The sequence below is a fragment of the Enterococcus sp. CR-Ec1 genome (assembly GCF_002850555.1).
Taxonomy (GTDB): domain Bacteria; phylum Bacillota; class Bacilli; order Lactobacillales; family Enterococcaceae; genus Enterococcus_D; species Enterococcus_D entomosocium.
In genome coordinates this window covers 288,358-519,043 of sequence record NZ_CP025223.1, presented here as the reverse complement: position 1 = coordinate 519,043, position 230,686 = coordinate 288,358, and the positions used below count along the sequence as shown (strand labels likewise).

Annotated in this window: 204 protein-coding genes, 2 pseudogenes, 1 riboswitch and 2 other annotated features (2 of these 209 running past the window's edge); of the genes and pseudogenes, 42 read left to right on the top strand and 164 right to left on the bottom strand. The window is 43.7% G+C overall.

All coding sequences use genetic code 11. The annotated features are described in order from the left end of the window. Window positions 1–217 carry the 3' portion of an Hsp20/alpha crystallin family protein gene (locus CXM95_RS02495; protein ID WP_005227339.1) on the top strand. The gene continues 215 nt to the left of window position 1, outside the view, so 217 of the gene's 432 nt are visible here — the last part of the coding sequence; its start codon lies off the left edge, out of view; it ends in the stop codon at window positions 215–217. Window positions 218–348: 131 nt separating this feature from the next. On the opposite strand, the gene yajC is transcribed toward CXM95_RS02495, so the two are convergent. Together yajC and tgt are read right to left on the bottom strand one after the other, a co-directional pair. Then, window positions 349–690: a preprotein translocase subunit YajC gene (gene yajC, locus CXM95_RS02485; protein WP_005232170.1), complete on the bottom strand. Its 342-nt coding sequence runs from the start codon at window positions 688–690 to the stop codon at window positions 349–351. Between the two features lie 82 nt (window positions 691–772). Beyond that, window positions 773–1,918, bottom strand: coding sequence for a tRNA guanosine(34) transglycosylase Tgt (gene tgt / locus CXM95_RS02480; RefSeq protein ID WP_005227333.1), 1,146 nt, complete (start codon window positions 1,916–1,918; stop codon window positions 773–775). 198 nt (window positions 1,919–2,116) lie between these two features. On the opposite strand from tgt, the gene CXM95_RS02475 reads away from it, so the two are divergent. Beyond that, window positions 2,117–2,827, top strand: a complete 711-nt coding sequence (locus CXM95_RS02475) for a DUF975 family protein (RefSeq protein WP_005227331.1) — start codon at window positions 2,117–2,119, stop codon at window positions 2,825–2,827. Window positions 2,828–3,277: 450 nt separating this feature from the next. On the opposite strand, the gene queA is transcribed toward CXM95_RS02475, so the two are convergent. Next, the gene (gene queA, locus CXM95_RS02470; RefSeq protein WP_008376077.1) at window positions 3,278–4,309 is read right to left on the bottom strand and encodes a tRNA preQ1(34) S-adenosylmethionine ribosyltransferase-isomerase QueA; all 1,032 of its coding nucleotides are present in this window, start codon (window positions 4,307–4,309) and stop codon (window positions 3,278–3,280) included. Window positions 4,310–4,661: 352 nt separating this feature from the next. Between queA and CXM95_RS02465 the strand changes: the two genes are divergently transcribed. The 4 genes from CXM95_RS02465 to CXM95_RS02450 are packed head-to-tail and all read left to right on the top strand — an operon-like array spanning window position 4,662 to window position 8,063. After that, window positions 4,662–5,837, top strand: coding sequence for a betaine/proline/choline family ABC transporter ATP-binding protein (locus CXM95_RS02465; RefSeq protein ID WP_008376079.1), 1,176 nt, complete (start codon window positions 4,662–4,664; stop codon window positions 5,835–5,837). A 3-nt stretch (window positions 5,838–5,840) separates the two neighbouring features. Further along, entirely contained in the window at window positions 5,841–6,476 is a 636-nt protein-coding gene (locus CXM95_RS02460) for an ABC transporter permease (protein ID WP_005227319.1), read from the top strand. Beyond that, window positions 6,476–7,396, top strand: a complete 921-nt coding sequence (locus tag CXM95_RS02455; protein ID WP_008376082.1) for an osmoprotectant ABC transporter substrate-binding protein — start codon at window positions 6,476–6,478, stop codon at window positions 7,394–7,396. Before CXM95_RS02460 ends, CXM95_RS02455 begins: the two co-directional genes overlap by 1 nt. 4 nt (window positions 7,397–7,400) lie before the next feature. After that, window positions 7,401–8,063 carry an ABC transporter permease gene (locus CXM95_RS02450; RefSeq protein WP_005227316.1) on the top strand — a complete coding sequence of 221 codons (663 nt, stop codon included), beginning with the start codon at window positions 7,401–7,403 and terminating at the stop codon, window positions 8,061–8,063. Between the two features lie 130 nt (window positions 8,064–8,193). Here CXM95_RS02450 and CXM95_RS02445 read toward each other — a convergent pair whose 3' ends face one another. The 9 genes from CXM95_RS02445 to CXM95_RS02405 all read right to left on the bottom strand — a co-directional run bounded on the left by CXM95_RS02445 (window position 8,194) and on the right by CXM95_RS02405 (window position 21,576). Beyond that, window positions 8,194–11,025, bottom strand: a complete 2,832-nt coding sequence (locus CXM95_RS02445; RefSeq protein ID WP_086299058.1) for an endo-beta-N-acetylglucosaminidase — start codon at window positions 11,023–11,025, stop codon at window positions 8,194–8,196. Between the two features lie 175 nt (window positions 11,026–11,200). Beyond that, complete coding sequence (locus CXM95_RS02440; protein WP_086299057.1) at window positions 11,201–13,141, bottom strand: glycoside hydrolase family 127 protein; 1,941 nt, start codon at window positions 13,139–13,141, stop codon at window positions 11,201–11,203. 49 nt (window positions 13,142–13,190) lie between these two features. Further along, window positions 13,191–13,823 (bottom strand): DUF624 domain-containing protein, encoded by a 633-nt coding sequence (locus tag CXM95_RS02435; RefSeq protein ID WP_086299056.1) that lies wholly within the window; start codon window positions 13,821–13,823, stop codon window positions 13,191–13,193. A 4-nt stretch (window positions 13,824–13,827) separates the two neighbouring features. After that, entirely contained in the window at window positions 13,828–14,721 is an 894-nt protein-coding gene (locus CXM95_RS02430) for a carbohydrate ABC transporter permease (protein ID WP_016609627.1), read from the bottom strand. Between the two features lie 12 nt (window positions 14,722–14,733). Beyond that, window positions 14,734–15,657: an ABC transporter permease gene (locus CXM95_RS02425; protein ID WP_016609626.1), complete on the bottom strand. Its 924-nt coding sequence runs from the start codon at window positions 15,655–15,657 to the stop codon at window positions 14,734–14,736. A 102-nt stretch (window positions 15,658–15,759) separates the two neighbouring features. Next, entirely contained in the window at window positions 15,760–17,346 is a 1,587-nt protein-coding gene (locus CXM95_RS02420) for an extracellular solute-binding protein (protein WP_086299055.1), read from the bottom strand. Between the two features lie 121 nt (window positions 17,347–17,467). Next, the gene (locus CXM95_RS02415; RefSeq protein WP_086299054.1) at window positions 17,468–19,018 is read right to left on the bottom strand and encodes a response regulator transcription factor; all 1,551 of its coding nucleotides are present in this window, start codon (window positions 19,016–19,018) and stop codon (window positions 17,468–17,470) included. Then, a complete protein-coding gene (locus tag CXM95_RS02410) occupies window positions 18,993–20,636 on the bottom strand; it encodes a sensor histidine kinase (protein ID WP_086294500.1) in 1,644 nt (547 codons plus the stop codon). The genes CXM95_RS02415 and CXM95_RS02410 overlap by 26 nt, the downstream gene beginning before the upstream one ends. A 40-nt stretch (window positions 20,637–20,676) precedes the next feature. Further along, on the bottom strand, window positions 20,677–21,576 hold the full coding sequence (locus tag CXM95_RS02405) for a helix-turn-helix domain-containing protein (protein ID WP_101698806.1): 900 nt from the start codon (window positions 21,574–21,576) through the stop codon (window positions 20,677–20,679). A gap of 120 nt (window positions 21,577–21,696) precedes the next feature. Between CXM95_RS02405 and CXM95_RS02400 the strand changes: the two genes are divergently transcribed. Continuing rightward, complete coding sequence (locus tag CXM95_RS02400; RefSeq protein WP_101698805.1) at window positions 21,697–22,962, top strand: glycoside hydrolase family 27 protein; 1,266 nt, start codon at window positions 21,697–21,699, stop codon at window positions 22,960–22,962. Window positions 22,963–23,086: 124 nt separating this feature from the next. Here CXM95_RS02400 and CXM95_RS02395 read toward each other — a convergent pair whose 3' ends face one another. The 10 genes from CXM95_RS02395 to CXM95_RS02350 all read right to left on the bottom strand — a co-directional run bounded on the left by CXM95_RS02395 (window position 23,087) and on the right by CXM95_RS02350 (window position 34,001). Further along, window positions 23,087–25,087: a glycoside hydrolase family 31 protein gene (locus CXM95_RS02395; RefSeq protein ID WP_086299052.1), complete on the bottom strand. Its 2,001-nt coding sequence runs from the start codon at window positions 25,085–25,087 to the stop codon at window positions 23,087–23,089. A 33-nt stretch (window positions 25,088–25,120) separates the two neighbouring features. Continuing rightward, window positions 25,121–26,047 (bottom strand): AraC family transcriptional regulator, encoded by a 927-nt coding sequence (locus tag CXM95_RS02390; protein ID WP_086299051.1) that lies wholly within the window; start codon window positions 26,045–26,047, stop codon window positions 25,121–25,123. 137 nt (window positions 26,048–26,184) lie between these two features. Then, entirely contained in the window at window positions 26,185–26,451 is a 267-nt protein-coding gene (locus tag CXM95_RS02385) for a DUF6171 family protein (protein WP_005232191.1), read from the bottom strand. Window positions 26,452–26,455: 4 nt separating this feature from the next. Continuing rightward, complete coding sequence (locus CXM95_RS02380; protein ID WP_086299050.1) at window positions 26,456–27,901, bottom strand: alpha-N-arabinofuranosidase; 1,446 nt, start codon at window positions 27,899–27,901, stop codon at window positions 26,456–26,458. Between the two features lie 10 nt (window positions 27,902–27,911). Next, window positions 27,912–29,534: a glycoside hydrolase family 43 protein gene (locus tag CXM95_RS02375; RefSeq protein WP_101698804.1), complete on the bottom strand. Its 1,623-nt coding sequence runs from the start codon at window positions 29,532–29,534 to the stop codon at window positions 27,912–27,914. Window positions 29,535–29,552: 18 nt separating this feature from the next. After that, a complete protein-coding gene (locus tag CXM95_RS02370; RefSeq protein WP_086299048.1) occupies window positions 29,553–30,509 on the bottom strand; it encodes a glycoside hydrolase family 43 protein in 957 nt (318 codons plus the stop codon). Between the two features lie 15 nt (window positions 30,510–30,524). Further along, entirely contained in the window at window positions 30,525–30,941 is a 417-nt protein-coding gene (locus CXM95_RS02365; RefSeq protein ID WP_008376104.1) for a hypothetical protein, read from the bottom strand. 8 nt (window positions 30,942–30,949) lie between these two features. Beyond that, the gene (locus tag CXM95_RS02360) at window positions 30,950–31,801 is read right to left on the bottom strand and encodes a carbohydrate ABC transporter permease (protein ID WP_005227285.1); all 852 of its coding nucleotides are present in this window, start codon (window positions 31,799–31,801) and stop codon (window positions 30,950–30,952) included. Window positions 31,802–31,813: 12 nt separating this feature from the next. After that, entirely contained in the window at window positions 31,814–32,704 is an 891-nt protein-coding gene (locus CXM95_RS02355) for a carbohydrate ABC transporter permease (protein WP_176257025.1), read from the bottom strand. A gap of 46 nt (window positions 32,705–32,750) precedes the next feature. Next, a complete protein-coding gene (locus CXM95_RS02350) occupies window positions 32,751–34,001 on the bottom strand; it encodes an extracellular solute-binding protein (RefSeq protein ID WP_008376109.1) in 1,251 nt (416 codons plus the stop codon). Window positions 34,002–34,318: 317 nt separating this feature from the next. Between CXM95_RS02350 and CXM95_RS02345 the strand changes: the two genes are divergently transcribed. Continuing rightward, window positions 34,319–35,209: an ArsR/SmtB family transcription factor gene (locus tag CXM95_RS02345; RefSeq protein WP_008376111.1), complete on the top strand. Its 891-nt coding sequence runs from the start codon at window positions 34,319–34,321 to the stop codon at window positions 35,207–35,209. A 71-nt stretch (window positions 35,210–35,280) separates the two neighbouring features. Here CXM95_RS02345 and CXM95_RS02340 read toward each other — a convergent pair whose 3' ends face one another. From CXM95_RS02340 to CXM95_RS02290, 10 genes are all read right to left on the bottom strand, one after another. Then, window positions 35,281–37,104 (bottom strand): APC family permease, encoded by a 1,824-nt coding sequence (locus CXM95_RS02340; protein ID WP_034872061.1) that lies wholly within the window; start codon window positions 37,102–37,104, stop codon window positions 35,281–35,283. A gap of 217 nt (window positions 37,105–37,321) precedes the next feature. Beyond that, on the bottom strand, window positions 37,322–40,027 hold the full coding sequence (locus CXM95_RS02335) for a YhgE/Pip domain-containing protein (RefSeq protein WP_101698803.1): 2,706 nt from the start codon (window positions 40,025–40,027) through the stop codon (window positions 37,322–37,324). A 288-nt stretch (window positions 40,028–40,315) separates the two neighbouring features. After that, on the bottom strand, window positions 40,316–40,990 hold the full coding sequence (locus tag CXM95_RS02325) for an HAD family hydrolase (protein ID WP_005232216.1): 675 nt from the start codon (window positions 40,988–40,990) through the stop codon (window positions 40,316–40,318). A 46-nt stretch (window positions 40,991–41,036) separates the two neighbouring features. Further along, window positions 41,037–41,837 carry a pyrroline-5-carboxylate reductase gene (gene proC, locus CXM95_RS02320; RefSeq protein ID WP_008376116.1) on the bottom strand — a complete coding sequence of 267 codons (801 nt, stop codon included), beginning with the start codon at window positions 41,835–41,837 and terminating at the stop codon, window positions 41,037–41,039. 61 nt (window positions 41,838–41,898) lie between these two features. Beyond that, window positions 41,899–42,600: a GntR family transcriptional regulator gene (locus CXM95_RS02315; protein ID WP_005232219.1), complete on the bottom strand. Its 702-nt coding sequence runs from the start codon at window positions 42,598–42,600 to the stop codon at window positions 41,899–41,901. 43 nt (window positions 42,601–42,643) lie between these two features. Then, entirely contained in the window at window positions 42,644–45,082 is a 2,439-nt protein-coding gene (locus CXM95_RS02310; RefSeq protein ID WP_086299045.1) for an FtsK/SpoIIIE family DNA translocase, read from the bottom strand. A 165-nt stretch (window positions 45,083–45,247) separates the two neighbouring features. Continuing rightward, the gene (locus tag CXM95_RS02305) at window positions 45,248–46,051 is read right to left on the bottom strand and encodes an amino acid ABC transporter substrate-binding protein (protein ID WP_086299044.1); all 804 of its coding nucleotides are present in this window, start codon (window positions 46,049–46,051) and stop codon (window positions 45,248–45,250) included. A 13-nt stretch (window positions 46,052–46,064) separates the two neighbouring features. Further along, the gene (locus tag CXM95_RS02300; RefSeq protein WP_086299043.1) at window positions 46,065–46,697 is read right to left on the bottom strand and encodes an amino acid ABC transporter ATP-binding protein; all 633 of its coding nucleotides are present in this window, start codon (window positions 46,695–46,697) and stop codon (window positions 46,065–46,067) included. A gap of 12 nt (window positions 46,698–46,709) precedes the next feature. Next, window positions 46,710–47,354, bottom strand: coding sequence for an amino acid ABC transporter permease (locus CXM95_RS02295; RefSeq protein WP_010748717.1), 645 nt, complete (start codon window positions 47,352–47,354; stop codon window positions 46,710–46,712). Between the two features lie 307 nt (window positions 47,355–47,661). Then, window positions 47,662–47,896 (bottom strand) — a binding site (T-box leader). Between the two features lie 126 nt (window positions 47,897–48,022). After that, on the bottom strand, window positions 48,023–49,177 hold the full coding sequence (locus CXM95_RS02290; protein ID WP_176285385.1) for a cobalamin-independent methionine synthase II family protein: 1,155 nt from the start codon (window positions 49,175–49,177) through the stop codon (window positions 48,023–48,025). Window positions 49,178–49,303: 126 nt separating this feature from the next. On the opposite strand from CXM95_RS02290, the gene CXM95_RS02285 reads away from it, so the two are divergent. Then, on the top strand, window positions 49,304–50,224 hold the full coding sequence (locus CXM95_RS02285) for a LysR family transcriptional regulator (protein WP_005227268.1): 921 nt from the start codon (window positions 49,304–49,306) through the stop codon (window positions 50,222–50,224). A 128-nt stretch (window positions 50,225–50,352) separates the two neighbouring features. On the opposite strand, the gene CXM95_RS02280 is transcribed toward CXM95_RS02285, so the two are convergent. The 5 genes from CXM95_RS02280 to CXM95_RS02260 all read right to left on the bottom strand — a co-directional run bounded on the left by CXM95_RS02280 (window position 50,353) and on the right by CXM95_RS02260 (window position 57,781). Next, window positions 50,353–52,719: a phosphoketolase family protein gene (locus tag CXM95_RS02280; protein WP_101698802.1), complete on the bottom strand. Its 2,367-nt coding sequence runs from the start codon at window positions 52,717–52,719 to the stop codon at window positions 50,353–50,355. Window positions 52,720–52,915: 196 nt separating this feature from the next. Further along, window positions 52,916–54,340: an L-arabinose isomerase gene (araA, locus tag CXM95_RS02275; RefSeq protein ID WP_034878099.1), complete on the bottom strand. Its 1,425-nt coding sequence runs from the start codon at window positions 54,338–54,340 to the stop codon at window positions 52,916–52,918. 19 nt (window positions 54,341–54,359) lie between these two features. After that, on the bottom strand, window positions 54,360–55,055 hold the full coding sequence (locus CXM95_RS02270; protein ID WP_086299040.1) for an L-ribulose-5-phosphate 4-epimerase: 696 nt from the start codon (window positions 55,053–55,055) through the stop codon (window positions 54,360–54,362). A gap of 19 nt (window positions 55,056–55,074) precedes the next feature. Beyond that, entirely contained in the window at window positions 55,075–56,670 is a 1,596-nt protein-coding gene (locus tag CXM95_RS02265; protein ID WP_086299039.1) for a xylulokinase, read from the bottom strand. A gap of 4 nt (window positions 56,671–56,674) precedes the next feature. Beyond that, window positions 56,675–57,781: a GntR family transcriptional regulator gene (locus tag CXM95_RS02260; protein ID WP_101698801.1), complete on the bottom strand. Its 1,107-nt coding sequence runs from the start codon at window positions 57,779–57,781 to the stop codon at window positions 56,675–56,677. A 165-nt stretch (window positions 57,782–57,946) separates the two neighbouring features. Here CXM95_RS02260 and CXM95_RS02255 point away from each other — a divergent pair, with 165 nt between their 5' ends. From CXM95_RS02255 to CXM95_RS02245, 3 genes are all read left to right on the top strand, one after another. Next, window positions 57,947–58,786, top strand: coding sequence for an SHOCT domain-containing protein (locus CXM95_RS02255; protein WP_061053689.1), 840 nt, complete (start codon window positions 57,947–57,949; stop codon window positions 58,784–58,786). A 329-nt stretch (window positions 58,787–59,115) separates the two neighbouring features. After that, window positions 59,116–59,820: a helix-turn-helix domain-containing protein gene (locus CXM95_RS02250; protein WP_223272959.1), complete on the top strand. Its 705-nt coding sequence runs from the start codon at window positions 59,116–59,118 to the stop codon at window positions 59,818–59,820. 107 nt (window positions 59,821–59,927) lie between these two features. After that, the gene (locus CXM95_RS02245) at window positions 59,928–61,037 is read left to right on the top strand and encodes an ABC transporter ATP-binding protein (RefSeq protein ID WP_008376142.1); all 1,110 of its coding nucleotides are present in this window, start codon (window positions 59,928–59,930) and stop codon (window positions 61,035–61,037) included. 129 nt (window positions 61,038–61,166) lie between these two features. On the opposite strand, the gene CXM95_RS02240 is transcribed toward CXM95_RS02245, so the two are convergent. The 5 genes from CXM95_RS02240 to chvE all read right to left on the bottom strand — a co-directional run bounded on the left by CXM95_RS02240 (window position 61,167) and on the right by chvE (window position 67,230). Continuing rightward, a complete protein-coding gene (locus tag CXM95_RS02240) occupies window positions 61,167–62,687 on the bottom strand; it encodes an alpha-L-fucosidase (protein WP_101698800.1) in 1,521 nt (506 codons plus the stop codon). A gap of 220 nt (window positions 62,688–62,907) precedes the next feature. After that, window positions 62,908–63,243 (bottom strand): PTS sugar transporter subunit IIB, encoded by a 336-nt coding sequence (locus CXM95_RS02235; protein WP_005232241.1) that lies wholly within the window; start codon window positions 63,241–63,243, stop codon window positions 62,908–62,910. Window positions 63,244–63,255: 12 nt separating this feature from the next. After that, window positions 63,256–64,452, bottom strand: a complete 1,197-nt coding sequence (gene mmsB / locus CXM95_RS02230; RefSeq protein WP_005227258.1) for a multiple monosaccharide ABC transporter permease — start codon at window positions 64,450–64,452, stop codon at window positions 63,256–63,258. Between the two features lies 1 nt (window position 64,453). Next, window positions 64,454–65,983, bottom strand: a complete 1,530-nt coding sequence (mmsA, locus tag CXM95_RS02225; RefSeq protein WP_101698799.1) for a multiple monosaccharide ABC transporter ATP-binding protein — start codon at window positions 65,981–65,983, stop codon at window positions 64,454–64,456. Window positions 65,984–66,129: 146 nt separating this feature from the next. Beyond that, window positions 66,130–67,230, bottom strand: a complete 1,101-nt coding sequence (gene chvE, locus CXM95_RS02220) for a multiple monosaccharide ABC transporter substrate-binding protein (RefSeq protein ID WP_005231478.1) — start codon at window positions 67,228–67,230, stop codon at window positions 66,130–66,132. A gap of 232 nt (window positions 67,231–67,462) precedes the next feature. On the opposite strand from chvE, the gene CXM95_RS02215 reads away from it, so the two are divergent. The 3 genes and pseudogenes from CXM95_RS02215 (at window position 67,463) to CXM95_RS02205 (ending at window position 71,456) form a co-directional block, all read left to right on the top strand. Beyond that, window positions 67,463–68,467 carry an ABC transporter substrate-binding protein gene (locus CXM95_RS02215; RefSeq protein ID WP_086299034.1) on the top strand — a complete coding sequence of 335 codons (1,005 nt, stop codon included), beginning with the start codon at window positions 67,463–67,465 and terminating at the stop codon, window positions 68,465–68,467. Window positions 68,468–68,477: 10 nt separating this feature from the next. Further along, a complete protein-coding gene (locus CXM95_RS02210) occupies window positions 68,478–69,926 on the top strand; it encodes a sensor histidine kinase (RefSeq protein ID WP_101698798.1) in 1,449 nt (482 codons plus the stop codon). Further along, window positions 69,904–71,456 (top strand): annotated as a pseudogene (locus CXM95_RS02205) (response regulator). The gene CXM95_RS02210 and the pseudogene CXM95_RS02205 overlap by 23 nt, the downstream one beginning before the upstream one ends. Before the next feature lie 77 nt (window positions 71,457–71,533). Here the strand turns inward: CXM95_RS02205 and CXM95_RS02200 are convergent. Together CXM95_RS02200 and CXM95_RS02195 are read right to left on the bottom strand one after the other, a co-directional pair. Continuing rightward, window positions 71,534–73,606 (bottom strand): DNA topoisomerase III, encoded by a 2,073-nt coding sequence (locus tag CXM95_RS02200; RefSeq protein ID WP_101698797.1) that lies wholly within the window; start codon window positions 73,604–73,606, stop codon window positions 71,534–71,536. After that, a complete protein-coding gene (locus CXM95_RS02195) occupies window positions 73,539–73,916 on the bottom strand; it encodes a DUF1033 family protein (RefSeq protein ID WP_005227251.1) in 378 nt (125 codons plus the stop codon). Before CXM95_RS02195 ends, CXM95_RS02200 begins: the two co-directional genes overlap by 68 nt. Window positions 73,917–74,228: 312 nt before the next feature. Here CXM95_RS02195 and CXM95_RS02190 point away from each other — a divergent pair, with 312 nt between their 5' ends. Both CXM95_RS02190 and CXM95_RS18790 read left to right on the top strand, forming a co-directional pair. Next, a complete protein-coding gene (locus CXM95_RS02190; protein ID WP_101698796.1) occupies window positions 74,229–75,089 on the top strand; it encodes an AAA family ATPase in 861 nt (286 codons plus the stop codon). Further along, on the top strand, window positions 75,086–75,358 hold the full coding sequence (locus tag CXM95_RS18790) for a hypothetical protein (RefSeq protein ID WP_176462005.1): 273 nt from the start codon (window positions 75,086–75,088) through the stop codon (window positions 75,356–75,358). The genes CXM95_RS02190 and CXM95_RS18790 overlap by 4 nt, the downstream gene beginning before the upstream one ends. A gap of 227 nt (window positions 75,359–75,585) precedes the next feature. Here the strand turns inward: CXM95_RS18790 and CXM95_RS02180 are convergent, their stop codons facing one another. From CXM95_RS02180 to CXM95_RS02160, 5 genes are read right to left on the bottom strand one after another with little or no spacing between them, the layout of a single operon-like run. Continuing rightward, window positions 75,586–76,338 carry a class II aldolase/adducin family protein gene (locus CXM95_RS02180; protein ID WP_061053679.1) on the bottom strand — a complete coding sequence of 251 codons (753 nt, stop codon included), beginning with the start codon at window positions 76,336–76,338 and terminating at the stop codon, window positions 75,586–75,588. Window positions 76,339–76,355: 17 nt separating this feature from the next. After that, window positions 76,356–76,607 (bottom strand): hypothetical protein, encoded by a 252-nt coding sequence (locus tag CXM95_RS02175; RefSeq protein ID WP_008376154.1) that lies wholly within the window; start codon window positions 76,605–76,607, stop codon window positions 76,356–76,358. A 28-nt stretch (window positions 76,608–76,635) separates the two neighbouring features. Beyond that, window positions 76,636–78,027: a PTS galactitol transporter subunit IIC gene (locus CXM95_RS02170; protein WP_008376155.1), complete on the bottom strand. Its 1,392-nt coding sequence runs from the start codon at window positions 78,025–78,027 to the stop codon at window positions 76,636–76,638. Window positions 78,028–78,063: 36 nt separating this feature from the next. Beyond that, window positions 78,064–78,363 (bottom strand): PTS sugar transporter subunit IIB, encoded by a 300-nt coding sequence (locus CXM95_RS02165; RefSeq protein WP_086372571.1) that lies wholly within the window; start codon window positions 78,361–78,363, stop codon window positions 78,064–78,066. A gap of 20 nt (window positions 78,364–78,383) precedes the next feature. Further along, on the bottom strand, window positions 78,384–78,845 hold the full coding sequence (locus CXM95_RS02160) for a PTS sugar transporter subunit IIA (protein ID WP_008376156.1): 462 nt from the start codon (window positions 78,843–78,845) through the stop codon (window positions 78,384–78,386). A gap of 281 nt (window positions 78,846–79,126) precedes the next feature. Between CXM95_RS02160 and CXM95_RS02155 the strand changes: the two genes are divergently transcribed. The 3 genes from CXM95_RS02155 to CXM95_RS02145 all read left to right on the top strand — a co-directional run bounded on the left by CXM95_RS02155 (window position 79,127) and on the right by CXM95_RS02145 (window position 82,289). Next, on the top strand, window positions 79,127–79,888 hold the full coding sequence (locus tag CXM95_RS02155) for a DeoR/GlpR family DNA-binding transcription regulator (protein ID WP_008376158.1): 762 nt from the start codon (window positions 79,127–79,129) through the stop codon (window positions 79,886–79,888). Further along, the gene (locus CXM95_RS02150) at window positions 79,885–80,841 is read left to right on the top strand and encodes a 1-phosphofructokinase family hexose kinase (protein WP_101698795.1); all 957 of its coding nucleotides are present in this window, start codon (window positions 79,885–79,887) and stop codon (window positions 80,839–80,841) included. Before CXM95_RS02155 ends, CXM95_RS02150 begins: the two co-directional genes overlap by 4 nt. Before the next feature lie 152 nt (window positions 80,842–80,993). Continuing rightward, complete coding sequence (locus tag CXM95_RS02145) at window positions 80,994–82,289, top strand: ISL3 family transposase (RefSeq protein ID WP_086298954.1); 1,296 nt, start codon at window positions 80,994–80,996, stop codon at window positions 82,287–82,289. 198 nt (window positions 82,290–82,487) lie between these two features. Here the strand turns inward: CXM95_RS02145 and mnmA are convergent, their stop codons facing one another. Further along, a complete protein-coding gene (gene mnmA, locus CXM95_RS02140) occupies window positions 82,488–83,606 on the bottom strand; it encodes a tRNA 2-thiouridine(34) synthase MnmA (protein WP_026008140.1) in 1,119 nt (372 codons plus the stop codon). A gap of 368 nt (window positions 83,607–83,974) precedes the next feature. On the opposite strand from mnmA, the gene CXM95_RS02135 reads away from it, so the two are divergent. Next, a complete protein-coding gene (locus CXM95_RS02135) occupies window positions 83,975–84,688 on the top strand; it encodes a C39 family peptidase (protein ID WP_101698794.1) in 714 nt (237 codons plus the stop codon). 86 nt (window positions 84,689–84,774) lie between these two features. On the opposite strand, the gene CXM95_RS02130 is transcribed toward CXM95_RS02135, so the two are convergent. The 25 genes from CXM95_RS02130 to CXM95_RS02005 form a co-directional block, all read right to left on the bottom strand. Beyond that, on the bottom strand, window positions 84,775–85,293 hold the full coding sequence (locus CXM95_RS02130; RefSeq protein WP_086299032.1) for an Asp23/Gls24 family envelope stress response protein: 519 nt from the start codon (window positions 85,291–85,293) through the stop codon (window positions 84,775–84,777). 56 nt (window positions 85,294–85,349) lie between these two features. Further along, window positions 85,350–85,544: a DUF2273 domain-containing protein gene (locus CXM95_RS02125; protein ID WP_005232259.1), complete on the bottom strand. Its 195-nt coding sequence runs from the start codon at window positions 85,542–85,544 to the stop codon at window positions 85,350–85,352. Window positions 85,545–85,555: 11 nt separating this feature from the next. Continuing rightward, window positions 85,556–86,119, bottom strand: coding sequence for an alkaline shock response membrane anchor protein AmaP (amaP, locus tag CXM95_RS02120; protein ID WP_005232260.1), 564 nt, complete (start codon window positions 86,117–86,119; stop codon window positions 85,556–85,558). A 205-nt stretch (window positions 86,120–86,324) separates the two neighbouring features. Continuing rightward, window positions 86,325–86,930, bottom strand: coding sequence for a metallophosphoesterase (locus CXM95_RS02110; protein WP_086299031.1), 606 nt, complete (start codon window positions 86,928–86,930; stop codon window positions 86,325–86,327). Between the two features lie 42 nt (window positions 86,931–86,972). After that, window positions 86,973–87,818, bottom strand: coding sequence for an aldo/keto reductase (locus CXM95_RS02105; protein WP_086299030.1), 846 nt, complete (start codon window positions 87,816–87,818; stop codon window positions 86,973–86,975). Window positions 87,819–87,995: 177 nt separating this feature from the next. Then, complete coding sequence (locus tag CXM95_RS02100; protein ID WP_005232263.1) at window positions 87,996–88,337, bottom strand: DUF1831 domain-containing protein; 342 nt, start codon at window positions 88,335–88,337, stop codon at window positions 87,996–87,998. A 68-nt stretch (window positions 88,338–88,405) separates the two neighbouring features. Next, complete coding sequence (locus CXM95_RS02095; RefSeq protein ID WP_101698793.1) at window positions 88,406–89,545, bottom strand: cysteine desulfurase family protein; 1,140 nt, start codon at window positions 89,543–89,545, stop codon at window positions 88,406–88,408. Window positions 89,546–89,744: 199 nt separating this feature from the next. Further along, the gene (gene manA / locus CXM95_RS02090; RefSeq protein ID WP_199559942.1) at window positions 89,745–90,698 is read right to left on the bottom strand and encodes a mannose-6-phosphate isomerase, class I; all 954 of its coding nucleotides are present in this window, start codon (window positions 90,696–90,698) and stop codon (window positions 89,745–89,747) included. Between the two features lie 45 nt (window positions 90,699–90,743). Further along, complete coding sequence (locus tag CXM95_RS02085) at window positions 90,744–91,760, bottom strand: serine hydrolase domain-containing protein (protein WP_101698791.1); 1,017 nt, start codon at window positions 91,758–91,760, stop codon at window positions 90,744–90,746. 119 nt (window positions 91,761–91,879) lie between these two features. After that, the gene (locus CXM95_RS02080) at window positions 91,880–92,581 is read right to left on the bottom strand and encodes a DUF624 domain-containing protein (protein WP_101698790.1); all 702 of its coding nucleotides are present in this window, start codon (window positions 92,579–92,581) and stop codon (window positions 91,880–91,882) included. 37 nt (window positions 92,582–92,618) lie between these two features. Further along, window positions 92,619–94,250: an extracellular solute-binding protein gene (locus CXM95_RS02075; RefSeq protein WP_086299026.1), complete on the bottom strand. Its 1,632-nt coding sequence runs from the start codon at window positions 94,248–94,250 to the stop codon at window positions 92,619–92,621. A gap of 62 nt (window positions 94,251–94,312) precedes the next feature. After that, window positions 94,313–95,206, bottom strand: a complete 894-nt coding sequence (locus tag CXM95_RS02070) for a carbohydrate ABC transporter permease (RefSeq protein WP_005232275.1) — start codon at window positions 95,204–95,206, stop codon at window positions 94,313–94,315. Between the two features lie 22 nt (window positions 95,207–95,228). Beyond that, a complete protein-coding gene (locus CXM95_RS02065) occupies window positions 95,229–96,143 on the bottom strand; it encodes an ABC transporter permease (RefSeq protein WP_005232278.1) in 915 nt (304 codons plus the stop codon). A gap of 411 nt (window positions 96,144–96,554) precedes the next feature. After that, on the bottom strand, window positions 96,555–97,376 hold the full coding sequence (locus CXM95_RS02060; protein WP_008376185.1) for a VOC family protein: 822 nt from the start codon (window positions 97,374–97,376) through the stop codon (window positions 96,555–96,557). A 175-nt stretch (window positions 97,377–97,551) separates the two neighbouring features. Further along, window positions 97,552–98,313, bottom strand: a complete 762-nt coding sequence (gene argB / locus CXM95_RS02055; protein ID WP_005232286.1) for an acetylglutamate kinase — start codon at window positions 98,311–98,313, stop codon at window positions 97,552–97,554. A gap of 35 nt (window positions 98,314–98,348) precedes the next feature. Next, on the bottom strand, window positions 98,349–99,539 hold the full coding sequence (argJ, locus tag CXM95_RS02050; RefSeq protein ID WP_101698789.1) for a bifunctional glutamate N-acetyltransferase/amino-acid acetyltransferase ArgJ: 1,191 nt from the start codon (window positions 99,537–99,539) through the stop codon (window positions 98,349–98,351). A gap of 78 nt (window positions 99,540–99,617) precedes the next feature. Next, a complete protein-coding gene (argC, locus tag CXM95_RS02045) occupies window positions 99,618–100,640 on the bottom strand; it encodes an N-acetyl-gamma-glutamyl-phosphate reductase (RefSeq protein ID WP_101698788.1) in 1,023 nt (340 codons plus the stop codon). Window positions 100,641–100,786: 146 nt separating this feature from the next. Further along, entirely contained in the window at window positions 100,787–101,932 is a 1,146-nt protein-coding gene (locus CXM95_RS02040; RefSeq protein WP_016611436.1) for an acetylornithine transaminase, read from the bottom strand. A 203-nt stretch (window positions 101,933–102,135) separates the two neighbouring features. Beyond that, on the bottom strand, window positions 102,136–104,016 hold the full coding sequence (locus CXM95_RS02035) for an ABC transporter ATP-binding protein (protein WP_061053672.1): 1,881 nt from the start codon (window positions 104,014–104,016) through the stop codon (window positions 102,136–102,138). Then, window positions 104,013–105,740, bottom strand: coding sequence for an ABC transporter ATP-binding protein (locus CXM95_RS02030; protein WP_008376197.1), 1,728 nt, complete (start codon window positions 105,738–105,740; stop codon window positions 104,013–104,015). The genes CXM95_RS02035 and CXM95_RS02030 overlap by 4 nt, the downstream gene beginning before the upstream one ends. Continuing rightward, entirely contained in the window at window positions 105,733–106,401 is a 669-nt protein-coding gene (locus CXM95_RS02025) for a TetR/AcrR family transcriptional regulator (protein WP_005232294.1), read from the bottom strand. The genes CXM95_RS02030 and CXM95_RS02025 overlap by 8 nt, the downstream gene beginning before the upstream one ends. Before the next feature lie 266 nt (window positions 106,402–106,667). Then, a complete protein-coding gene (locus CXM95_RS02020; protein WP_101698787.1) occupies window positions 106,668–107,699 on the bottom strand; it encodes an LPXTG cell wall anchor domain-containing protein in 1,032 nt (343 codons plus the stop codon). 128 nt (window positions 107,700–107,827) lie between these two features. Continuing rightward, window positions 107,828–109,840 carry a glucose PTS transporter subunit IIA gene (locus CXM95_RS02015; RefSeq protein ID WP_101698786.1) on the bottom strand — a complete coding sequence of 671 codons (2,013 nt, stop codon included), beginning with the start codon at window positions 109,838–109,840 and terminating at the stop codon, window positions 107,828–107,830. Next, complete coding sequence (gene murQ / locus CXM95_RS02010; protein ID WP_042890168.1) at window positions 109,840–110,748, bottom strand: N-acetylmuramic acid 6-phosphate etherase; 909 nt, start codon at window positions 110,746–110,748, stop codon at window positions 109,840–109,842. Before murQ ends, CXM95_RS02015 begins: the two co-directional genes overlap by 1 nt. Then, complete coding sequence (locus tag CXM95_RS02005; RefSeq protein WP_199559933.1) at window positions 110,741–111,805, bottom strand: DUF871 domain-containing protein; 1,065 nt, start codon at window positions 111,803–111,805, stop codon at window positions 110,741–110,743. The genes murQ and CXM95_RS02005 overlap by 8 nt, the downstream gene beginning before the upstream one ends. Before the next feature lie 246 nt (window positions 111,806–112,051). Between CXM95_RS02005 and def the strand changes: the two genes are divergently transcribed. After that, entirely contained in the window at window positions 112,052–112,615 is a 564-nt protein-coding gene (gene def / locus CXM95_RS02000; RefSeq protein WP_005227211.1) for a peptide deformylase, read from the top strand. 93 nt (window positions 112,616–112,708) lie between these two features. On the opposite strand, the gene CXM95_RS01995 is transcribed toward def, so the two are convergent. From CXM95_RS01995 to CXM95_RS01965, 7 genes are all read right to left on the bottom strand, one after another. Beyond that, entirely contained in the window at window positions 112,709–113,917 is a 1,209-nt protein-coding gene (locus tag CXM95_RS01995) for a M20 family metallopeptidase (protein WP_005232314.1), read from the bottom strand. Between the two features lie 59 nt (window positions 113,918–113,976). Further along, the gene (locus CXM95_RS01990) at window positions 113,977–114,816 is read right to left on the bottom strand and encodes a MetQ/NlpA family ABC transporter substrate-binding protein (protein ID WP_008376213.1); all 840 of its coding nucleotides are present in this window, start codon (window positions 114,814–114,816) and stop codon (window positions 113,977–113,979) included. A 52-nt stretch (window positions 114,817–114,868) separates the two neighbouring features. Further along, the gene (locus CXM95_RS01985; protein WP_005232318.1) at window positions 114,869–115,549 is read right to left on the bottom strand and encodes a methionine ABC transporter permease; all 681 of its coding nucleotides are present in this window, start codon (window positions 115,547–115,549) and stop codon (window positions 114,869–114,871) included. Next, window positions 115,550–116,626, bottom strand: coding sequence for a methionine ABC transporter ATP-binding protein (locus tag CXM95_RS01980; protein ID WP_005232319.1), 1,077 nt, complete (start codon window positions 116,624–116,626; stop codon window positions 115,550–115,552). Between the two features lie 360 nt (window positions 116,627–116,986). Further along, window positions 116,987–117,225, bottom strand: a binding site (T-box leader). A gap of 120 nt (window positions 117,226–117,345) precedes the next feature. Then, window positions 117,346–117,870: a transcription repressor NadR gene (locus tag CXM95_RS01975; RefSeq protein ID WP_016611442.1), complete on the bottom strand. Its 525-nt coding sequence runs from the start codon at window positions 117,868–117,870 to the stop codon at window positions 117,346–117,348. Beyond that, window positions 117,867–118,715, bottom strand: coding sequence for a chorismate mutase (locus CXM95_RS01970; protein ID WP_061053669.1), 849 nt, complete (start codon window positions 118,713–118,715; stop codon window positions 117,867–117,869). The genes CXM95_RS01975 and CXM95_RS01970 overlap by 4 nt, the downstream gene beginning before the upstream one ends. Before the next feature lie 13 nt (window positions 118,716–118,728). Continuing rightward, complete coding sequence (locus CXM95_RS01965; protein ID WP_005232325.1) at window positions 118,729–119,421, bottom strand: NAD-dependent protein deacylase; 693 nt, start codon at window positions 119,419–119,421, stop codon at window positions 118,729–118,731. 157 nt (window positions 119,422–119,578) lie between these two features. On the opposite strand from CXM95_RS01965, the gene CXM95_RS01960 reads away from it, so the two are divergent. Then, window positions 119,579–120,247 (top strand): response regulator transcription factor, encoded by a 669-nt coding sequence (locus CXM95_RS01960; protein WP_005232327.1) that lies wholly within the window; start codon window positions 119,579–119,581, stop codon window positions 120,245–120,247. Window positions 120,248–120,261: 14 nt separating this feature from the next. After that, window positions 120,262–121,167: a sensor histidine kinase gene (locus tag CXM95_RS01955; protein WP_005232328.1), complete on the top strand. Its 906-nt coding sequence runs from the start codon at window positions 120,262–120,264 to the stop codon at window positions 121,165–121,167. Window positions 121,168–121,240: 73 nt separating this feature from the next. On the opposite strand, the gene CXM95_RS01950 is transcribed toward CXM95_RS01955, so the two are convergent. Then, complete coding sequence (locus CXM95_RS01950) at window positions 121,241–122,002, bottom strand: ABC transporter permease (protein ID WP_080555166.1); 762 nt, start codon at window positions 122,000–122,002, stop codon at window positions 121,241–121,243. A 1-nt stretch (window position 122,003) separates the two neighbouring features. Then, window positions 122,004–122,921 (bottom strand): ABC transporter ATP-binding protein, encoded by a 918-nt coding sequence (locus tag CXM95_RS01945; RefSeq protein WP_008376231.1) that lies wholly within the window; start codon window positions 122,919–122,921, stop codon window positions 122,004–122,006. Window positions 122,922–123,227: 306 nt separating this feature from the next. Here CXM95_RS01945 and CXM95_RS01940 point away from each other — a divergent pair, with 306 nt between their 5' ends. From CXM95_RS01940 to CXM95_RS01910, 6 genes are all read left to right on the top strand, one after another. Further along, window positions 123,228–123,530, top strand: a complete 303-nt coding sequence (locus tag CXM95_RS01940; RefSeq protein WP_005232333.1) for a hypothetical protein — start codon at window positions 123,228–123,230, stop codon at window positions 123,528–123,530. A 147-nt stretch (window positions 123,531–123,677) separates the two neighbouring features. After that, a riboswitch (Lysine riboswitch) is annotated at window positions 123,678–123,851 on the top strand. A 115-nt stretch (window positions 123,852–123,966) separates the two neighbouring features. Continuing rightward, window positions 123,967–125,556, top strand: a complete 1,590-nt coding sequence (locus CXM95_RS01930) for an ABC transporter permease subunit (protein WP_005232337.1) — start codon at window positions 123,967–123,969, stop codon at window positions 125,554–125,556. An 11-nt stretch (window positions 125,557–125,567) separates the two neighbouring features. Further along, window positions 125,568–126,302, top strand: coding sequence for an amino acid ABC transporter ATP-binding protein (locus CXM95_RS01925; RefSeq protein WP_101698784.1), 735 nt, complete (start codon window positions 125,568–125,570; stop codon window positions 126,300–126,302). 204 nt (window positions 126,303–126,506) lie between these two features. Next, window positions 126,507–127,859 (top strand): branched-chain amino acid transport system II carrier protein, encoded by a 1,353-nt coding sequence (gene brnQ, locus CXM95_RS01920; RefSeq protein ID WP_008376239.1) that lies wholly within the window; start codon window positions 126,507–126,509, stop codon window positions 127,857–127,859. A 118-nt stretch (window positions 127,860–127,977) separates the two neighbouring features. Further along, complete coding sequence (locus CXM95_RS01915; protein ID WP_005232342.1) at window positions 127,978–129,483, top strand: helix-turn-helix domain-containing protein; 1,506 nt, start codon at window positions 127,978–127,980, stop codon at window positions 129,481–129,483. Window positions 129,484–129,843: 360 nt separating this feature from the next. Then, window positions 129,844–130,203: an iron chaperone gene (locus tag CXM95_RS01910; RefSeq protein WP_005232344.1), complete on the top strand. Its 360-nt coding sequence runs from the start codon at window positions 129,844–129,846 to the stop codon at window positions 130,201–130,203. Window positions 130,204–130,266: 63 nt separating this feature from the next. Here CXM95_RS01910 and CXM95_RS01905 read toward each other — a convergent pair whose 3' ends face one another. The 12 genes from CXM95_RS01905 to CXM95_RS01850 form a co-directional block, all read right to left on the bottom strand. After that, complete coding sequence (locus CXM95_RS01905) at window positions 130,267–130,620, bottom strand: hypothetical protein (protein WP_005232346.1); 354 nt, start codon at window positions 130,618–130,620, stop codon at window positions 130,267–130,269. Between the two features lie 107 nt (window positions 130,621–130,727). Further along, the gene (locus tag CXM95_RS01900; RefSeq protein ID WP_005232347.1) at window positions 130,728–131,186 is read right to left on the bottom strand and encodes a low molecular weight protein-tyrosine-phosphatase; all 459 of its coding nucleotides are present in this window, start codon (window positions 131,184–131,186) and stop codon (window positions 130,728–130,730) included. Window positions 131,187–131,189: 3 nt separating this feature from the next. Next, window positions 131,190–131,759 (bottom strand): TetR/AcrR family transcriptional regulator, encoded by a 570-nt coding sequence (locus CXM95_RS01895; protein WP_016611448.1) that lies wholly within the window; start codon window positions 131,757–131,759, stop codon window positions 131,190–131,192. Window positions 131,760–131,967: 208 nt separating this feature from the next. Further along, entirely contained in the window at window positions 131,968–133,428 is a 1,461-nt protein-coding gene (locus CXM95_RS01890) for a helix-turn-helix domain-containing protein (RefSeq protein ID WP_016611450.1), read from the bottom strand. Beyond that, entirely contained in the window at window positions 133,406–133,897 is a 492-nt protein-coding gene (locus CXM95_RS01885; protein ID WP_016611451.1) for a hypothetical protein, read from the bottom strand. Before CXM95_RS01885 ends, CXM95_RS01890 begins: the two co-directional genes overlap by 23 nt. A gap of 44 nt (window positions 133,898–133,941) precedes the next feature. Beyond that, entirely contained in the window at window positions 133,942–134,742 is an 801-nt protein-coding gene (locus CXM95_RS01880) for a class A sortase (protein WP_016611452.1), read from the bottom strand. Then, on the bottom strand, window positions 134,732–135,814 hold the full coding sequence (locus tag CXM95_RS01875) for a DUF916 and DUF3324 domain-containing protein (RefSeq protein WP_016611453.1): 1,083 nt from the start codon (window positions 135,812–135,814) through the stop codon (window positions 134,732–134,734). Before CXM95_RS01875 ends, CXM95_RS01880 begins: the two co-directional genes overlap by 11 nt. 67 nt (window positions 135,815–135,881) lie before the next feature. After that, window positions 135,882–136,622 carry a WxL domain-containing protein gene (locus CXM95_RS01870; RefSeq protein ID WP_005232357.1) on the bottom strand — a complete coding sequence of 247 codons (741 nt, stop codon included), beginning with the start codon at window positions 136,620–136,622 and terminating at the stop codon, window positions 135,882–135,884. A gap of 11 nt (window positions 136,623–136,633) precedes the next feature. Continuing rightward, window positions 136,634–137,434: a WxL domain-containing protein gene (locus CXM95_RS01865; protein ID WP_008376256.1), complete on the bottom strand. Its 801-nt coding sequence runs from the start codon at window positions 137,432–137,434 to the stop codon at window positions 136,634–136,636. Window positions 137,435–137,479: 45 nt separating this feature from the next. Further along, complete coding sequence (locus CXM95_RS01860) at window positions 137,480–138,193, bottom strand: WxL domain-containing protein (protein WP_016609549.1); 714 nt, start codon at window positions 138,191–138,193, stop codon at window positions 137,480–137,482. Then, window positions 138,126–138,494: an LPXTG cell wall anchor domain-containing protein gene (locus tag CXM95_RS01855; protein ID WP_008376260.1), complete on the bottom strand. Its 369-nt coding sequence runs from the start codon at window positions 138,492–138,494 to the stop codon at window positions 138,126–138,128. The genes CXM95_RS01860 and CXM95_RS01855 overlap by 68 nt, the downstream gene beginning before the upstream one ends. Before the next feature lie 14 nt (window positions 138,495–138,508). Next, the gene (locus tag CXM95_RS01850) at window positions 138,509–143,380 is read right to left on the bottom strand and encodes a WxL domain-containing protein (RefSeq protein ID WP_233499078.1); all 4,872 of its coding nucleotides are present in this window, start codon (window positions 143,378–143,380) and stop codon (window positions 138,509–138,511) included. A gap of 1,881 nt (window positions 143,381–145,261) precedes the next feature. Between CXM95_RS01850 and CXM95_RS01835 the strand changes: the two genes are divergently transcribed. Further along, on the top strand, window positions 145,262–146,155 hold the full coding sequence (locus CXM95_RS01835; RefSeq protein ID WP_086372553.1) for a hypothetical protein: 894 nt from the start codon (window positions 145,262–145,264) through the stop codon (window positions 146,153–146,155). Window positions 146,156–146,179: 24 nt separating this feature from the next. Here the strand turns inward: CXM95_RS01835 and CXM95_RS01830 are convergent, their stop codons facing one another. The 25 genes from CXM95_RS01830 to CXM95_RS01715 form a co-directional block, all read right to left on the bottom strand. Continuing rightward, on the bottom strand, window positions 146,180–146,437 hold the full coding sequence (locus CXM95_RS01830; RefSeq protein ID WP_008376271.1) for a hypothetical protein: 258 nt from the start codon (window positions 146,435–146,437) through the stop codon (window positions 146,180–146,182). A gap of 258 nt (window positions 146,438–146,695) precedes the next feature. Next, a complete protein-coding gene (locus tag CXM95_RS18725) occupies window positions 146,696–146,860 on the bottom strand; it encodes a hypothetical protein (protein WP_016609543.1) in 165 nt (54 codons plus the stop codon). A gap of 34 nt (window positions 146,861–146,894) precedes the next feature. Beyond that, entirely contained in the window at window positions 146,895–147,854 is a 960-nt protein-coding gene (locus tag CXM95_RS01825) for a LacI family DNA-binding transcriptional regulator (protein ID WP_086299018.1), read from the bottom strand. A 13-nt stretch (window positions 147,855–147,867) separates the two neighbouring features. Continuing rightward, window positions 147,868–151,158, bottom strand: a complete 3,291-nt coding sequence (locus CXM95_RS01820) for a GH36-type glycosyl hydrolase domain-containing protein (RefSeq protein ID WP_086299017.1) — start codon at window positions 151,156–151,158, stop codon at window positions 147,868–147,870. Between the two features lie 15 nt (window positions 151,159–151,173). After that, window positions 151,174–153,324 carry a glycoside hydrolase family 3 N-terminal domain-containing protein gene (locus CXM95_RS01815; protein WP_101698783.1) on the bottom strand — a complete coding sequence of 717 codons (2,151 nt, stop codon included), beginning with the start codon at window positions 153,322–153,324 and terminating at the stop codon, window positions 151,174–151,176. Window positions 153,325–153,330: 6 nt separating this feature from the next. After that, window positions 153,331–154,110, bottom strand: coding sequence for an endonuclease/exonuclease/phosphatase family protein (locus CXM95_RS01810; protein ID WP_016611458.1), 780 nt, complete (start codon window positions 154,108–154,110; stop codon window positions 153,331–153,333). Next, complete coding sequence (locus CXM95_RS01805) at window positions 154,107–155,021, bottom strand: acetylxylan esterase (RefSeq protein WP_086299015.1); 915 nt, start codon at window positions 155,019–155,021, stop codon at window positions 154,107–154,109. The genes CXM95_RS01810 and CXM95_RS01805 overlap by 4 nt, the downstream gene beginning before the upstream one ends. Beyond that, a complete protein-coding gene (locus CXM95_RS01800; protein ID WP_086299014.1) occupies window positions 155,014–155,616 on the bottom strand; it encodes a DUF624 domain-containing protein in 603 nt (200 codons plus the stop codon). The genes CXM95_RS01805 and CXM95_RS01800 overlap by 8 nt, the downstream gene beginning before the upstream one ends. A 13-nt stretch (window positions 155,617–155,629) precedes the next feature. Then, window positions 155,630–155,773 carry a hypothetical protein gene (locus CXM95_RS18785; protein WP_199559932.1) on the bottom strand — a complete coding sequence of 48 codons (144 nt, stop codon included), beginning with the start codon at window positions 155,771–155,773 and terminating at the stop codon, window positions 155,630–155,632. Window positions 155,774–156,045: 272 nt separating this feature from the next. Further along, complete coding sequence (locus CXM95_RS01795) at window positions 156,046–157,647, bottom strand: sugar ABC transporter substrate-binding protein (RefSeq protein WP_008376282.1); 1,602 nt, start codon at window positions 157,645–157,647, stop codon at window positions 156,046–156,048. A 14-nt stretch (window positions 157,648–157,661) separates the two neighbouring features. Next, a complete protein-coding gene (locus tag CXM95_RS01790; protein WP_005227173.1) occupies window positions 157,662–158,543 on the bottom strand; it encodes a carbohydrate ABC transporter permease in 882 nt (293 codons plus the stop codon). An 11-nt stretch (window positions 158,544–158,554) separates the two neighbouring features. Then, window positions 158,555–159,466: an ABC transporter permease gene (locus CXM95_RS01785; protein WP_005232388.1), complete on the bottom strand. Its 912-nt coding sequence runs from the start codon at window positions 159,464–159,466 to the stop codon at window positions 158,555–158,557. A gap of 353 nt (window positions 159,467–159,819) precedes the next feature. Then, entirely contained in the window at window positions 159,820–160,821 is a 1,002-nt protein-coding gene (ruvB, locus tag CXM95_RS01775; protein ID WP_005232402.1) for a Holliday junction branch migration DNA helicase RuvB, read from the bottom strand. A 14-nt stretch (window positions 160,822–160,835) separates the two neighbouring features. Then, on the bottom strand, window positions 160,836–161,426 hold the full coding sequence (gene ruvA, locus CXM95_RS01770) for a Holliday junction branch migration protein RuvA (RefSeq protein ID WP_005232405.1): 591 nt from the start codon (window positions 161,424–161,426) through the stop codon (window positions 160,836–160,838). A 180-nt stretch (window positions 161,427–161,606) separates the two neighbouring features. Then, the gene (gene msrB, locus CXM95_RS01765; RefSeq protein WP_008376288.1) at window positions 161,607–162,038 is read right to left on the bottom strand and encodes a peptide-methionine (R)-S-oxide reductase MsrB; all 432 of its coding nucleotides are present in this window, start codon (window positions 162,036–162,038) and stop codon (window positions 161,607–161,609) included. Between the two features lie 88 nt (window positions 162,039–162,126). Next, a complete protein-coding gene (locus tag CXM95_RS01760; protein WP_008376290.1) occupies window positions 162,127–162,525 on the bottom strand; it encodes a GFA family protein in 399 nt (132 codons plus the stop codon). A 2-nt stretch (window positions 162,526–162,527) separates the two neighbouring features. Continuing rightward, complete coding sequence (locus CXM95_RS01755) at window positions 162,528–163,088, bottom strand: Maf family protein (RefSeq protein ID WP_086299013.1); 561 nt, start codon at window positions 163,086–163,088, stop codon at window positions 162,528–162,530. Further along, complete coding sequence (gene mutL, locus CXM95_RS01750) at window positions 163,085–165,193, bottom strand: DNA mismatch repair endonuclease MutL (protein ID WP_101698781.1); 2,109 nt, start codon at window positions 165,191–165,193, stop codon at window positions 163,085–163,087. The genes CXM95_RS01755 and mutL overlap by 4 nt, the downstream gene beginning before the upstream one ends. Before the next feature lie 15 nt (window positions 165,194–165,208). Next, on the bottom strand, window positions 165,209–167,761 hold the full coding sequence (mutS, locus tag CXM95_RS01745; RefSeq protein ID WP_086299011.1) for a DNA mismatch repair protein MutS: 2,553 nt from the start codon (window positions 167,759–167,761) through the stop codon (window positions 165,209–165,211). Continuing rightward, window positions 167,745–168,134 (bottom strand): YlbF family regulator, encoded by a 390-nt coding sequence (locus CXM95_RS01740; protein ID WP_008376299.1) that lies wholly within the window; start codon window positions 168,132–168,134, stop codon window positions 167,745–167,747. The genes mutS and CXM95_RS01740 overlap by 17 nt, the downstream gene beginning before the upstream one ends. Window positions 168,135–168,141: 7 nt before the next feature. Then, window positions 168,142–168,939 (bottom strand): TIGR00282 family metallophosphoesterase, encoded by a 798-nt coding sequence (locus CXM95_RS01735; protein ID WP_010748642.1) that lies wholly within the window; start codon window positions 168,937–168,939, stop codon window positions 168,142–168,144. A 149-nt stretch (window positions 168,940–169,088) separates the two neighbouring features. Further along, entirely contained in the window at window positions 169,089–170,324 is a 1,236-nt protein-coding gene (pepT, locus tag CXM95_RS01730; RefSeq protein WP_008376304.1) for a peptidase T, read from the bottom strand. A gap of 37 nt (window positions 170,325–170,361) precedes the next feature. Then, window positions 170,362–170,784: a methylglyoxal synthase gene (locus CXM95_RS01725; protein WP_008376307.1), complete on the bottom strand. Its 423-nt coding sequence runs from the start codon at window positions 170,782–170,784 to the stop codon at window positions 170,362–170,364. Window positions 170,785–170,902: 118 nt separating this feature from the next. Further along, window positions 170,903–171,679 (bottom strand): Cof-type HAD-IIB family hydrolase, encoded by a 777-nt coding sequence (locus tag CXM95_RS01720; protein WP_005227160.1) that lies wholly within the window; start codon window positions 171,677–171,679, stop codon window positions 170,903–170,905. A 219-nt stretch (window positions 171,680–171,898) separates the two neighbouring features. Then, window positions 171,899–172,696: a formate/nitrite transporter family protein gene (locus CXM95_RS01715; RefSeq protein WP_005227159.1), complete on the bottom strand. Its 798-nt coding sequence runs from the start codon at window positions 172,694–172,696 to the stop codon at window positions 171,899–171,901. A 368-nt stretch (window positions 172,697–173,064) separates the two neighbouring features. Between CXM95_RS01715 and rpsD the strand changes: the two genes are divergently transcribed. Continuing rightward, complete coding sequence (gene rpsD, locus CXM95_RS01710; protein ID WP_005227158.1) at window positions 173,065–173,676, top strand: 30S ribosomal protein S4; 612 nt, start codon at window positions 173,065–173,067, stop codon at window positions 173,674–173,676. A gap of 149 nt (window positions 173,677–173,825) precedes the next feature. Here rpsD and spx read toward each other — a convergent pair whose 3' ends face one another. From spx to CXM95_RS01660, 10 genes are all read right to left on the bottom strand, one after another. Continuing rightward, window positions 173,826–174,275, bottom strand: a complete 450-nt coding sequence (gene spx / locus CXM95_RS01705) for a transcriptional regulator Spx (RefSeq protein ID WP_008376310.1) — start codon at window positions 174,273–174,275, stop codon at window positions 173,826–173,828. Between the two features lie 50 nt (window positions 174,276–174,325). Then, a complete protein-coding gene (locus CXM95_RS01700; protein WP_086299010.1) occupies window positions 174,326–174,727 on the bottom strand; it encodes an Asp23/Gls24 family envelope stress response protein in 402 nt (133 codons plus the stop codon). Window positions 174,728–175,012: 285 nt separating this feature from the next. Further along, on the bottom strand, window positions 175,013–176,434 hold the full coding sequence (locus CXM95_RS01695; RefSeq protein WP_278251772.1) for a peptidoglycan DD-metalloendopeptidase family protein: 1,422 nt from the start codon (window positions 176,432–176,434) through the stop codon (window positions 175,013–175,015). Window positions 176,435–176,657: 223 nt separating this feature from the next. Continuing rightward, window positions 176,658–178,952, bottom strand: a complete 2,295-nt coding sequence (locus CXM95_RS01690; RefSeq protein ID WP_086299008.1) for a glycoside hydrolase family 65 protein — start codon at window positions 178,950–178,952, stop codon at window positions 176,658–176,660. 13 nt (window positions 178,953–178,965) lie between these two features. Continuing rightward, window positions 178,966–179,979 (bottom strand): LacI family DNA-binding transcriptional regulator, encoded by a 1,014-nt coding sequence (locus tag CXM95_RS01685; RefSeq protein WP_086299007.1) that lies wholly within the window; start codon window positions 179,977–179,979, stop codon window positions 178,966–178,968. Between the two features lie 220 nt (window positions 179,980–180,199). Continuing rightward, window positions 180,200–180,847: a YesL family protein gene (locus CXM95_RS01680; protein ID WP_086299006.1), complete on the bottom strand. Its 648-nt coding sequence runs from the start codon at window positions 180,845–180,847 to the stop codon at window positions 180,200–180,202. Window positions 180,848–180,909: 62 nt separating this feature from the next. Beyond that, complete coding sequence (locus CXM95_RS01675; RefSeq protein ID WP_086299005.1) at window positions 180,910–182,475, bottom strand: extracellular solute-binding protein; 1,566 nt, start codon at window positions 182,473–182,475, stop codon at window positions 180,910–180,912. Between the two features lie 11 nt (window positions 182,476–182,486). Then, window positions 182,487–183,374 (bottom strand): carbohydrate ABC transporter permease, encoded by an 888-nt coding sequence (locus CXM95_RS01670; protein ID WP_086299004.1) that lies wholly within the window; start codon window positions 183,372–183,374, stop codon window positions 182,487–182,489. 9 nt (window positions 183,375–183,383) lie between these two features. Beyond that, the gene (locus tag CXM95_RS01665) at window positions 183,384–184,343 is read right to left on the bottom strand and encodes an ABC transporter permease (protein ID WP_086299003.1); all 960 of its coding nucleotides are present in this window, start codon (window positions 184,341–184,343) and stop codon (window positions 183,384–183,386) included. A gap of 319 nt (window positions 184,344–184,662) precedes the next feature. Beyond that, window positions 184,663–186,024 carry a citrate/2-methylcitrate synthase gene (locus CXM95_RS01660; RefSeq protein WP_016619617.1) on the bottom strand — a complete coding sequence of 454 codons (1,362 nt, stop codon included), beginning with the start codon at window positions 186,022–186,024 and terminating at the stop codon, window positions 184,663–184,665. Window positions 186,025–186,259: 235 nt separating this feature from the next. On the opposite strand from CXM95_RS01660, the gene acnA reads away from it, so the two are divergent. The 4 genes from acnA to CXM95_RS01640 all read left to right on the top strand — a co-directional run bounded on the left by acnA (window position 186,260) and on the right by CXM95_RS01640 (window position 191,803). Further along, a complete protein-coding gene (acnA, locus tag CXM95_RS01655; protein ID WP_101698780.1) occupies window positions 186,260–188,956 on the top strand; it encodes an aconitate hydratase AcnA in 2,697 nt (898 codons plus the stop codon). Then, on the top strand, window positions 188,949–190,199 hold the full coding sequence (gene icd / locus CXM95_RS01650; protein WP_086299001.1) for an NADP-dependent isocitrate dehydrogenase: 1,251 nt from the start codon (window positions 188,949–188,951) through the stop codon (window positions 190,197–190,199). Before acnA ends, icd begins: the two co-directional genes overlap by 8 nt. A 104-nt stretch (window positions 190,200–190,303) precedes the next feature. Further along, on the top strand, window positions 190,304–191,158 hold the full coding sequence (locus tag CXM95_RS01645; RefSeq protein ID WP_086299000.1) for a helix-turn-helix domain-containing protein: 855 nt from the start codon (window positions 190,304–190,306) through the stop codon (window positions 191,156–191,158). Between the two features lie 105 nt (window positions 191,159–191,263). After that, window positions 191,264–191,803, top strand: coding sequence for a biotin transporter BioY (locus tag CXM95_RS01640; RefSeq protein ID WP_005232455.1), 540 nt, complete (start codon window positions 191,264–191,266; stop codon window positions 191,801–191,803). Between the two features lie 111 nt (window positions 191,804–191,914). On the opposite strand, the gene CXM95_RS01635 is transcribed toward CXM95_RS01640, so the two are convergent. The 6 genes from CXM95_RS01635 to CXM95_RS01610 all read right to left on the bottom strand — a co-directional run bounded on the left by CXM95_RS01635 (window position 191,915) and on the right by CXM95_RS01610 (window position 195,404). After that, on the bottom strand, window positions 191,915–192,463 hold the full coding sequence (locus CXM95_RS01635; RefSeq protein ID WP_233499077.1) for a nucleotidyltransferase family protein: 549 nt from the start codon (window positions 192,461–192,463) through the stop codon (window positions 191,915–191,917). A 30-nt stretch (window positions 192,464–192,493) separates the two neighbouring features. Next, the gene (locus CXM95_RS01630; protein WP_101698779.1) at window positions 192,494–193,243 is read right to left on the bottom strand and encodes a 3-oxoacyl-ACP reductase; all 750 of its coding nucleotides are present in this window, start codon (window positions 193,241–193,243) and stop codon (window positions 192,494–192,496) included. Beyond that, window positions 193,240–193,461, bottom strand: coding sequence for a DUF2829 domain-containing protein (locus CXM95_RS01625; RefSeq protein ID WP_005227147.1), 222 nt, complete (start codon window positions 193,459–193,461; stop codon window positions 193,240–193,242). Before CXM95_RS01625 ends, CXM95_RS01630 begins: the two co-directional genes overlap by 4 nt. A gap of 85 nt (window positions 193,462–193,546) precedes the next feature. Continuing rightward, complete coding sequence (locus CXM95_RS01620; RefSeq protein WP_016619614.1) at window positions 193,547–194,440, bottom strand: metallophosphoesterase; 894 nt, start codon at window positions 194,438–194,440, stop codon at window positions 193,547–193,549. Window position 194,441: 1 nt separating this feature from the next. Beyond that, the gene (locus CXM95_RS01615; RefSeq protein WP_016619613.1) at window positions 194,442–194,819 is read right to left on the bottom strand and encodes an iron-sulfur cluster biosynthesis family protein; all 378 of its coding nucleotides are present in this window, start codon (window positions 194,817–194,819) and stop codon (window positions 194,442–194,444) included. Window positions 194,820–194,834: 15 nt separating this feature from the next. Continuing rightward, window positions 194,835–195,404, bottom strand: coding sequence for a GNAT family N-acetyltransferase (locus CXM95_RS01610; protein WP_016619612.1), 570 nt, complete (start codon window positions 195,402–195,404; stop codon window positions 194,835–194,837). Window positions 195,405–195,511: 107 nt separating this feature from the next. Here CXM95_RS01610 and CXM95_RS01605 point away from each other — a divergent pair, with 107 nt between their 5' ends. Both CXM95_RS01605 and CXM95_RS01600 read left to right on the top strand, forming a co-directional pair. Then, window positions 195,512–195,964, top strand: a complete 453-nt coding sequence (locus CXM95_RS01605) for a YueI family protein (RefSeq protein ID WP_005232467.1) — start codon at window positions 195,512–195,514, stop codon at window positions 195,962–195,964. A gap of 14 nt (window positions 195,965–195,978) precedes the next feature. After that, window positions 195,979–196,398: a hypothetical protein gene (locus tag CXM95_RS01600; protein WP_005232469.1), complete on the top strand. Its 420-nt coding sequence runs from the start codon at window positions 195,979–195,981 to the stop codon at window positions 196,396–196,398. 71 nt (window positions 196,399–196,469) lie between these two features. On the opposite strand, the gene gshAB is transcribed toward CXM95_RS01600, so the two are convergent. Further along, window positions 196,470–198,734: a bifunctional glutamate--cysteine ligase GshA/glutathione synthetase GshB gene (gshAB, locus tag CXM95_RS01595; RefSeq protein WP_086298998.1), complete on the bottom strand. Its 2,265-nt coding sequence runs from the start codon at window positions 198,732–198,734 to the stop codon at window positions 196,470–196,472. Between the two features lie 245 nt (window positions 198,735–198,979). On the opposite strand from gshAB, the gene CXM95_RS01585 reads away from it, so the two are divergent. Next, window positions 198,980–199,348: a BlaI/MecI/CopY family transcriptional regulator gene (locus tag CXM95_RS01585; protein WP_005227140.1), complete on the top strand. Its 369-nt coding sequence runs from the start codon at window positions 198,980–198,982 to the stop codon at window positions 199,346–199,348. 282 nt (window positions 199,349–199,630) lie between these two features. Here the strand turns inward: CXM95_RS01585 and ftsY are convergent, their stop codons facing one another. The 14 genes and pseudogenes from ftsY to CXM95_RS01510 form a co-directional block, all read right to left on the bottom strand. Next, entirely contained in the window at window positions 199,631–200,923 is a 1,293-nt protein-coding gene (gene ftsY, locus CXM95_RS01580) for a signal recognition particle-docking protein FtsY (RefSeq protein ID WP_086372538.1), read from the bottom strand. A gap of 1 nt (window position 200,924) precedes the next feature. Beyond that, entirely contained in the window at window positions 200,925–201,743 is an 819-nt protein-coding gene (locus tag CXM95_RS01575) for a Cof-type HAD-IIB family hydrolase (protein WP_101698778.1), read from the bottom strand. Window positions 201,744–201,755: 12 nt separating this feature from the next. Continuing rightward, window positions 201,756–205,334 carry a chromosome segregation protein SMC gene (gene smc / locus CXM95_RS01570; protein ID WP_086298996.1) on the bottom strand — a complete coding sequence of 1,193 codons (3,579 nt, stop codon included), beginning with the start codon at window positions 205,332–205,334 and terminating at the stop codon, window positions 201,756–201,758. Window positions 205,335–205,349: 15 nt separating this feature from the next. After that, entirely contained in the window at window positions 205,350–206,042 is a 693-nt protein-coding gene (rnc, locus tag CXM95_RS01565; protein ID WP_005227136.1) for a ribonuclease III, read from the bottom strand. 213 nt (window positions 206,043–206,255) lie between these two features. Next, complete coding sequence (locus CXM95_RS01555) at window positions 206,256–208,040, bottom strand: oligopeptide ABC transporter substrate-binding protein (protein WP_008376345.1); 1,785 nt, start codon at window positions 208,038–208,040, stop codon at window positions 206,256–206,258. A gap of 16 nt (window positions 208,041–208,056) precedes the next feature. After that, complete coding sequence (locus tag CXM95_RS01550; protein WP_153883525.1) at window positions 208,057–208,926, bottom strand: ABC transporter permease; 870 nt, start codon at window positions 208,924–208,926, stop codon at window positions 208,057–208,059. A 63-nt stretch (window positions 208,927–208,989) separates the two neighbouring features. Continuing rightward, window positions 208,990–209,946, bottom strand: a complete 957-nt coding sequence (opp4B, locus tag CXM95_RS01545; protein WP_005227132.1) for an oligopeptide ABC transporter permease — start codon at window positions 209,944–209,946, stop codon at window positions 208,990–208,992. Continuing rightward, a complete protein-coding gene (locus CXM95_RS01540) occupies window positions 209,946–210,890 on the bottom strand; it encodes an ABC transporter ATP-binding protein (protein WP_005232492.1) in 945 nt (314 codons plus the stop codon). The genes opp4B and CXM95_RS01540 overlap by 1 nt, the downstream gene beginning before the upstream one ends. Continuing rightward, window positions 210,891–211,898 carry an ABC transporter ATP-binding protein gene (locus CXM95_RS01535; RefSeq protein WP_005232494.1) on the bottom strand — a complete coding sequence of 336 codons (1,008 nt, stop codon included), beginning with the start codon at window positions 211,896–211,898 and terminating at the stop codon, window positions 210,891–210,893. It abuts the gene before it with no gap. A gap of 322 nt (window positions 211,899–212,220) precedes the next feature. Then, window positions 212,221–212,463 (bottom strand): acyl carrier protein, encoded by a 243-nt coding sequence (acpP, locus tag CXM95_RS01530; RefSeq protein ID WP_005227129.1) that lies wholly within the window; start codon window positions 212,461–212,463, stop codon window positions 212,221–212,223. 110 nt (window positions 212,464–212,573) lie between these two features. Then, window positions 212,574–213,593 (bottom strand): phosphate acyltransferase PlsX, encoded by a 1,020-nt coding sequence (gene plsX / locus CXM95_RS01525; RefSeq protein WP_005232496.1) that lies wholly within the window; start codon window positions 213,591–213,593, stop codon window positions 212,574–212,576. A gap of 45 nt (window positions 213,594–213,638) precedes the next feature. Then, window positions 213,639–215,705, bottom strand: coding sequence for an ATP-dependent DNA helicase RecG (recG, locus tag CXM95_RS01520; RefSeq protein WP_254904959.1), 2,067 nt, complete (start codon window positions 215,703–215,705; stop codon window positions 213,639–213,641). A 77-nt stretch (window positions 215,706–215,782) separates the two neighbouring features. Further along, window positions 215,783–217,464: pseudogene (locus CXM95_RS01515) on the bottom strand (DAK2 domain-containing protein). 46 nt (window positions 217,465–217,510) lie between these two features. Next, a complete protein-coding gene (locus CXM95_RS01510; protein WP_005227125.1) occupies window positions 217,511–217,873 on the bottom strand; it encodes an Asp23/Gls24 family envelope stress response protein in 363 nt (120 codons plus the stop codon). A 266-nt stretch (window positions 217,874–218,139) separates the two neighbouring features. Between CXM95_RS01510 and rpmB the strand changes: the two genes are divergently transcribed. Both rpmB and CXM95_RS01490 read left to right on the top strand, forming a co-directional pair. After that, window positions 218,140–218,328, top strand: a complete 189-nt coding sequence (gene rpmB, locus CXM95_RS01500) for a 50S ribosomal protein L28 (protein WP_005232504.1) — start codon at window positions 218,140–218,142, stop codon at window positions 218,326–218,328. A gap of 164 nt (window positions 218,329–218,492) precedes the next feature. Then, window positions 218,493–221,141, top strand: coding sequence for a YfhO family protein (locus tag CXM95_RS01490; protein ID WP_101698777.1), 2,649 nt, complete (start codon window positions 218,493–218,495; stop codon window positions 221,139–221,141). 208 nt (window positions 221,142–221,349) lie between these two features. On the opposite strand, the gene CXM95_RS01485 is transcribed toward CXM95_RS01490, so the two are convergent. Beyond that, complete coding sequence (locus tag CXM95_RS01485) at window positions 221,350–222,336, bottom strand: Rgg/GadR/MutR family transcriptional regulator (RefSeq protein WP_086298993.1); 987 nt, start codon at window positions 222,334–222,336, stop codon at window positions 221,350–221,352. Window positions 222,337–222,638: 302 nt separating this feature from the next. Here CXM95_RS01485 and CXM95_RS01480 point away from each other — a divergent pair, with 302 nt between their 5' ends. Then, the gene (locus CXM95_RS01480) at window positions 222,639–223,952 is read left to right on the top strand and encodes an MFS transporter (RefSeq protein ID WP_086298992.1); all 1,314 of its coding nucleotides are present in this window, start codon (window positions 222,639–222,641) and stop codon (window positions 223,950–223,952) included. Between the two features lie 57 nt (window positions 223,953–224,009). Here CXM95_RS01480 and truA read toward each other — a convergent pair whose 3' ends face one another. The 11 genes from truA to CXM95_RS01425 form a co-directional block, all read right to left on the bottom strand. Next, window positions 224,010–224,756, bottom strand: a complete 747-nt coding sequence (gene truA, locus CXM95_RS01475; RefSeq protein ID WP_008376361.1) for a tRNA pseudouridine(38-40) synthase TruA — start codon at window positions 224,754–224,756, stop codon at window positions 224,010–224,012. 155 nt (window positions 224,757–224,911) lie between these two features. After that, the gene (locus tag CXM95_RS01470) at window positions 224,912–225,709 is read right to left on the bottom strand and encodes an energy-coupling factor transporter transmembrane component T family protein (protein ID WP_005227113.1); all 798 of its coding nucleotides are present in this window, start codon (window positions 225,707–225,709) and stop codon (window positions 224,912–224,914) included. Further along, complete coding sequence (locus CXM95_RS01465; protein WP_008376364.1) at window positions 225,699–226,565, bottom strand: energy-coupling factor ABC transporter ATP-binding protein; 867 nt, start codon at window positions 226,563–226,565, stop codon at window positions 225,699–225,701. The genes CXM95_RS01470 and CXM95_RS01465 overlap by 11 nt, the downstream gene beginning before the upstream one ends. Beyond that, entirely contained in the window at window positions 226,541–227,377 is an 837-nt protein-coding gene (locus tag CXM95_RS01460; protein ID WP_005227109.1) for an energy-coupling factor ABC transporter ATP-binding protein, read from the bottom strand. Before CXM95_RS01460 ends, CXM95_RS01465 begins: the two co-directional genes overlap by 25 nt. A gap of 271 nt (window positions 227,378–227,648) precedes the next feature. Further along, on the bottom strand, window positions 227,649–228,029 hold the full coding sequence (gene rplQ, locus CXM95_RS01455) for a 50S ribosomal protein L17 (RefSeq protein ID WP_003128038.1): 381 nt from the start codon (window positions 228,027–228,029) through the stop codon (window positions 227,649–227,651). Between the two features lie 70 nt (window positions 228,030–228,099). After that, on the bottom strand, window positions 228,100–229,038 hold the full coding sequence (locus CXM95_RS01450; protein ID WP_008376367.1) for a DNA-directed RNA polymerase subunit alpha: 939 nt from the start codon (window positions 229,036–229,038) through the stop codon (window positions 228,100–228,102). A gap of 79 nt (window positions 229,039–229,117) precedes the next feature. Beyond that, window positions 229,118–229,507: a 30S ribosomal protein S11 gene (gene rpsK, locus CXM95_RS01445; RefSeq protein ID WP_005227104.1), complete on the bottom strand. Its 390-nt coding sequence runs from the start codon at window positions 229,505–229,507 to the stop codon at window positions 229,118–229,120. A gap of 27 nt (window positions 229,508–229,534) precedes the next feature. Next, window positions 229,535–229,900 (bottom strand): 30S ribosomal protein S13, encoded by a 366-nt coding sequence (gene rpsM, locus CXM95_RS01440; RefSeq protein ID WP_005227102.1) that lies wholly within the window; start codon window positions 229,898–229,900, stop codon window positions 229,535–229,537. A 17-nt stretch (window positions 229,901–229,917) separates the two neighbouring features. Continuing rightward, window positions 229,918–230,034, bottom strand: coding sequence for a 50S ribosomal protein L36 (gene rpmJ, locus CXM95_RS01435; RefSeq protein WP_002288710.1), 117 nt, complete (start codon window positions 230,032–230,034; stop codon window positions 229,918–229,920). A gap of 32 nt (window positions 230,035–230,066) precedes the next feature. After that, complete coding sequence (gene infA, locus CXM95_RS01430; protein WP_002288695.1) at window positions 230,067–230,285, bottom strand: translation initiation factor IF-1; 219 nt, start codon at window positions 230,283–230,285, stop codon at window positions 230,067–230,069. A 188-nt stretch (window positions 230,286–230,473) separates the two neighbouring features. Then, on the bottom strand, window positions 230,474–230,686 hold the end of the coding sequence (locus tag CXM95_RS01425; protein WP_086298991.1) for an adenylate kinase. 432 nt of this gene lie beyond the right edge of the window; only the last 213 of its 645 coding nucleotides appear in the window; its start codon lies off the right edge, out of view; it ends in the stop codon at window positions 230,474–230,476.

The window sequence follows — 230,686 nt, the reverse complement described above, 5'->3', positions numbered from 1 at the left end:
GATTACGGGACAACACCAGACGGATCATGCGACCGAAGATGAAAAAGGACGTCTGGTTCGCAGCGAGCGCAGCTTGACAAGCGTTCGGCGACAATACCTGTTAGAAAACGTCAAAGAGGATGAAATCAAAGCCTCTTACGCTGAAGGAATTTTGAAATTGACGTTGCCAAAAGATCAAGGCAAACAAGCGTCAAAGAAACTGATTCCGATCGAGTAGCGAAGGCAATCAAAACACTGCAGCAAAACGAGCGATCTCTGTTTTGCTGCGGTGCTTGTTTTATTTTAGAAACTGTCCGACTACTAAAAAAACGCACCATCGCTTCTGAGAAAGCGACGGTGCGTTTGTGCTTATTCTTTGGTTTCGTCTTGGATGCTCGTTGCGTCTTCGACATCAGCTGGTTCGATTTGTGTCTCAACGGATGCAACAGTTCCAGGTTTCACTGTGCGGATCGCTGAACGATCAAACTCTAAGAAAATTCCTTCACAGTCGATGATCACGGTGCTTTTTTCTGTGTTGACTTCAGAAAGAACGCCGTGGAGTCCGCCGATGGTTACGACTTCATCGCCAGCTTTCATATTTTCTAAAAGATTTTTACGCTCTTGCTGTTGTTTCTTTTGTGAACGACTCATAAAGAACCACATTGCCACTAAAGCAACCAGCATAAAGAGCATTGGTAAAGATTGTGCCATTTTTTTCACCTCGATTTATTTTCTTTCTATAAGATACTTTATCAGAATTCCTCTATTATTCCCACCATTTTAGTAGAGAATGTTAGAAATTCCTCGCATTTTCCTTGTTGAACCCATACTCTTCAATAAAATGCTCACGGAACTCCAACAAGTTGTCGTCCATGATGGCTTGACGGACATTTTTCATCAGATTCAATAAGAAGTAGACATTGTGGTAAGACGTCAAACGCATACCAAAGGTTTCATCACATTTGATCAAGTGGCGGATGTACGCACGAGAATAGTTTTTACATGTATAGCAATCACACTTCTCGTCAATTGGTCGAAAGTCACGGGCATATTGCGCATTTTTCACGACTAAACGACCTTTTGAAGTCATACAGGTACCGTTTCTTGCGATCCGTGTTGGTAAAACGCAGTCGAACATATCGACACCGCGAATCACGCCATCGATCAAGGAGTCGGCTGCCCCAACGCCCATTAGGTAACGTGGTTTATTTTCTGGAATCCAAGGGGTCGTAAATTCCAACACGCGATTCATTTCCGCTTTTGGTTCGCCAACTGACAGGCCGCCGATAGAATACCCTGGGAAGTCCATACTAATCAAGTCTTGGGCACTTTGCTTGCGCAAGTCTTCAAAGCCTGCACCTTGAATGATCCCAAACAAGCCTTGACGATCTGGATTGGCATGAGCTTTCAAGCCACGTTCTGCCCAGCGAGACGTCCGTTCCACCGATTTTTTGACGTAGTCATAGCTTTCATCAAATGGCGGACACTCATCAAAACTCATCATGATATCTGATCCTAATTTGTTTTGGATATCAATCGCTTTTTCAGGAGATAAAAACATTTTCGACCCATTCAAATGGTTTTTGAAATGGACACCTTCTTCGACGATGTTGCGCATTTCGGCTAATGAAAAGACTTGGAAACCACCTGAATCTGTTAAGATCGGTTGATCCCAATTCATAAATTTATGTAAGCCGCCTGCTTCTGCAACAATGTCTTCTCCTGGACGCAACCACAAGTGATAGGTATTGCTTAAAATGACGCCTGCACCCATTTCTTTCAACTCTTCAGGGGCAAGGGTTTTAACCGTTGCTAATGTGCCGACTGGCATGAACATTGGCGTTGGAAAGGTTCCGTGAGGCGTGATCAGTTCGCCTAAACGGGCACCGGTATGCTTTTCTTTCTTTATCAGACGATAACGAATGGCTGGTTCCGTCATTCATTTCCCTACTTTCTCTCTAAACTCAATTAACTGTGCAACGCTATCTATGATAAGGGTTGCCCTTACATTTTGCAAGGAAGTTTAAAGAAACTAAGAGTATTTTCTCCTAGTTATGCGAAACATCTATTACTTTTTTTTGAAGATTTAGCGAAAGTTTGCTATCATGTTATTTATATTGAAGGGAGGTTTTTTGAAATGAAATCAAATAGAGAACTAAAAGCAGAAGCAAAAGCAATCCTGAGAGGCCGCTGGAAAGACAGTGTTTTGATGTGTATTGTACCGACTTTGATCTCGATCGCTATCGCACTCGTCATTATCGTTCTTGCTGTTATTCCATTGTATCAAAGCGGTATGTTTAATGATCTTGGTTCCACTGACGCAGTCAATTCCGCAGGAGGAAGTGGCAGCGGCAGTGGTGGCGGTTTGATCAGCGGTCTATTTTCTGCCTTATTCGGTGCTGGGATCTCTTGGACTTTCCTTGACATTTTACGCGGTAAGAAGCAATCGATCCAGCCTTTTTCTGATGTCTTTCGCGGCTTCAGTGGCGCTTTCGTGTTAGGGATCATCGTCATCTATATTCTGTCGACTATTTTCACGACGTTGTGGACGTTCCTGTTTATCATTCCTGGGATCATTAAAGCTTATTCTTATTCTCAAGCATATTTTGTCTTTTATGATACCTATGAAGAAACGGGCATGCGGCCAGATTTTCTCAGCTGCATCACAGGTAGCCGTCATTTAATGAAAGGCTACAAAGGTCAACTGTTCATCCTTGATCTGAGCTTCATCGGCTGGCACATTTTGGCCATCATGACAGCAGGAATTGGCTACTTATGGTTGACGCCATACATCAGTGCAACCAAAGCAGCATTCTATGACAATCTGCCTAAACGAGCACTTGCTTAAAAGATCGGTTCGCCGGTCTTTTTTTTTGAAGAAAAGAATCGTTTTCTTTTGCAAACGCTTCCTTTTCGTGTTATAGTATAAGTGTAAGGAAGGTAGCAACTCTGTTGGTGGTTTTCGTAAATATCGCAAACTCAATCTACTAAAAGTTGTTGAACGTACAAGTTTCACCTAGTACCAAACGTGTAAAGTAACAAGAAGAAAAACGTAACAAGGATCGAACATTTCCATATCGAAAAATGATACGTCTCATTTTGTATCGGAATACACGAAACATGTGTAAGTTTGTAAATGAAAACAAATTTTCGAGAAACATTGCTTTGCATGGACCACAAAAAGCGACCACCACTTATACCTTCCTCTAGTAGTAAGCTGGGCGACAAAAAAAGCAGTTCTAAAAGTTGAGAAATTGATTCAACTTAAAGAGCCGCTTACGTCGCTCAGTTTTTTTGTTTATTTTAAGAACATCGCATCGCCAAAGCTAAAGAAGCGATATCGCTCATCGATGGCATGCTGGTAGGCAGAAAGTGTTAGGTCGCGTCCTGCAAAGGCACTGACTAACATCACTAAGGTTGATTTTGGTAGGTGGAAGTTGGTAGAAAAAGCTTCCACGATTTTAAACTGATAGCCTGGCGTGATAAAAATACTCGTCCACCCACTATCGGCTTTGATTTGCCCATCAAACTTGGTCCCAATGGTTTCTAATGTACGGATCGAAGTCGTTCCGACTGCAACGATCTTGCCACCATTTGCCCGAACCTCGTTCAATTGTGCGGCAGCTTCTTCTGTCAAACGGTAAAATTCGCTGTGCATCTCATGATCAGCGATATTATCGACACTGACTGGACGAAACGTTCCTAAACCAACGTGCAAAGTCAGATAAACCAGCTTGACGCCTTTCGCTGCAATCTGCTCTAGCAATTCTGGGGTAAAATGCAAGCCGGCAGTTGGTGCGGCCGCTGAGCCGTTTTCTTTGGCATAAACCGTTTGATAGCGGTCTGGGTCTTCTAGCCGTTCTTTGATGTAAGGCGGTAACGGCATTTCGCCAAGCGATTCCAGAATCTCTAAAAAGATTCCTTTGTATTGAAAACGAATGATCCGGCCGCCGTGATCGAGCTCTTCTTCCACCACTGCCTCTAATCGTCCGTCGCCGAAGGTGATCTTCGTGCCGACTTTGGCTCTTTTGGCTGGCTTGATCAAGGTTTCCCACGTATCCCCTTCAATATTGTTCAGTAAAAGGATTTCCAGATGGGCACCTGTTTCTTGTTTTTCGCCATAGATACGAGCTGGTAATACCCGCGTATCATTCATCACCAAGGCATCCCCTGGTTCCAATTCATCAATGATGTTATAGAAGTGCTTGTCCTCAAATTTGCCAGTCTCGCGGTCAACCACTAATAAACGGGAACTTGAGCGATCACTTAATGGCGTTTGAGCGATCAGTTCTTCCGGTAAGTCAAAATCAAAATCTTCAGTTGTAAGCATGTTGTTCCTCTCTTTCCCTAAATTCTTCTCTATTCTAGCATGTTTTTATAAAAATTGAAAAAACAGCTTTTAATTCTGCCCTTTCTTAGAAAAAAATAAAGAGACTGCTGCTAAGGCCTTCAGCAAAAAAGCACCCCTTTTCCCAATGAAAAATAACGACATATTTTCGCTGCTTCTTTTCTCTATGCATCGCTCCTTAATTTGGACTTGCTTATGGCGCTATTTTCGTTTTTGTCTATACAATTATGAAAAAAATGGGCAGATTATTTGAATAACACGTGACTTTTCGGCATACTTAGTACAGATTATAAGCCATTATTCAGATTGCTTAAATAAAAATAGAGGTGACATCATGATTGAGTTTCAGCAGGTATCCAAAATTTACAAAGGTGGTAAAGTCGCTGTTGAAGATGTGAATCTTTCCTTTGAAAAAGGCGAATTCATTTGCTTCATCGGGACAAGTGGTAGCGGAAAGACGACTTGTATGCGGATGATCAACCGTATGACGGATCCTTCTAAAGGAAAAATCTTGATCAATGGAAAAAGCGTTACAGAGATCAACCCAGTGGAGTTACGCCGTCAAATCGGCTATGTGATCCAAAGCATCGGTTTGATGCCTCACATGACGATTCGGGAAAACATCACATTGGTTCAAAAATTGTTAAAAGTCAGCCAAGAAGAACGCAACAAAACTGCCGAGCGCATGATCGACTTAGTGGAATTGCCACGAGAAATGCTCGACCGTTACCCCAACGAATTGTCTGGAGGGCAACAGCAACGGATCGGTGTTGTCCGTGCCTTGGCAGCTGACCAAGATGTCATTTTAATGGATGAGCCTTTTGGCGCACTAGACCCAATCACTCGTGACTCCTTACAAGATTTGGTTAAAGACTTGCAAGAACGGCTTGGAAAAACCGTCGTCTTCGTTACCCATGATATGGACGAAGCATTGAAGCTTGCTAGCCGTATCGTGATCATGAGTGAAGGAAAAGTCATTCAATTTGATACACCAGAAAATATTCTGCAACACCCAGCAACACCGTTTGTGGAAGAATTGATCGGTGAAGACCGCTTGTTACAAGCAAAACCTGACACGACGCCAGTCAAAGACGTAATGTTAAATACCCCGATCGCTATCACACCAGAAAAATCCATACAAGAAGCGATTCACTTGATGCGGGAAAAACGGGTCGATACCTTGCTTGTTACCGACAATAGCAACGTGCTAAAAGGCTACATCGATGTCGAATCCATCGACCGCAACCGTGGCAAAGTTACTAGTGTCGGCGATATCTTGAACAAAGATGTCTTTTTCGTTCGCGAAACCGCCTTGTTGCGGGATACCTTGCAACGCATCTTAAAACGCGGCTTAAAATATGTCCCAGTAGTAGATGCCGACAAACATTTAGTTGGGATTTTGACCCGTGCTTCCTTAGTTGATATCGTTTATGACGTGATTTGGGGCGATGAGCCATCGATCATGGAAGCCATTGAGTCGGCGAAACCTGAAGAAACTGAGGAGGTCTAGCGCATGCAAAGCTTCTTTAATGAATATGGCGGCCAATTGGTCACCAAAAGTCTTGAACATTTGTATATTTCCTTTGCGGCTTTGCTCTTAGGGATTCTTGTTGCCGTACCGATCGGTGTGATCTTGACCCGTTTCCCCAAAGCAGCAACGATCGTGATCGGCATCACCAGTGCGTTGCAAACCGTGCCTTCTTTGGCACTATTGGCATTGATGATCCCGATTTTAGGTGTCGGAAAAGTCCCTGCTATCGTCGCTCTTTTCATTTATTCCTTGTTGCCGATTTTGCGAAATACCTACATTGGAATGAAAAAAGTCGATTGGAATTACCGCGATGTTGCCAAAGGGATGGGGATGACCAACTTGCAGTCGATCATCAGTGTGGAATTACCTCTAGCGATCCCAACGATCATGGCAGGGATCCGCTTATCGGCCGTGTATGTTTTAGCCTGGGCTACCTTGGCTTCTTACATCGGTGCCGGTGGACTTGGTGATTTGATCTTTAGCGGACTAAACAACTACCAACCGCCTTTGATTTTTGCTGGGACGATTCCAGTGACGATCTTTGCTTTATTAGCTGACTGGTTACTGGGTTTGTTAGAAAACAAACTGACACCAGCTGCCTTAAGGGGGGATGCGTAATGAAAAAAACTTCAAAATTAGCGCTGTTGTTTTCCTTAAGTGTCGCTTTACTGTCTGGCTGTTCCTTTCCCGGTTTAGCATCGACTTCTGATGAGAATACCGTGGCGATCACAGGCGGGATCACTTCCGAAGCCCAAATTCTTGGCGCGGTGGTTGCCGGTATGGTCGAACACTATACGGATAAAAACACAACCGTCATTAACAACTTAGCAACAACGACCATCAATCACCAAGCGATGATGAATGGCGATGCGTCGATCTCAGCTGCCCGCTACACAGGAACTGACTTGACCACTACGTTAGGGTTGGAACCAGAATCTGATCCGCAAGCCGCCTTTGACAAAGTCAAATCAGAATTTGAGAAACGATACCAACAGACTTGGTTCCCATCTTACGGCTTTGATAACACATATGTCTTTCTTGTCAGGAAAGACACTGCTGAAAAATACGGATTGGAAAAAGTCAGTGACTTGAAAGATGTCGCAGATCAATTGGTCGCAGGGGTCGATACCGCGTGGATCACACGGGTCGGCGATGGGTACGATGGCTTCCAGGAAGCCTATGGATTCTCTTTCCAAAATATCCTACCGATGCAGATCGGTCTCGTCTATGATGCTGTTGATAACGGAAAAATGGATATCGTTTTAGGGTACTCAACCGACGGCCGGATCGGCAGTTACGATCTCGTGATGCTAGAAGATGATCTAAACTTCTTCCCGCCTTATGATGCCGCACCGATCGTCGATGACAAATTATTGAAAGAAACACCTGAAATCGGCGATGCCCTGAACAAATTAGCAGGCAAAATTGATACCGAAAAAATGCAAGAATTGAATTACCAAGTGGATAATGACCTTCTAGAACCAACGGTAGTTGCCGAACGTTTCTTAGAAGAAAATAATTACTTCGAAGGAGAGTGACGAAATGGCAGACATGAATTTATTCCAACAATTTCTTTTCTATTTTCAAGAAAATGGCGGCTATGTTTTTGCCCAGTTCATTCGTCACTTCTTGATTTCAATCTACGGGGTACTTTTTGCCTCAATCGTCGGGATTCCAATCGGGATCTTGATTTCTAAAAAAATGCGTTTGGCAGATTGGGTGATTCGTTTCGCCAATATCATCCAGACGATTCCATCTTTAGCGATGATCTCGATTTTAATGATCGGCATGGGCTTAGGTGTGAATGTCGTGATTTTAACGATTTTCCTTTATTCTTTGTTACCGATCATCAAAAATACCTATACCGGCATGCGCCAAGTCGACCGCAATACGTTAGATGTCGGCAAAGGGATGGGGATGACTAGCTGGCAACGATTGTATATGATCGAATTGCCATTGTCTGTTTCGGTGATCATGGCAGGGATTCGAAACGCCTTAGTCGTGGCGATCGGTATCACCGCTATTGGGGCTTTCGTTGGTGCTGGTGGACTGGGGGACATCATCATCCGTGGAACCAATGCGACGGATGGTGCATCGATCATCTTAGCCGGTGCTTTACCAACTGCCTTGATGGCGATCATTACGGATCTTGGATTGAGCTTTATTGAACGCCGCTTAGATCCAGCCAGCCGTACGTCACGCTAAACTTATTTGCAAAAAGCAAAAGCCGTTGTGACCATTTATTGGTCGCAACGGCTTTTTGGGTTTGGTCATTTTTCAGAAAAGCATGCTTCAGACGCTTCCCTTCTTAGGTTTAACGCCCTGCTCTTTTTCGCTATTTATCCATTCCGTATACTTCGACTTCATAGATTCGGGCTGCCGAATCTGCTCCTTGTGTTGGTTTATCGATACTGATTTTTACATATTGCACCTTCTGGACGGCAAACGTATTGGTGCTATTGCCGGCTTCATTTTTCAACGTTCGTGAAACTGGCTCATAGTCTTTGCCATCTTCACTGACGAGCACCGTATACGCCCGCGTATTCATGTCTGGACCTTCTCCACCAGCCTCCGCATGAGCGAGGCGTACTTCACTGACCGTTTGTGGCCGACCGAGATCGATCATCAACTCATGAGGCGCATTGCCTGTCGCACACCACTTCGTACTCAAATCACCATCGAGGGCAAAAGCCGGTGCTTCGGCATCATTGACAAACGATGAAGCAGTTGCTTCGGCATCTTTTGAAAGCAGCAGCAACTCTTTCGGCGCATCAGCAGAAATCGTGATCAATCCCGCCATTTCCAGAGGGGTCTCTCCTGCTTCGTTTTTGGCAACAAGCGTGACTTTGTAGGTACCTGGTTCCGAATAGGTCACTTGGGGATTTTCTTCTGTACTGCTCGTGATATCGCCGCCTTCAAACGTCCATTCGAATGCTTCAGCATTCGCAGATGAGGTATTCGTGAAGGTGATCGTTTCCCCCGGTGCTGCCAAGGTTCTAGAGGCTGTAAAGGCCGCTTTTGGCAGCTGATTGTTCGGCCAAGTGATCTCCACCGTATCTGATAGCTTGCCACGATTGCCATAGCGATCCACTGCCACCACCGCGAACTTGGTTTTCGTCCCTTTTGGACGTTCAACGGCATTCAAATAGTGGTTGGTTGCTGGCGTAGCTGCTAAGAAAGAGCGTGAGCCGTCATCGTTCAATTGGTAGATCTCATAAACCGCAGCTGTCTTGTCCTTGGCAGCTTCCCACGTTAAACGGACACCCGCATAGTTGCCCTCTTCCTCATCAAAGAGCACATCCTCAACCGTCAATGCTTCGGCAGCGAATTTCTCCGCTTTCTGATCTCCGATCGTTAATTGCCCTAAATTCAATTCATAGACATCACTGGTTTCTTTCGTGGTTATGTCGTAACCGATCGCTGTCACTTCTCCTTTGATGTCTTTCAATGAGTAGGTGATCGTCGTCCAGTCTGTTGCGACCTCTTTGTCTCCTTTGATTGTTTGTGTCGAACCATCGGCTAAGGTCACGACCAAATCAAGAGTTGTCGGTACCGTTGCTTTGACAGTCGTTGTTAGCTTCGTCTTTTTCGTCACAGGAAATGCTGTCTGATACAATGCCATGTGACTGGTACTGCCTTTTGTCATCTGTCCACGTAGTTTCAGTGCATTTCCGCCATTGTAGGCATCCGCATAATTGATTGATACAGCCAAATCATTATCTTTTCCATGATCAAAGACCCAACGATAGGTCGGCAAAACAGCTTGCAAGCTTCGGTTGTTCCAATTGCGGCTGGACACTTTTTCTCCGTCGATAAAATAGTTGTAGCCATTACCCAGACTAAAATTCGTCACAAAAGGCAGCTCTGTGATAGCGGTCTGTTCCAGGGCATACGTGGAGATTCCAGGCCACTCTGTCGCTTCTGGCAGCTGGCTTTCCCGAGGATCGCCCGTGTTATTGACCCAAAAAGCATTCTCTTTGCTTTGGAAATCATCCGGCGTACTAGCAGAAGAATAGGTCCAGCTAGGCACATACAGGCCCAATGAGGTATAAGGAACGCCTTTTTCATCCGTAAACAGATCCCAGCGCACAGGCGTTGCATAGCCATTTTCTTGTACATCGATCCCAGCAAAAAGATCGTAAGGATCGACACCGATTTCACGGGCTTTTTCATTGGAGGCCTTCAACAGCTCTTTGTCCGCCAATTTGTCAGTGGTCCACCAGAAATTCAAGAACATACTATCTGCCAATGGGTTCATCTCTGCATCCACTAAATAGGCTTTGTTCTTATCCGTCAACGCGTTTTGCCAATCCATTTTCCCATCACTCGTCATGGAATCATACCACATGATCTCTAAATGCTCGTCGGCTTGTTCTTTGAATTGGGCGATCAGTTCTTGCATCGCTTTGGCGTGGCTTTCATTTAGTCCTTTACCATCAGCCCCCGATTGTTCGACACCTTCCGCTGCATCATCAAAACTAGTGACCGCCGTATCGGTTTCTTGATTGATGAACCAGCCATCAAAGCCATACGTATTGGCAACTTCGATCATTTTTTCTACGATCGGAAAATTGCCGTCCTCATCCTTAGCTAAAAACGTATCTAGCCATTCCAACTTCCCACCATGGGCAGTTTGTGGAAAGAAGATCGTTCCTAAAACCGGCACGCCATTCCTATGAGCAGCATCCGTTACATCAGGACTTGGTGGTACGATAATCCCTTCGCCAGAAGAGCCGCCCCAATAAACCAATTGATCGATGTATTGCCAATAAGAAAAGACATTGGCATCAAAGGTATTGATCCCTCGTGGTGCATTGCCGCTCGTACTGCTATTCATGATCGAAAGCGCTACGACTTTGGTTTCTGCCGTTTGCGTGTCATTCATCTTCGGCAACGTCTCTTTAGCTGCCCGCTGCGCTAATGGAACAACGCTGGTATTATATTTCGCATCTGGATCTTTTTCAAAAGACCATGCCAACAAATCCTCTGGGAACCAATAAGACGACTCCGGTTGATTGTCCATCGCTTTTTCCAACGTACTTTTGGCTGTTTCTTGGTAAACGACTTTTCCAGTTGTCTTCGCCTCACTTTGGGTGCAGCCACCGATTGCCGTTGCCGCTGCCAATACCAACAAAGATACGCCAACTTTACTGATTTTCCTTGTCACACTTCTTCCTCCTTGTTTTACATAAACCCGCCAACATTCCTACACTAAAACGATAACGCTTTCAAAGATAGGAATATAGGAACAAATTAAAGAAATCATGCAACAAATCCAAGAAGGTTGAGTTTAGAAAAAAAAGAGCCTCCTTTTGGGGAAGCTCTTTGGCCCTGCTTACTTCTTACTCCTTTCCAACGAGCGGCAGCCAAACGCGCATTTCGCCTATGCCCCGATTGCCCCATAAATGGTATGGGATCAGTTGCCACGTACGAGGTATGACCGTTTCCGCTCGTTCTTCGTAAAGGGTTGTTCCCGACCATTCTTCGCTTTGGTAGCCTTTGATCGCCAAACGTAAAGTAGTTGGCAACAACGTATCCTCTTTCGCAAAGGTCGCCTCCAGCGCCTGTGGGTCGATGCGGCAACGCCAGAGTGCTTGACCATTGTCGGCTTCTTCTATGCAATACACGAAGGGGCCACGTTGCAATACGACTTGATTGATGTCTTGAATAACTTGAGGATTCGCACGCAAGATTTGCAATGGTTGTTCAAAACGGATATTGGCCGTCACGTTTTCGACTGCCTCAAAGATGATTGCCTCGTTCGTCTCCTGCCATTCGTGTTCACTATCGATTTGAAACTTACTTAGTCCGTTAGGTTTGTGGATGATGAGCGTCTTTGGAATGCCTTGATAGCGAATCGTGAGGTCCTCTGTAAAAGGAAACCCGCCCGTTTGTTCAAACGTAAATTGATCAGGTTCTTCTAAACGGCTTGCTACAAATAAATTCACGTAAAGCTTCTCTTGATCGCAAGTGTAAACCAAGCGCTGCAGCGATGCGACCATCCGTGCAAAATTGGGCGGACAACACGCACAACCGAGCCAATCGGGTCGTTGGGCTTTGACGTGACCTTTGCCAGGATTTTCTTGATCTCGTTGGGGATTGACCTCCAAAGGATTCACGTAGAAAAAGTGTTTGCCGTCAATTGCCGCACCAGAAAGGACGCTATTATACAACGCTCGTTCCATCGTCGCTAAATATTTTGGTTCATTGGTTAGTTTGAACAGCTCAAAAGAAAATTGGACCAATGCAATGGCTGCACAGGTTTCACAATACATCGTATCATTTGGCAAATCATAGGGACCGACAAAGGCTTCCCCGTGAACGGTTGAGCCGACGCCACCGGTCACATACATTTTCTTACAGGCGATGTCTTCCCAAATCGCTTCACAAGCGTCGATTAATGCTTGATCTTGGGTATGCTGGGCGACTTTTGCCATCCCGCTTGCCATATACAGCATTCGTACCGCATGACCTTTGGCTTCATGCTGCTTTTTAGGTTGATCGTAGGCTTGTAAATAGGTGAGGTCTACCCTTGGCGTTTCATCCGATAAGCCATCCGCTTGGTTTTTCAAGATTTCTTTTTCGTAAAAGGCAGGATCTTCCCCACGTACTTCAAGAAAGAAATCAGCGAATGTCAAATAGGTTTGTTTACCGGTGTATTCATACAAACGCACCAGAGCCAATTCGATCTCTTGATGGCCATCAGCACCTTGAATTTTTCCAGGCTCCCGCCCAAAATACGTGCAAATATTGGCGATATTTTTCTCTGCCACGGTCAGTAATTTATCCTTACCTGTTGCTTGATCATAAGCGATAGCCGCTTCGACTAGATGCCCCGCACAATAAAGTTCATGACTGAAATACAACTGACGGTATTTTAACTTCGGTCGAGTCAATTGAAAGAAGGTATTTAAGTAGCCATCCGCTTCTTGCGCCGCAGCAACTAAGTCAATCACTTCATCTACTGTCTTTTCCAATTGCGGATCGCTGGTATTCAACAAGCTATACCCAGCCGACTCGATCCATTTGTAGACATCGCTATCTTGGAAAAACCAGCCAAAATGTTCTCCTTCCATTTGCCCTGCAGCGATGCGAAAATTCGCCAAGGCATGGCTTTTCCCAGCTGGCAAATTAGGATCTTCCCGTTCTGCTTGAACATCTACATCGATTTCATCATTTAGGACTTGGTATTGGTAAGGAATCGTTTCTTTGCGAACAAGCTCTTGGTACCCTTGCCAAAACTCGTCCGTGAGCTGGATCTTGTTTAATGCGAATTCTTTCATTTCGTTCTCCTATTCTTTTATTTTGAGATTTTATGGTAAATGTACGAGCTTAGACAGTCGTATGCTTTTTTTCAGGTAAAAAGACATACGCATCTTTTTGTTTAAACAAATTAAGTTGAAAATAAACCAGCGGTGTAACACCAAATACGAAGAATAAACCCGGTAGTAGGTAGTAGCAACAGCTGATCCCGACCATAAGGACGAAAATTTGACCGGTCAATCCAGGTTTGCCAAGCATTAGAATCAAACTTTTTTTAAGCATGGGTTTCCAAGCTCGTTCGTGTTGAAAAAACCAAAAGAGATTGGCTAAAAAAAGGAGACTAATCACTATCAGAAGTTGGATCAACAAATAAACGGTTGTATCGGCTTCGGTAAAGACATAGTGTCTCATTAGCATCAAGTCAATCGAAAAAAGGGCTGTTAAAGGAAGTATAAAGAGTCCTAATCGATTCATTCTCCAAAAGTTTTTTCGAAAGCTTTTTGCAAAGGACTGAAACAATTTTATCGCATTTGCTTCTTGATATTTTTCATCATTGCAAAGTTCGTAAACCGCATTGGTTGCTGGCAATAGTCCGAAAAGAACTAAGCCGAATAAGGTAAACAGCAGCCAATAGCAATGCAACAGAAATAACAGTAAGCCTTTTTTCCCAATGCTCACATGTAAATCGACTAGCTTATTCATGTACTCACCCTTTCATTGCACCAATCATGACTCCTTTATCAAAGTATTTCTGTAGGAAAGGATAGATCACCAAAATCGGTAAGGTCGAAACAATGATGGCGCCATATTTGATCTGATCTGCATATTGTTGTCCGTAGCCATCACCCAAAGCGCCCGCACCACCTGCAGATGCTTGATTTGATAGTAAAATATCTCGCAGAACGATCTGTAAAGGTTGTTTTTCGTAGTCGCGAATAAATACGAGTCCTGTAAAGAAATCGTTCCAATGTTGGACCAAATAGTAAAGACCCACCACAGAAATGACTGCTTTGGATAGCGGTAGTGCTACAGTAACAAAAAATTTTGCATAGGAGCAACCATCTAGAGCGGCTGCTTCATAGAGACTATCCGGAATGCTTGTCTCAAAAAAGCTTCTTGCAATGATCAAATTATAGACATTGACTGCCGAGGGAATAATAAAGACCCACATACTATCGATCAACCCCACATCTCGATAAAGTAAATACGTAGGGATCAAGCCACCATTGAAAAACATCGTAAAGGTAAAGAGAAACATCAAAAGTTTTCGAGGTTTAAATTCCTTTCTTGATAAGGCAAAAGCTGCGGGTAAAGTAAAAATTAAATTGACCGCCGTTCCTCCTAACGTATAAATCAAGGTATTGCGATAGCCCGTCCAGATCCTAGCATCTTGTAAAATTTTTTCAAAACCAAAAAAGCTGATATTCCTAGGAAAGAGCGTGACTAATCCTTTAGAAACCATGTTGGAATCACTAATTGAAGCGATGACGACAAAAAAGAGCGGATAGACGACAATCAAAAAGATACTCAAGCAAAGTATGATGATCGCTAGGTTAAAAAGAAGATCTGATTTAGGTTTGTTTGTTAGTGATAGATTCATATAGCCACCCCTTTACCATAAACTACGGTTCGTGTATTTTTTCGAAAGACCATTTGCTAAAACTAAAAAGAGAAAATTAATGATGTTATTGAATAGCCCGATCGCTGTTGAATAACTAAATTGACTGTTTAAGATCCCAATTTTATACACATACGTAGAAATGACTTCTGAGACGCTCAAATTCAAACTATTTTGCATCAGGAAAATCTTCTCAAAGCCAGCATTTAAAACCCCACCCATATTCATAATCAACAAAATAACCATCGTTGGCACTAATGCTGGTATATCAACATGGAGGATTTTTTGAAAACGATTGGCGCCATCGATATCTGCTGATTCATAGAGTTGCGTATCGATACTCGAAAGTGCCGCTAAGTAAATAATGCTGTTCCAGCCACAGTGCTGCCAAACCTCAGAAATGACATAGACGGGCACGAACGTACTGTCGCTCCCCATTAAGTTGACAGAAGAATCCAAGTTCAAGAGGTTGACTAAAACACCTGTTTCTGGTGAAAGAAAGACTTGCAATATCCCTACCATCACGACCGTAGAAATGAAGTGAGGTAAATAAACCGCAGTTTGCATGACTTTTTTTCTTTTAGGGTTTCTGATTTGATTGATGATCAATGCCAATAAAATGGGAGCAATGAACCCAAAAATCAGCGTTGTCACACTGATCCGCAACGTATTGACTATCACGGTTTGGAACATCGGGCTTTCGAAAAATTGTTGGAAATACTTGAAACCGACAAATTCGCCACCAGTGAGTCCCTTCGTAAAATCGAATTCCCGAAATGCTAGTTGGATACCATACATTGGTATGTAATTAAAAACCAAAATGATCGCTAATGCCGGTAAAACCATCAACCATAGCTGCCATTGTCGACTGAAATGAGAAAGTAACCGATTATTTTTTTTCACGAGAACTGTGTCCATGATCTTCACTCCTTTGATAGATTTAGGTAAATGGCTGGTCTTTGTTATTCAAGCATGAACTTGCGATTGCTTTACTCAACTCTGACCAGCCTCACCACTCACTTAATTCCCGTAATATTGATCAAATCCTTTTTGAACGATCTCGATATTTTGATCTAAGCCGCTATTTTGCAAGGTTGTGACATATTGCTCCCACTCATCTTCAATGCCACCTTTTGTCACCCATTTAGCAAATTTTGTCATTGCTTCATTGAGGATCGTTGTATTGTTGTTTGCTAGTGTTGTGGCATCCTCATTACTAAATTTCAAGAGATTGAATGGTACTACTTGTTCTTCAGGAACGATTTTATCCACGTAAGGATGCAACACTTCATCTTGGACCTCATTCGCTTTCATATCTGCGCCAAGTTCGACATCAAGAGCGTCTGAAATATACATTGGACTATTGTCCGCCCAAGTTGTTGTCCACTTCCATGTCCCTGGATCGACATTTTCATCCGCAGGTGGCAAGACGCGGTAAGTGTCCCCCTCTTTTTCGATGTTAGTGCCCAATGACCCAAACAATGCTTGGATTCCGATTTCTGGATCGTATAGCGCATTGACGAATTTTAAGGCTCCGTCCATATTTTTGGTTTGAGAGGAAACAACGGCAAAGTTTACCCCATAATTAAGCGAGGTTTCATAGCTCCATGTCGGTTCCACTCCAGCTTTTTGAATCAATGGTGCCATTGATGTATATTGATCTGCTAACTGATTACCAAATCGGTCTGAAGCTTCCCAGCCCCAAGTAAAACCGACTTTTGCCGTCTCGCCTTCTCCTCTACCAGTGGACTGATAGGCACTATAATCTTGAGAAAAAGCCTTAGGATTAATCAAGCCAGCTTCCCAGCACTTGTTCAAAAATTCCACTGTTTCTTTGTAACGCTCATCAACAAAGAAGTTGCCTACCTGTCCATTTTCAGCAAAGTAGCCGGTATTTCCTCCTTCTGAAACAACGATACCCGTACTTGCTAAAAGCTGCATTGGTTGGAAATAGCCAAAACCGCCGGTTCCAACTGGACTCCAATCCATTGGAATTTCATCGCTAGCATCCCCATCTCCATTCGCATCGTTTTCTTTGAATGCGACCAACACTTCGAATAGTTCATCCCATGTTTCAGGTACGTCTAACCCAAGATTGTCCAGCCACGTTTGATTGATATATTGACGAGAAGCAGATTTAGGCCAAAAACGCTGGTATTTTGGTAAGCCATAGATCTCTCCATTCAGTTGAGTAGCAAGTGCTTTTGTTTCTGGTTTTTCTTCAAACATCTTTTGAACATTTGGCAGGGCATCTAAGTGATCAGATAAATCGGTGAACAAGCCAGGAAACTTCGCAAATTCCGCATCCGTCACAACATTTGGTCCCAGAATCAAATCGGGAATATCTCCAGAAGCCAACATTGGGGCTTTTTTCTGATCCCAATCAGCGGAAACTTCCTCCCACTTTATGGTCAGCTCAAGTTCTTCTTCTAGTTTGTTCAACCACTCAATATCTTTGTTCTTTTGCGTCAAGCCATGCTTTACCACTAACACATTTAACTGGTTGCTTGACGACTCTCCATCTCCCTCACTTGAAGATCCTCCCCCGCATCCAGAGAGCAATCCGATCAATGCTGCGGAACAAAACACCAAACCTAATTTTTTCATTTTCTCATCCCTTTCACTCTTGTTACACTAAGTATAACGTCGAAAATGAAAACGCTTTTATTAACAATTTTTACTTCTACTCTCTTTTTTTTACTCGCCAACCATTTTTACATGATTCGCTTCATTCATAGTCCATAATGTTGCGGTTAAACTGATATGGAGAGATTCCTACACGTTCTTTAAAAACACGGAAAAAATAATTATAGTTCGCAAATCCGCTTTGCCTTGCGACTTCATTGACACTACAAGACGAGATACTCAACAATAATTTTGCATAATCGATCCGCAACTCAGACAAGTATTTTGAAAAAGACTGTCCCCATTGCTGCTTAAACACCCTACTTAAATAGGAATAATTTAAATCAATCGCTTCGGCGCAGGTCTGCAAGCTGATCGGTTCTTTGAAGTGTTGATGAAGATAAAGAATACATTTTTTTACCGGCTCGTCAACAGGCTTAAAGACTTCTTTTTGGAAATTTTTTACACTTAATGAAATGGCTTCAAAAAAATCTGCTTCGATTCTTAGTAACGTATCGAACTGTTGATAATAATTGATTTGAATCATCGTTTCCATCGGCTGTCTAAAGCTATTACTCATCGCTAAACTGATTTGAAAATCAATTTGTGCAATTAGCTCTAAGGCCAGCGAACGTGCGACCCGTTTTTCTCTTATATACTCAAACAGTTTTTTACTATAATATTCGATGTTTTCTGGTTCGATGTATTTGGTATAAAAATAGATTTTTTTCAGATACAAAGCGATCTCATGCTGTTGAAAGACGTTTTTACTGCATTCTTGGCTTGAAAAATGCAGCAACTCATTCGGACGTGAAAAAAAGAGTAAATCTGAGATTCGTTCATCGCTCTTAAATAGTTCTAATACCTCCGACAGTTGATTGCTTACTGGGGATCGCAGGAGAAAAAGTTCAACATCTAGTAAGCGCTTAGCAGCATGGTAGCACTTGGTTTTGATCGTTTCCAAGTAATCATTGATCGCTTTATAGGATTTGATTTTTGCAAACGAGTAAAGCATAAAAAGCTTCCCATCATCAGTCACGAAAGAGAGCATTTCTATGGTTTCTTTCTTTGTGTCTAAAATCAATTGCTCTAAAACAGCGCTCACTTTTCGTTTATACTTTTCTTTGTCCCAAACATTTTTGCTGATAGAGATAGGTATCATAACAAGTCCTACCATTTTTTCAGTTACAAAATGCGGATACTGTTGCATCAAGAAGCTTGTATTTCCATGAAAAAAGTCTCGTAGAGAGGGTGTCTCGTAAGCAGGCGCAGCCATTGGCTCGTCTGTAAAAAAATTGATTTTTTTCAGCGCTTCCGAAATCACTTCCTCGCTCAATTCATGTTTCAAAAGATAGTCAACGACCCCATATTTCATGCTACCACTCGCATAATTAAAGTCGGCGTAGCCACTCATCACGATCACTTTAGTCGTGCGATCGATCAGTTCCAATTGTTCTAAAAAGGCTAAGCCATTCATAATTGGCATATTCATGTCTAAAAAAATGAGATCTACAGAATAAATCTCCAAATAATTTAACAACTCGTAAGGATTTGCCGTACTGAGTACAATTTCAAATTGAGGGAAATTTTGTAAAATAGTACTTATTTTGTTGCGTGAAATCAACTCATCATCTAAGAGGGCTATTTTCTTCATCGTCTTTTTCTCCAATCATAGGAAGCTCAATAATGACTCGGGTGTAAACCCCTAACTCTGTTTCATATGTGATCCCATAGTCTGGACCATAGTAGAGCTTGATTCGTTTATCGATATTATGGATACCAATTTTCGAATAGTGTTTTCCATTGCTTTTTTCTCGCTCGTTTATCTGTTTTATCGCTTCTTCTGTTAGTCCATTGCCATTATCTTCAACCATTAAACAAAGCTTATCTCCCTTTTTTTCTCCACTTATTTTTATTTGCCCTTTTTCGCTATTCGTTCCAACAAAATTGTGCAAAATGCTATTTTCAACAATGGGTTGCAAAATAAATCGAAGGATACGGCAAGATAAAATCGCTGGATCAAGCGCCCAATGAACATCAAAGCTATCAATATAGGCAACTTTTTGGATGGACACATAGCTTTTGACATGGGCTACTTCTTCAGACAAAGGAATCAAGTCTTGTCCCTTATACATCGTGGCATGCAACAATGATACAAGTGATTTCGAAAGATGGGCAATATTGTTAGCCTGTTGTAATTCAGCCATCCAGGTAATCGAGTTTAGCGTATTGGACAGAAAATGGGGGTTGATTTGAGCTTGTAGAAAGTCGATTTCAATTTCTTTTTTCTCTTTTTCTCTGGCTTTATTTTCTTCCATTAAAGTATTGATATTGGCAACCATCGAATTAAAGACTATACTCATTTGTTTTAATTCGTCATTTCCTTGAATCTCAACAGTGGTCGATAAGTCCTTATTCTTGACCCGCTCCATTGCTTGGTTTAATTGATCGATTCGTTTCGACAGTTTTAATATAATCAGCGTAGCCACAAAAATACTCATGCTGACGATCACGATACACAGGAAAATCATCAGTCGCAAATTCTGTGTCAACGGTCCCAAAAATGGTTTTTTGGGGAGATGGAGATGAAACCACGCTTCGACTTCTTCACTATAGAATGATTTCTCATACAAATTGGCTTGGTCTTCATCAATGGTGCCAACTTCAGCAAGCACCGTTTGCTTTTGATCTAACAAGGCGATCTGCGTCCCAGCTGGGAGGTTTTCTAATTGATCATTAAGAAACTCGCTTGTATGAAGAAATCCCACCAAGTGCCCTAGGACTACTTGCCCGACTTTGATTTCATTTTTGATATAAACAGTCGAATCATCAATTTCTCTTGCATAAGCGGCCTCATTGGTGTAACCAATCAACGTTTCTTCAACAACTGGATCAACTAACCCAAACGACATCAACCGATTTTCTTTGGAATAAATCGCCATTCCCAGCAAATAAGGTTGAAATTGATACAATGGTTCCACGATCTCCTTCAATTCCATGGTCAGTTTGATGCTCTCAAAGGTGTCTCTCGTAATCCGTGGTTGTTCACTGGCCTCTTTCAACGTGTCGTAGCCATCCATAATCAATTTATAATTGATATGATTAAGATCCGTACTGATCGTATGGATATTACGTAAAATAGAGACCTCGATCTCTTTCGCTTGGATCTCCATATTTTTATCAATGATCTTATTCGCGGTATTAGAAAAAAAGAGAATGATCAGTGACGAAGTAACGACATTCGCAATAATGATCGTTACCATAAGTTTCATTTTTATCTTCAATCGCTTCACACTTTCTAACTATCTGTCTTTACTTCATTCTTAAAAAAGCTGTATGTTCCCCTAATATATGTTGTCCTGCTTCTTCTTTGATTTGATGGGTGTAGATTTGACGATAAACTTTAGGACTCATGCCTTTTTTCTGTTTAAAGGTATTGGTAAAGTGCTGCCTACTGTTGAATCCTGCTTGAGCGGCAATTTCGACGATTGGCAGCTGACTATTGCTTAGTAAAAATGCTGCCTGCTTCAGACGCTCACTGGTGAGAAAATGGTTGACCGTCACTCCCAGTTGCTCATGAAAGAGTTTATGCAAGTAGGCTTTCGTAATCCCCACAGCCGCTGCGATTTGGGAGACTTGAATATCTTCATCAAAATGCTGTTGAATATAGTTGACCGCAGCGTTCACATAGCAATTGCCCCGTTTGGTTTCTTTCGTACGTAATGAAAAGGCTAATTCCATCAACATCCGCTTAAACAAGAGCTCGATCGTAAATTGCCGTTCAGCAGACGGTTGCTCTTGACTATCATCGATCATTAGCAGCTGCAGCAATGACTTGATCGCTTGTCCAAATTGGCGGACATCGCGACTTTTCGCGTAAGGCTCATTCAATTGTACATTTCCTTTGATGTATGCAAAAACATCACGAACACAAAGGCCGGACGGTGTCTCACTCAGAAGAAATTCAATATTCAGTAAGGTGCAGGAATCTCCTTCAACGAGTAAGGCGTGTTCCACAAACGCGTTTATGAAAACGAAATCATTTCTTTCCAGAACAATTACTTGATCTTGCACCTTTATCTTACACTTCCCTTTGGTCACAAACATGATCTCACACGCTGGGTGTTGATGTGGATCCATGGAAAAACGCTCAAGGGCAACACTATAGTATGCTGTAATCTTCGCATAGTTTGTTTCTTGTGGAAACACCATTGATCAACTCCTTTTTCATTCGTTGACGATTTCTTTCTTTTTTATTTCTAGTAGACAAAACTTTCCCTCTCTTTTTTATTGCTTACTATACTATAAGAAAAACGTACTAGGAGGAAATCGATGTCTTTTTTACATTTTGCACAAACACCCCCAATGGGATGGAATTCTTGGGACTGCTATGGCGCTTCTGTGACCGAAGCAGAAGTGATCGCCCATGCCGATTTTATGGCAGAGCATTTGAAAGCTTATGGTTGGGAGTATGTCGTCGTGGATATTCAATGGAGCGAACCAGAAGCAAAGTCTACAAGGTACAATGATTTTTATCCGTTGTGTATGGACGACTATTCTCGCTTGATTCCTGCTGAGAACCGTTTCCCTTCAGCAAAAGATGGCGCTGGTTTCAAAAAACTTGGTGACTATCTGCATCAAAAAGGGCTGAAGTTTGGTATCCATATCATGCGCGGCATTCCACGACAAGCAGTTCATCAAAATACGCCGATCAAAGGAACGGATAAACGGGCACGGGACATTGCTATGAATTCAATCTGCCCTTGGAATTCCGATATGTATGGGGTCGATGTTTCATTGCCTGAAGGACAGCTTTATTATGATTCTTTGCTCGAATTATATGCTTCTTGGGGTGTTGACTTTATAAAGGTGGATGATATCGGCGATTCGAAAATTTACGGTGATGCCCATAAAGCAGAAATCAAAGCGATTCGCCGTGCAATCGATCGATCCGGTCGAGAGATCGTCCTTTCTTTGTCTCCCGGACCAGCTGCCCTCAAAAATGGTAGTTTCTTTCAAAATCATGCCAATATGTGGCGCTTGACGGATGACTTTTGGGATCATTGGGACGCCCTTTACGCCATGTTTGACCGAGCAGCAGAGTGGGCACCTTTCGTTCGTCCAGGTAACTGGCCTGACTGTGATATGCTACCGTTGGGTCATATCGGCATTCGAGCAGTTGATGGAGGCGGTGGTGACAGCTGGACACGTTTTACGGAAGACGAGCAATACTTATTGATGAGTTTATGGACGATCTTCCAATCTCCATTGATGTTTGGTGGTACTTTACCAGACATCGATCTCTTTACCTTACGTTTATTGACGAATACTGAAGTCTTAGAAATGTATCGAAGAATTTATACGAAAAAAGAGTTCTATCGTGATCAAGAGTGGATCATTTGGGAGGCGTTGAGCGACACAGCAGTCTACTATGCCATTTTCAATGTTTCTGATCAAACGCAAACCATCCCAAAATCGATCGCTGCTTTACTACCAATTAAAAGCGGCACTGAGTTATGGCAACAAAAAGAACAAACAATTGCCAATGCTGAGGTTCCTACTCATGGTGTCTTGTTACTCAAAAGCCCATTACAATAGTCCTCTCAATGAAAGCAACACAATGTGCCGAGCACATTGTGTTGCTTTTCTATTCATATTGTTCTTACCCTCTCAACAAGGTACCTACCAGTCTTACAAACAACTGACCGTAACCATTTCCAGCCTATACTTCATGAATCAAGTAACTCTGTTTTCCCTCTCGCAAAAAGATTGGTAAGGAATCAATTTGTGCCTGTGCGACAATCCATTGTCCACCTTCATAGATAGTTCCATCTCGAGCATCGGTCCATTTTGCTCCTGTTGGCAAATATACCTCACGCTCAGTAGCATGCGCTACAACGATGGGCGCCACTAGAATATCAGAACCATAGAGATACTGTGTTGTCAGTTCCCATACCTGGCGATCCTCTGGAAATTCATAAAAAGTTGGTCGAATGACTGGCGTTCCTTTTTCATGAGCTGCGCGCATCAATTCACGCGAGTAGTCCCGCATCAATTCACGAATTCCAATAAATTTTTTCATAATCTCATAGTTCTTTTCCCCAAACGCCCATATTTCGTTAGCTGCTCCGGTTTGCTCTGTTTCTTCACCATCTGCTTTGAAGATTTTTTTATGGGGAGTACGTGAACCGTGCAATCGCATGACTGGACAAAAAGTCCCGTATTGAAACCAGCGGATCAATAAATCTTGAAAATCTAGACTTGTCACAGAACCACCATGAAATCCGCCGATGTCACTTGTCCACCACGGGATGCCTGCTAACCCCATTTGCATGCCAGCAACGATTTGGTTGCGAAAGTCTTGGTAAGTCGAATGAATATCGCCGGACCAAACCAATGCCCCATATCGTTGGCTGCCCGCCCAAGCACAACGAACCAATTTGATTGAATGTTCTTTTTGTGAGGAAGCTTCTCCCTCATCAAAACCACGAACATACTCACGGGGATAAATGTTGCCTTTTTGCAACACACTCCCTACATAATAACGATAGGAATCATAGTCATACGTACCAAATTCTGGTTCAGCCTCATCCAACCAAAACAAGCGAATGCCGTTATTGACATAATTTTTTGATACTTTCTCCCAGACATAGTTTCGAGCTTTAGGATTTGTTGGATCATAAAAGATGTTATTCCCATGAAACAACATCTGTACATCAATGCCGCGATCCGTTTTGACTAATAAGCCTTGTTCTTTCATCTCTTGAAAATTCTCACTACGCGTGTCGATTTGGGGCCAGATCGATACCATTAGCTCGATTCCATATTTATCTCGTACTTCTTCTGCCATCGCCTTGGGGTCTGGAAAGAAATTTTCATCAAAGCGAAAATCACCACAGCGCGGCCAATGATAATAATCGATCACTAGTACATCAACGGGAATGTTCCGCTCTTTGTGTTCCCTAGCGATCGCCACTACTTCCGCTTGTGTCGCATAGCGAAGTTTACATTGCCAAAATCCTAGGCCATATTCGGGCATCATAGGTGCCCGTCCTGTCACTTGGCTAAATTGTTCTTCGATTTGAGCTGGTGTCTCTCCAGCAGTGATCCAGTAATCCAATTGCTTCGTACTTTCGGCACGCCATTCGGTCGTATTTTTACCAAAAGAGACCGAACCGATTGCTGGATTGTGCCAAAAAAAGCCGTATCCTTTGTTTGATAAATAAAAGGGGATCGAAGCTTGTGAATTTCGATGCGCTAATTCTAAATTACACCCTTTTAGATCAAAAATATCCTGTTGATATTGCCCCATACCATAGATTTTCTCCTCACGATTGGCTTCGAAAGTAGCTTTTAGTTGAAAATCTCCTCCAATAATCGACTTAAAAAACCGCGCCTTCTTCAAGAGCGCACCGCCAGATGCTGCCTCTTTCAAAATCACTTCGCCTTTTTGATTGTAAAAAGTGATCTTGCCATAGTTGTTCCAGCCTGCGTCTTTGGTGACTACTGCGTGGATTTTTCCATTACCGATAGCTCCTACATCCCCCTCAATCGCAACCTCGGCCTTAGAATCTTGTGTTAATAATGCACAGCAGGATAAATCTAGTTCACCAGACGGTGCACTCACCACCCGCAAACTGTTCGTGCCCCAAGCAATAATACGCACGACTTCATTTCCATTTTGAAATTCGAGGTAATTCTCACCTATTGAAAAAAACGACATTTTTGAACCCTCCTTTTTTTCAGTATAGCTGGATTACAGAGGGCTATCCTTCGATTTTATGGCGTGTTCTATCGTAATCATGTCATTTTTCCGATATTGTGTAGGAGTCTCACCAAACATCTTTTTGAAGCACACAGAAAAATGATTACTATTACAAAAACCGATAGCTTGAGCGATCGCCACCATGGTCAAATCAGTCTCTCGCAACAATTCTGCCGATCGGATCAAGCGATAATGATTTAGATAAGCCATTGGGGAAGTTCGAAATGATTGCTTAAAAAATCGTGTGAATTGCTCTTTACTTAAGGAAACAGAATCGGCCAAATCTTGCAATTGGATCATTTCATGATAATTAGTATGAATATAAGATAAAACCATTTTTTCCCGTTTTTCTTGGAGGCGCTCGCTTGATTTTTTTGCTGGCTGGTCAGTCCCAACTTCTAATAGATATGACAAGAGTTGGATAACGATCCCTTTCAGACGTAATTCACGATAGGACGATTTCCCCATAAAGCATTGATCAAATAGTTGAAACAAGCTGAGACTTTGTTGACTTTTATCTGGAAAATCCACATAAGAAGTAACACATTCTTGTATCAAAAAAGGATCGATTTGTTGGCTTTGAATTCTATCTGATTGCCGACTCGTAATTAATTTTTCAGAAAAAACGATACATGAAAAACGGCAGCTTTGTTGTGCGATTCGATAGGCAGTGTGTAAAGTATTGGGAGGAATCAGTACGATCGTATTTGCTTTAATCTTGCGTGAGACTCCATTAACGACTAATTCTAGCTGTCCTTGATGGACACATAAAATTTCGATTTCTTTATGCCAATGTGGCACAAAAAAGAATTCTCGCCAAACACTCACTAAATTAGGATAATATGCTAATGGGAAATCTTCCGTGCCATGATTCGCAGCTTCATAATAAGTAAGCGCTGCGGGTTGATTTATTTTCATTGAATCACTCGCTCACTTTCCACTTTATTAACATTGTTTTTCGTTTTATCATAGCGTATCTACAACGTTTATGTAAGCGTAATCGAAAAAATGTTTTATCTGTTGATCCTTCTGACCAATTGAAACAAACAGGACAGCTACTTGACGAGCTGCCCTGTTTGTTCCCACATTCCTGCAGGACAGTTTTTCTTAGCTAAATTTGCGCGAAACCGATAAAAGCAGCCGCATTTGGTACAGGTATGATTCAATCGCAATGGACAAGTCTCACAAACAACGATTCTCCTACTGACGATCTCCGGCGAAGCCAAGTCGCTTTCTAAAGAAAGTTGTTCTGCAATCAAGGATTCAATGTCTTCCTGTGCTGCTGCCGCAGCATCTTTCACTTCGCATCCTTTACAAGTCATGGGATCAGACTGTCAATGAGATCGTTAGAACACTCATTGCTGGCACCCGCAAGCTGACTTTGTTCTCTTCAACATTGTAAGCGGTGAAGTCTTGGATCACCACATCTTCAGGATGATCAAAATCATTGTGTGCGTTCATTTTGTTTCCCACGATATAACGAGCTTCTTTCACTTCATTGATCGCTGTTTCAAGGGAGAAGGATAATTCTTCCGTGCCTTGGGTAGCAAAATTACAAACCGATAGATGGATCGTATCTTCTTTTTTCGAAATCGTATACGTAATGGTATCGCTGCTGGTTCCATGGCTATCAATGGTTTCAGCATCTTGATGGACTTTGTACAAATCAAAGACATGATAGCTTGGGGTTTTCACCATTTGTTCGCCATCTGTCAAAATCATCGCCTGCAGGACGTTGACGGTTTGTGCGATATTTGCCATATGCACTCGCTTGGCATGTTTATGGAAAATATTCAAGGTGATCGCTGCGACCATGGCATCACGGATCGTATTTTGTTGGTATAAGAAGCCTGGATTCGTACCAGGTTCTGCTGAGAACCAAGTGCCCCATTCATCAACAATGATTCCCACACGCTGTTCTGGGTCATACTGGTCCATAATCGCGCTGTGGCGGGTCAATAATTCATCCATGTAGGCTGCTTTTTCACAGGTCACTTGCCACTCTGCCTCATCAAATTCCAAAGCGCTACCTTTTTCTTCCCAGCCTTGCGGATGAACGTAGTAGTGCAAGCTTAGGCCGTCCATCAACCAATGGGCGTTTTTCATCAGCGTTTCTGTCCAATGATAGTCTGCGACATTCGCTCCGCCGGCGACTTTGTAGATTTTTTTGTCGCCGTATTGGCGGACATAGGTTTGATAGCGGCGATACAGATCCGCATAATACTCTGGCCGCATATTGCCGCCGCAGCCCCAGTTTTCGTTTCCTACGCCAAAAAATTTCATTTCCCACGCTTCTTCATGGCCATTTTCTCTGCGAAGATCAGCCATCGGAGAAATGCCATCCATCGTGATGTATTCCACCCATTCCGACATTTCTTGCACCGTTCCGCTGCCGACATTGCCGTTGACATACGCGTCACATTCCAGCTGCTTGATCAATTCAAAAAATTCATGGGTCCCGAAATGATTGTTTTCAGTCACGCCGCCCCAGTGAGTGTTGACCATCGTTTTGCGGTTTTCTTTAGGTCCAATTCCGTCTTTCCAATGGTATTCATCGGCGAAGCAGCCGCCTGGCCAACGCAGCACCGGGATTTGAATGTTTTTCAGTGCTTCAACCACATCGATCCGCATCCCATTTTTATTTGGGATCGACGAATCTTCTCCAACGTATAATCCTTCATAGATACAACGGCCTAGATGCTCTGCAAAATGACCGTAGATATATTTACTGATCGTTGTTCCTGATTTTGTGTTTTGAATGTTAATCGTCATTGTTATACTCCTATTCTTTGATTCCCCAAATGGATTCATTATTATCGCCAATCGTTGAAAACGTTAATTTTTGCTGCTCAAATTCTGTTATTTCCTGACTTAATAAGATACCTTTGAAGGTCGCTTTTTCAAAAGTCAATGCCAAGTCTCCCGCATCGTACGTCCAAGTTCCGGTCAAGTCACCAGTAACGCTTCCATCTTTTTGAAGCTCGACTGTCTGCGTTTTTAGCATGGTCGTTCCATTGTCGGTACCATGGTTAATGATTTCATAGCGTCCGATAATGTCATCTTCTGACAAAGCATCTGCTATTTGTTCATTGCCTCGATACTCGTAGGGTGCTGGAACTGGCCAGCCCTCCTCATTCATATACATTCTGTTGACCCGCACTTCATGGGCTTCGGTTCCATTGTTAAAGCGCGTATGGTACACCAAGGACCACTGACCATTCTCATCGATGATCGCCGAATTGTGTCCCGCTGCTCGATACCCCATTTGTTGAAACGAGAATTGGTAGTTGCCAATCAATTTGATGCCGTAGTTTGAATTTTGGTCCCCTTGTTCGAAGATTGGGCTATTTCCTTGGGCATCAAGGTAAGGTCCTTCTGGTTTTTCAGCGCGAAATAGTCGCATATTGTAACCACCTTTTGCTGCTAAACCACCATAAGTGACGAATAGGTAATAATAATCGGTTTCCTCATCATAAACAATATAGGGACCTTCTCCTGATTGATGATAGCCGCCAAAAAGCTTGATCCCGAAATAGCGATCAATGATACGCCCATCTTCCGTCGTGCTATCTTCCCCAGGATACATTGGTTTTCCAGTGGCTGGATCAACTTCTAATAAAAAGATACCGCCCGACCAAGAACCATAGGTCATCCATAGTTTCCCTTCTTCATCATAAAACAACGCTGGATCAATGGCGTTTGGCGCATAATCGATGTTATACGTCAGACCATCTTCGATCGCCCAGTTTTCACTGAACCCACTGATTTTCCCCTCTTTGATCAATTTCGCCAAATGGGTATTTTGATAGTTGGTATTGCGTTCACTACCATCTGTCGAATCTTTTTCTGTAAAGCCAGAATAGATCACGGTATCCGCATAGCTATAGGGTCCTTCGATTGTTTTAGCTACGGCCAATCCAATCGCTGAACGCCGCCAAGTAGAACTAGCTGAGTAGTAGAGCATATAGGCTCCTTTGTCTCCATTTGACCATTCATAATCAGCATTCCAAATGACATCTGGTGCCCAAAGGCTGTAACCACCTTTTGAATCGGCATCATCGTAGCCTGCCCATTCAAAAGTCTCAGCTAGATTTTCTTTTGTGTTACCATAGATCATATTGTCTTCCATTGATTCATATTCGTGAGTGAAAGGTACTTCCCAAGTTTGTAAATCTTCTGTTTTCGCTTGGGCGAGATGCGAACCAAATACGTAAAACAGCTCTTGGTCACCAACATGAATAGAAGTAATCGAGGGGTCATGAATCGACACTCGATTTTTTGTCGTTGTTTCCCACTCCTTTTGTGAAAGTTGCTCAGCAGCATCTCCTGTTTGACAGCCAGCAAGAAATAAACTAGTAAAAAAAACGGACATGGTTAAACAGAGCATTTTTCTTTTTGTATTCATTTTTTCCCTCTCTTTTATCTATCCTTTGACTACACCGGGTTCGCCAAAATCAGGCAATCCATTTTTCTTCCAAGTAAACGGTTGGACGTACGCATGTCGATTGGGATTTTCTAAAGGATTACTGTAATCATTTTTTTCTGGTCTTGCATGATACACTAAGATATCTTGTTTCCCCTCCTCATCGACTGTAAAGGAGTTATGTCCTGGTCCGTATAGGGAATTTTGTTCAGAACTTGAAAAGACTGGTTCCTTCAACTTATGCCAAGAATACCCATTCAATAGATCACTATCCTCATCTGCCCACAACAGTCCCATTGCGTAGTTTTCATCCGTCGCACTGGCTGAATAAGTAATGATCACTTTTCCATTTCTAATCAAAGCAGCTGGAGCTTCGTTCACTTTGAAGCCGATTTTTTCCCATTCATAATAAGGAATGCTCAGCAGAATCTGCTTTCCTTTCAATGTCCAAGGATTTTCCATCTCTGATAAATAAAGATTGGAATTGCCTGGAATGTTTGGATCTGCTTGTGCCCAGACATAATACAATCGGTTCCTGTGTTCAAATACCGTAGCATCTAAACTGAAACTCTCAAATTGCGTCTCGATCTGTCCTTTTTCTACCCACTCGCCTGCAAAGGGATCTTCATTCGCATTTTCGATCGCAAACATCCGATGATGATGCTGATCATTTCTGACTTCTCCATGATCTGCAGCAGCAAAATAGATGTACCATTTTCCTTGAATAAAATGAATCTCTGGTGCCCAGATCAGCTCACTCATGGGGCCTTCGGCATGAGCCGTCCAGATGACTTTCACTTCACTGTCAGCCAGACCTTTCAAGGTTTTCGCACGCCTTAATTCGATTTCCTGATACCCTGGTTTTGATCCAGTGAAGTAATAATATCCATCGGTATGCTTGTATATCCATGGGTCTGCACGTTCTAATACAATCGGTTCCAAATAATTTTCTGCCATAAATTCTACACCTTCTTAAAAAATTCCATTTTCCGTTTTTAGTATTTTTATTGCTTTGTTTTTAGACATATACATCGTCGTAGCTAGTAAATATAGGACGACACCGATCACATCATAGATGATCAAATGGATTATGACACAGGCGATCATCCAACGTATCGTTCCTTTGTTTATTTGTTTGTCTCGCATATTCTTCGCGTTGATCCAACTGATAACGCCCATCAAAATCGTCGCTAACGCAACGATCATAACTACCTTCGATATCATTCCTACCAGACTTGACTGCAAGTATTCATACTGATTTTGATTTTGAAATGCTGCGATCCCTTGTTCTTCAAACCAAGGATAATACCCAAACATCGTTACGAGACCAATACAGACATCCCAGACCGCACTGGCACGTAGTAAATTTCTTTCCAATTTTCGATTCATGATCTTCACTATCCTTTTATTCCTGCATTTAAGTTCATAGATTCAATGAAGTATTTTTGAGCAAATAGAAACAGCATGACGGTTGGAATGATCGCAATCAATGCCGAGCCCATCAATTGACCAATCATTCGGTAGTTGCCATAAATGTCTTGTAGTAATAGCAAACCGGCTGTAATCGGCATCTTACTAACATCCGTATACACGATCACTGGCCACAAGAAATCATTCCATGAGCCTGTGAAAGAAAAGAGGCCTGCAACGATCAACACAGGTTTGATCAAAGGAACGATGATCTCTGCAAAAATTGTAAATTCATCTGCACCATCCATTCGTGCTGACTCGTCAAATTCAAGCGGGATACCTTTCATAAACTGTCGCACAAGAAAGATATTTCCCATCCCTGCTAAGCCTGGAATGATCATAGCAAGAGAAGAGTTGACCCAGCCGAAGGTTTCAATGATTTTGTAAGACGGGATCAAATTCACTACACCGGGAAACATCGAGATCCCCATCAAAAGATAAAAGATACGATCACGGTATTTAAACCGCATTCTGCCATAGCCATAAGCGGTCACTGAAACAACGATCACAACTAAAACAGTGTGCGTGACTGCGATAAACATTGAATTCCATAACCACTGCATAATTGGTGCAGTAGACGTATTAGTCAAAATCGCTACATAGTTATCTAATATCCAGTTTACGGGTAATAAACGAAACCCAGTAGAGACGATTTCGGTTTGAGAACGAAAAGAAGTGGCGAAGCTAAAAATCAGTGGAATAACCCAGATGATACATAAAACGATCAGAAACAAATATGCGATGACCATACTAGGTATATGTTTCTTTTGTGTATTCATTTTTTTGCCCCCTTAAGTATTGCTTCTATCTAAAAGAAAATATTGAAATACGGACACACACATAATGATCAATCCTAAGATGACTGCCATTGCCGAAGCCATTCCGGCAATTGATTCTCCTTGACTAAAAGCCAGTGAGCGGATATACATCATCAATACAGTCGTGCTTTGGTTTGGACCTCCACCTGTCATCATCAAAGGCTGTGCAAAGACATTAAATGCTCCAGCAGTTGTCATCACGATCGTATATAACAGTGGAAAGCGAATAGATGGCAAGGTCACATTCAAGAATTTTTGGAATGCTCCAGCTCCGTCGATCTCTGCCGCTTCATAAAGGTCTTCATTGACACCCGCTAAAGCTGAGCGATAAATGATCATGTTACCACCGATCGCTCCCCAAATGCTGACAACAAAAATCAAGATCCATGCATAGGGTTGTCGCGAAGCCCAAGAGAAATCGAACCCAAAAATATTATTGATGGCACCTAATCGAGAGTGGAAAATCAATGACCAGATCAAAGAACCTGCTGAAACAGAGATAAGACCTGGAATATATAGAATTGCTTGAAAAAGTCCTTTCAGCTTCACTTTTTTATGTTGCAATGCAGCTGCAATCATCAGTGGAATGATGATTTGTAACGGCACCATGATCAAAACGAAAATAAAGGTATTTTTCAAACCATTCCAAAATTGGGTATAGAATGTCGAGGAACTATCAAATAATAATGTTTTATAGTTGTTAAAACCGACCCAGACTGGATCAGAGATCAAATTCCATTGCGTAAATGAAGCATAAATACCATAGATCGTTGGAATACATACAAAAATAATAAAGAGTACCATGTGTGGTCCAATGAATGCGATCGATGCCCAGTTAATGCTCTTTTTTTTCATTCCTTTCATTCCCTTCTAAAAATTGGAAAAGGGGATAGAATTATCCCCCCTTCACTTATCTAGCTACTTCTGCAATCTTATCTTCGACATATTGTTGCATCGTTGCTAATCCTTCATCCATATCTAATTCACCGTAAGCGATATCTGTACTATAAACATCTAATGCTTCTAAGACATAAGAGAAATAAACGTAGTCAAAGATGTAAAGTGTTTCTTCTTCCTCTGGTGTAGAAGTAAAGAATGATTGTGGGTATTGTTGGTAATCATCACTTTCTAAAATATCTTTACTTGCAACGATTTGACCGGCTTTTGCCCATTCGATCGAGTTTGTACGAACGAATTCTAAAAATTGTGCGATTACTTCTTCTTTTTCTTCTGTTCTGCTTTCACTCTTCAACATGCCAAACATATGAGAAGCTGCTCGGTTAGTTGCGATGTCATCTGAAGTCGAATAAATATTTGTTACGCCCCAATTCAAGCCCTCAACCGCATCATGAGCGGTGGAAGTCCAAGTACCATCTGTTGATAAGAGTACGTTTCCGCCTTGGAACATCAAATACCCATCTTCTCCATAAGGTGTCATCAAACCTGCATCTGTTAACGCTTTAATTTTTTCTAACGCTTCTTTCATTTCTGGCGTATTCACCGTCGGGTTCCCAGCATCGTCAGAAATTGCGCCACCTAAGTTACGGATTTGCGCTAAGATAACCCAAGAAAGTAACGCATTATTTACGACATAATCGCCTTCTTCCATCTGCCCTGCTAATGACATCATTTCATCAAACGTCACGATGTTATCGTCTAGCCAAGAAGTGACATTGTATTTTTCTAAAAGATCTTGATTGTAATACATGGCACTGGCATGGATATCTAATGGGATCGTATATTGAGTATCGCCGATTTTTCCTGCATTCCACGCTGTATCTAAATAATTGCTTTCTTCTAACTCAGGTTGATAAGAAACAAGACGATCAACCGGATCAATAATATCGGAATTGACAAATTCCTCTACTTTATAAGAATGCATCAAAGTCAAATCTGGAATCCCACTTTTAGAACTAACAACCGTACTTAATTTAGTATACATATCAGACGTGATCACATGATTGATTGTATAATCGGAACCTGATTGTTCATTGAATTCATTTACGATCTGATCCATATAAGCGCCATCATCACCGGTAAGGGGTGACCAAAAATTAATCGTGTATTTTTCTTTTTCCGCTGCCTGATAACGATTAAAACCAATAAGGGCAACTGCAACGACTGCAACTAAAGCACCAATAATAATAAGTTTCTTCTTCATGTTTTTCCCTCTTTCATAGAAATTGAATTTTGGTCTTTGAAGCCGAACACACGCCTATCCTCCTTCTCTTATTTGCTATCCCAGCATTTATAATTGCATTATTCATTTCTAGCGTTTGCAAACACTTTCAATTTACAAATAAATCATAACTTGATTTGTAATCGCTGTCAACAATATTTTGATTAATTTATCAAGGATAATATCTATGTTAATTAATAAATATATTAATAACTAGCGAAATAAACAACGCTATTTACACAAATTAGCAAATATGTTAACATTCAAGTAAATCAAACAGTTTAAGCGGAGGTGACACGATGCAATTAGAAATCAATCAAGAAGCATTGCCTGTCTATGAGGCACTTGCCAGTAACGTGCGAATCAAAATCATTCAATTGCTGGCTAAAAACAAGATGAATGTCAAAGAGTTGGCACAAGAGTTAGGCTTAAGCAGCGCTATCATTACGATGCATATCAAAAAATTAGAAGAAGCCAAAATCATCAAAACAGAGCGTGTAGGGCAAAAAAAGATTTCCAGTTTGAGAGTGGATCATATCGATATCAACTTTCCTGAGAAAATCTTTAATGCCTTTGATACGAAAGAAACGGCGATACCGATCGGTCATTATACAAATTATTCGGTAGAACCAACGTGCGGGCTTGCTACTTCAGCTGATTTTGTGGGAATGGTAGATGAACCGAAGTTTTTCATGGATCCCCGACGAATGGATGCCCGCATCTTGTGGTTTACGAAAGGATTTGTCGAATACCAATCGCCAAACTTCTTAGCAAAAGAAGAAAAACTCGAAATGATGGAGATTTCAATGGAGGTTTCGTCTGAATTTCCTTTTTCCAATAACAACTGGCCTTCAGACATCACCTTCAGCTTAAATGGTGTGGAGCTTGGTACATGGACTAGCCCAGGGGATTTTGCAGACATTCGTGGAAAGTATACACCGGATTGGTATCCAGACAATCTTAATCAGTACGGGTTATTGAAGACGATCCGCATCATGGATCATGGAACCTACATGGAAGGTGTTCCTCTTTCCGACATTACGATCAAGGATATACCTGCCTACGAAGATACGTGGCATTTAAAAGTGGAAGTCAAAGAAGATGCCGAGCATGTCGGCGGTTGTACCCTCTTTGGCAAGGGGTTTGGGAATTACGATCAAGATATCAAACTAAAAATGTTTTATAGCTAAAAAAAACGCTAGTCTTAGCGGCTGACCTAAACATTTCTTTTGGGAATCAGGTCGCTAAACTAGCGTTTTTGTTATTTTTTCAAATGGTAACTGTACGTACTTACAATGATGTTTTCACGCCAAGAGAGTCTGAAACGCAAGCGCAGGCTTGTTTGGTTGTGCAAAATATTTTGCCAGCGACGTCTTGGGACAAACTGTGGAATGATGACGGTCGTTGTGTAATTGTGTTTGGCTGCATTGCGGCTGACTAGATCCACATAACGTAAGATGGGATTTTCAATCGAACGATAAGAAGAATGAACGACGGAGAAACGCACGTCTGGGAATTTTTGCTTAAATTCTTGTTCGATTTCTTTTTCTTTCTTCACATCTTCATCCAACGATACGTGCATCGCTACGACATAATCACCAATCGATTGGGCATAGTTCAATGCGCCGATATTTACTCGGGTAACATTTCCGACTAAAACGATCACAGTATTTCCTTCATAAACATGTAGTGCTTCTTGTTTTTCCAACCGCAGCTGTTCTGCGACTTTCTTATAATGATCATGGATCTTGTAAAAGATATACAAGAGGATCGGCATGATAATAAAGAATGGCCAAATATCGCCTAAGCGATACACGAACAAGATGGCAATGATCGCAAAGGAAATCAAAGCCCCAACGATGTTGGCGATCGATTTAAAGAACCAGCCTTTGCCTTCTTTTCTCCATTTGATCACCATTCCGCTTTGGGACAAGGCAAAAGGAATAAATACCCCAATGGAATACAAAGGAATCAAACGCTCGGTCGATCCTTGGAAGATAAACAATAATACGATGGAACCAGCAGCCAAGGTGATGATTCCGTTCGAATAGCCAAGACGGTCCCCACGGTCTTGATACATATGCGGCATATATTTGTCTTTCGCTAGGTTATACGCCAACACGGGGAAAGCTGAAAATCCGGTATTTGCGGCAACTGCTAAAATCAGTGCTGTAGCAAATTGCAAAACGTAGTACATAAACCCATGACCAAAAACGGCAGAACCGATTTGAGATAGGACGGTCACTTCTGTTTCTGGTACGATACCATACCAATAGTTGATAAAAGTGATGCCGACAAAGAAGAATCCTAAAATCGACGCCATGATTGTCAAGGTCGCAGCTGCATTTTTCGCCCGTGGTTTTTTGAAAAACGGCACCGCGTTACTGATCGCTTCGACCCCTGTCAAAGAAGAGGAACCTGATGAGAAAGCCCGTAAAATCAAGGCCACGGATACCCCAGGTACGACCGCTCCCGGTAGTGCGGTTGCATTTAACGGTTGCGCACCCGTTACGATATTGTACAAACCGACCACGATCAAGACTGTGATCACTGCGATAAAGGTGTAGACAGGAATCATCAAGAAGCTAGCTGATTCTCGCAACCCTCGCAGATTCATCATCATGATCAAGATTACGATCACGACAGAAATGGCCACTTGATGACCGAACAACGCCGGCACAGCTGAAGTGATGGCTTCTGCCCCTGCTGAGACGGATACTGCCACTGTCAGCATATAATCGATCAATAGAGAGCCGCCGGCAATCAGGCCCGCATTTTTCCCTAAATTTTCACTACTTACTACATATGCCCCACCGCCGTGAGGGTAAGCATGAATGATCTGGCGGTAAGACAAGGTCAATGAAATCAAAAGAATAATAACAAAAGCAGCGATCGGCAATGAATACCAGATAGCAGCAGCGGAAAGTGCCACTAATACGACAACGATCTGCTCTGTCCCATAAGCAATCGAAGACAAAGCATCAGAAGATAGCAACGCAAGGGCCGCCGTCCGGCTCAGTTTTTGTTCATCATTCTCTGCGGATTTCAATGGACGTCCGACCAACAAACGTTTCAAATACTCCACTTTTTCTACACTCCTTTTCATGAAAAAATCCTTCGTTAAACTTGTAACGATATCCTCACAAATATTGAATTATCAAGACTGTATGCTACTCTTGTAACCGCGAAAAGTCAATGAAAATCAGATGAAAAAACGACCCTTTTTCCCTCTTTTGATTATTAGAAATTTCACGTGATGGCACAAAAGCAGAAAGAACAAATGCTCTTTCTGCTTTAAGATTTTAGTGGAAGAAATGACTTTCTTTGGAAATTTCACTTAGTTTCTTCGTAGAGTTGACTAGATAAGGATACGCGTACGTACCGACGATCCCAAAGACTAGGAACAAAATCGTTAAAATGATCAACTGCGGGATAGCATTTGGCCAATAGATCCCACCGGCTGATTCTCTTAACAGATTGACCGCATGAGTAAACGGCAGTAGCGGATTAATGAATTGGAAGAACTTCCCAGAGACTTGGATTGGGTAATTTCCTCCCCCACCTGAAATGGAGAGAACCAAAATAATGATGGCGATCCCTTTCCCGAGGTTTCCGAACAGTCCCGCCAGTACGTAGACGATCATCATAAAGGCGAGTCCGACGAGTAATGCGAAGAAGACACTGTACACAGGGTTGTGGACATCGACGCCTAATAAAAACATATTTCCTAGGGTCACGATCAAACTTTGGGCGACTGCCATCGTCAAGAACGTCAGCATCCGTGCCACAAAGGTTTCACGTTGTGTAAAGCGTTTTTTGTCTTTCTTCTCTAAATGATACTCCGTTGTAGCGACACTTGACAATAATAATGCCCCTACCCACAAACACAATGCGGTATAAAATGGTGTGCTAGCTGAACCATTGTTGGCGATTGGGTAGATTTCATTGCTTTTTAATTCCACTGGTTGTTTGAAGAAGTCGGCTTCATCCGTGGCATCAAGTTTCAATAATTTGATGACTTCCCCGAGATCGACTTCATTTTCTCCTGCTCGGATCGCATCAGCGGCTTTGTGGATGCCTGCTTTGATACTTGGCCAATCGTTATTGATTAAATCGACAGCCGCATCCAAGGCTTTTTCAACTTCTGGCAGTTTTTCATCCACCATCGCCATCGTAGAACTGATTTCTGATTTGATGGTTGGCCAATCGTTTTGCAAGAAGTCTACGGCCAGCCCTAATTTTTCTTCGACAACTGGCAATTCGTTGTTGTACAGGTCGGCTCCTTTGTTGATGGCATTGACGATTTCATCCATATGACCATTCAGCATCGTATTGGCATCGTGCAATTCTTGCTTGATGGCAGGCAATTCTTTTTGGTATTTTTCCAAAATCGTCACGGCATTGCTGACCACTGATTTGGTGGAAGACAGCAACGAGTCAAAATCGATTTCTTGGGCTTTTTTCAAGACATCTTCGGCTGTGGTGATGGTTTCGATTAGTTTGGTTAGGATGTCGTTGATGGTTACAGTGATTGAATCAACATTGATGCTGTTCATGAGATCAGCGATGTTTTGAGCAGCTGCGGTAACTTGATCGAGGTACGCTGTAATTTCATCAACAGACCCATTTTGAACAAGGTTATTCAATTGCAATAAGCGGTCAGATAAAACTCCTAGCGATGTTTTAGCATTGCTTAGTTGCGTAATGATACCTTCTAAATCGGCGTTACTACCGGAATTCTGAATATTGGTTAAAAAGGCAATCAAGGAATCCAAGGCTGCTTGTTGTTGCTGGATGTTCTTTTGAAAGTCAGTGATCGTTGCACTGATTGCTTGACGCTCTTCATCCGTTAGTTCATTGTCAGCTAGTGCTTGACGAATCGTACTTGTCAGCCCAGCAGTAGTTGTTGCCACTTGACTGATCGACTCAATCGTCACCTTCACACTGCTAGAAATACTTGGCAGGGCATCTTGCAACTGTTGCGCCCCATCTTTGGTCGCTGTGGCGAAGCTGGCGGCTTGGTCGCCTAGTTGTTCGATCTGTGGTAACGCGGCTTGAACTTGTTCGATGACTTGCAGTCCTTGTTTGGCGGTATCGATGCCGTCCGTCATGGTGCTGGCAATGTCATCAAAATCATCATCGATCATCTTCAATTGTTTGCCGGCATTTTGGATCTCTGGGATCTTCTCTTGCAAGGTCAAAATGATGCTGGCTTCTTTCTTCAATGTCGGCAGCTTATCATTTAGGCCAATCAGTTTTTCCCCCATGGCATCCACTTGCGGAATATAATCGGTAAATTCTTCGGCTTTTGCGATCTTTTCTTTGATTTCTGGAAACTTATCATGCAAGGTGACGATCTCTTTCGTATAACCGTCGATCGTAGCCAAATTGTCATCGGTATCTAAGATCATGGATTTGACTTTGTTGATGCTGACTAAGTTGGAATCAATGTCATAGCCGATTTCATTGAAGACTTTTATTAACGTAGAGCTGGCGGTTTCAATAAAGTTCTGTGAGATCTCTTCTTGAAGACTACTGGCTCCTTTCTCGGTGATTTTTGGTGCGATGGCGTTGATTTTTTGGTTGCTGTAATACTCAATGGTCGGTTTTTCAATTGTCCCGCTGGTAAAGCTGATCAGATCATCTGAAAAATCAGCTGGCAGATAAATACCGGCGTAATACTTTCCTGATTTGACTCCTTCTACCAAGTCCTCTTTTGAATCCACGAAACGCCAGCCTAACTGTTTGTTATCATGGAGGGTGTCGATGACTTCATCACCGATATCGATATGCTTGCCTTGAAATTCTGCCCCTTTATCCGCACTATACACGGCGATTGGCAATTCACTGGTGTTGCCATATGGATCCCAAAGTGCTTTGATATTGAACCACGCATAAAGCGAGGGTAAGATCATTAAGGCAATGATCAAAAATGCAGAGATTGGATTGCTGAAAATTCGTTTCCAGTCCAGTTTATATAAATAGAAAACATTCTTTAGTTTATTCATTTTTTTCTTCCCCCACTAGTTCTTCGTCGAAGGATAATTTACCATGTTTTCCCCCCGCCGCCAACGGCTACGATCGACCAAGAAAAGTCCTTTTGACAAATGGACGTTTTTGTCAAAATGAAACCCCTTTACTTTTTGTTTTTTTTCGCTTATTGTTAAACTTTCTTTAACTTTACCATGATGGCGAAAAACAAACCACTCATATCCTTTGAACTGTTTTTTTTACCGGTCTTTTCTTCACAAAAAAAGCTTCCTTTTTCTGCAACGAAAAGGAAGCTTTTTTAGGTGTTATTTCAGTTGATCCTTTGCCAATAAATCATACACATATTTCAGTGAGGTGGCTTCGCCATATAACTGAAGTCCGGCCTTCTCTTCTGGGGAGTAGACTTGATCAAAACTTTGATCGGGAATCAACACGACATCGATCTCCGCACGCGTCGCAGCTGTTGCTCCCACAAGAGAATCTTCCATGACTAATGCTTTTTCTGCTGCGACTTGTGCTTTTTCTAAAGTCAGCAAGTAAGGTGCGGGATCAGGTTTATGGGCGGAGACATCATCGCCAAAGGTCTGATAGTCAAAGGCCTGCAACAAATCGAAATGCGCCAACAATTCAGAGGCTCTTTTTTTCATCGTCGAGGTGGCTAGTGCCGTTTGGAAGCCTTTCTCCCTAGCCAATGCGATGGTTTCTTTCGCATAGGGTTTAGTTTTGAAGGTGCCATCAGTTATTTGCTGGGCAATATAGACTTCCCGTTCTGCTCGTAATTCCTGCACCCGCTGCTGACCGCCTACGAGGTCGGCTAATTTACTAGCCGTCTGTTGCCAACTTTGACCACGCCAACCAAAAATATCAGCGGCTGTAATCGGAAGCTGATACTTTTTAAATAGAGCCAACCACCCATCAAAATAGACTTTCTCAGTATCGACTAACAATCCATCAAAATCAAAAATCAAAAGTTCTTTCATAAACGCTCCTTCGTTTTGCTAAGATTTTCCCCTCACTCACTGGGTATCAAGACATTTCCCGACTTTTGTCAGCAGCTGCTTGCACTGCTTTGATGACAGCCGCACGAAAGCCATTTTCCTCTAAGGTTTTGACTGCTTGGATCGTTGTGCCCCCAGGCGAGCTGACACGATCCTTTAAGACACCTGGGTGTTCCTTCGTCTCTAGTACCATCTTCGCTGCGCCTAATACCGCTTGAGCAGCAAATTCATACGCCATCGGCCGCGGCATACCTTCTGCCACTGCTCCATCTGCCAAAGCTTCAATGAATAAATACGTGTAGGCTGGCGAAGAACCACTGACACCAATGACTGCATCGATCATGCTTTCTGGTACTTGCTCGGCTTTCCCAAGGCTTTCAAAAAGTTGTTTGACTTCGTTGGCTTCGGCTTCCGTTACTTGACCGTTGGGGCTGATAGAAGACATCCCTTCGCCGACAAGTGCGGGGGTATTTGGCATGACCCGCACGATTTTGTGCGCACCGATGATTTCTTCCATTTGCGCGATCGTCACACCCGCGGCAATGGATACTAGCAAATGTTCCTCAGTCAATCCTGCTTTTAAATCAGCAAGCAAGCGGGGAAAGACAAAAGGTTTGACTGCTAAGACGAAGATCTCTGCTTTTTCTGTGACATCCGCCAGCTTAGTTGTCCCAGTGATCCCGGTTTCTTTTTCTAATTGTGCCAAAGTCGGCTCGTAGCGATGGTTATAAACCAAGATCTCTGCTGGTTCATACAGCTTTGCTGCAATCAAGCCATTAATGATAGCTTTTGCCATGTTACCTGCTCCTAAAAAGGCGATTTTTCTCATGTATTTCACGCTCCACTTCTGATTTTGGTACCACTTTTTGCTAAAAAAGCCTAATCAATGACTAGGCTTCAAATTCGATCATATACGGATGCAAGGCAGTGTTATAGATCCCTTCTGTATATTCTACCACTTCTCCTTGTAGATCATACGAATAACGGGTTCGTTTCAAGGCAGCGACCTCCGGCGTGATCATAAACTTCTGTTGCTCTTCAGTCAACGTCGTTGCCACAAACGCATCTTGAAAGCGATCGATGATCATTCGATGTTCATCCAATAGGCGATACAATGATTTTTCTTCAAAGACCTCGATGGAGGTTCCCTTTAGTTGCTTTGGCAAATGGTACTCATAGTAAATAAAAGGTTGGTGGTCAAAATAGTACATGCGACGTAAACGCATGACTTCTTTGCCCATCAAAGAATACGCAGGGTGTTCAGGCGCAAGTTCGACTAATTCATAGCTGAGGTTTTTCTTTGTGTATTCCTTGCCGGTCTTTTCAAGCAATTGGCTAAACGTCGTGCCTTTTGACAGCTTGTTGTAGGGGCGATTGCTTAAAACCGTCGTCCCACGTCCGCTGCGTTTTTCCACATACTCATCTGCCGCTAACAATTCGATGGCTTTGCGGACAGTGATCTTGCTGACATTGAAGGTAGCTTCCAATTCTGTTTCCGTCGGTAAAAATGAACCAATCGGGTAGCGACCCGACATGATGTCTTCTTTGAGCTTATCGGCAACATCACGGTAAAGAATGTGTTTGCGTTTCATTGCTATCTCGCCTTTCTCTCATTGGATTGGTCTGGTGTTCTCCTTATTCATCAAAGGTAGGAATGTCTTCTGGTTGCGGCTCGATCAAGACTTTCCGTGGCTTGCTGCCTTCAGAAGGGCCAACGACGCCTTGATCTTCTAATTCATCCACTAACCGAGCCGCTCGGTTATAGCCGATGCGAAAACGTCGCTGCAAGAGAGAAACGCTGGCGGTCTGCATTTCCACCACAAGGGCTTTGGCGTCTTCGAACAGCTCATCTTGCGGTTGTCCGCTGCTGCCGGCACTCGTTTCTTCCTCAGTGACCATCATTTTTTCTTCATAATTGGCTTCTTGCTGATCTGTCACGAATTCAACCACTCGTTCGACTTCTTGGTCGGAAATAAAGGCCCCTTGGACCCGAATCGGTTTGTTCTCACCCATCGGCAGATACAGCATGTCGCCGCGGCCCAGCAGTTTTTCGGCCCCGTTCCCATCAATGATGGTCCGAGAATCGACACCGCTGGAAACAGCAAACGCCATCCGTGATGGAACATTGGCTTTGATGATCCCTGTAATGACATCCACACTTGGTCGTTGCGTTGCTAAGATCATATGGATACCAGCTGCCCGCGCCATTTGTGCCAAACGAATGATGGCATCTTCGACTTCGTTGCTAGCAACCATCATCAAGTCAGCTAACTCATCAACGATCACCACAATGAATGGCAAGATCGGACGATTTTCGCCATCTTCTAAATTCTTATTGATTACTAAATCGTTGTAGCCAGTAATATTTCGGACCCCAGTTGCCGCAAATTTTTCGTAGCGTTCTTCCATTTCCTTGACCACTTTTTGCAACGCTTGCGCCGCTTTGCGAGGATTGGTCACAACGGGTGTCAAGAGATGGGGAATCCCATTGTAAACATTTAATTCAACCATTTTCGGGTCGATCATCATCAGTTTGACTTCATGGGGTTTTGCCCGCATCAAAATACTGGTGATGATGCCGTTGATGGCTACGGACTTCCCACTCCCGGTCGATCCGGCAATCAAGAGATGGGGCATTTTCGTTAAGTCTGCCGTTTGGACACGGCCAGAAATATCGCGTCCTAAAGGTACTTCTAATAGTTTATCTGGATGATCTGGTTGGGCTTCGATCACTTCTCGGAATGAAACCATGCTGACTGCGCTGTTTGGAACTTCGATCCCAATCAATGATTTCCCTGGGATCGGCGCTTCCATCCGGACGTCTTTGGCGGCCAAGGCTAAGGCGATATCATCGGTCAACCCGACGATTTTGCTGACTTTGACCCCTACTGCTGGTTGAACTTCGAATTTGGTTACTGCTGGTCCTAAGCTAGCTTTGACGACTTTTGCGTCAACACCGAAGCTTTGGAAGGTGGTTTCTAACACACCAATATTTTGTTCGATCTTTTTGTACTCGCTGCTTTGATCCGTTGAAGGGATCGAATCGAGTAATTGCGCTGAAGGCAATTCATAATCACGATTTTCAGCTTCTTCCGAAATCTCAAATTCCAATACTTCACCATCGTCATCGAGGATCTCCCCGTCTTCGTTGACCTTTTTGCTTGGTCCCGGTTTGTTTCCTGCTGGATGCGGTGCTTGAGCGGCCTCTGGTGCCGCCGCTTGCGGCAATTCTTGGAAGTGGTCGATGGGTACAAAGCTCAGCTGCTCTGGTTCAAAATCAGCTGGCGCTTGCATCTGCTGTTCTTTTGCTGATTTTTCGTCTTCTGTCATTGGTCGGACTTGATTCTTTTCTTTGATCTCCGCCATGACTGCTGCTCGCTCGGCTTCTTTTTTGGCTTCTTTCGCCGCTTGTTTCTCTGCTGCTCGTTCCGCTTTGCGGGCTTCTCGTTCGGCTTGCTTTTCTGGAGAGCCTTCTAACAACCGCTGCAGCTTGTCACCAGCTACTTGCAGGTGCTCCACTAACTCGTGGCTGCTCATTTGGCTGAACAAGAACGCCCCGATCAGCATGAGTAAAACAGCGATGATGTAGCTGCCGATCTGGGAAACAAGAAAATAGGTCGCCCCATAAAGCATGGCGCCAATCATTCCGCCCCCGACATTTTGGGTCACTTGGCTGCGCCGGATATCGCCTAACAGCGTCATCCACGTCGTTTGGAAGACATTGGCTTGTTCTCCCACCACATTACTAAAGATTTGCGCATGGAGGATGATCAGTAAGCCAAAATACACCAATACACAGCCAATCACTCGCCGAATACTCTTAAACCGAGCATCGGTCGTTTTGATCGCTAACCAGACACCATAAGCAGCTAGGGCAACACTCAAAAATTGGTACGTGTTTCCGCCAACGATCCGAAACCCGTTGGCAATCAAGGTTCCTAAAAAACCTAAATGGAAAAAGCCAAATATCGAAAACAAGACAAAGAGCAGGCCGACGCCGACCAGCATTAATTTCTCTTGCTGTTTTTGTTGTTTTTTTGTTTTGCGTTTCTTTGCGCGTTTTTTTTGCGCCATTTCTATCCCTCTTTTCATCTTTCCCTATTATAACGAAAAAAGAAGGCGAACAAAAGTTTTCCTGTGAGAAATTTTGGTTAGCTGTTGGAATTTAAGCGAAAATTTCTTAAATGATGAAAAAAACACCAGCTGCTAAGCAGCCAGTGCCTCTTGTTGACTTGTTTTTTAGTTTGGTGTGACGTCTTCGCCAAACCACTTTTCAGAGATTTCAGCAAAGGTACCATTGTCTTGCAATTCTTTCAAACCATCATTGATTTTATCTGCCATGGCTTGATCGTCTTTCCGCACACCTACAGCAAAATCTTCTGCTTCAAAAGGACTTTCGATTTCGTTGAAGTCAGCGGTTTTGCCTGTTTGAGTCAAATAATATTCTGCGTAGACGCGGTCGATCAAAAGACCGTCGATCCGACCGTTTTCTAGATCGATAAAGGCTTCATTAAAGCTGGCATACAAGGTTGCGTCATTGCCGTCTACGAGATCCTTCAAAACTTCCGGTTGGTTGTTGAAGGTCTCATAACCAGAAGAACCTTCTTGGGCACCTAAGACTTTGCCCTCCATATCATCAAAGCTAGTAATGCCGCTTGATTTTGCTGTGACTAAGACTTGTTTGTTTTCCATATAAGTATCTGTAAACAATACTTTTTCTTCACGAGCTGCGGTCTTGGTATAACCATTCCAGATCATATCGATGGTGCCATTGCTTAGTTCGGTTTCTTTCATGGACCAATCGATTGGTTGAAATTTGACTTTGGTTCCTGTTAGATCCAAAATCGCTGTGGCTAAATCCACATCAAACCCAACGATGTTGCCTTGGTCGTCTTTAAAGCCCATCGGTACGAAGGTATCGTCTAGCCCGACGATCACTTCTTCTTTGTCAGCGGCACTGGTTGTGGTGTCATTACTGCTGCCGCACGCCCCTAATAAAAATACACTTGCTGCTGCGATTCCCGTCAATAGTAATCTTTTCATTTTTTTCTCCCCCTTATTCTCCTGCTACTTTTAATAATTGATCGCCGATATTTTCGGCAAAAACCAAATCATGGGTCACCACGATCTGGGTCACTCCTTCTTTTTTCAGATCCAAGATCAGCTGTTCGACTTGCTGTCTCAAGCCTGGATCTAAGGCACTGGTAGGCTCGTCATAAGCCAACACTTTGGGATTCATCGCCATCGCTCGTGCAATAGCCACTCGTTGCCGCTGTCCCCCGGACAATTGGAAGGGATATTGGCCTAGTAGGTCACTTAACCCTAGTTTTTCTGCCAACTGTTCGGCTTTTGCTGTATACGCGGCCTTGTCTTGTTTCAGCACCATTTTTGGTGCCAAAGTGATGTTTTCAAAAACCGACAAGTGCGGAAACAATTGGAAGTCTTGAAAGACGACACCGACGACTTGTTCTTGTTCTTTTGTGTCGGTGGGATCAAAGGCTTTGCCATCCAGCAAAAAGCTTCCAGAATCGATCGTTTCTAACCCAGCCAGTGTCCGAAGCAAGGTGGTTTTCCCGCCACCGGAAGGACCGACCACCGCTAAGATACTGCCGTCTTCGATCGTCAGGTCTAGCTGATCGATGACTTTTTTAGCGCCAAATGATTTTGATACTTGTTTTAGTTCTAACATACGTGGTTCCTCCTAACGGTAATAGTCCAGTTTGGTCTCGATTTGTTTTAACAATAACGTGAAGACGCCCGTCATCACCAAGTAGATCAAGCCGACCCCAACTAACGGAAGCAAGGTACTGTCTCGCTCCATGGCGATTTTTCCGATTCGCATCACGTCTGACAAGCCCAAGATGTAGACCAGAGATGTGTCTTTGACAAGATTGATGACTTCATTGCCGACAGATGGCAGGGTGATCTTGACGACTTGTGGGATGATGATTTTTTGGATCGTTTGGATTGGGGACAAACGCAAGACTTTCGCGGCTTCGTATTGTCCGGCTGGAATCGATTGGATCCCTCCACGGAAAATCTCGGCAAAATAAGCAGCGTAATTGATAATAAAGGCGATCAAGGCTGCTTCAAAGCGGTCAAAGACGATCCCTAAGATCGGCAGACCGTAGAATACGAAGATCAGCTGTAGCAATAAAGGCGTTCCTCGCATCAACCAAACGTAGACTTGCACGATCAATTTCAAAATACGCAGGCGACTGGCTAAAACAAAGGCCAACAAGATGCCTAAGGGAATGGACCCGATTAAGGTCAGTGCGAACAATTTAACGGTGATTCCAGTTCCTGAAATCAGTTGGGGCATAACATTGACTAAATACTCAAACATGGTGACTTCCTCCTTGATAGGTTTCAATTTCGCTTGGCAGAAAAACAGCTTAGCGACGGCTTACTCCGATGCTTATGTGGCGCTGCACGTTGGCTGGTGAGGGCAACTGGCAAATTTCATTTTTCTAAAAAAGAAAAACAAAAAAAGCGCACACTGGCATTTGCCAGAGGACGCTAGATACGTGGTTCCACCTCAATTTGCCTTTCCTTCACAGGAAAAGGCCTCGTGCAGTCCTTGTGACCCTTCCACTTTCGGTTTTCGGTGAGCCGCAAAAAAAGAGAAAAAAAACGTCCCCTAGCCATTACAGCTAAAGGACGTTATCAACGCGGTTCCACCTTTGTTTATCAGTGCTTCACAGCAACTGAACTCAGAAAGTCATCAATCAATGACTGCTGCTGTAACGGGCAAACCCGGTCTCTCCTACTTTTCTTTCGGAAAAACGACTCCAAGATGTGTTTCACAACCATGCGTTATCTCTTTGCACCAACCAGAGACTCTCTTCAAACAGCAAGCCTTGCTACTCTTCTTTTCGATGTCTGTTTCATTAAGTTGTGTCTTACTTTACTCGCTCTTAAAGAAAATGTCAAACATTTTTTCTGAAATTTTCGAAACTTTGTCGCATGCACCGATTTCGAGGGGAAGATTCAGGGAAAAGAAGACGCAACTGCTTAACCGAAGTATGCTTCAGCTAAGGCTTGCCCTTGCTTGATTTTTGCCCATTGCTGCTCAGTCGAAAGCTCATTGCCGCAGTCACAAGAGGCAAAGCCACATTGATGAGAAAGATAAAGCCGATCCTTAGGAATGATTTGACTAGCTTTGTCTAATAAGGCAATCACTCGCTCTTCATCGTCTAATGTGGCGGTTTTGCTGGATAATAAGCCTAAGACAACCTCCACTTCTGGACGATCTTTCAGCGCTTCTAAAGCCGAGATATCACCGGCACGGTCATCATCCCACTCTAGGAAAAAGCGGTCATAATGCTGATCACGTAAGAATTTTTCGGCGATCGCTTTATAGGTACCACTGGCTGCCGCGCGGCTTTGGTAATTGCCGCGACAATTGTGGGTCCAGACTTTTAATCCTAATTCGTGGGCGTAATCAGCGACTTCGTTGTTGATCGCCACGAATTCATCGGCTAACGCTTCTAAGCCGTCATTGCCTTGGGTGAAGAAGCTCTTGTCATTGTCTTCGGCGAATAATTCCCATAAACAATCATCGAACTGAACGATCTCACCACCGGCTTCTCGGTATTCCTGCAAGAATTCCTTGTAGGCGTTAAGCAGCCCTTCCCGCAAGGCTTCTTTCGTTGGACACACCTGACCTTCACCAACGAGGTCGTTAAAGACAGTCAGCTCGGTAAAGGCGTGGGCAGCCCCCCACACGGTGATTTTGACTGGCAGGTCGCCAGCTTGGCGTTTGGTTTCTTTAAACAATGTCAAGTAATGATGGTTTTTGCCAGATAATGGTTCTGTGATTCGGATGCCGATGTCTTTACGCGTCTCAAAATGTCCACCGTCCAAATCTTCAAAGGCATACCCATGATCGGAGATATAGCGCTCAACGCCTTTTAATCCCCAGAGAAAATCCAGATGCCACATCGAGCGGCCGTGTTCGCCGTCTGTGATGACTGTGATGCCGTGTTCTTTTTGCGCTGCAATGATGTCAGCGATCGCTTTTGCTTCCGTTTCTTGGTATCCAGGAAACGCATCATAAAACGGGTAGCGGATGTCCTCCCGATGCTCGATTTGATTTTTGTAGTCCAATAAATCTTGTGGTCGTAACAATGACCCCACAAGCTGAAATTTGTCTGTTGCCATATCCATTCCTCCTATACAAAGTTTTCAAAATTGTTAGATTTATTCTAGCAAACATCTTATACTATAGATAATACTTATAAACTTATATATTCCATAGGCAATACCTATAACACAAAAAGGAGGTTGCTTCCCATGCGTATCCAGCAGCTTGAATATTTGGAAAAAATCGTAGAGACCGGCTCTTTCAATGAAGCCGCCAAACAGCTTTTCATCAGTCAGCCATCCCTCTCCCAAGCCATGAAAGAGTTGGAAAAAGAGTATGATCTGCAGCTGTTTTACCGCAGTAAATTAGGGGTGACCTTGACCGATGATGGCCGTTCCTTTCTCAACTATGCTCGAAATGTTTTAGACCAAGTCAATCTCTTGGACGAACGCTTTCGCAAAGACAGCCATCGCAAGCATGTTTTCAGTGTTTCTGCACAGCACTATGCCTTCGTCGTCCACGCCTTCGTAGAGCTGGTCAAACAGTTAGGGGAAGATGAATTTCAATTCACCTTGCGGGAGACCCAAACACAAAATGTATTGGATGATATCCAGACGTTTAAGAGCGAATTGGGGGTCATTTATCTGAATGATTTCAACACGACGGTCCTCACCCGTTTGATCCACGAAAAAGACCTGCAATTCATTCCTTTATTTGAAGCCAAACCCCACGTCTTCATCGGCCGAGAAAATCCACTGACTCAGAAAAAAAGCATCACATTAGCTGATTTGGAACCTTATACCTATTTGTCGTACGAACAAGGGGAAACCAATTCCTTCTACTTTTCTGAAGAGATCTTAAGCACTTTACAACGCAAAAAACACATTCGCATCAGCGATCGTGCCACGATCTTCAATTTGATGGTGGGTCTCAACGGCTATACCATCAGCTCTGGGATCATCAGCAGTGAGCTGAATGATGAAAAAATCGTTGCGATTCCTTTGGAAGTCGATGATGCGATGACACTAGGTTACCTCAAACACAAGAAAATGGAACTGAGTGAGATGGCTTTGGACTATCTCGCCTTGTTGAAACAGCATATCAAAAATTACGGTTTCGACGTCTTTTAAAAAAACGATCCGCAGACAGTCGGTCGGGCTTCCTTGGTAAGGCGTCCCGACCCTGTTGCGGATCGTTTTGTACTGTTTGTTCTTCTTCTGTTCTTAAATTATCTTTCGCTGATGTAGTGGAGAAAAAATCAACGCAATGGTTTCCATTCCCACTCTTCGACTTCGGCGATATCATAGCCGTTTTCTCGAATAAAGTCATGGTGATACGCAACGGTGTCTGCCATTTTTTTGGCAAAGTCCGTTGCTTTTTCTCCATAGACCCATTCGGCGGCGTCTTTGGCTAAGTGGAAGCGATCCAATTCAGAAAGGATCCGCATATCAAACGGTGTCGTGATGCCGCCATTTTCTCGGTACCCATGAATATGAAGCTGTTGGTTGCGACGGCCAAAGAAGATGTCGCGAATCAGTCCTTCATACCCGTGGAAAGCAAGCACGATCGGTTTGTCTTTCGTAAAGTAGGCTTCGAATGCTTCATCGCTCAACCCACGAGGATCGACTTCTGGACGACGCAATTTCAATAGATCGACCACATTGATGAAGCGGACTTTCAACTCTGGGAAGGCTTCAATCAGCAAGGAAACAGCAGCTAATGCTTCCAAATTCGGTTCCGTCCCGGCAGCTGCGATCACGATGTCCGGTTCTTGTCCTTCATCTGTCGATGCCCAGTCGATGACTTTCAAGCCATCTTTGACAAGCACTTTCGCTTCATCCGCCGAATAAAACTGCGGACGTGGGTGTTTCGAAGAGACCACTAGATTGATCTTTTCTTCAGAAGCGAGCGTTTCTGCCATGACAGCCATCAAGCTATTGGCATCGGCTGGCAAGTAGACCCGCACAAAGTCGGCTTTTTTCTCTGCAATATGGGTCATGATCCCTGGATCTTGGTGGGTGTACCCATTATGGTCTTGTTGGAAGACCGTTGATGAAGCGATCAAATTCAATGAGGGGTACGGGTTGCGCCAGTCAAGATCATGGGCTTTTCGTAACCATTTGAAGTGCTGCGTGATCATAGAATCAACGACTCTTAGGAATGACTCGTAGCTGGCAAAGAAGCCATGACGCCCCGTCAGCACATAGCCTTCCAAGAAGCCTTCTGCTTGATGTTCTGATAATTGTGAATCAATCACACGGCCCACTGAAGACAGCCATTCATCATAATCAGGATGTTTTGGCTCCAACCATTGGCGGTCCGTGACTTCGAACACATGGTTCAACCGATTGGATTTGGCTTCATCTGGGCCAAAAATGCGGAAGTTGTCAGGATTTTCTTTGATGATGTCACGGGCAAATTTCCCAAAGACCATCATATCTTGGGCCGTCGTTTCCCCTGGTGTCTCAATCGCAATGGCATGTGCTTGCCAATCTGGCAAGCGTAGCGGTTGCGGATCGATCCCCCCGTTGGTGATTGGGTTGACAGCCATCCGTTGCTCCCCTTTTGGCGCCAATTCTTGAATCTCAGCGTTGATGCGGCCGTTTTCGTCAAAAAGCTCTTCTGGACGATAAGACTGCAGCCAATCCGTCAAAGCATCCACGTGTTCCATATGTTTCGCATTGACAGGGATCGGCACTTGGTGGGCACGGAAGCCCCCTTCAATCGGCTCGCCATCCCAGACTTTCGGTCCAGTCCACCCTTTTGGTGTGCGAACGATTAAAACAGGCCAATGAGGCATAGCGGCTTCTTCCGCAGAACCTTTGCGGGCTTCTGCTTGGATCGCGTGGATCTGTTCGATGGCTTGATCCATCTTCTGTGCCAATTGCGGATGAACGGCTTCTGGATCGTCCCCTTCTACGAAATAAGGGGTCCAACCCATGCCTTCAAAATATTTCGTGAGATCTTGGTCACTTTTACGAGCCAAAATCGTTGGATTGGCAATCTTGGCGCCATTCAAATGCAAGATAGGCAAAATTGCGCCATCATTGACTGGGTTGATAAAGGTATTTGAAAACCAGCTGCCCGCTAATGGTCCGGTTTCGGCTTCACCATCACCGACCACTACTGCTGCAATGACATCGGGATTGTCTAAAATAGCTCCGGTAGCGTGGGCGATGGAATAGCCTAGCTCGCCGCCTTCATGGATCGAACCTGGCGTTTCAGGTGCCGCATGAGAAGCGATCCCACCTGGGAAAGAGAAGGTTTTGAATAGATGTTTCATCCCTACTTCGTCTTGGGTGGCTTTTGGATAGATCTCGCTGTAGCTGCCGTCTAAATAAGCATTCGCAACCATGACTTGTCCGCCATGGCCTGGTCCTTCGATATAAAACATGTTTAAGTCGTACTTATTGATGACGCGATTGAGATGGGTGTAAATAAAATTTTGTCCTGCGATCGTTCCCCAGTGACCAATTGGATTCACTTTTAAATCTTTTTCTTCGATGGGGCGGCGCAATAAGGGATTGTCTTTCAAATAGATCTGACCAACGGAAAGGTAGTTGGCTGCTCGCCACCAAGCGTTCATTTTCTGATAATACTCTGGTGTATCGTAGGTTGTCTTCATTGTGCTCCTCCTTTTAGTCCATTGTTCCACTCTTACATAAAAGTCTATGCCCCCTATATTTAAAAGTCAATTTTGCTGATTGCTGGTGCTTTCAAGGGTTTGCTTGCCCGCACTTTACAGCCAGAAGGCAAGAAAGCTTAAGAAAAACGCAAAGAAACCGCCGGCATCGCCAACGGTTCCTTTTGTGATTGGGTACTTATTTGATCGTTACGTATTCTAATCCTACAAGTTTCGCCCATGTTTCGATCTGATCAGAATTTAGGACAAGTGAGACAACGGTGTGATGGCCACCGCCTGTTTCGATCCACTGTTTGACGCCATCGTGGAAGTTTGGTTTTGGCGTCCACATTACTCGCGCAACCGGTAGTTTTGGTGCTTCTTCAGTTGGCTCAAAGGCATCGACTTCATTGATCAATAATTTGTAGTGAGTGCCAAAGTCGGCCATCGAAACCACGACACCTTCGCCGCCTTGGCCGTCAAACACGAGCCGGGCTGGGTCTTCACGATCCCCCATCGACAATGGCGAAACCACGATTTTTGGTTTGCTGGCTGCTAATACCGGATCGACTTCCATCATGTGGGATTGCAAGATGGCTTCTTTTCCTGGTGTCAGCTCATAGGTGTAGTCTTCCATAAAGCCAGTCGCTTTATTGTGAGCCATGATTTTCATCAAGCGGTCAATAGCGGCTGTTTTCCAGTCCCCTTCACCGGCAAACCCATAGCCTTCTGCCATCAAGCGTTGTACAGCTAAACCAGGCAACTGCTGCATACCATACAAGTCTTCAAAGTTCGTGGTAAATGCCGTATAGCCGCCTGCTTCAAGGAAGCGGCGCAGACCGATTTCTTGTTTGGCTTGTGCTTTGACATGACGTGCCCACTCTTCTTTGTCGTAATCGCCATAATCGAAATCATACAGCTGGCTGTATTCTTCAAAGAGTGCATCGATTTCTTCGTCAGTCACCGCATCGACAACTTGTACCAAATCGCCGATCCCAAAATAATCAACGGTCCAACCAAATTGGATCTGTGCTTCGACTTTGTCGCCTTCCGTCACCCCAACGTTACGCATGTTGTCGCCAAAACGAGCGACTTTAATTTGGAAGCTTTCATTGTAGCCGACTGCCACGTCCATCCAAGCAGCAATTTCTTTTTGGATGGCTTCATTTTTCCAATAACCGACAACGATTTTATTTTGCTTTTTCAAACGGGCATTGATAAATCCGTATTCTCGGTCACCATGAGCCGCTTGGTTCAAGTTCATAAAGTCCATATCGATGGTTTCCCATGGAATTTGTTCATTGTATTGAGTGGCAAGGTGCAGCAATGGTTTTTGTAATAATTTCGTGCCGCGAATCCACATTTTTGCTGGTGAGAAGGTGTGCATCCAGGTGATCACCCCAGCGACTTCATCCCGATAGTTGACTTCTTTCATGATTTTCGTAATCGTATCGGCAGTAACAGCGAGTTCTTGTAAAACAACTGGATAAGGCAGCTTTGAGCTGTCATTTAAGCTTTTGACCATTTCTTCTGCATGGTCCCGTACTTCTTGTAATGCTTCTTCTCCATATAAGTGCTGTGATCCTACGACGAACCAAAATTCTTTTTTCCCGATTTCTAACATTCTACTTGCTCCTTTTTCGTTATTTTTGCCCGTAATAGGCATTTTCTCCATGTTTGCGTAAATAATGTTTGTCTAAGACCCGCTGCGGCAATTCGGGTGCGTAACTGTTGAGCTGGCGCGTGATAAAATTCATCTTAGCGACTTCTTCTAAGACCACTGCGTTCATCACCGCCGCATCCGCCGTTTTGCCCCAGGTAAACGGTCCATGACCGTGAAGCAAGACACCAGGAATTTCTTCTGGCGTGATGTCGCGTTCCTTAAAGGTTTCGACGATCACCTGTCCTGTTTGTGCTTCATAGCCTTCATCGATCTCGGCTTGCGTCAAAAAGCGGGCACAGGGGACTGCTCCATAAAACGTATCGGCATGGGTCGTGCCCATCGCTGGCAGATCGAGTCCTGCCTGAGCCCAGCTCGTCGCCCAAGTAGAATGGGTATGGACGATCCCACCAATTTCTGGAAATGCTTTGTATAAAACGGCATGCGTCGGCATATCGGAGGAAGGATTTTTTGCTCCTTCCACTACGTTGCACTCAAAATCACAAACCACCATATCACTGGCTTGCATGGTTTCATAGTCAACACCGCTAGGTTTGATGACAAACAACTGCTGTTGGCGATCCACTGCTGACACATTGCCCCAGGTGTATTTGATCAATCCTTGCTTCGGCAATGCCAAATTGGCTTGAAAGACTTCTTCTTTTAATCCTTCTAACACAAAATTCCCTTCTTTCTTTTTAAATCAACGCATCGATTGCCGCTTGCTCGATCGGCAACCCTGCTTGGTAACGTTGGGTAAAGACGGTAAATCCCTGAATGTCCGCTTCCGTTGGGGCTAACGTCACGCCGTGATCATTTTTAAACACTTGATCTGCTAAAAATGCGGCCAAGGATTGTTCTGGCGTGTGGCGGCGAAGGTATGCTGCTAAAAGGGCGATCCCCCAGGCGCCGCCTTCACCAGCCGTTTCCAGGACCGTAACTGGCGCTTCCATGACAGCTGCCAAGACACGCTGGGCAACTTCTGGCGTCTTGAAGATCCCACCGTGACCAACGATTCGATCAATGGCGACGTCTTCGGCTTCCAGAATCTTCATCCCGATCTTCATCGCACCAAAGGCACTAAACAGATGTAAGCGCATGAAATTTGCTAAAGTAAAAGAACTCTCTGGCGATCGGACGAAAAGCGGCCGTCCTTCAGGGATCTTAGTGATATTTTCACCAGAATAATAGCCATAAGAAAGCATCCCGCCACATTCTGAATCCCCTTTCAATGCTTCGTTGAATAAGGTCGCAAACAATTCTTCCGTGGAAAGTTTCATTCCAGCTGCGTCGGCAAATTCGCGGAAAAGTTTGACCCAGGCATTGATCTCCGAGGTACAGTTATTCGTATGGACCATCCCCACCAAATCACCAGAAGGCGTCGTGACCAAATCGATCTCTGGATACACTTGCGTTAAGGGTTCTTCTAAGACGATCATGGCAAAAGCCGACGTCCCGGCTGAAACATTCCCGCTTCGCTGTGCCACACTATTCGTGGCAACCATGCCAGTGCCCGCATCGCCTTCTGGCGGACATAACGGGATGCCGGCTTGCAAGGTACCGGTTGGGTCGAGTTTTTTTGCGCCTTCTGCCGTCAATGTGCCGGCTGGTTCGCCTGCTGTCAACACTTGTGGCAAAAGGTCTTTGATCTGCCAAGGATACCCCTGACTGCTGATTTGTGCATCAAATTGCTGCAGCATATTCGCATCATAGTTTTTTGTCGTACTGTCGATTGGGAACATCCCAGATGCATCGCCGATTCCGATAACTTTTTCCCCTGTCAGCTGCCAATGCACATAGCCGGCTAAGGTAGTGAAAAAAGCGACCTCTGGTACGTGAGCTTCTTGATTCAAAATCGCTTGATACAAGTGCGCGATACTCCAACGCTGCGGGATGTTGTATTGGAACAATGCCGTCAAAGCTTTTTCTGCTTCTTCCGTGATCGCATTTCGCCATGTCCGAAAAGGGACCAACAGCGTGCCTTGCTGATCAAAGGCCATATAGCCGTGCATCATTGCAGAAAAACCGATACTGCCGATCGTCGTCAAAGGTACCTCGAATTGCTGCTGGATATTGTGCGCCAACTCTTGGTAGCTGGCTTGCAGTCCTTGCCAAATCGCTTCTAGCGAGTAGGTCCAAATCCCTTGCTCCAATTGATTTTCCCATTCAAAGCTGCCGGAAGCGATCGTCTGAAACTGTTCATCGATCAAGACGGCTTTGATCCGTGTCGAGCCTAGCTCGATCCCAAGAGACGTGCGCCCGTCAATAATTGCTTGCCTTACTTGTTGCGTCATCTTCTTACTCTCCTTTTTGGTTATTGACTGAACCGCGAACGATCAGCTCTGGTTCAAAATAAAAGTGTTGTGCTTCTGTTGCCTTCCCTGTAGTGATCCATTGTGCTGCCAATTCCCCCATCGCTTCTTTCGGGTGAGTCAGTGTGGTGATCGTCGGTGTGGACAAGGTGCTAAGGGGCGAGTCATCGTTTCCTACGATCGAAAAATCAGTAGGAACGTTCTTCCCAGCAGCCGTCAATGCTTGAATCAAACGATGCGCGATCTCATCGTTGTAACAAACGATGCCTGTGACTTGATTATCGGCAGCCGTCAAGCGCTGGATCGCTTGTTCAATAACGGCTTCTTTCGTCTCCGTCGTATACGTCAAGACGTCTTCTGCTGCAAACGTCCGCTTGGCTTGGGTCAACGCTTTGACAAACCCTTTCATCCGATATTTCCCTTGTAAGTCATCGATTTTCGTGATCATCATCAACTGCTGATGCTGTTGTTCTAATAGATAATTGGTTGCTAAAAAAACAGAACGTGTATCGTTGACACAAATATGCGGCAAGTCTAGTTCTTCGTAATAGGCATTGATCATGACGAGAGGAATCCCAGCTTCTTGGAGGGCGACATAATAGGCAAGATTCGGGTTGTACTGGCTGCTCTTCGTTGGTTCAACGATCAACCCGTCTACCCCTTGATCCATCATTTGCTGCAAGCACGCTCTTTCTTGCTCATGGTCATTGTTGGTTGAGCCTAAAAGCAGTGAGTAGCCTTGCTCCCGCAATGTCTGCTCCACGCCACGCATGATCGATGGGAAAATATAATCAGACAAATAGGTCATGATGATCCCAATCGTTTTGCGGTTTTTATGATTGACAGTCTCAGGTTTTGAAACGTAGGTACCTGAGCCCCGTTCTTTTCTTAAATAACCTTCATTGACCAAAACAGCGATCGCTTGGCGCACCGTGTGGCGGCTATAATGAAATTCTTCCTGTAAGGTTGCTTCTGAAGGGATCGCATCGCCTTCTTGATAGGTGCCTAAGCGGATTTTTTCTCTTAAGATATCCGCTAGTTGTTCGTACTTATTCGCCATTTTCATCCCATCTTTCAAAAGTTGTCCGTACATCTAAGATACCAAGAAACCGCTTCCTTGTCAATTGCTGCTATACTAATTTTTCTGAAAAAGTAATAGAGAAAAAATTCCAAACGATCATTCACCTAAATTTTACTCATAATAAAAATAAATAAGATTATATTTGTTGTATAATTGAATAAATAGTTAGTTATTTCTATGAAGGAGGCAAACACTTTGACGAGAAATATGAATGAAAATCGTGAGGCGCCAATCATTCTTTATTCAAAAAAATATCGAGAGAATCGCAAACACGAGGCTAGTTGTCGCTGGTTTATTACCAGTAAAGGTGTTTTGATAAACCATACCCATCCAAAAATCCCGGATGAAAAGATTCCCATGGCAAAAATTGCCGATGTGGAATTACATATAGGCAAAGGTCTCTTAGTGGACTACCTCCGACTGCAGGTACCAGGTAATTCTCATCTGCTTTATTTCACCAATCGAATCGATGCCCAAAAAGCCTATGAATTTTTAACGGATCATTTGGCAGCACTTGGCGGACAATCAGCCAAAAGTTACGTGGATGAAGAGGCTGGTAAAATCAAATTACTGTCTTATCATTATCGTGATGCTTGGATCATCGCAGAAGATACCCTCACGATCATCGACTACAAAAAGAAAGAAAAGCAGGTTTTGCAGATTCCCCAGATCACCAGTGTCAGTCTGAAAGAAGTTGCCGAATCTGGTCTTTGGAAAGGCAATGGCTTCTTGGAACTGTATATTGGCGGCGGGGCAATCAGAGAAACCCATTCTCGCAGAAGGACGGAACCAAACCACTCCCTTTGCTTTGCCGAAAAAGACCTGCTGATTGCTCGGATCATACAGCGCTATCTCACTAACTTCCCCCGTAAGCATGCGATACTGCCCCCGCGACCAACTGTAACCCCGACGGAACAGGTCATTGCTGATCTTCGCGAACTGAAAATGTTGGTCGATGAAGGAATTTTGACTGAAGAAGAATTTGCCTTAAAGAAAAAACAACTGTTAGGATTATAGAAGCCATCGCTTCGGGAAAAAAGCAGTCCTCCTGCCATGCAAAGGCAGAGATTTCGGTGAAGGGCTGTGCTTTTTTCTGGGAAAATTTTGAACGGTTTTTTTAGAACATGCTATACTAAATGAAGAATACGTAGAGTATCTCAAAGGAGGTCTTTCTCATTTTTTCTTTTAATGACATCAAAGCGCGTTTCCCCCAGGCAACGCTGCATGACAAAGTATCCACAACGAAGGACATCGAATCCATCGCTTTCGGCAAAAAATATATTTGGCTGCCAACTGACCAATTAAGTGACAGTGAAAAACTGCTGATCCAACTGGGAAACGGCTCTTTGCAACCAGAAATCGATAACCGAAACCATCCATGGTATCCGATTTTATTTGAACATCAGCCCGTTCAAGACCAAACGTGGGTCCGAATGCTGCAAGTTCATTTCACCCGAACCATTGACTCCTTGCAATCCGAATGGCTCGCAGAGATCCAGCAAATGCTCCCTAGCGTGGTGGATCTTTTTTTCCTCACCGAAGACCATGCGGTGATCGTAGAAAAACAAGACGACACTAATTTACCCATCGAAGATCTCGACGGCTTATTCGTGGCTTTGGATATGGATTTCGACTGCTATTCCCAGCTGTTCGTTGGCCCCTTCCATCACCCACGCCACGACTTCACTACCTTATGGACGAGTGAATCTACCCTGTTTAAAAATGAGTTAAAAACGAAAACTACCAGTAAAAGTATGGATCTGCCCAAAGTGGTCTTCGCTCTTTTTCGCAATGGCTTTTCCGAGTATATTTCCTTGTTTCGTACCTTGTATCTAGATTGGTTTGAAGAAGAGACCGAAACGATCATTCAATCACTGTGGCGCAATCAAGGCAATGCGAGTTCCACTGCCAAAGAACTGTTTATGCATCGGAATTCTCTCCTATATAAGATCGATAAGTTTCAAACACTGACACGTTTAAATTTAAAAAATATGGATGATCTGCTGCTTTGCTATTTACTAATCGATCAGTTCACCCATCAGAGCAATTAAACAACCTGCACAAGAAAACGTTTTTTTCTTGTGCAGGTTTCCGTTGCGCATTCGAAGCGTTTTCATTTATGCTATTCATGTAAACTAAATGGAAAGAGGTAATCCCAATGGTAGAAATGGCCTTAAAAAATATCCACAAAAAATATGACAATAATGATGCGTATTCGGTAACTGATTTTAATTTAGATATCGCGGATCGCGAATTTATCGTTTTCGTTGGACCTTCTGGTTGCGGAAAATCAACAACCCTTCGAATGATCGCTGGTTTAGAAGATATTTCTGAAGGCGAATTGAGCATCGGTGGAAAAGTAATGAACGATGTAGCACCAAAAGACCGCGACATCGCGATGGTTTTCCAGAACTACGCATTGTATCCCCATATGACTGTTTTCAACAACATGGCATTTGGTTTGAAATTGCGTAAATACGACAAAGAAGAAATCAAAAAACGCGTAGAAAATGCCGCTGAGATCTTAGGTTTGACAGAATACTTAGATCGTAAACCTGCTGCCCTTTCAGGTGGTCAGCGTCAACGGGTTGCCTTAGGCCGTGCCATCGTTCGTGATGCCAAAGTCTTCTTGATGGATGAGCCGTTGTCAAACTTAGATGCGAAATTGCGGGTTGCCATGCGTGCGGAAATCGCAAAATTACACCAACGTTTAGAAACAACGACGATCTATGTAACCCATGACCAAACAGAAGCGATGACCATGGCTGACCGGATCGTTATCATGAAAGATGGTTTCATTCAACAAATCGGTTCACCAAAAGAAGTCTACAACACACCGAAAAACATTTTCGTTGCCGGCTTTATCGGTTCACCAGCAATGAACTTCTTCAATGTTACGTTGAATAACGGTATGATCTCTGATGGTCAAAGTTTGAATTTACGTATTCCTGAAGGCAAGAATAAGATTCTTGTTGAAAAAGGCTACGAAGGCAAACAATTAGTCTTTGGTATTCGTCCAGAAGATATCCACAGTGAACAAATCGCATTGGAAGCTTCTCCTGAAGCAACTGTACGTGCTGAAGTGGTCGTATCTGAACTATTAGGTGCAGAAACAATGCTTTATACACGTGTAGGTGCGACTGAATTTATCTCGAAAGTTGATGCCCGCGACTTCCACCGTCCAGGTGAAACAGTTGATTTAGCTTTCAACATCAACAAAGCGCATTTCTTCGACAAAGATTCAGAAAATGTCATCACACTTCCTTAATTTGTAGTTACCATGCACTGTTCTCGGATTTGCCCCCTAGGCAGTCGCATTTAACTAATATCCACTTTTATTCCTTATTTGTATCCCTCAAAAACAGACAGTCAGCCGACTGTCTGTTTTTGGGTTACTTTATTCTTCCTGAGGCACATAGCGCGCGGCCATGGTTTGAATGATCGGTGTTTGCCGAACTTGAGTAAAAACTATTTTGACAGCAGACACGCCGACCGCTTCAAAGCTGATGATTTTTTGATAGCCGATCGTCACTATTTCGGTCAGTAACTGTGGTCCTGCTACAGTTTGCAGAAAAATTTTTGCTTTTTCTACCCGTTGCCCATATTGAATCGCTTCCTTCAATACAAGTGAATTGATGACGACCGGTTCTGCAAAATGTAGGGTCAGCCATGGCCGTTTGTCTTCCAAGTCCGGTTTCCAATACTGGCCAAACGCTTGAGATAGTTGGAGCTTATCCATTCTGCTGGACACACTGGTTGAAGAGCTCGCAAACGTGCCGTTCCTTTCAGTCGTCACCTCTTTCAATTGTTTAATCGAGTGACCTAATTGCTGCAATGCCTTTTGATCCGTTGGATGGATCATACCATCCGGCATCGGCGGCACATTAAGTAGAAATGAACTATTGCCCCCAACGATCTGCTTGTAAAAGGACCAGAGCTCAGCGCCGCTTTTTACTTGTTGGTCTTCTGATGGATGATAAAACCAGCCGGGGCGAATCGATAAGTTGACCTCAGCAGGGTACCAAGCCAATTCGGCAGCGTCTTTAATGCCGTACTTTTTCAGCGCTTGTCGGCTTCCTAAATCCATTTCCATACTGGAAATCGATTGCCGAAACGCTATGCTATCGGCTTTTTGCGAATGACTCGCTGTTTTTTCAGCATCCTTTAATGCTGCTGGCACCACACTCCATTCTTGAAGTCTGGTTTGCCCCGCTTCGTTTCCTACCCAACGGACATCCGGTCCGCAAACCGCAATCACTGCATTGGGTTGCAGCTCTCGAATCACTTGATAATACCGTTCCCAATCATAGTTTTGGCGTTTTCCATTGGGTCCTTCACCATTGGCCCCATCTAACCATATTTCGAATATATCACCATAATTGGTTAAAAGTTCTGTCAACTGCGCCGTATAAAAATCATCATAGGCTTGCCCCATTCCATAACAAGCTTCATGCTGATCCCAAGGCGATAAATAAATGCCGAATTTCAGGTCTGCTTGACGGCAAGCATCAGAAAGTTCTTTCACTAAATCACCTTGACCATTGCGCCAGGGCGTTGAAGCGACTGTGAAAGCAGTGTGCTGGCTTGGCCATAAGCAAAAGCCGTCATGGTGTTTGCAGGTCAAAATGATTCCCTGCATACCGCTTTGCTTCATTGTAGAAACCCATTGATGACAGTCTAGCTTTTGCGGGTCAAATACCGTTGGCGACTCATTGCCGAGCCCCCATTCACGATTGGTCATCGTATTGAGACCAAAGTGGATAAAGCCATAAAATTCCAGCTGCTGCCACTGTAGTTGTCGTTTACTGGGGCGAATCTGAGTAAGTTCTGTTGGTTCGATAAACAGTTCCTCCTTTCTATTAGTTGTTTGCCGCTTTAAGGAAACAGATACAAGGTCGATTCTTGACTGTTTCATCATTGGAAAAGATCCGCCGCCTTTACTGTACTTTCGCCACCTGTCCACTCACTGGCAAACAAAGCTCAAGAACTGACCGAAGCAGCATTCAATCGACGGGTCTTCCCTATCAGGTGATCAAACTACTTTACGATAAAAAGAGTAGTGCTTGCTTGGGGGATTCGCAAGGCACTACTCTAAACAACATATTCAAACGCTAAAAGACACATCTTTTTACGCGAGCCTAGTGATCGTTTTGTAAGAGGGTCAGGCTGTCTGTAAGGACAGCTTCGCCATCTAACAGCTCGTAATCTGTTTCTTTGATTAATTTATATGGCACCGCTTTGACCATGAGAAAGTCTTTTAATCGATTGACTTCGTACTTCGACTGCGGACCGATCAACAAAGCATCGACTGTTTGCTGCTGCAGGATCTGTTCAGCAATGATGGCTGGTGCCGAATAGATATGCACAGCTAGCCCTTTTTCATCTGCGGCCCGCTGCATGTTTTTCACTAAGAGACCCGTAGTGATGCCGGCGGTACAAATCAATAAAATCGTCTTTTGTGCTTGGTCCTCCATAAACAGGCCCTCCTACGAAATTTTCTTTTTCTTATTGTAGATATCCAACACGACGGCCAGCAGCAAAATCAACCCTTTGATGGCTTGCTGCCAATCGACACCGACCCCTAAGATCGACATCCCATTGTTTAAGACACCCATCACGAGACCACCAACGATCGCCCCCATCACAGTACCAATACCGCCTGAGGTAGAAGCACCGCCGAAATACACTGCGGCCATTGCATCTAATTCCATTGACGTTCCCGCTTGCGGTGTGGCTGCATTCAACCGAGCCGCTAAAACCAAGCCCGCCAAAGCTGCCATCATCCCCATGTTCACGAAGACCCAGAAGGTGATTTTCTTCGTCTTGATTCCCGAAAGTTCGGCTGCTTTTTTGTTGCCGCCGGTTGCATAGATTTGCCGACCAGCGACGGTTTTGTTAGTCAAAAATCCATAGGCAGCCACGATCACCCCTAAGACGATCAAAATGATCGGATACCCTTGATAAGAGGCAAAGATGTAGGTAGCACCAAGAAAAACAACCGCAGTAAAGACGGCTTTAAAGGCAAAGGCTGCCATTGATTCCACTTCAAAAAGATTTTTTTTGCGGCGCTCACGGGTCCGCCATTGGCCTAAAATCAGGATGCCCGTGATCACTACACCTAAAATCATGGAAAGTAAATGGATCTGACCGCCTGCAATATCTGGCAAATAGCCGGTGGAAATTTGTTGGAATGCCTTGGGAAACGGTGCCAATGATTGACCGCCTAAGACGACTTGGGTCAATCCTCGAAACATTAGTAAACCAGACAAGGTCACGATAAATGCTGGGATACCGACATACGCGACCCAGAAGCCTTGCCAGGCACCGATCACTGCGCCCATCAGTAAGCAAAGAGGCACTGCCAACCAAGGACTGATGCCGTTATTGACCATCAAGACGCCTGCAATCGCACCGACAAACGCCATCACGGAGCCTACGGATAGATCGACATGTCCTAACAAGACGACCAAAAGCATACCGGCTGCTAAAACGAGAATATGACTGTTTTGCAACACGAGGTTGGTGATATTCAGCGGCCGCCAGAAAATTCCGTCGGTCATGAGCTGAAAGGCCACCAATAATACTGCTAAGATAATGATCATACTGTATTTGCTAAAGATTTCCAGTGCCTTTTCTTTCAGCGAATGGCTGCGTTCTTTTTTTAATTTATTGGTTGTTTCCATCTCAAACCCCACTCTCTTCTAGTGTCATTAGATTCATCAATCGTTCTTGGTCTGCCTCTTCCCGTAACACTTCGCCCGTGAAGCGGCCTTCGTTCATCGTGTAGATCCGGTCGCACATGCCTAATAGTTCTGGTAACTCCGAGGAGATGATACAGATGGCTTTGCCAGCTGCTGCCATCTCTTCGATGATCGTATAGATTTCGTACTTCGCCCCGACATCGATCCCGCGGGTCGGTTCATCTAAAAATAAGATATCTGGTGTGGTCATCAGCCACTTTGCCAAAACGACTTTTTGCTGATTCCCACCACTCAAGCTGCCGACGTTTTGATAGATTGAATTGGTTTTCGTCCGCATTTTTTTGCGGAATTCTTCTGCCATCGTGACTTCTTTTTCTTTATCGATGACCCCTTGGCGGCTGATTTTGGCAAGACTAGCGATGGTGGTGTTCTCGCGAATATCCATCAGCAGATTCAAGCCAAGCGCTTTTCTGTCTTCCGACACATAGGCTAACCCATTTTTGATGGCGGTTGGCACGTCTTTGACAGAAATCGGTTGGCCGTCTTTATAGACTTCCCCCGAAATCGAACTGCCGTAGGAATGACCGAAGACACTCATGGCAAACTCAGTCCGGCCAGCACCCATCAAACCGGCGATGCCGATGATCTCTCCTTTGCGGATCATCAAGTTCAAATTTTCATTCACCACACGGGTATGGTCGATTGGATGATGGACCGTCCAATTTTTGACTTCAAAAAACGGTTCACCAATAGTGGGTTTCCGCTCTGGGTAGCGATTGGTCAAATCTCGCCCAACCATGCCCCGAATGATACGCTCTTCAGAGATTTCGGCCCCGCTCAGCGTCTCGATCGTTTGCCCGTCTCGTAAAATCGTGATGCGATCCGCCACATTGACGATTTCATTCAGCTTGTGGGAGATGATGATCGAAGTGATCCCTTGGTTGCGAAACTCTTTGATCAGCTCTAACAGATTGGCACTTTCTTCTTCATTCAACGCTGCGGTTGGTTCATCTAAAATCAACAATCGGACGGATTTTGAAAATGCTTTGGCAATTTCCACCAGCTGTTGATGCCCGACACCGATTTGTGAAACCAGCGTATTCGGGTCTAATTTTAAGCCAACGATCTTTAAAAGATTGTCCGTTTTCTTTTCGGTCAGATCCCAATCAATAATGCCGAGCTTGGCTTGTTCATTTCCTAAAAAAATATTTTCTTTGATCGACAGGTAAGGACTTAAGGCTAACTCTTGATGAATAATAACGATTCCTTTGTCCTCGCTGTCCCGCAAATCTTTGAACTTGCATAACTCCCCTTCATAATAGATCTCTCCATCATAACTGCCGTAAGGATAGAGTCCGCTTAAGACATTCATCAGCGTGGACTTGCCAGCGCCATTTTCTCCACACAGTGCGTGGATCTCTCCTCGCTCGATCGAGAGGTTGACGTTATCAAGGGCGCGAACCCCTGAAAACTCTTTGACGATGCCTTTCATCATCAAAATATTATCTGCCATGTTCTTTCACCCTTTTCCTTTTTATGTAAAAGTGATGCGCTCCCTTTGTAAGAAAAGCGGAAAGAACGAATACTGGGGATGATTCGTTCTTCCCTGCTGCTTTAGGGGAAACTAGCATCTTTTCTCGTTGGATCTGCACTCCTTGCTTAAATGCCCAGCTCTTCTTCTGTATAGTAATCGGTATCGATCAATTCTTCTTTGTAGTTGTCGCTATCCACAGAAACGGGATTTGACAAGTAGGTTGGTACGACTTTGACGCCATTGTCATAGGTTTCAGTATCGTTGACTGGCACTTCCTCGCCATTGGTGATGGCTTCGATCATTTCGATCGTGTTTTTCGCTAACACCCGTGTATCTTTAAAAATCGTTTGGGTTTGTTCACCCGCGATGATTGATTTCACTCCTGCCACCGTCGCATCTTGACCGGTGATCACAGGCAGTGGTTTATCAGAGGAACCATAGCCCACACCTTTAAGCGATGAGATGATTCCTAGGCTGATTGGATCATAAGGTGAAAGAACAGCATCCAATGTTTGATCCGTATAGTTGGCACTCAACAAGTTGTCCATCCGAGCTTGCGCGGTTGAACCATCCCAACGCAAGGTAGCGATTTGGTTGAAGTTGGTTTGACCGGAAGGAACGACTAGCTGTCCGCTGTCAAAGTATTGTTGGAAAACCGAAAGGACCCCATTATAATTGATCAGTGCATTGTTATCATCTGGAGAACCGCCGAATAATTCAATGTTAAATGGTCCTTCACCGTCTTTGAGGCCTAATTTGTCTTCAATATAAGACGCTTGCAGCACGCCGACCCCAAAATTATCAAAGGTGGCATAATAATCGACGTATTCCGAGTTCATCAGTAAACGGTCATAGGCGATGACTGTGATGTCTTCGTTATGGGCTTTTTCCAACACGTCCGTCAGTGCCGACCCATCGATCGAGGCGATCACTAAAGTATCAACGCCTTTGGTGATCATGTTCTCAATTTGTGCCACTTGGTTTTCTACTTTGTCTTCTCCATATTGCAGGTCAGTTTTATAGCCAAGCTTCTCTAATTCCTCTACCATATTGTCGCCATCTGCGATCCATCGTTCTGCCGATTTGGTCGGCATCGCAATCCCAACAAATCCTTTGTCTCCGTCACCGTTTGCCCCGCTATCTGATCCATTCCCACAAGCTGCTAACAATCCACCAACCAATAAGGTGGATGCTAGGACGACCAATTTACCAAAAGTACCTTTCATTGTGATCCCTCCATGTCTTTTTCTTACATACTCAGTATAGCTAGTTAAGGAATCGCTTACATTTAGATTTTTTCGAGATTTCTTGGATTTCTTGAGAAAGGTCGGCCCAGTTGCCGCTTTTTCTTTTCGTAATCTTGGATTTTTTAAGATTCCCTTGGTTTTTATTTGATTTGATATTTTGTGTAAAGCGCTTCCGTATTTTTTAGTAGAATAGACCATAGAGGTGAAAAAAATGAGGAATAGAAAAATTGGGTTACTCCTTTGTTTGTATCTGTCTTTCTTGGCTGGTTGCCAAGCAATCAAAGAAACGACCGCTGAAACAGCGGAAGAAAGTATCGTGATCGGTTTTTCCCAGTCGGGAACGGAAAGCAGCTGGCGTAAACGCCATACGGAATCGATCCGCACTGAGTTAGAGAAGGAAGGCTATGAAGTCCTTTATCGTAACGGTTATATGAATCAAGAGCGACAGATCCAAGATATCCGCAATTTTATCGTGTATCAAGTCGATGCCATCGTCTTTACCCCCATTCAGGAAAACAATTGGGAACCGATTTTGGAAGAAGCGGCCCAAGCTGGGATTCCCGTTTTCGTGGTAGATCGACATGTCAATGTCAGCGATCCCTCTTTATTTTTGACCCATATCGGGCCAAGCTTCAAAGCCGAGGGCAATCGTGCAGGTCTCTACGTTAGTAATTATTATAAAGAGCATGAGAACGAAACAGTCAATGTTTTAGAATTGACGGGACTGGATGCTACGTCCCCGACGTATTTGCGCTCAGAAGGGTTCCGAGAAACCATCAAGCGTGATTATGCCCATAACAATGTGACGATCCAAGTCGTAGACGAATTAAACGGCGATTTCATCCGCCGTAAAGGCAAAGAAGTCATCGAACAATACATCGAAGCAGGCAAAATGGAACAGATTGATGTCTTGTTCAGCCACAATGATGAGATGACGTTGGGTGCCCTAGAAGCCTTAGAAAAAACCGATATTGAGCCGGGGAAGGATTTAGTGATCGTATCGATCGATGCTCAAAAAGAAATGATCGATAAATTGAAGCAAGGAGTGGTCAATTGTGTCGTTGAGTGCAACCCAGATGCCGGGGTGTTCGTCAAAAATGCCATCTCTCGCTACTTGGCTCGCGGCGCCGATGCCATCCCTCGTGAAATCTATGTCCATGAAACAGTTTTTTCCAGTGACATGGATTTCGATCAGATTCCACCGAGAAATTATTGAGGAGATGAAGATGAAAACAAAAAGTATCAAGGGCATCTTTCAACAGACGAATAAACTGATGATCCTCGTCGCCTTTATTCCCCTCGTACTAAGTAGTGTGTTTTACTCACGGCAGATTTTCATTTACCAAAATACCATCAACAATATTGAAGAAGCCAATCAACTATCGGAAAAAGTCGATGCCATTGTCTTGGAAGAAATGTGGGACTTAGTCTTCGGCCAAAAAACCGTCGCACAAGTCCAAGAAACCAATGTAATTGAGGAATTGAGGAGCGACCTGCAACACATCCAAGAAAATACCAGCACTGCGAAAGAGCTCAATATTTTAGCGGTCGCCTTTCGGACGCTCGATTCTTTAGAAACCTATCAGCAACAGTTGATCGACAATATTCTCAAGGATGAGCCGGTGGAAAAAAACAAATACGTCATGATCCAAGTGGATTCGGTGATCGATTTGCTATCCGATATTTTGCAGCAATTCGTCGGGGTAGAGATCAGCTTAGCCAGCCAAACCAATCACGAACTAGTCCAATCGGTATTGTTACTGATCCTTTTTCAAGTCGTGTTGCTTTTGATCATCTTTGCGATCATCAATAAAAACCGCCGCTTTGTTCGTGACAACCTGCAAGACCCGCTGGATCGGTTATTAGATCTTTCCAACGAACTATCCCAAGGACATTTGAGCTACCGAGCAGAACTGCCAGAAACCCCAGAACTGCGGACCTTGACGAGTAGCTTGAATCGAATGGCAGATGACTTAACCCGGCTCTTGGAAGAAAATGCCTTGAAGCAGTATCACTTAGCCCAAAGTGAGGTGCGGGTCTTACAAGCCCAGATTACCCCACATTTCATCTATAATAGTTTAGATGCGATCGTTTCTTTGATTGAAGCTGCCCGTTACGAGCAAGCAACGGAAATGACCTATGCGTTGTCGGATTTTTTCCGTATCTCCTTAAGCAAAGGGCAAGACTGGATTCCTTTGGAAAAAGAATTGCGGCATGTGGGCGATTACTTGAAGATTTTGCAGATTCGCTATGGTAGGATGCTGTCTTACACCATCGAAGATCAAACCGTCAGTCCAGAACTGCAGGTTTTGAAAATGGTCCTGCAGCCCCTAGTTGAAAACGCCGTTTATCATGGCACCAAGTTTGTCCGTCGCGTCGGCATGATTCGAATTACAGTGTCAGAATTGCCTCACCAGATTCAAATGACCATCAGTGACAACGGCATTGGGATCGACCCTGAGCGTTTGGAGGAGATTCGTCGTAACCTTAAAGAAACCACTGATCCCGCCTCTGAGAGTGGCTATGGCCTATATAACGTCTATCGCCGTCTCCAGCTGAACTACGGCAGCGAAGCGCAACTGACGATCCACAGTCAATACCAAGAAGGCACCACGATTAACGTCACAGTACCAAAAAGGGAGGAACCCAACCATGTACAAAGTGTTCATAGTTGAAGATGAACATCTGATTCGCGATAGTTTGCGTCACCAAATCATGACTCTCGCCAAACAATACCCGATCGTTTATAGCGATGAAGCCGCCGATGGCGAATTGGCGCTAGCTTCGATCCTTGATCTGCGTCCGGATATTATTATCAGCGATATCAAAATGCCGTTTATGGATGGCTTGGTCTTTGCGAAAGAAGCCAAAAAATTATTGCCGCAAGTTCGCATTATTTTTGTTAGCGGCTTTGATGATTTTGACTATGCAAAAACGGCACTACAGCTGCAAGCAGACGATTACTTACTCAAGCCCATCAAAAACGAAGAATTAGAACAAGCCATCAAAACCGTCGTTCAACACTTAGATGAACAACAAACCACCCATCAGCAATTATCCAAAGAAGACGATTTATTCGAAATGGAAATCAAAAAAAATCACTTTCTGAATCATCTTTTTAAACAAAAGATCACGATCTCAGAAGCTTTTTTGCAAGCAGAAGAACTGGGACGGCGCTTTTCAGGCAAACAGTTTTGTGTGCTGTTAGCAAAAACCCCCTTCAATCAAAGTTTTTCTGACTACACTCGCTTTAGCCAGCAGCTGACCAAAGCCTATGAGCAAGATGATGCCGTCTTGTTCTCCAGTGTGTCTAGCCGCTTCATCAAGTTTTTACTTTTTGACCATGACCGCGAACAAGTTTTAGAAAAGGCCTATCAGATCGCTCAAAGCCTCGTTCATGGTTCTGGGGAAGAAGTGGCAGTGGCGATCGGACCTATAGCAGATCGTTTCTCGGGCATCCCTCTTTCTTATCAGAAAGCTCGTGACATGCTAAAAACCTATGGCAGCATCCGCAAGGAAAAATCATCAGCTATGAAGATGACATTCGAGAAGGGGAACTGTCCCCCACCAATCCTTTCAAAACCGATCTTGCTTCAAGACTGGCAAATGCTGGGAAACAGACGATCCCTGAGCTGACCGATGAATTGATGGCGCCTCAAGGGACCGTTGAGCGAACGCAAATGTACCGTTTGTTCGTCTTGGTCGAATTGCTGGCATTATTAAAGAAAAAAGACAGTCATTCGCTGCCCCAGATCGTTCAGCACGCCCATGACTTAGACTATCTAGCGGCATTGACCCATGAGCCAGAGAACTATCAAACGACTCTGGCAGAACTGTTGCCGCTATTGACCAAACAACCCATCAATCCTGCAATGGCGAAATATCAAAGCGTCATCAATCAAGCCAAAGCCTTTATCAGTGAGCACTTTTCTGATCCCAATATTTCCTTAAATGTAGTTGCTGAAAAAGTTCATTTGAGTCCGGCGCACTTCAGCACCATCTTCTCGCAAGCCACTGATTCTACGTTTATCGAATACTTGACCGAGCAACGATTGACCTTAGCTAAGGAACTGCTGTTAACGACAAATCTACGGCTATCTGAGATCGCCTTTGATGTTGGCTATAATGACCCAAATTATTTTTCCTTTTTGTTCAAGAAGAAAGAAAGTATCTCACCGAAAGAATACCGTCAAAAAAATGCCTAGTTGAATGAATGGATACAAAAAAAGAGTGAGAGACAGCAAAATCGTCCTCACTCTTTTTTATTTTCTACCTCATTCAGTTATTTCTTCTCCATAGCAGCTTTTAAAGCAGCTGCTAATGGGCTTTCTTGCGGTTCTTCTTGATTGATTTTATTCATCAAGCGGCGTTCTTCGTGTTTCGACAGCTTTTTGCTGCGCTCTTTTTTATCCGCCATTTTTTCGGTGGTCCCATCGAATTTACAGCGGAAATAGGCGCCATTTTTGCCCTCAATGATCTCCATCTTTCGGTGACATTGCGGGCAACGTCGGTTTGAAACTTTCGGGTCTTTCCGACGACGGTACTTGCAGGTGCCACTGGAACAAACATAGATCTTGCCATCACGGGTATTTTTCTCCCGCAATGGTTCGCCGCATTCTGGACACCGTTTTTGGGTCAATGAGAAATCTTGGTACTTGCTCTCACTTTGCTTGATTTCTTTAACCAATTGTTTAGTGTCTGCTTCGATTTGCGCGAGGAAGGTTTGGGCAGAGTAGGTGCCTTTCGCGATGGCTTCCAGTTCCTTCTCCCATTTTTCCGTCAACTCTGGTGTCACCAAGGAAGGATTGACTAAGACTAACAACTGCTTGCCTTTTGGCGATACTTGCAAGCCGCTTGGGGTCCGCTCCATCAGCTCAGATTTGATCAGCTTTTCAATGATCTCCGCACGGGTTGCCGGCGTACCGAGACTATGTTTTTCCATTTTACCTAAAAGAGTTCCTTCATTCAACGGTTTCGGTGGTGTGGTCAACTCTTTCTGGATGGTGAACTCAGGCTTGACGGTACTGCCTTTTTGCCAAGCTATGTCAATGATTTCTTCTTCAGAAGTCGTTTTCCATCCCGCTTCTAACACGGTATTGCGGTTGAATACAAAGGTTTCTGAACCAAAGGTCACGGTCACTTTCTGCTGCTGCTTTTTATGGGGTTTCGCAAAGAGCATTAAGAAACGACTAACGATCATTTGATAGATCCGTTGTTCATCGGTAGTTAATTTTTCATAACGTGCCCGCTGTTCCGTTGGCAATAGGGCATGGTGATCTGTAACTTTTTTATCATTGAAGACAGCTTGCTGCACCACTTGTCCGCCATTTTTCAAGTATCCTTTGACTTCTGGGGCAAAATCCGCAACTGCCTGAAGGCGTTCCTTCATGGTTGCCTTCATATCATTAGTCAAATACTTGGAATCCGTCCTTGGGTAAGTGACGATTTTATGGGTTTCATACAAGCTTTGAACAAGCGACAAGGTCTTCTTGGCTGAAAATCCATAACGCTGATTGGCTTCTCGTTGGATCTCGGTCAAATCGTAGGGCAATGGTGCACTTTCTGTTTTGACCTTTTCTTCGATCGCTGTCACGCGACCATTTTGTTGACTCATTTGCTTGACCAATGCTTCGGCGTCGCTGCGTTCTTTTAGTTGATAGGGATTTTTTTGTTGCAGGCGGGCCTTGGCATCGCCTACGTTTAGGGTAATCACATGATAGGTTTGCGGACGGAAACTCTCGATTTGCATTTCCTGACTGCGCACCAAAGCTAAGGTAGGGGTTTGGACCCGACCCGCACTAAGATTGTCTTGATATTTGACCGTCAATGCCCGCGTGACATTCAACCCTACCAGCCAGTCGGCTTTTGCCCGCGCAAGGGCGGAGTAGTAAAGATTGTCGTAGTGCTTGGCTGACTGCAATTTTGCAAAGCCTTCTTTGATGGCTTTAGGGGTTTGCGAAGAAATCCACAAACGTTTGACTGGTTTGTCAAAACGAACCCACTCCAAAATCCAGCGAGCGACTAGCTCCCCTTCTCTTCCCGCATCGGTAGCGATCACGACTTCCCCGACATCTTTTCTTTGAGCCAATTGTTTGATGGCTTTTAGTTGATGACCGGTTTTTGGCAACGGCTTGATCCCGATGGACTTAGGAATCATCGGTAACGTTTCCATCTGCCATGATGCCCACTCTTTGTTTAAATCTTCAGGCATTTTCAAGCCCAATAAATGACCAAGGGCCCAAGTAACAATCGCCTTGGGTCCTTCGTAATAATTTTTATGTTTTTGCTCACAGCCCAAAACTTTGCTGAGGTCTTTGGCAACGCTTGGCTTTTCCGCTAGAATTAGTTGTTTCATAAAAATCTTTCCTGCTTTCATCGACGACTTGCTGATATTCTTTAAGCAATGCCAGTCCAATATATTGTTGGAGGTAATCGTCGCATTCTTCGCACCAGCGTTCGTCTTCTTCATTCCAAAAAGCCGTCATAAAGTTTGATTTTGCATTTATGTACGAATACTCTTCTCTGATTTCTTGCCATTTTTGTTCATAAAATGACTGCGCCTCGCTGAAAGTTGCAAATGTGAACGCCTCTTGAATATCTGACTGCCATCCCTCAAAAAACCACCACGGTTCATTGTCCCCATACATGACTACTACTTGATACATTCCATTGCTCCTTTCACGATTCCTTCCCCATATTAGTCACTTTTACTTAAACTTGCAAGGAATAAGTTTCAGCATTTAAACATCGCTTAAAGAATTCATTAAACCTTCGTTTTTTTGTACGTTTTATCGGTTGCTTAAGATTACATCATTTCTATGCCCTTATAGTCTAGCACAGAAGTTTCCTGTTGTGAATATAACAGTAAAAGATTAAAAAAATATCAAACAAGATTTATTTTAACCTCGCAAAAAAAATTTTATCTGTGATGGATATGCTACAATAATGGCAACCACGAAACTGCTAGGAGGTGCCCCATGTATCTCGAACAAATCACTTTTCCCGATCAAGAAACCGAGTTTGATTTTTTCCTTTCTATCCAACGGACTGTCTATGATTCTTACTACCCTTTTCAGATTCTCAGTGCCCGCCGTTTTCAGCAGATCGATTTTGAACCAATCACTATTTTATATGGCGGTAATGGTTCTGGCAAAACCACTGCATTGAACGTGATTGCAGAAAAGATCCACGCTCAGCGCTTTGCTGCGTATAATCGGTCGAATTTTTTCGAGGACTATTTATCCTACTGTACTGCTCGTAGCAACGACGAACCGCAAGAAAAAGTGCTTTTGACCAGCGATGACGTCTTTGACTTCATGCTGGATATTCGAAACTTAAATCAAGGGATCGATCATCGCCGAGAAGAAGTGTTTCAAGAATACTACCAAGCAAAGTATGCGGACTTTCGTTTCACAGGTTTTGACGATTACCATGAATTGAAGAAAATCAATCTCGCACGATCCAACACACAGTCCAAATTCACCCGCAAGCACTTGATCGACAACGTCCGAGAATATTCCAATGGTGAAAGTGCCTTTCGCTTCTTTCAAGAAAAGATTCGTCCCGACAGCCTTTACTTATTAGATGAACCAGAAAATTCCCTTTCTGCTGATCGTCAGTTGGAACTGGTGCAGTTACTGGAAGATTTCGCCCGCTATGAACAGTGCCAATTCATTATTGCTACCCATAGTCCTTTCGTTTTATCTTTAAAGGAAGCCAAAATCTATGATTTGGATCAAACGCCCGTCGATGTTCGGAAGTGGACCCAGTTAGCTAGTGTCCAGCAGTATTACCGCTTTTTTCAAGCACATCAAGCCGAATTTGATGATCGATCATGACCAAAGTAAACCATTTTCCGCCAAAGATTTCTTTTGGTGGCTTTTTTCCGTCGCACTCACACAAAGACCAAAATCAAATTGATCAGCGCAATACAGAAGGCGACCACTCCCGCAATTTTGCCCCACTTGACTTCTGCTTGGTTATACTGATCGGAATGCCCCGCAATCTGAGCGGACAAAAAGTAGAACTTTTTACAACAATCAAATACCCTGCTAAACCAAATAGTACAGCTAAGGCAAGTTGGTTGATTTGGCTTGAAATGACCTGATTCTGATGAAGCAACACCACCCCTACGGCACTAACGTCCCTCATTTCATGAGGTTGAATCTTGTACGATTCATGCCCCTCCCCCTTTCTTTTAAAAATGCCAATGCATCAAAAACATTCATTTTCTGACTAAATTATAGCATATTTTGAATAAAAAAATAAAATCCAAGAACTCGTAAACGAATGTTCTTGGATTTTTATCAATCGAAAAAGATGATTACTTGCTGGCTAATCACCACCAGCAAAAATTTCTTCTTTATTATAAATCGGTGTATGTTTTTTCAAGTCTTCAAGTGTTCCTACTTGTCTCCCTTTGGAGTAAAAACCATCTAACAAGCCTAAAGATTGAAAAATCGTTTGCTTATAGGCAATTTCCGCATTCCATTCCGTGGTATCTAGTATTTGCAAAGCTTTATGGATTGCTTCGATGCCAGATGCTCCTGGCGCACTGATCAGTACCCCATGACTGTTGAGGAGCAACATATTCGGTAAGGCGAGTTGTTCTTTTTTCATGTAATCAGAAACTAATTCTGCTAATTCTGGTGAGCAATTAGGTTCAAAGTCTAGTACAGGAATATAGCCAATTTTTTGGGTCGCTTCTGTTAAGTTAGGCATATCCAATCCGGCGGTTGCCCAAAACATCGAGTGAGGAGAATGGGCATGTAAGACTGCTTTTATCGCTGGATTCGTATCATAAACCGCTTCGTGTAAGTTGATTTCTCGTGTCAGCTGACCAACCCCATCAATCACTGTTCTCGTATGAGGCTCAACGACTAAAATCTGGGCTGGTGAGACCTCTCCTAAATAGGCTTCTGACATCATAGTTGGTGTCATAATAATGTATTCTTTTCCAGTTTCATCGGTTGTTTTAAAAGAAAAATTACCGCCTGCAACATTTGTATTCTTCCGGGTAAAAATCAATTTTACGATTCGTGCTAAATCTTCCCGTTCTCTTTCAAAAATCATCCGTCCATCTGACATATTCAAGACCACCTTTTTTATTTTTCAAACGTTTTGTTGCGTAAGATTGTTTGTACAGCTTCCCTTACTTTAGCTGCTTCTTCCTCTTTTTTCTTTTTTCGTTCATCGTATTCTTTAAAAAGTACTGGACTGCCATATTTGTATACACAGACTGCTAGACCAATCGCTACGACATTAAATAGGTACTGTTGTGTCACCAAAGCTAAGAGATAGCAGCCAATTGCTAGAAAAAGAAGCAATTGCCATTTTATTTTTTCGCTCTTTCCCATTCCTGTCGTCCTTTCCTTTTTGAAAATATTAGCCATTCGTCGCACGTACTTGCGTCGATGGGGTCCCTTGTTCTTCATATCTTTGACTTGGTACCTTTACCTTATTCATATATTTATACAACCAGACAAACATTGCGATAAACACAACGGAACCGACGATACCCAAGATATTTCCTTTAAACGCTTCTGCAAATAAAATTCGAAATTCCGGTCCTTCGATCGAAGACCAAGTGATTTGCTGCCCTTTTTGTATTCCTTCTACTGCGCCGGTTCGATCTGCTAAGCCCGTTAGGATCGGCGTCAAATACGTAGCTGCATATAGATAGATTGGCATCGAAATAACCCCCATGATCAGCATACGCACCAAGTTTCCGCCGGTGAGCAATAATCCACCTACTGCGATCGAATAGTTAATGATTCCTGCTAAAGGCAACACAGCATTTCCCGGCAAGATGATAGCATAGCCAATAAAGACAGGTACCAACAAGATAGCAGTGACCCAAATCTCAGAGCGACCAGCTAATACGGGCCAATCTAACCCAATGTAAACTTCCCGATCTTTAAAGCGTTTTTTCATCATTTCCGACATTGCATCAGCCAGTGGTGAAAGAGACTGCATAAACATTTTTGAGATCATTGGGAACAAAGCCATTGCAGTCGCGATTTGAATAGCTAAGTTCAATGAGCCTGACACGCCATAAGCTGCAGCTAATCCCAAGCCCAAACCAATGAGAAAGCCCATCACCGAATTTTCAGAGAAGATACCGATTTTCTTTTTTAAGGCTTTGGTATCGGCCCGTCGATTAAAGAAAGGAATTTTATCCATAATCACATTGATCGGTAATAAAAGCACTGCTGAAATATTCATCAAGTGGGTCACTGTTACTAAAGGAATACCAGTCAAATCCTCAATGTGGCGTTGGAACATATCCCCCATTTTAAGTTCCAAGATAACCTGTACGATGGCGGTGATAAACCCAGCAAGTAAACTTCCACTGATAAAGTAGACCAGATAGGCAGTCAGCGCTTTACCCCATACATTCCACATATCGACATTCAACGTCTTGGTCCAGTTCAAAATCAACATGACAAAATTCACGCCAAGAACGACGGCAAAGAAAACAAATGCATAGGACCATGACCAGGTGATACTTGCCGCTCCTGTCCACCCTAAATCTAGCGCAGGCAAGTTCAAGCCAGTATTTTTTGCCAATGCTTCGGAAGCTGGACTAACTGCATTTGACATAAAGCCAATGACCATAGACATCCCAGTAAAAGCAATACCTAACGTGATTGCAGACATAAAGGCTTTTTTGAATTTCATCCCTGCAACCAAGCCTAGGATTAAAATGATTAGCGGCACAAAAATAGCGGAACCTAAACCTAAGATATAATTGATAATGTCTTGAAATACTTGCATTTTTTTCACTTCTTTCTTTTGATAGGATGTTTTGTACTAGCCAATCAATTCTTTGATTTCTTCATAAATCGTATCCATACCCATACCGGTAAGAAACGGAATCCCAGCAAAAACGTGTACACCTAGCTCAGCGGCTTTTTCCAATACTTCATCATCTGGCTGAGCAACATACACATAAATTCCTGTCGACGGCAATTCATTTTGGATCGACTTGTAATCAACTGCTTCAACGGGGAAATCGATTCCGTCATCTTCAAGCATTCCAGCAATTTTACTTGCGATCGTTTGACTTGTTGCAACCCCACTTCCACATGCTACGACCAATCTTCTTTTCATCTTAAATTCCTCCCAAAATTTTATTTTGTATACTGTGTAACTAGCTGATAAATTGCCTGCACTTCTTGTGTTTCAATGAATGCCTTTACAAATCCTTCATCCATAAATAATGCCATTAACGATTGCAGTAAGCCGACTTGCTCTTTTGGTTCTTTGATTCCTAGAAAAAAGAGATCCTTGACCTGCATTTCTTGACTGTCGCCCATTTGCTTCATCTTCACCTCGTTTTTCAGACGCACGATCGCAATAAAAGGCTTTTCGACATACGCTGGTTCTGAATGAGGCAAGCCAATATTCAAATACTGTGTAATCAGTCCAGTTGGAAAAGCTTGTTCTCTTGCTAGTAATCCTTCTACATACTGTTCATTCACAAAACCTTGTTGCTGTAATCGTTTGGCTATTTCTTCAAATAGTTCTTTCAACTCCTCTCCTTCCACATCGAGAAAAATTAGCCTTTCATCAAACATGCTCGTATAGCCCATCTATTCTTCCTCCTTGTTCAACTCAAATGATAAATATTGTTAAAGTTTGTTACAATATGTTTTACAATGTAAATATACAATAGTTAATTTTTCTTGTCAACGCTTTCTTTTGGTATTTTTTTCAAACTGATTCCTTTCACCAATACACGAAACTATCAAACTTTAACAAAGATGAACATTTTCCCTTGCTTTTTCCAAAAGTAAATGCTATTAATTAATGTATAAAGAACATCGATAAAAAAGAAACTTAAAAAAATCGTTAATCAACCAGAGGTGAAACTATGTTAAAGAAAGAACGGCAAGAAAAAATTCTAGCGCTAGTGAATCAGCACGATTACTTATCCATTGCAGAAATAGCCAAAACATTAGACGTTTCCGATATGACCATTCGTAGAGATATTACAGAGTTAGCGAATCAATCTTTATTGGTAAAAATCTATGGTGGCGCCCAAAAACTCGAAAAAATCGAACACGAGCTTTCTACTCAAGAAAAAATCGATACGAACGTTGCCGAAAAGAAATTCATCGGAAAAGTAATGAACAGTATCATATCAGACAACGATACTATCTATATCGGTGCGGGAACTACGATGCTCCACGCTTTACCTGAACTAAAAAAAGCAAACTTATTCGTGATCACAAATAGTTTACTTGCTTTTAATTATTTGATTTACAACACAGACTATCGTGTCTTATTGACCGGTGGAGAATTTTCCCGCACGACGGAAGAATTTTATGGGGAAACAGCAGAGAAGAGTTTTGAAAATTTAAATATCGATATCGCTTTTGCTGCTACAAATGGGATTTTTGAAAATAATATTACCACTGCAAATCTTGTTGAAGGTTCGATTCAACGAGTCGCATTCAAACATTCCCGCAAAAAATGCATCGTTGCAGATAGTTCCAAGTTTAATCGCTCTGACGTTTATACCTTCTACTCGCTTTCAGATATCGACTATTTGATCACTGATGATAAACTTTCTGAGACTACTTTTGACTATTATCGTTCCTTTACAGAGATCCTCAAGGAGGAACAAAAATGATTTTAACCATCACAATGAACCCTTCCATGGACTACAACTATCTTGTTCCTTCGCTAAAATTGGATCAAGTAAATCGGGTAGATAACCCACATACATCAATTGGAGGAAAAGGCATCAATGCTGGCAGAGTCATCGCACAATCTGGGGAAGCCGTTTTATTGACAGGTATTTTAGGTGGACCTGTAGGCAAAACGATCCTTGATTCTTTACTAGCTGAAGAACGTTATGTATTGGATTTCCTCACCATCAACGGCAATTCTCGCAATGCGATCACGATCATGCATGACGGTAACACCCATACTGAGCTAGTAGAAAAAGGACTTTATCTGTCGGAGGAAAACGAACAACTTTTTTACCAACACCTTGCAGCAATAATTAAACAACACCCCATCACGGTCGTCTGTATTTCTGGATCAGTAAATTCTGATAATGGGCATTTTCACGATCAATTGCTTCAATTCATCCGTCAATCATTAGGTGAACAAGTCCCGATCCTCATGGATATAGCTGGGGAACAACTAAAAAATTGTTTGACTCAAACGAATGCTCGTCCGAATTTTATTAAACCAAATCAACAGGAATTAGAAGAACTAATGGGTCAAAAATTGCATTCATCGCAAGACATTTTCTCTGTCTTAGAGAGCTCTCTCTTCGAAGGGATCGACACCGTCATGGTTTCTCAAGGCGACGATGGGGCAATCGTTAAACATCAGTCGACTTTTTTTAAGATCGAGATCCCTAAAATCGCCATCATTAATACGACTGGTTGTGGTGATTCAACCGTTGGTGGTATGGCTGTTGCATTGAATAAACAGTTTCCAATGGAACAAGCATTGATCTATTCGATGGCTTGCGGTATGTCTAATGCGCTCTCGAAAACAAACGGTACGATCGATCCTGCACAAGTCGCTGCATTTAGCGAAAAGATCCACCTTTTCAAGATCAAAGAATAAACGGCTACCTATTTTTGGCTCTATAATTTATGGGACTGATGAATCAGAATTGATTCTTCAGTCCCATTTTCATTTTAGGTATTAAAAAACATATCGTTCTCTAGTATGATTAAATCACCACAAAATAAACAACTGAGAGGACGATATGCTATATGAATGATTCTATCAAAAAAATGCTGAGAATAATAGAGAAAGATTTGATGATTATAGAGGTCTCTTACGAGACCCTTCAGAAGAAAAAGACGTTGGTCGTCGATGCTGTTCTCTCGCCTGCTCCTCGTGCTTGTAGAAGTTGTGGTTCTACTGTGGTAGATGGAAACGGGAAAGCAATTATAGTGAAAAATGGGAAGAAGGAAACGATTGTCCGTTTTGAACAATACAATCATATGCCTTTGGTTATGCGCCTAAAAAAACAGCGCTATACCTGTAAAAACTGCCGAACCCATTGGACTGCTCAAAGTTATTTTGTCCAACCCAGACATTCAATCGCAAATCATGTTAGATATAAAATTGCTTCTTTACTGACTGAAAAAGTATCTTTATCTTTTATTGCGAAAAGCTGTCAGGTATCTTTGACCACCGTTATTCGTACATTGAAAGAGTTTAAAAGCTATTTACCAAAGCAATCTAAGAAGATTCTCCCCAGAGTATTGATGGTTGATGAATTTCGTTCGCATGCTTCCATAGAAGATAAAATGAGCTTTATTTGCGCAGATGGCGAAACAGGAAAATTAATAGATGTTTTGCCTACGCGTAAATTACCTCGATTAACAAGCTATTTCTTAGGTTGTACCAATCCAGAAGAAGTAGAATTCTTGGTTACAGACATGAACGCTGCCTACTTCCAGCTCACCAAACGTGTTCTGCCAAATGCGAAAATAGTGATTGATCGGTTTCATATTGTCAAACACATGAATCAAGCGTTCAATGAGTTGCGTATCCGTGAAATGAATGAACTTCGTAAAGTAGGACAGAAAAGCCAGGCAGAAAAACTGAAAAAGAACTGGCGCTTTTTGCTAAAAAATCGTGCAAACATCAACCATTATGAATACAAAACATGGAAAAGTTTCCGAGCACCAAAATACCCATTTCTTACTGAAGCAATGATGATTGATCGATTGCTTGAGTTTTCTACGCCCCTGAAGGAGGCGTATCCCTTTTTTCATGAATTAGTTGAAGCCTTTCGAGACAAAGACCCTGACTTATTTTTCTGCATATTGGCAGAACTTCCCGAAACGTTAGATGACGGCTTTCGGGAGAAGCTTCAAAACCTTCTGACCTATGAAGAAGGCATCACCAACGCAATGATCTATCCTTATTCCAATGGAAAAATAGAAGCGAAGAATACCCACATAAAGACAATGAAACGAGTATCCTACGGATTTAAATCATTCGAGAACATGAGAATTAGAATCTTTTTGATCAATCAATTAATCAATGTAAGATAACAAAAAATCTGAGCCAGAATGCGGTTCATTCTGACCCAGATTTGATTTTGCACAACTCATCAGTCCTTATTGACAAAGAGCCCTATTTTTTTGGTTCTCTTGATTACGCAAAACATTCGTTGGTACAAATAAAGAAAGCCCTAGCTAAGTGCAACTGATTGGTTCAGTGTTCTTAGCTAGGGCTGATTTTGTTAGGTGTTAAACATATTGTAATTCTTTGGCTTCTTTGTAGGCTGCATCGATCAAACCGCCGCCCAAGCATTCCATGCCGTCATAAAAAACGACTGCTTGTCCCGGAGTGATGGCGCGTACTGGTTCGTCAAAAATCACTTCTGCTCGATCTCCATCTAATAGACGCACGGTTACCGGTACATCTTGTTGACGGTAGCGGAATTTTGCTGTGCATGAAAATTCCGTGCCGCGGTCTTGTTCTGTAGTAAAGTGGATTTGGCTTGCTTCCAAGCGATCTGCATACAAAGCGGGGTGATGGAATCCTTGTCCCACATACAAAGTGTTGGTCGCTAAGTCTTTTCCTACGACAAACCATGGTTCTTGAGTGGCACCGCCGCCGCCAATGCCTAAGCCTTGACGTTGTCCGATGGTGTAGTACATCAAGCCATCGTGTTGTCCTTTGACTTCGCCATCTAATGTAACCATATTGCCTTTTTTCGCTGGCAAGTAATTACTCAAAAATTGTTTGAAATTCTTTTCTCCGATAAAGCAGACACCCGTGGAATCTTTTTTCTTGGCTGTTGCTAGACCTGCCCGTTCAGCGATCGCTCGTACTTCTGATTTTTCCATGCCGCCTAGTGGGAACATGGTTTTGCTCAATTGTTCTTGTGACAATTGGCTTAAGAAATACGTTTGATCTTTGTTGTTATCCACGCCTCGCAACATATGAGTTACGCCGTTTTCATCAACGGTCACTTGCGCATAATGGCCAGTTGCTACATAGTCGGCACCAAGATCCATCGCATAATCCAAAAAGGCTTTGAACTTGATTTCCTTGTTACACATGACATCTGGATTTGGCGTCCGTCCGGCACGGTATTCTGCAAGAAAATATTCAAATACACGGTCCCAATATTCTTTTTCGAAATTCACTGAATAATAAGGAATCCCGATTTGCGCAGCCACTTTGGCTACGTCTTTGTAGTCTTCTGTTGCGGTACAAACACCGTTTTCATCGGTATCATCCCAATTTTTCATAAAGATCCCAACAACATCATACCCTTGTTCTTTCAGCAAAAGTGCTGTTACTGACGAGTCTACCCCGCCACTCATTCCAACCACCACACGGGTGTTTTCGTTAGACATGATCGTTTCACCATCATTTCAATTATAGATTCTGAAATCATCTACGATTTGAAGGTCGCAACTTTTCAGTAATTTGCATTATACAACAAAACACAAAAAACTTCACTGTTTGCTGTCTTTTCTTAAAAATTCCTTTTTTAGAAAAGACATCTGGAGAGAAGTTGCTGTTCGTTACTCCACCCACTCAGCCAAATAGAGGAAGCGCTGCTTTTGTGTCTGTCATCGACAGCTGTCCAAACAGCAACAACTTACTTTTCAAATGGTGGTTGTCATAAAATCGTATGAAATTCTTCAGGAAATGCAGAAATGCTCTTATTAGAAAAAGACTATACTTCTCTTAGATATTACTTTACGAGGAGGGGCATTTCATGCGATTGCACACAAGGATATCGAAAACGAGGAGAAACGATGGGAAGAAAGAAAAGAGCCTTGCACTGCTGCTTTTTCTCATCGGTGGTGTTTTTGTCATTCATTACGTGATTGATCAGGTCAGGGATGCTGCGTTTGATCAGACAGCGCTTGTCTCAAAACAGTTCACTCGCCAAGCCAATCAAGCTCTTCAACAAGCGATGGCAGATACGCAGCAACTGCCGTTGATTGTACAAACCGATCAACGCTGGGGCAATAACACGTATGGATATGGAGAAGAGCAAAATACGTTTGCGGCAAACGGGTGCGCTATTGCTTCTTTAGCCATGATCGATTCTTTTTGGACGGATCGTCCGCCGAATCCTGACAAACTATTGGAGTGGGCTGGCGATCAATTTTATCTTCCCAAACAAGGAACGAGTTGGCAAATCTTTCCTCAGTTTGCCGAAGCTTTTGGTTACCAATTTGCCGATTTAGGGGATTCATTTGAGGCTGCCTATGAGAAAATGACACAAGGCATCCCCGTTGTGGTCTCGGTTCAATCAGGAACCTTTACGACATCCGGACATATTATGGTATTGGCTTTGAACAAAGAAGGAACGATTCAAGTATTCGATCCTAATGATTCCCCCGAAAAAGCCCATTATGAGAAAAGCTATCCTAACGATGTCTTTCAAGCAGAAGGAATCCATTATTGGAGCTTTTGGCTTTGATGTTCTGATCGGCTGAAGCTGCAAAAATACACCTTTTGTGGGACAAAAAAAGACTAGCCGCAGCTAGTCTTTTGCTTATCTTGCTATTATTGAACGCGTGGTTCGTTGTTTTCTTGAATACGCGTCGTTGTCCGGTTGAAGGCACCTTTGGCTTTACGTGTTTGTTTTGACGCAAAGTCGCCAGTTGTTTCTGCCGCACTGCTTACTTTGTCTTGAACTGTTTCAGAGTCTTTTTCGAATTGTTCACGTGTTTTGACATCTGCTACATTCACGTTTACTTCGATGACTTCTAAATTCGTCATTTTGTTGACTTGTGTTGAAACAACCTCTTTGATTTGGTCGTAGATCGTGGTCATGTCGCTGCCATATTCTGCAACGATATCAAGATCGACTGCCACTTGTTTTTTCCCAACTTCAACGTTGATCCCTGAAGTCACATCATCGGTGTTGACTAATTTACCTGCAATATTTGAGAAGAAACCGCCATCGACTGTTAAGAGTCCGTCTACAGATTCTAATGCAATGCCTACGATTTTTTGAATCACTTTATCTTCGTAAGTTAATTCTCCTTTAACACCTGCTGTTGGTTTTGTTTGGTTTTCCATCGTACATTCCTCCTACTATAATCTTGATATAAATTAAACTAATAATGTTACCAAAGTTAACGGCGCGGTCTTTGAAATTGTTCAAAGAATCCGACTTCTTTGAGATAAAATCCCAGATACGTACCTAGTGCCGTAAATAGCACCAGCAGTATGGTTTTCAAAAAGCCGATCGTTAGAAACAGGATCGCTAGGATCAAACCGAAACCTGCAAAGATAAGCGGGATCTTATAGTGGTAGAACCATTCACTCATACCTGTTCCTCCTAAACTACACGCGGTTGGTCATGGGCTGCTGGCGTTTCTTGCGTATCTTTTAAAACAACTTCCGTTTGGATATTGCTTTCGATACCGAAAAGCTGCTGCAGACTGCTGCTGATCTCACCAACCAAAGCTTCTTGTTTTTGCGGGATGGCTGCTGTTTGTTTCATTTCTCCATCGATTTTTACCGCTACTTTATTCTTGACGATTTTGATTTTTACCGATGGCTGATGGATGAAATCTGCTTGTTTCACCCGCTCGAGCACAAAATGCTCTAACGCCTTCTTCTGAATCACTAAATCGCCTGTCTTATGGGGAATGATCAAGCGGTCTGAGCGTTTTGGATAAAACAAAACGACAAAGAGTGCGATCACTGTAAAAATAGCAAAGCCAACAGATAACCAAAAGAGCAGCATACTCATGGAAGATCCGACCCAAGGATATTCATCCAAAGGAATCAAGTAAACAGGCAATGAAGCCGCTTGCTGATTGGCGATGATCCCAAAATAAAAGACAAGTAAGAGTAAAAGTAATCCGATGATAAAAATCACTTTAGAAATCTTACGCATTGGCAACCTCCTTTACTGCTTTCTACTTAAAGCATACACATTTCTTAAATATCCATCAAATAATAACTCTTGGAATCGATTATTTTTTACATATAAAGTTTATTTTTATCAAAAAAATTTCCTTAATCAAAGCTTGCTGTCAAAGTCATCACAAAAAAAGCAAGCCACCCGAATCTGTTTGGATGCTTGCTTTTCTTGTTATCTGTTAACGAGCTAGCTTGGCAAGTTCTTGTTGTTTTGCATGATACAGCACCGCCAGTTCATTTTCGGAAACTGGTCGACCGAAGGGACGCGGCTGCGGCAGAAACGCCAATTCCGGCGCATCGACTCCTACGTTGAGATTCTCAGCGATTGGCACACTGTGATGATGGATATGCCCATGCAGATTGCGGCTGTTTTTGGTGATCCCCAGCAGCATAGGATAATGGGTCAGTATAAATTGCTGATGAGCAAACTTCAGCAAAACACCAACATCTTCAAACGCATACTTTTGGGCTCCCAAACAACCAGGATCATGCTTGCGCAAGTACGCAAAGAAAGCCCGGGTATCATGATTGCCTTTGATAAAAACGATTTTGCCCTGCAGCTGTGCTAACAGCGCAGCAATTTCTGGAAAACCTGCTTCATAAGCAGGGTGCATCGCGACATCCCCTAAATGATAAACGACATCTTTATCCGCAACCACCTCATTCCAGCTAGCGATCATCGTTTCATGCATTTGCGTCACTGTCTCAAAGGGGCGTGGGGCGAAGTCATTGTCCCCGAGCAAGGCTACATGAAAATAGTGGGTATCAGACGTAAAAAATTTCATAGTCGCTCCTTACTTTACTGCTTTTTTCTGTGATCTGCGTCTTTAAATCATCGCTAACGGCTGCTTTTTCGTTGGCTCCGGAAAGCGTGCATCGATTGTCGCCAATTCGCTTTTGGAAAAAACGATTTTGGTAGCTTCAATGTTCTGCAGCATATGCAGCGAGTCACTGGTTTGGGGGATCGCTAAGACGTGGGGTTGTCGAAGGGTCCATGCCAAAAGCAGCTGAAAAATCGTGCAGCCTTTGGCTTCTGCCAGCTCTTTCAACACTTCATCATTTTTGAAGTGGTGCCCTAGCCGATCGCCTTGAGCAATTGGTGAGTAGGCAATCACCGGAATCTCAGCCTCTGCCTGCCAAGGCAAAAGATCGTATTCGATCCCCCGGGCACCTAAATTATAGAGTACTTGGTTGGCGGCACATTGATCGCCGTTTTCTAACCGCAACAGCTCCTCCATATCTGCCACGTCAAAATTAGAGACGCCCCATGCACGAATCTTTCCAGAGGCTTTGGCAGCTTCTAGTGCGTCAACTGTTTCTGCTAACGGCACATCTCCTCGCCAGTGGAGCAGATACAGATCAAGATAGTCGGTGCCTAAACGCGCTAAGCTACGGTCTAAAGCTTTCGGCAATTCATCTGCGGAGGCATTCCAGGGATAAACTTTTGAAATCAAATAAAGATCCCCTCGTGTAAAGGGCTGGATCGCCTTGCCAACTAGCGTTTCTGCGTTTCCCTCGCCGTACATTTCTGCGGTATCGATGACAGCCGCTCCGGCTTTGATGCCCGCTTGCAGCGCATCGATCTCGGCTTTTTCCTTAGCAGGGTCATCCCCCATATGCCAAGTCCCCATTCCAACGGCTAACACGGATTGCTTGTTTAAGGTTCGTTTCATCTGGATTCCTTCTTTCTCGTCTCAACGTATCCACTTTCTGAGAACGGCTTAGGTTTGTTTTCTTTAGTATAAAAAGAAACCGGCAAAGATACAAAAGAAGTGTATCAATCCCTTGCCTGCTTGGCGGAGTGACACACTTCTTGCCCTTTGAACGGTATAGCTGCTTTTGACAAAAGCTTACGCTTTGACAAACAACCCGCGGCTGATAAAACCATCCATTAAAAAGTAAAATTTTTCTTGCAGCATTTTGTGCTGTTCATCTTTGAAAATATTGACTGCTTTTAATCCATTGGCTGTCGTGATCGACATCTTGAAGGTTTGCAGATCTTTTGCAACAGTGATTTTTAATTTAAAGCCTTCTTTGCTTTGGGGTGTTGCTTCAAGGCCACGAATCAATTGGAAGTTGCCGCCGTTCGTTTCTGTAAAGCCATTGTCCCGCAACGTATATTTTTTTGCTTCAGGAGCAATGCGGTATTGGGTTGCTGCGCCTAAAACGGTTGCTGTTGTTTCAAATGCCATGTTCTTCACCTCTTTAACATCATTTCTTTCATTATAAATAGTTTTCAGCGAGATTGCTAGCTGTTCTCCTACTTTTTCGTTGCTAAGACAGTTTCTGCTAATAGCTGAGCAAATGCTTCGATTTCCGCCAATGTGTTGCCATAGCCAAAGCTGACTCTGACCGATTCACGGATAGCTGGATGCTCTTTGCCTACCATCGCTTCTAGCACATGGGAGGGTTCAACATTGCCCGCCGTACAAGCGCTGCCTGTCGAGATAGCGGCTCCTTTTAAGTCCAATTTCATCAGTAACAAGTCACTGCTGACCCCTGGGAAACGCAGATTCAAAATATGGGGCAATTTGTGTGCTGGATCACCATTCAACTGAACATCGACGCCTTGTGCTGCTAAGGTCTCCATCAGCACATCGGCAAACAGTTGATATTGTTCCGCCGCTGCTTGCTGTGCTTCGGGGGTATGCAAAGAAGCTGCTTTGGCCATCCCCGTGATGGCTGCCAAGTTTTCCGTTCCTGCTCGCCGTTTTTCTTCTTGTTCGCCACCATGGAGTAGCGAAGGTAGCGACAAGCCTTCTCGTTTATACAAAAAACCGATCCCTTTTGGTCCATTGATTTTGTGAGCGGAAATGCTTAAGAGATCAATGCTATTTTCATTGATTTCAAGCGGGATCTTGCCATAAGCTTGCACGGCATCGGTATGAAAAACGGCGGGATGCTCCCGTAAAAGGGCGCCAATTTCTGCAATCGGCAACAAATTGCCCGTTTCATTGTTTGCCGTCATTATGGATACTAAAATCGTATCGGGACGTAAGGCAGCCTCAACTTCACTGACGGCCAATTGCCCCTTTTGATCTACGGGCAAATAGGTCACCTCAAAGCCTAAGCCTTCTAAATAGCGCATACTCTCAATGACCGCCGGATGTTCGATCTGGGTCGTAATGATATGTTTGCCTTGTGCTTGTTTGCTAAGGGCTGTACCGATGATCGCTGTATTATCACTTTCGGTACCTCCACTGTTAAAAATGATCTCATGTTCCTTGACCCCTAGCTGCTGAGCGATCGCTTGACGAGCCAATTCTAATTGGGTGTGGGCATCTCGACCATAATGATGAATGCTTGATGGATTGCCAAAAAATGTCTGCATCGTCTCACTCATCACTTTGATCACTTCTGGGTGCAGCGGTGTCGTTGCTGCATGATCTAAGTAAACCATTCTTTTCACCTATCCTTCATTACTGCCATTATAACAAATCTTCCTCAGACGTCTATCGTGAGTGTCCATACGAAAAAACCTGTCAGTCAAAAGCGGAACAATCGCCAATGATGACAGGCAGCTGAACGCGTTCAGCCTTACGAAAAATCAGGAACGTGTGCTGTTTTGCTTGTGCGAATCACGTCACTTACTGATCGTTTTATTTTTTTCCAGGTTCAGAGGCAATGACAGTCAATTCACCAACCAATTCCCATTTCTTGATCGGGTTTGGCAAAATGCAGCTCGTGCCCATTTTTAGTTCATAGGAATGACCGTCGATCATCAACTGCCCATACCCATCAATCACGGTCATCAAGGTATAATCGGCCTTTTGTGCCAAAGATAATTTCCCACGTACTTCCCATTCATACACATTGAAAAATGGCGTTTCAAGATAGGTAACGACTGCTGATTGTCCTTGTTTGACTTCACGGATCGATAATTCTGGCGTCCGTGCAGGAATCGTCGTCACATCGATTGATTGTTGGATATGCAGCTCCCGTGTTTGTCCTTGATCATCAGTACGATCATAGTCGTACACCCGATAAGTCGTATCCGAGCTTTGTTGGGTTTCTAAGATCATGATCCCTTTCCCAATGGCATGGATCGTTCCACTTGGCACGTAGAAGAAATCGCCTTTTTTCACAGGGACTTTTGTTAACAAATCATCCCAACGACCCGCTTCGATCATTTCCGCAAGTTCTTCTTTGGTTTGTGCGTGGTGGCCATAAATGATTTCCGCACCTGGTTCGGCATCAATAATGTACCAGCATTCCGTTTTCCCTAATTCCCCTTCATGGGCTAGCCCATACGTGTTATCAGGATGGACCTGAACGGATAGATCATCTTCCGCGTCTAGAATTTTAATTAATAATGGAAAGACTGGTTCGTCTGAATGTCCAAACAGTTCTTGATGGTCTTGCCAAAGATCCGCCAATGTTTTGCCTTTAAACGGACCATTTTCAATGACGCTCACCCCATGAGGATGCGCACTGATCGCCCAATCTTCACCGATCTTGTCACTCGGTAAATCAAAACCAAAAACAGAATGCAGGCGACTGCCGCCCCAAATTTTTTCTTGAAAAACAGGTTTCATAAACAATGGTTCCATAATTGTTCCCCTCTCTAGTTGTTCGTGCATATTATAGCATGAATCCGCTTATTCGGCAGATTCTTTTAAGTAACATTGCAGGATTTCGTCACGATGACCCAAGTAGCTTTCTCGATGATCCACTGGATGGACCCGATTCGATAAGAAAATAAACGCTTTTTTGTTAGGGATATCTACTGCGAGAAACGTGCCTGTATAGCCTGTATGAAATAATTGGTACGGCGCACCCAATAAGTCCCAGCCATAGGTGCGGGGCTTTGTGCTTTCAGGCGTCTGCCTCTGAGCCAGCGCCTGCATCACTTTTTCTGAGAAAAACGGCGCCCCTTGCTGCTGACCATTTGCCAATAACAGTTGAACGAACAGCGTCAAATCATCCACGGTAGAAAACAACCCGGCGTTGCCGGCATGGTTTCCCAGCACTCGTGCTTTTGGGTCATGGGTGATTCCTCTAAGGATACTGCCGTCTGGCTGCTGCTGGGTAGGCACGATCAATGGCAGCTGTGAAGGAGGAAAAGGCGGAAAGCCGCTGTTCTTCATGCCTAAAGGCGTCAAGACTTCTTCTTGAAAAATCTCGGTCACTGGTTTTTGATACAGCTCCTCCAATAAAAAGCCCAGCAAAATCGTCCCAGTATCCGTATAGCTGACCGTTTGACCGATCGTATCACTGCTTTCAAGCTGCAAATACGCCTTGCGCAAGGCAGCAGCATCCAACTGGTCTCGATGAGGAATCCACGTGTTGATGGCTGCCGTATGCGTCAGCAAGTGCTTGATCGTTACCCGATCGTCTTTAAACGCTGGCAACCAACGAGTAAGCGGTGCCTCCATCTCGATTTTCCCTTGATCCCACAATTTTAACAGGACGGTGGTTGTACAAATGACTTTCGTCAATGAGGCTAAATCAAACAAATGATCTTTCGTCATGGGTTCGGTTTTCGGAAGAAGCGCTGCCTGTCCGAATACCTGTGTCTCTTGGGTTTCACCGGCGATAAAACGCAGCACCACTCCTGGGAAAACGGTCGGCATTTTTTCTTGAATGAGCTGTACTGTTTTTGGGTACATTGTCATCGCTCCATACTCGCTCCTTTCAGGCTTGTCTTGCTTCTAACTTTAGCACTTTTCGCCAATGAAAAAAACTACCCATTAAGGATAGTTTTCAGATTTTTTTCTAATCAGTGTTACATAGATTACTCGTCAGCTGGTGCAGCTTTTGCTTGCGCCTTTTGGATGATTCTCAAATAACTGTAACACGCACATTGGCTACCTAGTCCCCCTACGATCAATCCCGCGAGTAAGGGATGGATCAAGATGAGCAGTAAAGCGAGGCCACTCAACAGCCCTAGCAACATCAGTGTCTGCAACGGTGCCCAAAAGATGATGAAAAAGCTTTTGATCAAGGCGAGCCGCATGGGTGCCGCCAAATGCACACTGTCGCAGATAAAATACAGCAACCACACGAGTAGAATGATACTTAAAAACAAATAACCGACAGCCAATAAGGGCAGCTGAAAGGAATCGATTTGGCGATAAGAGCCTAACAGCAGCAAAGCGAGACTACCGAAAAAGAGGCCTGCGGCAAAACTGCGCCGATAATTTTCCCGATAGAGCCGCCAAAAGGTCCCTCCGATGGCCTGTCGTGGTTCTTGATAGTACAACCAGCGCCGCATGACCCCAAATAAAGCAAAGATCGCTGGCAAAAGAATGCTAGGAAAACTAATGATCAAACCAACCAAAGAGAAAAGAAACTGACGAGGAGAGCTGGGGAAAATCAGCCCCAAAGCTAGCAATAGAACGGGCAGATTGAACAGTAACCAGTAGCCATTCAAAAGCAACATACTAGCTATCGCTTGACTGGCACCATACCAACGATACCATCGTTCATTTCCCATCAGTCCGCCTCCTTTCTCTAATCAGCTGATTTACCCTCTAGCGGGCTAAGTTTTGTAGATTTTGCTGCCATTTCTCTGTTTGATAATCCAGCAACTCTTGATAGCCCGCTGCTTGTGCTTGGGCTTCCGCCTCAGCAAAGATGGCACGCACTTCTTCATCGCTGTCAGCAAAGATCGCTGAAGCATTGGCTTCTTCAAAAATATCGTTGATCCGTTGCTGAATAATTCCTTCTGGTGAGTCTGGCATCGGGTTGATCGCCGCAAATTCCGTGTCGTCTTTTTGCGTGTCCCAAGTGATGGCATGCTGCCATTTCGTTGCCCAGTTCATTTGATCTTCTGGAAGATTTAACTCAAATTTTGTTTTGGTATTGTCTAAAAAGGCGGAGTTGCCGTTCCATTGGAAACTTGATGTTGCTTGCTCAATCTCTGAAACGCCTGCACTGTCTTCTGCATAGGCATCCGTAAATTGCGTATAGCCTTCTTCGTCAAAGCCATCCCAATACTGGCCTTCTGGACCAAACATCAAGATCGATTGGCCCAACGGTCCTGTCAACCAGTCTAAGAAGGCAAAGACTTTTTCTGGGTCTTCTGCATTTCTAGTAATGACACTGACATTCCACCCTAGCATTTCATAGGAACCTGGGAAAATATTGTCAGGATCTAGTCCTGGTTTTGCAATCGGCTCGATATAGAAATACCCCGCATCTGGATTTTGTTCTTGCAAGATGTAATGGGCATCGCGAGCATGGTTGGACGGGCTGGCAGCCGCATAGACAGCTACACGACCACTGGTTACTTTTTCTGCCACCATATCTGCATCTTGGGTCAAGGTATCTTGGGTCATCAAGCGCTCACGGTACAGTCTTGACGCATATTCAATCGATTCTACGTAGTTTTCATTGGCAAAGATCGAGGTCAATACGTCGCCTTCAGGAACAGCGCGAATGCGGATATCTGCTGGTGAACGCCCTTCTGCAAAGGCGGAGTATAAGACATTGATCCCTTGTCCGCTGACATCTGTTTCAAATGGAATGACATCAGGAAACTCTGTTTGAACTTCTTTCAAATACTCATAAAGATCCTCTGTTGTTTTCAATTCTGGCGCACCTAAAGCATCATGGATCTCTTTATTGACGACATAACCGGCATTCCCGAAAGGCTCCGAGCTATACCAGTTGGGAAACTGATAAAGTTTGCCGTCTTCTGAACGAAGCATGTTCAGGATGTCTTCTCCCGCCCATTCTTTCAAGTTTGGATACTTATCCAAGTAATCATCAAATGGCACTAAGGCACCCGCTTCTCGCAGCCGTTCCACATCCGACCCTCGATCAAGCCAAATAAAATCAGGTAGATCATCGCCAGCGATCATTGTACTTAGCCGCTGTGCCGCATTCCCGCCGCCGTCGATCGCCCGGATATCCACATTGGTCAGTTCTTTGATAGCAGCAGTTGCAGGATCATCTCCCCAGCGATCCATCGTGTACCAATCATAATTACCAAACATCGTGATCTCCAACGGTTCACTACCTAATTCAAAGACCTCCGAACTGTCACGGTCATTCGCTGCCGCCCCATCACTTTCTTTTGTCCCTGACTCACTGCCGCAAGCAGCCAGTAAGAGACTCATCGCAGTCACTGACAGCACGCCTTTTAATACCTTTGCTTTCATTCTTTTATCCCCTTTCAACTCTTACTGCTCTCCCCTTCTATCAATAGGGGCCACCTGCTCTGCTAATCTTTCAACGAACCAATCAATACACCTTTTACAAAATACTTTTGGACAAACGGATAAACCATTACGATCGGCAAAGTCGCCACCATCATGATCGCCATCGACAAGGATTTTCCTGTGACACCAGTCATTTCCGCCAAACGTGCTGCTGAGCCAGAATCGATTTGACTCATTTGCGAACTCACCGTGTTCGAATTCAAGACTCGTTGCAAAAAGGTCTGCAAGGGAATCAGATGATCTGAAGTAATGTAGATGCTTGGCATAAACCAATCATTCCAATGCCCAACGGCGGTAAATAGCGACAAAGTGGCAATGACTGGACCTGATAACGGCAAAATGATTCGGAAAAACGTGCCCCAATAACCACAACCATCAATTTTCGCTGAATCTTCCAATCCTTTCGGCAGTTGCTGAAAGAACGTACGGAAGATGATCATATTCCAAACACTGATCAGACCAGGAATGATCATTACCCAAAAAGAATCCATCAGTCCAAGTGAACGTACCACTAAAAAAGTTGGAATCAAGCCGCCGCTGAAGAACATCGTGAGGATGAAAAAAATCGTAATAAATTTTCGCCCTATCAGTTCTCTTTTTGACATTCCATATGCTGCCATCGCTGTCAGCATGATCGATGAAAACGTCCCGATCACTGTCCGTAAAACACTGATGAAAAAGGCATTCATCAAGCGCTGATCTTGAAAGACGATCTGATAGTTTTCCAACGTAAATTCTCTTGGCCAAAACGTGATCCCACCGGTCACCGTGTCACGTCCAGAATTAAAGGAAATCACCAGTGAATTCCAGAAGGGATAAAATGTCAAGAATGCAAGCGTTATCAAGAAAAGGTAGATAAAAATCATCATCGCTTGGTCGCCCCAATTTTTCTTCATTGTTCATTTCCTCCTCTGCTGATCACCATAAGCTGTGACCCACTTTGCGTGCGAAAAAGTTTGCTCCGCTCAAAAGAGTGACACTAATGACTGCTTTGAACAAACCAACAGCTGTTGCGTATGAATATTGAGAGTTGCTGATCCCTACCCGATACACATAGGTATCAATGACATCCGCCACATTTCTAAGAGCTGGATTGCTCCCCAGTAAAAGCAAATCTTCAAAGCCCGCATTCAATAAGTTGCCGATCTCCAAAATGAGAAAAATCGTAATGATTGGAACGATCGAAGGCAGAGTGATCAAAAAGACTTGCTGAAATTTCGTTGCGCCATCTAGTGATGCTGCTTCGTACAGTTGCGGATCGATCCCAGCAATGGCTGCCATATAGACGATCGAGCCAAAGCCAATCGATTTCCAAAGATTTGTCGTAACGATGATCGTCCAGAAATAGCGAGGGATCGATAAAAAGTTGATTGGTTCATCGATCAGGTTTAAACTCTCCAAAGCAATATTTAAGCTACCGTTATCCATCGATAAAATCGACATCGTAAACCCCGCCACGATCACCCATGATAAAAAGTGTGGGAGATAAGTAATCGTCTGCACCACACGTTTGAATGCAACGTTCTTGACCTCGTTAAGCATCAACGCCAGCAAAATCGGTGCTGGAAAACAAATAGCAATCTTTAGCACACTGATCATAATGGTATTCCGTAAAATTTCCCAAAAACGTGGTTCACTAAAAAAGCGCCGAAAATTATCAAAGCCGATCCATGGACTGCCTGTCATACCTTCAAAAATATTGTACTGTTGAAATGCCATCAAAATCCCGTACATTGGGATATAGCTAAAAATGCCTACCAGTAAGATCGCCGGCAGTACCATCATCTGCAGATCCCACTGAGCAAAATATCGGTGTATCCACTTTTTTTCCATCACATCTACTCCTTGTCTTCCCGTTACTGCTCAACACCATAAGAAACCGCATACATTAATAACAACAAATAACCTCTGCGTCCAGAGCCATCGAATCTCGATTCTTTTTTATTATAAATTAAGAATAACCACAATTCAATATAATGTTTGCGATTTTTGAATCATAATGGCTATTATATTAAGTTTTAAGACAAGCGTTTCAAATATTAAATAACTAAATAAGAAATTCAAAATAGATTGGACCTGTTCTACTAATGCAGATAAACTACCGTTTTTTCAATGATTGGTCTTCGAATCGATGTAACAGGTTTTTGCACTCTTTCGTGCGAAATAAAAACAAAAGTTTCTTTTTTTGACAAAAAAAAAGAAAAAGCAGAGAATAGTCCTCTCTGCTTTTTCTTTCAAAACACTTTATTTTTTAACGATAAACCACCATTCGATACCGATCGCATCGTAGGTCGTCAACAATTGCCGTTTTTTGTCGATGAAAAACTCTTGGTTCTTCTCAGACAAGTGTTTTTCCAATGTATCGATATCTTCTTGACTGATGGAGATTTTCAAGAAGTCTAAGCCAAGCACCTCGTGGCTCGGTAAGTCGATCGTACCACCTTGTGCTTCAGTCAAGCCAACTTGGAAGTCACCATCATTGAGGATAAATTCCTTTGTTTCGGCTTCTTTTGTTTTCAATCCTAAGCTTTCTTCTAAGAAAAGCTGCTCTTTGGCTAAATCACTGACGTTTAAATACAGCTTGCCAAAATGAGCCTCTTTTGATAAGCCAGCCGCTTTTGCAGGTGCCGCTTTGATCAATTCTGCTTCGTCTTTTGGTACCACAGTTCCTGCGGGTGCTGTAAATAAGACTTCGATTTTGTTTCCTTCTGGATCAGCTATCAGGAAGCCTAATTGATTCGCTTCATAACGAGCTTCTTCGAAAGCAATCGCTTTTTGTTGGGCATTGCTCGCGATAGTTGCCGCTTCTTCTAGCGAGGATACGGCTAAAACGATGCGCTGCATCTTTTTGATCTCACCGAAATGGTCGTTGGCACGCGGGCTTTCTTCCAACCATAAAACTTCTCTATCTAATCCTTTTAGACCAAAGATGGCCAACTCATTTTCTTCTCTTTTCAGCTCAAAGCCAAGTACATCGCGATAAAAGGCAATCGCTTGATCGCGGTCTTTTACCCGAATTGCAACAGTCAGCAACTTCGTACTGCTCCCCAATAAGAAATCTGTCATTGTTTCTCCCCCTACTTACATATGTACTCATTGTACTGATAAAACGAAATTCTAGCAAATGAAATCCCTATCTCTTTTATTCTTTTTTTAGAGAAAATAAGAAGAAACGCACAGAAAAGTCAGAATTTTGCATTTTTATGAGTAGAGAGGAGGCGCTTGGGTGTCGCTAATGGCTTCAACTACAGCCAGCTGCTGCTGGACTTGCCGCGAGGATCTGGGTTCCTAAACGATCGATCCGATCGGTGATACAAACGGCAGCTACCCCTGCTTTTAAGGCTTTCTGAGCACTTTTTAGTTTTGGCAGCATGCCGCCCGTGACTACTTCTTCGGTGATCAAGCGGGGGATCTCTTCAAAAGAAACAGCGGATAACCACTTACTTTCTTGCTTGATCCCAGGGACATCCGTCAACAAATACAGTTTTTCGGCTTGTAAGCTGGCTGCGACCTGACAAGCCACTTCATCCGCGTTGATGTTCAACCATTGCCCCTCTGGCGTAATTCCTAGTGGGGCCAAGATCGGGACATGTTTTTTCTCTGTCAAGAGCTGCAAGAAGGCGGCGTTGATTCGCTGAACTTTCCCTACTTGCCCTAATTTCTCCTCATCGATAACTTCTCCTTGGATCAGCTGATCACAGCCAGCATTCAGTCCCACGGCATGGAAGCCAGCTTGCTGGAAAGCAGTCGTAATCAGCGGTTGAACTTGTCCCAAAAGGACCATTCTAGTCACTTCAAGCGTCTGGGGATCGGTCACCCGCAAGCCGTCTTTGATTTTGACTGTCAACGCCATTTTCTCCATCATTTCTGAGATGTAGTGACCACCGCCATGGACGATGACCACTTTTTTGCCCGCAGCTTGCCAATCTGCTATCGTCTCAAAGAATGACGGGGTTAAATTTTCTGAGGCGACACCGCCGATTTTTACTACGATCGTTTCCATCTACTCGCTCCTTTTTGTCTAGTACCTGATTTGTTTCAGGTATGATATAGTGCGTTGATTTTCACATAGTCATACGTCAGATCACAGCCCCAAGCGGTGCCAACACCTGCCCCTTCTTTCAGCTCAACAGCGACTTTGACTTCATTTTCCGCCAACTGTTCTTGCATGATGGTTTCGTCAAAAGCTACCGGCGTCCCTTGGACAAAGACGGGAATGTCGGCTAATGCGATCGATACCGTTGCTGGATCGATGGGTTGCCCACTATAACCCACTGCACATAAGATACGCCCCCAGTTTGGGTCTTTGCCAAAGAGGGCTGTTTTGACCAGCGGCGAACCGACGATGGTTTTGCTGATCATGCGGGCTGCTTCATCGGTCACAGCTCCACTCGTGTGAGCTTCGATCAATTTGCTGGCGCCTTCTCCGTCCTTCGCAATTGCTTTGGCTAAGGCGGTCAGAACTGCTTTAAGCATCCCTTTAAACTCATGATAAGCTGGCGTATCGGCTTCGATCGTTGGATTTTTGGCTAACCCGTTGGCTAAAACTAACACCATATCATTGGTAGATGTATCGCCATCGACCGTGATTTGATTGAAAGTAACGTCGGTTAATTCTTTCAGCAGTGCTTGCAAGAGTGCTGGAGCGATCCCCGCATCTGTCGTAACAAAGGCCAGCATCGTGGCCATATTGGGATGGATCATACCAGACCCTTTGGCACAGCCCGCAACAGTCACCGTTTTGTCAGCGATTGTTGATTGGATGACACTGCTTTTTTCAGTCAGATCCGTCGTCAAAATCGCTCTTTGGAATTGGTGGGCATCCCCTTGCCTGTTTAGTTGCTGAATCCCTGCAGTGATTTTTTCCATCGGTAAGCTCTTGCCAATGATTCCGGTGGAGGCTACCGCAAAGGCTTCGGGACTCGTATGCAGCTGGTCTGCTGCCAATTCTGCCATCTCTTGTGCATCTTTTAAACCTTGCTCCCCGGTACAAGCATTGGCATTGCCCGCATTGACGATCACGCCTTGCAAGGTGCCTGCTTGCATTTTTTCCTTTGTAACGAGAATGGGTGCCGCTTGTACTTGATTGGTGGTAAAGACTGCCGCAGCACTGGCTGGCACTTCAGAGACGATCCAACCAAGATCGACTTTCTCTTTCTTCAGACCGCAATGCAGACCGTCGGCAAAAAAACCTTTTGGGGTTGCGATCGTTCCTTCGATTTCTTTCATTTTCTTTCCTCCTACTGCCACCTTTTTGCGGATTGTCCACTGGCTGACACGAGTATTCTCACGTGTCTGTTGGCTATTTTATGGGTATAACGGAGCTTGCATAAGACCGGTCGTTTCTGGTATCCCTGCCCATCGATTGAAGTTTTGGATTGCTTGGCCAGCAGCCCCTTTGCCTAAATTATCGATCACTGCGACAACGGTCAACACTTGGGTCAGCGGATTGAAACATAGGCCAATGTCACAAAAATTCGTTCCCGTCACTTGCCGTAGCTCGGGCAGCTTTCCTAACGGTTGGACTCGGACAAACGGATGGTCTTGATATGTTTTTACGTACTGCTCATAGATGTCCTCTTGCGAAATCGTGTCTTTGAGAGGCGCATAAAGCGTCATAAAGATCCCTCTTTTGACAGGCAGTAAGCTGGTAGAAAATTGGATCGGCGGCATTGCCTGATCCCATTGTTGAAACTGTTGCATGATCTCGGGAATATGCTGATGCTGATTTGGCTTATACATCGTCATGTTATCCGCAGCGGTTGCAAAGTGACTGCTGTCGGTCAATTTCTTACCAGCACCCGATAAGCCCGACTTGCCATCAAAAATCAACGTGCCGCTGAATAGTTTTTGCTGAACCAACGGCGCAGCCACTAAAATGGCAGCAGTCGCATAACAGCCTGGATTGGCGATCAAATTGCCAGGAGTCGTTGCAAACTCAGGCAGCGAATAGGTCGCGTGTGCCAACAACTCGGCAGGGGCAGCTTCTTGGTGATACCATTTTTGATAGCTATCCCGATCCTTCAATCGCAGATCACCAGAAAGGTCAATCACTGGAAAGTCATTTGCGACAAAAGTCGCTGCGAGTTCTTTGCTGATTCCAGCAGGAGTCGCAAAAAACACGAGTTGATTTTCCTTTTGGATTTTTTCTGCATCAAAAGGTTCGATCAGCTTCTCTGTCAGCCCAACTAGATGAGGATACAAAACTGATGAATTTTCATGCATAGAATGACTATGCAAGGTGCCCACCTCCAATTGGGGATGTTGCTGGATCAAACGAATCAATTCAATTCCGGTATACCCTGTTACACCAACGATTGCTGCCTTCAAACACGTCACTCCTCAAAAGAATTTACTTAAGATTATAAGAAACTCCCATTGCTCTGTCAATGATTATTTATAAAACTATTCAAAATAAATTCACTGTTACTCGGTTTTTATAAGAAAAAATGCCCGAAAAATCTATTTTTATACAATTATGCTAAGATCGCTTGTAAAATCGCCAAGGCTGCTTTCGTTTCCTCTTGCGAGATCGTTAAGGGTGGCAGCAAGCGCAAAACCTTGGTTCCCGCCTTTAATGCGAGGAGGCCTTGGTTCCGCAGTTGGGTCAACACGGATTGCAAGCTTTCCGAATCTGCTAATTCGATACCGATCATCAATCCTTTCCCACGAATCGCCTGCACTTTAGATAATCCTTGCAATCCGTCGAAAAACTGCTGCTGGCGCAATTGAACATTGACTTGAATGTCCTCTTCTTGCAACACACTGCATACGGCACTAGCAGCGGCCATCGCTAATTTATTGCCACCAAAGGTCGAACCGTGACTACCGGGTCCAAAAGCCGTTTGCAAATGACTTTTGCCTAGCATTGCACCGACAGGGATCCCGTTACCAAGCCCTTTTGCTACGGTAAAAAGATCAGGTTCAATGCCATATCCTTCAAAAGCAAACAGTGTTCCTGTCCGTCCCATCCCGGTTTGGATCTCATCCACCACCAGCAGTGCTCCCTGCTCCTGACAAAGGGCTGCCACCCCTTGGACCCACGCCACCTCGGCAGGGATCACGCCGCCTTCGCCTTGGATCAATTCTAAAAACACGGCTGCCGTCTGCTCATCTAAAACGGCTTGCAATGCCTCAAGGTCATTAAACGGTACATAAACCATCTCTGGTACCAGCGGACCAAACCCATCGTGAATACTGCTTTGCCCAGTCAAAGACATCGCGCCAAAGGTCCGACCGTGGAAAGATTGTTCAAAACTGATGACTTTGCTACGGCCAGTCGCTTTGCGAGCCAGCTTTAAAGCTGCTTCGTTCGCCTCAGCGCCGCTATTACAAAAATAGGCCAGATACGGCTCGTCTGATACGTTCTTTTGGTTTTGGGTCAGCTTTTGGGCAACTTCTTCTTGTAGTTGGCTGTCATATAAATTCGGCACATGCCAAATCTGCTCTGCTTGGGTCATCAAAGCGGCTTGCACTTTGGGATGTCCATAACCGAGATTGACAACCCCGATACCGCTCGTTAAATCTAAATATTGGTTCCCTTGCGAATCTACGACATAGCTCCCGCTGCCTTGCTGGATATCGATGGGCAAACGGCTGTAATTAGGAAAAAGATGACTCATTGGTTTCACTCCTTGTCTTGGATCATTCGAAATTATGTATTAATATACATTTTCATCTAGATAATTGCAATAAATATTTAAATTAAAGCGATAAAAATTCATAAAAAAAGAAAGCAGTGACAATCACTGCTTTCTTTCAGTCAACCTTTGGCGGTCTGTTTATCATCATTTGGGGAAGAATTTCTTTCATTACAAACAGTGGATCACGCCACTTCTTCTGAAAATTGACTGTTATAAAGGTCTGCATAGAAACCGTTTTGCGCCATCAATTCCTCATGGTTTCCAGTTTCAACAATAGATCCGTGATTCATCACGATGATATTGTCAGCATCACGAATCGTAGAGAGACGGTGAGCAACCACAAAGCTGGTCCGATTTTCTAACAAACGTCCCATTGCTTTCTGGATCAAGATCTCAGTCCGCGTATCGACACTAGAAGTTGCTTCATCCAAAATCAAGACGTCTGGATCCGCTAAGAAGGCGCGGGCGATCGTGATCAGCTGACGTTGACCTTGGGAGATGTTGCTGGCTTCTTCATTCAAGACCGTATCATAGCCTTCTGGCAATTTGCGAACAAAATCATCCACATGGGCAGCCTTCGCCGCAGCAATCACTTGTTCTTTGGTCGCTTTTTCATTTCCATAATGAATGTTGTCATAGATGGAGCCGGTAAACAACCACGTATCTTGCAGCACCATCGAGATATTACTACGCAATTCATCACGAGTCAAGTCTCGGGTATCTCTGCCATCATAACGAATGCTACCGCCAGAAACATCATAAAAACGTTCCAAGAGATTGATCAGCGTGGTTTTCCCAGCGCCGGTTGGTCCTACGATAGCCACCATCTCACCAGCTTTGACATCCAGATTAAAATCGGTCATCAATAATTTGTCTGGGGCATAACCAAATTGAACATGATCGAAACGAACTTTGTATTCACTGTCTTCCACTGGTAAACCAGAAGGCTCATCATTCATTTCTTCTTCATCCAAGACTTCAAAGACCCGTTCGGCAGATGCAACGGTTGATTGGATGGTGTTTAGTAAGCTAGCGATTTGAGTGATTGGTTGAGAGAATTGATTGGTGTATTGCAAGAATGCTTGCACATCCCCTAACGTCATGTTCCCATTCGCCACTTTGATCCCACCAAGGACAGCCACGAAGACATAGCCTAAGTTTTTAATGAAGTTCATCAAGGGCATAATGATCGCTGAAATAAATTGGGCTTTCCAACCAGCGGAATACAGACGGTCATTTTCTTCTTCAAAAACGACTTGATCGGCAGCTTCATGGTTGAAGGTTTTGACTACTGTATGACCGCCGTAAGTTTCTTCGACTTGGTCATTGAGCAATCCTAAACTTTTTTGTTGGGCCGCAAAGAATTTTTGCGATTTTGGTGCGACGATCATCACGACGATCAAGCTTAAAGGAACCGTTGCTAAAGCAATCAAAGTCAGTTGCCAACTGATCGTCAGCATCATCCACAAAACCCCGATAAAGGTCACGACACTCGTAATAAATTGGGTCAAATTTTGTTGCAGGGTACTTGCGATATTATCCATATCATTGATTGCCCGTGACATGATATCCCCATTTGAGTGAGTATCATAGTAAGAGATCGGCAAGCGGTTCATTTTTTCATCTAAGTCTCGACGCAGCTCATAAACCGTTCGTTGAGAGACACGGGTCATAATAAACTGTTGTAGAAAGTTGAAGACGGCTGAAATCACATACATGCCGATCGCGATCAAAATGATTTGACCAACTTTCTCAAAATCGATAGGAAATTCTGTCACCTGTTGGCCGGCTTGCATCTGCTGTGTACCGATCATGACCCCTTTAAAAATTTCAGTGGTCGCTTCCCCTAAAATTTTCGGTGTTTGGATTTGGAAGATCACGGCTGCGATCGCTAAAACGAAGACGGCAATGATAGCGATGGAGCGTTTCGACATGTACCCGAAAAGCCGTTTGACCGTCCCCCAAAAGTTTTTTGGTTTTGGTCCTTTGGCACCGATGTTACGGCCCGGGCCGCCACCCATTGGTCCGCCACGGTGTTGTGTTGTTGTTTTCTTTTCACTCATGCAAGATCCTCCTCTCTCAATTGTGAAGAAACGATTTCTTGATAGGTTTCATTGTCTGCCATTAATGATTCATGGGTCCCTTTCCCTACGAGTTGTCCTTCATCTAATACTAAGATCGTATCGGCATCCATGACGGTGCTGACCCGTTGGGCAACCACGACCATGATGCTGTCTTGCATGTCGCGTTTCAGCGCTGCTCGTAAGTTTGCATCGGTTTTGAAGTCCAATGCGGAGAAGGAATCATCAAAGACATAGACATCTGCTTGTTTCACTAACGCACGAGCAATCGCTAAACGTTGACGTTGTCCACCAGAGAAGTTGCCGCCGCCTTGTTCTACACGGCTATCTAAGCCATCTGCCAGTTCGGAGACAAAATCTTTGGCTTGGGCGATCTCTAATGCTTGCCAGATTTCTTCGTCTGTCGCATCAGGTTTTCCATATTTCATATTTTCACGAATGGTACCGGAAAACAGTACCGCTTTTTGCGGAACAAAGCCCACGACTTCTCGTAGATTATGCTGGGTGATTTCTGCAATATTGACCCCATTGATTTTGATTGCACCAGACTCCACATCGTACAAACGAGGCAAGAGATTGACTAGTGTCGTTTTCCCTGAGCCCGTCCCACCGATGATGGCAACAAAATCACCAGATTTTGCTTGGAAGTCGATATCTTCCAACGCCAATTTCTCAGCGCCTTGGTAGCGATACGCCACATGGTCAAAAGTCAAGGTTGCTTGATCCCCTTGTAAGCTCAATGTCGCTGGTGTTTTTGGATCGAGAATTTCATCTTCTTCATTTAAGACTTCGTTGATCCGGTCAGCTGATGCTTGGGCTCTTGGCACCATCACGAAGATCATGGACAGCATCATAAAGCTGATCAAAATTTGCATCGCATAAGTCATAAACGCAATCAGGTTCCCGACTTCTAAGGTCATTTCGGCAATATAATGACCACCAAACCATGTGATGGCAATGTTCGTTCCACTCATGATCAACGTCATCAAAGGCATCATCAAGGCCACGATGGTATTTACTTTGATCGCGGTGTGGGTGTAATCTTTGTTGGCTTGATCAAAGCGATTCGCTTCATAATCCGTCTTGTCAAATGCCCGAATAACGCGGACCCCCGTCAAGCCTTCACGAAAGACTAAGTTCAAACGGTCAGTTTTCTTTTGCATACTTTTGAATAACGGAACGGCAAAATACATAATACCGCCAACTAATACTAGCATGATAGGAATAACGACTAAAAAGATTCGTGTTAATTGGGCATCTTTTTGATAGGCCAAGAAGCTCGCCCCAATCAGTGTGATCGGTGCATTGATCATCATACGTAAAAACATTTGCGTCACCATTTGAATTTGGTTGACGTCGTTAGTGGTTCGTGTGATCAATGATGCGGTCCCAAATTTATCGAAAGAACGAGAAGAAAAATTCTCAACTTTTTGGTAAATGTCCGAACGTAGTTTTTGTCCTAATTTTTGTGATTCTCTTGTTGCAAAATACGTATTTCCTAAAGCGGCGATGATACTGATCAATGAAAAGCCGATCATGTAAAAGCCGGTTTTCCAAATGTAATCAATGTCCCCTGTCGCCACCCCATTGTTGATAATATTGGAAGTCAATGTCGGTAGATACAAATCAGAAACGACTTGGATCACCATAAACACCACTGCCATGATTATGGAAATGACGGATACGCGTTTTATCAGCTTAATCATAGGTTTCCCCTCTTTCTTTTTTTGCGCCCTCTCTTAACCAGCGGACTTTACTGTTGAAATCAGCGATCGCTTCGGCAGGATCATAGTCTGGATCAAATGCTGATTGGCGATAGGCTTCGGCAATCGTCGAAAAGACGGTATGCATCAGCAGCTGGATCAGCATTTTCAACTCATGGTCGTCTTTGACTTTCAATAAATCTTTGTCGACCTCTGACAAAAAGATGGCTTGTTGCTTCTGCCGATCGGCTTTGTGTTCTTGATGCATCTTGTGCTGCATCTCTGGAACGACTTTATGGAAGGAACGATAATCCATACTCATAAATAAATTGCGGTAAAAGTTTGCGTTTTTGCCTTTGAAAACCTCGGCGATCATCCGTGAAAAGTACCATTCGAACCCCGCAAACAGATCCCCGTTTTCATGTTGGATCGATTTCAGCAGATCTCGCTGACTATTTTTTTTCAACGTATGGAAATAATAGTAATAAAGATCTTCTTTGTTTTCGAAGTATTGATAAAAACTCCCACGAGGAATCTCGGCATCTTTGATGATATTGGCGATCGAGGCGTCTTTCAACGGCAGCCTTGAGAATTCTTTTTTCGCCGCATTTAAGATGCGCTTTTGTTTTTCCGGCGGCAAGTGAAAAAATGTATCGGTCGGCATCACAAGCAACTCCTTTCTAATTTAAAATAAATCACAGCTCTCGATATGACACGTTGTCATATGACACTGTGTCATTATACACCCCTCACCAGAGAATGCAAGAATTTAAATTTGACTTTTTTATGAAGGAATCGATTCTGGTCTTTTTATAAAGGGTGTTATTTGAAAAGAAATAACCAATGAAATTTCTGAAAACAAAAAACCTTCGTTTCCCTGATGGAAAACGAAGGTTGCTATTTTTTCATTCTGCCGATTATAAATAACGATCATTTTTTCTTTCGGCGCCATAAAATCAAGAAAACGATCAGCAGCAGGATAACACCGGCGATCAGTAAGGTATAGCTTGGCGCTTCATTGGTTTTAGGTAATGTTTTTTCACCATCGGCAGTAGCGTTGGCCTCTTTCGAAGAAGTCGTTGTCGCTGTTTCTTGAGCAGTCGTCGATGTTGCCGTCGCTTCTTCAGTCGTACTCGTTTGCGTGCCTGTAGGCAGATACATGGAATCATTTGCCGCTTGAATGATATAAGAGATCCTTCCTGGGACAAAGGCACCTGGATCGACTTGCATCTCTTGTTCCATCTGATTCAAATTGGTCAAAATTGAAATCATCCATTCTTTGGAAACGGCTTGATTCAAATGTAAAAAGACTCCGTCTGCTGGATAGACGACCCGTAAATATTCCTGCAACTGATCCACGACAGGAATCAAGTCAGCAAAACTGGCGTAGCTATTCGCATCAAAAGCCAGTTGCGGCTCAATGGCTTCCCAGGATAACGTCTGATCGACAAACAAGGCGCCGATGATTTTTGCCAAGTAAGCAATATCAAAGCCCATCGCATCACTAGAATAACGTATCGCTAGGCGATTGCCATTGGTCAATTCTTCATCTGTCAACTGGTCCAACTGTTCTTGGGTAAATGCGGTCACACTGCCTTCAGTGATCCCTTGGGTTAAGGCGCTACGCAGCGAACTAGGTTCATCGGCTAACGTGTTGATCTCATTGACGTTTTGCGTCCCTGTCTCTGCTTGGATCGAGGCAATAACGGCTTCGGAATCGACTGGCTCTTGATTCTCGTCAGCTGTAGTTTCTGAAGTAGCGGATTGATCCGTTTCTTGGTTTTCATCTGTACTTTCTTGGGCAGAATTTTGAATCTGCTCACTGTCTGTTTGCCCTTCTGATGAAAGCGTCTCGCTAACGGCAACCGGATTGTCACTTCCACTCGTAGCCGTTTCATCTGCATGAACCATCATTGGTGAAAATGCCAGCGTCATTAGTCCGAACCAAATTATTTTTTTCATCGTCATTGCCTCCTCGTATGGGATTTCTCCCTTTGTAACGAAACTGTAACATAAAGGCCTCGTTTCCGCAATCAATTTAGTAACTTCTTAAAAAAAACCTCCATCTTTATCAGATAGAGGTTTTATCATTATTTTATCGTTGCCACGTGCATCACTGCTTGACCTGCGTTTGTTTCCGCGATCGGTAACAGTTCAACGTTGGCTGCTTGGTCCATATTGGTGATAATAACGAGCATCTCAGAGGCTTTGCCTTTGGCTGTCAGCTGCGCCAAATCGACTTGGGCAACTTGGGTGGCTGGTGTCACCGCTTGGCCTTCCTCCACCAGGATCTCAAAAGGTGCTCCTTGCAATTCGACGGTGTCGACACCCATGTGCAGCAGAATCTCTAGCCCGCTAGCAGTCTTGATCCCCAATGCATGTTTCGTTGGGAAAATCGTCGTGACGGTTCCTGCTGCTGGTGCAAAGATCGCCCCATTGTCTGGCAAGACGAAATACCCGTCGCCCATCATTTTTTGCGAAAATACCGGATCACTTGACGCGCTGATCGATTTTGTCGTACCTGTTGCTACTGCGTATAAGGGTGTATCGATCGTTGTTGCTGATGAATTTGCTGCCGTTTCCTTTGCAGCCGTTTCACTCGTTTCTTTTGGTTGCGGTTGCACAGTGACGGTTGCAGCTGGTTTTGCCTCCTCTGCCTCAATCCCTTTGACTGCTTCTAAGCGATCTTTAGGAATCCCAAAGAAGTAGGTGACAACGAAGCCGCCAGCATAGCCTGCTAACAAGCCGAAAATATAGCCCATCCAACGGCCGTTGGCAATCAATGGAATCAAAGCTAGCCCTGATGGTCCAATCGCCGTTGCGCCGATATTTGTCAAAGCGCCAATGACCGCACCACCGATCCCACCACCAATACAAGCAGTGATAAATGGTCGACCTAATGGCAATGTCACTCCGTAGATCAATGGTTCGCCGATACCTAAGATCCCAACTGGCAATGCACCTTTGATCATTTCAGAAAGCTCTTTGTCTTTACGTAGTCGTACCCATAAGGCGAAAGCTGCTCCGACTTGACCGGCACCAGCCATGGCTAAAATCGGTAATAATTGCGTGCTGCCTGTTGCTTCGATCATTTGGATGTGGATCGGGGTCAAAATTTGATGCAAACCAAACATGACCATTGGTAGGAAGGCCGCCCCTAAGACAAACCCAGAAAACGCACCGCCCACATTCAAGACCCAAGTGATTGAACCGACTAAGCTGTCAGAGATCAGACCTGCCAATGGCATGATCAAGAAAATCTCCGTCAAACCGATGATCAACAAACACAACGTCGGGGTCACGATAATATCGATCGCTTCAGGAATCACTCGATGCAGCACTGCCTCTAATTTCGCCAAAAGCCATACAGCGAAGATCACACCGATGATCCCTCCTTGGTTGGCAGCTAAAGCTTCGCCGGTGAACAAGTTTTGGATCGGGGCTTCTGGGTTCATACCGGTCAGCAAGATGATCGAACCGATCACTCCACCAAGGGTTGGATTGGCTTTAAAGACCTGCGCAGCATTGACCCCAGTAAAGATTGCTAAATAGGTGAACATCCCATTTCTTAGGACGTTTAAAATCATGACATAATAATTCCAAGTGTCTCCATCTAAATTTCCAGCAGTGATCATGTTGGTCAGAACGGAGGCGATCCCTGCAACGAGTCCTGCACCAACGAAGGCTGGAATCATTGGAACAAAGATATTTGAAATGTCTTTCAGCAGCGACTTCAATGGTGATGATTTTTGTTTGGCTTTTTGGGCTGCTTTCATCTCTGCCGTTTTTTCTGATAACGCCTCTTTGCCTGATTTTTGCTGCGGGATCTCTTGCCCTAAATCAACACCGGCTTTTGCCACCATTGCGTTAGCTACTTTGTTGACTTTCCCTGGTCCGATAATGACTTGCAGCTGCTCGTCATTGACGACACCCATCACGCCGGGAATCTCTTTTAACCCTTGTTGATCGACCTTGTCGTGGTCGCGGACGGTCATTCGTACGCGAGTCATACAGTGATTGACTGTTTCTACGTTGTCCATTCCGCCGGCTTCTTGAAAAATCTTCTCCGCTAACTCTTCTACCGTCAGTGTTTCTTTTGCCATTACTTTTCTCCTCCTAACGCCGTTTTGACAAACCCTTGTGCCGTGGCAAGTTTTGCTTGTGCTTCGTCTTTCGTGCTATCCGTCAACAGCATCACGATCGCCAATTTGACATTCTGATCTGCTTCTTCAAATGCTGCAGCGGCTGTTTCATAATCAGCTTCAGTTGCCTGCATGATGATCCGTTTTGAGCGTTCCACCAATTTTTCGTTGGTCGCTTTCACGTCGACCATCAAATTATTGTAGACTTTACCGATCCCTACCATCGATAACGTCGAGATCATATTCAAAATCAATTTTTGGGCAGTTCCTGATTTCAAACGAGTCGAACCCGTCAGAAACTCTGGGCCACAATCGACTTCAATTGGAAAGCTGGCATGTTGAGAGATCTCCGCATCTTTGTTACAAGCGATCGTAGCCGTTGTGGCACCAAGCTCATTGGCGTAATCAAGAGCCCCAATCACGTAAGGCGTTCTACCACTGGCAGCGATCCCGATCACCATGTCATTTGGGTTCAACTTCAGATCGACAAGGTCTTGTTTCCCTAGCGTTAAGGAGTCTTCTGCTCCTTCGACAGCGACCGTCATCGCTTCTTCACCACCGGCGATCAGACCGACCACCATCTCAGGTGATACCCCAAAGGTTGGGACACATTCGGCCGCATCCAAGACGCCTAATCGACCACTTGTCCCAGCGCCAAGATAAATCAAGCGTCCGCCTTTTTTAAAAGCAGCGATAGTTTGTTCAATCACTTTTTCAATACTAGGAATTTCATTTTCCACCGCATAGGCAACTTTTTGATCTTCTTGGTTCATTTTTTGACACGCTTCTAAAATTGTCATTTCATCTAAATTACTCGTTTCGCTATTGCGTCGTTCAGTCGTTAATTTGTCTAAATTGATTTTATTCATTGGAATCATCTCTTTCTAATTTAAATCGCATCCCTGCTTTGATTTGTTGGATCAAAGGCAGATCAGCTGGTATCACCTGAGCGGCGAGGTTGACTTTTGGGTCTGCTGGCAAAGGACGTTTGCACACTTGAATCTCTCCCATATAGCGCAAATACTCTTGGTTATCGATCGTCACAGCACCAATTGTCCGCTCTTGACTAAGTTCAGGTTTGACTTCTGGAATAGCATTGAAACGGGCATCAGCACTGCGCAAGACATCCCGAGCTTCATCGTAACGATTCTGGTGATCCCCTAGTACGTGTTCAAAGTAAGTAGAACCAAGATCTTTGACCCGCAAAACGATCCGCGCTTCTTGCAGATACGTCGCAAACTGCTGCGCACTTTTTGCAGAAACCATCCCATCACCAATGTAAACAGCATCAACTGAGCCAGTAGCCAACAAGTCGATCGCTGCGGCAAAAGGCGACCAGTTGCGGTGTCTTTCCAGTGTGGGTAATCCTTGAAATAACGGTCCGCGTTTCTTGGCATCTCCTGGAACAAAGGCTTGGACGAAAAAGCCTTGTGCTTTCAACCAGCGGTTCTTCTCCTGAAACCAGTCAGCATCCAGTCCTGTTTCTGGTCGGGGGTAATAATTGTGCCAAGCTTCCAAACGAGTAAAATCGGCTCCATACGCCTGCAGCTCTCGAATGTCTTTTTCCGTTAATGTACTGGCATTCAAACTGATGGTCATTTCCTTTGAAAAAGCTGCGATTTGTTGATTGTCGATGGCATAGTCCATTCGTAAACCAGTGACACCGATTCCCCTTAGTTCCGCCAGATTGTCGATGGAAAAGCCCGCTTCTGCTAAGGCGTTTCCAGAAATATCTACCATTAAAGACAGCTGATGGTCTTGTGCGAAACCTCCCAAGTCCGTCAGACGCTGCCGATAGGTACTGCGATCGTCTTCTGGTATGTGCATGGAGGTGAAAATCCCTTTAAAGCCTGATGCCATCGCAGTCATCTGCTCAAGTTCTGCTGCCGTCAAGTCTTCGTTCATAAATACAGAAAAGCCGAACATCTCTTTGCCTCCTTGGTGAGTCACTTTCGTGATACCGTTTTCTATAAAAGTATTATAACTGATTCTCTTTCTGTCCGCAACTATATTTCATAATTAAATCACCAATACAGAAATATCGTTTCATTTAATAAGAAAGCTTTACCGTTTAAACTTTCTTATGCCCTTCTTTCTGCACTTGTGGTACACTTTATTAGGAACGAAACTTGCTTTCGTCATTTTTACATAGTAGGAGGAATCACATCATCAATGATTACAATGGATGATATTATTCGCGAAGGCAATCCAACCTTGCGTGAAGTAGCAAAAGAAGTACCTTTTCCTTTGAGCGAAGAAGATATCGCACTAGGAAAAGAAATGATGACCTTTTTAGAAAACAGCCAAGACCCAGTCAAGGCAGAAGAACTCGAATTAAGAGGTGGTGTTGGTCTAGCAGCTCCTCAATTAGATATTTCAAAACGAATCACAGCGGTCCTCGTCCCTAGCAGCGACCCAGAAAAAACTGAACCTGATTTTAAAGATGTTCTTTACAATCCCAAAATTTTAAGTCATTCCGTGCAAGAAGCTTGTTTGGGTGAAGGCGAGGGCTGCCTGTCCGTGGACCGTGAAGTCCCTGGCTACGTGGTACGCCATGCCCGGATCACGATCAGCTATTACGACATCAACGGCAAAAAGAAAAAAGTTCGTTTGAAGAACTATCCTGCAATCGTCGTTCAGCATGAGATCGATCATTTGAACGGGGTCATGTTCTACGATCATATCAATCAACAAAATCCTTTTTCATTGAAAGAAGGCATTTTAGTCATCGACTAACTAAAAAGTCTCTACCGACATTTTGCGGCAGAGACTTTTTTTTCTTCTATATTATTGAGTATCCTCTGGATATCTTCTTTCAAGGTTTTGGCGTTAATTGCCTTTTGCTAGGCTTTCTTGATGATCGGCTTTGATTTTTTCTAATAACGCCGGTTGTTCAAAAAGATCTAACGCGGTCAGCGCTAAAAGTTCAGCCGCGATAGCGATCGACTGCAAGCCTTTTTCACTCTTGGCAGCGGCTTTGAATTCTTCCGAATGACCCGCAATGTAGTCATCTGAAATCGAAACGGTGGGTTGGATCGTCGGGATCACTTGACTGACATTGCCGACATCAGAAGAACCAAGACTTGTTTTGGCTTCCGTATCGATCTCATCGGCAGGTACGCCCGCTTCTTGGGCATGGGCAAAGAAGATCTCATCAAAACTTGGTGTCACGATCACATCGTCGACGGAGTTTTGGAACAAGCCGAATTCATAGGTCGCTCCCGTGGCTAAAGCGGCTCCTTTGACGATGTTTTCGACTTTCTCGTAGACATCGTTCAAGGTCGCTCGATTGGCTGCTCGTAAATAAAAACGACCGGCTGCATATTCTGGCACGACATTGGCTGCCACGCCACCATCGGTGATCACACCATGAATATTGACGTCTTTTGGTAAGTGCAGACGCAATCCATTGATCCCGTTAAAGACTTGCAGCAATGCTTCTAACGCGTTGATGCCTTTTTCTGGTGCAGCTGCCGCATGGGAAGCTCGACCATAGAACTTGATATCCACTGGATCATTGGCTAATGACGCTGTCGTTTTGCCATAGCGATGGGCTGGATGGACACAAAGAGCGGCATCGACATCATTGAAGAACCCTTCACGGACAAAACTGCCTTTAGCGGAACCATTTTCCCCACCTTCTTCTCCTGGCGTCCCATAGACTCGAATCTCCCCGCCTAGCTCATCGATGAAAGGTTGCAGGGCACTGGCTGCTAAGACGGAATAAGTCCCGAAGAGATTGTGCCCACAAGCATGACCGATCCCTGGTAACGCATCGTACTCAGCTAAAAAGGCAATCGTTGGGCCCGGTTTTCCACTGACATAGCGGGCATCAAAGCCGGTACGATGTCCTGCGACATCCTTTTTAACAGCAAAGCCTTCTTTTTCTAATTGGGCGATCAGGGCATCGGCTGAGTAAAACTCATAGTTGCTGACTTCTGGGTGATTATGGATATCTAATGCCAAGGCTTGATAAGCGGCTAAACGCTCTTGGATAAATGGTTTAATCGTTGCTTTTGTAATAGTTGCTGTTGTCATAATCAAATCTCTCCTTTTTTATACATGTTTTTTCAATTTTATATCAAATTACGTGGTACTTATTTTGCCCCAAAGGTTTCCCAAGCAGGAACACTTGATCCTTTTGACGTTTCCTCGATGACTTTTTTCGTATCCTCTGTTTGGTAAGCAGCAACCACTTTTTGGTAAACTTCATTGTCTTCATCTTCTTTACGGGCGGCAATGATGTTGACGTAAGGACGGGCCGTTTCATCAACAGGCTCTAAAAAGATTGCATCTTCGGTAGGCACAAATCCTGCATCTACCGCCATGCCGCTATTGATAACAGAAACATCGACATCGGAAAGTGCCCGGGCTGTTTGCGCTGCATCAAGTTCCGAAATTTCTAAATTCAAACGGTTTTCAGTAATATCCGCGACCGTTGGTGTTTGTCCGGCTGCTTCATCCACTTTGATCAATCCAGCTGATTGTAACAAGAGTAATGCCCGACCACCATTGGTCACATCATTCGGGATCGCAACTTTAGCTCCTTCAGCCAAGTCGTTGACATCCGTCACTTTGTCGGAATAAATGCCTAATGGCGCGTTGACTGTATTGCCGATCGATACGAGATCGGTACCAAATTCTTTATTATAATTGTCCAAGAAAAATTGGTGTTGGAATGAATTGAGGTCAATGGAACCATCCGCTAATGCTGCGTTGGGTTGATTGTAATCAGAGAATTGGACATATTCTAAATTGATGCCTTCGTCTTTCAAACGATCTTTGACATCATCCCAGACATCGGTGTCCGCGCCAATCACTCCTAATTTCACAGTGACTTCTTCTTGATCAGTGGCTGCGGCACTGCCATTGTTTCCGCATCCGGTAATAAATAATAATGCTGCCCCTAAGACGATTGATTGTACGATTTTTTTCATTTTTTCTTCCTCCATAGACTTGCTTGTTTTTTTATTTGTACGTAAGTGGTGGTCAGTGTGATACTCGTTTAATGAGTAGGTTGCTGACAAATTGACTGATAAAAACGAATACTAAGATGATCAAGGTCGCCATGATCGTGACATCGGTCTGGAATCGGTTGTACCCGCGGGTGATGGCTAAGTTACCTAAACCGCCAGCGCCAACTGCTCCTGCCATGGCGGTCAATCCGATCACATTGATCACGGTCAATGCAGAGACCCGAATGATTCCCGCCACGCCTTCTGGCAAATAGACCCGAAAAATGATGCCGAAAGGACTGGTGCCCATCGCTTCGGCTGCTTCCACGACACCGGGGTCAACTTCTAGCAAGGCAATCTCGATCTGCCGAGCAAAGAAAGGAATGATCCCAGCAATCAGAGGAACCAATGCTGCTGTTTCGCCGATCGTCGTTCCCACAAGAAATCGGGTAAAGGTTCCTAGCAACGTCAATAAGATAATAAAAGGGATCGAGCGGACCACATTGATGACCTTATCGAGAAATTCAAAGAGTGGTCGATTTTCTAAAATTCCACTCGGTCGAGTCACTACCAGGACGATCCCTAACAAGATGCCTAAGATGCCCGCGATCAAGGAGGTCCAAAAAACCATATACAAGGTTTGGATCGTTGCTGCGACAAATTCATCTTGGATCGCAACAACATTGGGAAAATATCTTTCTAATAAGGCAGCCATCTAAAATCCTCCTTTAATCACATTGTTTAATGGTTCTGCATGATTTTCTTTTAAAATATTGGTGTACACTCCTTGAGACTTCAAATATTCTAAGGCATGTTTGCGCTGTTGGTACTCTCCGGATAAGCTAACGACCAAGCTGCCGATCGGCACTTCTTGCAAGATCTCCACGTTACCGTAAAGAATATTGGTGGTCACTTTGTAGCGACTGTACAATTGGGCGATCAGTGGTTCATTGGTTTGATCCCCCACGTAGGACAGCTCCACCAGCCATTCATTCGGTGCCAAGGAAGAAAACTTCGAACTGCCGAGGATCGTTTCTAAGGCTTGGTCGATGTGCGTCGCCGTTCGGATGAAATCTTTGGTCAATGGTTTTTCTGGTTGGCTAAAAATCTGAACGCTCGAACCTTGCTCAATAACTTCACCGTCTTCCATCACTGCCACTTTGTTGCAGATTTCTTTGACAACTTGCATTTCATGGGTAATGATCACGATGGTCAAACCGAGAGTCCGATTTAATTTTTTCAACAAAGCCAATATCTGTAAGGTCGTTTTCGGATCAAGGGCGCTAGTTGCCTCATCGCACAGCAAGATCTCTGGATCATTTGCCAAAGCTCTGGCAATGGCGACCCGCTGCTTTTGCCCTCCAGATAGTTGGCTAGGAAACGCTTGGGCTTTTTCTTCCAATCCAACAAGCGTCAGTAGCTCGGTTACTTTTTGATGACGTTCCTGTTTGGACCGTCCCCCATATTTCAAGGAAAAATCCACGTTATCAAAAACATTGCGGCTGTCCATCAAGTTGAAGTGCTGAAAGATCATTCCGATCGTTTTCCGTTTTTCTCGCAGGTCTTTCGCAGAAAGTGTGGTCAGCTCCGTGCCGTTGACGACGACGCTGCCGCTGCTTGGGCGCTGCAATAAGTTGATCACACGGACGAGTGTACTTTTCCCGGCGCCTGAGTAACCCACGATGCCGTACACGTCCCCTTTGTCGATCTCGATCGATACGTTTTTGACCGCTTGGATCGCGGGTTTCTTTGATTGATTGAATGTTACTGATATATCTTTTAATGAAATCATCGTCTTCCCCCTAGTTCTTGTCTTTTTCAATAAAAAAAGGCATCCTCAAACAAGTCACCTGTGACTTGTTTGAGGACGCCTTTTTGCGTGTTACCACCTCAGTTTAAGCTGTACTCGCATACAGCTCCTTTTCGAGTACGATCATACTCTAGCCAGATAACGGTCGCTACCGTCGTCGCCTTGCAAACTACTGCTCGGAACGAATCACTCCTTGGCCATTTTCTAAAAGTCGTTTGATGCTTCTTTTCAGCTACCGAAGCTCTCTGTTGAAAAAACGTGCTTTTGTACTTACCAATTCTTCGTGTGTGGTGCTATTTGATTTTTGTGTATAAAAAAAGTCCTTTTACCAGCGTTTGCTAGTAAAAGGACGAATACTCGTGTTACCACCTTTTGTTTAGAAGGTTTCCCTTCCCTCAACTCAACGTCTAGCCGTGCTAGAGATTGGTGCACTTTGTAACGGTAGTGCGCATCCGTGATTGCCTACTTATCGACAATCAATCCTCCAAGGCCATTTTTCATCGCTTCTGACTTGACTCTTTCCACCAACCAGAGTCTCTCTTTAAAGTATCCGCGGTTACTTTCCTTCTCAACAGATTCATTATTCTTGTTGAGTTGTACTTTACTGGAAAATGAACGCCTTGTCAACAAAAAATCACAATTTTTTCATCTAAGTGTTCCCCAAGACTGCCGATAGCGTCCTTGCCAGAATGGTTTACGCCTCAATTTTGATAGAGCATGCCTTTTTCTGCTAACTGTTGTTTGGCTTTTTCCAGAGCCGCAGGATCGGTGTAACGCAACGTATGCAAGTGTACCCCATTGGTTAAATCTGAGAGCAAGCGGGCTTCTGCATGTTTGGTTTTGTTGATGAAATCAGTCACGTCTTGGTCTGTTTGAATCTGCAAATTGCCAGTGATCTCTCCATAGATTTCATGTTCAACGATGACATCGACCACTTCCACGCCACAAGCGACAAAAATCCGCAATTCTTCTTCGGTTTGTTCAGGCCGATGCTGCACCGCTAGCTTGCTGACATGCCCCGCCTCATTCAACAGTGCTTGCAGTCGATAGCCGCGAGCAGTGGCCGCGATCGCTTCACCGGCTGCTCGCAGCAAGGCAATGTCCCCAACGATGATTTGGCGACTGACTCCTAGTGATTCTGCCAGTTTGCTGGCACTGATCGCTTTGTCCGCTTGCTTCAATGCCGCTAAAATCGTTTCTCGACGTGTTGCTCCATCCATACTCATTCCTCCAATTGATTCTCTTGATAGGTTTTTGAGTGTTTCATAATTGATTGAAACATGGCTAAAATCGTTTCCTCATAGGCTTGATTTGAAATCGCCTGCCGAATATTTTTCAGCACTTTCTCTTCACGATTTTCATCTAAAACCGGCAACTGACTACTTTTCTTCAATTGCACGATTTCATTAACTGTACTCATGCGTTTTTCTAAAAGATGCGTGAGCTGCCAATCAAGGTCATCAATTGCCGCTCGCTGAACAGCCAAAGGATCTTGCTGGTTGTTTTCTTCTTCCAAGTCGATCGTCTTGATGACCCGTGCCGGATTTCCCGCCAGCACAACATTGTCTGGGAATGATTTTGTGACCACACTGCCAGCCCCCACCACGACATTGTTACCTAAGCGCACCCCCGGCAAAATCGTGGCCGCGCCACCGATCCACGCGTTATCGCCAATCACGATCGGTGCCCCTAATTCTAAGCCGCTATTTCGTTTGACCGGATGCAATGGATGAGTCGCCGTAAACAACCGAACATTGGGTGCCAGCATACAGTTGTCACCAAAGGTAATTGGACAAACATCTAATAGCACACAGTCGTAGTTAGCATAGAAGTTTTTGCCGACAGAAATATTGTAGCCATAATCAAAGCGGACATTCGGTTCGATATAGATTCGACCAGTCACAGAGCCGAAAGTTTCTTTTAGTAACTGCTCTTTGATTTTTGTATCAGTTTCTTGGTTGATCAGGTTCATTTGTTCACGGGCATATTTCCGGTCTGCCACCAATTCTGGATCTGGGGAAAAGTACAATTCGCCAGCAATCATTTTCTCTTTTTCGGTACGTTGTGTCATATCATAAACTCCTTCATTCAATTTTCTGGAAAAACGTTTCGGCTGCTGCGGTCAACATGCCATATTCATTCGGGATCGCCAATGGTTCCTTATTGATGACCAACACCTGCTGGCTGTAATCGACTAGCCCTGCAAAAGGATAGACTTGCAGCGAAGTCCCCACGACCACCGTCAGGTCGGCTTGAGCAACGGCTTGAATGGCTCCCTCAATGGTTTCATCCGTAAATCCTTCCCCATAAAGCACGATCGCCGGCCGAATCTGACCGTCACATCCTGCATGGTGCCAATCCTGCAAATACGCTTGCCAAGGTACCGGATTACCGCATTTTCGGCAATAACAGTTGTACAAGGAGCCGTGAAAATCGATTCTTTGGTGACTCCCCGCTTTTTCATGCAGTCCATCGATGTTTTGTGAAACGACCCAAACTGTTTTTTTCGTTTGCAGCGCAGCCATTTTTTGATGAATGATGTTCGGCTGGGCCTGAGGATGGTAGAGGTGCTTGACGAACTGATAAAATGTTTCCGGTTCGTTTTCTAAACAGTCATGGCTTAACAAATACTCTGGCTGGGCCAGTCCTTGATAGACCCCTTTTAAGGAACGGTAATCAGGAATGCCCGATGGGGTTGAAACACCGGCACCCGTCAAAAAGGTCACGGATGATGCGGCGGTGACCGTTGCGATTGCTTGCTCAATAGATACCTTCATCGTTCGAACTTCCTTTATGGCTTTTCTCTTATTCTAACCGAAAAAGAACCGTTTTTGCGAAAAATCAGCCATTTTCTTTTTTAAAAGCAACTAATGCTTTTTCTTGCGGAATTGCTTATAATAAATGCAATAAATACAAGAAGAATGGGAAAACCAAATGAAAATTTTGATTATCGAAGACAACAATGAGATCAGCGAAATGTTGGCTACTATTTTAGCAGCTGACTATACCGTCCAGCAAGCCTATTCAGGCACGGAAGGTCTGCTGCTTTTTCAGCAAGATGCTTTCGACTTGATTTTGCTAGATCGAATGCTCCCCGGTAAAGATGGGACACAAGTCTTGCAAGAGATTCGCCAAACCTCCACGGTCCCCGTCATTATCTTGACTGCCTTAGATGAACCAGCCGATGTTTCCACCCTTTTGCTGGCGGGGGCCAATGATTACTTGACCAAACCCTTCAATGTCGAAGAATTAAAGGCACGTATCATTGTTCAATTGCGAACAAATAAACAACCCCCTCCAGTTGCCAGCAGCCACTCGTATAAAAACATTCAACTGTTGCCTGACTCGTTTCAGCTGCAACGAGGAGAGGCAACGGTTCAGTTAAAGAAAAAGGAGTTTGAGATTTTTTCCCTGCTCTTAGCGAACCCCAAAAAAGTTTATACCAAAGAAATGCTCTATGAAGCTGTTTGGCAAGAACCTTACTACGGTGAAGAAAACACGATCAATGTCCATATCAGCCATTTACGCAGCAAAATCAAAACACTCGATCCAGATGAAGCGTATATCGATACTGTCTGGGGCATCGGCGTCAAGCTAGCTTAAAAAGGAGGAACCTCATGCATATACTTCAGTTTTTCGCCGCTCTGATCGTTGTGTTATTGTTTGGCTATTGGTTTTTCTTACTATATGATCTAAAAAAGTACCACCAGCAATTAACAAGAATCAGCGAAATCGAAACAAATCAAGAGATCCATTTACAGACCCGCGTCCCCGCTTTAAAAGCGATCGCCTTGTTAAACAATCAGATACTTAGAAAAAATAAGCAGCAACACTATCAAATGCTGCAAGAAAACCAGCAGTTGGAACAAGCCATTCAAAATATCTCTCACGACTTACGCACACCTTTGACGGTCGCCAGCGGCTACACACAACTGCTGCAAGCCGATGCGACCCTCACCCCGCAACAACTACAGCTGCTGGATAAAGTCAGCAGCAACCTAGAAAAAGTCGAAAATCATCTGGAACAGTTGTTGACCTATCAGCGTCTCAAAGACAATCAGCTCGCTTTGACTTTGGAAGAATTCAATCTTTCTCGTTTATTGGAAGAAGAACTGCTCCAGCTTTATCCTTCTTTTGAGGAAAACCATTTATCACTGACGGTTGCGATCCAACCCAACATCATGATCATTTCAGATAAAAAAAGCTGGCAACGAATTTTCCAAAATGTCCTTGGTAACCTGCTGGAACATGGCAGTGAAACGGGGACGATCCGCTTGAATCAGCAAGGAGATCGCATCGTTTTCCAACAGGAAAATCAGCTGAGATCACCGATCCAGCACCCAGAAAAATTGACCCACCGCTTTTATACCGAAGACCTTTCACGGCATAAACAGCAAGCCGGACTTGGTCTGTATATCATCGCGGCATTGACTAATGCATTAGACGGCAAGATCCAATTGGATACAACCGAAGAGACGTTTCGTTTGACCCTTTTTTGGCAGCAGTCCGTTGAATCCCACTAACTCATGGCTATACACAAAAAACACCCAATCGCTCGACCTTCACTAGTCGATACGGTTGGGCGTTTTTCTGCTCTTACAATTCTTGTCTCTTAAACACCAGATGCGCAGCCAAGAGGCAAAGCAATAAACTGATCAGGCTCCCAAGAAAAATGGGTTGGACTGTTTCCCATGTTTGGAAAGTAGTCATGGTCACCATCTCTAAACCGCCTTGAAAGTCCAAGTATTCTAAAAACTTCCAGTTGGGTAAAGAGATTCGGGCAATCGCAAAGGCCATCGGAATAAAAATCGTCGCCAACACGCTGACCGCTGTATTTTTGGTCAAATACAAAACTAGCACTGCAAAAGAGGAAGTCGCTAATAAAATCAGTACAAAACTAACGAAATAATACAACAAGTTTTCTATCTGTGAAAGGTCATTATAACCAATCCCCCCAATAACCGTTCCCGCTACAAAGCTCACCAAACAAATCGCGACGATCTGTAAGACCAGCACCAATGTATAAACCAAGAATTTCCCAAAAAGATAAGCGGGTTTGGAGACACCAACGGTAATGATATTCTTCATGGTCCCTTTCGTGTACTCACTGCCTAAGACCTGCATCACCAATGGCAAGGAGTAATACAGCAACATGGAAGACAGACTGGTCTGGATCGCCAGAAAGCCAGTCATTTCCGTAAGGCTGCCTGCTGTTTGCGTACTATCCCCAAGAGTGACCCCTACACTACCATTGGAAACAACGGATAAAATCACCAACAATAAAATAATTCCTTCTGTGATCCAAAAACTTTTACTTCTTGATAAACGATACAAATCGGCTCGAATAAAATTCAACATCTTAATTTCCCCCTTCACTTGTTACTAACTCTTTGAAATACGACTCTAGATTTTCCCCTTCAAAAGAAATCCGGTCGATAGCGATCCCTTCATAAACCAGCTGACGGACCAGGTCACGAATCAACACATTCTCTTGATAAATATGAATTTTGTGGTCACTGACGACTTTATATTCGGAAATCAGCTGACTCTCTAGCAAGCGGCTAGCTGTGGCTACATCATCCACTTCTAATTGAATAAACCGTTTCGCCATCAGATCGAATTCGTGTTTGGTCATCTCTTTGATCAGACGCCCCTCACTAATGACCCCAAAACGTGTAGCCACTAAGTACAACTCTTCTAAAATATGACTGGAAATCAAAATCGTCATGCCGCGTTCTTGATTCAATCGTAAAAGCAGCTCCCGAAACTCAACGATCGCTACAGGATCCAGGCCATTGATCGGCTCATCTAGTATTAGAAAATCCGGTTGGTTCAATAAAGCGATGGCTAAGCCTAGCTTTTGTTTCATACCCAAAGAAAAATCACGGTATTTCTTGTGGCCAACATTGGTCAATCCGACAAACGCCAATGCTTTACTGACCGCCTCAGGTTCCACCACCCCGCTGATTTTGCAATAATAGTTCAAATTTTGCTCTGCGGTCAATTGGTCGTAAGCAACTGGGGTCTCAATCACATTACCGACCCGTTTCAGCATCTGAGTGTACACTTTGCCGCCTTCAACATCAAACAACTGCAGACTGCCACTAGTTGGTTGGATCAACTGAACGATCGCTTTTAATAGGGTCGTCTTCCCAGCACCATTTCTCCCCACCAATCCATAAATATCTCCCTTAGCGATCGTTAGATCGACATCATGTAACGCCTGCTGTTTGCCGTAACGTTTGTTTAATCCTTTGATTTTAAGAACATTTTCCATTTTTACTTCCTCCTTGCTTGCTTCTGTGCTCATTCTAGCAAGCAGATCTAAATCAGCTATTAACTAATTATTAATTGATTCTTAACTCGTAGTTTTCTGCAAAAAACAGTTTATTTCTATTATACACAGCTGAAAATGAACCAATCTAGAAAAACCGTCCCTTTTCAGCAAACCAACCAATAGCAGATGATCTTTTCATTACTGCTTTTGCTCTTTGTTTTTTGCCTCACAAAGAAAGAGATTCCTTCATGACAAGGAACAAAAAACGTGGTAAACTAGTCACGAATCAAAGTGAGGTGAAATACATTGGTAGCAGCTATTATTTATTGGGCAATGATCATTATCAGTTTCGGTTGGTTGGCAGTCAGCTTATATTTCTCTATCTTCTATTTAGCACGTAAAGAAAATGGCAATTTATGGGCATTCGGCTTTTTAAATGTCATCACAGCAATCATTCAAGCCATCGTCCTTGTGGTTTACCGTACCTTCGGACAAGATTGGGGCGTTACACAATACTCAAGCCTCATCTATCTAGCACTTGGCTTATTGCTTGCTTTGACAGTCATCCAAGCTGTTTTAGGCCGTGAACCAAAAGCGAAAGTCGCTTAAGGGTTCCAATAGACACTCGTAAAAACGATCCGCTTTCTCTTTGATAAAAATAGGGAAATGGTCGTTTTTTTGTTAAAAAGAATTGACATTTGGGTGCTTTTCTTCTAAACTCTGAGAAGAATCAAATTAAATACGAGTACCCTTTAACATTTAGGTAGAGGTCGCGAGGTTCATTAATCCTGCTGAGTGAAGCAACACGTTTACAGCAGAGCTAGGGAACATCGCCGAAACAAGGTCGGTTTTGCTTGCATCGATTTTGTTGGGCCGCAAATGAACAATTTGCGGACTGTCTTAGCTTGTCTAAGTTGCGCTATGTTTTGTGAAAGGTTTGTCGACGATGACCTGTCAACAGCCGTTTTCCAATCATGGAGTACGGCTGTTTTTTTGCTTTTTCATCCTTACCTGCTTGTCCAACTCGTGAAAGGAAAGAGAAAAAATGAAAAAAAATAATTGGATCTGGGCAGTCTTCGCCCTCTGTCTAACCCTCATTCAGCTGCCCCTAACCGTGCAAGCGGATGACCAAACGCCTGCGGAACAATTCCGTGTCGGTATGGAGGCAGGCTATGCCCCATTTAACTGGACGCAAACGACGGACGCCAATGGTGCCGTGCCGATTTCTGGGGAAGAAGGCTCGGCGTTTGCCGGCGGTTACGATGTCCAGATCGCCAAACGAATCGCTGAAGGCTTAGGCAAAGAATTAGTGATCGTCAAAACTCAATGGGACGGTTTGCCGCCAGCTTTGCAAGCGGGGACTATCGATGCTGTGATCGCTGGTATGTCACCAACTGCCGAACGTCGCGAGCAAATTGATTTTACCGATCCTTACTATGAATCAGATTTGGTGGTAGTGGTTCGTAAAGATGGCGAGTTCGCCGATGCCAAAAGCCTCGCTGATCTTTCGGGGGCAAAAATCACTGCCCAGCTGAATACTTTCCATTATACCGTCATAGATCAAATCCCTGAGGTCCAAAAAGAACAAGCCATGCGGGACTTCTCCTCCATGCGCGTTGCTTTAGCTTCGGGCATCATTGACGGCTACGTCAGCGAACGTCCAGAAGGCGTCACTGCCGTCGGTGCAAATCCTGATTTGAAGATGGTCGAGTTCGATGAAGGAGCCGGTTTTGAAACCAACCCAGAAGACGTCCAAGTAGCAGTCGGAATGCGCAAAGGCGATCCCGATGTTGAAAAAGTCAATGAGATTCTTGCAGGAATTTCTGAAGAAGAACGGGTTTCCCTGATGGATCAAGCAGTCTTAGATCAACCTGCAGATGCCAGCGGAGAAACAGCGGATCAAGGTCTGATCGCTGATTTTAAAAAAATCATTGATGATTACGGCATGCTCTTTTTACGAGGCGCTGGCTTGACCTTATTCATCGCGATCCTTTCAACGATCATCGGATTGATTATCGGTCTTTTAGTCGGTATCTTCCGGACATTGCCGCTTTCAGAAAATCCAGTAGGACGTTTCTTCCAACGCATCGTCAATGGTTTACTGACCATTTATATCGAAGTTTTCCGCGGCACCCCAATGATGGTTCAAGCAATGGTTATTTTCTACGGAACCGCTTTGGCCTTTGGTGTCTCCATGAATCGCACGCTGGCAGCCGTGCTGATCGTTTCCATCAATACCGGTGCCTACATGTCTGAAATCGTTCGTGGGGGGATTTTTGCTGTAGATGACGGCCAATTTGAAGCAGCTCAAGCGATCGGAATGACTCATTGGCAAACCATGATCAAAGTCGTGTTGCCGCAAGTAATGCGCAATATTTTACCAGCTACCGGAAATGAGATCATTATCAATATCAAAGATACTGCCGTCTTAAGTGTCATCAGTGTTGCAGACCTCTTCTTCCAAGGTACATCAGCCGCTGGAACGAACTTCCAATACTTCCAAACATTTGCGATCATCGGTGTGATCTACTTAGTCTTGACCATCAGTGCCACCCAGATCTTGCGCTTTGTTGAACGCAAAATGGATGGTCCCAGTGCGTATGTCAAATTAGAAGACATCAACCCGAACGAATAAGGAGGAAGAACATGTCAGCAATCATTGAAATTGACCATTTAAAAAAGAGTTTTGGCGACAACGAAGTCTTAAAAGACATCAGTTTGTCTGTTAATAAAGGAGAAGTTGTCACGATCATCGGTTCTTCTGGTTCAGGAAAATCTACACTTCTTCGCTGCATCAACTTATTAGAAAAGCCAACCAGTGGGCAAATCATCTACTTAGGTGAAAATGTGCTGGAAAAAGGCTATGACTTGCCGAAATACCGTACGCATCTAGGAATGGTTTTCCAATCCTTTAACCTATTCAACAATATGAATGTATTAGAAAACTGCGTGACGGGCCAAGTCACTGTTTTGAAACGTTATCGCAAAGAAGCAGAAGCGACTGCCAAAGAAAATCTGGAGCAAGTCGGTATGGCTCAATATGCCAATGCCAAGCCTTCCCAGCTTTCAGGTGGACAAAAACAACGGGTAGCCATTGCCCGTGCCTTATCGATGAATCCAGATGTCATGTTGTTTGATGAGCCGACTTCTGCGCTAGATCCAGAAATGGTCGGTGAAGTGTTGAAGACCATGAATACGTTAGCTCATACTGGCTTGACGATGGTGATCGTTACCCACGAAATGGGCTTTGCCAAAGAAGTGTCTGATCGGGTCATCTTTATGGATCAAGGTGTCATTGCCGAACAAGGGACGCCTGAAGATATCTTTATTCATCCAAAAGAGCAACGCACCAAAGAATTCCTTTCCCGTGTGTTGAATTAATTTTCTGTCTTGAAACACTTAGCGGTCTTCTTCCGAGCTTTTTCGTCCTTTTTCAGTAAGCTTGGAAGAATTCAATGCTAAGTGTTTTTTTATTGCAGGAGGAGTAATTGTCAGAATTTATCAAAAAATCACAAAAAACCATTGCTATTTGTTAGAAACTTTGTTATTTTTTTTAAAACTAAGGAATTATAGGAGCTTTCATTTATGGAAAAAAAGTTACAGTTTAAGGATTACATGTATGTTGGATCAATGCTTTTCGGTCTTTTCTTTGGTGCCGGAAATCTGATTTTCCCCGTTCACATGGGACAAGAAGCTGGCGCGAATGTCGGCTTAGCCAACCTTGGCTTTTTAGTTACAGGGATCGGCTTGCCATTTTTAGGGGTCATTGCTATTGGCGTTTCCCAAAGCAGCGGTGTTTTTGAATTAGCTTCTCGGATCAATCGCCGCTATGCAATGATATTTACGATTTTGCTTTATTTAGTGATTGGGCCATTCTTTGCTCTGCCTCGTTTGGCTACTACTTCTTATGAGATCGGGATCGCTCCCCATGTTTCATCAGACATGCAAACTTGGTTATTGGCGTTGTTCTCTGCCCTATTTTTTGGAGCTGCCTGGTGGTTTTCACGCAAACCTAGCAAAATCTTAGATTATGTAGGGAAGTTTCTAAATCCCTTGTTTCTGGTCTTACTAGGAGTTTTGCTCTTTTTTGCCTTTTGGCAACCACTAGGAACCATCAGCGATGCGCCGATCTATCCTAGCTATCAAAGCGATGCTTTCTTTACTGGTTTCACAAACGGCTACAATACTCTCGATGCGCTGGCATCTTTAGCCTTCGGGATCATCATCGTCTCAACGATTCGCAATATGGGGGTTGAGAAACCTGCGACGGTCGCAAAAGACACGATCCTTTCCGGCTCTGTCAGCATCGTGTTGATGGGGATCATCTATACCTTACTTTCTTATATGGGAACCAAAAGTTTAGGCCAGTTTCCCATCAGCGAAAACGGTGGGATCGCTTTGGCACAAATCGCCAACCATTACCTTGGCACTGTCGGCAGTCTGCTATTGGCATTGATCGTCATCTCTGCCTGTTTAAAAACCGCCATTGGTTTGATCACGGCCTTTTCCGAAACCTTTGCTGGATTGTTTCCAAAGCAAAGCTACGGATTCTTTATCGCTTTGACAAGTATCTTACCAGCGATCTTCGCTAATGTCGGCTTGACCAATATCATCGAGTTTTCTATTCCAGTCTTGATGTTTATCTATCCACTGGCGATCACTTTGATTTTGTTGGCGATCATCAGTCCATTATTTAACCATCGTGCCAGTGTCTATCGAATGACGACATACTTCACGTTGATCGCTGCAATCATCGACGGCTTAAATGCGAGTCCTGCAGTGATTACCAACAACGCTTTCGTGCAAGGAATCTTGTCTTTTGCGTCAGATTATCTGCCCTTTTTCCAAATCGGGATGGGGTGGGTCGTACCAGCTGCGATCGGATTTTTGATCGGTTTGCTATGGTCGTGGTTCAAAAAAGACCCTGTTTCAGCCTAAATTAGTTAAAAAGATGAAAATAACCTACCTTTTTTTAAAGGGTAGGCTATTTTTTTGATTAAAAAGACTGACAGTTTCGTAAAAAAAAGATACAATAGAGCCACAAAGGAGGATACCTATGTTTTATGAAGAACTTATGATGGACCCGCAAACATTAATTAAATTTAAAATATTCCGGCGTATGCTGACTCTGCAAAACCCTAGCCACCCAATCGCACAATTGGCAAAGGAAATGGAGTTAAGCTACCAACAAGCTTTTATAGAGTTGACTGAGATCGACCAAGATCTAACTGAGTTAACTCCGGATCATATGTCGATACTCGGTCGTGGCGGTAAATTACAGCCTCAGAATATCGCGGTAACGATCGATGAATACCGCTTCTATTTATTGAATAAAAGCGTTCCGTTCTTATATGTTCTTTACATGCTGAATGAAGACAATCCTACGATCACGGATTTTTGTGCAAAATACGATGTCAGTCGTTCAACGGTGTCTCGCAAATTTGAACATCTAAAAAAACATTTGAAGCAATTTCAGCTTCGCTTTACGTACACTGAATCAAACTTAGTGGGCGATGAGCGTCTTGTGCGGCTCTCCCTATTCAATATCATTTGGTTAGGTACTCGTGGAATAGAATGGCCATTTGCGATCGCTGAGAGTGAGACAGAAAAAATGGTGGATCGATTCACGGAGTATTTCCCAATGACTCATTCTTATCTTGGCCGATTAGAGTTGAAGTATTTCGCCGCCTTGATTCTTTTACGAATCAAAAAAGGGAATTTTGCCAAATACGACAAGCGGTACAATTTCCTGATGAAAAATAATCCATATTTCGATTTTGAGCGTTTGACACAAGTCGTTGATCCTGAAGTTTCAATGACAGACAAACAATTAAAAGGCGAATCAGGGTTTATTTATTTGATGGCGCAAATCTTCCCATTCTACTTGAGTCCTGAAGAAGAAGCTTTGCAACAAACCTTGCAATTCTTTTCAAGCAAACAAAACCCAGTTTATCCGTTAGTCGCAGACTTGTTAGCAGAGATGAAAGCAACCTTCTTTGCTTCACAACCTGGCCTGTTAGACGAGCCATTGGTCGTGGGTAATTTAATCAATGTGACTTTCGGCAACTACGTTTTCCGTCAGCCGTTTCCAAATATCTATCGCTTGCTGACACCCTCGATCAATCGCGGGTCTGCTGAAGAGCAGCTGCAGCAAAAAATCGATGAATTCTTAACGAACTATCGCGAAGAATCAGCGGTGGACTATATCAATGATGAAAACCAAGAGCAGATGGCAACGATGTATACCCACGCCCTGCTGCCGTTTTATGATCAAATCCGTTATTCGAATCGTTTACGGGTAGGGGTTGCGTTAGAAGATAATTTCTTAGTCGTTCAAGGATTGAATCAATTCCTACATGACTTGACCTTCGTAGCAGCAGAACCTTATGATCTAAACCAGCAAGAAAATTATGATGTCATCGTTAGTTCCAATCAGTTGATGAAAAAACTCAAACCAGAAAAAATGAGTTATATTTGGGATTATGCGGCAGACGATCGGCAATACATTGATTTGTATCGTACGTTGAAAAACCGTTTTGATGAAAAGAACCTTTCTCTGTAACCAAACCGTTACGGTTTCTTAAGAACTTCCGAAAAGATTTGTCACAGAATATTCATATTTATCTCGTATACTCTATGTATACCAACAAACAACCCTAACTAACACTTTTTCATTTTTAACTCCTTCCCGTCGGCCACCCACCGACGGGTCTTTTTTTACTTATTTTCGCAGCCAGCAAACTTAAACACTTTCCAATCTTTTCTCCACAAAAAATTCATATTTGGACAGTATAGTATACATAACCCAACAAACAACCCTAACTAACACTTTTCATTTTTACTCCTTGCCTGTCAGCTACCCACTGACAGGCTCCTTTTTTTCTTACGGGGTTTGCCGTATACTAAAGGCAGGAGGTGGCCTATGACAACAGCCATTACGACAGTTGACCAATACATTGCAGCAGCTCCAGCAGAACGACAAGCGATTTTAAGAAAGGTCCGTCAAACCATCAAAGCCGTTTTACCTGAAGCGGTTGAAAAGATCAGTTATCAAATGCCTACTTATCATCAGGGAGAAAATATCGTACATTTTGCCTGCGCCAAACAGCATCTAGGCTTTTATCCCACGCCTTCTGCGATCACGGCCTTCCAAGAGGACTTACAACCATACAAGACCAGTAAAGGGGCGGTCCAGTTTTCTTTTGCACAGCCGATCCCTTACGAACTGATCGCTGTGATGACCGCTTGGCGACTCGCAGAAGTCAAAAACAAGCACGCGTAACTAGCAATTAAAAAACCGCTATGTCTAATGACGCAGCGGTTTTTTTGCTATGCACAGGCTTGTTTACAAGCCGGGTTTTGTATTCAAGGTGCTAACTTTCAGCACATGATGCAGGGGAATAATCCGCAGCTGCTGACGGTCGCTTTGTAATTTCAAGACAACTTGTTCTTTTGCTACCGTTTTGCCGACGATCCAGCCGGTAACGGTTTCAAAACCACCCAATTTCTCTGTTTTTACTTGCAGCACGACCAGATGCTTGGCAGCGGCTGCCTCTTGCAGCGTTCGCCGGATTTCTTTGACTTTCTCAGACTGATTCTTCTTGTCAGCATCATCACTGAAAAAGGTATCCAGCAACGTTGTGGATGTCATCACAATGAGTTTGCCCAATTGTTTGATGGGCGATGGTTTCTTTTCCATTGGACATTCCTTTCTGCGCGTTGCAGCAGTTTCTAAAACCACACATACGTTCGCATTTCCATGGTTCTATTTTAGCAAATTTTTGATAAAATACAAGCGAACACGCCTTATTTTTCAGAAGAAATAACCTCTAGCCAATAAGGAATCCCCTCTTGCAGCAGTTGATAGGTCTCTTCGAAATCTCCTGTATAATAAGGATCTGGTACTTCCTCAGCCTCTTTGCCAGGAACAACACTCAAATACGAACGGATCTTTGCGGTCGTATCGGCAGGTGCTAGCGCTTGAAGTGTTTCAACATTGTTCGCATCCATGCCGATGATCCAATCAAATGTGGCAAAATCCGCTTCAGTGATCTGCCGTGAAATAAGACCGTCACTAGAGATCCCTGCTTGACGCAGTCTTTTTTTGGTTCCGGGATGAGCAGAATGTCCGACTTCCCATGAGCTGGTCGCTGCCGAATCGATCTGCCAATCCAACTTGTGTTTTGCTATTTCTGCTTTATAAATAGCTTCTGCCATGGGGGAACGGCAAATATTACCTAAACAAACAAATAAAACTTTCGTCATCGCTTACTGCTCCTCTTTTTCATAGATTTGGTAGCCAAAAAATTCCACATCCTTCGCCAAACGAAACAATTGCGTCGCAATCTCTAATGGGGTCTCTGGAAAGTCGTTGTGAATCCAATTTTCCAAAATGCCTCCGCAGCCGTAGGAAAAGAATCGGCTATAAAATAGAATGTCTTGTTTCGTCAATTGCTGCTCTTGATCGACCTCCAAGAACAAGCGCTGAAAAAGCGGTTCTGTGATCTGTAAAAAACCGTTCATTAAGATCTCGCGGTCATAAGCCAGTGATTTGCGGTAAAAGGCCGGCGCTTGTTTCATTGCTTTCAGCATGCGCAAGGCGGCTTCTTCCCAGTTATCAAGGGAGACATCTTCTGTCGTCAAAAAAATCAGGGCATCTTGCCGATAGATCCATTGGATCAAAGCTTTTTTATCAGGAAAATGGTAGTAAAACGTCTGCCGATTGACTTGCGCCTTTTCGGCGATCTCCTGTACGCTGATTTTATTCACTTCTTTGGTCTCACAAAGGGTGATCAATGTCTGGCCAATCACAGCCTTCGTTTGTTTCCCATCCATCATAAGGCACCTCTTTTTCTTCTCTTTCTATCATACCAAATTTTCTACTAAAAAAAAATCCTATCAAATGGTCCTTTTTCACAGACCTTATCCGAACACTTCATCAGGGCAATAGATCCCTGTGTGCTTTTTGCATATGGTAGATTTCTGCAAAAAACGCCTGCCTTCATTTGAGGCAGACGCTGCTTTCGATAGTTAAACGGCAAGATGCTCACTGTGCCGTTTTGGTTTGAAATTGTTCTCTGCGAATCACGCTGATTTTTTCAGTAAAATTGGCCCAATCGATGGGTCTAGGTGGTGCTAGCCATAAAATATGGTCGATCCCCAACGCACCATAAAATGGCAGGTTTGAAAGAATCAGGTGCGTATGATCATCTGGGTAACTCTGGAATTGCACATTCAAATCGAGAATTTTTTCAATATTCTTTTTGATCATCTGGTTGTAGGAATCACCAAACGAAAAATCAACACAGACATATAAAGGAACCAAAATCTCTTTTAGTGGAATCGTAGAAACTAATAAAATTAGGTATCTAAAAAACAAAAACTCTTTATTGTTCCATAAGATCGGTCGATTACGACTTTCTTCCAGATAGTTGCGGCAAAACGCAGCATATTCAGGATACGTCTCAAGAAAATATGTGACATCCATGTATTGGTATTCATAACGAGAACTAAAAGAAAACGACAAGAGCTGGTAATGAATCGTAGTCGTTTCGACATGAAGCAGCGCCAACGTGTCCGTGGTTAGCGAAAACTGCTGTTGGACTGCCTGAATAAACTGCTCGTTTAATTGTTGGATATAGGTTTGTTCTTGGTCGATGTAGCTATTGTTGTCGATCAACCAGCCTTCAACGATCAAGAAGCGCAAAATATCTCGTGCCTCACGTTCTAGGACTTCTTGATCGTTGATCGTCAAGATCTCCTGCAACCAACGCTTCAAATCTTCAATGATCACTAAATGTTTTGGCAAGACTAAATCGTTTTCCACACTGTTTTGCATGAAATGTCCTTTAGACATCCGCGCCAAAACAATACCTAGATAATGTTTCTTGCGAATCCGCATGCGGGCAGACTGTTCTGGATTCAGCCAAGTACTTTCATTGAATCGATCAAAGGTTTTTTCTTTGTCCAAGATACCTTTTGGGAAAGGGGAATGGTTCAAATAATATTCCTTCATAAAAAAGAGAAAAATAAACTCCCGAATCTCACTTTCTTCACCCACCAGCTGAAACTCTTTCGTCACTTCAATGTCGTATTCTTTCAAGATCAGTTTAAACTGTTTAAATTCTTTATAGACGGGATTATGACTTAGATAGTGATTGGTAGCAAATTCGTATAAAGAAGACAATTGCTCAAAAAAGCATTCTTTCAACATAGAAAATTTTAACGCTTGATCTAGATAATAGGTCAGTAGTGTGTCTGAAGTTGCCAGCCCGGAGGCATTCAGTTTAATGACCGTCCCATCGGTCACGATCTCAAATTCCTCATTCAATCCTAGTTCATAAAAATCAAGATTCAATTCTTGAACGGTCTTATTGATCAGAAATTCCGACATGGTCAATTGGTCCATCAATGTTTCCTTCGTTTCAGAAAGAGCGACTGCGTTTTCCAAATATTGCAGCATCATCAATTTTCGTTTGTCCGCCTTATTCAAAAATGTCACAAACATGCGTTTTCAAGCCTCCGTTATTTTTTTGGCCATAAAGAACGTTTCCTGAAAATAGATAGCATAAGCTGGCAAGATACGAAGGTTTGTCATCCCCGTCACCATCCGTATTATTTCCCGGCAGTGCTAAATCGACAGCCAAACGATCCGACGCAAAAACATCTTCTAACATGACTCGTTGTGCTAAGTGCTTCTGTTTTTCCAAAAAACTGCTCTCTGGAAATGCGGATTGTTCCTGTTCTTTTTTCGGAACAGGTTCCGGTTCAGGAGCCGGCGATTCTTTGGATTCTTCCTTTTCTGCAGGCGGTTCATCTGCTTTTTCCGTACTTCCTTCTGGCGGATCCGTTGGGACGATTTCTTCTGAGGGGTCTAGCGGATTATAGATAGTCGCAAAAACAACTTGTTCTGTGACAAGATCGATCATTCCAATAATCATGCAGGCACCAATGACAAAACCAAATCTGCGTTTCATTTCTTCACCCTCCTTATCAACAGAGCTTCTTTTTGATGCTCTTTCTACGGCGCTGAACGTTTCAACAGTTTGTGAACGCCAAGCAGACATCCACTAATTATAAATAAAATAACAAATAAAAGAAACCAATTTTTTTCAGATTGTTGTTTCCATAACATTTCTTGTTTTTGAGCCAACACTCTTGCGCCTTGTGACGTACTGCCCATGGTCGCTGTGTTTTGCGACTGCCCGGCAGTTGCTTGCTCAACAGGAATCGCTGTCAGCACGTAGCGTTCTTCTGTTCGAGTAGGTGTGGGACAAGTAATCAATGTCAACTTTGGTGTCTGGTCATCTGTTAGAACCGACAAGTCGGATTCATCTACGACTTTTTTATCGATAATAATATACTGCTGGCGTTCCTCGAGGTAGGTTACGGACACTTCCATCCCCACCTGTGCTTCTAGCAATTGACCAAATAACAAACTTTGTCTACCGAGATGATGCCCTAAAACGACAAAATTGTTATTTTTTAACAAACGTTCCGGAAACATCACGACACCGCCTTTCAGCAGCTGCTGATTGGTTATCCCCACCAATAGCGGCTGCTGGAACTCGATCGCTTCAATTGCAACAAAGCCGTACCCGGTGATCGTTGCCGACTGCGGAGCCAATACATCCCCTAGAGCCGGCATTTGAATCGTTTCTTCTTCTGGAATCGTTGTCGGCAGCTGGGTCGCTATCGTCAATTCGCTTGTGCGTAATTGCCAACTGACGATGCTTTCTTTTAAAAAAGGAAGTGCCAACAAGAGGATACCTGCGATGATCAAGCCATCGATCAAGTATTTCTCAAGGTGCTCACGCTTCATCCGTTTCATTTTTTTTCTTTCGTCGGTACCATAAAAGCAGCAGTAAGGCGAGCAGCAGCAAGAGACCGCCGATCAAGAAGTAAAGCCACGTGTAATCTGTTTCGATCGTCACATCTTTCTTATTAAGATCACGAGCAACATCGCCAGTCACTGTGAATTCTTTTTCGAAGCTCCATTTATAGAGATAGCTTTCTTCCTCGCCTTCTTCATTCTCCACTTTGTATTGTCCTTCATCGCTTTTCCCACCATAGGCCACGGAAGTCAACACATAGGTCCCTGCTTCTAAACGTTGTCCTTCCAAGGAAATTGGGTACGAGAAGTTTGAATTAGGTGCCATTTGCATTCGTGAGGTATCTGAAGCATACAAGACGTCACTATCGCCTTTCTTCTTCACTTCATTGATCAACCGTAAGGAATTTAAGTAAGCTGATTCAGGATTTTGCAACGTAACATTGATGGTATTGCGAGCGTTGACTTGTCCCGGTCCAACATCCAGCAGTTTTAGATCCGGCGTGACTTCTGTTGTATTTTGACGGAGTAAAATCGCAACGACATAGGCATACTCATTCTTGATGGCTAACCCTTGGTCTTCTTCACTGTCAGCAGTATCGGTTTCCGCTGTCGTTTCTTTCAAGGTCAAACCACCGGCAATAACCCCTTCAAACGATTCTGAGGGCATACTGATCTTTAAGGGTAAGGTGATTTGGGATTGTTTCGGGATCGTGATCTCTTCCTCCACTTCAATCAAATCAGCCATATCATAAGGCAAGGTTTCGTCCGCTTCGATGTCGTTTTCGCCATATTCCACGACCCCGTTTAGATTCGTAGTAGCAGAAGCGATCACTGGCGCGATGACGACCTCTTGATCGGTGTCATTGCGCAATTGGACTTCTACAGTTTGAACCGCTCCTGGCTCCATTTTCAAGTCAAAATAAGTCTTTTCTTTATCGATTTGATTCTCTGGAATCACTGGATTGACGGCAAAGTTAAATTCAGAAGCGGTTCCTATGGTTGGTACAAAAAAGAAAATACTTGCGAATAGGAGCGCCAAAAGCTGTTTGATTTTTTTCATGATGGATGTCCCTTCTTTCTATGTATTCTCCTTGAACCCTTTCGAGGTTCAAGGAGAAAGCTGGTACTTATGGGTTGGTTGGTGTGTCTGTTAGTAACCAAGTAAATGTGGTGTTGTATTGGCTGGCATATTTCGTCGTTGAGCCTGGAACTTCCAACTCAATGCTATCCATGGCTGCAGCTAAACTATCGCCCCAGCTCATTAAATAGGTCCCTGCCCCTTCGCCATCTTGGGCACTCATCACTAAGGATTGGGCACCATTTGGATTCAATGTGATCGTTGCGCTCACATTTGATGGTTTTGGTGACAATGAAGGAGTTACCACAGTTCCCTTCGTCAAACGAATTTGCGCAGCAGTCAATTCTTGATCTTCCGCTGTTTTGAACTGACCATTTTGGCGAACATTCAATGTCCAACCGCTCTCTGTTCCCCGATTGTCTGTCACTTGGACAAAATTCGGTCCTTCTTGATTATCACCAACTGAATCCACATATTTTTGAGTTTCCGCATGGTAGATCTCTGTTTTTGAGGTGATTTTTTGTGTGCCAAAGTAAAGGCTTGAAGCAAAATCAATCGATAGCGGTCCGTTCGTTCCCGGATTTGGTCCATCTGGGTCCGTTGGATCCACTGGTTTGATTGGATTTTCTGGATCTGGATCCGTTGGGCTGATTGGATTAGTTGGATCCGTATTTGGTTCAAAGGTGATTTGTCCATTTGAGTTGTATTCTGCACTGTCCGCTGCTTGTGCCAGCACTGGTGCTGCTAGGCTTAAGCCTAATACTGAGAGAAATGCTAGTGTTTTTTTCATGTCTATACTCCTTATCCTTCCGTTCCTGGTGTATCTGATAATACCCAAGTCAATGTAGTCGTGTAGCTAACGGCATCTTTTGGGGTGCTGCCTGGTACAGAAAGTGCGACTGCTTTGGTAATATCGGCTTGTACTTCTTGATCATCTTTGTCTATTTCAGTGATCGACTCAACGCTTCCCCAAGCATTGACCCATGTCCCAGCACCTGTTTGATTTGCTGCGGTCATCACCACTGATTCAGCACCGGCTGCATCCAACGTGATCGTTGCTTCTGCCACTGGAGCAGTGACGCCAATCGCATTTGATTTAACGGCAGGGCTTGTTAGGGTGATGACAGAACCAGTCAATTCTTGATTCAACGTCGATTCATTTTTAAATTGTCCATTTTGCTTCACAGACAACCGCCAACCGGCATTACTACCGCGATTATCAGTTACTTGGACATAATTGGCAGTTTTTAATGTAGAAGCTGTGCCATCGTCATTCAAGTACCCTTGTGCTCGTGCATAATAAACTTCGTTTTTATTGGAGATTTTATTGACACCAAAATCTAAGCTAGAGGCATAATCGATCGATAACGGGCCATTTGTTCCAGGATTTGGTCCATCGGGATCGGTTGGATCAACAGGATTGACCGGGTTTTCTGGATCTGGGTTTTCTGGATTGACTGGGTTCGTCGGATCGGTATTTGGAATAAAATCAACCGCCCCATTTGAGGTGTAAGAAGCCGCTTCGGCTGCTGAAACCTCGGTTGCTGCACTCGCTGCTGCCAATACGGCAAGACTTAAAAAGACCCATGCTGTTTTTTTCATTTCTATTTGACACTCCTTTATCTTTTTTACTGAAAATCAGTGATTTTAATTGCTTTCAGGGACATTCTTTAAATTCCAAGTCAATGTCGTCCGATACTCTTTGGCTAATTTTACGGAACTGCCTGGTACGTTTAATTTTACTGCCGTTGACCCTTCCGTTGCATCGTTCCCAAACTTGTAAATCCAAGTTCCCATTCCTTTTCCGACAGGTGCATTGACCAAGGTGATTTCACTATCGGGTACAAAGGTATGACTTGCAGTAACTGTTGGTGCATACTGCATATCGGTGACTGAAGTTGCTGCACCTGAGGCGATCGATAATGAAGCGCCGACTAGCTCTTCGTCATCAGCCGTTTTGAATTGTCCGTTTTGCACAACACTCAATGACCAACCTTCTTGCGTTCCTCGTTTATCTGTTACTTGCACATAGTTTGGTCCAGCAGCGCCAGCTGTGAACTCTTGCAGCTGTGCGTAATAATCTTTTGTTTCAGAAGTAATCAGTTGGTTGCCAAATTGAAAACTTGAAGCAAAATCAATCGATAATGGTCCAGCTGTTCCAGGATTTGGTCCATCTGGATCGGTTGGATCGACGGGATCCACTGGTTTTTCTGGATCGGTCGGATCAACTGGATTGGTTGGATTCGGGTCCGCTTCAAAAGTGATTGCTCCATTTGAAGTGTATTCAGCGGCATTAACGGTTGTTGGTAACAGAGCAGTGCTCATCAATAGAATGCCTGCCGTCAAGAAAAGTTTTTTCATTTTTTGTTCTCCTTTTGATTAAAATGATTCCTGCTGCCAACAAAACGACAAGACCACTGCTTTGATAGCTATTGAAGTGATCTGATCCTGTTGCCGGCAGAATATTGTTGCCTTTTTGATTAACTTGTTTATTCCCTGGCTGTTCTTTTACGGGCTCTTCTGGCTCCTCAACTGGTTCTTCATAGACGCCGAAAAAGGAAGTAATGCCATTGCTGTCATAAGCACCTGCTTCGGCTGCTGAAACGAGCTGAGGAAATATTAATAGACAGCCAGCAATAATACCGATCATGATTTTTTTCATTTGTTTTCCTGCCTTTATGGGTTGCCAGGTGCCGAAACCAGCTGCCAGCTCAGGGTTCCTTGATAGTCCCCAACTTTTTGCTGTTCGACTGGAACGGTAAGCTTGATTCCTTCATTCTGACTTTCGCCCCAGTGCTGATTCACGACGTATGTGCCATTTTCTGTCAATTCCGTTTCCTCGATGATCATTTCCCCACTGGTTATCATCTGTTCTTGACCGTTTGTCACAAAGCGGAAGACATCGGTTAATTGATCTGTCCCATCCGTTAATGGCTGTTGCTCTTTGACCGTCAAGCGCCATGGACTCCGTTCGGACCCTCTCGTATCTTTCACCGCTAGCTCACCTGTGATCGTTGGCCAATAATCTTGTGTTTCTGTGGCAACTTTCTGCTGCCCAAAATCAAAGTCTGTTGGCACACTGCTTAAAATAAGCTCGCCGGCAACTGCGACATTGACGACTTTTTCTGCCCGTTGACTGCCTGCTTCATAATGGTAAGCCGTTGATACATTTTTCAACAGCTCATCTTCCGTTGCTTGCTGGATCGCGGCAAAAGCTTGCGGATCGACAGTCGGTGGTATATTTGCCCGATTATCTGCAAAAATCGTGGTTGCTTGGGTATAGTCTGCCAAAGCGGCTTCATCTGTCAGCGCCGTTGCTTCTGGTAAGGTCAAACGGACATCTTTTGCATAGACGGCAAATTGCCGATCAGCAGAAATGACACATTCATTTTTGACCACCACCAGATTCACGGTAGTTTCTTCCTGATTCTGATCGTTTTCCCCTACTGAAAAAGTGATCGCTTGTTTGCGGTAGACCGCTGTTTCTAACGGTTCTTGAATCGCAGCTAAGACCTCATCTGTCAGCGTATCCTTAAAGAAAGGACGCCCGCTGGCTTCGAGATAAGTCACGGCTTGTTCTTTGGTCAGCGATTGTGCCTCTTGCTCTGTAAGGATCACATTGCGGGCTTGGACTTCCGCCTTATTTGAGTAGCGGACACTAATATCGTAACTATACTCCCCATCAGGACTCGTCCAGTCAACTGGCTCTGAATCTGGTTGTTCCGTCAACTGCTGATCCGTGCTATCCAGCTTGCTGGATTTGATTTGCCCCGCATAGACCCATGAACCGGACGTTTGGGTTTCTGGTGTAAACGTCAATGTTGGCAATTCCGTTACCGTGTAGGGAATCAATAAACGCCCTTTTTGCACCTGTGTCCCCGCCTGCTCAGTTCCCCATGCTTGCAAGGTCAGCGGCGTATTGTTCTCTTTGACTGCCGTTACATTGTGACTAATGGCGCCAATCCCGTTAGCGACTCCCGGTGTTTCGACTTCGTAGTTAATGATCGAACCTGGTATCGCAATACCGTACCCGTTGGCTGCATTGGTCACATCGTTGTCCCCGATGAAGGTTTTCCCAGTCGCTTTTTCGATCCCGCTGAAGTTGATTGGCATGATCGCTGCAGCATTAGCAGCAGTTGGATTTATAGTCAGTACTTGATAGGCACTAACCGCTCCAAACCACGTCCCTTGACTGTTGACTCGAGAACCTGCATCATTGGTCGTCGTTTTCAGCCACGTTAAATGATCTTTGTCCGTATCTGGTGTTGCGAAATCTGAAAGATTGATTCGCCCCGTTCCCGGCGGTGACTCAATCGTCCCTTTGTCTTCCACCGTTAACTTCGCGCCTGAAATCAAATTCGTTGCAGAAGAAATACCGATACCGGCATCCTTGGAAAGATGGATGTCACCGAACTGATGATAGGTCGTTGCGTGATTGACAGCAGTGGCTGAACGGCCATTTTTGATGTCTCCCCCATTGGCCATTAGCTTGATGCCGTTTGTCACATTCAATTCGGTAAAGTTGACGATTCCCAGACCCGTCACAGCGATTGGATCAGTTTGATAAGAAGCTGTCCCATCGACATTTTCACCAAAGCTCATCTTCACTTGATTGCTGCTGTTGGCTACGATCGTGTTCGTAAAGTTGTCTGACGCATTTCCGCCTGAAATCCCATTGATACTTTTGGCTCCTTGAACCCGCATTTCGACATCTCTTAAAATTTGGCTGGAAGAAATATTGGAATAGTACGTGGTGTATAAATTCCCGATACTTGATCCTTCTGCCTGGATATTCATATAAATTTTGCCGCTTCTTGTATTGCTAGCAGTCCGTCCACCATCGCCATAGATCGTTGCACCATTCAGTGCATCTGAGCCCGGCTTTGTGTATATGTTCAATGTAATCGTATTGGAGCTGTCGGTCCCAACGATATTCGTACTGTTAAACGGATTACCTCCTGAGATATTCGTTCCTGAAGGAAGGGCAAACTCACCATCGTAATCTCTCAAATCCAATGTCAAACTAGCATTTCCTAATAACCGTCCATTGTTCGTAACACCGCCTGAAAAACCATTAGACCCTGTACGCGGGGTGCCTGAGAAGTTCCCGCCAAACACTCGATTATCTGAGTTTCCGTTAATAGTGTGGGAAGAAGCGACACCATAAGAGGCACCGAGTGAAGCATTGATCACCCCATCATAAACCGTTACTGCGACATTGCCGGTCACTAATAAGTCATCCCAGCCGCCACCAGATAAAAACCAGTCTACTTGCCCATTATTTACTGTCGTTCGTCCATCTCCGTAAACGCGGCGTCCAGTATACCCTGTTCCTTCTAGCGTATCGACGATCCCCGAATTCAAAGTATTGGAAGAATTCCCCTCAATGACACCTGAGAAGGAGCCACCGTAGGTCCAGCGAGCAACCGTGTTATTTAAGATCGTTTTGGTATTTCCTTTAATATAGATATCCCAAGCCGTACCAGGATAACCACCGCCACCAACGATGTCCCAACCAGAGGCGTTTCCTCTTGTTTTGTTGGTTGTTGAGTAATCTAGATTCGTTGGTCTGGTTCCTGTGTAAGCAATCCCATCTCCACCAGGACTACCATCCGAAGTGATCGTGCCAACTTCAATCGTCGTATTTCCTTCAACATAGCCGCCTCGACCAGCTGCCGTCGAATAAATCGCGCCATTTGAAAAGGAACCACTGACTAGATGAGAAGTGATATCGCCATAAACTTTAAAACTTGCCGCTGCTTCTGCCAGTGCTGCTCGTTGTTCCGGGGTATAATTGTCATACGTCGTCGTATTCGAAGCCCCCATTGAACTTTGAGTCAAGGTACTAACGTTGTTTCCCCCGCCGCCGTTAAAATCACCAATCCCACCAACGCTCGCACTCGGTCCTGCTTTCACGGTGTTAACGATGTTCCCTGTGATGGTACCAGTATTCCGATTGCCACCTTCAAATTCACTACGTCCAGTGGAATAACTGCTAGCATCTAGGTTAGTCACGATGGCATCCTTAGAACGATCAGAGCCGATGTTGCCATAAAATGAACCGCCTATGAAACGATTGGCTGTGCCTGACCAACCGCCTGCACCAGAGATCGTACTACGGATGGTGCCACCGATATTTCCATATTGAACGCCACCAGTAAAAGCACTTAAGCGAAAGCTTGTATTGGTCGTCTGGATCGTCGTTTCAACATTTCCTGTCACATTGGCTGTATTGGAAGCATTTGTTCCAAGACCACCGCCATAATAACTGCCTAATGTCCCATTCAAGCGATTGATTGCAACATTCGTGTTCCCATCAATCGTACCAATATTGGCACCTCCTGCAATCGTACTGATGCCGCCCACCGTATTATTTACGACAATCGCTGTATTCCCAGTCAATGTACCACCGCTTTGATTCCCACCATAGATGTTCCAAGTTCCAGAGCCTGTCGCATTTACAGTGATCGTCGGATTTCCAGTAAGGTCGCCATTGTTGCTTCCTCCATAAATAGAAAGGCCATTGCCGGTGGAACCACCGTTCAAGGAAAGACTATGCCCATTCATGTACATTCTCGTCCCCGTATAGTTGAGGTTTCGAATCACTACATCAGAACCAAAGTAGATGTCCGTACCAAAAGGAACGGTTCGACTACCCGAAGTCAACGTTGTTGCATCTGTGATGGGATCATCACTATGCCCTGTGATGATCAAGCGACTGATTTTTCCTTGTAGTGCATAAAAAGTCATGTTTGTATTATCGACTGTGTCTGGAATCGTCTTTGAAGTCAGATTTGTTGGCAAAGTCGTTAAAGCTGAGCCAGAGCCGACATACAAAGCAAATTCTTGGCCATTGCCGTTTTGATACATATCAAACAACGCTTGACGAATCCCTTCAGCACTATTGGTATATTCCGCATATGCTAAACCATCTCCAGCTGGACTTGGTACAGCGATCACTTTCGTTTTATCGGCTTCTGCAATGATCTCTTTGATCGATTGTTCTGCTAACGAGACATCTGCCGCCCTTGCTTTGACAGCAGTTTTAAACACAGCAGTCACGGTTTGATTCTCCGTGAGAATCAATTCGGTCAGCGCTTGGCTTGTATAGACCGTACCGTCTAACGCCCATCCTTCAAAATTCCTATCATCTTCAAAAGCCGGCAGCTCACTTTCTTTTAATGCTTCCCCTTTATTTTTGCTGAACTGGATGCGAGTTTTTCCGGTAGCAAATACATGCTCAGTATCTGTTAGAAAGGTCACCTGGACTTCTTCTACAGCTTCGGATGACTCTTCTGTCTCAGAAGAAGATGTCTCAGTGGTTGCTGCAGTCGAATCTGCCGAAGCAGCTTCGCTAGATTCTTTTATTTCCGTTTGATTGGTTTCTTCCTGATTGTCGGTTGATGAAGCGACCGGCTCAGCAGAAGAAATCATTTGTTCTTCACTTGTTTTTGTAACACTTTCGGCTTGTGCCACTACCATTGCATATGAAAAACACGGACCTGATGTTAGTAGAAAAACAAGTAAAGTTGTTAAAAACCGTTTCACTTTATCCCTCCTATCTTAAAATAATAAACGTATCGCGCAGTGCACGCCCTGTGTTACAACTCTTAGTTTAGCGAGTTGACGAAAGAGAATTATAATTCTTTTTTTCTTCCATTCAAAATTATGATTATAATTGTTTTTTCATAATTCCAATTTTTGTAACTTCCACATCTTACAGCTATTAACTACTCATCAATTAAAAAAAGCTCAAATTATCAAGATGAATCATCGACTCTTTTCAAAAAAATGCTTTTCTCTTTCATAAATCATACAAAAAACGAGGGATAAATCAACACTATAAATTAAATTAAGATGAGAAAAATAAATAGAAAGTTAAAATATTTGACAAAAACTAATGTTCCAAAGGTCTTTTATATAAGCCAAAAATAGTAAGTTAAAAGAACGCTTCCCGTCTTCTCTCCGTAGTTAATGATAATGTTATAATCAAAAAATGAATAAAAAACGTTATTTAAAAATTTCAGCACACATAAAATAACAAAATAAAAAATATTATTTTTTTTATAAATCACTGATTTCGATAAAATAAGTAAAGTTATTTTTGAAATAACGCAAAAAAGAGACTGTGACAAAAGCCCATAAAAGAAAGCCGCAAGAAAGGCTCTATAATTTATGGGACTGATGAGTCAAAATTGATTCTTCAGCCTCATTTTCATTTTCGGTATTAAAAAACATATCGTTCTCTAATATGATTAAATCACGACAAAATAAACAAACTAAGAGGACGATAAGTGGTATGAATGATTCTATCAAATATGAATACAAAACAAGGAAAGTAATATTCAAAAAAATCTGAGCTAGAATGAGTTTCATCCTGCTCAGATTTATCTTTTTGCATATTAGCCTCTATTGAAAATAGCTATTATTCTCCAATGACTTGTGCGTATACATCGTTGCAAGATGTTGCCTCTCCATTAGCAAATGATACTGAATAGATGATGCCTCGGCTTCATTTGTTGCAGTAAAGTTTGTTGCTCTTATTGTAATTCCATCAATTTCCTTTTCCATAATCTAATCTGGTGGAATTGACGTATAATTCGCAATAAATGAATCAATTTTTTCACTTAGATCTGATACTTTTGGAGAATCAATTGATGATGTCGTTTCTGATGAATGAGTTTCATTAAGCAAAGAACTGCAAGAAGTTTCTGTTTCACTTGCTATTAGACTTTATGAGGTTGACTCTTCGGTTTTGTTATACGAATCTTCAAAGGATGTTTTATGTAGTTTTACATTATTCAAAAAACCATCTATAGCTACAAAGTACTCAATTGATTCTTCATCATCATTCAGGAAAAATGTCATATTGTTTTTATACTTAAATTTTATTAATTCGGGAAAAATATTTTTTAGCTCATCATCAGACACTTCAATATAAAATCCATTTCCAGACTTTTTCACTGTGTAAGGAAAACCAGGTGAATTATAATCATCATTTCCATAATCGATTATTTTTTTCTTTATCTATTCTAAAAGAAAACTCTCCTTCCCCTCGTTAGCAACACCATACCAATCACCATAGAAGTCTTTAGCTGGATCTACAGATAGAAAATAGCCCCCTACAAATCCAATTATAACCAACAAGATAAACCCTAATATTTTTATACTTTTTTCATAAATCCCCTATTATGTTCCTTTTTTAATAATACAGTATAACGAATATTATGCATTGAAAATCAAGTTTGTGCCGCAAAGAACGAAGATTTACTTGCATATTATCGTATTCAACTTTGTTCAATTTTACATCCTTTCCTACGTATTACAAAATTGTTAGGATATAAATATAACTTAAAATGTTTTTTATATATTGTAGCATGGTATATTAAATTTGTTAGTAAAATAATAATTAAAAAGGAGATTAAAACAATGAAGAAGTTTTTAATTAGTGTAGTGTTTGGTATATCAGTTTTAAGTTTTGGTCAAATAAATGGTTATGCAGATGAGAATGGTTTTGAGATAGATGAAACTAATCAATCATTAATTAATGAGGCAATATCCAATGAAGAGTCCAATAGAGATTATATTGATGGTGTAATTAGAATGTTTGAAGATTCTGATAGTGCTGAAGAGTTCAACGCATCTTTAAATGAGAGTTTAACAGTTTTAAATTCCTATGATGCCGAACAAGATGCATTGTTGGAAGAGTATAAAGCGGACGTTGCCGAATCAGTTGATCCTTTTTATGTTGAACCAAAGTCTAAGATAGGTGCTAGATCATCGGTAACTCCTGCAAATCCAGTTTATGCGGCTGCAATTGCTGCATACAATAAAGGTATATCAATGGTTAAGAAAAAAGGTCACAATCAGACTGCTGCTTATATGAAGCACGCCATTATTTCTGCTGAGAATTACTATTGGAATCCAACATGGAAACCTTCGACATATGTTAATAAAAACGATAGCTGGGCAAAGACTGTAGACGGCGAGGAGTTAATGACCGCTTATTATTCTAGACTTAAAAAAGAAGCATTTTCTACAGGTAAAAAATCTGGTTCTTTCTCAGGAAGTTATACATTTCTAAGCGGCCAACTTCACACAGCATTACGTGGAGTTAGTTACACAGTAACTTATAAGAAACAAGCCAATGGAAATTATTGGACTCAAGTAAAGGTTACGGATATATTTGATTTCAAATGGGAGCTAAATGGTTATGATGGCAACTTCGAGGTGGGATTTGGAAACAATTATTGTTATGCAATGCAAAGAGCAGGCTTTATCATTCCTTATAAAATCGAAGTGATCCACGAAGTTTCTAGATAGTATAAAAAGAGATGAGCTCTACGCTTATCTCTTTTTGTTTAAGATATATATAATGGATTTTACTAGTGCACCCAAGAAAAGTATCAGGGCTAATACCTTAAAAACTACACCAAGTTCCCAGTTGATTGATCCTTCTCTTAAAAGCTCCTGTTTTTGGGATTTGCTTAGTCCTTCAACGCTTACAGGAATCCAATTTACACTTAAATAGACACCTATAAGTAGCGAAATCATTGAATATATATATAGGATTCTTATTTTTAAACCTTTTAAAAAGTTAATCATCTTAGCACTCCTTTACAAACTATTATATCAGAAAGCTAGCTTTAAATAATTATCGCTAATATAATTTAATAATTTGTGAGTACTTTTTATAAGAGGTTACTTTTGTCCGACCACTTGGTTATGTTAGCTATTTTAATATTCCTAATTTTATCATAGCCAACCTTATTACCACCAACATATATTTCTAGTTCATCATGCCCCTTAAATATGGCCAACTATATCAGGAAAGTAATTCTCATCTCGATCATGCGCTTCAATTTAGATAGCTACTGATTTGTTCTTGAGTGTTGCCTGATTTAAAGTTTCGGCGATCTCATTAACATCCATCTGGAACTTTTGAATTGGTTTACTTCTTTCAATAGTTCTTTCTCCATCAATTGCTTTGGTATGTTCTGTAAGATAAAATCCTCCCCATTTCACCATTCCTTTTTCAACTCATTTTCCTTTAATGGATCAATTAAATAAATGATCCACCATCCACAAAAGTGGTATAAATATGCTCGTCCGCCACTGGTTCCCCTTGGATCGATTGTACGATTTTCTCAGCTGCCACCATGCCCCATCGATGTTTCGAATAGGAGATCGTCGCTAAGCGCGGCTGCACAAAAGCGCCTAATTCCGTGTTATCAAACCCGATGATGCGGATCTCTTTTCCGATGCGATAGTCGGTCTCGCGGACATATTTGTAGACCCCGATTGCCATCTCATCATTGAAGGCAAAGATATCAATGGGAAACTGGGGATTATTTGCTAAGAGCTGTTTTGCCGCTCGATAACCAGAAGGTTCCGTGAAGTCACCAGGAATGACTTCATAAGGAATACCAAAGCGCGTCAATTCTTTCGTACTGGCTTCCAAGCGCTCCCGACTGTCGTAGCCTTTTTCTGGCCCTGCTAAGAGGAAGACTTTTTGGCTTTGTCCAGCGATCAAGCGATCGATCGCCAGCGCCGCCCCTCCTTTATTGTCTAACAAGACTTGATGGATATTTTCATGAGACAAGACACGGTCTAACACGACGATTTGATGTCCTCGTTGGGCGTATTGCTCGATTTCCTTTGCTGGAAACGTCCAATCCAAAATGATGGCACCGTCCACCATCCGCTCAGGAATAAACAAGTGTGATTTCTTGCCGCTGCAGACGATCATTTCATAGCCGAAAAGTTCCAACCCTTTCTTGATGCCATCTAGCAATTCCCCATAAAAACTTCCGGCATAATCGGCGAGATAAACACCGATGATGTTGGTTTGTCTGCGTTTCAGTGTACGAGCAGCCATGTTCGGAACATAGTTCAATTCGTTTGCGATCGCTTGAATCCGCGCACGGGTTTCCTCGGTCACTTTTGGACTGCCATTCAATGCATACGAAACGGTGGATATGGAGACACCCGCTTTTTGGGCAATATCTTTGATTCCTACCATGGCTTCTCCTTTCTTAACGATAGATATCGATCGTATTGGTTTGGTTTTCGTTTAATTTGGCGCAAAGCGCTGCTTTCTTCAGGACAAACGCACCTTGGCGGTAGCGATTTTCCGCAAACTCAGTGGACATTTCTTCGCCGTTGATCAATATTTTCGGCGTACTTGACGAATGATAGACGATTTCGACCGGCCGATCATAGAGTCGATACGTCAGTGTCAATCCTGCTAATTCCGCTGGCAAGACGGGATCAAGTTCAACGTGATCAACAAAGGTCCGAATGCCTAACACATTGCTGATCAACTGATTCATATAGATCCCCGGTCCACTAGAATAGATGCGCCAGCCGCCTTTGACGCCGACTGTTGCCTCCTTAAGTTTACCAAAATTTTCTTGGGCTTCAACCCTTGTTTTGAAATCGCCATCAGAACTACTGAAATACGCATTTGCTTGACGGATTTCCGCATTTTCGACCCGTTGAGCGATTTGGATCGGATTAATGACCCCAAGTGCTTGCCAAGTCTCTTCTTCTCGACCTAATTTCGCCATGGCCTCTGTAAAGCGGATGTGGGCGTGAACGTACTGTAAACCGATTTCTCGTCCAAAATTGGCTGCTTGTTCTGCCCGCTTGAAGTTGGTGCTGACACCACCCGCATAAGTCGCTGGACGATTCATCAAGCGCACCCCATCTGGAAATTGCAAATGCTCCTTGATGATCGCCACATGATGATCGGCTTGTTCGGGAGATAACAGCTCGCCGATCATGCTTTGCTGCATCGGCAGCAAGCGGTATTGGATACCGGTTTTCTTGTCAGTCGGATGGACCATCAGTTCCACGTGCTCGCTATCTTCCATATAGACAAATCCTGGCAAAGTCCCATCAGCTAACATGTATTTTTCAAAGTCATGTTTGATTCCCGCAGACAGTTCCGTTAAATGTTTGGCATACTCTGGGTCAACTGACTGCAACTGGTTGGCTAATTTTTTCAATACTTCATAGGTCAAGGCAACGGTCCAGCTGCTGGCCATTTGTTTCTTCAACTTACTGTTATTTGGCTGCAAGGTGTCATCCCAATCGCCATCACCATAACAAGACAGGTACGTTCCTTCCAAAAAGTTCGCTTCGATATACGCCACTTCTTTTTTCAAATGATCAAACAAAGAAGCATTGGTTCTGGTTTTCAAGAAGGTTGTGCGATCCGTATAAGGCAGTTCTTTTTCCAAAATCGCAAAATCTTTGGTTTTTTCGAGATAGTCACTAACGACTTTCATTGGCCAAACGATCACATCTCCGTGGCTCTCATCGGCTTTTTGTTTCTCATAGCGATCAAACATAAACCATTGTGGCCAGTTGCCGTCATCTGCAAATTGATTTTCAAACAAATGCTCGATGATGGACGCCACCATCTCAGGACGATTGAGGGCTAAGAAATACTCAGTCGGTCCTTGGGAAACGTCTCGAGTCCCCCAAGCAGCACCACCGTACTGTTCAAGACCATGAGGAGACAAGTAATGAACAAGCATATTGTGGGTGTACCAACGTGCCAAGTGATTGAAGGATGCGACATCCGCCTGCGAATGTTTCAATTCAAACTGATTCAACAAATCATCGACAAAGGCCGTATAGGCAGTGTCTTCTTGCTGGCGATCTAACGTTTCGGAAACAAAGGGTTCACCAGTCAGTGTGCCTTGGATCACGAAGGAAACCGTCGCCTGTTCTGCAAAGGTCAATACGGTCGTGCTATCGTCGGCTGCCACATTGAAAATCGTTTCATCGGTTAGTTCAAAAGGTTGTGCTGCATGGAGATAATACGTCAATTCTGGATAAGTTTCCGCAATCGGTGAATCCGCTGTTCCTTTGATGGTGAGCAATTGCTGGTCTTGCGTAATGGTAACAGTCGGTACCGCTTCATCGATCCCCATCACAAATTGATTAGTGATGGCCCAGGTGTAAGCACGACCTTGTTCACTAGTGATGGTGGTTGCAATCGTGCGTCCATTTGCTTTCGTGAAGGTCGTTACTTGAATGACATCATCCGCTGTTTTGTAGTACCACGTCGCCGAATTTAAGCCCATTTCAAAAGCAGATGGCATCGTTAAAATCCGCCATTGATCGCCGTCTTTCAGATAGATCCGCTGACCGGAACGTTTGAAAAGATTCAATGAGTTGCGGCTATTACTCAACAATTTGTTCATGTTCGTATTGCCTAATACGATTTGGGAGTTAAACATCCCCGTCATGTAAACAGTCGTGCTCAAAATGGGTTGATCGACGATCAACTCTTGTCCGCTCAACAAAATATGCCCATGGGAGCGTTCCATCTGTGCTTCTTTTTCCTTCAACACGACATGGTGATAGTCAGGGGTAAAAAAGGAATAAAGCTGTTCGTCAACGATTTCCACTGCTTCTTGCTGCGGGAACCGCTCGTTGATTTCTTCTGTGGAAAATGTCAGCCCTGTGAGCGGTCGACCGAAGTTTTTTCGTGGCTGCGCCGTTGCTTGCAACGAGTCAAAGGACAAGGCTTGATACGTTTCTTTCAACGTTTCAAGTGCAAACTGCGGTTCATTGACTGCCGTCGCTTGATTGGCTTTGACCGCTGCGTAAAAAACGATTTCCGTAGGCGTCTCACTTACCGCCAACCATTGCGTTTGCAGTGCCGTATAGGCAAATTCGTATTGATACACTTCATTGGCTAACGTTTCTTGGCTAAGTGCAGCTGGTTGATTCGTTTCTTTGTAGCTGCGACCGAAAAATTGATAGCCATCCGTCGAGAAGCCTTTTAAGGCTTGGAAGCTGCCCTGTTCCACCAATGGAAATTGACCATTTTGTGGTTGATTTTGGCGCGAAGAAAGCACGATGTGATCCTTATCATGGCTAACATGATGGTCGATATATTGCGAAACATAGGCTTCATTGGATTGAACAGCACCTTTGGCGGCATTGCCAAGATCTTGTCCGTAAACCAGTTCCGCTTCCCCAGAACCACTCAATTGAACCCGCCAGAACCAGCAATCTTGTGCCAATTGGAAATCAACTTGGTAATCGATGGACTGGTACGTCCCAGTCCAAGTCAGCTGTTTGTCTGAGTAGGCAAAGGCACTGTTAGCATTTGAACCGATCAAGGGAATAAAGGACAACTCCCCCGCCTCACGCAGACGTAGATAGATTTGATTCAAACTACCATCTAGTGCATTTCCGTTCAACTGATTGATCATCACACCGTGACTTTGGATCTCATATAAATCACCGTTTGGTAAAAACGTCACGGTCGTATTTGCGTTATTCATCACTATTTTTTTCGTCATAGAAACCTTCCTATCTTACCTAACTAATTGCAGGGTTGTTTGTTGGGTGTCTCGGCTGTTCCCACCAATCATGATGTGGAATTTCCCTGGATCACTGCTTAATTGTTGGTTGCTGTGGACATAGCGCAGCAGTTCTTCCGTGATCTCAAATTGAACGGTTGCTGATTCGCCAGCCTCTAGCCAAATTTTCTTAAAGCCTTTCAGTTCTTTCACTGGGCGAACCACTTCACCGACTAAATCGCGAATGTAGCATTGGACCGTTTCCCAGACCGCTGCTGTTCCTTGGTTCGTAACAGTGATGGAAGCCGTGACCGTTTGATCTTTGGTCATAGTCGGCTGATCCAACGTCACCGCAGAATACGCAACTGGGCTATAACTCAAGCCAAACCCAAATGGATATTTGGCATAATTGGAGACATCCAAATATTTCGAGACATATTTTTCATCCGGTGCACTTTCATAAGGACGACCGGTATTGTCAACGTTGTAATACACAGGAACTTGTCCAACGGTTTCTGGGAATGACATGCTCAAGCGACCGCTTGGATTGTATTCTCCCCACAGGATCTGAGCAAGTGCGGTTCCGCCTTCGGTTCCAGGGAACCAAGCCTCGACGATCGCTTTGGCTGCATCAACCCCTTGCAAGTCAAGAGGACGACCGTTATAAAGGGTTACGATCAATTGCTCGTTGTATTCTTTCAAGGTTTCAACCAAGGACAATTGGGCTTGTGGCAAGCGAATGTCGCTGCGACTGGCAGCTTCACCGCTCATCCATTCTTGCTCTCCTAGCGCTAAGACAACTTTATCCGCTTCTTTCACTAATTCGATCGCTTCTTGGATCGCTGCTTCAGACGGCGCAAAATAATCAAAGGGCTCTTGACCGATCAACAGATCCGCACCCAAGGATTGAGCCCCCGCCACTAACGTCACCACTTCTTCTTGTTTCCCTTGCCAAGACCAAGCACCTAATAGATCACGGGAGTGAGCACCCGGGCCCACAATCGCCACTTTTTCGGTTTTCTGCAACGGCAGGACACCTTCATTTTTCAACAACACCATTGATTTCTTTGCGATATCTCTAGCGATCTCTCGGTGTTCTTGAGACAGAACAGTGGCTGCTTCAGCGGCTTCATCAGCACCGCGGTATGGATTTTCAAATAGACCTAGTTCATTTTTCAAGGTCAAGATTCTTAGCACGGCTTCATCGACTAAGGCTTCCTCAACAGTGCCTTCTGCGATCAGCTCTTTCAAGTTATCAGTGTAGCAAGTCGTCATCATCTCGATATCGACCCCAGCTTTGATGGCTAATTCAGCGGCGTGTTTTTCATCTTCCGCTGCGCCATGGGCGATCACTTCTTTGATTGCTGCCCAGTCAGAGATCACAACGCCTTCAAACCCGAATTCTTCTCGCAAAACATCGCGGAAAAGCCAGCGATTGGCCGTTGCTGGAATACCGTCCACCGTATTGAAGGAGGTCATCACCAGTTTGGCACCGGCATCAAGGGCCGCTTTATAGCCCGGTAAATAACTTTCTCGCAGTTGGCGTTCTGACATATTGACCGTGTTGTAATCGCGACCGCCGATAGCCGCACCGTAAGCCGCAAAATGTTTGACACACGCAGCTACGCGGTTGAAATCCGTTCGCAGATCATCCCCTTGATAGCCTTTGACAAAGGCTTCAGCGAAGCGACTGTTCAAGTAAGGATCTTCCCCCGTCGATTCCATGACACGGCCCCAACGTGGGTCTCTTACTAAGTCCACCATCGGTGAAAAGGTCACATGCAAGCCAGAAACAGCTGCTTCTTTGGCAGATACTTCCGCCATCTTCTCCGCTGCTGCCAAATCCCATGAACTACCTAATCCTAATGGAATCGGGAAAATCGTCCGAAAGCCGTGAATGATATCCGCCATCAATATCGTCGGGATATTCAAGCGGTTATTGGCGATATACTCTTTTTGGACGCGGATCGCTTCTTTCGCACCAGAAACACCTAGCGTTGTTCCCGCATTGTTGATGTTCTCTTGTGTCAGTCCTAAGTCGCCCATTGGGCCGGTTTTCTCTTCTGCTTTATCTGAATAAAAAGCCGCTGCCAGTTGCAGCAACTGATCGATTTTTTCATCTAAGGTCATTTCTGAAAGTAGTTCGGTTAATTTCTGCTGTTCCATTTTTATTCATCCTTTGCTTTCTTCAAATTGGACTTCTGCTTCTAAAGGGAAATGATCGGAGGGAAAACGACGATCACAAGAATCCGTTAGACAGGCGGTTTTGACCACCGTGAAGCCTTTCGTATAGATATAATCAATTTCTTCTAGTTCTTGCCATGGTAACGTATAAATAAAATTTTGATAGGAGCCTTTGGGTCCGTGATGAGGCTTTTGCCCATGTTCTTTGGCATTTTGAAAATGCTGCTCTAAGTACCGATGCACCCGCTCCGTTGGCTCCGCATTCAAGTCGCCCATTAGTAATACAGGGTAGCGTTCGATCTGATCTGCCAGCTGCTCAAAGATCACTTTCATCCCTTCAAAACGAGCCATTTCTGAAATATTATCTAAATGGGTCGTGATGACAAGAAACGGCGGATTCTTTTTTTCCTGTAAGACTGCCCAAACACATAAGCGTGAATAGGCAGCTTCTGGATGAATACTGGGTTCAGTCGGTGTCAATGACAACCAAAACGAACCTGAAGCTAATAACTCGAAAGTCTCTTTTTGATAATACAGTCCGATGCCTTCGCCCAAGCCATCACCGTCACGTTCAGCCGTGACGGAAGCATACTGCGCTAGCTTTGCTAAATCTGCAAATTGACTAGGTCGGGCTTCTTGGATCGCCAGAACATCCCAGTCGTAGTAATCGATCAAGGAACAGACCGCCTCCGATCGATAGTGCCATTGCCATTCTTGGTCATAGTCGGTATCGACTCGTAGATTGTAGGTTGCTACTTTCATCTTCATTCATTTCCTTTGAGTAATTTTTTGATTTGCTGCATTTCACGACGGATTTGTTTCGCTTCGCCGCCGCCATGCCCTTTATTTAAGTAAATACGCAATTCTTTCGGTCCAGGAATCTTTTTATAGGAAACGAAGAAATCTTCCATGGGACAGATCGGATCAGCACTGCCGACCGATGTATAAACAGGACCAGTTATCTGATGAGCAAAATACTTCAAATCAAAATAACTCATGACTTGATAGATCGTTTCCCGCATTTCTGGAAATTGTTCGATATACTCTTGAATCACCTGGTAACTTCCTGTTTTTTGTTCGATCCGATGGACAAGATTGGAGTGGCTTGGCACATCGGCAAACGTCGCAAAAATCGGGACGTTCGTTAATGCGTTGACCAATAAGGCGATGCCGCCTCCTTGCGAGCCGCCTCTTAAAATAACCCGCTGCGGATCGATTTCCGGTATCTGTTGAAGGACTTCTAGTGTGCGCAAACTATCTGCGACCAATCGCTTCATATAAAAATCTTCTTTTTTCAAGATGCCGCGTCCAAAAGGTGCTTCATGCTGCGTGGTTTCATAGGGAACCTGATCTTGCGTGCGTCCCCCTTGTCCACGATTGTCGATGACAAGACAGCCGCAGCCGATCAGTAACCAATGAGCGAATTGGAACGGTTCTTGCACATGATTCATATAGCCTAAAAAATCAATCACGATTGGACAATCTGCCGCTTGTTCTGGCAGCAGCAGATGCCCATAGATCGTTTCATTACCAAGACTTTGAAAAGAAATCGTAAAACAATCGATCCCTTTTAGCAAAGGCGTTTGTTTGGTTCTTTCAAAGGCTAGCGGAAGGGCGTCAAGTTCTTGTTGGACCGAAGCCCAAAAACAGGATCGATCAGTTGCGGTCGATTCAGTCATTTGTCTCTTCTCCCTTCGCTAATACTTTATTGAAAAACAACACCTGTACAAAGGCTGAGCCTGAAATGCCTAAACAAACAAATAAGAATAGGTTTACTTTGCTGCACAATACAAAAACAATGATTGGGATCACCAGTAAAATGATCGCATTCGCCGTACTGCTAAGAACCGCATATGCCGTTTCTTTCGCTGTTTCTTGCAATGATTGCGCAAACAAACTGTACAAGAGAACGAACACGACGAGATACAGCGCAGCCAAGCTGACGAGGATCACGGCTAAAACGCCAAAGTAAGGTGTAAGCATCATCAAGGAATAGATCAAACCGGCAAAGACTGCGACATACGCAATAACAAGACCTTCTAAGAAGAGACCACGTTTGAGGTTGCTTAAGACTGCTTGCTTGTATCGTTGCCAAATCGGGACATCTCGTTCCTTGTACAATTGATCGATCGTCCGATACAGCGCGATCAATGCTGGCCCTGCGAGAATCAGCGTCATTGCTGGAATCATAAAGAGAAAACTAACAATGATCATATCTGCTAGAAAAGCAAAGACCCGATAGTACCATCCTTCATAAGAAAATAGTCGATTCATTATGATCCTCCAATCAAAACTTGCTGATTTGTGCTGCGGGTGCTGCGTAAACCTGTTTCTTGCCTTCTTGTGATTTTGGGTCGTTTCTCAACGTACGGGTTTCTGGGTTGCAGGTCTCACTGCGTGAGCCAATCGCAGTGATTCTTTGTATGGTCACTACGCTCCCTGCAGTCGCCTAGTACTTTTCATCATCTGCTCGTCTCCGCTTTCGCTTCGCCTACAGTTGCACTAAGTAAAACACACTAAGTGCAGCTTGCATGTCTCACTACGCGAGCCAATCGCAGTGATTCTTTGTATGGTCACTACGCTCCCTGCGGTCGCCTAGTACTTTGAAACATCAGATTTTGCGCAAAGTGCGCGCAAAACCTGTGTTTCAAAGCAAAGGAGAGGAAAGGTCTTTTTTTGGCTTCCTTTCCTCTCCTATGGGGGTTATTCTAGTCGTTCGCGGTTTTCGGCCATTTTTTCAGTTTTAATGTCTTTGATTGCGTCCCAGTTGTTTGAATCTAAGAAGCTTTCAAAGTCGGTTAGTGTGCTGTCAAATGTTCCTTCATCTTTTGAACGAATCAATGAGATGATCGTGCTGTTGATTTTGGTTTTGATGGCTGTGTTTGAACGTGCTTCTGCAGTTCCGGCATCTGGATCCGTATTTTCGATCACAAAGTGTGGATACAATTTGCCTTCGCCCCATTCTTGCATTTGAGTCAACGCATTTTCGGTTTTGACTTTCAGTGCATTGACACGGTCGTTGTTAAAGTAGTTGAAACGGCTGATACCATATTTTTTGTTGTAGCCTTCGTTGTCGGTTTGTTCCATTTCTTTGATTTCTGGCAAGTAATCGATTTTGCCTTCATCGTTGTATTCATACGTCACGCCTTCAACACCGAATTTTGTCAAAATTTGTCCTGGTTCATCGATCAAGTACGTGAAGAGTTGAGTTACTTTTGCTGGATCCGCCGCATCTTTTGTGATGTAGTTGATCAACCAGCCAGAGATTCCTGTTTGGTTCAAGGTTGCTTCACGACCAGAAGTGCTGGCAGGTCCGTCGATTGCGATGTAACGCGTGTCAGAGTTTTTCATGAATTCGGTGAAGTTCCCACCTTGTCCGCTCGTTCCTGCGACTAAGATCGTTGCATAGTCCCCTTGTTTTACTTTTTCATCATAGGTTGGACCGTCATCGGTAAAGCTGTCATCACTGATGTTGCCGTCACGATACACTTGATTAAAGGTTTTCAACCATGAGATATATTCTTCATCTAAGTTACGATCGTAGAAAGCACCATCTTCATCTTCTAACGGAACACCTAAGAAGTCTTGCAATTTATCTAAGAATGGTCCTGCTGTTTCGCCGATCGTTGTGAAGCCCATCGGTGTCAAATCAGGGAATTTCTCGCTGATTTCTTTCATGACTTTCACATAGTTTTCTGGAGTTGAAACATCTGGTTTGCCCAATGCTTCATAGACATCTTCACGGATCACAAAGTTGTCGTTGACGGGAATATTGCCGCTTTCGTAGTCCGCTGCTGTGTTGGAATAGTTTGGATAGCCATAAGTTTTGCCATCATCTAAAGCAAACCATTTGAAGGTATCTTCGGTCACGACATTCATCAAATACGGATCGTATTGTTCCGCTAAATCGTTTAATGAGTATGCCCAGCTATCAGCTTTTGTGGCTGCTTGACTGGTTTTATCCATCAACGTCACGATATCAGGCATATCACCACTTGAAATCAAAGCATTTAATTTCGAATCATCACCTGAAATAAATTCAATATCAATGTTCAAATCTTTTTTGATTTGGGCTGTCGTCACATCTTCACCAAATGGCAATGCTGTCCAGTCTGAATTGATGTACCATGTGATCTTGGTTGGTTCTTCTTTGGTATCGAGTTTCCATGCTGGTGTCTTTTCATCTAACTCATACCGATCTTTGATAGAAAAATCCGAACTGCTGGCATTGTCTGAGCTGCCGCCACATGCTGCTAAGCTGAGTAATGCTGATGCTGCCAATAAACCGCCTACTACTTTTTTCATGTCTATCCCTCTTTCTATTCTTTTACTGCACCGGCCATCATACCGCCGATAAAGTGTTTTTGAAGCAATGGATATATAATTAAAATTGGCACTGTCGTGATGACGATCGTAGCCAACTGAACCCCACGGGTCGTTGCTTGGACGATAAAGTCGGTACTACCGCTTTCAGTCATCGTACTCAAGTTGGATTGGACGATGATTTCATAAATCTTCATTTGCAGCGGATAGAGATACTCTTTTGTGATATACAGTTTTGTTGTCATAAAATCGTTCCATTGGCCAACCCCGTTGAACAAGATGATGGTTGCCAATGCCGGTTTCGTTAATGGTAAGAAGATTTTATAAAAGATTTGGAATTCACTTGCACCGTCGATCTTCGCCGATTCTTCGAGTGAAGGCGGAATCTCACGGAAAAAGTTCATTAAAATCACGACATCATAATAGCTGAACAAAGCTGGAATAATGTAGACCCAGAAAGAATCCAGTAATCCTAGTGAGCGAATCAGCAAGTACGTTGGAATCATCCCACCACTGAAGTACATGGTGATGACCCCCATCGTTGTATAAATGTTGCGGCCAACCAAGCGTGATTTACTCAATCCGTAAGCCACAATCGCACAAAACAAGGTATGGGTCGCAGCCCCAAGAACCGTTTTTAACACTGAGATCAAGAAGGCACGGGGGATACTTGCGTCGGAAAAAACTTTCCGATAGTTTTCCCAGGTAAAGCCTTTGGGCCATAACACGAGGCCGTTGCCCGCTAATCCAGAACTAGAAGACACGGAGGAAACCAAGATATTCCAAATCGGTACGATGATCATCAATGAGAATAAAATCAAGATCACGGTATTGAAGAAGTAAAACCACGTGTTTTCTTTTGCTTTTCTTTTGATCATGTTTTTTCCTCCTATAAGATAACTGAATTGCCGTTGTTCAACTTGCGGGTCACTCGATCCGTGATCACCAATAAGATGACGGAAATGACCGCGATCCCCAAGCCGACAGCAGTTGCATAAGAGAAATCACCTTGCGTCAACCCCATTTTATAAACGAAGGAGTTGATGACTTCTGAACGGTTTTGGTTCTGTGAATTCATTAAAACTAATGTTTGATCTAGGTTTGACCCTAAGATACCGCTCACATTCAGAATCAAGTTTAAGGAGATGATCGGTGTCAGTAATGGCAATGTGATCGAACGAATCTGTCTTAGCTTGCTGGCACCATCGATTCGTGCGGCTTCATAAAACGTTGGATCGATCCGCGACATACCTGCCAAGTAAAGAATCGTTCCCCAGCCGACTTCTTTCCATAGATCAGAAAGGACCGCGATCCACCAATATTTGCTTGGATCCAATAGATGATTGACCCCTTTGTCCATCAATCCTACGGACATCAACACTTGGTTGATAAAGCCGTTCGTTGACAGCCAAGAGATCATCATCCCACCTAGCACGATCCATGAAAAAAAATGGGGAATGTATGAAACCGTTTGAATAAATTTCTTCAAGCGGCCATCTTGCATTTCAAAAATCATAATGGCTAACACAATCGGGATCGCAAAACCTAATCCTAATTTCAATAAGCTGATGGCTAACGTATTTCTAACTGCTTCCCAGAAAAAACTGTCATTCATAATGATACGGAAATTCTCTAACCCAACCCATGGTGCTGATGAAATCGTGTCAATCACCGTATAGTTTTTGAAAGCGATTATAATTCCGTAGATCGGAATATAATTAAATACGATCATAAATGCCACGCCGGGAAAAACCATCCAGTGAAGCTGCCGTTGACTATAAAACTTTTGCAGTTTACTCATACACAAAATCTCCTTCTTTCTATCCTCGCAACACTACGTATATCTCCACATTTTGGTGAAACGTTTCTACAAAAAGATTATATCCGCTGCCATTCGAAAATGCAAGCCTTTCCAATTATTTTTTTCTGGTTTTCTTTTTTCACAAATTTCGTTGAGTTCCTCACAAACACAAAAGCTATTATATCAACATTTTCATAAGAAATCATTTTTCAAAACACTTCCGTTTAATCAAATTTTCACAAATAATGTATTTTTTCAACATCTATTGATTCTCAGAAATTATTAAAAAATAAAAAGAAACGTTTCACCAAAAGCACAAAAAAGCAGCAATCATCGTTGATTGCTGCTTCGTTCTATTCACTTCTTTGGGGATAGCCAAAATGGTCATACGCTAACGGTGTTGCGATCCGCCCACGCGAGGTGCGTTTCAAAAATCCTTTTTGGATCAAAAACGGTTCGTACATATCTTCCACTGTTTCGGTTTCTTCCCCGATATTGACAGCGATCGTACTTAATCCCACCGGGCCGCCTTGATACAATTCGATCATCGTGCGGATCAATTTCTGATCGATATAATCCAAGCCGGCATGATCGACTGCCAAAAGCGCCAATGCCTGGTCAGCAACGGTGCGATCGATCAATCCATCTGCTTGCACTTGCGCATAATCGCGAACTCGTTTAAGCAAACGGTTGGCGATCCGTGGAGTGCCTCGAGATCGGCGGGCGATTTCGATCGCCCCTTCTTCCACGATATCCGTTTCAAAAATCGACGCAGTCCGCTGCACGATCTCTTTTAAATCATGGTCTTCATAATATTGCATATGAGAAATGATTCCGAAGCGATCCCGTAGTGGCGCCGAGAGCATCCCCGCCCGCGTCGTTGCGCCGACTAAGGTAAATGGCGGAAGCGGAAAATGAACCGGGTGAGCCGTTGTTCCTTGCCCCACCATGATATCCACATAAAAATCTTCCATTGCCGAATAAAGCATTTCTTCGGCGACACGAGGCAAGCGATGGATCTCATCGATAAACAGAACATCCCCCGGCTGCAGCTCATTCAAGATTGCAATCAAGTCCCCCGGTTTTTCGACCGCAGGACCGCTGGTCGTCTTGATTTGCACCTGCATCTCGTTGGCGATCACCATTGCCATCGTCGTTTTCCCTAAGCCTGGCGGACCATATAAGAGGACATGATCCAACGCTTCTTCTCGATTTTTCGCCGCTTGGATATAAATCGAAAGCTCCTGCTTGACTTTGTCTTGTCCGATATATTGGGCAAGGGTTTGCGGACGCAAGGATTTTTCGATGATTTCTTCTTGTTCAGTACTTTCTGGCGAAACAATTCGTTCATCCATCGTCTACTTGCTCCTTACTTTTTCATCATCAATCGGAGAGCTTCCCGCAAGTACTCATCCGTCGATTTTGTCGTATTCGCCGCTAATTGTTTTTCGGCTTTCTTGACTTCTTTTTCGCTATAACCCAATGCTTTCAAGGCTTCCATTGCTTCATCTAAAGCAGTCGTTGCTACGCTTAGAGGAACGATCGCTTCTTCTCCAACCAGTTCAGCCACTTTGCCTTTCAAGTCTAGGATCATTTGCTGCGCCGTCTTTTTACCGACACCTGGGAACTTAGTCAAATAATTGACGTCCCCATTTTCGACTGCCGTGATCAACCCTGTATGGTCTTCATTGGCCATGATTGCTAACGCACTCTTTGGTCCAATGCCTGAGACACTGATCAATTTTAAAAACAACTGCTTGCCTTCGATCGTGGCAAAGCCGTAGAGACTATGAGCATCTTCACGAATCACTTGGTGCAGATAGATTTTTACTTCTTGGTTCAACTTGCCGCTAAATGAATACGGATTGCCAAAAGCGATCTGATAGCCGATGCCATGGGTCTCAACGACGATATACGCCGGAAAGATATCCGTTACTTTTCCTATGATATATTCGTACATGTGCTTTCCTTTCTGTACATATGTTCCCTTTATTGTAGCACAGACGAGAGGGCAAAAAAAGGACTGTGAACGAAGGAAAAGGCTTAGCAGGAAACAAACGGAGGAAAAACCGTTGTTTCAGTCGCATTTTTTCAAACGAGACATGCTGCTGCGTCTTTTTTCGCACACAGTTCCTAATACTTACTCAACGAGTGATTTGAATTCGCCATAGCCTTTTTCATCCATTTCTGCTAAAGGGATGAACTTCAATGCTGCCGAGTTGATACAATAGCGCAAACCGCCTTTGTCCTGAGGACCGTCTGAAAAAACATGTCCTAAATGAGAGTCAGCTTCTTTGCTGCGGACTTCTACCCGATGCATACCATGAGAAAAATCGGCTTTTTCTTGAATATCTTGGCGACTGATCGGCTTCGAAAAGGAAGGCCAGCCACAACCGGCGTCATATTTATCAGTAGAAGCAAACAGTGGTTCTCCGTTGACGATATCAACATAGATCCCTTTTTCATAAAAATCATCATACTCGCCAGTAAAGGGGCGTTCAGTTGCATTTTCTTGGGTCACCGCATATTCGATCGGTGACAATTTTTCTTTTAATTCTTTTTTATCTGTCATTTTTTCACCTGCTTTCCCTCTAGACTCATCCTGTATGCTCTATCATGCCTTTTTTCTTAGCGAATGTAAAATGACTTGCTCAAATTATTTAAGGGTTTTGCAGCTTTTCCCAACGAGTCGTTGGTTCCGCAAAATGGTAAAACTGCGGTTGGTCTTTTGTATAGATTTCTTCGGTTAAGACAGCTTCTGGCAAGTTGCCAAATAACCCGGCCGCAAAAAAATAGGTGTGTGCTTCTTTGAGGTAAAAGAACAGACTCGAGCCGCATTGACTGCAAAATCCTCGCTGTGCCCACTTAGAAGAATCATAACGTCGCAGCCACTTCGCTCCTTGAAGAGCCATCTGGTTCTCAGAACATGGCGCAAGAGCAAACATCGGTCCGCCGTGAAATTTCTGGCAGAGACTACAATGACAAACCGTGATTTCTTTCGAAACTCCAGTCAAGTCAATCGTGACTTTGCCGCAAAGACAACTACCAGAAACATCCATCCTTATTCCTCCTCCATAAACTCTTGCAACAACTGATAGACCGTAGTGACAGGAAACCCTACAATTGTATAAAAATCGCCGTTTATCGATGAGACAAATACTTTGGCCGCCCCTTGGATCCCATAGGCGCCCGCTTTGTCTTGGTACTCATCTAAGACAAGATATTGGTCGATCTCTTGATCCGTCAAAGGACGAAACACAACTTCCGCCGAAACCACTGCTTGGCGCTGTTGCTTGCCTTTTTGTAAAACGACGGCGGTATGCACCCAATGGGTCCGTCCGTTCATTTTTCGTAACATCGACCGAGCATCTTCACGGTCGGCTGGCTTTCCTAAGATTTCTTCATCCACCACGACCGTGGTATCGCTCGCGATCACCAGATCTTCAGGATAGGTTTGCGTAATAGCCGCCGCTTTTTCTGCTGCCATCCGTTGGACATAAGGGATCGCCGCTTCGTTTGGTCGGACCGACTCGTCGATATCCGCTGGTATGACCGCAAATTCCGGGACTAACTCCGCTAATAATTCTTTGCGTCGCGGCGACTGTGAAGCCAAAATAATCATTCCATGCCACTCCTTGCTCGATGAGGATCTTGAATCCGTTTGAACATCCGCTCCATGTCGCTGTTGGTGAAATGGATCAGCACCGGGCGACCATGGGGACAGTTGAAGGGATTCTCGCATTTCGCTAAATCTTGCAACAAGATCCGGGCTTGTGCTTCATTCAAATAATGATTGGCTTTGATGGATCGTTTGCAGCTCATCATGATCGCGGTTGCTTCACGAAACTTTTTGACACTGACACTTCCTGTGGTCAATAACATATCGATCATTTCGCGGATGATGGCTTCTTCTTCACCGCTAGGATACCACGTCGGGTGCGCCCGGACGATGAAACTATTGGTCCCAAAAGATTCCAGATGGATCCCGACTTCTGCCAGCTTGTCGCTTTGTTCTTGTAATTGCAGTGCATCGCTGTTGGGATAATCCAAAACGATCGGCACTAACAACTCTTGCAGGTCATTGGTCACTTCGCCGATTTTTTCGCGGTAATACTCATATTTGATTCGTTCCTGTGCCGCATGCTGGTCGACGATATATAGCCCCGCCTCGCTTTGGGCAAACAAATAGGTCCCATGCATCTGCCCAAAATAATCCAGTTGGGGAAAACGCTCCTTCGCTGGTTCTTCTTCCAGCAACCGTTCGACCGTTTTCAGGTAGTTGCGGTCATCCCCATGTATTTCCGGGTGAAGAGTCGCTTGATTTTGCAGATCTTGCGCCGTAAGCTCTGGCGTCTCTTCCGAGAGAAAGGCTGGCGCTTCTAGCAGCGGCGCTTTTGTTTCCATCTGATCTTCCACAAATGGTTTTCGGACAGGCTTATTTGGCAGCGTCTCTTCCAAACTGCGAAAGGTTTCCTCGGTTTCTTCCAACAGGTTTTCGCTAGATTCCTGTGGCATTTCTGGAAGTTTTCCACCTTCCTCCACAGGTTTTTCCACAGAGTTATCCACAGTCTGTTGATAAGTACTGCCCTGAACCTCAAATTTCCCGGTTTCCCGATTATAAGACAAACCAGAAGTCGAATTTCCTGCTGACTCCAGTTCCAAGCCAAGCTGCTGGGCTTTTGGCTGATCGGCAACTTTTTTCTTAAACCGCAGATTGTCAGCCGCGTTAGGAATCAAATTGATTTCCCGCAGCGCCTCATTGATGGCTTTACTGATTAGTTTCGTTAGCTCTTCTTCTTTTGACAAACGAACTTCTTGCTTAGTCGGATGGACATTGACATCGACTAGCAAGGGGTCCATTTTGATTTCAAGGACAGCTAATGGAAAACGACCGACCATCAATTTTGACCCGTAACCGGCTACGATCGCTTTATTCAAAGCAAAGTTGCGAATATAACGACCATTGATGATCGTGGATAAATAGTTGCGGCTGGCTCGGGTGACTTCTGGCAGTGACACAAAGCCAGTGACTTTAAAGTCGAGGTCCTCAGTATCGATCGCAATCATTTTTTTGGCCGTTTCCACTCCGTAGATCCCGGCGATGGTTTGTTTTAACTGCCCACTTCCAGTGGTGCTCAACATCTTATTGCCTTCATGAACGAGGCGAAAAGCCACTTCTGGATGGCTCAGGGCGATCCGATTGACGATATCGCCGATGTTCGCAAGTTCCGTTTGCAGCGTCTTGACATATTTCAAACGTGCCGGTGTATTGTAAAAGAGGTTTTCGACAGTGATCTTGGTTCCTTGTCGCAAGTTGGCAGGCAGATGCTCTTCAACAGCGCCGCCTTTTAAGCGCACAAAGGAGCCTTGTTGGGCACCTTTGACTGCCGTTTCAATCGAGAGGATCGAAACCGAAGCGATACTAGGCAAAGCTTCCCCGCGAAACCCGAGGGTACGTATTCGAAACAAGTCATCTCGATTGTTGATTTTACTGGTGGCGTGGCGTTTAAAGGCAGTCAAGACATCCTCTTCTGCAATTCCTTCGCCATTATCGATGACTTGGATTTTACGCAAGCCTGCTTCTTCAATAAAAATATCGATTTGGGTACTGCCGGCATCCACGGCATTTTCAACTAATTCTTTGACGACAGAAGCCGGTCTCTCAACAACTTCTCCTGCCGCGATTTGGTTCGCCAGACGTTCGGATAGCTCTTGGATCTTTCCCATCTGCTGACCTTCTTTCTAAATTCGTTTTTGCAGCTCGTACAATGTATTCAGAGCATCCATCGGGGTCATTTCCAACAGATTCAATTTCTTCAATTGATCGATGACGCCGATTTCTTCCGTAGATACTTCACTAAACAACGACAACTGCTGACTTTCTTCGACGACTGGTTTTGGCTGTACCGTCGGTTCATGTTCTTCCAGCGCTTTTAGGATCGTCGCTGCGCGCTGTAAGAGTGCACTTGGCAGTCCAGCGATTTTGGCTACATGGATCCCATAGCTTTTATCTGCGGGTCCTTCCATCATCTTATGCAAGAAGACAACTTCGCCTTCTTTTTCAACGGCACCGACATGGACATTGCGTAAGTGTGCCAATTCCTCATCTAAAACCGTCAGCTCATGATAATGGGTGGAGAAAAGTGTTTTGGCATGAACTTCTTTGTGGATATATTCAATGATGGCTTGTGCCAATGCCATCCCATCATAGGTCGCAGTCCCACGCCCTAACTCATCAAACAAAATCAAGCTGTTAGGTGTTGCATGACGCAGCGCTTGGTTGGCTTCCATCATCTCTACCATAAACGTACTTTGACCGGCGATCAGGTCATCGCTGGCACCGATGCGAGTAAAGATCCGATCAAAAATCGGCATCTCTGCAGATTTTGCCGGTACGAAACAGCCGATCTGCGCCATAATGACTAGCAAGGCAAACTGCCGCATGTACGTACTTTTCCCAGACATATTTGGTCCTGTGATCAACAGGATCTCTGTTTCTTCATCCATCACGATACTATTTGGAATGTACTCTTGGTGACCAAGGACTTTTTCCACTACAGGATGACGGCCATCGATGATCGATACTGCTCGTTTTTTCGCTACTGTCGGCCGCACGTATTGGTAGCGTTCCGAAACCGTGGCGAAACTTTGTAAGACATCGACCGCACTGACGGCTTTGGCTAACTTTTGTAGACGTGTGATACTCTTTTTCACTTCTTCACGAACGTCAAGAAAGAGGCGATATTCCAAATCCACCGATTTTTCTTCGGCTTCTAAAATCAAAGTCTCCAGTTTTTTCAACTCGGGTGAAATAAAGCGTTCCGCATTGGCTAAGGTTTGCTTGCGCTCGTAGCGAGAGGTATCTAAATTCACTAGATTGGCTTTCGTGATCTCAATGTAATAGCCAAAGACGCGGTTGAACCCAACTTTCAGGTTTTTGACCCCCGTCGCTTGACGTTCGTTGGCTTCTAATTCCGCCAACCATTGCTTGCCATTACGCATCGCCGTACGGTATTCATCTAATTGTTGATGGAACCCGTCTTTGATGATGTTGCCTTCTGTGATCTGCAACGGGGCATCTTCATCGATCGCCGCTTCGATCAGTGCAACCAAATCATCTAAAGGCGTTAATTCCAGCAGCAAGTCATTCCACTCGCCACGGTTGATCCCCTGCAGCAATTGCGCGATCAAAGGCACTTGCTCCAAAGAAGATTTCAACTGCAGCAAATCGCGGCCATTGACATTTCCGAAGGCGACCCGTCCGACTAGGCGTTCCATGTCATAGATTTTCGTCAACGCTTCTTGCAGATCCGCTCGCTCAAAGAAACTGTCCAGTAACGATTGGACCATTTCTTGGCGGGCAGTGATTTTCTTTGGCTGGATCAAGGGACGATCCAACCATTGCTTTAACAAACGTCCCCCCATTGCGGTCTTTGTCTCGTCCAGCAACCACAAAAGAGTCCCTTGTTTTTTTCCGGTTCGAATCGACTGCGTCAATTCTAAGTTGAATTTGGAATAATGATCCATTTTCAAGGCATGATCCGGCTGATATTCCACGGCTTGCTGAATGTGGGCTAAACTGCGTTTTTGGGTGATCGCCAAATAACTTAGCAATTTCCCTGTGACTACTTTTTCTAACCCTTGGGAGAGAGATTCCGTTAAAAATTGAAATTCGGCATTTTCTTCCAACGTTTCTTGCTTAGAAAACACGACATTCAAGCGATTGGTCAACATCGTTTGCAATGATTCAGGAATCTCGCTGCACAAAACGACTTCTTTCGTTTGCAGAGCGGCGGCCTCATTGACGACGGCTTCTTCATCTTCCAATTGCGCTGCTTTTAATTCACCGGTACTTAGATCGACATAGGCAAAGCCAAAACGCTCCCCTTGCTGCAAAACAGCTGTCAAAAAGTTGTTTTCTTTGGCGGATAGGCCTTTACTGTCCATCACCGTTCCCGGCGTGATCAGTTGAACGACTTCGCGTTTGACCATTCCTTTGGTGGTTTTTGGGTCTTCCACTTGCTCACAAATCGCTACTTTGTAGCCTTGCTCGATCAAGGTGTCGATGTAATTGCTGGCGGCGTGGTAAGGCACCCCACACATAGGGATCGGTTCCTCCGCATTTTTGTTGCGGCTGGTTAACGTCAGTTCTAAAATTTGTGCTGCCTTGACAGCATCCTCATTAAATAATTCATAGAAATCTCCTAAACGATAGAATAAAAAAGCATCTTGGTACTGAGCCTTGATGCTTAAATACTGTTCCATCATCGGGGTATTTTTAGTTTTTTGAGGCATTGGTTTCATCCTCCTCGATGGCTTTATTCATTTTCTTTTGGATCTCCGTCGTGACATATTGCAGCAATTCATCTGCTTGCAGTAACGCTTGGCGATAAGCAACCACTAAGGGGTGCTGCTCGTATTCGTTTGTCAATGACGCATAACGCTGCTCCGCAGCTTTTTTTGCTTCGGGTTTCTCATAATGCTCAAATTGAACGATTTCTTTTTGCGCTTGCTTCAGCGCTTCTTCCAACTCCAGTAGCCCTTGGTTTTGCAAGGCTCGTACTTGAATTTCTTGAAATTCTTGAACGATCGGATGATTAGACAAAAGCTTTTGCAAAGCAGCCAACTCTTGGGCAACGTTTGATTCTTTGGTTAATTGCTCTTCCATGCTTCTCCTATTCTGTAAACGGGCGATCTTCACTGATTTGGATCGGACGGATCGATTTTGCTTTACCAGTGGCTTCATCAATCTCAAGCAAGCAAGCCGACAAAATACTGCGGCCTTTTTCAATCACTTCAAACCGTTGCGGCAACGCCGTCAAAAATTTTTCAATGACTGGTTCGCGTTTCATTCCCAAAATCCCATCATAAGGACCAGTCATGCCGACATCTGACAAATAAGCCGTTCCTTGGGGCAAAATCCGCGCATCGTTGGTCTGGACGTGGGTATGCGTGCCGACGACTGCCGAAACTCGGCCATCCAAATACCAGCCCATCGCTTGTTTTTCGCTAGTAGTCTCCCCATGAAAATCCACAAAGATAAACGGTGTACGTTTGCGGGCAATCGCAACCAATTCATCCATTTTGCGAAACGGATCATCAAGGTCTACCATGAACGAGCGAGCTTGCATGTTGATCACCGCCAACTCAATGGTGTTGACTTTCACAAACACCATGCCGACCCCCGGTGTTCCCTCTGGAAAATTGGCTGGACGAATCATTTTCTTCGCATCGCCAATAAATTCAAAAATGTCACGGTTGTCCCATGTATGATTGCCTAATGTCACGACATCGACACCATCTTGCAAAAATTTCTTATAAATTTTACCAGTGATCCCACGACCCGCCGCCGCATTCTCGCCGTTCGCGATCGTCACCTGTGGTCGATACGCCTTCTTTAATTTGGGAAGGTACTCCGTGATTGTTTCTCTTCCTAATGAACCAACTACATCTCCAATGAATAATACCCGCACACATTTTTCCTCTTCTCTTTTAGCTTCTTTTCTATTATAAGGGTTTTGGTCCAGAAAAAAAAGGTTCTTTCACTTGCTGTTCTTCCTTGCAGCAAAACAAAAAAACACGCTAGACTTTTTCGCTTTAGTCTAGCGTGTTGCCGCGTTCTCTAGGAAACGGTAGTGTCTTCTTTCCCGACATGTTCCACGATCGCCACGATCAAATCACGGGCTTTTTCCATCGCTTCCACGGTAATAAATTCATACTGGCCATGGAAGTTTTCACCGCCAACAAATAAGTTCGGTGTTGGAATGCCTTTATAGGTGATTTTCGAGCCATCGGTCCCGCCACGAAACGGCGCTTCGATCGGTGTCACACCAATCGCTTGCATCCCTGCTCGGGCAGCTTCGATACTGCGGGGATCTTTCTTGATCAAATCCCCCATATTGTAATATTGGTCATACAGCGTATAGGTGATGCGTTCTTGCCCATAGGCTGTGTTCAATTCGTCAATGATCCCCACGATGTTGGCTTTTCGCTGTTCAAAAAGCATATGATCGTGATCACGAATGATATAAGAAACTTCTGCTCGACCAATATGTCCCGTCAAATTGTGCAGTAGGTAAAAACCTTCATACCCGCGGGTGCGTTCAGGAACTTCCTCTGCTGGTAAGGCATCGTCGATTTGATGCGCGATTTTCAAGGCGTTGACCAAACGACCGTAAGCAGTTCCAGGATGCACACTCGTACCATCAATCGTTATATCAATACGAGCAGCATTAAAGGTTTCATATTCCATATGCCCCACACGACCACTGTCCATCGTGTAAGCAAATGCCACTGGAAAATCCGCCGCATCAAAGCGATCAGCGCCAGTCCCGATCTCTTCGTCAGGCCCAAAAGCGACCCAGACATCGCCACGTTTATGCGCATCCATCGTTTGTAAGATTCGCAGCGCGTCAATGATCTCTGCGATACCAGCTTTATCATCTGCACCCAGCAGGGTCGTTCCATCCGTTGTGATCAGCGTTTCGCCGACATAGTCTTTGAGATTAGGAAATTCAGCAGTTGTCATATAAATGGCTTTTTCTTTATTTAAACAAACATCCTTACCATCGTAATTTTCATGGATCTGCGGCTGAATATTTTCAGCTTCGAAATCTGCCGTGTCTACATGGGCAATAAAGCCAATCGCCGTTTTTTCAGGATTACCAGGTAGACGTCCGATCACAAAACTATTCTTTTCATAGTAAGCAACATCCGCTACCCCCATCTCGATCAACTGATCTTTCAATAAAAGAGCCAACTCAACTTGTCCCGGCGTCGTTGGGATGGTCTGACTCGTCGCATCTGAGCGAGTATTCATTTTTGCATAGGTCAAAAAATCCTTTAAGATTGCTTTCAATTCTGCACGTCCTTTTTCTTCAATTCTTCTACTATCTTTATAACGACAAGGGACGATTGTCCGTTTCGTGGATCACTTGTCGAAAATCAGCAAAGCCAGCTGCTAACCCCCGCAACAAGATTTCTGCCGTTCCCATATTGGTAGCTAAAGGAATCTCGTACACGTCTGACAAGCGAATCAATGCCGTTACATCTGGTTCATGGGGTTGCGCGGCTAAAGGATCGCGCAAAAAGATCACCATGTCCAAGTCATCTTGCGAAATCATGGCGCCAATTTGCTGATCTCCTCCCAGCGGCCCTGATTTGTAGCGGTGGACAGGCAACTGGGTTGCTTCTTCGATCCTCTTCCCCGTAGTTCCTGTTGCGAAAAGTTCATGCTGCGCTAAAATTTCTCGATAGGCAGTCACTAATTTTACCATTACATCTTTTTTTCGATCATGAGCAATCAATGCGATTTTCATTTGCTGCATTCCCCCTTTTTTCTATTGTACCAATTTATTTTCTTTGCGACCGAGAAAAAACAAAAAAACATAGCACAGATGCCGTAAACCGACTGTGCTATGTCTAAAGGATTCCTTTTTAAATCAGTTGTAATTCTTTCAAGGCTAACCAGATGCCATCTTCATCATTGCTAGCGGTCACCATATCTGCGACTTGTTGGATCTCAGGGACCGCATTGCCCATTGCCACACCGACACCTGCGGCAGTCAGCATTTCACGATCATTTTGGCCATCACCAAAACAGATCACATCTTCTTGCGCTATCCCTAATTGTTCCGCGACGCACAGGATCGTTGCTGCTTTGGAGCCTTCTTTTGGAACGACATCCACACTGTTTTCATGCCAACGCACAAAACGCAGTTTGCTGTATTTCTCGTCAAAGAAATGCTCATACTCTTTTCCGTAAAAAGCCAATGCTTGATAGACTTCTTTTTCTTCGGGAAAATCCATGTCCAACTCAGGAAGTTGGGCACCAAAAGAATGCATCGCTGCTTCCATTTTAGCAATATCCAAAGAAGACGCTCGTTTCGCTGTATCCATCCCGACAAATGCCGTGTCGATCCCAAGCTCTTGGGCTTCTGCCACGAAAGCAGCCAATTGCGTTTCATCGAGTAAGTTTTTATACACCTGCTGATGCGAAAGAAAAGCAGCTGCGCCATTACATAAAATGTAATTATCAAAGGACAACGAACGAATAATATCTTGAGCGTGGAAACGACTGCGTCCAGTGGCAACGGTCACGAAATGGCCAGCATCTCGTAAAAGATCAAGGGCTTTTAGCGTACTGTCTAGTGGCTGTTTGTTCGAGTCAAGCAAGGTTCCATCAATATCAAAGGCAAAGAATTTCCGATTCATAAAAGGTTAAGGCTCGCTTTCTATTAAGAAGTAACTAAGATTTTGGTCTTGGTTGCGGTCATTTTTACAAAAAACAGCAAGAAAAACCGTACATACTTATTCTTAACATAAATAGGCGCTGATTTCAACGCTCCGTTAAGGGATGATGGCTTCTTCCTGGAGAAATGTTAGAGAAAAGAAAAAAAAAGAAGCATCGCTGCTTCTTTTGGTAGGTTTTAATTAGTCGACATAGGTCGATTTTGAGTTGTTCAACCATGCATAGCCCAGCCCCATGACCAAGCCACCGCCGATATAGTTACCGATAAAGGCAAAAACTAAATTATGGATCACACTGCCGACAGTCATACCTGCCAAGTGTCCGCCTGAAGCCCAGAAAGCTAAGGTAAACGCTGGGAAGTTAGCAATAACGTGTTCGAATCCTAAGAAAGCAAAGATGAAGATGATGAAAATGATTGCTGCAACTTTTCCGGCATCGTCTTTCATCCGCATGCTTACTAGCACAGCTGTGTTTACAACGATATTGGCGAACATCGCTTCTACTAAAATTTGGATGGTCGATTTTTCTAATTTCGCAGTGATCGAGGTCAGCATAAAGTTGTCTGCGGTCAGCCCTTGAAAAGGACCTGTCAGTGCAACGATTGAGCCGAAAATCACCCCGCCGATCAAGTTGAACAAGACACACGTAAGCAAAATTTTCAATGCCAAAGGAATACTTAGACGTTTACGGTAAACCCCAACAGTCATATACAACATATTTGATGTTCCTAATTCTGCGTTCATATAAAGAATCATGACTAAAGACCAGCTAAACATAAATGCATATAGAATTTTCCCTAACCCGTGAACCATCGATTCACCTTTCATAGCGATCGCAAAAGCAATAGCTGTTCCGAGGGTCAAGAATAAACAAGCCATCATCGCACGTACAGCGTAACGCAAATAACTACTCTTGATCAGATCGATTTTCTTTTCTATGGAAGAATCGATCTTCTCAAATAATGGGGATACTGGATTCATTTTTTCTACTCCTTTTATGAATAATTTCACTTCGTTATCATTTGCACAATACTTTCATATTCTAATGACGAAAAGCTGTTTTGTAAAGAGATATTTGAAAATATAAGTAATTAATGAAAAATTTCAAGATTTGTTTTCATCAAATCCAAAGCCAGCTCCATCTTGACTTTTGCCCCTAGTTTGTCGTATACTATTCCTTGTGTAAAATAATGCAGCAGGAAAATAACAGCTCGTCACCAGTTCGTTGCCCCTCGGGTGCAATTGCGTAACCGCGGCTGCAAAGGTGAAGATTGAAGAACGAACTGCACGAATGTGAGTTTTTCAACGGATTATTTTACTCCAAACTATTTTATTGGAGGAACTAAATTATGTCTCGTTATACAGGACCATCATGGAAAATTTCTCGTCGTTTAGGAATTTCTTTATCAGAAACTGGAAAAGAATTGGCACGTCGCCCTTACGCTCCAGGACAACACGGACCAAACAGCCGTGGCAAAAAATCAGAATACGGCATGCAATTAACTGAAAAACAAAAATTGCGTCATATGTATGGCATGAACGAACGTCAATTCCGTACATTGTTTATCAAAGCAAGCAAAATCAAAGAAGGTAAACACGGTGTTAACTTCATGATCTTGCTAGAACAACGTTTAGATAACGTTGTTTACCGTCTAGGTTTAGCAACTACTCGTCGTCAAGCACGTCAATTAGTAAACCACGGTCACGTTTTAGTTGATGGCAAACGCGTTGATATCCCTTCATACCACGTTGAAGTTGGACAAGTCATCAGCGTTCGTGAAAAATCACAAAACATCTCAACAATCAAAGAAGCAGTTGAAGCAACAGCTGGCCGCGCGTCATTTGTAAGCTTTGATAGCGAAAAATTAGAAGGTTCATTAACTCGTTTACCTGAGCGTGATGAATTGTCTGCAGAAGTTGACGAAGCACTAGTCGTTGAATTCTACAACCAAAAACTTTAAGATTTCAACCGACACGATTCCTTTTTGGAATCGTGTTTTTTTGTGGAATCAACAGATTTACTGATCCTCTTAAGAAGACCCTTGAAAAAATACCAAAAAAACCGACAATGATACATCGCTGTATTCATTTGCCGGTTTTGTTCCTATTATTAGATAAAGTTCGCAACAGATTCGCCTTCTTCTTGCTTTTGGCGATAATTAAACATGAGCAGCTCTGTTTGGCGTCGTTTGAAAATGATCTTTCGTAAGTTTCGTGGCACGAATTTACGAATGTCTTCTTCATTGTACCCCACTTGGAGCTTGTTCTCATCTAAGATAATTGGCCGTTTCAATAAGTTCGGGTATTGTTCGATCAATGAAAGTAGCTCTTCTAGCTTCAACTCTTCTAAATCGATGTCTAACTTTTGGTACACTTTCGAACGAGTAGATATAATGTCTTCCGTTCCATTTTTTGTTAAAGAAAGAATCTCCATTAGTTCATCACTATTTAATGGATCGCTAAAAATGTTTCTCTCTTTAAATGGCAGTTCATTTTCGGTCAACCATGCACGGGCTTTACGACATGACGTACAGCTGGGTGTTGTATATAGTGATATCATTTGTTTATTCTTCCTTTCTCTTTGATGTACTTCGATTTTTTGCGTGGTGCTCAACCTTCGATTTGATCGATCGTTTCCTGTTTGACGATATCGGCGATTCGAATATTGATCTCTTTAACTTTTAAAGAAGTCAAGCGACTGATTTCTTCTAAAACCACTTCTTGGACTTGCGCAAAGAGTTTAGGGATATCTTTGCCGTAAGCCACGATTACTTCCAAATCAACTGCAACCTCTTCTTTGCCAACTTCCACATCGATGCCAGAAGCGACTTGCGACTGTTCTTCAAGGTTTTCGGTCATATCTGAAAGAAATCTGCCATTTACACTAATCAAGCCATCAATTGACTGCAAAGCGACACCAACAATTGTTTCAATGACTTTTTCTTCAAAGGACAGTGGACTTGCTTGCGCTGCTTCATTAGACACATTCGTTGTTTGCTGATCGTCAGTCATTTTTCACACTCCTTGGTTAAATAAGAAAGGATACTAGAGACATCGCAAAGTCGCATACACGACCTTGTCTAAAGTGGATATTCCTCTTGGGAATTTTTTTCCCTACCTTTCTAGCATAAATTCTTTTTGTTTTTTTTACAAAGAAAAACACTTGTTTTCGGAATAAATTTATCGTGCAAGATAAAATGAATGCGCTAAAAAAATCTCAAAGCATAATTTTCCTGAAATGATTCGTTTTTCTTGACAAAAAAAGAAAGCAGCTACACTGCTCTCTTTTATTCTTTGTTATTTTGACAAGGCATCTAATGGATCAATCAGTTGATGCCGGGCTAAACTAGGTGAAAGACTAACTTCAAAATGCAAGTGAGGACCTGTACTGTTCCCCGTACTTCCCATGGAAGCAATCACTTCGCCTTGTTCGACCGTTTGACCGACTTCCACTAAATTGCGATGATTGTGCGCATACAATGTCGTCAGCCCATCTTTGTGCTCGATAGCAACATAATTCCCCCATGAAGAATGATACTCTGAGCGGATCACCGTTCCTGAAAGACTAGCCATGATCGGCGTTCCTTGCGGGGCGGCGAAGTCCACTCCACGATGAAACCCATTGCCTCGTGGACCAAAGACAGAAGAGACAACTGGATTGCTGACAGGATAGATCATCTGTTCGCTGCCTGTCGGTAATTCTGGTTTCTCTTTGTCATAACTCGTCAGAGCATATGCTTCGATCAGCGCATTTAGCTTCTCATTGTATTGTGTATCTGATGCATAACGCCCGGTCAGATATTCCGTGGCATCTTCATAAGACTCCGTTTCTGATTTCCAAACACCTTTATAAAAATTCGGATTGTGGTCCAATCCTTCTTTCAACAATTTCGCATAATCTTTCAAAGAAGATTCGATACTGTCATATTGGCGAAACGTGGCATGAACTGTGTATAAATTACCGGAACCATCGTCTTCTTGCGTTTGGAAGGAAATCCCATTCCCTTCATAAAGTCCCTTAATACCAAATAGGTTATAAAAAGGCTCCTGGCTCAGACGACTTCTTCCGCTACCAGACTCTAAAATCGCTTGTGCAATCATGACCGATGCGTAAAGATCTTCTTCTTGTCCAACTTTACGAGCATCTTCTCCAATCTCCATAATAAAGTCCCACGTTTCTTTGACTGGCGTGACTTCAAATTTTGCTGGCTCATCTTCTTGCGGCGGCGTTACCGTCAACTCTGGTACGTTCGGTACTTCTTTGATGTCAGGCGAAGGCTGGCTTGGTGTTGATTCTGGCTCTGGATTTGGTGTTGTCTCTGGTTCTGGGTTTGGTGCTGGTTCTTCTGGTTCTGGCGCCGGCTCAGGTGTTGGTTCTGGCTCTGGATTCGGCTCTGGATCAGGATTTGGTGCCGGTTCTTCTGGTGTTGGTTCTGGCGTCGGGGTTGGTTCCGGTTCTGGCAATGGTTCTGGTGTTGGCTGTTCAGGAACAGGTGTTGACTCTCCTGGAACTACTTCGCCGTTTTCTCCTGGTACCGTTGCGGCATCTTCAGGGACCAAGCCCATTGTTGGCCCGTTCACTCCCGGAACCGTTGACTCAGCTGTATTTTGACCAGCAGTAGACTCGCTCGTTAAAACAGCCGCAGCCGCTGATACTGGCAGCAATGTTGAAAATTGACTGGTAATAATGGCAATTGCCATCCATTTCTTTATTTTCATTCGTGAACTTTCCTCCTTTATTCCTCCCTCTATCATACAAAAAATGCAAGAAACTTTGTAATCAATTTTTGCATTCCTATATGAAAAAGGAGAAATACTTGATATTTTGCTACTCTTTCCTATCTTTAATTACGCACAAAAAGTTCCTCTTGCTTGCAAAAAAACAAAAAACAACGGTGCTTTTCTTCACCGTTGTTTTTTATGCGAATGAGGGCTAAGAAATTCAGACGCTTCTTTTCGTTGATCGCTCAATGACGATGGGGTTTTGAGTAAGCGTCAGTTTCTTTTGATAAACTTGTAGTTGAATAGCTCTACCCTTTATTAGCGAAATTTTGATTGACTGATGGTTGACTGACACGTCAATCAAACATTGGTTATACGTAATTTTGAATGTATATTTTTTCCAGTCAACTGGAATTGTGGGGGCTAGTTTTATTCCTTCCCTATCAGTTCTCACGCCACCAAATCCATAGACAATATTCATCCAAGCTGCAGCAATCGAAGTCATATGCAATCCTTCACGAGTATTACGATTGAAATTATCCAGATCCATTCTAGTGGCAAATTCAAAAAAATGATATGCTTCATTTTCCATTCCCAATTCTGCCGCCAAAATAGAATGGATCGAAGGTGACAGCGAGGATTCGTGAATCGTCCTTGGTTCATAGTAATCATAGTTGATTTGCTTTTCCGCTTTCGGAAAAGATTGGTTATACAAGAAAAGAAACATTAAGACATCTGGTTGTTTGATCATATTGTTACGATAGATGCGATCATAGGACCAATGATCATAAAGCGGGAACTCTTCGATGGGAATCGAGCGGATATCCACATGAGGTAATTTGAAAAAACCATCATGTTGTTCAAACAAACCATACTCCGTTTTTAAAATAAGCATTTCTTTGCTACAAATTTGCCAGTAGCCAATCTCCTTTTCACTCAAACCATGCGCTGATAGAAGTGTACTATATCTAGTTTCATTACTCGTTTTCAATTTTTTCAATACCTCTACAGTATAATCGAATGTTCTTTTCGCCATATAATTTGTATACGTATTGTGATTTACCATCATCTGAAATTCATCTGGTCCCATCACCCCAAAAAAGCCAAATTCACCTTCTGGAGACCAATCACCTCTAGAAGCCAAAAAGCGTGAAATTTCAATCAACATTTCGATTCCGTGTCCATACAAAAATTCAGTATCTTTCGCTACCTGCATGTAATGCCAGATGCCATAAGCAACAGCGGTGCTTGGCTGAAATTGAAGGCTTGCATGCTGCCAAAGATCGCTGGCTTCGTTCCCATTCAATGTAGCGATGGGGTAACAAGCTCCTTGGCAATCAAGCTGGCGTGCTCGTTTTTTGGCTTCCGGCAAAGTATGATAGCGAAATTCTAATAAATTTTTTGCTGCATCAAGATTTGTCAATAAGTAAAAAGGCAGGCAGGAAGTTTCCGTATCCCAAAAAGCATGTCCACCGTATGCTTCACCAGTGAGCCCTTTCGCACCAATATTATGACTAGGATCTTGACCATGGTATGTTTGATGCAACTGAAAGATGCAGTAGCGAATCCCTTGTTGATTACTTGGATCACCATCGATTTGGATGTCTTCCTTAGCCCAAACGTTTTGCCAATAGGTGCGACTCTTTCGTTGCATCTCATCAAAGGAAAGACTTTTTTCCAGATCGGTGAGACAATGTTGTTTTAGTTGATTTAAATCAAGTCCGGTTTTATCGGCAATATTTACCGCATTTCGGTTTACTTGAAAGTTCATCCCTTCTTCTAGTTTAACGTTAAACTTACGGCCGATAAATTTATCCCTTTCCACAAGTTGCGTGTCGAGGGATTCAGTGGCGGATAAAGAAAAACCCGCATAAATGGTTTGCTTGGTGCTTCTTGTTTCTGCTGCTAAAAACGCATGCCTATTTGAAGATTCTTTTTCTCGTTCCACCCAAAAATTTTGACCTTCAGATAGATGGCTCGTGGCAAAGTCAATCCCCATCAAAATTGAGATGGATGGACTACCTTCAATGACTTTTAACGAGATCTGCTGATACCCTAATGATACCGTTTCTCTATCTAGTGAACGTACAAAAGTCACCTTTAATTTGATATCCTTCTCAGGTTTCCAATAAAAACTACGAGTCAAGATACCTGTTCTAAGATCAAGTCGTCGTTGAAAAGATTCGATATCTGAATAAGCTAAATCTAGTAACACCTCACCACACCAAATTCTGGTATATAGCCAATCGACCGCATTGACCATAAAATGACTCCTCGAAATGATCCCCTTATACTTTACGCGGTTTTCCTTAGGGCTATTTTCGTAGATTCCATTGAAGTAGCTACCTAGCAATCGTTCTCCCGAATATCCTTCTTCAAAATAACCTCGGATGCCCATATATTCATTTGCCAAAGAAAAGATCGATTCGGACACTTCACTTCGTTCTTTATCAAACCCTTCTTCTGAAACACTCCACGGATCAACCGTATAGTATCTATCTGCAATTTTCCCCATAACACGTTCCTTTCTAGTATGTTGTTTTTCTTACAATCAATTTCCCATTGAGTAATGTGATTTGCGGTTCATTCGAATGGTTATCAATGATATTGACCAAGGTAGTCATGGCTGCTTCCCCTTTTTTAATCTGATCTAATCTGATCGTAGTTAATGGAGGATCATTTAAAGCTGCATAACGGATATCATCAAAACTGATGATCGACAGTTTCTTTTCATAAAAAATAGCTTCTTGTTTTAATTTATGAATAAACTTGATCGCTAAGTAGTCTGCTGTAACGAGCACTGCTTGAAACTTGTCTATGCTGCTGATCATTGTTGCTTGTTGTTCTTCTGTATACTCTAATCCCTCATCAAGCTTTATACCAAAATCCTGCAAAGCCTGATGATAGCCTAGATACCTTTGTTGAATAACCGATGTCTTTGATTGATCAAATTCATAGGACAAAAAGCCGATCTTAGTCAGACCCTTTTCAAGTAAAAAGGCAGTCGCTTCATATGCCGCTTTTTGATCATTCGTATTAATAAAAAAACTATTCGGATAGTCCGTGATTCGATTGAACACTTCATCCTCTAGATGCGTATCAATGAAAACGATTGGGACCTGGACAATCCGATTGACTTCTTCAAATAATTCTTGACTAAATCCTACTGCAATAAACCCATCAAATTTCCAATTTTTCTGTAATTCTCCAATATCATCTGTTTTGGTCACGCTATGGACGAGTGTAAAAAAGCTGTGCTCTTTTGTCACTCGCTGTATGCCATCTAGAACTTCTGTCACAAAAGGGTCCGCAAAGTCCAAATTTTTTTGATCTGAAAAATACAGTACCCCAATTAAGCGAGAAGAAGATTTGACTAACGCTCGTGCATTCATATTTGGTGAATAATTATATTTTTTTATGATCCCTTCGATCATTTCTATCTTATCTTGGGACACACGGTGCGCTTTTTTATTTATAACATTCGAGACTGTCGTCACACTGACCCCTGCTTCTTCTGCAATTTTTTTAATTGTAATCCTCATGCGCTTTGTCCTTTCGATAGTACTTGTTTTTCCTTATTATACCGCATTGTCGAGAAGCATCAATCAAAGGATAGCCAACAAGAATGGGTACCCTTTATTAGAACAATGACAATTTAAGAAAGTGGACTCTTTCCTCCTTGAGTTCTTCTTACGCTCTCTATTTTGTAGGACAAAGGGGCAACAGCACATGGATCAAGGTCTCTAGCTAACTACGAACTCATCAAATTTCTTGAGGTTCAGCGATGGTTCGCTCAGTCTTTTGATACATTTTTTTTAAGAGCAGATTATTGATCAATGAAGTCATGGCGAACCCACCAAACGTATAAACGTAAATAGCAGTCAACAATCTTTCGGGGCTACTCAAGCTAAAATACATCAGCAAACTATTAAAGAGCAACAGCAAACCCGCTTGTTTTCCATTTTGAATCGCTATCAGCAAACAGTTCTTGATACTACGCCACACACCATCTTCATATCTACCAATATAAGAAAATAGCATGACAAACAATAATAAGAGACAGACGATGAAAGGGAATAAAATGGCTAAGCCAATCACCCTAAAGACTATAGCTTGAAGGGTAAACAAATAGAAATTGAGTGAAAAGATCGTTGTAAAAAAAAGAATACCTAACCAAATAATTGTTGCTTCAAAAAAATCCCTTTTTATCGTAGAAAAGTAGTGTCGCACAAGCCCTTCTTCTTGCCCCGCCAGTATTTTTTGCCAACAAGTGTTCATGGCTGTCAAAGAGACGCCGATTGTAAGGATCGGCAGACTAGTAAGAAGAAATAAGCCATTAAGCAAGCATATATCGGTAATCCTTGTTAATCCTTTCATCAATGGCGTATCAAATCGAAACAAAGTTTTCATGTATACTCCTTTCACCTAGAATAGGAAGGCTGAAGCAGTATTTCTACTTCAGCCCGCACGATCTAATTTATAATTGCTGAGTATCGATCAAAGGCATCGTTTTGGATTCCCATAAACTCTTCGATCCCCATTGCGTTCAATTGTTCCAGATAGCTCTCCCATTCTTCTTCAATTCCGCCTTCTACTACCCATTTGGCAGCCATTTGCGAAGCATAAGAACTAATATCTACATAAAGTGCTGACAACCGAGCCAATTCTTCTTGCGAGTAAATCACATTCGGAAATGCAGGTTGGACGTATTGATTGATTTCACTATCAAGAATCAATTTCAATCCATCCCCTTGTGTTTCATCAATCGTCACACGCTCATTAAATTGATCATCCACATATTTTGGTCCAAAATCGCGCAATGAATTGATCCAAGCCCATTCATCAGCTGATTTCCCATCCTGTGGTGGTAAAACTGTATACTGGTCCCCGTTTTTCTCAACCCCAACACCAAATGAGCCATAAAAGGTTTGAATACTTGCATCATCTGTATAGAATTGATCAGCCCACTTTAAGAGCGCAGCAGGATTTTCACAACTCGTTGTTATCATAAACTCATTCCGACCGTAGTTATAATGATCTGGATCGGATATGACATAGCGTTGTCCATCTGGTCCTTTCAATGGTGGTAGTGCAACATACTCCTCAGCATGTAAGCCAAACGTTGCATCCGCCGTCCAGCCAGCAGCCACCCCTACAAGAGCGGTATCTTTATTCATTCGTTTCGCATCACTCATGGATGTATCTTGGGTAAACAATTCTGGATCAATTAACCCAGCTTGATACGCCTCACTCATCCAAGCAATGCCATCACGATAGGTTTCTTCCATGCGTAAGTAGATTGGTTTTCCATCCTTCATTGACATTTCGTACGTATTGTCAGCTCCAAGCCGATTGTTAAACGGTAAAATGAATGAGAAGGTTTCACTAAAGTTTCCGACACCATACGGAATCTCATCCGTTGCATCTCCATTTCCATTGGCGTCCTCTTCTTTAAAAGCTGTTAAGACATCAATAAAGTCTTCATAGGTATCAGGCATCTCCAAGCCAAGATTATCAAGCCATGTTTGATTGATAAATAGTTGGTTCGCAATGAGCGGACGCATTGGTAATTTTTTCGGCAAGCTATAGATATGCCCGTCTGGTGATGTAATCATTGCTTTAATTTTCGGATCTTCCGACATGATACGAGTAAGATTAGGCATGTTTTCTGCAATCAAGTCTTCTAATGGAATAAACACATCTTGGTTTTGTGCTATTTCTGCATCATTAAAGGTGATTGACCCTAAAAAGGCATCAGGCAAATCGCCCCCAGCCATCAATACAGACTTTCTCTCACCCCAATCTGCTGAAAGATGAATATCCCATTCGATTTGAATCCCTGCTTTTTCTTCTGCATCTTCTAAAAAGCCTTTTGTAAAATCATCTCCCCAGTCTGACCAGCGAACAGTGGTGATTTTAAATTGATTCGTGTCACTTCCTTGCTCCTCTACCGCCCCTTCATTTCCACAGCCAGTCATCATCCCTAAAATTCCTAAAGAACAAAACAAATACCTCCATTTAAACTGTTTCATCATCATTCCTCCATTTTTTATTCTTTCAACGCGCCGATCATGACACCTTGATTAAAATACTTTTGTAAAAACGGGTATAACATCATAATTGGTGCTGTAGATACGACAATTGCTGCATATTTCATCATGTCTGCCGTTGCTCTTAGCTCAGATGCAAGTTCTCCGGTTGCTTGTGTTTGTAGTAATTGATTACTTATTAGTAACCGTCTAAGTATCAATTGCAATGGTTGTAGATTGTCATTGGTCAAATAAATCAATGCATTGAACCATGAATTCCAAATACCAACTGCTGTCCATAAACCGATAACAGCCAATATCGCTTTTGAAAGTGGCAGTACCATACTAAAGAAATAGCGGATCGTTCCACAACCATCAATTTGAGCTGCTTCCCATAAACCAGCAGGAATACTATTGTTGAAGAATGTTCTAGCTACGATGATATTGTAACTAGATACTGCAAAAGGAATGACCATTACCCAAAACGTATCTAAGAGGCCAACATTCTTGATCGTTAAGTAAATCGGGATCAAGCCGCCCGAAACGAACATGGGAATAATAAACAATAAAGCCAGCCATTTCCTACCGTGCAAATCTTTTCTAGATAAGGCATAACCAGCGGGGATATTAACGAACAATGCGACAGCGGTTCCTACTATGGTATATAAAATGGTATTCAAGTAGCCTCGCCAGAATAAGGTCTGCTCGAATAAGCGGATATACCCATCTAATCGCCATTCATTTGGCCACAACCAAACATTCCCATTCCCGACATCCGCTGGATCACTAAAGGAAGCAATGATCACAAACCAAAGCGGATAAATGATTAGAAGGATCAACAGAATGGCTACCCCATAAACAAAGAAATCGAATATCCTTTCAGAACCAGTTTTCTTACTTTTTTTCATAATCTCCTCCTAAAACAACCCAGTTTTCGTCAAGCGTCTCGACAATGCATTCACTAATATCAATATGATTATATTGATCACTGTATTAAATAAGCCGATAGCAGTTGAATAACTATATTGAAAGTTTATTAACCCTACTTTATAAACATATGTGGAGATAATTTCGCTTCCTGCTAAATTCAAAGCATTTTGCAACAGCAACACTTTTTCAAACCCAACACTCAATAAACTGCCCGCTCTTAATATAAGCAAGATCATTGCGGTGGGAAGAATCAGTGGTAAATCAATATGCTTGATTTTTTGCAGTCTTGTGGCACCATCCATAGTCGCAGCCTCGTAGTAAGTGGGATCGATCGCTGATAAGGCCGCTAAATAAATAATGCTGTCCCATCCAACATGTTGCCAGACATCACTCCAAACATATACGCTTGCAAAACTTCCTGGCTGAGAAAGCAAAGAAGGCAATTCTATGCCAACAAGCCGCACGAGGTTGACAATCAAACCATTGGTAGGTGATAGAAACAAGATCAACATCCCGCACATAACCATTGTAGAAATGAAGTGAGGTAAATAGGTGGTGACTTGGAAAAACTTCTTGAATTTTTCTACACGAATTTGATTGCAGAGAATTGCTAATGCAATTGGCAATGGAAAGCCGACAATCATACTGTAGAGGGAAATAGTTAGCGTATTTCTAAGGGTTACTCCAAATTGAAACGAATTAAAAAATTGAGAAAAATGCTTAAAACCAACCCATGGACTTCCAAAAATACCCAGTGACGGAGTGTAATCTTTAAATGCAATTACTAAACCATACATTGGAATATAGGTGAATATGACTAATAAAATCAAAGCTGGAGCTAATAAGACGTACAAAGAAAGACTATTTTTCATTTTATTCTTGTGAAAATTTGCGTTGCTTTTTTTTTGCACATGTAACCCTCCTACAAAGAAAATCATTCTTTTCATTTTTTGTTTTACGGTAGAGATAGGAAAAAAGTAACTACTCCTCCAAATAGCCTTTCGTCTACTATAGAACGAATGTTAAACAATCATTGGCCACGTATCCTGATTGTTTTTTTACTTAGAAGTCAATCAATTTTTTAGTCTGTCTCTTGAAGGTTTAACGTTAAACTATAAGACAAAGTTTAACGTTAAACTTATTTCTTGTCAACGCTTTCATTAATAAAAAACAACAAACTTCTTCTGAGTAATTGGATGGTCGTATAAGCACTAGGATTTTGAACAAAACAAAAACAGCAGCGAGCGTCCTCCCTGCTGTTTTGATCTATCTTGACTCTATATCGATATATTCGCGATCATTTGACACTTCTTTATAGGCGGGGCGCATGATTTTTTGTGCGTTGACCAGCTCTTCGATCCGATGGGCGGACCAACCAACGATCCGTGCAATAGCAAACATTGGTGTATACAGTTCTTCTGGTAGATCCAACATGTTATAAACAAACCCGCTGAAAAAGTCGATATTGGCACTGACTCCTTTGTAGATTTTGCGCTTTTCATTGATGACTTGAGGAGCAATGCGTTCGACCATCGTATACAATTGATATTCTTGCCAAGCTTCTGATCCTTTTTCTTGTGCCAGTTTGGCTACATAATTTTTAAAGATCGCCGCACGGGGGTCGTTGTCGCTGTAAACCGCGTGGCCCATGCCATAAATCAATCCTTTACGGTCAAATGCTTCTTTATCTAGGACTGCTTCCAAATAAGTGCGGATGGCCTGTTCATCGGTAATATCAGCAACGTTGCGCTTCAAATCTCCCATCATTTCCGTCACTTTGATATTGGCGCCACCGTGTTTAGGTCCTTTCAAAGAACCTAGCGCTGCAGCAATCGTTGAATAGGTATCCGTCCCACTGGAGGTAACGACTCGTGTCGTAAAGGTCGAATTATTCCCGCCGCCATGTTCCATATGCAAAACAAGTGCCATATCCAATGTTTGGGCTTCTTGGAAGCTATATTCTTTCGTTGGACGCAGCATAGTCAAAATCGTTTCAGCTGTACTCAACTCTTCGGTCGGGCGGTGGATGTACATGCTCTCCCCTTGATTGTAATGATTGTAGGCATGATAGCCGTAGATTGCCAAGAGCGGAAAGACACTGATCAGCATCAGACTTTGTTCCAACACATTTTCAATACTGATGTCATCTGCTTGCGGATCATAACTTGCCAGTGTCAAGATACTGCGAGATAAACTATTCATGATATCAGAAGAAGGTGCTTTCATAATGACGTCACGAACAAAATTGGTCGGCAAAGTACGTTTTTCTGCTAATAGGCAATGAAATGCCGCAAGTTCTGTTTTGTTTGGCAGTTCGCCGAAAAGTAATAAATATGCAATTTCTTCAAAGCCAAAACGTTTCTCATTGACGAACCCTGCTACTAACTCATTGATGTCAATTCCGCGATAACGCAGCTCGCCACAAGCTTCAACTGGCTTACCAGCAATGATTTTTTCTGGATAAATGGTGGAGATCGTCGTAAGACCTGCTAAGACCCCCGTGCCATTTAAATCCCTCAGTCCACGCTTTACATCATATTCTGAATAAAGATTCATATCTATCAAATTGTATTTCTGACATTGCGATGCAAGATAGGACAATTTCTCTTTCTTTTCTAATCTTTCCACGGTGATGTTACCTCCAATCTTTCTACAAACTATCGACTACAATGTTATTTAACCGTATACAAACATCGTTAAAATAGTCATCCTATAAAATCGTTGCTTTTTAACAAACTTTCACACATTATAGCACGATGTTTAGAAAATGAAATATTTTTCATAAATTTAATTGATTTTTTAAATTATCAACGTATAATTATTCCTAATAAGTACGATTATCTTCGTAAAAAGGAGGATTCTTATGAAGTGGCAAACTCAACTCACCGTCAATGACACCCAATACACGTATATTGACTTAGCGAAAATCACCCAAGACTTAGGGGCTGATTTATCTCGCTTGCCCTACTCCATTCGAGTTTTATTGGAAAGCGTTGCTCGTCATCAAGACGAGGAAATTACAGAGGATTATTTACCATTTTTAGCGAATTGGCAGGCAGAAAGCCCTACCGGTGTCGTGCCATTCAAACCAGAGCGGGTCGTCTTGCAAGACTTTACTGGGGTGCCTGCAGTCGTTGATCTGGCTGCCATGCGGGATGCGATGGTCGCTTTAGGCGGTGCCGCAGAAGACATCAATCCTGAGATCCCCGTCACACTCGTCGTCGACCACTCTGTGCAAGTCGATCAAGCCGGTACGCCTGGGGCGATCGCTTTTAATACGGAGCGGGAATTTGAACGCAACGCAGAACGCTATCAATTCTTGAAATGGGCACAAGGTTCTTTCGACAATTTCGAAGTCGTTCCGCCTGAAACAGGGATCATTCATCAAGTCAACATCGAATCATTGTCTGATGTGATCTTGCAAAAAACATACGAAGACCAACATCTGCTGTTTCCTGATACATTGCAAGGGACCGATTCTCACACCACGATGATCAACGGTTTGGGGGTCCTCGGTTGGGGGGTTGGCGGTATTGAAGCGGAAGCTGCGATTCTTGGCGAACCTTCTTTCTTTCCTACACCTGAAGTCATCGGGGTGAAATTTATCAACGAGATGCCTGCAGGTACCACAGCTACCGATTTAGCACTAAAAGTAACCGAAGTGCTGCGGATCGAAAAAGTGGTTGGAAAATTTGTCGAATACTTTGGCCCGGGCTATGGTCATTTGAGCTTAGCCGATCGGGCGACATTAGCGAACATGGCCCCTGAATATGGTGCCACTTGCGGTTTTTGTCCGATCGATCAAGAGACCTTGAACTACTTGGCAACGACCGGGCGCTCCAGCGAGTTGATCGAACTCGTTACCGCTTACGCCAAAGCCAACCATTTCTTTTATGATGAAACGACCGTGCCGACCTATACTAAGGCGATCACCATTGATCTAGCAGAAGTTCAGCCGGCATTAGCGGGCCCCAAACGCCCGCAAGATCGGATTTTGCTTCCAGCAGTCCGTCAGGATTTTGAACAATCAGTCACGGCAGCCGTTGGTCCCAAGGGCTTTGGACTTTCGGAGGATGAATGGCAAAAAGAAGCCAGCGTTACTTGGCCAGATGCTGCAGCAGACAAATTAGAGACCGGCGATATCGTTTTGGCGGCGATCACTAGCTGTACGAATACTAGCAATCCTTTCGTCATGCTCTCTGCAGGCTTATTGGCCAAAAAAGCCATTGAAAAAGGTTTGACCGTCCCTCGTACAGTCAAAACCTCCCTTGCACCTGGCTCCCAGATCGTGACCACCTATTTGCAAAACAGTGGTTTGCTGCCGTATTTAGAGCAACTCGGCTTTTATTTAGTGGGCTACGGTTGTACCACCTGTATCGGAAATTCCGGTCCTTTAGAAGCGCCGGTCGCTGAAGCAATTGAGGCGGAAAATCTACTGGTGGCGTCGGTTCTGTCAGGCAATCGGAATTTTGAAGGAAGAATCCATCCACAGATCAAAGCCAACTATTTGGCTTCGCCGCCGTTAGTTGTTGCCTATGCGATCGCTGGCAGCACTCGCAAAGATCTTACAAAAGAACCATTAGCTATCGTCAATGACGAGCCGGTGTATTTGTCTGATATTTGGCCTAGCAATGAAGAAGTCAATACTTACGTTCAAGAATACGTCGGACCAGAAGCATTTCGCGCTGCCTATGAGCATCTTTTTGATGCCAATGAACGCTGGAATGCGATCGAAACCACCACGAGCGCATGTTATGAATGGGAGGAACAATCTACTTACATTGCTCATCCACCCTACTTTGAAACATTGACCAAAGAATTGCCTAAACCAGATGTCTTAGCCGATCTGAAAGTCTTGGCAAAATTGGGTGATTCCGTCACCACTGACCATATTTCTCCTGCCGGCAGCATCAGTATGGATTCAGCAGCTGGAAAATTTTTACAAGAAAAAGAAGTTCCCTATCGTGAATTCAATTCCTTTGGTTCGCGGCGCGGCAATCATCAGATTATGATGCGGGGGACTTTCGGCAACATCCGTCTGCAAAACCAGCTGGTTCCTGGCAGCACTGGCAGTGTCACGCATTATTTTCCAACTGGGGAAACCTTGTCTATATTTGACGCCGCTATGAATTACCAAAAAGCCGGCCAAAGCTGTATCATTTTAGCCGGTAAAGATTATGGCATGGGTTCTTCTCGCGACTGGGCCGCCAAAGGAACACAATTGTTAGGCGTTAAAGTCGTTTTAGCAGAAAGCTTCGAACGGATCCATCGCAGCAACTTGGTCATGATGGGGATCATTCCTCTTGAATATCTGGCTGGTGAAAGTGCCACCTCTTTTGCTTTAGATGGCAGCGAAACATTCTCGATCGCTTTGCCAGAAGAGCCAGCGGTCAAGCAGCTGGTCGAAGTCACCGCTCAACGGACCGACGGAGGGACTGTCTCCTTTATGACCCGTCTACGCTTTGATGCCCCGGCAGATATTCGCTATTGGAAGCATCAAGGAATTTTGCCAATGGTCATTCGAAAAAAAGCGGAATTAGGAGGAGCTGCCCATGTCTAACCAAACAACCCATGAAGCAACGACGATCACCATTCCTTACATTGCAGGAGACGGCATCGGTGCCGAGATTTGGCAGGCTGCGCAACCTGTGATTGATGCAGCTGTGAATAAAGCTTATGACAATCAGCGCCACATCGAGTGGCTGGAAGTTTTCGCTGGAGAAGCCGCCTTTGAACAGACAGGGGAATGGCTGCCGCAAGCAACCATCGATACGATCAAGGCCCAGCAATACGCCTTGAAAGGACCGTTGACTACCCCGATTGGCGAGGGCTTTCGCTCCTTGAATGTCACCTTACGGCAGACGCTGGATCTTTATGCCTGTGTCAGACCTGTTCGCTATTTTACAGGGGTCCCTTCGCCTTTAAAACAGCCAGAAAAAACCGATATGGTGATCTTTCGCGAAAATACTGAAGATGTTTATGCTGGCATCGAATTTGCCAAAGACGACGATGCAACACAGCGTTTGATCCAGACACTGCAAGCAGACTTTGCCGTCAAGGCGATTCGTTTTCCTAAAACTTCCGCTATTGGCATCAAGCCGATCTCTTTAGAAGGCAGTCAACGCTTGATCGCTGCTGCCATTGAGTATGCGATTACTCAAAAGCGGCCCACGGTGACACTGGTGCATAAAGGCAATATCATGAAATTTACAGAAGGCGGCTTTAAAAACTGGGGCTATCAGCTTGCAGAAACCACGTACGCCGACCTGTGTTTTACAATGAATCAATACAACAAAATCAAAGCAGAAAATGGTTCAAAGGCAGCCGAAGCCGCCCTTGCCTCGGCCAAAGCGGCTGGAAAGATCATTGTTAACGATGTGATCGCCGACAACTTTTTACAGCAGATCCTTTTGTATCCAGAAAAATTCGATGTCATTGCCACTTGTAATTTGAACGGCGACTACATTTCTGATGCACTCGCTGCACAAGTTGGCGGCATCGGGATCGCCCCCGGCGCCAATATCAATTACGATACTGGGGCAGCCATCTTTGAAGCTACCCACGGAACGGCACCGGATATCGCAGGACTTGGCAAAGCCAATCCCTGTTCACTGCTGCTATCGGCGTGCATGCTATTAGAACATTTGAACTGGCCGGAAGCTGCTGCAATACTGACGCAAGCCATTGAACAAGCCTTGCAAAGTCAGCACGTCACTGCCGACTTCGCACAGTTGATGCCCGAAGCCGTCTGTTTAACGACACAAGCGTTTGGTGAACACCTCCTTCAGCTGATCCATTCGTAAACTCAAGCTGTGATTGAGTCGGCATTTGCCTGCTCAATCACAGCTTGATTGCGTTTTCACCTTTTGAGAAACTATACTTAGAGCATGAAAGGGGGAATTCATTTATGAGTGAATTCAACATGAGAAAAATTGGTCAGCAGATCGCTACCAAACGCAAAGAAAAAAATCTGACCCAAAGCAACTTGGCAGACCAATTACTTGTCAGCTATCAAGCGGTCAGTAATTGGGAGCGGGGCAACTCACTGCCGGACATTGAAAAATTGCCGCAGCTAGCGGCGATTTTAGGCCTATCGATCGATGAGCTGTTAGGGAAGCCAGCAGCTGCGGTTCAACATTATCAAGCAGGAACCGCGCAGCCAAAAGAAATCGCCGAACTAGCTCCGCTGATCAAACCGCAAGAACTATCGGCACTGATTCAAGAAGAACCGTTTCAAGAATCTTCTTTAGACCTAGACTTATTGCCTAGACTAGCTCCTCATTTGAATAGTGCTGACTTGCAGCACTTGCTTAATGGCGCCGAAAATATCCCAGAAGATGTCATGGAAGAACTCTTGCCGTTTTTGAAAAAGCCCCAAATAGAAGAGATCCTTAAAGGCAACCACTATTCCATGGCTTTTTGGGAAGAGGCGGCGCCCTTTTTAACCCCCAACTTTTTGGCGGGAGAAATCAAAGGCTGGCTTGAAACCCCTGACTTTCGCTTTTCTGAGATTGAAGAACTGCTTCCCTTTTTACCTGCACCGTATCTGGATGAACTCCTGCTGACGGCCCTGGAACAGCCAAACGTTACCGCATCAGAACGCTTGTCTTATGATGAAATCGAAGAACTGCTGCCGTTTCTGACAGAAGCAACGATCTGCCGTCTCGTTCAAGCACTGCCCTTCTCAACAGATGAATTGGAAGAAATCGCCCCTTTCCTCTCCTCAAAGAACTTACTTGTCCTATTAAAAAAAGGACACTAAAAAAACAAGATTCTTCTTTACTTTTGGTAAACCACCGTTTATAATTTCGTTAACCAAATAAATATTTTTTAGGTTAACGAAATTATTACTAGAGAGAAGGATTCGATGAAATTATCATTACGTGAACAAATCCATGCCGCATTATTTGCGATCATTATTGCTGGTCTTTCCCAATTGACGATTCCGTTCGGTTTGATCCCATTGACAGGACAAACCTTTGCGATTGGACTGGCGGTGACTTTCCTCGGCACGCGAACAGGAACGATGGCGATCATCATCTACTTGCTGTTAGGATTGATCGGTTTGCCCGTTTTCGCTGGTTTTTCCAGCGGTGTCGGTGTTTTGTTAGGACCAACCGGAGGCTATTTAGTCGGCTTCCTCTTTAACGGATTGCTTACTGGATTGGTCGTAGAAAAAACGGCGTTTCGCTACACAGGAGCAGTGATCGGCAATATTGTCGGTGCGCTGGCAACTTTGTTGTTTGGTACATTATGGCTGAAATGGAGCACTGGCATGGCATGGCCGGCGGCTTTTAACGGTGGTTTTGTTTTGTTTATTATCCCCGGGATCATCAAAGCCGTTGCCGCAGCTTATCTAGGTATCTTTTTAAGAAACCGCTTGGCGCAACGACTGGCTTTGCGTTAATAAAAAACACTCGCGTCATATGCAGCGATTCCCATCAGTTAGCTTTTTCGTCTAACTTTTGGAAATCGCCACATCACGCGAGTGTTCTTTTTTAGTTGTCGATCTCTTCAATCAACAACTGCGGCCAAACTTTCTGCCACTGCTTTTCTTCGCTTGGCGTTGTCGGTAAACCGCAAGGTACTGGTCATTTTGGGCGAAATGCGGTGTTGGACGCACCCGAAAACTGCAAACATCCTGCCAACCGAAAGGCGCCATCAATTCAATCTCGCCTTGTTTCATTCGTGCCGCCACCGCTGTACAACGCTCTGGAAACTTCGTTAAAGCATCGAAGGTACTTGTATAAGTGGGTTCCTCGGCAAAGTTGTGCTGGTGCATCAATGCTTGATTTCGAACCTCCCAAGGAAATTCGGGAAACGAACGGCGCAGTTGCGCTTCGATCGCCGCTGTTTCTTCTACGCTTACAGTCGGATCATAAAACACGACATCAATATCGGTTATCGGCACCTCCGCTATTTTTCCGCTGAGAAAACCCCATAAATAATTCCGCAGGTACCCGGCACACAGCCAGCAATCCGGCAGCTGTAACGCTTCAATGATCGTAAGCAGTTGTCGACATTCACGATTTTTTGCAAACAAGTTCTGGATCGCTTGTTCCTTCATTGGCGTCCTCCTCTAATGGGCTCAGGCTAGTTATTTCAAGGTCCAACCACCGTCGATGGGCACGATCGCCCCCTGCAAGTAACTAGCTTGCGGGCTGGCAAGAAAAAGGGTCAGCGCTGCAACTTCTTCTGGTTGCGCCCAACGCTTGACCGGCGTCTCCTCTGCCACCCATTGCGCCATTTTTCCGTCACCGGCAAAATCAGCCGCATTCATCGGCGTTTGAATCGCACCTGGCGCGATGCCCTTCACCGAGATCCCTTGATCTGCAACATCCAATGCCAACTGTTTGGTAAACCCGACGATCGCGTGTTTTGCGGTTGTATAGGCGATCCCGCCCCCACCTGCGACCATTCCAGCGATCGATGCCATATTGATGATCGTTCCGCCGCCATTGGCTTGCATCAGCGGCAAAATTTCTTTCGTTAAATAAAACATGCTGGAGACATTGGTTTGAAATATCTCCTCCCACTCCATTGACGTCGTCTCAGCGATCGTATGATAGCCGTCAAGTTTCCCAGCTGTATTTAACAAGACCGTAATACCGCCAAAGTGCGTCACACAAGCTTGGACCGCTGCAAAACAATTTTCTTTCACCGCTAAGTCACAACACGTGCCGAAAAAGCGGGGTTGGGCTAAAAGCGTATCGGGAAACGATTGGTAGTCAACCCCAAATACTTGAGCGCCTTCTGCAAGAAACGCCTCTGCTTGCGCTCTGCCGATGCCTGAAGCAGCTCCTGTGACAAACACAATCGTTTTGTCATCGATCCACGATGCTGTCATTCCACGATTTTCCAATCTTCCGCAAGAATGTCGCAAACAGTCGGTGCGAAACTCGAGAATCCCTCATCTGCTGTTTTGATCAAAAAGTAAGGGGTGACTGGGGCATTGTCGTACACTTCCCCTTCAACGAATGTCACATAAAGTTCAAAACCGCCCCAACCTTCACGGATGATTTTTTTGCCGGCTTTTAATTCTGGTAAGATTTCTTCAAATGTCATAATTTTTCTCCTTTGTGTTTTTCTTCTAATGGTTTAAATTGCTTGGAAATTCAATTACGAAAACAAGCAGGACTCGGTTGCTGCGCTAATACGGCAGTAGTGTGATCGCTTGCGCCAATTCTTCTAAAAGATGCGTCGTTTTATAGTCCTCAAATGCCTCATGATGGTTTCGCAGCAGCGTCCGAACTTTCGTTGGCGAATATGCTTCTGCTAAGTGATTTTCCATAACGAACCGTCGGGTCATCTGCCATTCATAATAGTAGCCGAAGGGCCGGCAATAATAGCTGGTTCCCGCAAGTTCTTTTTTCTCAAAGCGTCGATGGGTATGCCCAAAGACGACTGCCCGAACATTGGCGTAGCGGTCGATCACTGCGCCAAAATCGGGCGACCCTAAAAACGCATTTAGGTGGTTCCAGCGGGCATACTTGCCGGTCTGACGAACAATAAACGCTTCTTGGGGCACAAAATGGGTAGAAAGAAGAATTTCTTGGTCTTGCGGCAAACGGGCCAATGTTTCCGCTAAACGCTCATTGATGGCTTGGCTGATTTCCTTATCCGATCCCTTTCGCTGAATCATGCGGTCATACCAAAACAAATTTTTCAGCCGCAAGATCTCAGATTCACTGGTCAGATCAGAATATTGGTAGTCATACCAGCCATTGATTCCCAACAGCAGTGTTTTTTCTGATAAGCGATACGTCTGAAAATTAAGAAAGGCGGGATCATCGAAAGCCTCGATCTCTTGTTCCGTCAAGTCCACCATTTCATGATTGCCCCAGTGAAAGGTCGTTGGCACCTGTCGACTTTGAAAAAATGCGACCACGTCTAATAGCCGTTGCTTTTTATTCGCCACATCTCCTGCCAGATGCAGATGGGTCACCTGATTTTGCTGCAAATAATCAGCGATCAGCTTCAGATGGGGGTCGAATAATTGGTTGATATCGACGTGCAAGTCGCTAATAACCGCCAGCGTGCCCATATCAGTGGCCTGCCGTCTGCTTTTCGATCCGTAACAATTGGACATCATTAGCTAAGATCCCGCTATTTCCCACCAATTGCAACCGTTGATAGGTCGGTTCCACCTGCATCCGAGTCTGTTCTTCTAAATACACCTGTGCCCCTTGCTTCAACCAAATCGTGCCTAAGGGTGTCGTTAAAGGGGTGTCATAGATCGCCAATCCTTCTTCTGGATAGCTTTGTGGCACGATAATCAGGCGAAAATGGATGTCCAAACGGCAGGTGATCTCCGTTGCGGGAAACGGACCGACGCCGTCTTCAAAATCCAAATAGAGACGATCGTCTGGCTGCACATAAGGGGTTATTTTTTCAATTGCTGCTGGCTCAATGTTCAGTTCCATGACGAGAGCCCTCCTTTACATAATACGTTTTTTCCATTCCTCAAGGGTGATGCCGCGCGTGACTTCATCGATGATTTCTTCACCCGATTTGCGGGCAGCTGGGATCGTTGCTTCCAATTTCATCCCAATTTTCTCCATAACCCGTCCAGACTTGGGATTTCGGGCATCATGTCGAGCAAAAATCCGAATCAATTCGAGTGTTTCAAAACCAAAATGCAGCAGTGTCATTGCCGCTTCTGGCATGATCCCTTGCCCCCAGTAATCGCGACTTAATGTATAACCAAGCTCAGCGATCTCTTTTTCAGATTCCACCCGTAAATCGATGGTCCCGATCATTTTGCCTGAGTCTTTTTCTTCGATCGCAAATTTTCCTAAGGGTGCAGCAACAAAATACTCGGCGATGCGCAGTTTTGTTTCGTCAACCGACCCATGTCTAGCAAAGACGAAGGCTGTCGTTTCTTCATCATTTGCATAGGCAAACATGTCCGCTGCATCCGCCAAGGAAACGGGGCGCAAGAGTAGCCTCGGTGTCTCCAACCGCTGATTTTCTGCTAATAATAGCAAATGTCGTTCTTTTGTTGTCATAGGATCCCTACTTTCTATCAGAACTCTCTCACGATCGCACCCCTCTTTTGCTATTTGTTGGATATGCTATAATAAGCATAAGTAAACGCTTTGAGGAGGATACTTCAATGTCAGACGAATTAGAAAAACGCCTTGATACAGGAATGTATGGGACGCCTCGCGTCAACCCAGATGAACAGCGCAAGTATTTAGGCACGTTTCGTGAACGGTGTTATCTTAGTATGACAGTAACAGAAATGAAGAAGAAGGACAACCAGAAAACGCTCTTGAACGCCTTACCAGATTATCAAGGTGCGCTCGTGCTGCTCAACGGAAAATTGCCAGAATCGATCCAGACCGATTACATCACTTTACTGACCAAACAACAGATGGAATTTCGGATCGTCTCCGATGCCCAAGATGCCGGTCCAGACAGTATCGGCTTGCTGATTGCCGGGAAAGAAGCCGTCAATCAAGACGTCATCGATATCGAAAAAAAATACCCTGCAGCTGCCGCTCCATCAGATAAAGAGCACGAACAACCAGAGAAAACGTCATTTTGGAAACGTCTTTTCCATTAAAAGGAGGAACTATCATGGAACAATCAACACCGCCCTACCTTTCATTAAAGAAAGAACTGCTTGATGCTTTGGATTTGCATATCGATTTGTTGAAAACGGCCCCTACGATCGAATCCAGCCATCTGGATGGCGTATTGTTCATGATGCGCAGCTTGGGTTTTATGCTGGATCGCGCTCCGAAAGTACTCCTACTGGAGGATCAGAATGAAATGAACTTTATGATGTTTCAATATTATAGCCTCCTGTCGGAACTGAAGTACAATCTCGTTTTAAACTTTCCCTATGCCTCGATTCAAGGCGTACCGTTATTGACCTTGATCCAACGTTTTCCTACCACGTATGAAAAAGAAATGAAACAATGGTGGGAAGCCCGAACGGGTCTCAAGGTGGAAGAAACAAAACAAACGATTGAGATCGCTGCTTTTGAATCCTAATAAAAAAGACTGCACACTTTCGAAGGGAATCACCTTCCAGAGTGTGCAGTTCTTTGCTCTCTAAGCTTCCATCAGCTTTCGAAGACTTCAGGGAACAACAGGCGTAAAACAGACATAGTTAAGCGTCGGCCTTTCCCGCTGTATGGATAAACGTGCATATGCATCGCTGGGTTGAAATTGGCTTCAATGATTCCATAAGCCCCCGGTTCATTGGCTGGCTTGGTTTTATCTGGAATAATCAGATCGATTCCACTGATAGACGCTTGTAATGCGGCGACCGCATCGACTGCTACTTGTTTGTAGTCATCGTTGAAGTCATCCGTTACATCGATAGAATCACCGCCAGTACTGATATTCGAGTTTTCTCGCAGATAAACGATCTGCCCCTCTTCTGGCACTGAATCCACTTGATACCCTTGCTCTTTTAACATCAGTTGTTCCAGTTCCCCTAATTGAATCAACTCTAATGGAGTCCGATGATGGGTGCCGCGCAATGGATCGAGATTTTTCTCTGCGACGAGTTCCGTGATCGTGCGCTTGCCGTCACCCACGACATTGGCTGGGATACGTAATAAAATCGCATCGACTCGCCCATCGATCACGAAGAACCGATATTCTGTCCCTGATAAAAAGGTCTCAACGAGGATCGAATCATCTTCCGCAAAGGCAATGGCGACCGCCGCTTGATAATCCGCTAAAGAGGCGCCTTCTTTGAAAATCGAGATACCGATCCCATAGTTGGTGGTTTTCGGTTTTACCACAAACCCGCTGTGGGCAACTTGAGGATAAAACGCGATCGCTTCTTCTGCCGAAGCGAATTCAGCACCACCTGGTACATGAAAGCCATTTTCGGCTAAGATTTTTTTGGTGACCGTTTTATTCGCCATGATCAATGGAACGATATACTGATCCTTACTAGTCATATTGGCATTTTTAACATATTCGATGTGGTCTTTCACGGCTAATTTCAAGAATTGATCCGTTTCATCCAGTACCGTCACTTCGATGCCTTTTTGGATCGCATCGAACAAGAGAATCTGGGTCGACAATTCCATTGCTCGAAAACCAGCCAATTGATACGGTTTTCCCCAAGCAGCATGATGATACTTTTGTCCCAGCAATGTTGCTGTCTGCGCTTGACTGCTTGCTTGACTCGCTGAGAAAAGACGTCCGGAGAAGGTTCTTTCTGGTTCAGCCAGCATCTCAGAAAGCTGATCCAAAAATGGCGGATGCGGCAGCTCAAGGGCTTGGGCAAAGTCCATCATCTCAGCAATCAGTGCTTGCGCTTCTTGCTGATACGTTAATGTTGCTAAGGGATGCTCTAATGCGACCTGATCATTTTTCTGATTGCCTTCTTCGATCCACGCATCGGCATCGCTGCCTTCTTCTTTTGTACTTAAAAACAATAAGAAGAAATGTAAGAACGCGACTTGCTCTTTGGAAATGCCATAGCGGGCAAAGGGATCGATATCGATATTTCTTAACTCAATATAACGGATACCAGCTGAGGCTAGATCTGCGACCCGTTTTCCCCCACGTAAACGCACTGGCGCATAAAATTCTTTTTCTTCTGAAAGCTTTCCTGTCTCCACTAATTTGGCAATATCCGCAAGATAGGTCTCTAACGAAGCATAAGATACCTTGACGTCTTCGTGATTCGTGTAGCCATAACGGCTATTGCGAATACTGCGGACTGGTTCTTGCGGTCCGTTTTCTGTCGTAAAATAATTGGCTTCTGATGCAGGGGTCGCCCCAAAGAAATACGTCAAAAACCAGCGATAATGCAAATAATTGCGAGTTACTTTCAAATAAAGCGCCGTTTTAAAGGCTTGATAGCTTTCCTTCGTTTCAGATAAAGCATACAGTTGCTGCAAAAAGTCTTCCGCAAATTCAAAATTGAAATGTATCCCACTGACCATTTGCTTACGGCGACCATAAGTTTTGGCCAAATAGCGGCGGTAGAGCACATCTTCAAATTGGTCTAATTTAGCAATGACGATGTCTTCTTCTTTTTCTGGTAAAGCCGGTGGCATGCTCAAAGGCCAGAGCATTTCTTCTGCTGCCATTGAACGATATGCCACATCGTGGATGGCCCCTAAGAAACGGAACAATTCATCCACTGAATCCGCGACCGGCGTGATCAGTTCCAGTTGATTTTCCGCAAAATCCGTTTGGATATAGGGATGGAAGCGCCGATTGCCTAGCGCTTTCGGATGATCGGTTCCCGCGAACGTCCCATCGAGCCGCACCCGTTGCGCTTCACGCTCAATCCCATAGCGTCCTTTCAATAAATAGGGAAAAAGCTCTTTATGTGATAACAATGTTTTTATTTTCATTCGACTGCCCTCTATGTTCTTCTACTATTTTTTTCTTATATTCTGTTTCTTTCCATCTATTATAGTGAAAAATGGTGAAAAATGCAGAAATTTGCTCCTCACTTGTAATATCTCTTACTAAAATTACCAAGAATTTATAAAATACTTGAATAAATTTGATATTTACCTTCAAAATAAAGTATACTGCTTATAGAACAGTAAATTATTATGTCCATATTACTCTTTTTTGAAAGGAAGAATAGTGAATGAAGCCACTTAATCTTACCAAACGCGAACGTCAAATCATGAATATCTTCTGGAATTCAGACAAACCTCTTTCTGCAAATGACATTGCTGTCCAACAGCAAGATCTAAGCAAGAATACCATTCAAGCAGTCGTACGTAAACTAAAAAACCACGACTTATTGAAAGTAGCAGATATCGGCTACAGCGGTACTGTTTTGACTCGGTTGTATTCTCCGAATGTGACCCAAGAAGACTTCTTAGCAGCAGAATTGTCTGATCAATCTTTATTGAATTTGATTACGAACTTTATCGAAACCAATAAAGATATCGATACGTTGAACAACTTGGAAAAAATGATCACTGAGCGCCAAGGGGAACTTAAGAAATAATCTTTCCCCCTCGTTCAACTCGTTGTATTCTGCCTGATACTTCCCAAAGTTTTTAGACAGCGCAGAAGAAAACGAATCGTTCAAACTGCTTTTCCTGATTTTTGGCAAAGTCGTGCATCGCTGTACCCACATTTGCCACGCCAAGTGTTCTCAGCTTTCCGTCACAAGTCAAGCTCATGGAAAGAGACGACGACCCGTTTTCTCTTCCCTTTGATCTCACAAAAGCAACAATAAAGGAGAGCCATGTGCAGGTATTTGACCTGACACAGGGCTCTTCTTTTTTTATTCTTTGATCAAGCCTTTGAATAAGCCGACGACAAATTCATTTGGATCAAATGGTTCTAAATCGTTGATGCCTTCTCCAAGTCCCACTAATTTGACTGGCAGCCGCAGCTCGTTACGGATCGCCAAGACGATCCCTCCTTTAGCTGTGCCATCAAGTTTGGTTAAGACGAGGCCAGAAACATCCGTCGTCTCTTTAAACTGTTTTGCTTGATTCATGGCATTTTGCCCCGTTGTTGCATCCAACACGAGCAAGACTTCATGAGGGGCCGTTGGGTCCACTCGCTGAATGATCCGTTTGATTTTTTCTAATTCGTTCATCAAATTGACTTTGTTTTGCAAACGACCAGCGGTATCTACTAATAAAACGTCAGCATTTTCTCGTTTTGCGCGCTCCATCGCATCAAACACAACCGCTGCTGGATCGCCTCCTGCATTGCCACGAACGACTTCAACCCCAGCCCGTTCACCCCAGACCACTAATTGATCGATGGCACCGGCACGGAAAGTATCCGCTGCAGCCAATAAGACTTTCTTGCCTTCGGCTTTGAATTGATGGGCTAATTTCCCGATGCTGGTGGTTTTTCCAACACCGTTCACGCCAACAAATAAAATGACGGTCAACCCCGGTTGCATGTTCAACTCGTTGACTTCACCGACACCCGCTTCCCCATATAGGTCAACCAATTTTTCGATGATGACATTTTGGACATCTGCCGTTTTCTTCACATTACGCAATTTGACTTCTTGTCTCAATGAATCCGCGATCTTCATCGCCGCATCAAAGCCGACGTCTGCGCCGATCAGCGTTTCTTCCACTTCTTCGAAGAAGTCTTCGTCCACCGTACGGAAGTTGGCAAACAATTCGTTCATCCGTTGCCCAAAGGTTTTCCGTGATTTCGTCAATCCTTTGGTGTATTTGTCCTGCACACTTTCCGTCTCTGGCGCTGCTTGAAGGATTGGTTCAGAAGCTGGTACTTCCTCTGATGGTGTATCCTTAGCCACTTCTTCTGGAATACTTGGTGCTTCTTCTCCTTTATTCGCTGTCGTTGCTTCTTGCTGCGGGGACACTTCCGCAGTTTCTTGCTCTGCCTCCAAATCACTGGAGTCGGCGGCTTCTGCAGGTGCCACTGGTTCTGAAGCGCCTTGTTCAGCAGGAGTTTGTGCTGGCTGGCTTTCTTCTGAACGCTGTGCCTCTGGTGAGTCAGCATCGACTATCGGTTTGTCGATTTCTTGCTCTGCTTCTTTGGTTTCTCCAATCAGCGCTTTTTTGATTTTGTCAAAAAATCCCATCTTACGCACCTCCTTTTAAGACATATTCTTCAATCACTGCTGCCACACCGTCTTCTTGGTTTGAAAGGGTGACAACGTCAGCCGCTTCTTTAATGATTGGCACGGCATTGGCCATCGCTACGCTAATCCCTGCATAGCGAATCATCGGCAAGTCATTTTCTTCATCACCGATCGCCATCACTTCTTCTTGCTTGATCCCTAAATCTTGCGCCAATAGGCTGATACCATAGGCTTTGGTGATTCCTTTAGGCATAAATTCCAACAGGTTATTCCGGCTTTTGATGATTTCATATTTCTCGCGGATCTCTGAGGAAATCTCAGGGATCTTAGGATCCAAAACTTCCTGATGGTAGGCGATCACCGCTTTATTATAGAGCATCGATTCATCCAGATCAGCTACGGCAAAAGGACGACAATCCAATAAAGGATTCAAGGAGCCATAAATCGATGGATGCGCTGCTGAAGTCGGCAAACTCAAGACGATCTCTTCTGATACCACGTCTAGAGGCAAATTTAAGTCTTCCGCCACTGAAACCAATTCATGGATATCTGCCAGCTGCATCGCTGCTTTTTCAATGATCTCGCCAGTCTCATTTTTTTGAACCAAACCGCCGTTAAAGGTGATGCTATAGTCGCCGGGTTCTTTCAGCGATAATTCTTCTAAATAGGGACGGATCGCCCGTAATGGACGTCCCGTACAAATGACGATTTTTACGCCTTGTGCTTTGGCACGAGCAAGTACCTCTTTGTTGCGAGGAGTCACTTCTTTTTTGTCATTCAATAACGTTCCGTCTAAATCGATCGCAATCAGTTTAATCATACCATTCCTCCTCTATGCTTGATCTGCTGCAAAACTACCGCCTTCACGCACTTCTTCTAAGCGCACGGACACGGTCTTCGACACTCCAGATTCTTGCATGGTCACACCATACAACACATCTGCTGCCTCCATCGTTCCTTTACGGTGAGTTACGACGATAAACTGTGTATCATTTTGGAAAGCACTCAAGTAATGACCGAAACGAGAGACATTGGCTTCATCCAATGCTGCTTCCACTTCGTCAAGCACACAAAACGGTACTGGACGAACTTGAATAATGGAAAACAATAACGCAATCGCAGTCAGTGCCCGTTCGCCCCCTGATAGCAAGCTGAGGTTTTGCAATTTCTTGCCCGGTGGTTGGGCTTCGATCTCAATCCCAGTGTTCAATAAATCTTTCGGATCTGTTAAGACTAATTCCGCATGACCGCCGCCAAACATATTAGGAAATACTTGTTTGAATTGCAGACGAATCGCATCGAAGACTTCGCCGAAACGGGTTTTGACTTCTTCATCCATTTCAGACATCGTATCAAACAGCTGTGCTTTAGCCGACAGCAGATCGTCTCGCTGACTCGTCAAGAACAAATGCCGTTGATTGACTTGCTCATATTGTTCGATCGCATTTAAATTGACTGGACCAATTTGTTCGATCGCTTGTTTTAGTTCCTGAATGTCGACTTTGGCTTGATCTGCATCCTCGATTTCAGAAAAATCTTGCGCTGCCTTTTCAAAGGTAAGATTGTATTCTTCTTGTAAATACAACAAGCGATTGTCCATCACCAATTCTGCGCGATTTTTTTCGATCTCAACTTCAGTTTTTTCTGACAGCTTTTCTTTTTGCGTTAAGTTTTCAGCACTCAGGGCTTCGTCTAATGCGCCGATTTCTTGTTGAACCACTTGCCGTTGTTCACGAATCACCGTCAATTCCGCTGTTACCTGCTGCTTGGTTTTTGTGAATGCTTCAATTCGCTGAAGAATGTTTTCTTCTGAGAACTCATGATCGCTGACGTTACTTGTCAAGGCAGCTAACTGCCGTTCTAAGGAGTGCTGACGCGCTTCGTTTTCTTCCAATGCTTGATTCGTAGCGGCAATTTTTTGCTGCAAATGCGCCACTTGTTCTTTTTGAACGGCGAAAGCTGCCTGCAAGCGCGCACTTTCTTGTGCTAAGGTTTGGCGTTTTTCCTCGATCAAGTCTTCTTCGGCATTCATTTGATGAATATCTTGATCGATTTTCGCCAATTGCGCCGCAATATTCTTTTGCTGTTCTTCCAAACTCGTCTTCTTCTCATCATATTCTTCAAAGAAGGCTTGCACTTCGCGATGTTCAAAATCAAACACTTGCTGCTCTTGCTTCAAGCGGCTCAGGTCATTCTCAAGATTTTGTAAGCGGCTTTGCAGCTCATGCTCCGTCATGCGAGCCTGTTCCCCTTGCGTCCGCAATTCTTCTAGTGCTGCTTGTGCTTCTTTGGTCGCTGCTTCAAAATGCTGGACTTGCTTTTCCGTTTTTAAAAGCCGCTCATCCAGTTGCGCCGCTTGTGCCGTCAATTGTTGCAGCTCATTGCTTTGGCTAAACAAACTACCGGCATTTTTCTTCGTTGCGCCACCCGTCATGGAACCGCCAGCATTCATGACATCCCCTTCTAAGGAAACGACCCGATAGCTATAGTTCAATGCCCGTGCTAACGCATTGGCACTTTGCAAGTCTTCGGCAATCAAGATACTACCTAACAAGTTATCCGTAATGGTTTGAACGTGTTCAGACGACTGTACCAATTCGCTGGCAACACCGATAAAGCCAGACACTTGCTTGGCTTGATTGCGGGCATAATCTGGCAAATGACGGGCTTTGATGGTCGTCAACGGTAAGAAAGTGGCACGACCGCCGCGATTTTCTTTCAAATACGTGATGGCTGACCGTGCATCTCGTTCATTTTCAACGACGACATGCTGTGCAGCGGCGCCTAGTGCGGTCTCGATCGCCACGGTATAGTCTTGTGGCACATCGATCAACTCCGCTACTGCGCCAACGATGCCGCTGATTTGCTGTTTGTTTTTCAAAATCAAGCGAACGCCTTGATAGAAGCCGCTATAATTTTCTTGAATGTCTTGCAGACTGCGCTGTTTCGCTCGTACCTGCTGCACTTGACTCATTAACTGATACATTTTCTTTTGTTCTTCATCAAAGCGTTTTTTGTTGGTCTGAGCTTTTTCTTGAAGATGGATGTATTGCTTGCGTTGTTCTTCTAAAATCACCTTAGCCTGCGTTAGCTGCTCTTCCACGATTTGCGCTTCCGTCGTCTTTTCTTTCAACGACGTATTCATTTGCGTCTGCTTGCTTAACGCCGTTTGATTTTTCGCGGCTTCTTGCTGGTATTGACGCTCCAAGTATTTCAATTCGTTTCCGATCGTTGCCTGCTCTTGCATGGCTTCGACATATTGGCTACGCAATTCTTCAATGATTTCTTTTGCTGAACGTTGGTACTTTTCCTGCTCTTGCTGACACGCCAGCATCGCTGCTTCAACTTCCTGCACACTACGATTCTTTTGTGAAAGCAAGCCAATCAGTTCTGCTTTTTCTTCATTTAAAAGTGTGACCCGTTCCGTGACTTCCTCTAAGGTTTCTTGGTATTCCGCGGAGCTTTTTTGCGTATGTTTTGATCGTTCATCCAAGACTTCTTTTTGTCCTTCAGCTTGCTTCAGTCCTTCGGTAACCTCTAAAAGCTGCTGATTCAAACGCTCCAACGTTTCATCAAAGGCGGTACGTTGTTGTCGCAAAGAATGTAGCGACAGTTCCCCTTGATTGATCTTTTCGGAAATCTGCGCCAGTTCTTGGTTAAAGGTACTCAGTTGAGCTTTGGCTGTCTCCCACGCTTCTTTTGCTTTCGTGATCTCTAAGACCGCATAGGCCACATCAACCGTCGTCAATTTTTCTTTTAACGCTAAAAAGCGATTGGCTGCGTCACTTTGGGCTGCCAAAGGCACCAACTGATCTTCTAGTTCATAAATGATATCTTGTAGACGGCTTAAATTGTCTTCCGTTTCAAACAACTTTTGCTCGGCTTTCTTTTTCCGCTGTTTGTACTTCAATACCCCCGCCGCTTCTTCAAAAATCCCACGACGGTCTTCTGGTTTGCTGCTGAAAATTGCTTCTACCTTGCCTTGGGAAATGATCGAAAATGATTCTTTCCCCAACCCAGAATCCATGAATAACTCTTGGATGTCCTTTAAGCGGCAAGCTTGTTTATTTAAGAAAAAGTCGCTTTCGCCGGTTCTTCTCAAGCGGCGAGTCACGCTGATCTCACTGTAATCCATCGGTAAGTAATGATCGCTATTGTCTAAAACGATCGTCACTTCCGCTATATTTAGCGCTCTGCGGGTGTCAGAACCTGCAAAAATAACATCAGGCATTTTGCCACCACGTAGATTTTTGGCAGATTGTTCTCCTAAAACCCAACGAATCGCTTCGGTAATATTGCTCTTGCCGCTGCCATTTGGTCCGACGACTGCAGTCACACGATGTTCGAAATCAATGACTGTGCGGTCGGCAAAGGATTTAAAGCCGGCAATCTCTATTCGTTTTAAATACACTCCGCCAGTCCTCTCTTACTGTTCAAGATCTGCCAAGGCATTCGCCGCGGCGTCCTGTTCTGATAATTTCTTCGATTTTCCTTGTCCTTTTCCGATCAAGGTATCATCGCAATAGACTTCCGTCCAAAAAATCCGTTCATGGGCGGGGCCTGCTTCTTTGATCAAACGATAGTTGATGGAAACATCGCCGCCACGCTGCAAGACTTCTTGCAAGCGGGTCTTGTGATCCATCTCATGGGAAAAAGCACCTGCTTTTACTTTTGGAAAAACAACTTTCGTCAAAAAGCCGCTGACACTTTCCAGTCCTTGGTCCAAGTATAACGCACCTAAAAAGGCTTCAAATAGATCACAAAGCAAAGAAGGTCGTTTACGACCGCCAGAGTTTTCTTCCCCTTTGCCTAGACGAATGTATTCATCGAATCGGCAATCTTTGGCAAACATGGATAAACTGTCTTCGCGAACGATTGCCGCCCGTAGCTTCGTCAGCTTACCTTCGGGCAGATCTGGCAATTCACGATACAAATACCGTGAAACGATCAACTCTAAGACAGCATCGCCCAAAAATTCTAAACGTTCGTTATCTGACAAGTGCAAGTTGCGGTGCTCATTCACATAAGATGAATGCGTAAACGCTTGTTCAAGCAGATCTACATCATGGAACACAATATCAAACTTTTCTTTTAGTTCTTTCGTTAATTGTGTATTCATTTGTCACATTCCTTCATTAGTTTATCGACACTTCCCTATTATACTGGTTTTTGCCGAATTATGAAATGTTTCCTCCAAATTCTTGGAAAGACCGTAATAAAATTTTATCTACTTATTCTTCTCCTGTATAAAAAAAGCCTGTTTTCCTCAGATACCTGCAAAAAAACAAGAAAAAAGACGTCCCAGAAAGGACGTCTTTTCATCGATCATTGATTAACGAGATTCAGCTGTAACTGAAATTGTTGCCCAAGGATTGTAATTCACATCATAGGCCCATGTGAAGTCTTTGACACGATTTGATACAGGTAACACCGCACTACGGTAAAGTGTTGGGATAACAAATGCTTCATCAGCAGCATATTCTTGCCATGCATCAAACGCTTCTTTACGTTTTGCTTCGTCAAACGAATCTTTTGAATCGATTGCTTCTAGCAATTTCGTATTTTCTTCTGATTCAAAACGAGTGTAGTTGAACGCAGAGTTAGGTCCATACAAGCCCATTGGTGATGGGTCATAGCCAGTATTCCATGCACCTTGGTAAACATCAATCTCAGGATCATCATTTTCCAATTTGTCATAGAATGCTTGGAAGTCGATCAAGCGACCTGTTGTGTATTGTACATCAAGTCCGATTTCATTCCATTGTTGGATGTAGTAATCTGCTAACGGTTGTGCTGTTTCGCCACCGGACATTGAAGCAAAGTTGATGGTCAATTTCTCACCATTTTTGTCTTCACGCATACCGTCGCCATCGACATCTTTGTAGCCAGCATCATCAAGTAATTGATTTGCTTTGTCGATGTTTAAAGTATAACCTTCAACATCTGTATTGTGTAATGAGCCAAATACTGGTGGGATCAATGTCGTTGCATTTGTACGCAAGCCATTGTAGAAACGGCTTCCGACAGCATCATTATCTAATGCATACCCCATTGCTTGACGCAATGATTTGTCAGCCATTTTTGAATCAGGATTATATTCTACTTTTCCTTCATCAGCATTCCATTTACCTAATTTGAAACCTAAATAGGTGTAAGCAGTATCTGTTCGGCCTAAGATTTGATAACCATCAGTATCTTTATAAGTAGGATACGTATCTGTCGGCATTGATAAAGCCATATCATATTGTTTTGCGTTCATCGCTTCAACAATAGATGAAGTTGGAACTGCTTTAAATGATAATTTATCTAGTTTTGGCTTATCTCCATAATAGTATTCGTTTGGAACGTACTCTACGGATTCACCAGCTACGATATTTGACATTACATATGGTCCGAAGACGATTGGATTTTTACGAACTTGATCGCTTGATTCCATATCTTTGACTTCGATTCCTTCAAAGGCGTGTTTTGGTAATGCAGAAGCCCAAATACCACCACCTGCTTGCATCATACCAGGGTGAACTTCTTTGTATTCGATTTTAACGACTTTGTCACTTTCTTTGGTGATACCAGAAATAGTATCAGCTTTGCCATCATGGTAATCTTCCATACCAACAATGTTAGTAAAGTTACTATCATAACGAATACCAGTATAATCTTTGTTACCAATTACTTCGTATGTGAAGATGATATCATCTGCCGTAACATCTTCGCCATCAGACCATTTCAGGTTGTCGCGTAAAGTAATTGTTGCTGTGTTGTTGTCTTCATCTAGCTCAAGATTTGCAGCCCCGCCGTCAACAATTTTGAAATCAGCGTCATTGACGAATAAACTTTCATTACTTGGCAACATAAATTGTGCATCATAGTTATCTTGATAAAATTCTGTTTGGAACAACCCTTGGAATTGCGTATCCATCACTACTGCAACATCCAAAGTACCACCTTCGATTGCCTCTGCATCATTGCTAACTTCGATTGGGAAGTTGCTTACATCTTCCGTATCGTTTGCTGCATTGCCGCCACCAGAAGAATCGGTTCCGCCGCCGTTGCTGCCACAAGCTGCCAATGCTAACACTGACAAAAGAGTGACCATACCAAAAATATTTTTCTTCATCCTGTATCCTCCTTGTTTATCCTAGTCGTTGACGCGCATCCGCTGAACGCTTAAATGCTTGACCAACGTAATTGATACTCAACATCAAGACTAAAATTAGAATTGATGCGGGTAACCAGATCCACTGTCTGTTGACCAGCACATCACCGCTGCTGGCATATCCGATCAGTGTTCCCAAACTTGGAACATTGGTCGGCAGACCAAAACCTAAGAATGTTAGTGTCGTTTCAATACCGATATTCGCTGCAAAGTTCATTGTTAAGTTGGTGATGATCAATGAGCTAAGGTTCGGCATGATTTCGCGGAACATGATGACAAAGTCATTGGTTCCGAGGGTTTTCGATGCACTAACATAGTCGCGACGGCCTTCTGAAAGGGTCTTACTTCGGAAGAGCCTTGCTTTTCCGACCCAGTAAAAGGCACTCATGACCCATATAAAGGTCCAAACGTTATAACGAGGTACGATCGATACGATAACGATAATGATCAACATGATCGGCAAAATCATAACGAAGTCAACGATACGCATCAAAATGTTATCAATGATGCCGCCGTAGTAACCTGAGATGATCCCTAATCCGACCCCAACGATCGACGTAATGATCGTGATTGAAAAACCAATCAAGATTGAGTTACGCGCACCGATGATCAATTGTCCCCAAACATCACGGCCACCTTCATCCGCCCCTAAAAGGTAGGTGCCGCCGTTTGGCGAAATCGCGCCAGGTACAGCATATTTATCAAGGATGCTGACACGCATCACTTGTGATTGATCGATAACTGCCGAGCCGATAAACACGAATAATAAAACTGCGACTAACAAAACTAATGAAAAAATCGCCATTTTATCTTTTAAGAATTCGCGAAAAATCATTTTCAATCCCATAGGCGGGATGCTCTCTTGTTTTAGTACTTTTTCTTTCTTTTCAGACACATTTATCCCCTCCTATTACTGGATTCTGATTCTTGGATCGACAATACTCATGATGATATCTGACAGCAGCGTACCGATCAAGGTCGCTAGTCCTAAGATCAATGTCAGTGAAGTGATCACGGCATAGTCCCGTTGGACGATACTATCGATAAACAGTTTTCCGACACCTGGGTAGGCGAAGATTTTCTCAATGACCACAGAACCTGCGATCAATGACGTGATCTCGTAGCCCATTTGTGATGCGATCGGCAACGATGCATTCCGGAAAACGTGACGTGAGAAGACTTTGTTCGTTGGTACCCCTTTTGAACGAGCGGTACGAACGAAATCCAATGATTTCGAATCAATGACTTCACTTCGCAAGTATTGGATCGTCACTGCTGTTCCTAATAATGCAGAAGTGATTGCCGGTAATAGTAGGTGATACAAGCGACTCCAAAACTCAGCCATGCCGCTGACCCCCGGTGCAACGGAACCACCCGTTGGGAACCAAGCCAATCGGTAACCGAAGATGAACAATGCGATCAACGCAAAGATAAACAACGGTACGGCGAAACTGAAGAAGTTGTAAACAACGACGACTTTATCAAGCAATGAATTTTGGTAACGTCCTGCCCACATCCCTAAAGGAATGGCAATCACGTAAGTCAAAATGACCGTCAATAAGGATAACCACAATGTATTGCTGATACGTCCTGCTAATAATGTTGAAACAGGCAATTTAAAGATGAAGCTTTGTCCAAAGTCCCCTTTTAAGGCATTTCCGATCCAACGGAAATACTGGGTATACCATGGGTCATTCAAACCAGCGGCTTCACGCATCCGCTCAATAACAGCTGGATCTTGGTTTGGATTGATCAAACCAGTAAATGGATCCCCAGGCATTGCTTGTGCGATCAAGAAAATCAAGATACTCAAAATAATGACTTGTGGGATCATCAACAACAAACGACGTAGAATTGTTTTCCACATTATTCAGCACCCCCGTTTTTCAATGCGACTTGGTGCGACTCGGTGATTTTACGCAAGTCATACACTCTGCCAGATTCGTCGTAGTAATCTTTTTGATGGGTCACATATTCCAACTCGACCTTGCGGCGGTTTTCTTTGTGAGCATCGCGATTTTTTACGTCGATTTGAGGAATCGCTGATAATAAACGTTTTGTATAGATGTGACGCGGGTCTTGGTAGATATCTTCCCGTGTCCCGATCTCAACGAAGCGGCCTTTGTACATGATGGCGATATTGTCGCACATATGTTTTACGACCCCTAAGTCATGAGAGATAAATAAGAAACTTAAGCCGAATTCTTGCTGGATCCGTTTCATAAAGTTCAGTACCTGTGCTTGCACGGATAAGTCAAGAGCTGAAACCGGCTCATCGGCGACGATCAGTTTTGGATTGGAAGCTACCGCACGGGCAACCCCTAACCGTTGACGTTGTCCGCCAGAGAATTCATGCGGATATTTGTATAGGGCATCTTCTGGCATCCCAACGATATCCAACAAACTTTTCACACGTGTTTTCTCTTCTTGATCGCTTAAGCGTTCAAAGTTGCGCAATGGTTCTGCGATAATGTCCACCACACGTTTTTTAGGATTCAAGCTAGACATTGAATCTTGGAAAATCATTTGGACATCTTTGTTGTAGTTCATTTTCTTGCGGACAGAACGTTTAGTCACGTCTTGCCCATCATAAATAATTTCGCCGCTAGTGATTTTTTCTAACCCAACGATAGCTTTCCCAGTTGTGGATTTACCAGAACCAGACTCACCAACCAATCCGTAGGTTTTTCCTTTTTCAATGACGAAGTCCACACCATCAACGGCGTACACGTGATCCGTGACGCGGTTGAAGAATCCGCTGCGAATAGGATAGTGGACTTTCAGATCTTTGATTGTAATTAATTCTGTCATCTACACTTCTCCTTCTTCGTCTCTAAAATGAAAATGCTTGTAGCATGTGCAACGGACCAAATGATCAGGTGCTACTTCATGCAAGACTGGGTTTGCTTCGTGGTCGCTTTCAGGGATCCAAGGAATCCGTGCAGCAAACCGACAACCAGTCCGAGGCATATTTTTCAAGGAAGGAACCACCCCTTCGATCACATGCAGTTCACTGTCTTGAGAATTTTCTTGAGGGATCGAGTTAAGCAATGAGCGGGTGTATGGATGTTTCGGATTGGCAAACAACTCTTCGGCTGATGCGACTTCCACAAACTGTCCCCCATACATTACGGCTACTCGGTCGGCCATCTCTGCTACGACACCTAAATCGTGGGTGATCAAAATGATCCCCGTTTGCGTTTCTTCTTGCAAATCTTTTAGTAGATCAAGGATCTGTGCTTGGATCGTCACGTCCAACGCTGTCGTTGGCTCATCCGCAATGATGATTGGCGGTTTACAAGCAATCGCGATCGCGATGATGACCCGCTGACGCATCCCACCAGACAATTCATGAGGGTATTGACGTCCTACACGTGGCGGATTTGGAATCCCAACTTGTTCTAATAATTCTAATGCTCGTGCTTGGCGCTGTTCGGCATTCATATCTGTATGATAAGACAAACCTTCTTTGATTTGGTCTTCGATCCGCATCAACGGATTCAGTGCAGACAACGGATCTTGGAAAATCATCCCAATATCATTTCCGCGAATTTTGTTGTATAACGTTTCATTTAAGTTTGACAAGTTTAAATCTTTATATAAGATTTCCCCAGTGATTTTCGTGTTGTTTGGGTCATGTAGCCCCATGATCGTTGTAGCCAACGTACTTTTTCCGCAACCAGATTCTCCTACGATTGCTAAGATCTCATTACGATCCAGTGTAAAAGAAATACCATCTACTGCGTCATAGTAATCGTCTTTGATACGAAAACCTGTGTGAAGGTTTTGAACATCTAGTAATTGATTATCTCTGGACAATCGAATACCCCTCTCTACTTTCTAAGATGTCTTGCGTTTTAATGTAAAAAAGAAGGAACATGCATTTCATTTCCAAAAGCTTTCTTAACATTGTATAATATATTCTTAATAATTATATAGAAATGCTAACAATAATGCAAGTCCCAGAAAACTTAATACACTGAATTTTCAGAAAATTTACATTATGCTTCCAACGCCGTCATGTCAGGTTTAACGATCGTTTTTTTGATTTCGATTCTAAAGAAAAACTGCCCAAATCACAGCGGATCAATTATGAGAAAGAAAGAGCTAAGTCATCTAGGACTTAGCTCTTATGTCTGTCTTAAGCAAGATGGCTTGAAATATAATCAACCGCTCCACCGACTGTTTCGATCTGCTCGGCATCTTCATCAGAAATCTCGGTACCAAATTCATCTTCTAGTTCAAGGACGAATTCCATCACACTGATCGAATCAGCGTTCAAGTCGTCTTTAATGCTCATCGTATCCGTTACGTTCTCTGCGTCAATTTCAAAATGATTGGCGATCACGACCGCAACTTTCTTGAATACTTCATCTCGTGTCAACTGGCTTCACCTCCACGCGTTTGCACAAAACATAGAATGGCTAACAAACATTGTACTGCTTTCTATGCTTTTTGTCTAGATTTTTTTGCAATTTCATTACAATGATTGCATTATGATTGCGTTTCGTCTTTTGCAGCCGGCATTTCTTCAAAGTGGGCGACCAATTGTGCCACGACATCTGTTGCTAGCATCGTATGGATCTGCTTGATGGTGTACGCTACCGCTTCTGGTCCTGTCGCACCATGGGTTTTGATGACTGGTGCTTTCAAACCAAACAATACGGCCCCGCCATGTTTCGCATAATCCATTTCATTTTTCACTTTCCGCAATGCATCTTTCAGTAACAATGCGCCTAATTTTCCTTTGGTACCTGAATCAAGAATCGATTGTTTCAACAACGCCATCAAGTTCAAGGCGGTTCCTTCGATCGATTTCAAAACAGCGTTCCCAGTAAAGCCATCTGTCACGACGACGTCAGCTGCACCATCCAGTAATTCCCGGGCTTCGACATTGCCGATAAAGTGGATCGTAGGATCCGCTGACAGCAGTTCAAAGGCTTTTTTCGTTAATTCACTACCTTTGGTTTCTTCCGTTCCGTTATTTAATAAGCCGACCCGTGGTCGATTGATCCCACGAACTTTTTGGGCGTAAAAGGATCCTAAGACGGCATAGTTTGCCAAATGTTCTGGTTTATTGTCGGCATTGGCACCTAGATCCAGCATATCAAAGCCAGCATCTTTGCCGATCACTGGCATTGTGGACATTAATCCTGGACGATCGATTCCTTTGATCCGACCGACGATAAACAAACCAGCCGCTAACAAGGCACCGGTATTTCCAGCTGAAAAAATCGCATCTGCTTCGCCATTTTTCACTGCTTGTGCCGCTAAGACCATTGAAGCGGTTTTTTTCCGTCTGATTGCTTTGACGGGTTCGTCATCACTATTGATTTTTTCATCTGTGTGGATGATAGTGACATTTTTATCATCCGTCATGTATTTTTTGATTTCATTTTCTTTTCCGTAAAGGAGGAATTCAATCTCTGGAAAGTCTTTTTTCGCCAGCATGACTCCTTCTACGATCGCTTTTGGGGCGTTGTCTCCGCCCATTGCATCAACAGCAATCCGCATCTCGCTGCCACTCCCTTCATTTTCCCAATCAGTATAGCATATTCTTTAATCAAAAAATTGTTTGTCTGCTTTTTTTGCTGCCAAATAGTTCGCCAATGCCGAAAATTCTGGCAACAGCTGCCAGCTGTTTTTTTGCCAAAGCTGGGTAGCTTCGACTTGTGCCACTTCTAGAATATGGGCATCCGCGACCAAATCGGCAGCCGCAAACTCTGGCAAGCCCGATTGTCGATTGCCGAAGACTTCTCCTGGCCCCCGCAACTGCAGGTCTTTTTCGCTGACTACAAAGCCGTTGGTGGTTTCTGTCATGATTTTCATTCGTTCGACCCCCGTCTCATTTTTCGGGTTCGCGATCAAAATACAGTAAGAAGCATCGGCGCCGCGTCCTACCCGTCCACGTAATTGGTGGAGCTGGGCTAATCCGAAACGATCAGCATCGATGATCAGCATCACTGTCGCATTGGGAACATTGACCCCTACTTCGATGACCGTCGTGGAAACCAAGATCTGCAGTTGATTTTCTTTGAATGCTTCCATAATAGTGTCTTTTTCTTGATTCTTCATTTTCCCGTGCAACATCCCTACTTGATAGGTTGGGGAAAAATAACTTTGCAGCTGCTCATAAATCTCCGTGGCATTCTTGACATCCAGCATTTCGGATTCTTCGATCAAAGGACAGATGACATACATCTGATGCCCTTGGGCCAATTCTTTTTGCGCCCACTCTAAGATCGATTCAAACTGCGGTGGCCGGACCCAGCGAGTCTCTACAGGAATCCGTCCTGCCGGCATCTCATCGATCACCGAAACATCCATTTCGCCATAAGCCGTGATCGCTAGCGTACGAGGGATCGGCGTGGCGGTCATAAAGAGTACATCAGGCAGATAGCCTTTTTCCCTTAAGACTTTTCGCTGATTAACCCCGAAACGGTGTTGTTCATCGGTGATGACTAAGCCAAGATGTGCAAAGTCTACCCCTTCTTGGATCAGCGCATGGGTCCCAACGATGATGTCGATCTCCCCAGCTGCTAATTGTTCTAAGATGACCCGCCGTTCTTTTGGTTTGGTCGAGCCTGTTAAAAGAGCGGTGGTCACTTCTAAGGGGTCAAAGAGTTGATTCAAGCTCTCTAGGTGCTGTTGGGCCAAAATCTCAGTCGGCACCATCAGTGCGCCCTGAAAGCCAGCCGTCATCGTAGCATAGAGGGCGATCGCCGCAACGACTGTTTTCCCGCTCCCTACATCTCCTTGCAAGAGCCGCTGCATGTGCTGCGGACTTTTCAGGTCATGGCAGATTTCATTGGTCACGCGCTTTTGCGCATTCGTCAATTCAAAGGGCAGTTTACGAGTAAATTCTTTCAAGCGTTGCACATCATAATCGATCGCCAAGCCGTTTTTCTCGGCTTTTTCGCTTTTCTTCAGTCCTTGGATCTGCATTTGGAACAAAAAAAACTCTTCAAAAATCACCCGACGCTTCGCTTGATGGCTCTCTTGGGGATCTTTGGGAAAATGCATTGCAAACATCGCGGATTTTCGATCCAACAACCGATATTTTTCGATCAATGACAAAGGCAAGATCTCCGTGATCTGATCACCAAAATCAAGGAATGCCTGTTTGATCAGTTCGATCAACACACTTTGACGCACGGCTTTATTGACATGATAAATTGGGGCAAAGTCTTCTGCGCTCTTGCTGCCGAGAATTTTCATTCCCGTCAGTCCTTTGCGTTTGGCGTCCCATTTGCCATAGACGGCGATCTCTTCTGAGACCTCTACTTTATCCTTCAAATAAGGCTGATTGAAAAAGGAGACATTAAAGACATCGTGGTCTTGCATCATGCGAAATTGCAACCGACTTTTCTTGTAACCAAAGCGATTGACGACCGGTGGGGAAACGACGATCCCCTTGATCGTTACTTTTTCTTGGTCTTGAATCTCCGCTAATTGCCGTTCTTGAATGTCTTCATAACGAAACGGGTAATACTTTAGCAGGTCTTCGATGGTTTCGATTCCTAAACTCGCCAAGTCTTGGGCGCGTTTTTCTCCGACACCCTTTAATACCGTAAGTGGCTGATTCAGCATAGGTACCCTCCTTTTCCAAAAGTGATTTTGATTCATTGCAGGGGTTCCTGCATTCATAGAAAAAGACGGAGCCAAAAATCATCTACGATTTTTGCCCCCGCCGCCTAATTTGTTTATTCTGCTGAGAAAAGATATGGATAAACCGGCTGATCTCCTTGATGGATCTCTACTTCGATCTCAGGATGCAGTTCAACGATCGCTTCTTCGATTTTCGCTGCTTCTTTGGCTTTGCCTTCTTCACCGATAATGATGGTGACGATCTCAGTATCTTCTGTGATCATTTTTCTAAGGTAGTCATAGAAGCAGAGAAACGATCAGGAACAGAAACAACGATTTTGCCGTCCACCATTCCTAAGAAGTCGCCTTCTGTGATTTCGATGCCATCAATTGATGTATTACGAATCGCATGGGTCACTGAGCCACTGACAACACTTGCTAAGACATCAGTCATCGCTTGCTGGTTTTCAGCTAGTGTGGATTGCTCGTGGAAGGCTAGCATCGCCGTCATCCCTTGAGAGATCGTCCGTGTTTCAACAACCGCTACTGGAATCTCGGAAACTTCCGCTGCTTGCTGCGCAGCCATAAAGATATTTTTGTTGTTCGGTAATACGATCACTTGATCAGCATTGACTTCATTGATTGCCACCAAAATGTCTTCTGTACTTGGGTTCATCGTTTGGCCACCACTGATGACATAAGAAGCGCCTAGGCTAGTAAACAATTCTTTCAAGCCTTCGCCAGCCGCGATCGCGATGATCGCAAATGGTGTCCGCGGACGTTTTACTGGTGCAGTTTTTGCTTCTTGCTGATCGTGTTCCAAGATCGTTTCATGCTGAAGACGCATGTTATCGACTTTGATTTTCACCAACGAACCGAATTTTTGACCATAATTCATAACTTCGCCGGGATGTTCCGTATGGACATGGACTTTGATGATCTCATCGTCATTGACCACTAATAAGGAATCCCCTAACTCGTTTAAGTAATTACGGAATGTTTCATAATCAAATTCACTATCTACAGTCGGACCTTCACCGATCTTCACCATGATTTCTGTACAGTAACCAAAGGTGATGTCTTCTGTCGCTAAGTGCCCTTGAACGCTGCGATGATGTTCGGCATTGACCATTTCGTCCATAGCCGCTGGGGAAGGTTCGAAGATTTCATCGGCTGGGTATTCCCCAGTCAATGCATTTAAGAAGCCTTCATAGATAAACAACAATCCTTGACCGCCGCTATCTACCACGCCGACTTCTTTTAAGACGGGCAATAGATCAGGGGTTTTCGCCAATGAACGTTTTGCGCCGTGAACCACGGCTTTCATCACTTCGATACAATCATCGGTAGTTTGTGCTTTTTTCTCGCCATATTCAGCTGAGATGCGTGCCACAGTCAAGATGGTTCCTTCCACAGGTTTCATGACTGCTTTATAGGCGGTTTCTACTCCATGAGTAAAGGCTTGAGCCAATTCTGGTGCAGTGAGTGTTTCTGCGGTCGGGATAGCTTTAGAAAAACCGCGGAATAATTGAGACAAAATGACGCCGGAATTCCCACGTGCGCCCATCAATAGTCCTTTTGAAAGTGTAGCGGCAAGATCGCCGACGTTTTCTGAAGTCGCATCTGCGACAGCTTTTGCTCCACTGGTCATGGATAGATTCATGTTTGTCCCGGTGTCTCCATCTGGAACAGGAAACACATTCAATGAGTTGACAAACTCTGCATTAACTTGTAGACGAGCCGCGCCTGCCTGCACCATTTCTTGAAACTGACTTGCGCTGATATTCGTTACCTTCACTTAGATAGTCCTCCTTAAAATCATCCGCCATGAACGGATCCCTTGCCTAATCTGGCAGTACACGTACGCCTTGAACAAATACATTTACCGAGTTCGCAGATACACCTAGCATCGTTTCTAAGTTGTATTTCACTTTTTCCTGCACGTTGCGGGAAACTTCGGAAATTTTTGTTCCATAGCTAACAATCGTGTATACATCCACTGCAATGCCGTTTTCTTCTTGGCGGACAACGACACCGCGAGAATAATTTTCTTTTCGTAAAATTTCATTGATGTTATCTTTGATTTGTTTCTTGCTAGCCATACCAACAATGCCGAACACATCTGTTGCTGCGCCTCCGACCACTGTTGCAATGACTTCATTGCTGATTTCAATAATACCTGATGAGGTTTGAATTTTTACAGCCATTTTATAGCCTCCTTCAATGGGCATGACCCATCTTTCTTCTTACATATTTTATCATAGCTGTACCGCAAATAAAAGGATGAGACATATGAAAAGGGGCTTTCTGACCAAACGTCTTGCATTTCGACCTTGTTTAATTTACAATGTTTACTGGGAAAAGTCAATGTTTCTTGAAAATTACTCTTGCTTTTCTCACCTTTCTGTGATAAATTCAGATGGTATGAGCTGAAATAGCGCTCCAACATCAAGGCAAAGGAGGAAATAACCACATGGCTAAAGTTTGTTACTTTACTGGACGTAAAACTGCAAGTGGAAACAATCGTTCTCACGCAATGAATGCGACAAAACGTACTGTGAAACCTAACTTGCAAAAAGTTCGCGTTATGATTGACGGAAAACCTAAAAAAGTTTGGGTGTCAACTCGTGCTTTGAAATCTGGAAAAGTTGAGCGCGTATAATTAGACCTTTTCGGCCGTTCGTTTTGAACGGCTTTTTTTGTACCCTTTTTTTCTTTGGTGCGCTTTCACTTAGGTTTTCATTAAAGAAAATAGGTCTTTGTTTTTTTTAATCGATTCACCTGTGGTAAACTAAGAAAAAATTGATAAAGAACAGGTGACTTCTTGTGACGAAAATAAAAACATTTGCCAAACAACATTGGCCTTATATGCTTGCTAGTTTCTTCTTGCCGTTTCTTATCATGGCAGTGATCTATTTGACCATCGGTATCTACCCCGGCAGCAGCCGCAGTGTCTTAGCCAGTGATGCCTTTTCGCAATTCTCAAACTTTCATGCCAGCTTTCGCAATATGCTCTTAGGCAAGCAAAGTATCTTTTATACATGGAACGCCTCTTTAGGCTTAAATTATCTGGCATTGATCTCCTATTATTTAGGGGGAATCTTCACTCCCCTCGTCTTATTTTTTCCAAATCAGCTAATGCCAGATGCGCTGTACTTTTTAACCTTGATCAAAATCGGCAGTGCGGGCTTGGCGTTTTGGTTCTATGCCAGCCAAACCTTTAAGATCCAACGTTGGCAGCATGTGACCTTAGCAGTCTGTTATGCCTTGATGTCCTTCATCACCGCCCATTCGGAACTGATCATGTGGCTTGATGCCATGATCTATCTACCGCTAGTGATTTTAGGTATTGACCGGTTAGTGAAAAAGAAAAAAACAGTCGTGTTATTTATCAGTTATCTGCTGTTATTTTTATCCAGTTTTTACATGGGCTTTATGATCGGTCTCTTTTCCGTGATGTATTTCTTGGTTCAATTGGGTCGCAACTGGAAGCAAGCTCGCGGGGCGATCATTCCTTACGGCATCACCTCTTTGTTAGCTGGCGGCGCCTCAATGGTGATCATCTTACCTGCCTTATTAGATTTGCGGTCGAACGGGGAAGAATTGACGACGATTTCTTCCTTTAAAACCGAAGCCACCGATGTCTTTGATCTCGTGATGAAAAACATGATCGGTGTTTACGATACGACAAAATACGGCTCCATTCCCTTCATCTATATCGGCTTATTGCCGTTGCTGTTGTGTATTTTATATTTTGTTTCGAAGAAAATCCGCTTGAAAGATAAATTCTTATACGCTGGCATGTTTGCTGTTTTGATCGCCAGTTTTTATATCGTGCCGATGAATCTTTTTTGGCACGGGATGCATGCCCCAAATATGTTCCTTTTCCGCTATGCCTATTTGTTCTCCTTCTTAGTGATCATGCTGGCGGGATACGGATGGGAGCAACTTCAGCAAAAAGATCGCGGATTGTTTCTCATTATTGGTCTTTCTACGATCGTGGTATTTGCCCTCTCCTACGCATTGAAAGGAGCCGGAACCTATGAATATGTTTCCGCTACTTCCTTTGCGCTAACGATCGTATTCTTTGTTCTTTACTTGTTATGTATTGGGTTCGGGCAATTAGGTCTTTTAACACAAAAACGAGTGACGATCTTGATGCTGATCTTCGTCTGCGGAGAAATGGCCGTCAATACGAGCGGCATGGTTCGCGGAATTTTGAATGATTGGAACTATGCTTCTCGTAGTTTGTATACAGAACCTTATCCGGACATCAAAAAACTAGTCACTCAAGCCAACGAAGACAATGATACCTTTTTCCGATTAGAAAACCTTGATCCTGTTTCTTCCAACGACAGTATCAATTATGGCTACAGCGGGGTCAGCATGTTTTCTTCAATTCGTAACCGCAATTCCTCAAGCTACCTGGATAAGCTGGGCTTTCGGTCTCGCGGCACCAATTTAAATATCCGCTATCCGAATAATACCTTGCTGATGGATGCTTTTACAGGAATCAAATACAATATCTCCAAGCCAAATCTCACCAAATACGGCTTTCAACGAGTCGGAGAATCTGGTGAATACAAGCTCTATGAAAATCAAAATGCGTTACCTCTAGGTTTCTTGGCTGAACCGACCATCGAATCGATTGAACAGCCGCAAAACGACAACTTGACGAGCCAGAAAAATCTTTTCAATGGCTTGGCCGATTTAAATTTAGAGTATTTTGCCTTTCAGCCGATCACGGTGATCCATAGTAAAAATACAGATATCACCAATGACGGCATGTATATGAAATTTACTGAGCAAGAAAGCAATGTCGCAAAAGAAGTGACTTGGCAAGTGAAGGTTCCGGCGAACTCGCAAGCGTACTTGAGTCTCTTCCCTGCCAACTTCGGAGAATTGGAAAGCTCATCTGCCACCGTGACAGTCAACGGTCAGCAGCGAGAAACGCAAATCAGTATCAACGGTCAATACTACGACTTAGGACATTATGAGACCGATACGACGGTTCAATTCACCGTCAGCTTCTACGGAACGCCTGAAATCTCCTTCCAAAACCCGCAAGTCGTGACCTTGGATACCAACGCCTACCAACAAGCAATTGATGCGATCCAAGAACGAGGGGTCGCTATGACGGTCGGCAAACGCAGTGCCAAAGCCGACATCACGACTGAAAAAGAGCAGCAGCTTGTAACAACCATCCCTTATGACAAGGGCTGGACTGCTACGCTTGACGGCAAAGAAGTCCCAATCACGGCCTTTCAAGATGGCTTTATCAGTGTGACGATCCCAAGTGGCACCCATCACTTGGAACTCTCCTTCTTGCCGCAAGGCTTTGTTATCGGTGTTTGCTTGTTCTTTGGCTGCATCGCATTGTTTATCTTGTTTGCTTGGTTTTACCAGAAACAAGTAGCCAAAAAGCAAGTCTTGGACAACCAACGCCAACTCATGGATCAACCACCAGAAACCTAATCGAAAAAGAACCAACTCGTCTTTTTGAGGCGATCTCCTTAAGTTAGAGCAAAAGCTGACTTATGGGTGTCGCTCAATGATCGGTGAGTTTGGTTCTTTTTTGTGCTCAGGTTCCGCAGTTGTTCGCTCTAGTGGTCTTAGCATCCATTACCCGCTAGATCCCCTTCGATTCGGGGAGCAATGCCTAGCCCGTTAGCCCTTAGAGCGTTTAGCGAAACATAAGATAACTGTTGGGTTCTTCCGCATTTTTCTTGATGGAGTGCAACGATCGCTCCCATAATTTAACCATTTTGGTTTGTTTTAAGACGCGAAAGATCGAAAGCCCTTGATCGATTTTCAACAGTCCTTTTTCTTGATCGCCATAAATATACCAGTACCATCCTTGATAGCAAAGAAGATGCGTACTGTTTAGCATGTCTCCGCGATCTGCCAATAATTCCTCTGCAATGGTCAACACCTCTTTTGCCCACTCCAGGCGGCGAAAATTGACAAACGTCGTAAAACAACTAAAAATCAAATCCATTTGAATTTCTCGCATCAAGGACAAACCTTGTTCTTTTTTTGTGCGAGAGATAGCGATCTGCAGTAAGTGATAGGAGGTTTCGACAGGAAACAAGAATTGAAAATAACGAAACAGCAAAATCTCATAAACGCCCCAGTTGTCTACTTTCGTAAGGTAGGAAATGACGGGGCGGGTTTTGGTGCGAAGCTTTTCCATATAGTCGCCAGAAGAGTGATCGGGTTTAGGACCTGAGAGATTGATTTCATGTATCTCCTTTGTGATCTCAAGGTACAGAAAAACAAAAGAATGCTGTTTGGAAGCGGCGATCAGTTCGCTACGCATTTCCTCCAGCCCTTCTTTGCTTCTCTGGGCGTGGGCGTTACTCAAATAAGCTTCTTTGTTGATCCCTAAAATTCGATCCAGTAAATCCATAAATTCGCTCGTCATATAGCTGGGAAAGCTCATCAGGTTGTCGTGACCTTTTACGCCCTTTTGTTGCGCACGCAAATAATAAAACTCCTCCACTGTGACATGGATATTTTCTAATAAGCGTTCCAATCGATGAATACTGATACTTGAAGCACCTTGCTCAAATTTACTGATAAACGAGCGACTGTTTTGTTCATCCGCCACGTGAGCGATCGTATAGCCGCGCTCTTTGCGCAATTGTCGGTACAGTTTTCCTTCTTCCATAACCATCCTCCTCACAACGATCGGTCTACAAACACCAAACCAATCCCACTTCACGAATGAAGCTCCGCAATTAAATTTTCCTGTTCTAGATTCAAGTTTAGATTCAAACCTATAAAATGTTGAGGAGCAAAATCTGCGGCACCTTATTTACATGCCACTCTTTTAACTGCTAATCACTCGTGACAGTAACCTCTGGTATGCTCCTGGTACATTTAAATTCCACTATAGTGGATTATTTTCTTCTCTTAGTATAAAGCATCCTATACTGATTTTACAACGTAGAACGTGAAAGGATGATTTCGATGAAAGAATATCAACAAAACAACGGCTATCGTGCCTTAGTCAACGCCGCCTTACTCAGCGGTATCGGCATGAGTTTATTTAATATCGTCTTTGTAGTTTATGCCAGTACTTTACCCTTTAATGCCCTTGCTGTTTCCTTAGCCTCCATGGCACTTCTGATCCCTGATCTCTTACGGATCCTGACCGGCTATCTAGCCGATCGTACCAAAAACAAAGTGCAATGGATGATCAGCAGTCGACTATTACAAGGAGTCCTTTTCGTGGCACTCGCTTTTTTGATCCAACTGCCGCCTAGTTTATGGTCTTTCTTCCTTTTGCTAGGCATCAACATTGTATCTGATTGTTTGGGCGCTTATTGTTCTGGGTTACAGCTGCCCTATGTTCGCCGTCTTGTGCCTGCTGATTCCTTAGACAGTGCCATGGGCTTTCAAATGGCGTGTCAAACCACCGTTCAAATCGTCTTTCAAGGCATCGGTGCTTGGGGTATCATTTTACTGAATAATAATTTTGCGGCTTTTGGTTTGATCAATGCCGTGACGTTTTTCTTAGCCGCGATCGTGATCTTCTGGAACCGCTCGCTCTTCTATGCGGTGCCAGGGAAAATCAATCAAGCAGCAACACCACTCTTTCAGAATTTCTCGGATACTTTTAAATTATTGACTGGTACGGCTTTTCTTAAAAAGATGATCCTCTTTGCCTTACTGATCAATACCTTAGCTGCTAGTACGAGCGGTCTACTAAATCTCCAGCTGTTGGATGACCTTGCGCTTTGGTTTGCCACTTATGGCAACACCGTTGCGATGGCAGGCATCGCTACTTCGATCGGTATGGTCGCTGGCGCCTTGTTTGCTGCCGACTGGTTCAAGAATACCGGTCTGGTTCGCTTGATTGCGTATACCTCTTTCGTTTTATGTCTGTTGACCTTGAATTTTCTCTTCCTGCATAACCGTTGGCTCATGATTGCGCTGCTCTTTGCTGAAGGCTATCTGATTGGAAAAATCAATCCACGTTTTTCGGCACATCTGATTCGTGAGATTGATGAAGAACATCTCGCCATCAGCAGCGGGATCTTTTCCACCATTGTAATGCTAGGGGGACCTGTCGGACAAATGATCTTTTTAGGCATCGGCAATCGCTATCACGTTGCTTGGAGCTGGCTGCTTTACTTGCTTTTCGCATTTTTGGTAGCCATCGCCGCCTTAGTCGCTGCCGGTACCTTGGAAAAAACACCCACCACTGCTGCGCCTAAAAACGCGACGGCAAGGACTGAAGATTGGCAAGAAACCACCTCTGTTTTGCCTGAGAAAAAATAAAAACACAAGCTTTCGCTTTCTCTTGTTGTGTAAGAGCAGCGAAGCTTGTGTTTTTCCTTATTCATAAGCAACATGAACCAAATACAATCCTTCTGGATGAGCCGTGGGACCTGCCGCATTTCGGTCTTTTTGCGCAATGATTGCAGGAATGCTGTCAGGTGCGATCCGTCCATTGCCGATTTTCAGCAATGTGCCCACCATGATCCGGATCATCTTGTACAAAAATCCATCGCCGCGAAAGGTAAAAATCAACTCATCTCCAGCGTCATTGACCGCCATGGACGCCTCATGGATCGTCCGCGTCTTGTCATCGACTGAACTGCCCGTCGCACAAAAACTGGTAAAGTCATGGGTGCCTAAAAAATCTGGCAACGCCCGTTGGATTTTTTCCAAATCTAGCGGATACGGATAATAACTTGCATAATGACGGCGGAAAGGACTGCGGGGCTTCCCAATGTCTACCCGAAACTGGTAGGTTTTTTCAATGACTAAGTAGCGGGCATGGAAGGTATCGTCAACGATCTCCACCGATTTTACCGCAACATCTTCTGGCGTTTGGGTATCTAAACCAAAGCGCATTTTTTCCAGTGGACGCTTTTGAGGGAAATCGAAGTGGATCACTTGCCCTTGCGCATGGACACCCGCATCGGTGCGGCCAGAGCCATGAATCTGAATCGGCTGACCATTGTTCATCTTCGTTAATGTCTTTTCAATCTCTTCTTGAACCGTTCGTCCATTGGGTTGACGTTGAAATCCTTGAAAATTCGTGCCATCATAAGCGATCGTCGCTTTATAGCGGACCATTGAATCACCTGTTTCTTTCTATTTTTTCAAAAAAAGGCCTATGAGAAAAGTCTGATCGATCGACAGGCCTTTTCGAACCAGCCGCTGGGATTGCGAGCAGTCTCGTTGCTTCGTTAAGAACCTTTCGTGGGTTGACTTCAATCATAGGTCTTCGATTATCCTCTTAAGAACACTAACGCTACTGTAAAGAGCGCAAAAACGATGACAACCAATGTGTCCCGTTGGTGCCAGTGCAAAATACGATACTTGGTACGCCCTTCGCCGCCTTGATAGCCTCTGGCTTCCATAGCGGTAGCTAGATCTTCCGCACGGTTAAAGCTGCTGACAAATAAAGGAATCAATAAAGGAACGATCGCCTTCATCTTCTGCAACAGTCCCCCTTCGCCGAAATCGACCCCGCGGGCACGCTGAGCATTCATAATTTTTTCTGTTTCATCCATCAAGGTTGGTACAAAGCGCAACGCAATCGACAGCATCAGTGAGATTTCATGGACAGGGAAACGGATCGCTTTTAAAGGACGCAAAATGTATTCGATCGCATCTGAAAGCTCTAATGGGGGCGTCGTTAACGTCAACAGAGTCGACATGAAAATGATCAAAACAAAACGACAAAAAATAAAGATCCCATTTTGGACACCAAATTCTGTGATGTTAAAGATCCACCAAGACCAATAGACGTCACCGCCGGTAGTAAATAAAATCTGTAACGCCACGGTAAACAAAATCAGCCAAATCAAAGGACGTACGCCGCGAATAAAGAAGCCAAAATCAATTTTTGAAAAAGAGATACAAAAAAGCGTAAAAGCCCCCGCTAATAAATAGCTTTGCCAATTATTCGCCAAAAAGATAATCGCGATAAAATAAAAACTAGCAATCAATTTGACCCGTGGATCTAAACGGTGGATCAAGGAGTCCCCGGGAATAAAACGACCGAAAATCAGTTTATTCATCATGGGCAGTCGCCCCCTTTGCTACTAAAACATCTGCCAGTTCATCAGCCGTTAGCGGCAACTGCTCAAATGCCAATCCTCTGGCTTGTAGTTGCTCCGCAAATGCGGTTGCTGTCGGTACCCCCAACTGCTTTTCTTGCAGCCAAGCAGTGTCTTGAAACACAACGGACGGCGTGCCGGCTTTGACGAGACGTCCCTTTTCTAACACATAGACATAATCAGCATAGTTCGCCACATCATCCATCAAGTGGGTCACTAAAATGATCGTCATGTTCTTTTCCCGATGCAGGCGATCAAACATTTCCATCATCTCTTTGCGTCCTTGTGGATCTAAGCCAGCTGTCGGCTCATCTAAGACCAAAACTTCTGGTTCCATAGCTAAGACTCCAGCAATCGCTACACGGCGCATTTGGCCCCCTGAAAGGTCAAATGGTGAACGTTCCAGAAAACTTTCATCTAAACCTACCAATTGAATGTATTCTTGGGCTAAACCTTTGGCTTCTTCTTCGGAGATGCCAAAGTTTTTCGGTCCAAAAGCGATATCTCTCGCAACGGTTTCTTCAAATAATTGGGATTCAGGAAATTGAAAAACGATCCCGACTTTTTTACGTAACGGTTTTAGATTTTTGTTGTCTGACTCGGGTTTGATGACTCGCTCACCGATCGTGACCGTTCCAGTCGTTGGTTTTAATAATGCATTCAAGTGCTGCAGCAACGTAGATTTTCCGCTACCCGTATGACCGACTAAGGCGGTATAAGAGCCTTCTTTGATCTCTAAATCGATATCGAACAAAACCCGTTGTTCAAACGGAGAATGCGGTTGGTAGGTGAATCCTACTTGTTCAAAACGGATGTCCATAGCCAATCCACCATCCCTTCTTCAGTTAAGTACGCTTGTGGTACCGTGACGCCCCGCTGTTTTAGTGCCGCCTTTAATTTTTCAGGAAACGGCAGATCTAAGCCTAGCTCAATCAGTTCCGGACCTGCAGAAAAAATCTCTGCTGGTGTCCCTTCGCGGACGAGCTCTCCTTGACGCATCACCAGCACCCGATTGGCGTTAGCTGCTTCATCAATATCATGGGTGATCGATAGCACGGTCAAATTGTTTTTCTCTTTGATTTTTTTGATCGTTGCGATCACTTCTTCACGGCCTTCTGGATCTAGCATACTAGTGGCTTCATCAAGAATGATGATATCCGGGCGCAGTGCAACGACACCGGCAATGGCTACCCGTTGTTTTTGACCACCAGAAAGGCGCGCGGGTTCCCGCGTCGCAAACTCGCTCATCCGTACTTGTTCCAGAGCGTCTTTGACACGAACCAGCATTTCTTCTCGCGGGATTCCTTGATTTTCTAAACCGAAAGCCACATCATCTTCCACCGTCGAACCAACGAATTGATTGTCAGGGTTTTGAAAGACCATACCGACCATTTTTCGAATATTCCAGATATTTTCTTCATTCAAAGGCAATTCGCCGACAGAAACACTGCCTTCTTGCGGCAAGATCAAGCCATTGATGGTTTTTGCTAAAGTTGATTTTCCAGAGCCGTTATGGCCGATCAACGCCACCCATTCCCCTTTGTTGATGGAAAAGGATACGTTATTTAACGCGGCACGCTCTTCTTCGCTATAACGCACAGTAATAGCATTCAATTCAATGATTGGCTTCATGATAGACTCCTTCATTTGCGATTAATTCTTTCTAACACTACCAAAAAAGCGCACGTTTTTCAATGATTCGCGCACGATTTGTCTCCAGATCTTTTTTTCACTTGCCATCACCTGTCTTGACAGGTAATCGAAAGTAAAAAAAAAGCACTTTATGATGAGTGCGTACACCTCGAAATACATCGAGGTGTAGGCGCTGAGCTAGACTCGGAAAGTTTCTTCCAACATCATAACACTCTTAGTAAACATCTATAAAGTGATGATAAGTGTGATTTTAAACAAGTTCTAGGATAACCATTGGTGCAGCATCTCCGCGTCTTGGTTCTGTTTTCAAGATACGAGTATATCCACCTTGGCGATCTGTGTAACGAGGAGCGATATCATTGAATAATTTTTGTAATGCTGATTCAATAACTACTTCTTCGTTTTCTTCACGTACACTTGCAACTTCATTACGAACGAATGCTGCTGCTTGACGACGTGCATGCAAATCACCACGTTTACCTAAAGTGATCATTTTTTCTGCAGTTGAACGAACTTCTTTCGCACGAGCTTCAGTCGTAACGATACGTTCGTTAATGAATAAATCAGTTGTCAAATCACGCAACATCGCTTTACGTTGGCTAGATGTGCGTCCTAGTTTACGATAACTCACGTGGTTTCCCTCCTTCACTTTCGAATGTTGTATCGGTCAGACGAACCGAACTAACGTAATCGAAAACGGTTTAATCGTCTTTACGTAGTCCTAAACCTAAATCATGTAATTTCACTTTGACCTCTTCAAGAGATTTACGGCCTAAGTTTCTTACTTTGATCATTTCTGGTTCAGATTTGTTTGTCAATTCTTGTACAGTATTGATTCCTGCACGTTTTAGACAGTTGTATGAACGAACAGATAAGTCTAATTCTTCGATCGTCATTTCCAACATTTTTTCTTTTTGTGTTTCTTCTTTTTCAACCATGATTTCAGCGTTTTTCGCTTCATCAGTTAGGTTAACAAAGATGTCTAAATGTTCAGTCATGATTTTCGCAGACAAACTCATTGCTTCCAATGGTTCGATTGAGCCATCAGTCCATATTTCCATCGTTAATTTGTCGAAATCATCTCGACGACCGACACGTGTGTTTTCTACTTGATAGTTGACACGACGTACTGGTGTATAGATTGAATCGACTGGAAGAACGCCGATTGGCATGTCTTCTTTTTTGTTTTCGTCCGCTTGAACGTAGCCGCGGCCAGGTTTCACTGTTAAGCGAGCATGGAACGTAGCACCTTCAGAAACGGTACAGATATACATATCTTTGTTAAGGATTTCTACATCACTATCAACGATGATATCGCCAGCAGTTACTGTAGCAGGTCCTGAAATATCAATTTCAAGGGTCTTTTCTTCATCCCCGTACATTTTCAATGCAAGACCTTTAATATTCAAGATGATTTGAGCAACGTCTTCCCGAACACCCTTAACAGTTGAGAATTCGTGTAAAACTCCATCGATTTGAATATTGGTGATTGCCGCACCAGGTAAAGAAGATAATAAAATACGACGTAGGGAATTTCCTAGTGTAGTTCCGTAGCCTCTTTCAAGAGGTTCCACGATGAACTTGCCATAATCTTTGTCTTCATCAATCTTTGCGATTCTTGGTTTTTCGAATTCAATCATTCTTATCTATTACCCCTTTCAAAACGAAAAGTGTCTTGTTCAATGACGTATTTGTTACACTCAAAATGAGCAGCACTCATTAAACACGACGGCGTTTTGGAGGGCGGCATCCATTATGAGGGACTGGAGTCACGTCACGGATCGCACTCACTTCCAAACCTGCTGCTTGTAATGAACGAATTGCTGCTTCACGTCCAGAACCAGGTCCTTTAACTGTTACTTCAACAGTTCTTAATCCGTGTTCCATTGCTGCTTTGGTAGCTGTTTCTGCTGCCATTTGAGCGGCAAAAGGAGTAGATTTTTTGCTCCCTTTGAAACCTAATGAACCAGCTGATGACCATGCTAATGCATTACCATGAGTATCAGTGATCATTACGATTGTATTATTGAATGTTGAGTGAATATGTGCAATACCCGCTTCAATATTCTTTTTCACACGGCGTTTACGACTCACTTTTTTTGCTGCCATGAAGTTTTAACCTCCTTCACTTAGGAATTATTTTTTCTTGCCTGCGACTGTTTTAGACGGGCCTTTACGAGTACGTGCATTGTTTTTCGTGTTTTGTCCACGAACTGGCAATCCACGGCGATGACGGATCCCACGGTAAGAACCGATTTCCATCAATCGTTTGATGTTTAAGTTCACTTCACGACGAAGGTCACCTTCAACTTTTAATTTATCAACTTCTGCACGGATAGCATCTGTTTGTTCATTCGTTAAATCACGAACACGAACTTCTTCAGACACGCCAGCGTCAGCTAAAATTTGTTTTGCAGTCGTGTTACCAATACCATAGATATAAGTAAGTGAAACGACCACACGTTTATCACGAGGAATATCTACTCCTGCAATACGAGCCATATTTGTTACACCTCCGATTATCCTTGACGTTGTTTATGTTTTGGATTTGCTGGGCAAATCACCATAACGCGTCCTTTACGACGAATTACTTTACAATGTTCGCACATTGGTTTTACTGATGGTCTTACTTTCATGATAATACCTCCTGTGGTTTTACGGAGTACAATTATTTAAAGCGATAAGTAATGCGGCCACGGTTCAGATCATACGGGGATAATTCCACCGTTACTTTGTCTCCAGGTAAAATACGAATGTAGTGCATCCGGATCTTACCAGAAACGGTCGCTAGAACTTGGTGTCCGTTTTCCAATTCTACTTTAAACATTGCATTCGGCAAAGTTTCGACGACTGTACCTTCGACTTCAATCATATCTTCTTTTGCCACGCACAGTACCTCCTTGTACTTGTGATTTTCACACGATAAAATGGCGGAAACTCGGTTCCCACCTGATATTCTCAAACTATGCTCCTACTTAATAAAAAGTAGAAGTCGGACTGACATATTCTATCATATCCTGTCAAAGATTTCAAGAGAAAGTTTTAAGCTGCAAGTTGGACTCGGGCAATCTATGATTAGTCAATGATCTTTTGAACATCTTTGAATACAGCGTCGATGTCGCGATCCCCATCAATCGATTGCAATAACCCTTTGTCTTTGTAATAAGTCAAAATTGGTTCACTGCTTTTGATATTGACAGCTAGACGATTTTTGACCGTCTCAGGCTTATCATCTTCACGCTGGTAGAAGTCATGACTTCCACAACGATCACATGTTCCTTCCTCTTT

Coding starts and splice junctions, on each gene's coding strand:
- argJ (WP_101698789.1), bottom strand. CDS start 99,539: ATGAAAGAAATCGAAGGAACGATCGCAACCCCAAAAGGTTTTTTTGCC.
- CXM95_RS02380 (WP_086299050.1), bottom strand. CDS start 27,901: ATGACGATTAACATTCAAAACACAAAATCAGGAACAACGATCAGTAAA.
- CXM95_RS18790 (WP_176462005.1), top strand. CDS start 75,086: ATGACCAAAGTAAACCATTTTCCGCCAAAGATTTCTTTTGGTGGCTTT.
- CXM95_RS01610 (WP_016619612.1), bottom strand. CDS start 195,404: ATGACAACAAAAGAACGACATTTGCTATTATTAGCAGAAAATCAGCGG.
- CXM95_RS01985 (WP_005232318.1), bottom strand. CDS start 115,549: ATGGCTGCCTTATTAGAAAGATATTTTCCCAATGTTGTTGCGATCCAA.
- CXM95_RS02305 (WP_086299044.1), bottom strand. CDS start 46,051: ATGAAAAGATTACTATTGACGGGAATCGCAGCAGCAAGTGTATTTTTA.
- spx (WP_008376310.1), bottom strand. CDS start 174,275: ATGATATCACTATATACAACACCCAGCTGTACGTCATGTCGTAAAGCC.
- CXM95_RS01810 (WP_016611458.1), bottom strand. CDS start 154,110: ATGAAGATGAAAGTAGCAACCTACAATCTACGAGTCGATACCGACTAT.
- CXM95_RS01880 (WP_016611452.1), bottom strand. CDS start 134,742: ATGAAGCGTGAGCACCTTGAGAAATACTTGATCGATGGCTTGATCATC.
- CXM95_RS02265 (WP_086299039.1), bottom strand. CDS start 56,670: ATGACGCAACAAGTAAGGCAAGCAATTATTGACGGGCGCACGTCTCTT.
- CXM95_RS02420 (WP_086299055.1), bottom strand. CDS start 17,346: ATGAAAAAATTAGGTTTGGTGTTTTGTTCCGCAGCATTGATCGGATTG.
- mmsA (WP_101698799.1), bottom strand. CDS start 65,983: ATGGCAGATAATATTTTGATGATGAAAGGCATCGTCAAAGAGTTTTCA.
- CXM95_RS01825 (WP_086299018.1), bottom strand. CDS start 147,854: ATGGTAGGAATCAAAGATATTGCCCAAAAAGCGGGTGTCTCCATATCC.
- CXM95_RS02465 (WP_008376079.1), top strand. CDS start 4,662: ATGATTGAGTTTCAGCAGGTATCCAAAATTTACAAAGGTGGTAAAGTC.
- CXM95_RS02325 (WP_005232216.1), bottom strand. CDS start 40,990: ATGAAAGAACTTTTGATTTTTGATTTTGATGGATTGTTAGTCGATACT.
- CXM95_RS02285 (WP_005227268.1), top strand. CDS start 49,304: ATGCGTATCCAGCAGCTTGAATATTTGGAAAAAATCGTAGAGACCGGC.
- CXM95_RS01695 (WP_278251772.1), bottom strand. CDS start 176,434: ATGAAAATAAAGAAATGGATGGCAATTGCCATTATTACCAGTCAATTT.
- CXM95_RS02015 (WP_101698786.1), bottom strand. CDS start 109,840: ATGGCAAAAGAAACACTGACGGTAGAAGAGTTAGCGGAGAAGATTTTT.
- CXM95_RS02095 (WP_101698793.1), bottom strand. CDS start 89,545: ATGGTTTACTTAGATCATGCAGCAACGACACCGCTGCACCCAGAAGTG.
- CXM95_RS02395 (WP_086299052.1), bottom strand. CDS start 25,087: ATGTCGTTTTTTTCAATAGGTGAGAATTACCTCGAATTTCAAAATGGA.
- mutL (WP_101698781.1), bottom strand. CDS start 165,193: ATGGGAAAGATCCAAGAGCTATCCGAACGTCTGGCGAACCAAATCGCG.
- CXM95_RS01910 (WP_005232344.1), top strand. CDS start 129,844: ATGACAACAGCCATTACGACAGTTGACCAATACATTGCAGCAGCTCCA.
- CXM95_RS01975 (WP_016611442.1), bottom strand. CDS start 117,870: ATGAGTATGGATGGAGCAACACGTCGAGAAACGATTTTAGCGGCATTG.
- CXM95_RS01890 (WP_016611450.1), bottom strand. CDS start 133,428: ATGTTTGTGACATTTTTGAATAAGGCGGACAAACGAAAATTGATGATG.
- CXM95_RS01885 (WP_016611451.1), bottom strand. CDS start 133,897: ATGAAACGCAGATTTGGTTTTGTCATTGGTGCCTGCATGATTATTGGA.
- argB (WP_005232286.1), bottom strand. CDS start 98,313: ATGGAAACGATCGTAGTAAAAATCGGCGGTGTCGCCTCAGAAAATTTA.
- CXM95_RS01645 (WP_086299000.1), top strand. CDS start 190,304: ATGAGTGAATTCAACATGAGAAAAATTGGTCAGCAGATCGCTACCAAA.
- CXM95_RS02105 (WP_086299030.1), bottom strand. CDS start 87,818: ATGAAACGAACCTTAAACAAGCAATCCGTGTTAGCCGTTGGAATGGGG.
- CXM95_RS02430 (WP_016609627.1), bottom strand. CDS start 14,721: ATGAATCTATCACTAACAAACAAACCTAAATCAGATCTTCTTTTTAAC.
- CXM95_RS01795 (WP_008376282.1), bottom strand. CDS start 157,647: ATGAAAAAAGTAGTAGGCGGTTTATTGGCAGCATCAGCATTACTCAGC.
- CXM95_RS01755 (WP_086299013.1), bottom strand. CDS start 163,088: ATGATTATTTTGGCTTCACAGTCGCCGCGACGCAAAGAATTATTAGCG.
- CXM95_RS02125 (WP_005232259.1), bottom strand. CDS start 85,544: ATGAGTGAATGGTTCTACCACTATAAGATCCCGCTTATCTTTGCAGGT.
- CXM95_RS01900 (WP_005232347.1), bottom strand. CDS start 131,186: ATGACGAAAGTTTTATTTGTTTGTTTAGGTAATATTTGCCGTTCCCCC.
- CXM95_RS02135 (WP_101698794.1), top strand. CDS start 83,975: ATGCGATTGCACACAAGGATATCGAAAACGAGGAGAAACGATGGGAAG.
- CXM95_RS01805 (WP_086299015.1), bottom strand. CDS start 155,021: ATGACTGAATCGACCGCAACTGATCGATCCTGTTTTTGGGCTTCGGTC.
- CXM95_RS02300 (WP_086299043.1), bottom strand. CDS start 46,697: ATGTTAGAACTAAAACAAGTATCAAAATCATTTGGCGCTAAAAAAGTC.
- CXM95_RS02455 (WP_008376082.1), top strand. CDS start 6,476: ATGAAAAAAACTTCAAAATTAGCGCTGTTGTTTTCCTTAAGTGTCGCT.
- mutS (WP_086299011.1), bottom strand. CDS start 167,761: ATGCCTCAAAAAACTAAAAATACCCCGATGATGGAACAGTATTTAAGC.
- rpsD (WP_005227158.1), top strand. CDS start 173,065: ATGTCTCGTTATACAGGACCATCATGGAAAATTTCTCGTCGTTTAGGA.
- mmsB (WP_005227258.1), bottom strand. CDS start 64,452: ATGGAAACAACCAATAAATTAAAAAAAGAACGCAGCCATTCGCTGAAA.
- CXM95_RS01605 (WP_005232467.1), top strand. CDS start 195,512: ATGTCAGACGAATTAGAAAAACGCCTTGATACAGGAATGTATGGGACG.
- CXM95_RS01675 (WP_086299005.1), bottom strand. CDS start 182,475: ATGATGATGAAACAGTTTAAATGGAGGTATTTGTTTTGTTCTTTAGGA.
- CXM95_RS02195 (WP_005227251.1), bottom strand. CDS start 73,916: ATGTATCAAGTAGTAGTCATGTATGGGGACAATGAACCGTGGTGGTTT.
- CXM95_RS01550 (WP_153883525.1), bottom strand. CDS start 208,926: ATGGGATTGAAAATGATTTTTCGCGAATTCTTAAAAGATAAAATGGCG.
- CXM95_RS01600 (WP_005232469.1), top strand. CDS start 195,979: ATGGAACAATCAACACCGCCCTACCTTTCATTAAAGAAAGAACTGCTT.
- CXM95_RS01630 (WP_101698779.1), bottom strand. CDS start 193,243: ATGACAGCATCGTGGATCGATGACAAAACGATTGTGTTTGTCACAGGA.
- CXM95_RS01460 (WP_005227109.1), bottom strand. CDS start 227,377: ATGAAGCCAATCATTGAATTGAATGCTATTACTGTGCGTTATAGCGAA.
- CXM95_RS01725 (WP_008376307.1), bottom strand. CDS start 170,784: ATGAAAATCGCATTGATTGCTCATGATCGAAAAAAAGATGTAATGGTA.
- CXM95_RS02370 (WP_086299048.1), bottom strand. CDS start 30,509: ATGGCAGAAAATTATTTGGAACCGATTGTATTAGAACGTGCAGACCCA.
- CXM95_RS01895 (WP_016611448.1), bottom strand. CDS start 131,759: ATGATGGATGGGAAACAAACGAAGGCTGTGATTGGCCAGACATTGATC.
- CXM95_RS02165 (WP_086372571.1), bottom strand. CDS start 78,363: ATGAAAAGAAGATTGGTCGTAGCATGTGGAAGTGGGGTTGCAACAAGT.
- CXM95_RS01635 (WP_233499077.1), bottom strand. CDS start 192,463: ATGAAGGAACAAGCGATCCAGAACTTGTTTGCAAAAAATCGTGAATGT.
- CXM95_RS02025 (WP_005232294.1), bottom strand. CDS start 106,401: ATGCCGACCGATACATTTTTTCACTTGCCGCCGGAAAAACAAAAGCGC.
- CXM95_RS02145 (WP_086298954.1), top strand. CDS start 80,994: ATGAATGATTCTATCAAAAAAATGCTGAGAATAATAGAGAAAGATTTG.
- CXM95_RS01785 (WP_005232388.1), bottom strand. CDS start 159,466: ATGAGTAAACTGCAAAAGTTTTATAGTCAACGGCAGCTTCACTGGATG.
- ftsY (WP_086372538.1), bottom strand. CDS start 200,923: ATGGGATTTTTTGACAAAATCAAAAAAGCGCTGATTGGAGAAACCAAA.
- mnmA (WP_026008140.1), bottom strand. CDS start 83,606: ATGTCTAACGAAAACACCCGTGTGGTGGTTGGAATGAGTGGCGGGGTA.
- CXM95_RS01715 (WP_005227159.1), bottom strand. CDS start 172,696: ATGAATCCAGTATCCCCATTATTTGAGAAGATCGATTCTTCCATAGAA.
- CXM95_RS02440 (WP_086299057.1), bottom strand. CDS start 13,141: ATGAAAGAATTCGCATTAAACAAGATCCAGCTCACGGACGAGTTTTGG.
- CXM95_RS01815 (WP_101698783.1), bottom strand. CDS start 153,324: ATGGAACAGCAGAAATTAACCGAACTACTTTCAGAAATGACCTTAGAT.
- CXM95_RS01800 (WP_086299014.1), bottom strand. CDS start 155,616: ATGAATCGACTATTTTCTTATGAAGGATGGTACTATCGGGTCTTTGCT.
- CXM95_RS02355 (WP_176257025.1), bottom strand. CDS start 32,704: ATGAAAGGAATGAAAAAAAAGAGCATTAACTGGGCATCGATCGCATTC.
- proC (WP_008376116.1), bottom strand. CDS start 41,837: ATGAGAAAAATCGCCTTTTTAGGAGCAGGTAACATGGCAAAAGCTATC.
- CXM95_RS01615 (WP_016619613.1), bottom strand. CDS start 194,819: ATGGAACTGAACATTGAGCCAGCAGCAATTGAAAAAATAACCCCTTAT.
- tgt (WP_005227333.1), bottom strand. CDS start 1,918: ATGACGGAACCAGCCATTCGTTATCGTCTGATAAAGAAAGAAAAGCAT.
- CXM95_RS01555 (WP_008376345.1), bottom strand. CDS start 208,040: ATGAAGAAAAATATTTTTGGTATGGTCACTCTTTTGTCAGTGTTAGCA.
- CXM95_RS02030 (WP_008376197.1), bottom strand. CDS start 105,740: ATGATTAAGCTGATAAAACGCGTATCCGTCATTTCCATAATCATGGCA.
- CXM95_RS02405 (WP_101698806.1), bottom strand. CDS start 21,576: ATGGTGTTTCCACAAGAAACAAACTATGCGAAGATTACAGCATACTAT.
- ruvA (WP_005232405.1), bottom strand. CDS start 161,426: ATGTACGAATATATCATAGGAAAAGTAACGGATATCTTTCCGGCGTAT.
- CXM95_RS02065 (WP_005232278.1), bottom strand. CDS start 96,143: ATGGAAAAAAAGTGGATACACCGATATTTTGCTCAGTGGGATCTGCAG.
- CXM95_RS01970 (WP_061053669.1), bottom strand. CDS start 118,715: ATGACACAACGTACCGAAAAAGAGAAAATGATTGCTGGCGAATTGTAC.
- CXM95_RS02235 (WP_005232241.1), bottom strand. CDS start 63,243: ATGGAGGACCAAGCACAAAAGACGATTTTATTGATTTGTACCGCCGGC.
- CXM95_RS02040 (WP_016611436.1), bottom strand. CDS start 101,932: ATGAGTCATCTTTTTCCTAATTACAGCCGTTTGCCCATCGATATCCAG.
- murQ (WP_042890168.1), bottom strand. CDS start 110,748: ATGAATAAAATCAATTTAGACAAATTAACGACTGAACGACGCAATAGC.
- CXM95_RS01950 (WP_080555166.1), bottom strand. CDS start 122,002: ATGTTGAATTTTATTCGAGCCGATTTGTATCGTTTATCAAGAAGTAAA.
- CXM95_RS01865 (WP_008376256.1), bottom strand. CDS start 137,434: ATGAAAAAAACAGCATGGGTCTTTTTAAGTCTTGCCGTATTGGCAGCA.
- msrB (WP_008376288.1), bottom strand. CDS start 162,038: ATGACAGATAAAAAAGAATTAAAAGAAAAATTGTCACCGATCGAATAT.
- CXM95_RS01740 (WP_008376299.1), bottom strand. CDS start 168,134: ATGGAAGAGCAATTAACCAAAGAATCAAACGTTGCCCAAGAGTTGGCT.
- CXM95_RS01955 (WP_005232328.1), top strand. CDS start 120,262: ATGCATATACTTCAGTTTTTCGCCGCTCTGATCGTTGTGTTATTGTTT.
- CXM95_RS02035 (WP_061053672.1), bottom strand. CDS start 104,016: ATGAGTGAAAAGAAAACAACAACACAACACCGTGGCGGACCAATGGGT.
- CXM95_RS02175 (WP_008376154.1), bottom strand. CDS start 76,607: ATGGGAAAGAGCGAAAAAATAAAATGGCAATTGCTTCTTTTTCTAGCA.
- rpsK (WP_005227104.1), bottom strand. CDS start 229,507: ATGGCAGCAAAAAAAGTGAGTCGTAAACGCCGTGTGAAAAAGAATATT.
- CXM95_RS01945 (WP_008376231.1), bottom strand. CDS start 122,921: ATGGAAAATGTTCTTAAAATCAAAGGATTAAACAAACGTTACGGCAAA.
- rpmJ (WP_002288710.1), bottom strand. CDS start 230,034: ATGAAAGTAAGACCATCAGTAAAACCAATGTGCGAACATTGTAAAGTA.
- CXM95_RS01685 (WP_086299007.1), bottom strand. CDS start 179,979: ATGAGGATTACAATTAAAAAAATTGCAGAAGAAGCAGGGGTCAGTGTG.
- opp4B (WP_005227132.1), bottom strand. CDS start 209,946: ATGTGGAAAACAATTCTACGTCGTTTGTTGTTGATGATCCCACAAGTC.
- CXM95_RS01835 (WP_086372553.1), top strand. CDS start 145,262: ATGAAGAAGTTTTTAATTAGTGTAGTGTTTGGTATATCAGTTTTAAGT.
- CXM95_RS01620 (WP_016619614.1), bottom strand. CDS start 194,440: ATGGGCACGCTGGCGGTTATTAGCGACTTGCACGTCGATATCAACCAA.
- CXM95_RS02155 (WP_008376158.1), top strand. CDS start 79,127: ATGTTAAAGAAAGAACGGCAAGAAAAAATTCTAGCGCTAGTGAATCAG.
- CXM95_RS01720 (WP_005227160.1), bottom strand. CDS start 171,679: ATGAATCGGAAATTCTTTGCCTTTGATATTGATGGAACCTTGCTTGAC.
- CXM95_RS02310 (WP_086299045.1), bottom strand. CDS start 45,082: ATGGCGCAAAAAAAACGCGCAAAGAAACGCAAAACAAAAAAACAACAA.
- CXM95_RS02360 (WP_005227285.1), bottom strand. CDS start 31,801: ATGAATACACAAAAGAAACATATACCTAGTATGGTCATCGCATATTTG.
- brnQ (WP_008376239.1), top strand. CDS start 126,507: ATGGAAAAAAAGTTACAGTTTAAGGATTACATGTATGTTGGATCAATG.
- CXM95_RS01690 (WP_086299008.1), bottom strand. CDS start 178,952: ATGGGGAAAATTGCAGATAGATACTATACGGTTGATCCGTGGAGTGTT.
- icd (WP_086299001.1), top strand. CDS start 188,949: ATGTCTAACCAAACAACCCATGAAGCAACGACGATCACCATTCCTTAC.
- CXM95_RS01915 (WP_005232342.1), top strand. CDS start 127,978: ATGTTTTATGAAGAACTTATGATGGACCCGCAAACATTAATTAAATTT.
- CXM95_RS01480 (WP_086298992.1), top strand. CDS start 222,639: ATGAAAGAATATCAACAAAACAACGGCTATCGTGCCTTAGTCAACGCC.
- CXM95_RS01670 (WP_086299004.1), bottom strand. CDS start 183,374: ATGAAAAAAAGTAAGAAAACTGGTTCTGAAAGGATATTCGATTTCTTT.
- CXM95_RS01510 (WP_005227125.1), bottom strand. CDS start 217,873: ATGGCTGTAAAAATTCAAACCTCATCAGGTATTATTGAAATCAGCAAT.
- CXM95_RS01820 (WP_086299017.1), bottom strand. CDS start 151,158: ATGACGAAAAAAATAGTGATGAATAACGCAAATACGACCGTGACGTTT.
- CXM95_RS02170 (WP_008376155.1), bottom strand. CDS start 78,027: ATGCAAGTATTTCAAGACATTATCAATTATATCTTAGGTTTAGGTTCC.
- CXM95_RS01960 (WP_005232327.1), top strand. CDS start 119,579: ATGAAAATTTTGATTATCGAAGACAACAATGAGATCAGCGAAATGTTG.
- CXM95_RS01860 (WP_016609549.1), bottom strand. CDS start 138,193: ATGAAAAAACTTTTCTTGACGGCAGGCATTCTATTGATGAGCACTGCT.
- CXM95_RS01470 (WP_005227113.1), bottom strand. CDS start 225,709: ATGATGAATAAACTGATTTTCGGTCGTTTTATTCCCGGGGACTCCTTG.
- rnc (WP_005227136.1), bottom strand. CDS start 206,042: ATGAATACACAATTAACGAAAGAACTAAAAGAAAAGTTTGATATTGTG.
- CXM95_RS01485 (WP_086298993.1), bottom strand. CDS start 222,336: ATGGAAGAAGGAAAACTGTACCGACAATTGCGCAAAGAGCGCGGCTAT.
- ruvB (WP_005232402.1), bottom strand. CDS start 160,821: ATGGATGAACGAATTGTTTCGCCAGAAAGTACTGAACAAGAAGAAATC.
- CXM95_RS02260 (WP_101698801.1), bottom strand. CDS start 57,781: ATGTACGGACAACTTTTGAAAGATGGGATGAAAATGGCGAATAAGTAC.
- CXM95_RS01930 (WP_005232337.1), top strand. CDS start 123,967: ATGAAAAAAAATAATTGGATCTGGGCAGTCTTCGCCCTCTGTCTAACC.
- CXM95_RS02335 (WP_101698803.1), bottom strand. CDS start 40,027: ATGAATAAACTAAAGAATGTTTTCTATTTATATAAACTGGACTGGAAA.
- CXM95_RS01995 (WP_005232314.1), bottom strand. CDS start 113,917: ATGACAACAGCAACTATTACAAAAGCAACGATTAAACCATTTATCCAA.
- rpmB (WP_005232504.1), top strand. CDS start 218,140: ATGGCTAAAGTTTGTTACTTTACTGGACGTAAAACTGCAAGTGGAAAC.
- CXM95_RS02425 (WP_016609626.1), bottom strand. CDS start 15,657: ATGGACACAGTTCTCGTGAAAAAAAATAATCGGTTACTTTCTCATTTC.
- CXM95_RS02410 (WP_086294500.1), bottom strand. CDS start 20,636: ATGAAACTTATGGTAACGATCATTATTGCGAATGTCGTTACTTCGTCA.
- CXM95_RS02365 (WP_008376104.1), bottom strand. CDS start 30,941: ATGAATCGAAAATTGGAAAGAAATTTACTACGTGCCAGTGCGGTCTGG.
- CXM95_RS02345 (WP_008376111.1), top strand. CDS start 34,319: ATGCAATTAGAAATCAATCAAGAAGCATTGCCTGTCTATGAGGCACTT.
- CXM95_RS01905 (WP_005232346.1), bottom strand. CDS start 130,620: ATGGAAAAGAAACCATCGCCCATCAAACAATTGGGCAAACTCATTGTG.
- CXM95_RS01925 (WP_101698784.1), top strand. CDS start 125,568: ATGTCAGCAATCATTGAAATTGACCATTTAAAAAAGAGTTTTGGCGAC.
- CXM95_RS01640 (WP_005232455.1), top strand. CDS start 191,264: ATGAAATTATCATTACGTGAACAAATCCATGCCGCATTATTTGCGATC.
- CXM95_RS02005 (WP_199559933.1), bottom strand. CDS start 111,805: ATGTTCGGCTTTTCTGTATTTATGAACGAAGACTTGACGGCAGCAGAA.
- CXM95_RS01575 (WP_101698778.1), bottom strand. CDS start 201,743: ATGATTAAACTGATTGCGATCGATTTAGACGGAACGTTATTGAATGAC.
- acnA (WP_101698780.1), top strand. CDS start 186,260: ATGAAGTGGCAAACTCAACTCACCGTCAATGACACCCAATACACGTAT.
- chvE (WP_005231478.1), bottom strand. CDS start 67,230: ATGAAAGGTACTTTTGGTAAATTGGTCGTCCTAGCATCCACCTTATTG.
- CXM95_RS02435 (WP_086299056.1), bottom strand. CDS start 13,823: ATGAATAAGCTAGTCGATTTACATGTGAGCATTGGGAAAAAAGGCTTA.
- CXM95_RS01875 (WP_016611453.1), bottom strand. CDS start 135,814: ATGAAAAAAATCAAACAGCTTTTGGCGCTCCTATTCGCAAGTATTTTC.
- CXM95_RS02475 (WP_005227331.1), top strand. CDS start 2,117: ATGAAATCAAATAGAGAACTAAAAGCAGAAGCAAAAGCAATCCTGAGA.
- CXM95_RS02130 (WP_086299032.1), bottom strand. CDS start 85,293: ATGGAAAACCAAACAAAACCAACAGCAGGTGTTAAAGGAGAATTAACT.
- amaP (WP_005232260.1), bottom strand. CDS start 86,119: ATGCGTAAGATTTCTAAAGTGATTTTTATCATCGGATTACTTTTACTC.
- CXM95_RS01790 (WP_005227173.1), bottom strand. CDS start 158,543: ATGATCAAAAGAAAAGCAAAAGAAAACACGTGGTTTTACTTCTTCAAT.
- CXM95_RS02450 (WP_005227316.1), top strand. CDS start 7,401: ATGGCAGACATGAATTTATTCCAACAATTTCTTTTCTATTTTCAAGAA.
- CXM95_RS02280 (WP_101698802.1), bottom strand. CDS start 52,719: ATGAAGACAACCTACGATACACCAGAGTATTATCAGAAAATGAACGCT.
- def (WP_005227211.1), top strand. CDS start 112,052: ATGATTACAATGGATGATATTATTCGCGAAGGCAATCCAACCTTGCGT.
- CXM95_RS02190 (WP_101698796.1), top strand. CDS start 74,229: ATGTATCTCGAACAAATCACTTTTCCCGATCAAGAAACCGAGTTTGAT.
- CXM95_RS02240 (WP_101698800.1), bottom strand. CDS start 62,687: ATGATGAAACAGTCAAGAATCGACCTTGTATCTGTTTCCTTAAAGCGG.
- CXM95_RS02385 (WP_005232191.1), bottom strand. CDS start 26,451: ATGACTTGTAAAGGATGCGAAGTGAAAGATGCTGCGGCAGCAGCACAG.
- CXM95_RS01585 (WP_005227140.1), top strand. CDS start 198,980: ATGAAGCCACTTAATCTTACCAAACGCGAACGTCAAATCATGAATATC.
- CXM95_RS02085 (WP_101698791.1), bottom strand. CDS start 91,760: ATGACAATGTACCCAAAAACAGTACAGCTCATTCAAGAAAAAATGCCG.
- CXM95_RS02150 (WP_101698795.1), top strand. CDS start 79,885: ATGATTTTAACCATCACAATGAACCCTTCCATGGACTACAACTATCTT.
- CXM95_RS02255 (WP_061053689.1), top strand. CDS start 57,947: ATGAAGGAGGCAAACACTTTGACGAGAAATATGAATGAAAATCGTGAG.
- CXM95_RS01965 (WP_005232325.1), bottom strand. CDS start 119,421: ATGAAGGTATCTATTGAGCAAGCAATCGCAACGGTCACCGCCGCATCA.
- CXM95_RS01980 (WP_005232319.1), bottom strand. CDS start 116,626: ATGATTTCATTAAAAGATATATCAGTAACATTCAATCAATCAAAGAAA.
- CXM95_RS02295 (WP_010748717.1), bottom strand. CDS start 47,354: ATGTTTGAGTATTTAGTCAATGTTATGCCCCAACTGATTTCAGGAACT.
- araA (WP_034878099.1), bottom strand. CDS start 54,340: ATGTTAGAAATCGGGAAAAAAGAATTTTGGTTCGTCGTAGGATCACAG.
- CXM95_RS02075 (WP_086299026.1), bottom strand. CDS start 94,250: ATGAAAGCAAAGGTATTAAAAGGCGTGCTGTCAGTGACTGCGATGAGT.
- CXM95_RS02390 (WP_086299051.1), bottom strand. CDS start 26,047: ATGAAAATAAATCAACCCGCAGCGCTTACTTATTATGAAGCTGCGAAT.
- CXM95_RS02110 (WP_086299031.1), bottom strand. CDS start 86,930: ATGAAATTTTTTACGTCTGATACCCACTATTTTCATGTAGCCTTGCTC.
- CXM95_RS01700 (WP_086299010.1), bottom strand. CDS start 174,727: ATGACTGACGATCAGCAAACAACGAATGTGTCTAATGAAGCAGCGCAA.
- CXM95_RS01680 (WP_086299006.1), bottom strand. CDS start 180,847: ATGAAAACTTTGTTTCGATTTGATACGCCATTGATGAAAGGATTAACA.
- CXM95_RS02060 (WP_008376185.1), bottom strand. CDS start 97,376: ATGACAGATTTCTTATTGGGGAGCAGTACGAAGTTGCTGACTGTTGCA.
- CXM95_RS01465 (WP_008376364.1), bottom strand. CDS start 226,565: ATGGACATCCGTTTTGAACAAGTAGGATTCACCTACCAACCGCATTCT.
- rpsM (WP_005227102.1), bottom strand. CDS start 229,900: ATGGCTCGTATTGCAGGAGTAGATATTCCTCGTGATAAACGTGTGGTC.
- recG (WP_254904959.1), bottom strand. CDS start 215,705: ATGAATCAAAATCACTTTTGGAAAAGGAGGGTACCTATGCTGAATCAG.
- CXM95_RS01990 (WP_008376213.1), bottom strand. CDS start 114,816: ATGAAAAAAATCGTACAATCAATCGTCTTAGGGGCAGCATTATTATTT.
- CXM95_RS01625 (WP_005227147.1), bottom strand. CDS start 193,461: ATGACATTTGAAGAAATCTTACCAGAATTAAAAGCCGGCAAAAAAATC.
- CXM95_RS01665 (WP_086299003.1), bottom strand. CDS start 184,343: ATGAAAAGAATGATTTTCTTTGTAGGAGGGTTACATGTGCAAAAAAAA.
- CXM95_RS02350 (WP_008376109.1), bottom strand. CDS start 34,001: ATGAAGAAGAAACTTATTATTATTGGTGCTTTAGTTGCAGTCGTTGCA.
- CXM95_RS18725 (WP_016609543.1), bottom strand. CDS start 146,860: ATGGTGAAATGGGGAGGATTTTATCTTACAGAACATACCAAAGCAATT.
- CXM95_RS02020 (WP_101698787.1), bottom strand. CDS start 107,699: ATGAAAAAAATAATTTGGTTCGGACTAATGACGCTGGCATTTTCACCA.
- plsX (WP_005232496.1), bottom strand. CDS start 213,593: ATGCGGATTGCTGTTGATGCAATGGGCGGAGACAACGCCCCAAAAGCG.
- CXM95_RS02070 (WP_005232275.1), bottom strand. CDS start 95,206: ATGAAGAAAAATTGGGGCGACCAAGCGATGATGATTTTTATCTACCTT.
- queA (WP_008376077.1), bottom strand. CDS start 4,309: ATGCTTACAACTGAAGATTTTGATTTTGACTTACCGGAAGAACTGATC.
- CXM95_RS02160 (WP_008376156.1), bottom strand. CDS start 78,845: ATGGGCTATACGAGCATGTTTGATGAAAGGCTAATTTTTCTCGATGTG.
- CXM95_RS02210 (WP_101698798.1), top strand. CDS start 68,478: ATGAAAACAAAAAGTATCAAGGGCATCTTTCAACAGACGAATAAACTG.
- CXM95_RS02460 (WP_005227319.1), top strand. CDS start 5,841: ATGCAAAGCTTCTTTAATGAATATGGCGGCCAATTGGTCACCAAAAGT.
- CXM95_RS01450 (WP_008376367.1), bottom strand. CDS start 229,038: ATGATTGAATTCGAAAAACCAAGAATCGCAAAGATTGATGAAGACAAA.
- CXM95_RS01830 (WP_008376271.1), bottom strand. CDS start 146,437: ATGATTAACTTTTTAAAAGGTTTAAAAATAAGAATCCTATATATATAT.
- CXM95_RS02290 (WP_176285385.1), bottom strand. CDS start 49,177: ATGGATATGGCAACAGACAAATTTCAGCTTGTGGGGTCATTGTTACGA.
- CXM95_RS02080 (WP_101698790.1), bottom strand. CDS start 92,581: ATGGGAAATGAACGATGGTATCGTTGGTATGGTGCCAGTCAAGCGATA.
- CXM95_RS02180 (WP_061053679.1), bottom strand. CDS start 76,338: ATGTCAGATGGACGGATGATTTTTGAAAGAGAACGGGAAGATTTAGCA.
- truA (WP_008376361.1), bottom strand. CDS start 224,756: ATGGTCCGCTATAAAGCGACGATCGCTTATGATGGCACGAATTTTCAA.
- CXM95_RS02375 (WP_101698804.1), bottom strand. CDS start 29,534: ATGAATACAAAAAGAAAAATGCTCTGTTTAACCATGTCCGTTTTTTTT.
- CXM95_RS02315 (WP_005232219.1), bottom strand. CDS start 42,600: ATGAAACGCAAACACATTCTTTACCGTGATGTTGCCGATAAGCTCAAA.
- CXM95_RS02415 (WP_086299054.1), bottom strand. CDS start 19,018: ATGAAGAAAATAGCCCTCTTAGATGATGAGTTGATTTCACGCAACAAA.
- CXM95_RS02245 (WP_008376142.1), top strand. CDS start 59,928: ATGGTAGAAATGGCCTTAAAAAATATCCACAAAAAATATGACAATAAT.
- CXM95_RS02215 (WP_086299034.1), top strand. CDS start 67,463: ATGAGGAATAGAAAAATTGGGTTACTCCTTTGTTTGTATCTGTCTTTC.
- CXM95_RS01540 (WP_005232492.1), bottom strand. CDS start 210,890: ATGACAGAATTAATTACAATCAAAGATCTGAAAGTCCACTATCCTATT.
- CXM95_RS01760 (WP_008376290.1), bottom strand. CDS start 162,525: ATGGATGTTTCTGGTAGTTGTCTTTGCGGCAAAGTCACGATTGACTTG.
- CXM95_RS02400 (WP_101698805.1), top strand. CDS start 21,697: ATGTCTTTTTTACATTTTGCACAAACACCCCCAATGGGATGGAATTCT.
- gshAB (WP_086298998.1), bottom strand. CDS start 198,734: ATGAAAATAAAAACATTGTTATCACATAAAGAGCTTTTTCCCTATTTA.
- CXM95_RS02200 (WP_101698797.1), bottom strand. CDS start 73,606: ATGAAACAACTAATTCTAGCGGAAAAGCCAAGCGTTGCCAAAGACCTC.
- CXM95_RS02100 (WP_005232263.1), bottom strand. CDS start 88,337: ATGGCATTTGAAACAACAGCAACCGTTTTAGGCGCAGCAACCCAATAC.
- CXM95_RS01870 (WP_005232357.1), bottom strand. CDS start 136,622: ATGAAAAAAACACTAGCATTTCTCTCAGTATTAGGCTTAAGCCTAGCA.
- CXM95_RS01855 (WP_008376260.1), bottom strand. CDS start 138,494: ATGAAAAAAATCATGATCGGTATTATTGCTGGCTGTCTATTAATATTT.
- yajC (WP_005232170.1), bottom strand. CDS start 690: ATGGCACAATCTTTACCAATGCTCTTTATGCTGGTTGCTTTAGTGGCA.